This is a genomic window from Sphaerotilus montanus (assembly GCF_013410775.1).
GTDB lineage: Bacteria > Pseudomonadota > Gammaproteobacteria > Burkholderiales > Burkholderiaceae_C > Sphaerotilus > Sphaerotilus montanus.
In genome coordinates this window covers 170,975-401,660 of sequence record NZ_JACCFH010000001.1, presented here as the reverse complement: position 1 = coordinate 401,660, position 230,686 = coordinate 170,975, and the positions used below count along the sequence as shown (strand labels likewise).

The window sequence follows — 230,686 nt, the reverse complement described above, 5'->3', positions numbered from 1 at the left end:
TCAGTATTTCGCCGTTGGCCTCTGCAATGCACCGATTGCGTGCATGGCTGACGCCTGGATTCTGTTCGGCAAAATAGCGCACGGTGGCGTCCGGTCGATCGAGTCGGACCCGGTTGATGATGTTCAAGGCGGACTGGTCTTTGTCATTGTCCACGACAATGAACTCAATCTGCCAGCCTGGTGGCGTATCCGTGTCGATCAGGCTTGTCAGGGCACGGCGTATGCCCTCCGGTCGGCGAAATGTGCAGATGCAGATTGAAATCAGAGGCTTGCCTGTTTCCATTCGGCCGGTGCTGATCTTGTCGTGGATATGTTCTCGGCATGCTGTCATGCTTGATCTGCTATATGTATTCCAGTGATTTTGATGCTTTTTTTCCCTTGATGGGATTTGTTTTGTTTGATTGTGGCTCTTGAGTTCGATTGTATACTTCGACGATCGAGCAGGTGACTATTATCCACCATATGTTCGTTCCTTGGATGAAGGAAGACTCTGCGTAATTGATGATCAGGAAGCTGGTGAATATCGAGAAATGTAATGAGAAGTGCTGTCGATTTTCTGCATTGTAGAGGGCGAATATTCTGTAGAAATGTGACAGCAATACAATGCACAGCATCGCCAAGCCTGCAAATCCAACCTCATTGACGACATCTATGTAGCCACTGTGCGCTTGCGTTGGCGGGCCCCAGTCGAGTCGTCTGACCAGCACGCCCGCAGCACCTTCCAGGCCGACCCAGAAACCACCGAAGCCTGTGCCCAGCCAGGGATGATACTTGATCTCCGCGGCCATGAGCTGCCACAGGAATGTCCGGCCAGTGAGTGTCGTCGACTTGTCCGTGACCTTGAAGACCATTTCTGTCAAGGCATCAAACGGAAGATTTCCGTGTGCAATCGAATAGACAAGGGTGGCCACTGAGCTGGTCAGTACAACAATCAACACAGCCAGTTTCCCTGCCATGTTCTTGCTGGATAATCCATGTATCAACAGCAGGCAGCATGATGAGAAGGAGAAGGCCAGCATGCTGGTCGCGCTTTTTGACAGATAGAGAACGATCAGTGACGCTGCCAGAAGAGGAATGTTCAACGTTCTGTTGTTGCGAGCCAGTACGTTGTTGAAAAAAACGATCGAGCACAGGCACATGAACTGGCCCCATGTGTTCTTGTGAGAGGTGAATGCCTGGAGGGCTCCGTCGGAGTCGAACGCGATTCTTGGCGATATTGCAGCAACTGCAACCCCGCAAAACATGAAGAACGCCAGTGGTTTATCAATGATGCTTGCGAATGATCTGCTGTGCAGTGAAATTCTGGAGGATATCGTGGCGATCAGGAGCAGTCCCACGAGTAGTAGATATCTCTTGAATGAGCTGACCTTGTATTCGGACCAGATGATGGTTGCCAGCAGGAATGCGTAGAGTATCAGGAGCTCAATGGGGAATTTTGTGTCGCGAGATTCGCTGTCTTTGCGCGATCTGGCGATCATTACCGTGCATAGGACGTACAGCAATCCCCATGTGATTTGCTTGTAAAGACTCCCGCCGCCAGATGGATCATTCCCGCCAAATGGCAGCAAGGCCAAGCCGATGATGTAAAGAAAAAGCCATTTTCTTGGGTTTTCAACTCCCCATGGAAGAAAGATGCCAACGAGTGCGGCAAGCAGTATGGCAATGAGAAAATAAGGCCCCAGGCCAGCGACAATCTGGAAAACTAATTGAAGGCTGGGCATCGTCGTACCTGCATGTGGTGTCGCCTGCGCAAGATCAGTGCAATCTGGAGCAACTCCAGAAAAGTCAGTGCCAGCACGATGGATGCGGCATAGGGCGTCGTGCTCGCGACGAGCATCACGATGACCGTCGCAGCCAGGGTGATGATCCCGATCTGGCTGAGGTCCCTGTACCCCACGTCATTGCTCATGAGCGTCGCCGCATAGATGCCCCTGATGAAGGCCAGACCTGTCTGTGCTGTCCACAACAACGTCAGCGTCTGGAGGTTGGCATATTTCTCACCGAACACCACTCGGATCAGATCACCGAAGAAATAGAGCACGCCACCCTCCAGCACGGTCAGTGCCAAAGCGACTGCGACCGACATCCGGATGGTGCTCTCTATTTTTTCGTATCGTTCTTCGGCCGCCCATTGGGAAAGCCTTGAGCGCATCAGATTGAACCAGGCGGCACCGAGCAAGGCAATTGGCATGGAAAGTATCCGGGCTACCGAAATATCGGCCACGTCGGATTTGCTGAAACTGACGGCTGCCAGATAAGGGTAGGTGTTGCTGGTCAGGAACGTGACGAACGAGCCCAGCACCGCCCAGCGCCCGCAGGACCAGAACTCGCCAAGCAACTGCCGCGTTGATGATGCAGGCGCAGCCACATGGTTTGGCTCGTCCGGTGGCAGCCTTGCGTGCGGCCTGAAGAGATGGGGCATGCTCACTGCCGCACTGGACAATCCGATGGCCATGAGCACCGCTGCCGCAGAAACCATCTGTGTCTTGATCATCGCGAAAATGCTCCCCATCAGCAGGCAACCGTAGGTGATATTGTCCCGGAGTGCTGCCGTTGGGTTGTTTTGCGAATAGTGGAATACTCTGGTATTGTCCTTGGATACAGAGCCAAGAATGCAGATGCCCAACCCTGCTCCTGCTGCGAGCGTCAGCAGGGCATCTCCGGTTGCTGCGGCATAGACCAGATATCCGCCGAATGCGAGCAGAGCCACTCCAAGCGCAAAGACGAGCGTCGACCGTGTGTAGATGTCCGCCACGGCCCGTCGAGTCGGCCCCTGCTTGCGTGGATAGAGGGTTGTGTATGGGGCTGACAGCAGTGCCCCGCCAATCCCTTGAAAGAACAGCGAGGAATTGAACAGGAGAATGTAGAGACCGAACTCGTCCTTTTCCAGTTCTCGGACAAAGATGAGGGAAATCAACAGGCTGATGCCGCTCAGCCAAGCCTGGTCAAATATGGAAACGCCAACCTTGGCCGCTTTGCGCCAATTGAGTCCCATGCTGGCAATTACCGGGAGAGGCCGGCCAGTCGAAGTCGGTCGTCTGCGGAAAGAGAGTCCATCATGTCCGAGACAAACTGCTTTTGCATGCCAAAGGCGCGTGACAGGTCCGGATCGATGCTGGAGATCCGGAACAGGAGGCCGTCCGCGATCTGGCCATCCATGGCGTACCGCATCTCCTTGAGTTTCTTGTCCGTGCCCGACTTGACCACGTGATTTCCGATGGTCGTCCAGTAGGTGACCGGCTCAATGCGCTGCGTCTGGTAGGTTGTTTTCAGCTGCTTCGCAGTGATGCTGCCGAACTTCGTGTCAATGGCTGTCGGATCATTGCTGATGACCTGAAACCCCTGTGCCGGATAACAGATTTCAGGCAGATGCACTTGGAACGAATCATTCTGGTTCCTCCCGTAGGCAATGGACAGCATGATCCGGTAGCCGTCGGTGGACACATAGGTTCGGCTGACCTGCTCGGAATAGAGTTCGTCCAGCAGTTCCTTCTGCTGTGGATTGACGATGCCGCCTGCAGTTTCTTGTTGTCGCCAGTTGCCAAACTGGGTGGGCACGATCTTCGTCAACGTCCTGCTGCCACGGGTTTCGGAAAAATAGTGGGTTGGTTTGGCGTAGTTGGCCGATGCGGCGGTGATGCACATCAGCAGTGCAGATACGAGGGCGGTGACAGTGCGTTTGTTCATGGGGTAGCCTCGACTCAGGTCATTGCGCCGTTGTCTTGTTGGGTACCAGCATGCGGAGCAGCCCGTCCGATGCAATGATCAATGTCAATGCGGCCAGGAACAGCACCATGCCGGCGAATCCGTGCAGGAATCCTTGACCAGCTTCATCCCCAAAATGATAGGTGATCAGCGTGAGTACGATCACGCGGATCACGTTCGCAGTGAAACTGATCGGGACGATGAAGCAGGCCAGTAGAATGTTCCTGAGTGCGGATTGATATCTGATGATGTTGAGATAGAGTAATCCCAGCGCCTCCAGCGTGAACAAGGTATGCAGACCTGCACACGCATCGGCAACCAGCAGTTGGTATTGACCGATCTGCAAGATCACGCCACTGCGACTGATGGGGTATCCCAGGTGGTAGAGAATGAGCTCCGCCACATAAGAGACGGCTGTCTTCATGGGTTGCGTCAGGGCATCGACGAACAGGCCGGGCAATGGCACCATGAATGCCATGAAAAACAGGGGAAACCACGCCAGTTTCAATGCGGCTGTTCCGCTGAGCAGCAGCAGCATGCTGGCTATGACGACGACGATGGAGCCTACCTCGAACAGAAGGATGTTCTGTGACCTGCCAGCCAGATAGAGCATCAGGCCAAATATCAGAAAAATGCCTCCTGCCAGACCATTCGGCTGAGTCGGCAGTGCATTCAGTTCATCCCATTTTTTCCACAGCAACCACATGGAAATTCCCAGGATGATGGGGCCATGGCCCTGCTGTTCTCCCGCCCACAGTCCATGGAACAGATCCCAGAAGGTGGGGCCATACATGGACAACAATCCGGCGATTGCAATCAACCAAGGGGCCAGTGCGCTCCAGGTCGTTTTGGGATGCCCGGTTTCATCGGACTTGTTCGTGTAGGTCAATTCCATGTCGGTGGGCTTGTTCCATGCGTGCGGTGGCTATCTGTGCGGGCTATGCTGTACAGCAGACCGCGCCCTGAAGTCTAGAACTCGTTGACGATGACTCCGGTGAGTTTTGCAGTGGTCTCGCTCAGTTGCCCGACGAGATCATGCAAATGTTTCACTTTGGTCTTGTTTTTTCTGGCCAGCGTCATGGCCGCACCACTGCGCGCCGCGATGACCAGCGCATCGCTGCCGTGCTCGCTGGCAGGGGTGTCCACCACCACATGGTCGAACTTGCGCAGTAATTCGCTCATCAGAAGGCGGAAGGCCGGGCGTTCCAGCAGTTCCAGCGGGTTGGGAGGAATGATGCCGACGGGCATCACGAACAGGCTGGGAATATCCGGAGCTTGGTAGATGACGTTTTCTTCCTGTCGTCCGCTCAGAATGCCCGTCAATCCCGAAGTATTGGGCAGGTCGAACAGTTCGTGCAGGCGTGGGTTGCGCAGGTTGGCATCCACGATCAGGGTGCGGCCGCCGAGTTGAGCCAGCACGACACCCAGATTGGCCACCAGAAAGGTTTTTCCGTCACCACTTTCCGGGCTCGTCACCGCCAGAGCCCGCTTGGGTTCCTGCGGACTGAAGATGCGCATCATCAACTGGCTGCGGATGGCTCGGAACGCCTCGGCCTGCTTCCCGAACGGCTGGGCGGCGACGACCAGTTCACGGTGGTTGCCGCGCCGGTTTTCCGGGGCGTACGGGTAATTGAATTGCTGGCTGAGTGCGAAGACGATGTCCGAGTCCGAGACCAGTCCGAGCTTGACCGCCGATTCTCCGAAGCGGAGGTTGTTGGCCCGCTGATACTCCAGGATCTGGTTGACCTGCTCCTGCGTGAGGCTCTTGGTTTCCCGGATGATGTCACCAATGCTGCGGTCCTGGTCAATCGTGCTGTGCACATCGTCTGTATTCAACGAACTGCTCCGGTCGTGATGAATACCTTTCGGCGTCGTCTGGGCGGCAATGGTCATGTTGGTATCTCGGTCAGCGCGGTCGAACAGGGGGCGGGTGCTCAGGTTCCCGGCTTCGGCAGTCGCCTCAGGATATTGGTGGGCAGAACCATCGGGGAATGGCGTCCGGACAGTCCGGTGCGCAGTGGTTTCGGGATGGTGCCCAGCACGGCGACATCCAGCCCGGAGGTCAGGTCATCCAGTGTGCGAACACGTCGATCCGTCAGTTCCCGGAGAATCGCAAAACTCACACCCAGCAGCGTGCCGACAAATACACTGACCAGGATGTTGAGGATGATCTTGGGGGAAGAGTGATCGGTTGGTTCATTCGCGGGGGACAGGACCGAAATATTGGACTGGTTGAGCTGGCTCTCCAGACTGGTCTGGTTGAAGCGCTGGGTGACCTGGTCATAGGCCCGTTGAGCCGTTTCCACGGCGCGCTGCATGGTGACGGCTTCGTCGCGCAACGCCTTGAGCCGAAGAACCTTGCTGCGCTGGGCGTCCAGCGCGGCGCGTGTTTCTGCCTCTCGCTGGCGGTTGATCGATCCGGTCACGCCGACGCCACCGGTGACACGGCGCGTTTCGGCCTCGAGGCGCTGACGCAACTCTCCGATGTTGGCGCGCAGCTCCTGAACCTGCGGATGTGCATCTCCGAACTTGGCATTCATTTCGGTCAGCTTGGCTTCCTGGCGCGTCAGGTCTGCGCGCAGGGAAGAGACGAGGCTGTTGGTGAGCACTTCCTGCATCTGGTCGCCGGAGGTCCGGACCTGTGCCGAGCGACTCGACGAGTCCGCAGCAATGGCCTGCAACGTGACCAGTTGCGTGTTCAGTTCGTTGAGGCGCTGGGTTTCGATGTCGAAACGCTCGTCTGCGCCGGTCAAGCCGTTGGCTTTCTGGAACGTCGTGAGCTTCTCCTGGGCGACTTCCACGGCCTCGCGCAGTTCCTTGCCGCGGGCATCGAAGAATTCGTTGTATTGCTTGGCTGGCGATGCCCGCAGTCCGATGCTGGTTTCGATATAGGCCTGGACAAAGGTGTTGGCCAGTGCGCTGGCAAAGCGGGGGTCCGGGTTGGTGTAGCTGACGTGGATGACGTTGCTTTCCCTGGACGGCTTGACATCGAGTTTCTTCTGGAAGATGTCGGCAATCCAGGCTTCGAAGTTGCCTTTTCCGCCGGTGTCTTCAGTCCAGCGCTTGCGCATCTCCTGGTTTTCCGTGAGGCGCAGTTTTTGCACCACGCGCTGGGCGACCCGTTCGCTGGTCAGGATATCGACCTGGGTGGCCATGTAGGACGGCGAGGCCATGCCGTTCATCGGCATGCCGACGATCGGATCCGGCGAGCGGATGTCCAGCACCACCGATGCGGTGGCGGTGTAACTCTTGGGCATCAGCAGGCTTGCTGCGACGGTCGCACCGATCGTCAGCAGGGCGACCACGATCGCCGAAATCCAGCGCGCTTTCAGAATCGACAAGAGTTGCGCAATGGTCATGATGGATCACACCCGGTGTGTAGTTGGCGCGTTCAAGGCAGACGCTTGGTCTTGCTGCGGTGTCGGCCTGAGGGCTGGGCTGGCAAGGGCGGCCATGTGCAGGCACGGCCACTCCCTCGCCAAGGCTCCGTCTGGGTCAGAACAGGCTCTCGCGCACGTAGATCACGTCGCCGTCCTTCATCGGATCGTTCATGCCGGGCTGCAGGATCTCGACCTTGCCGTCGGCATTGCGGCGATGCACCCGCAGTCCCTTTTCCGTGCCGCGCTGGGTCAGGCCACCGCCGGTGGCGAGGGCCTGGATCACCGTCATCTCGCGTTCGAGACGCATGGCACCCGGGCGCTGGACTTCGCCATAGATGTAGACCATCGGCATGCGGTCGACATAGACCGTGTCACCGTTGCTGATCACCGGATCGTTGGTCTTGGCTGACGCCGTGAACAGGTTCGGAAGGTCGATCACGACGCGCAGCGGACGGCCGTCGCGGATGCCGATCAGGGTCACCAGATCGCTGCCGCCCTGGGCGATGCCGCCCGCCGTGGCCAGCAGTTCGCTCAGGCGCATGCCGGTCTGCTCGATCGGGAAGCGGCCGGGACGGTTGACCATGCCCAGCACCGAGGCCTGATTGCCCCGCACCTGCGTCACGAGGATGCTGACCTGTGGCTGGCGGACGAAGTTGCCGTTGCGCAGGCCATCGGCGATGACCTTCTCGGCTTTCGGGACCGTCAGACCGCCCAGACGAATCTGGCCCAGCAGCGGAAAGCTGATGCTGCCGCTTTCCGCCACACGGGTTTCCAGGGTCAGGTCGGCATTTTGATAGACGCTCACGCGGATCACGTCGCCCGCGCCAAGCACGTAATCCCGCTGGGCGTCGGACACCTGAGCCCAGGCCAGCACGGGTGCCAGCAGAGTCAGAAAAGCGAACAGCACACGCTGGAACAGGCGTGCGGACGGGAACGAGGTGGTGTGTGTCGTGAGCATCATGGGTTACTTCAGACCTGAAAGACCTTTTTGGAGAGCGGTGGCGTCCAGCGCATCGGAGGCACCGGCCGGCGGTGTTGGTGCAACAGCCGGTGCTTCGGCGGTCGTGCCTGCGGTGTCGCCAGCAGCCGAGGCTGCGGCAGCAAACTGGCCGACATATTCGATCTTGGCAGATCCGCGCAGCTGCTTGATGCCGTCGGCGACCAGCTTGCGTTTGCGCTCGCTCAGGAGGAACTGCTCGATCGCTTTCTTGGCTGCTTCTTCGGTGACCGGCGCGGGCTTGGCAGACGCGACCAGGGCGACGTTCATGCCGGCGGGGGTGACCACGGTGACCCACTGGCCCTCGCTGGTCTTGGCCAGTTCATCCAGGAAACCCATGGGAATGTTCTCAGGCGCCTGGGAGACGCTGCGGGCCACGAAGCGGATGTTGGCGGCCTTGAGCGCGCCGGCGAGTTCTTCTGCGCTGCGCAGCGAAGGAATCTTGGTCTTCAGCGCGGCCTTCTGGTCGGCGTTGGCCTCGATGTTGAATTCCTGCAGGCCGTAGATGCGGCGCTTGGAGAACAGCGCGGGCTTGCTGTCGTAGTAGGCCTTGATGTCTTCGGCCGTCGGCGCGACTGCGGCGTCGGCAACGCGATCGGCGTAGGCCCGCGCCAGGATGTCGCGGCGTGCGGCGTCGATGGTGGAGACGATGCGCGGGTCCCGGTCGAGCTTTTGCTCGATGGCCTGCTGAACCGCGAGTTCCTGATCGACGAGACCGTCCAGCACGCGACGACTCACGGCCTGTGCCTGCTCGGGCTTGAGTCCCTGCTGGCGTTGCAGAACGAAGTTGACCTGGTGGACGGAGATCTCGCCGGAGTTCACCTTGGCGGCGACCTGGGTGGATCCCTTCTTGTCGCTGTCGCCGCTCCCGCCTCCGCAGGCAGCGAGCAGGGACGCGGAGGCGATCACACCCAGGACGAGCGAGGTGCGCAAACGGGCGGTGGAACAGAACAGGGACAAGGTCATGACTTGCATACTCCGGAGGCGAGCGGATGGCCGGATCCGATTTGCTTACTGGCCGGCACTCGCGCTGAAAAGGGTGATAAACGGGTAAAACCGGCCGCAGTTTAGCGGTTGAGGCTGGTGGTTTGCTTCCCCGGAACGCAGGGGCCGCGTTCATTCCCGGTGGTCACGTTAAGTCTGCACGGCAGGCTTTCACGACTGAGTTTCAGACCGTGAGCCAGCGACTGTTAATTGCCGAAGGGCGCAAAAGTTCCGCATATTTTGCCGCAGACCGATGATTTGACTGGCGTGGCGACGGGTGCGTTCTGGTATTCGATTTCGGATCGAACGTATTCGCTGGAGCAGTCTCGCTAGATCCACAAATGAAAATTATGAAAATCGTTGCGTCTGAGTGAGTGTAGACAGAATCAACTGAAGTGGCGCAGGCTGCGGGCCTGTTAACGCTAGGTCGTGTTCACACAAGTTGACAGCGAACGCGATCTGGCCTGAAACTGAAGTGATGCAACTGACTCGCGAGCAATTCGACCAGATCGCCCCGCTACTGCCTCGCCAGCGGGGCAACGTTCGACTGGACAACCTGGCCGTGGTCAACGCCATCCTGTACGTGGCGGCCAACGGCTGCAAATGGCGGGCGCTGCCCAGCCACTACGGCCCATGGCACAGCGTCTACACCCGCATGAACCGCTGGGCTAAGGCGGGTGTGCTGGACACGGTGTTCACGCACTTGCAGAAACAGCGCCTGATGCAGGTACGCATCGAGGCGGTGAGCTTGGACTCGACCATCATGAAGGTGCATCCGGATGGGATGGGTGCGCAAAAAAAGCCGGACCCCAGTCGATCGGCAAGAGCCAGGGTGGGTGGACCACCAAGCTTCATCTGGTTGCCGCGAGTGCCTGCGACGTTGTGACGTGGGGTCTGACGCCGGGGCAGGCAGTCGACGGACCCGAGGGGCGCCGGCTGATCGAGGCGATGGGTGGACCGCAGGAGGCCGGTGAGGTGCTGCTGCTGACGGACAGCGCCTATGAGGGGGATGCCACGCGCGAACTTGCCGAGCAACTCGGCTTCGTTCCGGTGGTGCCACCCAATCCGCAGCGCAAGCAGCCGTGGGCGCTGGACAAGCAGCGTTATCGGCGTCGTAACGAGGTCGAGCGGCTGTTTCGCCGGCTCAAGGCTTGGCGTCGTGTGTTCACCCGCTACGACAAGCTCGATGTCATGTTTGCCGCCTTCATCACCATGGCACTCGTGGCCGAGGCGCTTTGGTTGCGTTAACAGGCCCTAAGTGCTTGATTCCATTGGCATGCTGGCGGAAGCGGTGGGATTCGAACCCACGGATGGGTCACCCCATCGCTAGTTTTCAAGACTAGTGCCTTAAACCGCTCGGCCACGCTTCCTGCAGGGGCGCCATTGTGGCAGAACTTCAGTGCGGCGCCTGCGCCTGCGGGCACGCGACGCTGATCTGCTCCCGCCGTCCGCCATCGACACGCGCGGCCGTGAGCCGTCCTCCCCAGACACAGCCGGTGTCGAGTGCCAGCAGATCGGGCCGGTCCAGCACGCCCAGCGTGGACCAGTGGCCGAAGGCGATCGGCGTGCCGGCGGTGCGCCGGCCAGGCACGTCGAACCAGGGCATCAGGTGGGGCGGGGCGGCATCGGCGCTTTCCTTGAGCTTGAAATCCAGCGTGCCCTCGGCGTCGCAGAAGCGGATCCGCGTCAGCACGTTGACGACGAAGCGCCAGCGGTCCGCCCCTTGCAGCGTGTCGTTCCAGCGCGCGGGCTCGTTGCCGTACATCACCTGCAGGAACGCGGGCAGATCGGCGCTCTGCAGCATCGCCTCCACCTCGGCCGCCAGCGCCAGGGTCTGGGCGGCACTCCACTGCGGCACCACGCCGGCGTGCACCATCAGCCAGCCGTGTTCCTGCACGGCCAGGCGCTGGTGGCGCAGCCAGTGCAGCCAGTGCTCGCGCCGCGGACTGGCGAGGATCTCGTCGAGCGTGTCGCTGCGGTGCACGCGCCGCACGCCGTGGGCCACGGCCAGCAGGTGCAGGTCGTGGTTGCCCAGCAGACAGGTGGCCGCGTCGCCGAATCCGGCCAGCCGCTCCAGCACGCGCAGCGAACAGGGCCCCCGGTTGACGAGATCGCCCAGCAGGTAGATCCGGTCGCGCGAGGGCGAGAAATCGAGGGTGGCCAACAGTCGCTCAAAAGCGTCACAGCAGCCTTGCAGATCGCCGATCAGGTAGTTCATGGCGCGGATTCTGCTACGCTCTTCGCGCCTCAACTGCCGGCGCGAACACTGTTTCGTGCCCTCTATGGACCTAGGACCTAGCTCTTCTCTTTGTGCTGATCGTGATCAACGGCGTCTTCGCCATGTCGGAGATGTCCCTGACGGCCAGCCGGAAGGCGCGGCTGCAGGTGATGGCCGAGACCGGCGATGCTGGTGCCCGTGCCGCGCTCGCCCTGCACGACAGTCCCACGCAGTTTCTTTCCACGGTCCAGATCGGCATCACCTCGATCGGCGTGCTCAACGGTATCGTGGGCGAGGCTGCCTTTTCCGGGCCCGTGTCGGCCTGGTTGCTGGCGCACCTGCCGATGGAGGCCACCGTGGCCGATGTGCTGGGCACCGGCCTGGTCGTCGCGCTGATCACCTTCATGACGATCATCTTCGGCGAACTCGTGCCCAAGCGCGTCGGCCAGATGTACCCCGAGACGGTGGCCACGCTGGTGGCTCGCCCGATGCGCGGCCTGTCGGTCGCGGCCGGCCCGTTCGTCAAGCTGCTGGCCGGCACCACGCAGGCGGTGCTCAGCCTGATGGGCGTGCGCGAAAGCACCAACCGGGGCGTGACCGAAGAGGAAATCGCGGCCAGTCTCGAAGAGGGCCTGGACGCGGGCGTGATCGAGGCACACGAGCACCAGATGGTGCGCAACGTGTTCCGCCTGGACGACCGCCAGATCGGCTCGATGATGATTCCGCGCGGCGACATCGCCTGGCTGGAGGTCGCGGCCAGCCGCGAGGAGATCCTGGCCGGGCTGACCGAGCATGGCCATTCGCGCTACCCGGTCTGCCGCGGCGGGCTGGACGAGGTGCTGGGCGTCGTGACGGCGCACCAGCTGCTGATGCAGCTCGCCGCCAGCCGCGAAATCTCGCTGACCGACTCGATGCAGCCGCCCGTGTTCGTGCCGGAAACGCTGTCGGGCATGGAACTGCTGGAGCATTTCCGTGGTTCGCCCGTGCAGATGGTGTTCGTGGTGGACGAGTACGGCGTGGTGCAGGGCGTGATCACGCTGCGCGACGTGCTGGAAGCCATCACCGGCGAGTTCACGCCCCACCTGGCCGAGGACGCCTGGGCGGTGCAGCGCGAGGATGGTTCGTGGCTGGTGGACGGCATGATCCCGGTGCCCGAACTCAAGGACCGCCTCGGCCTGAAACAGCTCCCCGACGAGGACCGTGGCCGCTACAACACGCTGGCCGGCATGGTGATGCTCCTGCTGGGCCGTCTGCCGCAGACCACCGACGCGGTGGAATGGGCCGGCTGGCGCTTCGAGGTGGTCGACCTCGACGGCAAGCGCGTGGACAAGGTGCTGGCCAGCCGCCTCCGTGAAGAAGAAGGAAGTTCCGAATGAACCCCAGTCCCTCCGTGCTCTACCGCCAGCCGGTCGTCGTGACCCGCGAGCAGCATGCCGGCCACCGTGTGGCGCCTGTGCGCGACTGGCGCGTCGCGCAAGGCCTGAACGCCGTGCCCGTGACCGCCATCGAATTCATCGAAGCGGCGCGCGAGTTCCCGATCGCCTTCGTGCCGGCAGGCCAGGATGCACAGGGCCGCGTGCAGGTGTCGCCCGTGGTCCTGCTGGGCCTGCGCGAAGGCGAGAACCTGTTCGTCGGCCCCGCCGGCGAATGGCAGGCGACCTACCTGCCGGCCTTCCTGCGCCGCTATCCCTTTGCCTATGCCGCCACGGACGAGGGCACGCTGAACCTGGTGGTCGATGCGGCCTGGCCGGGTTTCGGTGGTGCGTCGGGCGACGAAGTGCTGGACGCAGCCGGCGAGCCGACACCGGTGTTGCAGGCCGTGCTCCAGCTGCTCGACAACTTCGAGCGCGAGACGGTGCGCACCCGCGTGCTGTGCGACCGGCTGGTCGCGCTGGACCTGCTGCGCGGCGGCGAGATCCAGGGCGCGCTGCCCGACGGCCAGCCGCTCAGCGCGGGTGGCTTCTACATGATCGACGAAGCCCGGCTGGCGACGCTGCCGGACGAGGCGGTGATCGAGCTGCACCGCCTCGGCCTGCTGGGCCTGATCCACGCCCACCGGGTGTCGATGGGCCACGTGCAGACGCTGGCGCGCCGGCTCGGCGTTCAGTGACCGGTTGAGCCCGCGCGGCGGCGGCTCCAGGCGAGCAAGGCCACCACGGCGGCCAGTCCCGCCAGCCAGCCGCCGTTCACCGCACCGCCGCCGTCGGACGCCATGGCGTCATTGGCATCCGGTCCGCAGGCTGCGGCCGGTACCGGGCCTGTGCGCAGCACGGCGGCACTGCGGCTGGTGGCGCCACTGCTGTCGGTGACGGTCAGCTCCACCATCGCCAGCCCGCTGCCCAGTGCGTTCAGCACGGCGGTGCTGCCGGTCGTGCTGCCGCTGAATCCGGCCAGGGTCGTGCCATCGGTGATGCGCCACTGGTAGCCGGTGACGGTGCGTCCGGCCCCGGTGCTGGAGCCGCGGGCATCCAGCGTCACGCTGCCGTTCATGGCCACCCGCGTGCTGCCGTCGCCCAGACGGGCGACGAGGGACGTGCCAGCGGCGGCGCGCACGGCGGCACCGGCGTCCAGCATGCCGGCACCGCAGGTCGCGGTCGTGCAGTGGCATTCGATCTGCGAGACGGTGGTGTCGGTGCTGCACGCCGGGGCTGTGGCACCAGCGGGGCGTGCCGGGAACGCCCGGGCTGTCGACTGGAGCAGGCTCTGCACCTGCGTGGGCGTGAGCGTGGGCTGGGCCGACAGCATCAAGGCGACCGTGCCGGACACCAGCGGGGCCGAGAAGCTGGTGCCCAGGCCCTGGGTGCTGCTGCCCGTCGTGTAGCCGGGGCACTCCGGGCCGGTGCGGCCGGTGTTGATGGTGCTCAGGATGGGGTACAGGCATTCTCCGGTCGCGTTGACGCAGTTGCCCGCCGGTGCCGCGATGGCGACCTCGCTGCCCAGGCTGGAGAAGCCGCTCTTGTCCCCCGCGTGGCGCAGGCCACCGACGGCGATGATGCCCGCGCAGTTGGCCGGCATGTTGACGGCACCGTTGTCGTTGCCGGCGGAGGCGATGACGACGACACCTTTCTGCCGCAGTTCGCTGATTGCGTCCAGATAGAGCCTGGCGATACCGGGTCGGGTGGGATCTGCACCGGCGATGCAGGACCCCGTTTCGCCCAGGCTCATGTTGATGACCCGCGCCGGGGTCGGGTTGTCGGGCACGCCGTCGACGTGCAGCCCGCCTGCCCAGCGCATGCCGGCGACGATGTCGGCGTCGTAGCCGCCACACTTGCCCAGCACGCGCACGGGCAGCACCCGCACATGGCGCCCCATGCCGGCCATGCCAGTGGCATTGTTGGTGGCGGCACCGACGAGGCCGGCCACCTGGGTGCCGTGCCAGGAGCTGTCCTGGACGCCGCAGCCGCCGAAGGTCGGCGAAGTGGCGTTTTCGGACTCGGTGATCCAGTCGCCCGGGTCGGTCGGGTTGGCGTCGCGGCCGTCGCCATCGTTGGAGGTGATGGCTTCGCTGACGAAGTCGTGGCCGGCGAGCAGCTTGCCGTCCAGGTCCGGGTGGTTGAAGCGCACGCCGCTGTCGAGCACGGCGACGACGATGTCGGCCCGACCGGTCGTGAGTGCCCAGGCCGATTCGGCGTTCACGGACGAGACCACCGCCGCGTTCGGCGCCTGCAGGTACCACTGACCGGCCGCGGGGCTGACGCCCGGTCCGCCAGCGAAGAGCGGATCGCTCACCACGGCCGCATGCGCGCGGCGTCTGCGGTCTTCGACCACGTACTCGACCTGCGGGTCCGCCGCCAGCGCCTGCATCAGACGGGCGTTGCTCAGGCCGGTCGCGCGGATCACCTGGGTGTCGGCGGAAACGGCCGGACCATCGCCGAGCTGGAGCCCGACACGCTGGCCGAGTGCCTGGGCGCTGCGGGGCTCGGTGACGGTGGTGCTGCCGACGGTGGCGGTGGCGGACAAGGCGCTGACCTGCCGGGTCGTGCGGAACTTGACGATCACCCGGGCCTCGCCGGCGGGCGTGCCGGTCAGGTCCGGGCGGGCCGGCGGGGTGGCCTCGTGCCCGGTGGCAGCGATCGGTCCTGCACCGCAGACGAACGCCAGGGCGGTCAGGGCCGTGCGCAGGCGGCGCAGCGGCGAGGGGAGGCAGGTCTGGCGTGTCATGGTCGGTCGATCGTGAACGTCGCGCGAGTGTAGGCCGCCCTGTTGTCGGCCATGTTGCCCGCTTCTGAATGTCCACCCGTGCGTGTGCGGACGGTGTGCGTCAAGCCCTGCTCCCCGGGAGTGCGTAGTGCGCGGGGTGGTGGTTGCCGGGGTGGTTTGTCCCCTGAACACGGGGTTCTTGCATGCTGAAACATGGTGACTCCACCGCTACCATCAGGCTCAATTGTTGAGCCAGGATTCCATGCGGCGCATGAATCCGGCGTTTTGAGGCGGGTTTTTCGACCAATGCCCACGAGGGGGAACCATGACCATGGAACGCACCGAACGTTTCTGCAAGATCGAGATGCTCATCCGCAGCCGCGGCTGCGTGAGCTTCGCCGATCTGATGACCGAGCTGGCCGTCTCGCGCGCCACGCTCAAGCGGGATCTGGACCACCTGCGCACCCGCATGGATGCCGCGATCGTCTACGACCGCGACCGCAACGGCTACCGCTTCGAGACCGTGGGCCGCAATGGCCGGCGCAGCTTCATGGCCGAATCACCGGGCGTCTGGTTCAACGAGCGCGAGATCCACGCCCTGCTGACCATGCACCAGCTGCTCGACGGTCTGGGGGTCAATGGCAGCATGAGCCGCCATCTGCAGCCCCTGCTCGACAAGCTCCACGGCATGCTCGGCACCAGCGAGACGGTGGCGCGCGAACTGACCCGCCGCGTGCGCGTGGTGGCCCCGGTGCACCGGCCGGTGCGCGGCCGGCATTTCGAGCGGCTGGCCAGCGCGGTGCTGGAGCGCCGCCGGCTGCGGCTCACGGTCGATGGCGACGACGGTGGGCGGGAGCGGGACCGGGTCGTCTCGCCGATGCGGCTGGTGCATGAAGACGGCGTCTGGTTCCTCGACAGCTGGGACCACGACCACGAGGGGCTGTGCCGCATCCCGCTACCCAGCGTGCGCAGCGTGGAGCGGCTGGACCTGCGCGCCAAGGAAGTCTCGATGCGTGCCGTCGAGACCGAACTCGACAGCGCGCTGCACCGCGCCTGAACCTGCCGCCGCAGGGGCGTGGGCGATACTGCCGCCCATGCCCGAGACTGAAAGAAACCGCTCCCCGATCACGCCCGGCCTGCTGGTGCTGCACGGCAACCGGCTGGAGCTGCTGCAGGAAGCCGTCTTCGCCTGGCTGGAGCGCCACCCGCTCGACCCGCTGGAGCAGGACGTGCTGCTGGTGCAGAGCAACGGCATCGCCGAGTGGATGAAGATGTCGCTGGCCCGGCGCAGTGGCGTGTGCGCGGCGACCCGGGTCGAGCTGCCGGCGCGTTTCCTCTGGCGCCTGTACCGCGCGATGCTCGGCCGCGACGGGGCGCCGGCCCGCTCGCCGCTCGACAAGGCGCCGCTGACCTGGCGGCTGATGCAGGCGTTGCCGCAGTGGATCGACGAACCCGGCTTCGAGCCGCTGGCGCAGTTCCTGTCCGCCTCGCCCGCAGCTGATGGTACGCACGACCTCGGCCGCCGCCTGCAGCTCGCCGAGCGGCTGGCCGACCTCTACGACCAGTACCAGCTCTACCGCGCCGACTGGCTCGACGCCTGGGGCCGCGGCCGCGAGCACCTCATCCGCGGCAACGGCGTCACCGAGCCGCTGCCCGATGACCAGCGCTGGCAGGCCCGGCTGTGGCACCGGCTGGTCGAGGGGCTGGATGCCGCCGGTCGCCGCGCGGTGCGCAGCGATGTGCACCGGCGCTTCGTCGAGGCGGTGGACGCCGGCGAGGCGCCGCGCCAGCCGCTGCCGCGCCGCGTCGTGCTGTTCGGCCACAGCCACCTGCCGTGGCAGACGCTGCAGGCGCTGGCGGCGCTGGCGCAGCGGGCGCAGGTGCTGCTGGCGGTGCCGAATCCCTGCCAGTTCCACTGGGCTGACATCATCGACGGCCGCGAACTGCTGCGCGCTCCGCGCCAGCGCCACGGCCACCGCCGCGGCATCGACCTCGGCGCCGTGCCGCTGGACCAGGCGCATGGCCAGTCGCACCCGTTGCTGGCCGCCTGGGGCCGCCAGGGGCGCGACTTCATCCGCCTGCTTGACGCCTTCGACGACGCGGAAACCGCGCGCCAGCGTTTCCAGATCCCGCGCATCGACCTGTTCGACGAGGGCAACGGCGACACCTTGCTGGCCCAGGTGCAGAGCGCCGTCCGCGACGGCCTGCCGATGGACGAGCTGACGGCGCGCGTGCAGGCCGGCCCACCGCTGGCCGCAGACGACCGCTCGATCGTCTTCCAGATCGCCCACAGCGCGATGCGCGAGGTCGAGGTGCTGCACGACCAGCTGCTGCACCTGCTGGCGCACCCGGGCGCCACGCCACTGGCGCCGCGCGACATCGTCGTCATGCTGCCGGACATCGAGCCCTACGCGCCAATCATCCACGCCGTCTTCGGCCAGCACGGCCTGCACGACGCCCGCCACATCCCCTACGAGATCGCCGACCTGCGCCAGCGCGGACGCCAGCCGCTGCTGATGGCGGTGGAGTGGCTGCTGCGCGTGACCGAGCAGCGTTGCACCGCCAGCGAGCTGCGCGACCTGCTCGACGTGCCCGCACTCGCCCGGCGCTTCGGCCTGCACGACGAGGACCGCGCGACCGCCGCCCGCTGGCTGGCCGGCGCCGGCGTGCGCTGGGGGCTGGACGCGGCGCAGCGCGACGGCCTCGGGCTGGGCGCGTGCGGTGAGCAGAACACGGGGCTGTTCGGGCTGCGCCGGATGCTGCTGGGCTATGCCTGCGGGCGCTCGGACAGCAGCGGTGCGGGCTCCAGCGCCGAGCCACCGTGGCGCGCGATCGAGCCGTACGACGAGATCGGCGGACTGGACGCCGCGATCGCCGGCTCGCTGGCCGGGCTGATCGACGCGCTGCGCGTCTGGTGGCAGCAGGCGAGCGCGCCGGTGTCGCCCGCGCAGTGGTTCGCGCGCGGCCAGGCGCTGCTGCAGACCTTCCTCGACCCCGCCGACGAGGACGACCGCCTGATGCTGGCGTCGCTCGACGACGCGCTCGGCCGCTGGCTCGACGACTGCGAGGACGCCGGCTTCGACGCGCCGGTGACGCTGCCCGTGCTGCGCGAAGGCTGGTTGTCGGGCGTGGACGAACCGAGCCTGAACAGCCGCTTCCTCGGCGGCGGGGTGGTGTTCTGCACGCTGATGCCGATGCGGGCGATCCCGTTCGAGGTGGTCTGCCTGCTCGGCATGAACGACGGCGACTACCCGCGCCGCGCGCCGCGCAGCGACTTCGACCTGATGGCGCTGCCCGGCCAGCACCGCCCCGGCGACCGCGCCCGCCGCGACGACGACCGGATGCTGATGCTGGAGGCGCTGCTGTCGGCGCGGCGTGTGCTGTCCATCAGCTGGGCGGGCCGCAGCGTGCGCGACAACACCGCGCAGCCGCCGTCCGTGCTGGTGTCGCAGCTGCGCGACCACCTCGCCGCGGGCTGGGGGCCGGAGGTCGTGGACCGGCTGACGACCGAGCATCCGCTGCAGCCGTTCAGCCGGCGGTATTTCGAAGCCACTGGGGTGGGCGAGGGCGGCGCCTCCTTGTTCACCTACGCCCGCGAGTGGCGCGAGGCCCACGAAGCCGCATCTACCGCCACCCCCACCGCCGTCATTCCCGCGAAAGCGGGAACCCACTCAGGCGAGGCCGGTGGACGTTCGTGGGTTCCCGCTTTCGCGGGAATGACCGGTGGGGCTGCCGCGTTGTCCGTGGCCGAGCGCCAGGCCATGCTCCCGCTGACCCTGCGCCGCCTCGAGAACTTCCTCCTCAACCCCGTGAAGGACCACTTCCGCGAGCGCCTGGGCGTCGTCTTCCAGCCGCTTGACCTCGCCGTAGCAGACGACGAGCCCTTCGACCTGAACGCGCTCGACGAGACCCTGCTGCTGCGCGAGCTGCTGGAGTCGCCCGCGGACGAAGCGCCGACCACCATCGCCGCCTGCCGCGCCGATCTGCAGGTCCGCACCGAGCGGCTGGTGCGCCGCGGCGAGCTGCCCGTGGGCGGCATTGGCCAGCGCTGGCGCACCCAGTTTGTCCAGCAGAGTGCGCCGATGGCTTTGCAGTGGAACGCCTGGCGCCGCGAACTCTCCGAGCCGGCCAAGCCCCGGCAAGTCACCGCCGAGCTGGACGGCCTTACGCTGGACGACTGGCTCGACGAGCTGCGCCAGGCGCCGGGCAGCGACCGGCCGGTCTGGCTGACGCTGGACGCGCGCCGCCTGTGCCGCTTCGACAAGAAGAGCCAGACGCTGCAGCCGCTGGCGTACAAGCTGGTGCGGCCGTGGCTGCGCCTGCTGGTGGCGGGCGCCTGCGGCATCGACCTGGAGGCGCGCATCGTGGCGCGCGACGCTTTGCTGGTGCTGGTCGCGCCGCGCCGCGCGGTGGCGCAGGCGGTGCTGGACGACCTGCTCGATGTCTGGGAGCAGGGCATGTTGCGCCCGCTGGCGGTGGCCTGCCGCACCGCGCTGGCCTGGCTGGCCGCGCGCGAACAGTTCCCCGACCAGCCCGACAAGGCGGATGAGGCCGCCCGCACCTGCTTCGAGGGCGGCCACACCAGCCGCGGCGAGGTGCAGGACGCCGCGCTCGCCCGCCTGTTCCCCGACTGGGACACGCTGGCCGCCGACCCGAACTTCGCCCAATGGGCCGAGCGCCTCTACGAGCCCCTGCGTGCCTGGGCCGCCGATGTCGACCACGTCACCGTGCTGCCGCTGCCCGATGCCCACCCCGGTGCCGACGAGGACGACGAGGACGCCCGCCATGACTGAGTCTTCCGCCCACCTGCTCGACCCGCTGACCCTGCCGCTCGCGGGCAGCCGCCTGATCGAGGCCAGCGCTGGCACCGGCAAGACCTGGACCATCGCCGCGCTCTACCTGCGCCTCGTGCTCGGCCATGGCGACCACGGCGGGCGGCCCGCGCAGCCGCTCGGGCCCTCGCAGATCCTGGTGATGACCTTCACCCGCGCCGCCACGCGCGAGCTGTCGGACCGCATCCGCGCCCGGCTGATCGAGGCGGCGCAGTACTTTCGCGGCGCGGCCGAGCCGGCGCCGCACGACCATTTCCTGCACGACCTGATCGCCGACCACGGCGACGACCCGGCCAGCGAGGTCCGCTCGCAGGCCGCCTACCGCCTCGCGCTCGCCGCCGAGGCGATGGACGAGGCGGCGGTCCACACCATCGACGCCTGGTGCCAGCGCATGCTGCGCGAACACGCCTTCGACAGCGGTAACCTCTTCAATGAGGAGCTGGTCGCCGACGAGGCCGAGCTGCTGGCGCAGGCGGTGCACGATGTCTGGCGCCGCGAGGTCTACCCGCTGGACACCGCGCCGCTGGAGGCGCTGCTGGGGGTGTGGCCTTCGGTGGCGGCGATGCAACTGCAGGTGCAGCCGCTGCTCCACCAGACCGAGCTGCTCGGCCCGGACCCGCAGCCCCGCGCCACGCTGCAGGACTGGCTGCCGGCCTGGGTCGGCGAACGCCGCGCGACGCTGGCTGCGCTCAAAACCGGCTGGGTGGACAAGGCGCGGCGCATCGCCGGCTGGATCAACGCCCAGCAGCAGGGCGGCGCGAACCCCTTCAACGGCAACCTGCTGCGCGCCAGCTCGCTCGACGCGTGGATCGAGCAGATCGTCGCCTGGGCGGAGGATCCGGCGGCGGACTCGCTGGTCCTGTTGCCCGACACCGGCCGCACCCGCCTGACGCCGGACGGCATCGTCAAGGCCTGCAAGAAGGGCTGCCGGCTGCCGCCGCTGCCCCCCGAGTTCGCCGAGTTCGAGGCCCTGCAGCAGACGCTCGACACGCTGGAGCCGCTGGCGCCGCGCCTGCTGCAGCACGCCACCCACCGCGTCGCCCACCGGCTCGACCAGCTCAAGCGCCGCGGCGCCCGCTTCGGGTTCGCCGACCTGCAGGCGCGGCTCGACCAGGCCCTGTCGCCGGATGCGGGCGAGGCCGGCGAGCGCCTGCGCCAGCGCATCCTGGCGCAGTACCCGGTCGCGCTGATCGACGAGTTCCAGGACACCTCGCCGCTGCAGTACCGCCTGTTCGACCGCCTGTACCGCGTCGCCGAGCACGACCTGTCCACCGCGCTGCTGCTGATCGGCGACCCGAAGCAGTCGATCTACGGCTTCCGCGGCGCCGACATCTACAGCTACCTGCAGGTGCGCCACGCCACCGCCGGTCGCCACCACGTCCTCGGCACCAACTACCGCTCGACGCAGGCGCTGATCGGTGCAGTCAACACGGTGTTCGCGCAGGCCGAGCGGCGCTGGTCGGGCGGCGCCTTCGCGTTCGACAAGGGCGGACCGCTGGCGCTGCCCTTCGAGCCGGTGGAGGCGAAAGGGCGGGGCGAGGTGTTCGTCCGCGGCGAACGCGCCGTGCCGGCGCTGACCGCCCGCGCGCTCGACAGCGTGCTGCCGCAGCGCTCGCTCACCGACGCGCTGGCGCAGCACGCCGCCGAGCAACTGGTGGACTGGCTGAACGACGACACCGTGGGGTTCCGCCGCCAGGACGGCGGCTGGCAGCGGCTGGCGCCGGGGCATGTCGCGGTGCTGGTGCGCAGCCGCAAGGAGGCCGACGCCGTGCGGCTGGCGCTGCGGCGGCGCGGCGTGGCCTCGGTGTATCTGTCGGACCAGGATTCGGTGTTCGCGTCGGCCGAGGCGACGGACCTGCTGCGCTGGCTGCAGGCGGTGGCCGATCCGCTGAATGCGCCATTGGCCCGTGCCGCCTACGCCACCGCGACCGCTGGTCTGGACCTGACCGAGCTGGCCCGGCTGGTAACCGATGAAGAGGCTTGGGACGAACGGCTCGCGCAGCTGCAGCGCCTGCGCAGCGTCTGGCAGCGGCAGGGCGTGCTGACGCTGGTGCGGCAGACGCTGCATGCGCTGGACCTGCCGGCGCGCTGGCTCGGCGCGACGGACGCGCCGCCGGACGGCGAGCGCCGGCTGACCAATCTGCTGCACCTGGGCGAGCTGTTGCAGGCCGCCGCCGCCCAGCTCGATGGCGAGCAGGCCCAGATCCGCTGGCTGTCCGAGCAGATCCACGGCGTCGGCGGCACGGGCGAGGAGCGCGTCGTGCGGCTGGAAAGCGACGCCGAGCTGGTGCAGGTGGTCACCGTCCACAAGTCCAAGGGGCTGGAGTACCCGGTGGTGTTCCTGCCGTTTGCGTCGTCCTGCCGCGAGGTGGACCGGCGCGGACGCCGCTTCATCACCTGGGTCGACCACGACGGCACCCGCGCGCTCGATTTCACCCTCGGCGACGACGCGATGGCCTCGGCCGAGCGCGAGCGGCTGCGCGAGGATCTGCGCCTGCTCTACGTCGCGCTGACGCGGGCGCGGCATGCGCTGTGGCTGGGGGTGGGTTTCCTGAAGACGGGCAGCAAGGGCGGCAACAAGCTGGACCGCAGCGCGCTGGGCTACCTGCTCGGCGGCGGGCAGGGCGAGCTGTCGCCGGCGCTGGCGCTGGAGCGGCTGAACGACTGGGCCGGCGCGGACGGCGAGGCGCTGCCCGGCAGCGTGTCGGTCGAGACCCTGCCCACGCGCCCCGGCTACACCCGGCTGCGGCGCGCGGTGGCGCCGGTCGCGCTGGCCGAGGCGCCGCGTTACCAGGCGAGCTTCGACCGCCGCTGGAGTGTGGGCAGTTTCTCCGCGCTGGTGCGTGATCTGCGGGATGCGCGCGAGGCGGATGGGGACCGTCTGCTCCCTGCGTCCTCGTGGGCCGTCGATCCGGCGCGGGACGAGCAGTTGCGCGAGGAATGGCTGGCGGATCTGGCGGCCCGGTCCGCGGCCGGCGGTGGCGACGATGGCGGCGTCTTTCCGCTGACCTCGGCGCCCGCGGTGCAAGCCGATGCCGCGTGGCACCGTTTCCCCAAGGGCGCGCTGGCCGGCAACTTCCTGCACGAGCTGCTGCAGTGGCTGGCCGAGGAGGGCTTCGACCGCTGGGACACCCCGGCGGTGCAGACCCTGGTCCGCCGCCGCTGCGAGCGCCACGGCCACACCGACCGCGCCGACGAGGTGCTGGCGTGGATGGGCGCGGTCTTGCACACGCCGCTGCCGGCGCTGGCGGGCGCGTCGCTGTCCGGGATCGGCGCCGTGCTGCCCGAGATGGAGTTCTGGATGCCGAGTGCCGCGCTGCACAGCGACGCCATCGACCGCGTCTGCCGCACGCACCTGCTGCCCGGACAGGCGCGGCCGGCGCTGGTGCCGCGGACGCTGCAGGGCCTGCTGATGGGCTTCGCCGATCTGGTGTTCGAGCACGACGGGCGCTGGTGGGTGCTGGACTACAAGTCCAACCACCTCGGCGATGGCGACGCCGACTACCACGCCGCCGCGCTCGACGCCGCCATGCTCGCGCACCGCTACGACCTGCAGGCGGCGCTCTACCTGCTCGCCTTGCACCGCCTGCTGCGCCAGCGCCTCGGCGCCGACTACGACCCCGCGCAGCACCTGGGCGGCGCGGTCTACCTGTTCCTGCGCGGCGTGCGTGGGCCGCAGGCGGGCTGCGTGGTGGTGCCGGCGCCGCTGGTGCTGCTCGACGCGCTGGAGGCGTGTCTGGACGACGAGACCACCGAGCCCGATGCCGTTGCCGACGCCGACCTTGACCCGATGGTGAACCCCTGATGCCGCAGTCCTTTCCGCCCGAGCCCGAGCAGTACGACTTCGGTTTCGACGCCGATCCGATGGATGGCCTTGATCCGGAAGATCCTGGGCCTGATGGATACACCGCAGCCGCTGTCACGCGCAGCGCGACCGACGTGACCGACGAGACCGACGAGACCGACGAGACCGACGAGACCGGTTTGCAGACCGGCCCGCTGACCGCCACCGAGCTGCTCGCCGAACTCGACCGCTGGTGCGACGCCGGCTGGCTGCGCCGGCTGGACGTTGCGCTGGCGCGCTGGCTGTCGGCCGAACTGCCGGACGCCGCGCCTGAGCTGCTGCTCTGCGCCGCCTTGCTCGCCCAGCGCGAGAGCCGCGGCCATACCTGCATCGCGCTGGACGAACTGCTGCACCAGCGCCGCCCAGACGTGATCGCCCGCCCCGACGACGACGCCTGGCTCGACGGCCCCGCTGCCGCCCGTGCCGCGCTGGCGGCCACCTTGCAGCGTCTGTCGCCCGACAGCGCTGACTGGCTGAACCACCTGCAAACCAGCGCCGCCGTGGACGAGGGCACCGCCGCAGCGAGCGGACAAGCGCCACTCGTCCTGGAAAACGAAGCCGACGGCGCACGCCTCTACCTGCGCCGCCACTGGCGCGACGAACAGTCCGTCGCCGCCGCCGTCCTCGCCCGCACCGAGACCGGCACCCCCCCCACCCCCCGTCATCCCCGCGCAAGCGGGGACCCACGCCCGCAAGACCCGCTCCCCGCCCCCCCCACCGTCCGCCACTGGCTCGACCAGCTCTTCGGCCCCCCTGCGCCGACCACCGACCCCACCGCCCCCGACTGGCAACGCATCGCCTGCGCCATGGCCCTCCTGCGCGGCCAGCTCGCCCTGATCACCGGCGGCCCCGGCACCGGCAAGACCTACACCGTCGCCCGCCTGCTGGCATTGCTGTTCGCGCTGCACCCGGCGCCCGAGACGCTGCGCATCGCACTCGCCGCCCCGACCGGCAAGGCCGCCGCCCGCCTGAAACAGTCGATCGACCAGGCCCTCGGCCAGCTCGGCGCCGCGCTGCCCGGCGTGCTCGACTGGGCGCTGCTCGCCAACCGTTTGAAGGAAGCCCTGACGCTGCACCGCCTGCTCGGCGCCCGCCCCGACACCCGCGCGCTGCGCCACGACGCCCGCCATCCGCTGGACGTCGACCTGCTGGTGGTGGACGAGGCCTCGATGGTCCACCTGGAGATGATGGCCGCGCTGCTGGCGGCGCTGCCCGCGCGGGCGCGGCTGGTGCTGCTGGGCGACAAGGACCAGCTCGCTTCGGTGGAGGCGGGAGCAGTGCTCGGCGACCTCTGCGGACAAGCCGAGCGCGGCCAGTACGACGCCGACAGCGTGGCCTGGATCGCGGCCTGCACGGGCAACACGGTGCCGCCCGCGCTGCGCCATGTCCCCGGCACGCCGCTGCCCGCGCTCGCGCAGCAGACGGTGATGCTGCGCGAGAGCCGGCGCTTTCAGGGGGCCATCGGCGAGCTGGCCAAGGCGGTCAACGCGGGCGATGTGCGCGCAGCGGATGCGGTGTTCCGCCGCCGCGATCCCGCCGTGCAGCGCCTGGCGCTGACCGAGGCGCAGGCCTTGCCCGCCGTGCTGGGGCTGGCGCTGCAGGGTCGCGACGGCGCGCCGATCGGCTATGACCTCTACCTGGCGGCGCTGCGGCAACGGCCGCCCGCTGGCGATGCCGTGGCGCACCAGGCCTGGGTCGTGCGTGTCGTGCGGGCCTTCGAGCGTGTGCGGCTGCTGTGCGCCTTGCGCGAAGGCGACTGGGGCGTGACCGGCCTGAACGCCCGCATCGAGACCCACCTGCGCAGCCGCGGCGCCATCGCCCGCCACGGCGAGTGGTACGCCGGCCGGCCGGTGATGATCACGCGCAACGACGCCGCGCTCGGCGTCTACAACGGCGATGTGGGCGTGGCGCTGCCGGGCGTGGAGGGCGGGGCTAGCCTGCGGGTCTGGCTGCTGGAAGGGGAGGGCCAGCCGCCGCGCTCGGTGATGGCGAGCCGGCTGGCGGCGATCGAGACCGCCTTTGCGATGACGGTGCACAAGTCGCAGGGCTCGGAGTTCGAGCACGTCGCGCTGGTGCTGCCGCCGCACCTGAACCCGGTGCTGACGCGCGAGTTGGTCTACACCGGCATCACACGTGCGAAAGCCGCGTTCACGCTGGTGGCGCCAGACCCCGCGGTGTGGGCCCAGGCGCTGCAGCGGCGAACGCGGCGGGCGAGCGGGCTGCCCGGACTGTTGCTGTCCGGAGCGCGCCCGCCAGGCGCCTGATCGTCAGATCGGCGTCACGCGGAAGAGCTGGTTCGTCTTCGCGCTGGAGCAGCTCTGCTGGGTGGCCTTGTTGCCCAGCAGCAGGTCCGGCGTCAGCTCGACGCACAGGTTGCTGGAGCGGTTGCGCAGCAGCGTGTAGCCGTTGCCCAGGTCCTCCAGACGCCAGTGCTGCAGCGTCAGGCCGTTGTGCCCGCCGCTGGTGATCTTCAGCCCGGCCAGCTGGAGGGCCGAGCCCTGCACCAGCGAGCCGTTGTGCTGCATCACCAGCCGCATGCTGCCGTCCGCTTCCGGAATGATCTGGAAGCGCTGGCTGCTCGCGGTCGTGCAGCTCTTGCCTTGCAGATCGGCGGTCAGCAGCGTCAGCAGCGAGGTGTTCGGCGCCAGGCAGTTGCCGCCCGGGGTCTTGAGCTGCACGATCGGCTGGCCCGAGTGGTGCGTGTTCAGGAAGTTCGCCGGCGTGGCCGACTTGCTGTAGCCGGAGGCACCCACCGCAGGGATGGTCAGCACGCTGTCCACCGCCCGGCCGGTGCCATCGCTGGTCACGGCACTGGTCGAGCCGGCATGGCCGTTGGCGACCATCAGCTGCGGGTGGTCGAACGGTGCGGCGTGGAAGCGCACGCGGTCGTCGGTCAGCGACTTCATGAACTCGACCAGTGCGGTCTTCTCGTCCGTGCTCAGACCCAGGTTGGTGATGTCCGCGTCCAGATCGTTGATGTTCTGGTCGTGGAAATTGCCGCCGCGGTTGTAGAACTCGACCACCTGGTGCAGCGTGGCCGCGCCGCCATTGTGGAAGTACGGACCTGTCAGCTCGACGTTGCGCAGCGTGGGCGTCTTGAACATGCCGTTGACAGCGATGCGCTCGGTCGGCGAGACGGTCAGGTTCGGGTTGATGCCGACCAGCTCCTTGACACGGGTGTTGCTGATCTGGGCCAGGGCCGAGATCGCCAGCGGGTTGCCGAACGGATCCTTGCCGCCCGCGCCCAGGTCATCCAGCGTCGGCCGCACGCCGATGTTGTAGAAGCCCTCGTCGTAGACCGCCGTGCCGCCGTTGCCCATGACCATGCGGGCCATCGGGGTGGCGAGCATCTTGCGCACGCTGGCATTGGTGAACTCCGCACCGCCGTGGCAGGAGGCGCACTTGCCCTTGCCGAAGAAGACGCCCATGCCCTGCTGCGCGCGGGTGGACAGCGCCGACGAGTTGCCGCCCATGAAGCGGTCGAACGGGGCGTCATCCGAGACCAGCGTGGCCTGGTAGAGCTGCAGCGCCAGCCCGAAGAACAGGCTGAAGTTGTGCTGCATCTGGGTGTACTGGCTGGCCGTGGGGGCCGACACCATGGTGGTCAGCCCCTTGGAACCATCCGGGTTCACCTGGATCAGCTGGTCGCTGTTCCACCATTCCGGCCGGAAGGCCTTCTTCACCATCGCGGCGTAGTTGGCTTCGCTCAGGCCGAGACCCGAGGTGTGGCGGCGCGCGGCCAGCACGCTGTCGGTGGTGCTGACCTGCTGGCCCTGCAGCGGACGCAGGTAGAGCATCTTCTTGCCGACATCCGGGAACGAGCGGCCATGGGCGCTCATCTCGAAGTCGCTGCCCGGCGGGCCGGAGGCCTGCGAGGCGAGGCTGGCGTTGTCGATGCGGACCTGGGTGGGCTGCATCGACCAGGTCGAGCCGCTCAGGATGTTCTTGTAGATGCGCGCGTTCGGGTCGCGCAGGCCGAAGGGGTTGACGCCGTTGAAGACGTACTCGGCACGGCCGTCCCAGAAGTTGCGGAAATTGAAGACCGCATTGATGACGGTGGGCGTGTTGCGCGGCTCGACGCGGCGCGTGTTGACGCTGCCGACGCGGAAGACCGGGTCGGCCAGCAACTGGCGCTGCTCGGTGGTGGAGCCGTACCAGGTGGCGAAGGCATCCTGCGGGTACGTGCCGTTGGTGAAGGGCAGCATGTAGGCGCCGGGCAGCAGCGTGCCGATCACGCCCAGGAACTGCTCGTTGAACACGCCCTGGGACGACGCCACGTCGTTGATCGAACTCAGCACCGACGAGTTGCGGTTGTTGACGTCAGCGAGCTTGTGGAACGGGAAGTCGTCGAGCTTGAACTGGTAGTTCACGCCGCCGAGCTGGAAGGTGGTGTCCGGGTTCGGCGACGTCAGCGACGCCATGCGGTTCAGGCCGGGCGAGAGCTGGTTCTTGCCGCGGCTGTCGGCACCGGCGCTGAAGTGGCACGAGGCGCAGGCGGTCTTGCCGTCGCTGCCCACCTGCATGTCCCAGAACAGCGCCTTGCCCAGCGCGATGGCCTCGCTCTTGTTGAGCACGAACTCGCCGAGATTGGACGGTTCAGGGCGCGGCACGCCCTTGAGCGACTGCGGCGTCGCTGCCGGCTCGACGGTCACCTGCGCCTGGACGGCATCACCGAGCGCCAGGATGCTGCCGAGGGCGCTGACGCCGATGCCCAGCTGGACCAGGCGGGTTCGGCGCGAGGGGGATCCTGGGTGTTTTGCGTTGGTCAAAGGCTCTCTCCTTGAAGTAAACGATCCGTTACCAAGTGTAAATTAACGATACAAATGTATCGGTGAGAGTTAACCAGAGTGCGTCGCGAACAGCCTCCCTTGTTTGAATGGAACAACGGCCACCGAATGGGTGGCCGTTGCGGACGGGGTCATTCCGGTGTCAGACGGGCTGGTTGCCGATCTTCGGATCGATGATCGGACCGCGGCCGCTCCAGCGGTCGAGCGTCAGGTAGATCACCGGCGTGATGTAGAGCGTGACCGCCTGCGACACGATCAGCCCGCCGACCACCGCCAGGCCCAGCGGCTGGCGCAACTCGGCCCCCGCGCCCAGCCCGAGCGCGATCGGCAGCGCGCCCATCAGCGCGGCCAGCGTCGTCATCACGATCGGCCGCAGCCGCAGCAGGCCCGCCTGGCGGATGGCCTCCTGCGGCGCCATGCCCTGGTGGCGCTGCGCCTCCAGGGCGAAGTCGATCATCATGATCGCGTTCTTCTTGACGATGCCGATCAGCATCAGCAGGCCGATGGTGGCGATCACCGTCAGGTCCATGCCGAACAGCGTCAGCGTGGCCAGCGCGCCCACCGCGGCCGACGGCAGGCCGGCCAGGATGGTGATCGGGTGGATGAAGCTCTCGTAGAGCACGCCCAGCAGCAGGTAGATCACCAGGATCGCCAGCCCGAGTAGCACGAGCTGGCCGGACTGCGAGTCCTGGAACACTGCGGCGTCGCCGCCGTAGGTGCCGATCAGCGTGCTGGGCATCTGCAGCTCGCGCACGTAGCCGTCGAGCTTCGCCGTCGCTGTGCCGAGCGGGACATCCGGCGCCAGGTTGAAGCTCAGCGTCACCGCCTGCAGCTGGCCCTGGTGGTTCACTGCCGTCGGGCCGATGGTGCGCTGCACGGTGGCGAACGCGCTCAGCGGCACCAGTGCGCCGGTCTTGCTGCGCAGCGAGATCTTGTCGAACGCGTTCTCGAACTGCTTGTCGCCCTCGGCCGCCTCCATCAGTACCTGGTAGGTGTTGCTGGGCGCGTAGATGGTCGAGACCTGCCGCTCGCCGAAAGCGCTGTAGAGGGCACTGCGCAGATCGGACATCGACACGCCGAGCAGCGCGGCCTTGTCACGGTCGATCTGCAGGCTGGCCTGCAGGCCGCGCTGCTGCGAGTCGCTGGTGATGTCGCGGAACAGCGGGTCGTCGCGCAGCTTGCCCTGCAGCTTGCCAGCCCACTCGTTGAGCGAGTCGGCGCTCACGCTCTGCAGCGTGTACTGGTAGCGGCTCTTGCTCTGGCGCCCGCCGAGCTGCAGGTTCTGCACCGGGCGCATGAAGACCTGCACGCCGGGGAAGCCGCGGGTCTTCTTGCGCAGGTTGTCGACCACCTGGGTCATGGGCGGGCGCTCGCCGCGCGGATGCAGCGTGACGAACAGGCGGCCGGTGTTCTGGGTCGAGCCACCGCCGCCGCCCGTGAACGAGGTGACCGCGCGGATGGCCGGGTCCTTCTGGAAGATGCCCGCGATCTGGGCCTGCACCTTGAGCATGGCCTCGAAGGAGATGTCTTCCGACGCCTCGATCGTCACCTGCAGCTGCCCGATGTCCTCCTCGGGGAAGAAGCCCTTGGGGATCTGCACGAACAGCACCGCGGTGGCCACGAAGGTGCCCAGCGCGAACAGCAGCACCACCCAGCGGTGTGACAGTGCCCAGTCGAGCGTGCGGCCGTAGAAGCGCAGCACGGCGTCGAAGCCGCGCTCGAACCAGCGGCCGAGCGCGGTTTCCTCCTGCGGTGCATGGTGGCGCAGGAAGCGGCTGGCCAGCATCGGCACCAGCGTCAGCGACACGACGGCCGACACCAGGATCGACAGCCCGACGACCACCGCGAACTCGTGGAACAGCAGCCCGATCACGCCCGGCATGAAGAAGATCGGGATCAGCACCGCCACCAGCGAGACCGAGATCGACACGATGGTGAAGGCCATCTCGCGGGCGCCCTTGATCGCGGCCTCGAAGGGCGCCATGCCGTCCTCGATGTGGCGGACGATGTTCTCCAGCATCACGATCGCGTCATCGACCACCAGGCCGACGGCCAGCGTGATGCCCAGCAGCGAGACGTTGTCCAGGCTGTAGCCGCCCGCGTAGAGCAGCGAGAGCGCGCCGATCAGCGACACCGGCAGCGACAGCGCCGGGATCACGGTCGCCGCCACCCGGCGCAGGAAGATGAAGATCACCAGCACCACCAGCACCACCGTCAGCCCGAGCGTGAGGTTGACGTCGTGCAGGGCCTCGCGGATCGACAGCGAGCGGTCGTTGGTCGGCGTCAGGCGGATGGAGGCGGGCAGCTGGGTCTCGAAGCGCGGCAGCATCGCCTTGACGCGGTCGACCACCTCGACGGTGTTGGCATCCGGCTGGCGCTGCACGGCCAGCGTGATCGACGGCTCGCCGTTGAAGCTGGCGAAGGTCTTGGCGGTCTCGACGCTGTCCTGCACCTCGGCCACCTCGCGCAGCCGGATCGGTGCGCCGTTGCGGGTGGCCACGATCAGGTTGCCGAACTCGCGCGCGCTGGCGAGCTGGCGGTTGGCGACGATGGTGAGCGTCTGGCGCGGGCCGTCGAGCGTGCCCACCGGCGAGTTGGCATTGGCGCCGGACAGGGCCGCGCGCAGCTCGTCGAGCGTCAGGCCGCGCTGGGCCAGCGTCTCGGGCTTGACGCGGATGCGCACCGCAAACCGCTTCTGGCCGAAGATCGACACCTGTGCGACGCCGTTGATGGTGGACAGGCTCGGCGCGATCAGGTTCTCGGCGAACTCGTTCAGGTCCGACATCGACATCGACGGCGAGGTCATGGCCAGCAGCAGCACCGGCGCATCGGCCGGATTGACCTTGCGGTAGGACGGCGGCGAGCTCATGTCCGCGGGCAGCGTGCGCTGCGCGCGGAACAGGGCGGCCTGCACGTCGACCGCAGCGGCATCGATGTTGCGGCTGCTCTCGAATTCCAGCGTGATCGCGCTGCGGCCGAGGGTGTTGGTCGAGCTGATCGTGGCCAGGCCGGCGATGGTCGAGAACTGCTTTTCCAGCGGCAGCGCGACCGAGCTGGCCATCGTGTCCGGACTCGCGCCCGGCAGATCGGCGGTGACCTGCACCACCGGCGTGTTGTAGCTCGGCAGCGCGGCAACCGGGATCTTGCCCAGCGCCACCAGCCCGGCGAGCACGATGGCCAGGTTCAGCAGCACCGTCATCACCGGACGGCGGATGAATTGTTCGGTCAGTCTCATCGAGAGGCTCCGCTCGCCGCAGCCGGCGCTGCACCTGCCGCGCTCGCCCCCTTGCCGCCGCCCATCGGCGCTTCCTTGACGGGCGTGCCGGGGCGCAGGTTCTGCTTGCCTTCGACGACGACCTTCTCGCCTGCGGTGACGCCTTCGACCACCACCTGCTCGCCCAGCGGCTGGCGCAGCTGGACCGGCTTCATCCGGGCCTTGCCGTCGGCATCGACCACGTAGACCGAGCGCTCGTTGCCGCGCACGATCACGGCGGCCTGCGGAATGACGATGGCATCCTGGATCGTGCGCAGCGTCAGCTTGACCGTGACGTACTGGCCGGGCCAGAACTGCCGGCCCTCGTTGACCAGCTTGCCCTTGACGCGGATGGTGCCGGTGGTGGCGTCCACGCCGCTGTCGATGAAGCTCACGTTGCCGGGCAGCGCCGCCGCAGGCTGGCTGCGCCGCTCGCCGGGCAGTTGCACGGTCAGCGGCACGCCACCGTCCTTCGCCAGTTCCCTGTCGGCCTTGCGCAGCAGGCCGAGCTGGGCCTCCGGCAGCGTGAAGCTCACGCCGATCGGGTCCAGCTGCGTCAGTGTGACCAGCGCTGCACCGCCGGGCTGGACCAGACTGCCCCGGACAACATTGACGGCCCCGGCCCGGCCGCTCATCGGGGCCTTGAGCACGTTGTTGCTCAGCGCGACCTCGATCGACTGCACGCCCGCCACGCTGGCCCGAATGGCTGCCAGCTGCGCATCCAGCTGCGTCTGCAGGGTGTCGACGGCATTGCGGGCGATGAAGTTCTGCTCGAACAGCTCCTTCGCGCGGGCGAGCTGGCGTTCGAGATCCGCCTGCGTGGCCTTGTCCTTGGCGAGCTGCGCGCGGGCCTTGTCCAGGTTCGCCCGGTCAGCACGGTCATCGAGCTTGAACAGGATGGCGCCGCGCTTGATCGGCTGACCCTCTTCCACGTTCACCTCGGTGACGATGCCCGTCGCCAGAGGGCGGATCTCGACGCTGTCGAGGGCCACCACGCTGCCGGCCGCCTCGATCGAGACGGGGACGTCGCGCTGCTGCGCGAGGGCGATGCCGACGGTCTGCGGTCCGCCCCGCGCTCCACCTGCGGGAGCCGACGCACCGCCGGAGGCCGATCCCGCGGCCATCGGCGCGCTGGCGGCATCTGCCGCAGGGGATTTCTTGAGCCACCAATACGCTCCGCCGGCGGCACCGGCAACGATCAGGATGGTCGCGATTGTTCTTGTCTTCATGTCTCTTCCAGCCAGGGAGCGGCGCGCAAGGGGGCACGGGCGCAAGCGGTGTGCAATCTATCACCGGAACGTTAAGGATGTGTCAAGGGTTCTACGGACACGGACGGACGCAGCGGTCGGCTCAAGCCTGGTTCACCTTCTGCCGATACCGATCTGCATGGTCGCGGTGCGGTTGCCTGGCGTTCGCGACATCGCCATTTGCTGGCCTGTGCCAGCCGTCCGCTCTCCGGTTGTTGCCATGACCAGATCGACTGCCCATCCAGACCTGGCCGTTGTCCGCCACGTGACCTCGCGCCGCGGGACGATCGCGCTCGCGCTGCTGGTCAGCGTGATCGCGGCCCTGCCGTTGCTGGTCCGCGTCGATGCCGTGACCGCCGGATCGGCGGGCACGGTCACGGGCATCGCCGTCTGGTGCGCCTGGCAGCGCCTGCGTTCCGGTCGGTTGATCGGGGACGACGCCACGCGGGCAGAGGCTGCATCGGCCGTGCCGCACACGCCGCTGGTCCGGCTGCTGCTGGGGGTGCTGCCCGTGTGGCGCCAGCACGTGGTCACCGCCCGGACGCAGGTCGACGATGCCGTGGCGAATCTGGTCACCAATTTCTCGTCCATCGCGGAAGAGTTCGAGGCCGCAGGTTTCAAGGGCATGTCCGGACTGGCGGGCCCGGACACCTCCACGGACCTGCTGGCGCTGTGCGAGCGCGACCTGCACCAGGTCATTGCCGCGATGCACGAGATCACCCGCAACAAGGAGTCCATGGCCGCGAGCCTGCAGGAGCTGTCGCAGGCGACCGAGGACCTGCGCGCCATGGCGCAAGGCGTGGCACAGATCGCCGCGCAGACCAACCTGCTCGCCATCAACGCCGCGATCGAGGCTGCACATGCCGGCGACAGCGGCCGCGGCTTTGCCGTCGTGGCCAAGGAGATCCGCAACCTGTCGCAGATGTCGGCGCAGACGGCCACGCAGATCACCGAGCGCATCGCGCGGGTCAACACCGTCATGTCCGACACCTCGACCGTGGTGGCCCGGACCGCCACCGAGGAACGCAACGCCATCGACCGATCCAGCGGGGTGGTGAGCGAGGTGCTGACCCACATGCGCACCCTCAGTGGCGAGTCGCACGCCATGCGGGAACGGGGCAACGTCATCCGCAGCAATGTCGAAGGTCTCCTGGTCAGCCTGCAGTTCCAGGACCGCGTGAGCCAGATGATCGGGGTCCTCGAACAGGAGATGGTCCGCCTGCGCGACCAGATCGACAGCGGCCAGCCTCCGCCCACGGCCGAGCAGTGGCTGGACGATCTGCAGCGCCGCTACACCATGCACGAGCAGCGCCACAACCACACGTCGACATCGGCGTCGGCGTCCGCTCCGCCCGCCGGCCAGGTGCTCTTCTTCTGATTCCGGCGCTGGCGCCCACCTCCACAGGAACCTCCTCCATGGCCAAGACCGTACTCGTGGTCGATGACTCCAGCTCCCTGCGCGCCCTGGTGAGACTTGCGCTCACCCGGGCCGGCTACACCGTGATCGAAGGCGCCGATGGCAAGGAGGCGCTGACCCGGCTGGACCAGGCCGGCAAGGTCCACCTGATCATCAGCGACGTGAACATGCCCAACATGGATGGCATCACCTTCCTGCGCCAGGTGAAGCTGCACCCCCGGCACAAGTTCATCCCGGTGATCATGCTGACCACCGAAACCGAGCAGGCCAGGATGCAGCAGGCCAAGGCCGCCGGTGCACGCGCCTGGCTGGTCAAGCCGTTCCATCCACCGGCGCTGCTGGACGCCGTGTCCCAGCTGGCCGCGGCCTAGGAGCGCGCGATGGAACCCAGTTTCTCGCTGCCTGCGGAGCTGACCGTCTACACGGTCGGCGAGCTGTTCCCGCAATGCCAGGTCTGGATGCACGCCGACGCGCGGCCCGGGCTGCCCGTGCAGGCCCGGGACGTCACCGAGGTGGATGCCGCCGGGGTGCAGCTGCTGCTGTCCTGGTCCCGGACCCTGGTCGCGGGGCAGCGCCGCCTGCACCTGGTCGAGCCGAGTGACGTGCTGGTGGCGGCCTGCGCTGCGCTGGGTGCCGATGGTCTGGTCCGGCCGCACCATCCGGCCATCGAAAAGGGGTTCCCATGAGCCACCAGGACACCGACGACGAGCTGGTCCGTGCGCTGCTGCCGGCCTTCATCGACGAGGCCAATGCCCAGTGCGATGCGCTGGAGCAGCTGCTGCTGCAGATCGAGGATGCACCCGATGACCGCGCACTGCTGGATGCCCTGTTCCGCTGTGCCCACACCATCAAGGGCTCGGGGGGCATGTTCGGACAGGAGGGCATCGTCCGCTTCACCCACCACGTCGAAACCCTGCTGGACCGGCTGCGCGAAGGCCACCTGGCGCTGACACCGGCCCTCATCACGCTGCTGCTCCGGAGCAACGACGTGATGCGCGAGCTGGTGCGGCTGGCCCGGGACCAGCAGGCCGAGACGCCCGAGACGGCCGGTGACCGCGAGCGGCTGGTGGCCCAGCTGCAGCAGGCCACCGCGGGCGGTGCTGCACCAGTGGTGGCCGTCGCCGTGGCTGCGCCAGCCCTGGCCGAGCGGCCGCCTGGGGCGGTGGCGCCTGTGGGTCGCCTGCCGCGGTGGCAAGTGGCTGTCCGGTTCGGCATCGACGCCTTCCGCCACGGCATCGAGCCGCTCAATCTGCTGAACTATGTGGGCGGTCTGGGGCGGGTTTCCGGCATGCGCTGCGACCCGGCAACCGTTCCCCTGTTTGACGCCTTCGACCCGGAGAGCTGCCACCTCGCGTTCACGTTCGACCTCGATACCGAGGCGTCCCGGGACGAGATCGCGCGGGCCTTCCAGTTCGCCCTGGACGATTGCGAGCTGGCCATCACCGAGGCGGGCGCCCCACCTCCCTACCCGGTCGAGGCGATGCCCGTGCCGCAGGCCATGCACAAGCCGCAGCCGCCGCGCCCGGCAGGCCCGGCCTCGGGCACGGTCGACGACAGCGGGTTCATCCGCGTGCACGCCGACCGGCTCGACGAGGTGATCAACCTGCTGGGCGAGCTGGTGATTGCGGGTGCGGGGGCCTCGATGCTGGCGCGGCAGACCCGCCAGCGCAGCCTGGTCGAAGCCAACCAGCAGGTGACACGGCTGATCGAGGGCGTCCGCAACAGCACGCTGAAGCTGCGCATGGTGCCCATCGGCGAGACCTTCGCGCGCTTCCGGCGCGTGGTGCGCGACACCGCGGCCGAGCTGGGCAAGGAGGTGGCGCTGGAGATCGTCGGCGGCGACACCGAGCTGGACAAGGCCATGGTCGACCGCATCGCCGATCCGCTGATGCACCTGGTGCGCAATGCCATGGACCACGGCCTGGAGACGGCCGCGGAGCGCCTGGCCTGCGGCAAGCCGGTGCAGGGCACGCTCACCCTCAACGCCTGCCACGAGTCGGGCAGCATCCTGATCCGCATCGTCGACGATGGCCGCGGCATCCAGCGCGACAAGGTGCTGCGGCGCGCGCGGGAGCGCGGGCTGGTGGAGCCTGGCGTGGTGCCGCCGGACGAGGCCATCCTGGACCTGATCTTCGCGCCGGGTTTCTCCACTGCAGAGCAGGTCACCAACCTCAGCGGGCGCGGGGTCGGCATGGACGTGGTGCGCAGCAATGTGCAGGCGATGCGCGGCTCGGTCACCATCCAGAGCGAGCCGGGGCAGGGCGCCTGCATCGAGATCCGCCTGCCGCTCACGCTGGCCATCATCGACGGCTTTCTCGTGGGCGTCGGGCAGTCCAAGTTCATCTTCCCGCTGGACGCGGTGGTGGAGGTGATCGCCAGCCGCGACGCCGTGACCACCGTGGACGCCCGGGGCCGCTGCTGTGTCGAGTTGCGTGGCCAGGTGCTGCCGGTGGTTGATCTGCGCAGCCTGTACGCCCTGGACTTTCCCCCACCGGAACGCAGCAGCGTCGTCGTGGTGCGCGCCGGTGCGCGCCGCTACGGCGTGCTGGTGGACACGCTGCTGGGCCAGCACCAGACCGTGATCAAGCCCCTGGGCCTGATGCTGCGCAGCCTGCGCGGCGTGTCCGGCTCGTCCATTCTGGGCACCGGCGAAGTCTCCCTGATCTTCGACGTGGGCTCCCTCGGCCAGCTGGCCGCCACCTCGCGCGCGGGCTCCGGCCGCGTTCCAGCGGCTTGACGGTGACGTGCCGTCGATGACCGCCACTGCCATTGCCACCGATCCCTCTCGGACCTGTAGGAGACGCACATGACCCAGTCCCAACCTTCCTGGCTTGCCCGCACCTTCGCAGGCGACGAACTCTCCCGCCTGCAGGCGGACCTGGAGGCCGAGGTCCGCGCACGCGCCGAGGTCGAACAGGCCCTCGCGGACATGAAAGGCCGGCTGGCCACCGTGGAGTCCGAACTGAAGGTGCGCACCGACCTCATGAATGCCGCCAGCCTCGTCTCGGAAACCGATCGGCAGGGCGACATCCTGAGCGTCAACGAGAAGTTCATCGAGGTGTCGAAGTTTCGCCGCGAGGAACTGGTCGGGCAGGCGCACAGCACCACGCGCCACCCCGACATGCCCAAGGAGACCTTCAAGAAGCTGTGGCAGACCATCGGCCGCGGCGAGGTGTTCCAGGGGGTCATCAAGAACCGCGCCAAGGATGGCTCGCCCTACTACGTGAACGCGGTGGTGGCGCCGGTCCCGGGCGAGAACGGCAAGCCGGTCAGGTTCATGGGCATGCTCCATGACATCACCGACGCCGAGCTGGTCCGCCAGAACTACCTGGGCACGCTGTCGGCGATCGACGCCGTGTCGGCCTACATCGAGTTCGATCCCCAGGGCAACGTGACCTCGGCGAACCAGAACTTCCTCGCGCTCATGGGCTACCGCATCGAGGAGATCGTCGGCAAGCACCACCGCATCTTCATGGACCCGGCGCAGGCCACCCTGCCGGCCTACGCCGATTTCTGGCGCGACCTCGGCCAGGGCCGCGCCCAGAACGATGTCTTCAAGCGCGTGAACCGCGCCGGGCAGCCGGTGTGGATCCGCGGCATCTATGCGCCGATCCGCGACGAGATGGGCCGTGTCACCAAGGTGGTCAAGATCGCCTCCGACGTGACGGCCGAGGTGAACATGACCCAGATGCTCAGCCAGTCGGTGGAGCAGGCGCAGGCGGTGACGGCGGCGGCGATGCGGGGCGATCTGTCGCAGCGCATCCCGCTGGACGGCAAGAGCGGCGCGGTCAAGGTGCTCTGCGAAGGGGTCAATGCCCTGGTGGAGACCACCGCGACGATCTTCGGCGACATCGGCCGGATGATGGCAGCCCTGTCTGCCGGCGACCTGTCGCAGCGCATCGAGCGCCGCTACGAGGGCACGTTCGCCCAGGTCCGCAACGACGCCAACACGGCCAGCGACAAGCTGGCCGCCATCATCGAGGACGTCGGACGTGTCTTTTCCGGCCTGGCCGAAGGGGATCTCACCCAGCGCATCACGCGCGAGGCCGATGGCGTGTTCAACCAGGTGAAGCAGGACGCCAACAGCAGCGCCGACAAGCTGGCGATGGTGATCGAGGAGGTGCGCGCAGCGGCCAACGCCCTGACGGGAGCAGCGGGGCAGGTGAGTGCCACGGCGCAGTCGCTGTCGCAGTCGGCCAGCGAGCAGGCCAGTTCGGTGACCCAGACGACCGCCTCCATCGACGTGATGTCGGTGTCCATCACCCAGAACAGCGACAACGCCCGGGTGACCGACGTGATGGCGACCAAGGCCAGCAAGGAGGCCAGCGAAGGCGGCGCCGCAGTGACGCAGACCGTGACGGCCATGAAGCAGATCGCGCAGAAGATCAGCATCATCGACGACATCGCCTACCAGACCAACCTGCTGGCACTCAACGCCGCCATCGAGGCCGCCCGCGCGGGCGAGCATGGCAAGGGCTTCGCGGTGGTGGCCGACGAGGTGCGCAAGCTGGCCGAACGCAGCCAGGAAGCGGCCAAGGAAATCGGTGATCTGGCCGCCGACAGCGTCTCCACCGCCGAGCGTGCCGGCAAGCTGCTCGACGAGATCGTGCCCTCCATCCGCAAGACCTCCGATCTGGTGCAGGAGATTGCCGCGGCCTCGCAGGAGCAGAGCCAGTCGGTCAACCAGATCAGCGGCGCCATGGGCCAGCTCAGCAACGCCACGCAGATGAATGCGTCGGCGTCCGAGGAACTGGCCGCCACGTCGGAGGAGTTGTCCGGCCAGGCCGAGCAGTTGCTGGAGTCCGTGGCCTTCTTCAGCCTGGACGGCGGGCAGGCTGCGTCCGCCGCACCCCGCGGCCGGTCCGACTATTCCGCCGCAGCCGTGGAGCGCCGGGCCCCCAACTCGCCGATGCGTGGGTCGGCGGCGCGTCCGTCCAGGGGGGGCGCTGCCCCTGCACCAGTCCTGGGCACCGGGACCCGCGGCAACTTTCGCCCCTACTGAACCCGGGAGCAGCAGATGAACCAACAGGCAACGGCCAGCGGCACGGCGCCGGCGCAGTACCTCACCTTCTGGCTGGGGGACGAGGTGCTGGGCATGGACATCCGGACCGTGCGCGAGATCATCCAGTGCGGCCCGATGGCCACCGTGCCGCTGATGCCGAAGTTCCTGCGCGGAGTGATCAACCTGCGCGGTGCCGTGGTGCCGGTGATCGACCTCAACGCGCGCTTCGGACGCCCGGTGACCAAGGTGGGCAAGAAGAGCTGCATCGTCATCTTCGATGCGGTGCGCTCCGGAGAACGCGCCGAACTGGGGCTGCTGGTCGATGCGGTGAGCGAGGTCATCAAGATCGGCGCCGAACACATCGAGCCACCACCGGACTTCGGCGCCACCGTGCGCCGGGACTTCATCCGCGGCATCGCCAAGCTGGGGCCGCGCTTCGTCATCCTGCTGGATCCCGACCGGGCGCTGGACGTGCAGGAAATGGCCGACCTGTGCGAGTCCGCCCAGGACGCCGTGGCGCCGGCGCCTGCATGGTGAACGACCAGGGTGCCTGCTCCCATGCCGGAACTGAGTGACGCCACCTACCGCCAGATCGCCGCCCTGATGCACGAGACGGTCGGGCTGTCGTTCAGCGACAGCAAGAAGGCGCTTGTCAGCGCACGTCTGTCGCAGCGTGTGCAGCAGCTGTCGCTCGACAGTTTCGACGCCTACCTGGGCCGCATCACCACCGATGCGGATGCGGCCGAGTTCCAGGTCGCGGTGGACCTGCTCACGACCAACGAGACCTACTTCTTCCGCGAGCCCCAGCACTTCGAACTTCTGGAGCAGGAGCTGAACAGACTGCGGCCGCAGTCGCTGTCGGTGTGGAGTGCGGCCTCGTCGTTCGGGGACGAGGCCTACAGCATCGCCATGCTGCTGTCGGATCTGCAGCAGCAGGGACGGCTGGGCAGCGACTGGTCGATCCTGGGCACCGACATCAGCGACCGCGTGCTGCGCAGCGCCCGGCAGGCGGTCTACCCGGAGGCGCGGCTGCGCTTCGTGTCGCCGCAGCGACTCAAGCGCTACTGCCTGCGCGGCGAAGGCGAGGCCGAGGGCCTGGTGCAGATCCAGGACCGTCTCGCCGAGCGGGTGCAGTTCGGCCAGCTCAACCTGTGCCGGCCCATCGAGCCGCTGGGGCCGTTCGATGTCGTGTTCCTGCGCAACGTGCTGATCTATTTCGACAGCGACACCAAGCGTGCCGTGGTGGACCGGGTGCTGGCGCTGCTGCGTCCGGGCGGGCTGTTCTTCATCGGAACCGCCGAGTGCCGGGTGCCCTGCGCGACCCCCTTGCAGTCGCTGGCGCCCGGGGTGTTCCGCAGGCTGCCCGGGCCTGCGCGGTGACGGCCCCGCGTGTGGTGACCTTGCACCCGGGGGACGTGGCGGTCGGGGTGCGCGGGGACCGGCTGGAAACCCTGCTCGGCTCCTGCGTGGCCATCGTGCTCACGGATCCGCGTCGCACGGTGGGGGCCATGTGCCACTTCGTGTACTCGGGCCCTTCGGCGCAGACCACTCCGGTTTCCACTGCACAGGCGGACCAGGCACTGGCGGCCATGGCGCAGCGGCTGCAGGTCCGCGGCATCGCGGTGCCGTTCTGTGATGCCTATGTCGTCGGTGGCGGCAACATGTTTCCAGAGATCGTGTCCGGCGCCAGCGTGGGCGATGACAACGCGCAGTGGGCCCTGCGGACACTCGCTGCGCAGGGCGTGCGGGTGTTGTCGGTCGATGTGGGCGGGCGTGTGTACCGCCGGCTGCGCTGGACCGTCGGCCCGCAGGCGCCGCAGATCGAGGCCGTGCCGTTGTGAGCACGCGCGCCGCCATCCGGCTCTTCGTGGTCGACCACTCGGCCATCGTGCGCCAGTCCCTGCAGCAGTTGTTGCGGGACGATCCGGAGATCGTGCTGATGGGCAGTGCGCCCACGCCGCAGCTGGCCGTCCCGGTGCTCCGCAGAACCCCGCCGGACGTGCTGCTGCTGGACATCGATATCCCTGGCGGCGATGTGCCGGCCTTCCTGCGGCTGCTGCGGGACGAGATGCCGATTCCGACGGTCCTGTGTACCAGTCTGGGCGAAGAACGCAGCCCGGCGGCGCTGGAGGCGCTGGCTGCAGGGGGCGTGGCGCTGGTCGCCAGACCGTGCCAGGGGGTCCGGCAGTTCATCGAGGCGTCCCGCCAGGAACTGGTGCAGACCGTCAAGCGTGCGGCCCGTCTGCGCCCGCGCCATGCGGACCCTCCGTCCGGTGCCTTGGCCACCACCGCCAGCGGGCGGTTTCCAGGCCAGGACCGGCCTGTCCTGATCGGTGCGTCCACCGGAGGCACCCAGGCGATCGAGGCGGTGCTGCGGGCCTTGCCCGGTGACAGTCCGGGCATCGTCATCGTGCAGCACATGCCGGAGAAGTTCACGGCCATGTATGCGCAGCGCCTGGACGCCGCATGCGCCGTGCGTGTGCGCGAAGCCCGGGACGGTGACCGGGTGGAGCGGGGACTGGCCCTGATCGCGCCCGGCGGACGGCATCTGCAGCTGCGCCGGGCGGGGGGACAGTATTTCGCCGTGGTCCGGGATGGTCCGCCCGTGAACCGCCACAAGCCCTCGGTCGACGTGCTGTTCCAGTCCATGGCCGAGTGTGCCGGGCAGGATGCGCTGGCGATCCTGCTCACCGGGATGGGCGACGACGGTGCCCGCGGCATGAAGCAGCTGCACGACCGTGGTGTCCGCACCCTGGCCCAGGACGAGAAGACCTGCGCCGTCTTCGGCATGCCGATGGAGGCCATCCGGCTGAACGGGGTGAATGAGGTGCTGCCCCTGTCGCAGGTTGCAGGGGCGATCACGCTGTTCGACCGACGCGGCGGCTCCGAGTAGCCCCAAAGCACAACGGGTCAGCGCCTTGTGAGCGCTAACCCGTTGATTTTATTGGTGCCGGAGAAAGGAGTCGAACCCTCGACCTTCTCATTACGAATGAGCACAAGTGCGTATTTCGGGGTGTTGTTGCGTGTTGATGCGAGAGGTTGATTCCTTGTAAATCAAGCACTTACGCTGTTCATGGTGTTGATGCGTATGCATGCCGATTGATAATCTGTGGCTACGATGTGGCTACGATTTTTCAAGAGGGCACCATGACCGACCCGACGCACTTCGAGTTCACCCGCACCCGCGTGGATGCCGCGACCTGTCCAGAAGGGAGGGAACAGGCGTTCTTCTGGGACACCCGCCAGCCCGGTCTAGGCTTGCGGGTTGCATCTGGTGGCCGTAGAACCTTCATCTTCGAGGCGAAGCTGGGCCGGCAGACCATCCGAATGACCATCGGCCCCGCGTCCATGCCTATCCGCGTCCCGAAGGACCGCAAGGGCAACCCGACCGGCCCCGGTGCTGATGGCGAGGCGCTGAGGCTGATGGCCTTCATCAAGGCCGGCACCGACCCCCGCGCAGAGAAGGCCGCGACCATCGCCCGCGACACTGCCGACCGAGAAGCCGCTGCCGTGGTGCGCGCCCGCGATTCCGTGACGGTGGGCGAGGCATGGGCGGTCTACCTGGAAGCGCGCCGCTCGAAGTGGTCGCCCAGGTCCTACTTGAACCACACCCGCATGGCCGCGCCCGGTGGCGAGCAGCGCCAGCGAGGGGCAGGGAAGACCGTAGCCGCCCCGCTGGCCGCGCTGCTGCCCCTGCGCCTGTCCGAGTTGAACGCCGACGTGCTGGCCGCGTGGCTGGACCGGGAAGCCGCCGAACGCCCCACCGCCGCGTCGTCCGCCTTCCGGCTGGTGCGTGGCTTCATCCGCTGGGCTGGCGAGCATCCAGAGTACCGCGCCCTGATTGCCCCGGACGCCTACCGCTCGAAGGCCGTCAGCGAGGCCGTGCCGCCCTCGAAGGCGAGGGAGGGCGACTGTCTGCAGCGCGAGCAGTTGCCCCTGTGGTTTAAGGCTGTGCGCGAGCTGGCGAACCCGGTTCACGCCGCCTATCTGCAGACCGCCATCCTGACCGGCGCACGCCGCGAAGAATTGGCCGCGATGCGCTGGGAGAATGTGGATTTTCGATGGTGCAGCATCGCCATCGCCGACAAGGTGGAAGGTGCTCGCGTCATCCCGCTGACGCCCTACGTGGCCCGCCTGCTGGCCGCACTGCCCAGGCGGAACGAATGGGTGTTCTCAAGTCCGACCGCCGCCGATGGCCGGCTGAAAGAACCACGTACCGGGCATGAGCGTGCCCTGGCCGCTGCTGGCCTGCCTCACCTGTCGATTCATGGCCTGCGCCGTTCGTTCGGGACGCTGTGCGAGTGGGTCGAGATGCCTGCCGGCGTCGTGGCGCAGATCCAAGGGCACAAGCCGAGCGCCACGGCAGAGAAGCACTACCGCCGCCGATCGCTGGACCTGCTGCGCATGTGGCATACCCGCGCAGAGGCGTGGATGCTGGAACAGGCCGGCATCGAGCAACCGAGCGTCAGCGGAGAACCGGGCGCGTTGCGTGTGGTGCATTCCCGATGATGCACATTGAACTGTATGTGAATAGTGGTATCTTATAAAGCACCATCATGGAACTGAGAACCTACACCACGGCGGGCGATGTCGCGCCCTTCAACGAGTGGATGAAGTCCCTGCGCGATGTCCAGGCCCGCGCCCGAATCCGTGCCCGGCTTGCTCGGGTGCAGGCGGGCAACTTCGGCGACTGCAAGTCGCTGCGGGATGGTTTGCAGGAACTGCGCATCGACCACGGCCCCGGCTACCGGGTGTACCTGAGTCGGCAAGGTTCGGTGCTGGTGCTGCTGCTGTGCGGTAGCGACAAGAGCGACCAGGACACGGCCATCCGGCAAGCCTTGGTCTACCTGAACGACTGGAAGCAACGAGGTCAGCCATGAACACCCGTGACAAAAGCTACGAAGACGACTTGCTGCAGGCCCTCACCGACCCGCAGGAGGCCGCCGCCTATATCGACGCCGTGATGGAGTTGGAAGACCCTGCAGCCTTCTCGCTGGCACTGCGGCAGGTGGCGAAGGCACACGGAATGGCAGAAGTGGCCCGCCGCGCCGAGCTGGGCGAAAAGACGCTGTTCCGCTCGCTGGGCGAGAACGGGAACCCGACGCTGGCGACACTGCAGAAAGTGCTTCACGCAGTCGGCCTGCGTCTGAGCGTTCAGCCGGCTTGAGGTGTGGGGATGGGGCACATGTTCAACCCGCCGCACCCTGGCCTGACGCTGCGGGATGACGTGCTGCCGGCGCTGGGTCTGAGCCTCGCAGAAGCCGCGAAGCAGTTGGACGTGTCCCGTGCGTTGCTGTCTCGGGTGGTGAACGGCCGGGCCGCCATCTCGCCCGACATGGCCCTCCGCCTTCAGGCGTGGCTCGGGGTGGATCGCGGTGGTGACGCCCGGCTGTGGCTGGCGCTGCAGGCCGAATACAGCCTGTGGCACGCCGAGCAGCGGCTGAAGGACATGCCGCTGAACGTGCAGCGCGCACCGACTGAACTGGCGCATGGCGTGGTGAAGGGGTGAGCGTGTCCGCCGCCTGATTTCCTTATCAACAAGTGCGCCGGAAAAATGGGGGTAAGCGCCGATCAACGGGGGTAAATAGTTCGTGTCCACCGCACAACAACGCGGCAGACACATGCAAAACCAATCTCATCCTCAAGTTGACGCAGCGCACGCCGCACCCCTCAAGACTTGGACGTCCGCCGATGGCGTGAAAGTCATCCCGATCGAACTGGAGACGCGATCGCACGTCGATACCGCGACGGCTGCTGCGCACCTGCTGCGCAAGGAGCAAACGCTCAGGGCGTGGGCGATGCGAGAAAACGGACCAATAAGGCCGGTTCGCATCGGGGTCAGGTTGGCGTGGCCGGTGGCCGAAATTCGCAAGCTGCTGGGCGAGAGTGTCGAATGAGCGCCGCCGCCTTCCTGCGCGTCAAGAAGCTGACCGGGGCCGGCATCGTCAAGGTTGCGGCGATGCACAACCGTCGCGCCATCGTCGCCGAGCTTGGAGCCGGTGGCTGCATCGACGCGAGCCGCTGCGCCCTGAACGTCACCATGGAAGGCCCGGACACGCCCCAGGCCGTCGCAGAGCTGGCGCAGGGCCTCATGGATGCCGCGGGTGTGGGCAAGCTGCGCAAGGATGCCGTGCGGGCCGTGGAAGCGGTTTTCAGCCTGCCGCCTGACGGTGGAGGGGTTGACCATGCCGCGTACTTCTCCCGGTGCATCGAGTGGGCGAGTACAGCCTTCGGCCCGGTGCTGTCCGCCGACGCGCACCACGACGAAGCCGCGCCCCATCTTCATGTCCTATGCCTGCCGCTGGTGGATGGCCGCATGGTGGGGTCTGATCTTGTGGGCGGCCCTGCCAAGCTGCGGGCGCTGCAAGCCGGATTCCATACCGCTGTGGCTCAGGGTTTCGGCCTGAAGCGTGGCGCCGCGAAGCTGTCTGGACGGAACCGCGCTGGTACTGCCGCCGCCGTGCTGGCGCACCTGCGCGCCATCGGTGACCCGGCGATGAAGTCGGCAATGTGGCCGGCAATCCGTGACGCAATTGAACGTGACCCGCGCCCGTTCGCGGAATCCATAGGGTTCGACGTGACCAGCGCCAGCGCGGCACCGAAGCCGGCGAAGAGCTTCACGTCCATCATGGTCAGCCGGGGCAAAGGTGCCCGGACCCACGCCGAAGCCGACCGCCGCGACCGTGCCTTGATGGGTCGAAAGCCTATAGGGTTCGAGGCTGTCGGCGAGGCGCTGGAAGTGGTCGAAACCAGCCCTATACAGACCCCTGTGAAAACGGGAACCCTATGCTCTGTAGGGTTCTCCCCGGCAAAGGGTTCTCCAACGCACACCAGACCGCCCGCAATGGGCCACCTGATTAGCAACGATCCTCAGCATTCCCCCGAACGACCCGCTGAGCCCGAGGCTTGCACCGCGCGACATCGATGATGAGCCGAGCCACCAGCCCGCGCAGGTCGAACCGGCGGTTGAAGCGGTAGGCGAACGCTGCCAGATAGCTGCTGGCGTACTTGGGGTACTTGAACGCATGGAACGCACCCGACAACGTCGTCTTCAGGTTGCCCAGCACCGTGTTGACCCAGGTGAACTCGGGCAGCTCGCGCGGCTTGCGCTGGCCCACCACGATCGGCGTGTGCAGGCAGCCCGCGCTGGTGACCGCGGCGAAGCACCCCAGCCCGTCGCTGACCACCCGCGTTCCCGGCATCAGCGCCGCCTGCGCCCACTGGCCCACCGCCTCCAGCGTGAAGCCGCTCACCGGCGCGAGCTTGACGTACTGCGGATGCCCCTGGTCATCGACCGAGACCGCCGCCACGAACGGCACCTTGTTCTCCGAACCCCGGCCCGCCTTGCCGCCGCTGCGCTCTCCGCCAAGGTAGGCATCGTCGAGCTGCACCGTGCCGTCGAGTCGGTACTGGTCCACCCGCTCGGCCATCGCGTGCATGATCTTCTGGTGCATCAGCCACGCCGTCGGGTAGCTCACGCCCACCTGCCGCTTGAGCGCCAGCGCCGACAGTCCCGTCTTGGCCTGGCTGAGCAGGTAGATCGCCAGGAACCACGTCTTCAGTGGCAGCTTGGTGCTGGCGAACAGGCTGCCCGCGGTCAGCGATGTCTGGTGGCGGCAGCCGTTGCACTGGAACAGCTTGCGCGCCCCGTGGCCCACCACGTAGTGCGCCGCACTGCCGCAGCGCGGGCACTCGAAGCCCTGCGGCCAGCGCGCCTGCTTGACCGCCTCGGCGCATTGCTCTTCCGTGCCGAAGCTGGCCATGAACTCTGGCAGCGACATCCCCTGCTGGAACTGGATTCGGTTCATCGGCATGTGCTCGCTCCTGCGCTTGGTCTGTCTTCTACGCTACGCCTGATCGTCAGTTGGCACCTTGCTGAGAATCATTGCTAATCAGGATGGGCCATGTCGAAGGGGGGGCAGTGTGACCATTTCAGCACTCGCACAGGCCGTCATCAGCGAGCTTCAGCGCCGCGCAGACCCGGCTACCAGGTCCGCCGCATGGCCCGGTGTTGTGGCTGCAATCCGTATCGACCCGCGGCCTTTCGCCCGGCGCCTTGGCCTGCTGGAGACGGCGCCGCGCAATGGTCGAGTTGTTCACTGATCGCTGCGCCGTGACAGCCGTCCTGACCCGATCGCAGCGCCGCATTCTGGCCCGCAAGATCATTTCGACGATGGTGCGCCGCGGTGACCAGGTGATCGCCACGAAGGCATGGCCGGGGGTCAAGGTGGCCGTCCAAGCCGATCCGATGCGGTTCATTGAGGCGCTGGCCGGTGAAGCCGGAAAACGCACCGACGCGCCACTGCGCGCAAGCCGGACGATTGGCCCATGAACTCAACCGAAACGGCAACCGGGGCCGAAAGCCCGGATGAGGCGCTGACGACTGAGCAAGTCGAAGAGCTGTGCGGCGTGTCGAAACGGACTTTGCTGAAGTGGCGCCGAACCGGCGTGCTGCCGGCCGAGTGCCTGCCACGAAACATCCCGCGCACCCGCCGCCTGCGCTGGCCTGCCGCCGCGATTCGGCGGTTCGCTGCTGGCACGACCGAGGGGGTCGATCATGCGTGACCTTCGCATCCTGCCGAGCACAGGAACTGGCGCCCGGACTGCGCTTGCCGAACTGGCTTCCGGCGCGAAGCTCGATCAGCGCCGATGGCTCGCTGCCGGGCGAGGCTGGCGTCTGGCGGCCCGAATCACGGAGTTGCGGCTGTGCGGCTGGCGCGTCCAGGCGGATCGGTGCATCGAGACGGAGGCGGGTGGCCGTGCTGCGGTCTACGCCCTGTCGGCCGAAGAGCAGCGCATCGCCAGCGACATGATGCGCGAGCAGGCCGAAGCGATAGCGCGATCGGTGGCGCTGGTCGGGGGGGCGGCATGATCGGCCGCCGCAACAAGCCGGTGGGCATCGCGTTCGTCTTCCCTGATCGGGTCGCCGTGGAGGCCGTGCGCGCTGGGGTCGATAGTCCTGATGCGCTCCGCGCTGCCGGTACCGCGCTGGCTGGGCTACAGCGAGCCGTGGAGGCGCTTGATCGGCGCGCCGTGCTGGCGCTGGTCGGCGGCGATCTGGCCGAACTGGAGCGGCTGGCCGGGCTGCCGGCTGTGGTCGCAGAGTTTCAGCGCCGCGTGGGCGACGAGCTGGCCCGTGACGGTGCGGTGCGGCTCAAGTTCGATTCCGCTGCCCGCGATCTGATCGAGCAGGCGACGAGTGCAGAGCGGGTGCTGGCGGTAGAAACGGCACGCGACCGGGCGAAGCTGGATGACCGCCTGGTCAAACTTCGGCTGGCCGGCGTCGACGAGGGTGACATTGGCCGCCTGACCGATGCCGCCACACCAGATCGCGCCGCAGATCAGGCGCGAGTCGATGCGCTGAAGGCCGAAGCCGAGCAGGCGCGCGTCTACTTGGGCCACCCGCTGCGCCCGGCCGCACTGCTGCCGCAGAGCATCGCGCCGAAGGTCTGAGACGACGCTCAGGGGGCCGGCGATGACGCGGGCGAGGTGGTCGAGGGTGAATTCATATCGCATCCCCGAATGCTGCCATTCGGTCGGCAAAGTTGCGCCATCGCCTTCGATCTTGTTCTAATCGTGTGCTTACGTGTGCTTACGTGTGCTAAATATGTGCTTAGATTGCGCCGCGGAAATGTTCACCTTATGCTGTGCTGGCGCTGCAGGCTGTTGAGGTTCCGGCAAGGTTCTAACAAGGGTTTGCGCGTGCCGAAGCGGCCGGCGTCGTGCCGCATGACTTGACCACAAGGTGTGAGATGGAAGCGATCGAAGTTCAATGGATGGCGGCGTGCGTTGCCGATCTGGTCAAGGCCGAGCGCGCTGCCGAGCGTCTGGAGGCGCAGGTTCGGGCGCTTGCAGCGGCTGGCGCGTTGCCGGCTTGCGTCGTTGCGCTGGTGCAGCGCGTGGTGGACGAGATCGGGGGTGCGTGCATCCGGGTCGGGGTCTGACTGCACGGGGCACCCTCACCGAAGGGCGCCCGCCTTCCTGGCTGAAACCGGGTTCTCACCAGATTTGAAAGAAAGCCCCCCGCAAGGTCTGGCGCTGGCAGCAGATTTGCTGGCAGCAGATTTGCCCTGAGTTACGGGATGCGGTGCCAGCGAGTTACAGGGTAGAACGCCGATAAGTGCCGTCAATTAGCGATAACATTCAATTATCGCTAGTAAAGAAACACACAAGTACCGTGCAAGCCCATGAAGCAGCCGGGACCAGCGAAGGGCGCGCCACGTAACCCGAAGGGGTGGCCGGCTGAAGGGTGTCGTTTCAACCGACGCCACCTGCCCCCTGCAGAATCAACGACTTGACCCCCAATCCAACCGTGAACCACGGATGCGCAACGGTGAACCATGGCGGGATGCTCCCGAACCGGAGCATGGCGCGCTGCTGGCGCTGGTCAGCGCAGATCGTGTACGATTGCGCCGTCACTGCACATCGGTGACACGGGTTTGGAAGCCCGGTAGCTAGGCGCAGTAGCCGCGCCACTCAGGTAGCGGCTTTTTCACGTCCCTGACGTGCTGCGCGCATGGTTTCGTCTATGGCGGGCCGTGCAGGGAGGGCGCAAGCCCTGCCGGTCCTAGCCCGGTCTTCCAACCCCGCACGGTCTGCCACCCCTGTTTGGAAGCGGGGGAGGCAGGTTCAAGACCTGCTAGGAACCTTCGCCATGAACACCCCCACGACCGCCCCCCGGTCTGTCCTGCGCCTGCCGGTGCAACCTGCCCCCCGGCCCGCACCGTTCCCCCTCTACAACCGCGCCTTCATGCTGCACATCGGCCGCAAGCTGGCCGCCAGTGATGCCACCCGCCGCGCCGAACTGCGCGCCCGTGCCTTCGAGGCCGTGGCCGCTGACCGCCTGACGACCGGGAGGGCTTGAGCATGGACACCATCATCAAGACCAGCCCGAACGCGGCTGGTGACGCCGCGGCATTGCCCGATGTTGCCGACGATGCCGAGCGGCTGGCCGTGGCCGGTCAACTGCTGGCCGATGTGGCGCAGCACATCGCAACCGCCCGCGCCATGCTGCGCGAACTGGCCGACACCGACGCGGTTCACGGAGTCGGTGAGCTGCTGGCCGTGGCTGGCTGGCTCGCTGACTTCGGCGCAAAGCTGGCCGGCGAGCCCGGTCAGTCCGGCGACCCTGCGGACTGGTTCATGCGACCGACCACCCGCGCCGCCGTTGACGCGCTGGGCATGAGGGGGCAGGGATGACCGCCGCCACCTTCCACGACCCTGACCACCCCGAGCGCCTGCTGGTGCTGGTGGCAGACGTGCCAAGCCTGCCCGGCTGGGTGCTGGTGCGACCTGTCGGGGACGACCGGCCCGCCGCTGCGTTTCGTGCGCTGCTGGCTGACCTGACGCCCGCCACGCCCCCGCCGTGACCACCGCCCGGTGCTGACCGGGCAACCCCACCACCAACCGCGAGCAGCGCCAGCAATGGCGCTGCTGGCCCCTCTACGTCTGTACGTCCCGCGTGCTGGTCCTTGGACTTGTGACCAGCGCATCACGGCTCGGCTCGGCAGGAGGGTTTTCAAGGCGCCAGAGCGGACACCATCCGAAGCGCCACCCAAAGGCGAAAGCTCGAACGGGGGATGGACGGCACCAGTGCCGTGAATCGAGCCGCTGCACGCTGCTGGAAGGCGGGCAGCCCGGATAAGCCGCCCATTCCGTCCTACGGGCAAGGCGACGACCCGGCAAGCCCTGAACCTGCTGCACTGCGGGTCAGGGGAAAGGCTTGCCGGAGTCACCAACCCTTCGAGCCTTGAGCAACACCGCAGAGCGGAGGGAATCAAGTCACCGATGCGCAGCGAGCCGGCGCAGACGCTGCCCAGGCGCACCAGAGAGGGAAGTCTTTCAATCGGTCTTCCCGCGGAGGCAGTGAGGCCCGCCCGCGGATCGGTGGCGCCAGCCACATGCACCCCGTTGCCAAGCGAGACGACCTGATTTCAATTCAGGCTCGCCCACTACGAATGTTTCGTGGTGGGCGGGCTTCCTCAAGTTGAGGACACCCCCAAGCGGTTTAGCCTGGAAGAGCGCCGACCATCTGGAGGTGCTGCGCGAGATGGTCCGGGCTGGCGCTGGTGCCGAGCCGACCGGCTACGGGTTCACCGTGGCTACGATGTGGCTACGGAAGGCCTACAAAGCACAACGGGTCAGCGCCTTGTGAGCGCTAACCCGTTGATTTTATTGGTGCCGGAGAAAGGAGTCGAACCCTCGACCTTCTCATTACGAATGAGCTGCTCTACCAACTGAGCTACACCGGCTAAAGAACGATATTGTAGCAGCGTTCTTTTATTCTTGGGAAGGGGTCTGTGCAGATTCCAGGTGGTATTCCGTCACGCGCTGCACTTCGTTCTTCGAGCCCAGGATCACGCTGACACGCTCGTGCAGCTTGGTCGGGCCCAGATCCATGATGCGCTGGTGGCCGTTGGTGGCCATGCCGCCAGCCTGCTCGACGAGGAAGGCCATCGGGTTGGCTTCGTACATCAGGCGCAGCTTGCCCGGCTTGGCCGGTTCACGCTTGTCCCACGGATAGAGAAACACGCCGCCGCGGGTCAGGATGCGGTGCACGTCGGCGACCATCGAGGCCACCCAGCGCATGTTGAAGTCCTTGCCGCGCGGGCCTTCCTTGCCGGCCAGGCACTCGTCGATGTAGCGCTTCACGGGCTCGTCCCAGTGGCGCATGTTCGACATGTTGATCGCGAATTCCTTGGTGTCGGCCGGGATCTGCACGTTCTCGCTGGTCAGCACCCACGAGCCCGTCTCGCGGTCGAGCGTGAACATCGCGACACCGTCGCCCACCGTCAGCACCAGCGTGGTCTGCGGTCCATACACGCAGTAGCCGGCGGCCGCCTGGAACTTGCCCGGCTGCAGGAAGTCCTCTTCGCTCACGCCGCGGTTGTGGCCGACCTTGCGCAGCACCGAGAAGATGGTGCCGATCGAGACGTTCACGTCGATGTTGCTGGAGCCGTCGAGCGGGTCGAACAGCAGCATGTATTCGCCCTGCGGGTAGCGGTTCGGCACGACGTGGATGTCGTCCATTTCTTCGGACGCCATCGCCGCGAGGTGGCCACCCCACTCGTTGGCCTCGATCAGCACCTCGTTGGAGATGATGTCGAGCTTCTTCTGGACTTCGCCCTGCACGTTCTCGCTGCCGGCCGAGCCGAGGACTTCGCCGAGCGCGCCCTTGTTGACGGCGATCGCGATGCGCTTGCAGGCGCGGGCGACGACTTCGATCAGCAGGCGGAGCTGGCCGGGGATGTGGCCGTGCTCGCGCTGCTGCTCGACGAGGTACTGGGTGAGGCTGATGCGTTTGGTCATGAAGCTGTGCCGGCTTGGCAGCCGGATCGGGAGTTACAGGAGAGTTTCAGGGACTGTCCCGATCCTAACTTCTCCAGATTTCAGTCAGCCAACGCGCGCGTGACGATTTCGCGCGTATCGCCGGACAAGTCCGTCTTCGCGGCAATTCGCTCGATCGCCGTACGTGCGTGGCTGCGGAATGGCTCGGCCAGCGCACGCCAGCGGTCGAGCGCCCGGGCCATGCGCGAGGCCAGCTGCGGGTTGAAACCATCCACTTCCTGCACCTTGTCGGCCCAGAAGGCATAGCCGGCGCCGTCGGCACGGTGGAAGGCGCCCGGGTTCAGCTGCGTCATCGTCAGCAGCAGGCTGCGGGCGCGGTTGGGGTTGCGCAGCGAGTAGTCGGGGTGCCGCGCCAGCACCTTGATTTGTGCGAAGACCTGGCCGTCCTGCTCCGGCGCGGTGGCCTGCAGCGCGAACCACTTGTCGATGACCAGCGCTTCGCCGCTGAACATGGCGTGAAACCGCTCCAGCGCCGCACCCGCCAGCGACGAGCGGCCGTGCACCAGCGCCGCCAGTGCGCCGAGTCGGTCGGTCATGTTGCCGGCGTCCTTGAAGCGCTGCAGCGCCTTGCCCTGCCAGAGCGGCTCGCCATGGGCGACACCGTCAAGCACCAGCATGTTCAGCGCCAGATTGGCCAGCGCGCGCCGGCCGCACGACACCGGGTCCGGCCGGTAGCCGCCAGTCTGGCTGTTCTGCTCCCAAGCCGTGACCCAGTCGGCGTGCAGGCTGCGGGCGAGCTGGGCGCGCATCGATTCGCGGGCGGCGTGGATCTTCTGCGGGTCGATCGGCTCGCCGGCTTCGGCCATGCGCTCGGCCAGATAGCCCTCGCTTGGCAGCGTCAACACGAGTTCCTTGAACGCGGCGTCCAGCGCCGGGTCGTTCAGCACCGAGCGCAGGGCCGAGACGAAGGCCTCGTCGAGCACCAGATCGCCGCCCTGGCGTACCGCCGCGAGCAGCCGCTGCACCGCCAGCCGCTGACCGGCCTCCCAGCGGTTGAAGGCGTCGGTGTCGTGGCCGAGCAGCGTGAACAGTTCGGCCTCGCTCGCATCCCATTCCAGGATCACCGGCGCCGAGAACCCGCGCAGCAGCGATGGCACGGGCGCCGCAGTCAGGCCGTCGAAGGTCCACGACTGCGACGCGGTGTCCAGCACCAGCACGCGGTCGGTGCCCGTGATCGGCTGACCGGCCGCGTCGAGCAGGCCCATCGCCACCGGGATCACGAACGGCTGCTTGAGCGGCTGCCCCGGCGTGGCGGGCGTGTGCTGGCTCAGCGTCAGCGTGTAGCGGCCGGTGTCGGCGTCGAAGCTGCCTTCGGCCTTCAGGCGCGGCGTGCCGGCTTGGGCGTACCAGTGCTTGAACGTGTCCAGTCGCTCGGCGAGTGCGCTGCCGTGGTTGGCGTCGGCGATGGCCTGCGCGAAATCGTCGCAGGTCACGGCCTGGCCGTCATGGCGCGCGAAGTACAGGTCCATGCCCTTGCGGAACCCGGCGCGACCGACCAGCGTGGCCATCATGCGCACGACCTCGGCGCCCTTGTCGTAGACGGTGGCGGTGTAGAAGTTGTCGATGGCCTGGTACTGGTCCGGGCGCACCGGATGCGCCATCGGGCCGGCGTCTTCCGGGTACTGGCTCTGGCGCAGCTGGCGCACGTCCTCGATGCGCTTGACCGCGCGCGCCGAGGCCACGCCCGCCATGTCCTGGCTGAACTCCTGGTCGCGGTAGACGGTCAGCCCTTCCTTCAGGCTCAGCTGGAACCAGTCGCGGCAGGTGATGCGGTTGCCGGTCCAGTTGTGGAAATATTCGTGGCCGACGACGCTCTCGACATTGCCGAAGTCGATGTCGGTCGCGGTGGCGGGGCTGGCGAGCACGAACTTCGTGTTGAAGATGTTCAGGCCCTTGTTCTCCATCGCGCCCATGTTGAAGTCGCTGACGGCGACGATCATGAAACGCTCCAGATCCAGCTTCAGCCCGAAGCGCGCCTCGTCCCACGCGATCGACGCGATCAGCGAGTTCATCGCGTGTTCGGTCTTGTCGAGGTCACCGGCACGGACGTAGACCTGCAGCGTGTGGTCCTGGCCCGAGCGGGTGCGGATCTTCTGCTCGCGGCAGACCAGATCGGCGGCCACCAGTGCGAACAGGTAGCTCGGCTTCGGATGCGGGTCGCTCCAGACGGCGTAGTGGCGGCCCTTGGGCAGCTCGCCGGACTCGACCAGATTGCCGTTGGACAGCAGCATCGGGTAGAGCTTCGCGTCCGCGCGCAGCGTCACCTTGAAGACCGCCATCACGTCTGGCCGGTCGGCGAAGTAGGTGATGCGGCGGAAGCCCTGCGCCTCGCACTGCGTGAAGAAGCCGCCCCCCGAGGTGTAGAGCCCCGAGAGCTGGGTGTTCTTGCCCGGCGCGCAGGTGTTGCGGATCTCCAGCGCGAAGGGCTCGGCGGGCAGCTTCTCCAGCACCAGCTGGCCCGCGTCGAAGTGGAAGGACACGCTGTTGCCGTTGACCAGCACGCGGGTCAGCGTGATGTCCTCGCCGTCCAGGCGCAGGGGCTCGCCGGGGCGGTCGGCGTTGGGCTCGACCTGCATCCGGCTGATGACCAGCGTCTTGGCCGGCTCCAGCTCGAAGGTCAGATCGACCGAGCGGATCCAGTGGCTCGGCGCGACATAGTCCTCGCGCCGTGTCAGGGTGACGGTACCTTCACGCATGGCTTGTCTCTTGTAGTCAGCCCAGGCTGGGCGGCAGGGTGTAATCGGTGAAATCGGCGATCGACTGGAGCACGTTGTCGTAGCCCGCGAAGGCTTCCGCCGGCAGCGTGGTGGTCAGCACGACCGCCGCCATGCCGCCATTGCGCGCGGCCTCGATGCCCAGCGGCGCATCCTCGAAGACGAGGCACTGCGCGGGGTCCACCCCCATGCGGCGCGCGGCTTCCAGGAAGATGTCCGGGTGCGGCTTGCCGCGCAGGCCGTCGGCGGGACTGGTGACGGTGTCGACCAGCGCGCCCAGCCCGAAGCGGGCGAAGGCGATCGCGATGTTCTCGGGCGGTGCGGCGGTGCAGATCGCGATCTGCAGCCCACGGGCGCGGCCCTGCGCGATGACCTCGCGGGCGCCGGCGATCAGGGTCAGCTCCCGCTCGGCGATGGCGCGGTAGAGGGCCTCCTTGCGCGCGGCCATGGCCAGGCGCTCGGACTCGGCGCTCTCGGGAAAGAGGTCCAGGAGGATCTCGAGGTTGGTCCGCCCGGCGGTCGCGGCGAAGAAGCCGGACTCGTCGTAGGGCAGCCCCATCTCGGCATGCCAGAGTGCCCAGGAGCGCTCGTGCAGCGGCATGCTGTCGATCAGGGTGCCGTCCATGTCGAACAGCAGTGCGGCCAATGTCATCGAAATTCCCCGGATGGACCGGATCACCGGCAGGTGATCCTGCTCCTGTTACAGACCCTGTTTCAGGCTGGCCTCGATGAACGCATCCAGGTCACCGTCCAGCACCTTCTGCGTCGCCGAGATTTCCACGTTGGTGCGCAGGTCCTTGATGCGGCTGTTGTCCAGCACGTAGGAGCGGATCTGGTGGCCCCAGCCGACATCGGTCTTGGTGTCTTCCAGCTTCTGCTGCTCTTCCATGCGCTTGCGCATCTCGTGGTCGTACAGCCGCGAGCGCAGGCGCTTCCACGCCACGTCGCGGTTGCTGTGCTGGCTGCGGCCGTCCTGGCATTGCACGACGATGCCGGTCGGAATGTGCGTCAGGCGCACCGCCGAGTCGGTCTTGTTGATGTGCTGGCCGCCCGCGCCCGAGGCCCGGAAGGTGTCCGTGCGCACGTCCGACGGGTTGATGTCGATCTCGATCGAGTCATCGACTTCCGGGTAGACGAACAGCGAGGCGAAGCTGGTGTGCCGGCCGCCCGACGAGTCGAACGGGCTCTTGCGGACCAGGCGGTGCACGCCGGTTTCGGTGCGCAGGTGGCCGAAAGCGTAGTCGCCCTCGACCTTGATGGTCGCGCTCTTGATGCCGGCGGTGTCGCCTTCGGTGATGTCCTCGACCGTGGCGGTGAAGCCCTTGCGCTCGGCGTACTTCAGGTACTGGCGCAGCAGCATCGAGGCCCAGTCGCAGGCTTCGGTGCCACCGGCGCCGGCCTGGATGTCGATGAAGCAGTTGAGCGGGTCGGCCGGGTTGTTGAACATCCGGCGGAATTCGAGCTTCTCGACGGTGTCGCGCAGGGCGGCGGCTTCGGTCTCGATGGTGGCCAGCGAGTCGAAGTCTTCCTCGTCCTTCGTCATCTCGAAGAGTTCGGTGTTGTCGGAAATCTGGCTGGTCAGGTGGTCGATCGTGCCGACGACGGTTTCCAGCGTGCGCTTTTCCTTGCCTAGTTCCTGGGCGCGCTTCGGGTCGTTCCACACCGCGGGGTTTTCCAGCGCGGCGTTGACTTCTTCCAGTCTCAGGCCTTTGCGTTCGTAGTCAAAGATACCCCCTTAGCGCGTTCGTGCGCTCGCTGAGGTCTGCCAGGGTGTTGCCGATGGCGTTGATGCGTTCGATGTCCATGGTCGCTCGATGTCCGGAAAGGCGCGATTTTGGCATGGACCCATCCCCATGGCCGGGGCCGCCGCTGATCAGGTCGTGTAACCGGGCTGGCTGCCGAGGTGGCCTGCGACCAGTGCGGCCAGCGCGTCCGGCTGGTCGTGGTGCAGCATGTGGCCGCAGGGGCTCAGCAGGTGGCGCACGAGCCGCGGCACCACCGCCAGACGTTCCTCGAAATCGGCCCGCGGGTAGCGGTTGCCCCACCACTTGCTGACATCGGTCTGGTCGCCCTCGACCCACAGCACCGGGGCCGTGATGCGCGTCCAGCAGGCCAGCACCTCTTCCTTGCGGTAGAGCGCCGGGTTGACGTGCTTGTGCGCCGGGTCGCCCAGGATTGCCCAGCGGCCGGCCGCGTTGCGCGCCGACCAGTGGGGTGCCAGCCAGTCGGCGAAGTCGGGGCGCAGCAGCGGGTTGTTCTTCATCAGCCGGGCGGCGACGGCGTCGAGGCTGTCGTAATCGCGCATCTCGGCCGGTTCGCGCAACTGGTCGAGCCACTGCGCGTAGCGGCGCGGGGCCTGGTCGGGCGTGCTCTGGGGCAAGCCGAAGCCTTCGAGGTTGACGAGCCGGCGGATGCGCTCCGGTCGGATGCCGGCGTACATCATCACGACGTTGCCGCCCATGCTGTGGCCGACCAGATCGATGGGCGGCAGGGCCTGCAGTCCGAGGCCGGGCGAGCAGAGCAGGGCGTCGAGGTCGCCGAGGTAGTCGGGGAACCAGTAGGTGTCGGTGCCGGGGGCCGCGGCGGTCCGGCCGAAGCCGCGCCAGTCCGGGGCGATGACGTAGCGCGGCGGGCCGCCCGCCTCGCCCAGCGCGTCGAGGGCGTCCACGACGAACTGGAACGACGCCCCCACGTCCATCCACCCATGCACCAGCACCAGCGGTGGCGTCTCGGGCGTGACCATCGACGGATCGCCCCAGACCATCACGTGGTAGCGCAGACCACGGAGGGGCACGAACAGCGAGCGCGCGGCGCGGCGCGGGAGGTAGGGCGAGGGCAGCGAGGGGGTGGCGGGCGGCGTCATGCCCTCACTGTACGGGCTGCGGCGGATCCTGGAAGTCGCCGGCGCGATAGGTCAGCACCAGCGTGTCGCGCCAGCCGGCGGCGCCATCCGGCTGGATCGGCGTGCTCTCGTGGACCACGCACGGGTCGTCGAGCAGCAGCGCGCTCCAGGGCTGCTCCAGCGTGAAGCGCACGCCGTGCGGGCCGTCCGCCTGGAACACGCGCGTCTCGCCGCCGACCACACCTTCGCGCGCCACCAGCAGCACGGCCACGAAGTTGACACCGTCGCGGTGGGCGCCTTCCGGGGTGGGCCGGCCGACGCCGCCGGTCGTGTCGATGCGGAAAGGGTGGGCCTCGATGAACCAGCGGCCGTCGAAGGGCGGCTCGCTGGGCGTGTCGTGCGCGGCTGCGGCGAAGATCTCTCCCAGTCGCTGCACGACGGCGAGGAAGGCGGGTGACGCGGCCATGGCCGGGGCGAGTGGCGCGAAGTCGCGCAGCATGCCGCCGTGCAGGGCGTTGTAGGTGGTCGGTTGCCAGTGCGGGCGGTGCGGCACGGCGGCAAGCAGGCCGGCGCGGGTGTCCTGCACGAAGCTGCCGTGGCGGCGGCGGCGGTAGCGGCCGCCGTCCTTGAGGTGCTGGTCGGGTGGCAGGTCGTGCCAGAACGGATCGAGGCCGTGCAGCGCGTCGAGCGGCACGCCGGCCGTCACGGCCAGTGCGTCGGGTGCCAGGCGCACGAAGCCCTGGGCGCGCAGGTGGTCGGCGGCGTGGGCGCTCTCGGGGCCGGTCAGCGCGTCGGGATGGGGGAAGGTGGGGAGCATCCGGTCATTCTGCCTTGGCCGGTTCTGGCTGCCATTGCGCCAGCACCATGGCCGCACAGATCAGCAGCGCGCCCAGCCAGCCGCGCAGGCCGAGCTGCTCGTTCAGCATCACCCAGCCGCCGAGCGCCGAGAACAGCCCCTCGCTGCTGTAGATCACCGCCGCGTGCGAGGCCACGGCGTCGCGCTGCGCGATGACCTGCAGCGTGTAGGCGATGCCGATCGACAGCGCCCCGCCCCAGGCGATCGCGCCCCAGGCGTGCAGCAATCCGTCCACGGTGATCGTCTCGCGCCCGAGCGCCACGGCCAGCGACAGCACGCCCGCCACGAGGTACTGCAGCACCGACAGCCGCAGCGGATCATGCCGCCGCGCCAGGTGCCCGACCAGCAGCATGTGCACCGCCCACATCAGCGCGCCGCCGAGCTGCAGCCAGTCGCCGGCCGCGATGGTGGCGTCGGCCTTCACGCTCAGCAGGTACATGCCGGCCGTGGCGATGGTGACGGCGGTCCAGGCCTGGCGCGACACGGTGGCCCCGCCCAGCCGCATCAGCACCGGCACCAGCACGACGTACAGGCCCGTGATGAAGCCGGCGTTGCTGACCGAGGTGCCCAGCAGCCCGACCTGCTGCAGGTTGATCGCGACGAAGAGCACGGCGCCCAGCAGCGCCCCTGCGCCCAGCACGCCCGTGCTCGGGTGCAGCGGCACCGACGCGAACGGCCCGCCGCGCCACCACCACAGCGGCCCGACCAGCGCGGCGCCCAGCAGCATCCGGGCGGCGGTGTAGGTGAACGGCCCGACTGTCTCCATGCCCATCTGCTGCGCGACGAAGGTCGAGCCCCAGATGGCGGCGGTCAGGAGCATGAGGAGGTCGGTGCGCAGCGCGGAGCGGGTCGCGGGCAAGGCGGCGGTGGAAAGCGAAGAAACAGTCATCCCCCTAAGATAGCCGATCCATCCAGCCGTCTCCGGAGACCACCCGCATGCAATCCGTCACCCTCGGCCGCAGCGATCTGCGCGTCACCCCGATCTGCCTCGGCACCATGACCTTCGGCGAGCAGGTCGACGAGCCGACCTCGCACGCCATCCTCGACCGCGCGCTCGAGCTGGGCATCGACTTCATCGACACCGCCGAGATGTACGCCGTGCCGCCGCGGCGCGAGACCTTCAACAAGACCGAAACCATCCTCGGCAACTGGTTCGCCAGCCGGCCGGAGGCGCGCCAGAAGGTGGTGCTCGCGACCAAGGTGGCAGGCCCGTCGCGCGGCATGCCGTGGATCCGTGGCGGCAGCGCCGACCTGACGCCGGACGACATCGTCGCCGCCTGCGAGGGCAGCCTGCGCCGCCTGCAGACCGACGTGATCGACCTGTACCAGATCCACTGGCCGGTGCGTTCGGTGCCGGCCTTCGGTGCCACCTACTACGACCCGACCCGCCGCGACCAGCCCGGCAGCAGCATCGAGGCCCAGCTCGAAGCGCTGCAGCGCCTGGTGCGCGATGGCAAGGTGCGCGCTGTCGGCCTGTCCAACGAGACGCCGTACGGGGTGTGCGAGTTCATCCACGTCGCCGAGCGGGCCGGCCTGCCGCGCGTGGCCACGGTGCAGAACGCCTACTGCCTCGTCAACCGCGTGCCCGACAACGGCCTGGACGAGGCGATGCACCGCCACGACGTGTCGCTGCTGGCCTACTCGCCGCTGGGCTTCGGGCTGCTGACGGGCAAGTACGACGCGAACGGGCTGCACGATCCGCAGCACCAGCCGGGCCGGCTGGCGCTCTTCGACAGCATGAAGAAGCAGCGCTGGGCCCGCCCGGAAGCGCTGGAGGCCGCCCGCGCCTACAACGCGCTGGCCCGCGACCACGGGTTGACGCCGACCCAGCTGGCGCTGGCCTTCTGCTACCGGCGCTGGTCGGTGGCCAGCACCATCATCGGCGTGACCAGCGTGGCGCAGCTCGAAGAGGACGTGGCGGCCTGGGACGTGCAGCTCGGCCCGGAACTGCTGGCGCAGATCGACGCGCTGCGCCGACAGCACGGCGATCCGGCGATCTGACGCCGGACGCTCAGCCGCCCAGCGCCGCCGTGACCCGCAGCGGGTCGAAGCCGAGCTGGCGCTGGCCGCGCACCAGCAGCGTCGGCGTGCCGGAGGCGCCGAGGCGCTTGTAGTCGGCCAGACAGACCGGGTCCCGCTCGATCAGGCACTCCTCGAAGGGAATGCGGTGTTCGGTCAGGTACTGCCGTGCCTTGGTGCAGAAGATGCAACTGACCGACGAGAGCATCCGGATGTCCCCCGGACGTGCCACTGTGCGCAGGGTCTCGGCCTGACCGTCACGCACCTGGGTCTGCACCACCCGGCCGACGCCCCAGGCGAGCACGCCGACGAGCACCACGGAGACTGCGCTGCCACGGCCCAGGCGTTGCCACAGCGTGGGGGCGTTCGACGGCGCGGTCATGCCACGGCGGCGGTGGCAACGACCTCGATCTTCCACTCCGGGCGGGCGAGGCGGGCCTGCACGGTGGCGCGGGGTGGGGCATTGCCAGGGGCGACCCAGGCGTCCCAGACCGCGTTCATGCCGTCGAAATCGGCCAGATCGGGCAGGAAGATCTGCACCATCAGCAGCCGGGACTTGTCGCTGCCGGCGCGCGCCAGCAGGCGGTCGATCATCGCCAGCACCTGCGCGGTCTGGCCGCGGATGTCCTGGGTGGCGTCGTCCGGCACCTGACCGGCCAGATAGACCGTGCCGTGGTGGATGGCCATCTCGGAGAGGCGGGCGCCGACGTCGAAGCGTTGCAGGTTCGTCATGGTGGGCTCGGGATGAACGGAGTCAGTGGGTCTGCTTGCGGTGTTGCCGCGTGCCACGCGGGGGCTTGCTCGCCGACTTGGCCGGGCGCGGCGTGGTGGTTCTGGCGACGTCGGCCTCGGGCGCTGCCACCGCCTTCTGGCCGATGCGGCTTTCGGTGCCCTTCATCAGCTTGCTGATGTTGGCGCCGTGGCGCCAGACCAGCAGCAGGCACATCACCACGATCGCCAGCGTCGCGGTGGACGGGCCCCAGACGACGGTCTGGATCACGGGCGCAGCCACCGCCGCGACCAGCGCTGCGAGCGAGGAGTAGCGCGAGCCGTAGGCCACCAGCCCCCACACCGCCAGCGTCGCCAGCCCGAGCCAGACATTGAAGCCCAGTAGCACGCCGGCGGCGGTGGCGACCCCCTTGCCGCCCACGAAGCCGAAGAACACCGGCCACAGATGGCCCAGGAATGCTGCGAGGCCGACCAGCGCCGCGGTGCCTTCGCCCAGTCCGTAGGGAGCGCCGAACTGCTGGACCAGCAGCACGGGCACCAGCCCCTTGACCGCGTCGAACACCAGCGTCAGGACCGCCGCCTTCTTGTTGCCCGAGCGCAGCACGTTGGTCGCACCCGGGTTGCCCGAGCCGTAGCTGCGGGGGTCGTCCAGACCCATGGACTTGCTGATGATGACGGCGAACGAAAGCGAGCCGATGAGGTAGGCGGCCACGGTGGCCACCACGATCCAGAGCGTGGTCATGGGTTGTGCGCGAGAGAGCTGGGAGACAGTCCGTCAGTGTAAGCCGCCCTTGGGGCAGCACCGGCGGATCAGCTTCTGACCGGCTCTGCCGCCTGTACCGCGGTGGCGCCCAGCGTGGTGGTCAGCACCGCCGGCGCGATGCCGACGAGGTAGCCGCGCCGGCCACCATTGATGTAGATGCGCTCGATCCCGAGCACGGTCGATTCGACATACACCGGCACCGCCTTGCGAAAACCGAACGGCGAGGTGCCGCCGACGAGGAAGCCGCTGTGGCGCTGCGCCACCTCGGGCTTGCAGGGTTCGACCTTCTTCGCACCGATCTGGCGCGCGAGGTTCTTGGTGCTGACCTGGCGGTCGCCGTGCATCAGGATGACCAGCGGCTTCGCGTCCTGGTCCTGCATCACCAGCGTCTTGACGACGGCGTGCTCGTCCACCCCCAGCTGGCGCGCGGACTCGGCCGTGCCGCCGTGGTCCACGTAGTCATAGGGGTGTTCGGTGTAGGCGACACCCTGCGCCTTGAGAAACTGCGTCGCGGGGGTTTCGCTGACGTGGGCGGACTTCTTCGCCATGCCGGCCTCCGTCGCTCACGCCAGACCAAGTGCGGCCAGATCGCCCCGTCCGACACGGATCACCACCGGGTCGCCGCCGCTCAGGTCGATCACCGAGGTCGGCTCGGCCGGGCAGGCGCCGGAGTCGACCACGGCCTGGATCAGGTGGTCGTAGCGCTCGCGGATCTCTTCGGCGTCGTTGAGCGGCTCGGTCTCGCCGCGCGGGATCAGCGTGGTGCACAGCAGCGGCTGGCCCAGCAGGCCGAGCAGTTCCTGGGTGACGACGTGGTCCGGCACGCGCAGGCCGATGGTGCGCCGCGACGGGTGCGAGACGCGGCGCGGTACTTCCTTGGTCGCCTCCAGGATGAAGGTGTAGGGGCCGGGTGTGGCGCTCTTGAGCAGGCGGTACTGCTTGTTGTCCACCTTGGCGTAACTCGCCAGTTCGGACAGGTCGCGGCACAGCAGCGTCAGGTGGTGCTTGTCGTCCACGCCACGGGCGCGGCGCAGCGCATCGACGGCCGCCTTGTCGTCGAGGTGGCAGACCAGCGCGTAGCTGGAGTCGGTCGGGATGGCCGCGACACCGCCGGCGGCGAGAATCGCCACCGCCTGGCGGAGCAGGCGCGGCTGGGGATTGTCGGGGTGGACTTCGAAGTACTGGGCGGCCATGGACAGAGCAGGAAAGTGGATCAGGCCGGGTGCGTGATGCGCTCGGCGAGCAGCTCCCACACCGGGGTCAGCTGGGAGGGCAGGCGGGGCAGCTTGCCGAGGTCGGTGCGGCTTTCGGCCGGCGAGTGGAAGTCGCTGCCGCGCGAGGCGGCCAGATCGAACTCGATGGCCATCGCGGCGTACTTGCCGTATTCGGCCGTGGTGTGGCTGCCGGTGACGACCTCGACGCCCTGGCCGCCGTGTTCCTTGAACTCGGAGAACAGCGCGAACTCGGTGGTCGGGGTGAAGCGGTGGTAGCGGCCCGGGTGGGCGATCACGGCGATGCCGCCGGCCTGCGTGATCCAGCGCACCGCGTCGCCCAGGCCGGCCCAGCGGTGGGGCACGTAACCGGGCTTGCCGTCGGCCAGGTACTTGCGGAAGACGTCGTTGGTGTCGCTGCAGCGGCCGGTCTCGACCAGGTAGCGCGCGAAGTGGGTGCGCGAGATCAGGTCCGGGTTGCCGACGTACTTCAGCGCGCCCTCGAAGGCGCCGGGGATGCCGACCTTGAGCAGCTCGGCCGCCATCTCGCGGGCCCGCTCCTCGCGGCCACCGCGGGTGGCGGCCAGACCCTGGCAGAGCGCCTCGTCGCGGTCGTCGAAGCCCAGGCCGACGATGTGCACCGTCTCGCCCGCGAAGGTCACGGAGATCTCCACGCCGGTCAGGTGCGGCAGCCCCTGCGCGCGTGCGGCGTCGCGGGCGCGCTGCTGGCCACCGATCTCGTCGTGGTCGGTGAGGGCCCAGAGTTCGACGCCGTTGGCGCGGGCGCGCTCGGCGAGGGCTTCGGGACTCAGCGTGCCGTCGGAGACGGTGGAGTGGCAGTGCAGGTCGGCGTTGGAGATGTTCACCGGGCCATTGTAGGAGCGTGCCCGGAGGCCCGTCGATGGCCGCCGCTCAGATCACCGGCCACACTTCGGCGTCAGTGGCGCCTGTCCCGCCGCTGCAAGGGCCGGCCCCCTCCGTGCCGGCAGGGTTCAGCCACTGGCGTGCAGTGGCGGCCGGGGCCGGCCGGCCGAAGAAGTAGCCCTGTGCTGCCTCGCAGCCGATGTCCCGCAGGTGGCGCATCTGCTCCTCGGTCTCGACGCCTTCGGCCAGCACCGAGATGCCCAGGCTGCGGCCCATCGCGACCATGGCGTGGACGAGTTGCGCGTCGGCGCTGTCGGTCATCAGGTCGCGGATGAAGCCGCGGTCGATCTTGAGCTTGCCGACCGGGAAGCGTTTCAGGTGCGCCAGCGACGAATAGCCGGTGCCGAAGTCGTCGATGGCGAGCTGCACGCCCATCGCGCGCAGGCTGTGCAGGAAGGCCTCGCTGTGGTCGCCCTGCTGCATCAGGCCCGATTCGGTGATTTCCAGCTCCAGGTACTCGGCCGCGAGGCCATGGGTGTCCAGCGCACGCTGCACCCGGGCGACCGTGCCGCCGCGCTGCATCTCGACCGAGGAGATGTTGACCGCGATGCGGCCGAAATCGAGCCCCTCGTCCAGCCAGGCCCGGCCCTGGCGGCAGGCCTCGTTCGTGACCCACTCGCCGAGTGCCACGATGTGGCCGGTGTCCTCCAGCACCGGGATGAACTCGGCCGGACCCACCGGTGGCAATCCGGGCTGGTGGAGGCGGACCAGCGCTTCCAGGCCGATCAGCCGCCGATCGTGCAGGCGGTAGAGCGGCTGGTACCAGAGCTCGAATTCCTGGCGCGCCAGGGCGCGGCGCAGGCGGGTGTCGAGCTGCAGCCGGACCTGCGCGGCCTGCGTCAGCGCTTCCGTGTAGTAGCGGTAGGTGCCGCGTCCGGCGCGCTTGGCCTGGTACATCGCCGTGTCGGCGTCGCGCAACAGTTCCTCGACCTCGGTGCCGTCGTCCGGATAGAGGCTGATGCCGATCGAGGCCTGCACATAGACCTCGCTCGGGCCGACGTCGAACGGGCTGGCCAGCAGGTGCAGCAGTTCCTGCGCGACCGCGGCGGCATCTTCGCCGTCGCGCAGGGTTTCCAGCACGAGGATGAACTCGTCGCCGCCGAGCCGGCCGAGCGTGTCCTCGCGCCGGGTGCGGTGCGCCAGGCGCTGCGCGACGCCGAGCAGCAGCTGGTCCCCGGCGTTGTGGCCGAGGCTGTCATTGACGTTCTTGAAGTTGTCCAGGTCGATGTAGAGCACGGCGACCTTGTGGTGCTTGCGCCGTGCCGCCGCCAGCGCATGCTCCAGCCGCGACAGCACCATCAGCCGGTTCGGCAGACCGGTCAGGCTGTCGACGTGGGCGAGTTCCTGCAACTGCGCCTCGACCTCCTTCTTGGCGGTGATGTCGGTGAAGACCGTGACGAGGTGGGTCGGCAGCCCCTGCTCGTTCGAGACGGTGGCCACGGAATTCCACAGCGCCTGGTAGGCGCCGTCCTTGCGCTGGCTCCACAGTTCGCCCTGCCAGCGTCCGTCGCGCAGCACGCGGTCCCGGACCACCTCGTGGAAATCGGCGGGCTGGCGGTCGGAGTGCAGGAAGTCGGTGTTCTGGCCGAGGGCCTCCTGTTCGCTGTAGCCGGTGATCTCGGTGAAGGCCCGGTTCACCGAGACGATGCGGCCGCGCATGTCGGTCACGATCACGCCGTCCTGCGTGCTTTCGAGCGCGGCCGCCAGCAGCCGGCTGCGGTCCTGGCCTTCGCGCCACTGCTCCCGGCGCTGGAACTGGGTCAGCGCATAGGACATGTCGGTGCTGATCTCGTTGAACAGCGCCTGCTCCTCCGGGTCGTCCGGATTGAAGCGCTCCCGCACCAGCACCAGCACGGCGGTCATCGTGTCGTTGCAGTGCACCGGAATCGCCACGGCCTGGCTGGATGCGCCGGCCGGCACATCCCAGCGCAGGTGGCCGCTGCGCCAGGTGCGCACGGCGGGGTGCTCGGCATCGGGTCCGGTGGCGTCGAGCGGCAGGTCGCGGGGCTGGTGTTCCGGGACGGTGTGGTCGGCCGCGCCGCTGTGGGCGACCAGCGTCAGCACCGTCTGCTGCGCATTGCGCTGGGCGATCCAGGCCATGCGGAAGTGGCCGTGGCTGATGGCGACCTGGCAGATGCGCCGGTACAGCTCGTCCGGGGTCCGTGTCCAGACGATCGACTGGTTCACCTGGCTCAGGAAGCTGTAGAGCCGGCTGAGCGTCTTGACCCGCAGTTCGTTGTGCTTGCGCTCGCTGATGTCCCAGCTGATGGCGACGACCTGATCGGCTTCGCCCGGCAGCGCATGTGCACGGGCTTCGAACCAGCGGGTCTCGCCGTGGAGCTGGATGCTGTATTCCGTGTGCGTGACTTCGCGGGTCGCCAGCGTGCGGCGGATGATGGCGTCGATGCGCTGGCTGGCCTCGGTTGGCATGAAGTCCTGGTAGCGGCGGCCGATCAGTTCCTCGGCCGGAGCAACCAGCTTGTCGCTCTGGCCGAAGATCTCGAGGTAGGTGCCATGCGCATCCAGGACAAACGACACGTCCGGCACGGCTGCGGCAAAGGCCTGCAGGTGGGCTTCCCGGCGTGCGAGTTCGTCGAGGGTGTGCTCGCGCTGGCGGGTGTGGCGGTAGAAGAGCAGCATCAGGCCGGCGGTGCCGAGCGCGATCAGCACCAGCGTCACCCGGCTCAGATGGCTCTGCTGCTGCAGGCGCTCCTGGCGGATCTCCAGGGCGAGGCGCTCCATCGTCATCGCCGTCTGGTCGATGTCGAGGTGCAGGGCCCGCAGCGCGAGGGCCGGGCTGCCGGGGTGGTCGGCCATGCGCTCGCGCAGGGTCTGCCGGCTGCGGGAGACCTGCTCGACGTACCGGTCGGCGGCCTGGATCCACTGTGCGTTCAGCGCCGTGCCGTCGTGCATGGCGCGGACCCTGGCCTGCAGGGCTGTGCTGCTCAGGACGGCGTTCTCGAGTTCCGCGTCGATGGCGGCGGCACTGGCACTGGTGTCTCCGGCCCGCAGGCGCTCGGCCTGCAACTCGGCGGCCTGCAGGTGCAGGCGGACCCGGTCGATCAGCTGGATCGGCTGGCCGGTGTCGGTCAGCGTGGTGCGCCAGCGCAGATCGCTCCAGGCGATCAGGCACAGACAGAGTGCGCCGAACACGGCGATCACGCCCAGCAGGCGGCCGGCGTGGCGGGGGCGGGCCGTCGGTGACGAGGGCGTCCGTTCGCCGGTCATCGGGAGGCTCCGGTGCCCGGGGCCGCGGGCACCATGCCGTAGGCGGTGGCGACGTCGTCGGCGCTGAAACCGTAGCCCGCGATGGTCTGCAGGTGCGCGGCCGAGCCGAGGTAGCCGGACAGGGCCTGGTCGATGCGTTCGCGCATCGGGTCGCCGTGCCGGAACGCATACGCCGGGTAGCCGACATCCGGCTGTCCGGCGCGCTGTGGCACCTCGAATGGCGTGGCCAGCGCCATTCCGGCGGGTGATTCGCGCAGGATCCAGCGCAGCGAGGGGCTCGACAGCGCGAAGGCGACGGCCTGGCCGGAGCGCATGGCCGCGAGCGCGCTGGCCGGGTCCGGCACGCGCAGCAATTGCGCTTCCGGGATCCCGGCCTCGCGTGCCTGGGTCCATTCGACCGAGCCATCCAGAACGGCCAGCCTGGCGCCGCTGGTGCGCCGCAGGTCGCCCAGTGCATGCAGCTCCAGCGGGTTGCCGGCGGTCACCAGCAGCCCCGGGCGCACCGACGTGGTCGGGCGCGTGAACGCGACCTGCGCCGCCCTCTCGGGGGTGATGAACAGGCCGGCGGCGATGACATCGATCCGGCCGCTGCGCAGTTCATGGACGAGCCGCGGGAACTCCACATGCACCCACACCGGCTCTGGCAGGCCGAGCCGCTCCAGCACCGCCCGCAGCGTGTCGACGGATTCGCCCCGCAGATGGCCTTGTGCATCCCGGAAGGCATAGGGGGCCTCCAGCGCATAGCCGGCGCGCAGCGCATCGCCCCGGCCTCCATAGGACTGGACATCGGGTGCCGTGCGGTCGATCAGCGCGAGTGCGCCGCCGGTCACGGCCACGACCAGCGTGATCCACCCCATCAGACGCCGACGCATCGTGGAACTCTCCTGTGCACTGTTGATGCAGCAATCATGACTGTCGAATGATGGCCCCTGGCGGCCAGTCTGGCGCTGCATTTAATCAAATTGCCGTGACGGGCCGCGGTCAGCGACCGGTCTTGATCCTCCTGCAGGACCGGGTCATGGAATCCGGACGGATCCGGACAGGCGCCAGAGGCGGATCGGCGACAGCAGTTCGAGCAGCGCCGCGTGCTGCAGCCACATCCACGAGAAGTCGGCCACGCTCAGGATCAGCACCGCGGCGACCACCCCGGCGGCGGCCATGGCCACCCCGAGGTTGTGCACCAGCTGGGTCCAGGTGTCTTCCTGGCGAAGGACCGGGCGACTCCACAGCCAGGCCAGCGGCCCGCCCGCCAGCACGGTGTACTGGGTCATGGCCGGCATGTCGAGCACGCCTGTCGCCTGCGTGCTCCAGACCGTGCCCAGCAGCGCCAGACTCAGCGCCCAGCGGATCACCCGCGGCCACGCCAGCACGCAGAACACCAGGGTGAAGAGGGCGGCCACCAGCACCATGGTCGAGCCGATGAAGACGGGCGCGCGCCCATCGGCCAGCTCCGGCAGGTGCTGCAGCGCCCGCCACAGCGGCAGTTGTCCGGCGCAGGACAGCCAGACGCTGCCGAGCACGGCCAGGCGCTGCGGGCTTTGCGGCGTGCGTTGTGTCAGCACCGTTGCTGCTCCGCTGCGGTCCGGGCCAGCCAGTCGCCGAACCGGGCGAGCAAGGGGTCGTGCTCGCGGCCTTCCGGCACGACGAAGTAGTACGCGCGGTCACTGTCGTGGGCCTGCGGGATCGGCTGGAGCAGGCGGCCCTGGGCGAGTTCCTCCTCGACCATGAAGTCCGGCACCAGCGCCACGCCGAGGCCCAGCATCGCCGCCTGCACGCTCATCGAGAACTGCTCGTAGCGCGGCCCGCGCAGATCGCCGTCGCAGGCCAGGCCGCCGGCCTCGAACCAGCGGCGCCAGGCGTGTGGCCGGGTGGTCTGCTGCAGCAGTGGCAGGCGGGCCAGCGCGGCCAGCGTGTGCGGTGCTGGCATCGTGGCGGTCAATGTCGGGCTGCAGACGGCGATCAGCCGCTCGGCCAGCACCTTGCGCGTGATGCAGCCGGGCCAGTGGCCATCGCCGGCGTAGATCGCGGCGTCGAAGTGCGTGTCGTCGAACAGGAAGGGGCGGGTGCGGGTGTGCAGGTTGATCTGCACCGCACCGGGCATGAACTGCGGCAGCCGCGGCAGCAGCCAGCGCGTGCCGAAGGTCGGCACCACCGCCAGCTCGATCACGGGCGTGCCGCCTGCGCCGGCCATCAGCTCCAGTGCGTCCCGCTCCAGCGCGTCGAGCCGCTCGGCCACGCGGTCGGCATAGCCGCGGCCCTCGTCGGTGAGCTTCACCCCGCGCCGTGTGCGCCGGAACAGCTTCACTCCGAGCATCGTCTCCAGCCCGGCGACCTGCCGGCACACCGCGCTCTGCGTCAGTGCCAGTTCCTCGGCGGCACGCGTGAAGCTCTCGTGGCGGGCCGAGGCGTCGAAGGCGGTGAGGGCGGCGGTGCTGGGGATGCGGCGTTTCACGGAGTGCGTTCAAGGAAGAGCTGCATGCAATATTCTCGTTTGAATCGGCCGGCCTGTGCCTCTAGGATATGCACGCACAGAACTTGGAGATCCCGACATGGCCCACCCGAAGCACGCTTCCTTCCAATGGCAAGATCCGCTGCTGCTCGACGCGCAGCTCAGCGACGACGAGCGCGCCGTGCGGGATGCCGCCCGCGCCTACTGCCAGGACCAGCTGATGCCGCGGGTGACCGACGCCTTCCGGAACCAGACCACCGACGTGGCGATCTTCCGCGAAATGGGCGCGCTGGGCCTCCTGGGTTCCACCATCCCCGAGCAGTACGGCGGTGCGGGCCTGAACTATGTCTGCTACGGGCTGGTGGCGCGCGAGGTGGAGCGGGTCGATTCGGGCTACCGCTCGATGATGAGCGTGCAGTCCTCGCTGGTGATGGTGCCGATCAACGAGTTCGGCAACGAGGCGACCAAGCAGAAATACCTGCCCAAGCTGGCCACCGGCGAGTGGATCGGCTGCTTCGGCCTGACCGAGCCCGACCACGGCTCCGACCCCGGCAGCATGGTGACCCGTGCCCGCAAGGTCGATGGCGGCTACGCGCTGACGGGCTCGAAGATGTGGATCACCAACTCGCCGATCGCCGACGTGTTCGTGGTCTGGGCCAAGGACGACGGCGGCCAGATCCGCGGCTTCGTGCTGGAAAAGGGCTGGAAGGGCCTGAGCGCACCGGCCATCCACAGCAAGGTGGGCTTGCGGTCATCGATCACCGGCGAGATCGTGATGGACAACGTGTTCTGCCCGGAAGAGAACGCCTTCCCGGACGTGCGCGGGCTGAAGGGGCCGTTCACCTGCCTGAACAGCGCCCGCTACGGCATCGCCTGGGGTGCGCTGGGGGCGGCCGAGTTCTGTTTCGAGACGGCGCGCCAGTACACGATGGACCGCAAGCAGTTCGGCAAGCCGCTGGCCGCGAACCAGCTGATTCAGAAGAAGCTGGCCGACATGCTGACCGAGATCGCGCTGGGCCTGCAGGGCTGTCTGCGGCTGGGCCGGATGAAGGACGACGGCTCGGCGGCGATCGACCTGACCTCGATCATGAAGCGCAACTCGTGTGGCAAGTCGCTCGACATCGCCCGCACCGCGCGCGACATGCTCGGCGGCAACGGCATCTCGGACGAGTTCGGCGTGGCGCGCCACCTCGTCAACCTCGAAGTCGTCAACACCTACGAGGGCACGCACGACATCCACGCGCTGATCCTCGGCCGCGCGATCACCGGCATCCCGGCGTTCTGAGCGGAGCGCCGCGATGACCCCGACCGCGCTGAACGGCCTGAAGGTGCTGGACCTGTCCCGCGTGCTGGCCGGGCCGTGGGCCTCGCAGATGCTGGCGGACCTGGGCGCGGACGTCGTCAAGGTCGAGCGTCCCGGCAGCGGCGACGACACGCGCAGCTGGGGTCCGCCGTGGCTGCAGGACGCCGAGGGGCGCGACACGGCGGACGCCGCCTACTTCTTCTGCACCAACCGCAACAAGCGCTCGGTCGCCATCGACATGGCGACGCCGGAGGGTCAGCACCTGCTGCAGCGGCTGGCGGCGGAGGCCGACGTCGTGCTGGAGAACTTCAAGGTCGGCGGGCTGAAGCAGTACGGGCTGGACCACGAGACGCTGTGTGCGCGCCACCCGCGGCTGGTCTACTGCTCGATCACCGGCTTCGGCCAGACCGGGCCCTATGCGCCGCGTGCCGGCTACGACTTCCTGATCCAGGGCATGGGCGGGCTGATGAGCGTGACCGGCCGCGGCGATGCGGAGGAGGGCGCAGGTCCCCAGAAGGTGGGCGTGGCGCTGACCGACGTGATGACCGGGCTGCACGCGGCCATCGGCATCCTGGCCGCGCTGCAGCACCGCGACCGCACCGGCCAGGGCCAGCACATCGACCTGGCGCTGCTCGACGTGCAGGTCGCGGCCCTCGCCAACCAGGCGGGCAACTACCTGATCAGCGGCAAGGTGCCCGGCCGCATGGGCAATGCGCACCCGAACATCGTGCCCTACCAGGACTTCCCGACCGCGGACGGCGACGTGATCCTGGCCATCGGCAACGACGGGCAGTTCGCGCGCTTCTGCGAGGTGGCAGGCCGCACCGAATGGGCGAGCGACCCACGCTTCGCCACCAACGCGGCGCGGGTGGCCCACCGGGCGACGCTGATCCCGCTGCTGCGGCAGACGACGGTGCTGCGCACCACCCGCGAATGGGTCGCGGCGCTGGAGTCGCGCGCCGTGCCGTGCGGGCCGATCAACCGGCTCGACGAGGTCTTTGCCGATCCGCAGGTGGCGGCGCGCGGCTTGCGGGTCGAGCTGCCGCATCCGCTGGCCGGGACGGTGCCGGGCGTGGCCAATCCGGTCCGGCTGTCGGCGACGCCGGTGGTGTACCGCGCGGCACCGCCCGTGCTGGGGCAGCACACCGACGAGGTACTGGCCGACTGGCTGCGTGCAGGATGGCCGCCGGGCTGCGAACGCGTGCCCGCCGGTTGAACAGGCCGGCATCCGGCGACCTTATCCCGGGGCTGCCACCCCGCCGTACTGCATAGGATCTGGGCAACTCCCCCCTCCTGTGCACCATGAACGAAGTTCCCCCCTGCTGCCAGCCTGCGCGCCCCCACGGCGCCCGGCCTTGTGCTGCCGGGATGCCGCCGCTGCACGGCCACGTGCTGCTGGTCGAGGACAACCCCGTCAACCAGGGCGTTGCCAAGGCGATGCTGCACCGGCTCGGGTTGTCGATGGCGCTCGCCCGCCACGGGGGCGAGGCGGTCGAACTGGTGCGCACGCAGATTTTCGATCTCGTGCTGATGGACTGCCAGATGCCGGTGATGGATGGCTACGAGGCGACTGCGGCCATCCGCGCGCTGCCGGATGGCCGAGGCCTCGGACTGCCGGTCATCGCGCTCACGGGCAACGCCTTGCCGGGGGACGAGCAGCGCTGTCTGAGCGCAGGCATGGATGCCTTTCTGGCCAAGCCCCACACGCTGGCGGACTTGCAGGCGATGCTGGTGCACTGGCTGCCGACGGTGCCGGCCATCGATCCGGCCGTGTTCGACACGCTGCGCGAACTGGATCCATCCGGTGGCCCCGATCTGACCCGTGCAGTCTTCCGGACCTTTCTGGCCAGTGCCGAACCTGCGATGGCCCGCGTCGAGGCCGCCATCGCCGAGGGCGATGCGCAGGTGCTGGGCCAGGAGGCCCACAGCCTGAAATCGAGCGCGGCGAACGTGGGTGCGCGCACCCTGTCGGAGGTGCACCGTGCGCTGGAACACTGTGCCCGCGGGGGGCGCATGGCCGAGGCGCGGAGCCTGCTCGCACCCTTGCAACGCGAACACGCGCGCGCCGTGGCCGGGTTGCGTGCATGGATGAAGGCTGCGACGTGACGGCTGCGCTCCCCCGGATCCTGGTCGTCGATGACGATGCCACGGCGCGCCTGATGATGCGGGCCGCCCTGCGCAAGGCCGGCTACGACGTCGTGCTGGCCGCCGATGGCGAGGATGCGCTGCGCCGGTTCAGCGCCGAGGCCTTCGATCTGGTCATGCTCGATGTCGAGATGCCCGGCCTGAGCGGCCACGAGGTCTGCGCTCTGCTGCGCGCCCGATCGGATGACCTGCTGCCCATCGCGATGGTCACCGGCATGGACGATGTACGCTCGGTGGAGCGCGCCTACGAGGTCGGGGCCACCGACTTCCTCTCCAAGCCGCTGAACTGGGCGCTGCTGGGGCACCGGGTGCGCTATCTGTTGCGCAGTCACCAGAACCTGCTCGATCTGAAGCAGGCGCAGGCCCGCCACGAGGCCGTGCTGGCCGCGATTCCGGACCTGCTGTTCGAGCTGGATCTGGAGGGTCGCTTCCTCGACTGCCATTCACCGAATTCGGCGCTGCTGGCCCTGCCCCCCGAGCAGTTCGTTGGCCGGCTGATGCGCGAGGTGATGCCGCCGGACGTTGCCGCGGTGGGCCTGTCGGCGCTGCAGACCGCATACGCCCAGGGCACGTCGTTCGGCAAGCAGTACGAACTGGCGTTGCCGCACGGGCTGCGCTGGTTCGAGCTGTCCGTGGCCCGCAAGGCCACCACGACCGGGCAGACACCGCGTTTCATCGCGCTGGCACGCGACATCACGGCGCGCAAGGAAATCGAACTGCGGGTGGCCCGGGCGGCCTATTTCGACAGCCTGACCGGTTTGCCGAACCGCGTGTCCTTCATGGAGCGCATCGGCCGGGAGATCGGCCGCGCCGACCACGCGTGCCACCAGCTGGCGGTGCTGTTCCTCGATCTGGATGGGTTCAAAGCCATCAATGACACGCTGGGCCACAGCACGGGCGACCTGATCCTGCAGGCCGCCGCCGATCGTTTTCGTCTGGAGCTGCGTCCGGCCGACATGGTGTCCCGTGCCAGCCCGGACGGGCTGGAGGTCGAGTTTGCCCGGCTGGGTGGGGACGAGTTCACCGCACTGATTCTGGACATCGACGGGCCGGAGGATGCGCTGGTGGTCGCGCACCGGATCGGGCAGGTGATGCGCCAGCCTTTCCTGGTCGAGGGCCGGGCCATCACGCTCACGACGAGCATCGGCATCGCGCTCTACCCCGGCAACGGACGCGATGCACCGACGCTGCTCCGGCATGCCGACATGGCCATGTACCAGGCCAAGCGGGCAGGCCGCGACAAGGCCTGCCTTTACGGAGCGCCGACGGGCGTGTGACCGAGTCGGCGCGCGTTGTCGCTGGCGCGTTCGCTGACCGGGCTCAGACCCGCGCTCAGCACCGCCAGCGGCGTGTCGGTCATCAGCGTCCAGGCCGCCTGGGTCGGCGCCACCGACCAGGGGATGGTCGACCAGTGCGCGTAGGCGGTGGCGAGCTTCTGCGAGGCATCCAGACTGGCCAGCATCATCGCCTGCAGCGATTCCTGCAGGGCGGCGATCTTTTCCATGCCCATCGCGGTGAACTCTTCCTGGTCGACGGCGGACGGCTGGGCGCCGGCGGCGGCGAGCCGGCTGAGCCGGTGGTGCACGACGAAGGGGACGGCGGTTCCCAGCGCGTGGATCTGCCGCTGGATGTCGGCGAGCGAGCGGTGGGCGGAGGTGGTCACGGGCAGTTCCTGTGTGGTTGGATACCACACGGTACTCCAGTGAACTGACACGTGCGTGCCTGAAACGCTCAGGTCCGTGTCTTTTTTGCCATCCGCTGGCGCGGCACGGCGACCGTGGCTGCCAGCGCCTGCAGCACGAACTCGCGCACTTTTTTCCGTTTCAGGTCGGTGGGCACCGTGAGCTTGAGGTGCCGGCGCTTCTTGCCATCGCCTTCCAGCAGGTGGTCGGGGTCCGCCAGTTCGGCGCCGCGGCTGAACTCCAGCATCACATGCCGCGGGTGCGAGAAGATGCCGCAGAAGGGCGAGCCGGCGGAGAACAGGATTCCGCCGTACTTCACCTCCTCGCAGATGGCGGGATCGGCCGCCAGCACCAGCCCCCGCAGCCGGGAGACGAGATCGACACGCACGTCCTCATGGAGAAAGAGCGTGTCGAGCAGGTCATCGACCTTGTCGGTATTCAGGAAACGATCGGACATGGGGAGGCTTCGGGTGGTGACTGGCTGGCTTACTTGAACAGGTCCTTCATCCGGTCGGTCCAGCTCTTGGCGGTCGGCGAGTGCTTGTCACCGCCCTTCTTGAGCGACTCGTCCAGCTCCTTGAGCAGCTTGCGCTGGTGCTCGCTGAGCTTGATCGGGATCTCGATCTGGATGTGGCAGTACAGGTCGCCCGGATAGTTCGAGCGGATGCCCTTGATGCCCTTGCCGCGCAAGCGGAAGGTCTTGCCGTGCTGCGTGCCTTCGGGCAACTCGATCTCGGCCTCGCCGCCGAGCGTCGGCACCGACACCGAGCCGCCGAGTGCTGCGGTGATGACGCTGACCGGCACCGTGCAGTGCAGGTCGTCGCCGTCGCGCTCGAAGATGTCGTGCTGCTTGATGCGGATCTCGACGTAGAGATCGCCGGCCGGGCCGCCCTGGGTGCCGGGTTCGCCGTGGCCACGCAGCGCGATGCGCTGGCCTTCGTTGATACCGGCCGGGATCTTGACTTCCAGCGTCTTCTGCTTCTTGACCTTGCCCTGGCCGTTGCAGGTGGTGCAGGGCTCGGGAATGATCTTGCCGGTGCCGTGGCAATGCGGGCAGGTCTGCTGGATGCTGAAGAAGCCCTGGCGCAGGTGCACCGTGCCCGAGCCGTGGCAGGTCGTGCAGGTCTTGGCGCTGGTGCCGGGCTTGGCGCCGCTGCCGTGGCAGGTGTCGCACTCTTCCCAGGTCGGGATGCGGATCTGGGCTTCCTTGCCGAGTGCCGCCTCTTCGAGCGTGATCTCCATCGCGTAGGACAGGTCCGCACCGCGGTAGACCTGCTGGCCGCCGCGCCGCTGGCCACCGCCACCGCCGCCCTGGCTGAAGATGTCGCCGAAGATGTCGCCGAAGGCCTCGGCGAAGCCACCGCCGCCGAAGCCCTCCGGACCGCCGCGGAAGCCGCCCGCGTTCGGATCGACGCCGGCATGACCGAACTGGTCATAGGCCTGGCGCTTCTGGGCGTCGGAGAGCATCTCGTAGGCCTCCTTGGCCTCCTTGAACTTCTCTTCGGACGCCTTGGCGCCTTCCCCCTGATTGCGGTCCGGGTGGTGCTTCATGGCCATCTTGCGATAGGCCTTCTTGATGTCGTCTTCGCTCGCGTTCTTGGCGACGCCGAGGACTTCGTAGTAGTCACGCTTTGCCATGGACAGTTCCGACAGCAGCAAGCCCGTCCCGAATGGACGGAGGCGGGCTTTTCAAACAGGAACGCCGCGCCGAGCAAAAGGTGCTGCAGGCAGCACCAGTCTCGAACGCGGCGGGGACCACCAGCGGGTGGATCAGCAGATCACTTCTTGACTTCCTTGAACTCGGCGTCGACGACGTCCGGGTTCGACGGATCCGACTTCGGGGCCTCGCCGCCAGCCGCGCCGGCCGCACCGGCGGCGCCTGCAGCACCCTGCTGGGCCTGCATGTCGGCGTACATCTTCTCGCCAAGCTTCTGGCTGGCGGTCATCAGCTCGTTGGTCTTGGCCTCGATCACTTCCTTGTCGTCGCCCTTGATGGCTTCCTCGACGGCCTTGATCGCGGCTTCGATCTTGTCCTTCTCGCCGGCTTCCAGCTTGTCGCCGTAGTCGGTCAACGACTTGCGCACCGAGTGGACCATGGCGTCGCCCTGGTTCTTCGACTGCACGATCTCGACCTTCTTCTTGTCCTCGGCGGCGTTCACCTCGGCGTCGCGCACCATCTTCTGGATCTCTTCTTCCGACAGACCCGAGTTCGCCTTGATGGTGATCTTGTTTTCCTTGCCGGTGCCCTTGTCCTTGGCGCCGACGTGCAGGATGCCGTTGGCGTCGATGTCGAAGCTCACCTCGATCTGCGGCGTGCCGCGCTGGGCCGGCGGGATGCCTTCGAGGTTGAACTCGCCGAGCAGCTTGTTGCCGGTGGCCAGCTCGCGCTCGCCCTGGAACACCTTGATCGTCACCGCCGGCTGGTTGTCGTCCGCGGTCGAGAAGGTCTGCGCGAACTTGGTCGGGATGGTCGTGTTCTTGGTGATCATCTTGGTCATCACGCCGCCCAGGGTCTCGATGCCCAGGCTCAGCGGGGTGACGTCCAGCAGCAGCACGTCCTTGCGGTCGCCGCCCAGCACCTGGCCCTGGATCGCGGCACCGACGGCCACGGCTTCATCCGGGTTCACGTCCTTGCGCGGTTCCTTGCCGAAGAACTCCTTGACCTTGTCCTGCACCTTGGGCATGCGGGTCATGCCGCCGACCAGGATCACGTCGTCGATGGCGCTGACGGAGACGCCGGCATCCTTCATCGCGGTGCGGCAGGGGGCGATCGTGCGCTCGATCAGCTCTTCCACCAGCGACTCCAGCTTGGCGCGGGTCAGCTTGATGTTCAGGTGCTTCGGGCCCGAGGCATCGGCCGTGATGTACGGCAGGTTCACGTCGGTCTGCGACGAGTTCGACAGCTCGATCTTCGCCTTCTCGGCGGCTTCCTTCAGGCGCTGCAGGGCCAGCACGTCCTTGGTCAGGTCGACGCCCTGTTCCTTCTTGAACTCGGTGACGATGAAATCGATGATGCGCTGGTCGAAGTCTTCGCCGCCCAGGAAGGTGTCGCCGTTGGTCGACAGCACTTCGAACTGCATTTCACCGTCGACGTCGGCGATCTCGATGATGGACACGTCGAAGGTGCCGCCACCCAGGTCGTACACCGCGATCTTGCGGTCGCCCTTGCCGTGCTTGTCCAGACCGAAGGCCAGTGCGGCGGCGGTCGGCTCGTTGATGATGCGCTTGACGTCCAGACCGGCGATGCGGCCGGCGTCCTTGGTCGCCTGGCGCTGCGCGTCGTTGAAATAGGCCGGCACCGTGATCACGGCCTCGGTCACTTCTTCACCGAGGTAGTCCTCGGCGGTCTTCTTCATCTTGCGCAGCACTTCGGCCGAGACCTGCGGCGGCGCCATCTTCTTGCCGCGCACTTCCACCCAGGCGTCGCCGTTGTCGGCTGCCGCGATGGTGTAGGGCATCAGGTCGATGTCCTTCTGCACTTCCTTCTCGGTGAACTTGCGACCGATCAGGCGCTTGACCGCGTACAGCGTGTTGCGCGGGTTGGTGACCGCCTGGCGCTTGGCCGAGGCGCCGACGAGGATCTCGCCGTCTTCCTGGTACGCAATGATGGACGGCGTCGTGCGCGCGCCTTCACTGTTCTCGATCACCTTCGTGGTGTTGCCTTCCATGATGGAGACACACGAGTTGGTGGTGCCGAGGTCGATGCCGATGATCTTGCCCATGGTGTTGAAGCTCCGGAAATTGTTTGGTTGTCTGTGATCTGTGGCTTGTCCGGCCGGTTTCAAGGGGGATCGAGGCCCTGGAACGCCGGACAGGCCTGTTATTTGTGCTGGGTCAAGGCCTTACTTCGGCGCGGCCACGGTGACGAGCGCCGGGCGCAGCACCCGCTCGGCGATGAGATAGCCCTTCTGCAGCACCATCACGACGGTGTTGGCGTCCTGGTCGGCGGGCACCACGCTGATGGCCTGGTGCTGGTGCGGGTCGAACTTCGTGCCGACTGGAGGGCTGATCTCGACGACCTTGTTGCGCTCCAGCGCCTGCACCAGCTGCCGCAGCGTGATGTTCACGCCTTCGAGCACCTGCTCGGGCGAGCCCTGGCCGCTGGCATGGGTGGCCAGTGCGGCTTCGAGGCTGTCCTTCACCGGCAGCAGGCTTTCGGCGAAGCCTTCGACCGCGAACTTGCGCGACTTGGCGATTTCCTCGTCGGCACGGCGGCGGGTGTTGTCGGCCTCGGCCTTGGCGCGCAGGTAGGCATCGGCCAGCTCGACGTTCTTGGCTTCGAGTTCGGCGATGCGGGCAGCGGCCTCGCTGGCGGCGGCCTCGGCCGTGTCGGCGGACGTGGTGTGCAGCGACGCGGGCTCGGTGTCTTGGTAGGGAGCGGAGTTCTGGGTGTCGGACATTGGAGAGTCTTTTCCTGGCCTGTTTTTGCAGCGACTGGATTGCGAAATGAGGATGACCCTGCAGACTTCAAGGGGTCAGGTGACAGAAGTTGACGAATCACGCCCGGCTGGCGACGTGATAACTGTCACACTTGCGGACTGGAATGTCCGCACGCTGTGCGGCCGGGGGAGTTCGGCCGGGGTGTGGGCACGTTTGCTGACGATGACCGATCCGATTTTGCCCACCCCTGCCGAGCAGTCGCTCGACGATGTTGCCGTGATGCTGGCGCCTCTGGTGCGCTGGCTGCTGGTGCAGGGCATCCCGCTGAATGCGCTGGTACGTACCCTGCGCGGTGTCTACCTGTCCGAAGCCCACGATGACCTGGCCCGGCGCGGACGCCGCGTGACCGATTCCGCGCTGAGCGTGCTGACCGGCATCCACCGCAAGGAAGTGCGTGCCTTCATGGAAGCGCACCACGAGCCTGCCGGCACGCCGGCACCTGCCGCGCGCCTGACACCCACGCCGGCATCGGTGCTCTTCTCGCAGTGGATCACCGATCCGGACTACCGGGAACCGGCCGGCGAGATCCGGCGGGATCTGCCGCGGCATGGTCCCGCTCCGAGCTTCGAGGCGCTGGCGCGCGAAGCCTCGCGCGATGTCCATCCCCGCACGCTGCTGGAAGAGCTGGAGCGGCTGCAACTGGTCGAGGTGCAGCCCGAGCGGGTGCGTCTGCTGTCCGATCGATTCGTCCTGCCTCTGCATGATCCGGCGGCCGTGCGCACGATGGCGGTCAACGTGGCTGACCACATCGCCGCTGCGGTGCACAACCTGCAGGCCGAGGCGCCGTCCGAGCGCCGGCTTGAACAGAGCGTCTTTGCCGACGGGCTGAGTCTGGCGGCCGCGAGCCACCTCGGTGACGTGGCGCGACAGCTCTGGGGCGTGGCACTGGAGAGCATGGTGCGCGAGGCGCGCGCGCAGATCGCGCTGGAGGCGGAGCGTGGTCGCCAGCCGACACCGGATCATTCCGATGACCGGAACACCCGGGTGCGCTTCGGGATTTATTACCATCTTGAAGTGAATAAATCGACCAACCCCCGGGAGGACTGAATGGCTGGGGTGGATCAGGCAGGAGATGAACAGATGCGGGTTTCGAATCGACGGATCGGGCTGGCGGCGGCGCTGGTGGCCGGGCTGCTGGCGGTGCTGGTCGCCTGTGGCGGCGGCAGCGTGGGGACCAATGGTACCGGCAGCCCGGTGCTGGTGGGCCTGAACGTGGGCACGGTGTCGGGTCTGGGCAGCGTGATCGTCGATGGCACCCGCCATGACGACAGTGCCGCGAAGACCGAGATCAGCCGCAATGGCACCGACGTCGAGGTGGGCGATGTGCGTCTGGGGCACCGGGTGTCGCTGGAGTTCGGCACGGATGCTGCGGGCACGCAAGTGCTGCAGCGCATCGAGCTGCTGCCGAGTGTCTCGGGCCGCGTCAGCGAGCGCACTGCAGACACCATCGGCGTGCTGGGCCAGACGGTCACCGTCAACAGCGACCCGGCCCGCGGACCGGTGACCACCTTCGAGTCACCGCTGAGTGGCCTGGCCGACCTGCAGCTCGGCGATGCGGTGGACGTGCACGCGCTGACCCAGCGCACCGGATCCGGCCCGACCGACGTGCGCTTGGTGGCCACGCGCATCACCCGGCGCAGCGCGCTCCCCGGCGTGCGGGTCAGCGGGGCGGTGGCCGCGCTGTCGGCAGCCGGCAGCGGCGGTGCGCGCAGTTTCCGGCTGGGGGCCTTGACGGTGGAGCTGCCATCGGCCGCCGCCCTGCAGCCGCAGGGCATCGCCCTGCTCGACGGCCGCACGGTGACCGTGTTCGCTCCCGAGTCGGCGTTTGATCCGGCCACGCTGGTCCTCGGTGCCAGCCTGGTGCAGGTGATGTCGGTCGGCACAGCCGGCAGCGGCAGCGCCGGTGTGGCCAGCACCCTGGGCCGCGCCGGACTGGTCGGTGCCTGGACCGGGAGCACGTTCGAGCTGGACGGGGTGGGGCTGCTGGTCCAGGCCGACACGCAGATCGTGTCGCCGGGGCAGGCGCTGGGGGACGGGGCGTACGTGCAGGCCACGGCCGTGCTGGACAGCAGCGGCCGCTGGCGGGCGACCCGCATCGAGCGCCTGGGCACTGCAGCCGCCGTTGCCGAATTGCGGGGCACGCTGGACGACTGGTCGGCCACGGCCGGCACCTTCCGCCTGCGCGACACCGTGGTGACGCTGGCGCCGTCCGCGCGGATCGATCTGGCCGCCTGCCGTGCGCCGTCGCTGGCGGACGGGCTGTATGTCGAGGTGCGGGGGGCGTCCACCGCGCAGGGCCTGACGGCCAGCACGGTGGTCTGTGCGCCGGAGCCGGCGGGCACCAAGAGCCGGCTGGAGCGCCACGGGCTGGTGCTGACCGCGGACGCCGTGGCGCGCAAGCTGACCATGCGCCACCAGGCGGGGGGGGCGGTGCTGACGGTCACCTGGTCGGACTCGCTCTATCTGCGCGAGCCGCTGACCATGGCGGCCCTGGTGGCGCTGGCCGGCACGTCGAGCCAGATCGAAGTCGAGGGCACGCTGTCGGCGGACGGGCTGCAGATGGCCGCCCGCAAGATCAAGCTGCGCACGACGCGCCACTGACTGCGGCTGCCGCGGTCAGGCTTCGTCGTCGAGCGACGCGCTCCAGCGTTGCCACTCGACGAGCTGGCGGCGGTCTGCCTTGGTGGGGCGGCCCTGCTCCATGGCCACGGCCGGGTCGACCGCGTACGGCCGGCGGACCTGCCACTCGGCCTGGGCGGCGATGCTCTCGGGTGTTTCGGCGTACAGGCGTTGCGCCTGGGGTGCCGGGCCACGGGCTTCCGACAGCCCGAGCACCTGCACCTCGCGTGGCACCGGGCTGTTGCCCTGGCGCAGGCTCAGGCGGTCGCCCGGTCGCACTTCGCGCGAAGGCTTGGCGTGCTGGGCATTGACCAGCACGCGGCCACGCTCGATCTCGTCACCCGCCAGGGTGCGGGTCTTGAAGAACCGTGCGGCCCACAGCCACTTGTCGAGGCGCTGGCCTGGCATCGGCGCGGGCGGGGCGGGAGGGCGGGACTTGCTGCTCATCGGCTGGTGAAGGATTCGGAGGGCGGTGGATCGGCCAGGGGCAGGCGCACGGTGGCGTCCAGCCCGGTGGTGTGCCCGTCGGGGGCGGTGCGATTGTCCAGCACCAGCGCACCGCCGAGCGACTGCACGATCTCCTGGCAGATGGCCAGTCCCAGGCCGGCACCGGAGCGCAGGTTGTCCGCGCTGCGGCCCGCCGCAAAGGGGCGGAACAGGTGCATGCGCTGCGCAGCCGGGATGCCAGGGCCGCTGTCGGCAATCGTCAGCGTGGCGTGGCGCGGGTCGCTGCGCAGCCGGATGGCGAGCGCCGAGCCATCGGGGGAGCACTTGATGGCGTTGTGCAGCAGGTTGCGCACGAGTTCCCGCAGGGCCCAGGCGTGGGCGCGCACGGGGGCGTTGTCGGTCTCGATCGAGAACTCCAGCCCGTGGTCGGCGATCAGCGCGGAGAGGTCGAGCGCCACGTCGCGCACCAGGCGGTCCCAGTCCAGCACCGGCGCCTGGCCCTGCTGGCGCAGTTGTTCGACCTTGGCGAGTGCCAGCATCTGGTTGGCCAGTTCGGTGGCACCGTCCACGGTGTGCTCGATCTCGGCCAGTGCCTGCCTGGCATCGATGTCGCCACGGCGGGCCGACTGGACCTGCGTCTTGAGCACGGCCAGCGGGGTGCGCAGCTGGTGCGAGGCGTCGCGCACGAAGCGTTTCTGGTGGTCGAGCAGCTGGGACAGCCGCGCCATCATCGCGTTGTTGGCATCGATCAGCGGTTGCAGCTCGCGCGGGGCCTCGTCGGCCACGAGCGGGGTCAGGTCGCCGTCGCCGCGCTGCTGCAGCTGGGCGCTGAGCTGGCGCACCGGCCGCGTCGCCCGCTGCACGACCCAGACCACCACGCCCGCGATCACCGCGATCAGCGCGGCCTGCCGCCACAGCGTGCCCAGCAGCAGCGCACGGGCCAGCGTGCGGCGCAGCTCCAGCGTCTCGGCGACCTGGATCACGGCCATGCCGACCCCCTCGCTCCCGGCCACCGGCTGCAGCAGCACGGCCACCCGCACCGGCTGGCCGCGGAACTCGGCGTCGTAGAAATCGACCAGCGCGGCATAGACGCTGCGCGCGGGCAGCTGGCCGTGCCAGACGGGCAGGTCCTCGAAGCCCGAGATCATCCGGCCCTGCGTGTCGCTGACGCGGAAGTACATCCGGCTGCGGTTGTCGGCCTCGAAGGCTTCGAGCGCGGAGTAGGGCACGGTGGCCGTGACGACCGTGCCCTGGCCATGGGCATCGCGGGCGATGTCCAGATGCTCGCCGATCGACTTGGCCGATGCCAGCAGGGGGCGGTCGTAGGCGGTGTCGGCCGATTCCAGGGCCTCCCGGTAGACGCTGAGGGTGTTGACCAGCACCAGCACCACCACCGGCCCCAGGATGCCGAGCAGCAGGTAGGCGCGCAGCGACAGGTGCTCGTGCAGCTGGCGCCAGCGTGCAAGGAGCGACAGGCGGTCCGGCATGGAGGTCAGGGCACGGCCTTGAGCAGATAGCCCAGGCCGCGCAGCGTGACAAGCTGTGCGCCGGTCTGGGCAAGCTTCTTGCGCAGACGGTAGACGACCACCTCGATGGCCTCGGCCTGCACGTCGGCTTCCCCCGGGAACACCAGATCGAACAGCCGCTCGCGCGCCACCGCGTGGCCGGGCCGCGCGAGCAGCGCGCGCATCAGGGCGAGTTCGCGCGCGGTCAGCTCCATCGGCGCATCGTGCAGGTAGACGGCGCCGCTGTCGGCGTCCACGCGCAGGCCGCAGAAGGCGTCCGGCGGTCGGCCCGCTCCGCCGGAGGCGGCACCGGAGCGGCGCACCAGCGCCCGCACCCGGGCCTCCAGTTCGTCCAGATCGAACGGTTTCGCGAGGTAGTCGTCCGCACCGGTGTTCAGGCCCAGGATGCGGTCACCCACCGTGCCACGGGCGGTCAGGATCACCACGGGCGTGCTCCAGCCGGCGCTGCGGGCGCGGCTGAGCACCTCCAGCCCGTCCAGCCCGGGCAGGCTCAGGTCGAGCAGCACGACATCGGGCTGGCTCGCTTCCCAGCGGTCGAGCGCGCGGGCGCCGTCGTCGCAGCTGACGACCTGGATGCCGCGCCGCTCGAAGGCGCGGCGCAGCGTGGTCTGCATCGTGGCGTTGTCTTCGATCAGCAGGAGTTTCATGGTGGCAAGCCTAGCGCGTCCGGGAATCGATCCTGTCCGACCGGAACCCCGCATTTCCCCTAGGTCCCCGGACAGCCGTTTGACAGACAGCGCGGCGACCATCCTCCCTGTCCCGTTCAGAACCGTCCCACCACCATCCGCCCAGGAGTTCTCCCATGCGTCGCGACACCTTCCTCAAGTCCCTGGCCGCCATGGCCGCTGCGGGCGTGCTGCCCGCGCAGGCCGCCGATGTCAACCTCAAGATGATGATCCCGGCCAATCCGGGCGGTGGCTGGGACGGCACCGGCCGCGCGCTGGGCAAGGCGATGCAGGACGCCGGCGCGGTCAGCACCGTGCAGTACGAGAACAAGGGCGGTGCGGCCGGTGCGATCGGTCTGGCGCAGTTCGTCAACGGCAGCAAGGGCGACCCGAACACGCTGATGGTGATGGGCGCCGTGATGATCGGCGGCATCATCACCGGCAAGCCGCCGGTCTCGCTGACCGCCGCGACGCCGATCGCGCGCCTGTCCAGCGAATACAACGTCTTCGTGGTGCCGGCCGAGTCGCCGTTCAAGACGATGAAGGACGTCGTCGAGGCCGTCAGGAAGGATGCCGGCAGCGTCAAGTGGGGCGGTGGTTCGCGTGGATCGACCGAGCACATCGCCGCGGCCATGCTGGCGCGCGAGATCGGTGTCGACGCGACGAAGATCAACTACGTGCCTTTCCGTGGCGGCGGCGAGGCGATCGCGGCCATCCTGGGTGGCAACGTCTCGGTCGGCGGCAGCGGCTACAGCGAGTTCCAGCAGTACATCGAGTCCGGCAAGATGCGCCCGATCGGCGTCACTTCGCCGACCCGCCTGAAGCTGGCGCCGAACGTGCCGACGATGAAGGAGCAGGGCTTCAACGTCGAGATCGGCAACTGGCGCGGGGTCTACGGTGCCCCCGGCATCACGCCCGCCCAGCGCAAGGCGCTGACCGACCTGCTGCAGAAGACCGTCAAGTCCAAGGCCTGGGCCGAGGCGATGGAGAAGAACGGCTGGACCGACGCCTGGCTGGCAGGCACGGCCTTCGACGAGTTCGTCGAGCGCGAGTTCGCGTCGCTGCGGGCGACGATGGTCAAGGCCGGGATGATCTGAGCCATGACCGACACGGTGCGTGACGCTTTGCCGGCCGATGCCCGGCGCCACCAGACCTGGCTGGGTGCCGGTGTGGTGGTGCTGGCACTGGGTCTGGCGTGGGGGGCGACCTCCATTTCTTCCGATGCGGGCTACGCTGGTGTCGGTCCGAATTTCCTGCCCTGGGTGGTGTCGGGACTGCTCGGCCTGTGCGGCGTCTGGCTTGTCTGGGAGGCCCGCACCGGCGGCTTCCGCGACATGGACGAGACCGACGGCGCCGACCGGGGCGACTGGCCCGGCTTCGCCTGGGTCACTGCCGGCATCCTCCTCAACGCGTTGCTGATCACGAAGATCGGCTTCATCCTCAGCTGCGCCCTGTGCTTCGTGCTGGCGGTGCGCGGCTTCAAGGCGTCGGAGGGGCGGCTGGACCTGCGCCCGCGCGCCTGGATCACCGACAGCCTGATCGGCATCGCCATTTCGGCGCCGGTCTACTGGATGTTCACGAAGGCGCTGGCCATCAGCCTGCCCGGACTCACCGCCACGGGATGGCTCTGACATGGATGCACTGCACATCTGGAACAACCTGCTGCAGGGCTTCCTGACGGCGGGCACGCCCATCAACCTGCTGTGGGCGCTGGTCGGCTGCACGCTGGGCACGGCGGTCGGCGTGCTGCCCGGCATCGGCCCGGCCACCGCGGTGGCGATGCTGCTGCCGATCACGCTGAAGGTGGAGCCGACGGCGTCGATGATCTTCTTCGCCGGCATCTACTACGGCGCGATGTATGGCGGCTCGACCACCTCGATCCTGCTGAACACGCCGGGCGAGGCCGGCTCGATGGTCACCGCACTCGAAGGCAACAAGATGGCCAAGAACGGCCGTGCCGGGGCGGCACTGGCCACCGCGGCGATCGGCTCGTTCGTGGCCGGCACCATCGCCACCGTGCTGGTGACGATGTTCGCGCCGCTCGTGGCCACCTACGCCATCCGTCTCGGCCCGCCGGAATACTTCATGCTGATGCTGCTGGCCTTCTGCACCGTCAGCGCGGTGCTGGGTCAGAGCACGCTGCGCGGCCTGACGGCGCTCGGTGTCGGTCTGGCGATGGGCCTGATCGGCATCGACCAGATCTCCGGCCAGGCCCGCTACACCGGCGGGGTGCCCGAATTCATGGACGGCATGGAAGTCGTGCTGGTCGCGGTCGGCCTGTTCGCGGTGGCCGAGGCGCTGTACGCGGTGCTGTTCCAGGGCCGCGTGGTCGAGACGCAGAACACGCTGACCTCGGTCCACATGACCAGGCTGGAATGGCGCCGCTCGTGGCCGGCGTGGCTGCGCGCGACCTTCATCGGCTTCCCCTTCGGCACCATCCCGGCCGGCGGCAGCGAGATCCCGACCTTCCTGAGCTACGCGACCGAGAAGAAGCTGTCGAAGCACAAGGAAGAGTTCGGCACCACGGGTGCGATCGAGGGTGTGGCCGGTCCGGAAGCGGCCAACAACGCCGCGATCACCGCCACGCTGATCCCGCTGCTGACGCTGGGCATCCCGACCTCGAACACGACGGCGATCCTGCTGGGCGCGTTCCAGAACTACGGTATCCAGCCCGGTCCGCAGCTCTTCGACACCAACGCCACGCTGGTCTGGGCACTGATCGCCTCGCTCTACATCGGCAACGTGATGCTGCTGATCCTGAACCTGCCGCTGGTGGGTCTGTGGGTCAAGCTGCTGAAGATCCCGAAGAGCTACCTGTACGCGGGCATCCTGATCTTCGCGACGGTCGGTGTCTACGGCATGCGCCAGAGTGCGTTCGACCTGTTCCTGATGTTCGCGATCGGCCTGCTCGGCGTGGTGATGCGGCGCTTCAGCTTCCCGACCGCACCGGTGATCGTCGGCATGATCCTCGGCCCGCTCGCCGAAGCGCAGATGCGCAACGCGCTGTCCATCGGCGAAGGCAAGTGGGGCGTGTTCCTGGAGCGGCCGATGTCGCTGACGCTGCTGGTGGTGGTGCTGATGGTGCTAGTCTTGCCGCGCCTGATGAAACTGAGGAAGAAAGGGTGATCCATGCTGCGGTGTCTCCTCGATGCGGATGCGCTGGCCTGGCTGCTGCGCCTGGACAGCGATCCGGCCCACGATGAGCACCGCCAGGCCTGGCTCGCCGAAGCCCAGCGGCAGCGCGCCACGCTGCTGATCCCGGCCGCCATGCTGGCCGACTGGCTGGTCGAGACCGGTCCGGCGGGCGAGGCCGCGTTCAAGGCGCTGCGGCTGGCGCGGCCGGTCGAGGTGGCGGCGTTCGACGAGCGTGCCGCCCGTGAACTGGTCCGCCTGCACACCTTCGCCAGCACGACCGACGACGACCGCTGGTCCCGCGCCAGCCGCGAGCAGCGGCAGCTGGTGGCGCTGGCCGTCGTGCGGCAGGCTGCGCTGGTCGGCGAGGCGCCGCGGCTCGATGCGGCGGCGGCGCTGGCCGGCGTGGCCTTCGTGTCGATGGGGGACATTGCCTCGCTCGGCGTGCCGCCGCAGCTCAGCCTGCCGCTGGATGTGCAGGACGCCAGCGCGGCGGCCTCCGTGGCGCCCTTGTCACCGCTCGACAAGGGCGTCTTCAGCGATCTGGCGCAGGCCTTCAGTGCCTTCGATCTGCTGGTGTCCGATCCGTTGTCTTCGGAGACTCCGGCACCGTGAGCGCGCGGCGGCTGTGGGACATCTCGCCACCGGTCGGTCCCGCGACCCCGGTCTTCCCGGGGGACCAGGCGTACGTCCAGCACTGGACCGCCCGGCTGGGCCCCGGATGCGCCGCCAACGTCAGTGCGGTCACGTTCTCGCCCCACCTCGGTGCCCATGCCGACGCCCCGCTGCATTACGCCGATGGTGCCCCGTCGATCGGCGAGGTCGATCTCGCGCCATTCCTGGGGCCCTGTCGCGTGGTCCATGCGATCGGCTGCGGGCCGCTTGTCCGCCCGGAGCACCTGTGGCATGCCGCGGAACACCTCCCGCCGCGGGTGCTGGTGCGCACCTGCCAGCGGGCCGCGACGGTCTGGACGACCGATTTCACGGCGCTGGCCCCCGAGACGATCGACTGGCTGGCGGGGCAGGGCGTGCGGCTGGTGGGCATCGACACACCCTCGGTCGATCCGGCGTCCAGCGAGACCCTGGAGAGCCACCAGCGGCTGCTGCAGCTGGATCTGCGGGTGCTGGAGAACCTCGTGCTGGACGAGGTGCCTGCAGGCGACTATGAACTGATCGCCTTGCCACTCCGGCTGGTGCTGGCGGATGCGTCGCCGGTGCGGGCGGTGCTGCGGGCGCTGTAGCGTCAGACCTTGGCGCCGAGCGCCAGCGCCCGCTGGCGCTGGCCTTCGAGCAGTGCGGCCCGCGGCTGCGCATCGGCGCGCACGGCCCAGCCCGCCGTGTGGCGCTCGACCAGCCCGTGCAGCGCGTCGATCCACGCCGGGTGGTCGTTGAGGCAGGGGATGTGGTCGTAGCGCTGTCCGCCCGCCTTGAGAAAGACGTGCTTGCCCTCGATGGCGATTTCCTCCAGCGTTTCCAGACAGTCGGCCGAGAAACCGGGGCAGAAGATCTGCAGATGCTTCACGCCCTTCTTCGCCAGCGCCTGCAACGTGGGCTCGGTGTAGGGCTCCAGCCACTTGGCCTTGCCGAAGCGGCTCTGGAAGCTCAGCGAGAGCGCGTCCTTGTCCAGCCCGAGCCGCTCGCCGAGCAGGCGCGCGGTCTTGTAGCAGTGGCAGTGGTAGGGGTCGCCGAGCGTCAGCGTGCGCTCGGGCACGCCGTGGAAGCTCAGCAGCAGGTGGTCGCCACGGCCTTCGCGCGCCCAGTGGTCCTGCACGCGGCGGGCGAGGGCGTCGATGTAGCCTTCATCGTCGTGGTGCTGGCGGATCCAGCGGATCTCGGGCAGCGTGCGCTGGCGCAACTGCCAGTGGTGCACGTCGTCCATCACGCTGGCGGTGGTCGTGCCCGAATACTGCGGGTACATCGGCACGACCAGGATGCGGTCGCAGCCGGCGGCCTTCAGCGCATCGAGTTCGCTGGCGATGGACGGGCTGCCGTAGCGCATCGCGTGGCGCACGGTGATCGCCAGGCCGTGGGCGGTGACGCTGGCCTGCAGCAGTTCGGCCTGCTTGCGCGTCCAGACCGCCAGCGGCGAGCCTTCGGGCGTCCAGATGCTGGCGTACTTGGCGGCGGACTTGGCCGGGCGGGTGCGCAGGATGATGCCGTGCAGGATCGGCTTCCACACCGCGGCGGGAATCTCCACCACCCGCTGGTCGCTGAGGAACTGCGCCAGGTAGCGCCGCACCGCCGGGGCGGTCGGCGCGTCCGGCGTGCCGAGGTTGACGAGCAGCACGCCGACGCGGGCCGGGCTGCCGTGGCGGTATTCGGGTTCGGGTTGGGTTTTCATGGCGGGTGCATTCTCGCCGAGCCAGCAAATTCCCGTGCTTCGGGGACACTGCGCGGATGATTGCTGCCCTCACCCTCGATCTGGACGACACCCTCTGGCCCGTCCTGCCCACGCTGCTGCGCGCCGAAGCCGTGCTGCAGGACTGGCTGCGTACCCACGCGCCGGCCACCGCTGCGGCCTTTGATGTGCCGACGCTGCAGCGCCTGCGCGGCGAGGTCGCGCGCCGCCACCCCGAACTGGCCCACGACCTGACCGCGCTGCGCCTGATCACGCTGCGCGAGGCGCTGGCCTCGGTCGGCGATGACCCGGCGCTGGCCGAGCCGGCCTTCGACGTGTTCTTCGCCGAGCGCCAGCAGGTGCAGTGGTACGCCGATGTCCGGCCGGCGCTGGAGCGGCTGGCCGCGCGCTTTCCGCTGCTGGCGCTGTCCAACGGCAATGCCGAACTGGCGGCGACGGGCCTGTCGGCCTACTTCACCGGGGCCGTGAGCGCGCGTGGCTGCGGCGTGGCCAAGCCGGCGCCGCGCATCTTCGCGGTGGCGTGCGCGCAGTTGCAGTGCACGGTCGGGCAGGTGATGCACGTGGGCGACGACTGGCGGCTCGACGTCGTCGGCGCCCGCCAGGCGGGACTGCACACGGCGTGGATCCGGCGTCCAGAGGCAGCGCTCCACCACGGCCCCGCCAGTCCGGCCGACGATGTCGCACCGCCCGGCCGGCATCTCCATCTGGACGATCTGCTCGCCCTGGCGGACGCGCTGGGCGCCTGAAAGGACGCCACCGCGCAGGGAAATCTGCACGGTGATTGGCGGGTTCATCGCATCTTGAGCCTGCCGGTAGCGGGGTCACACTGGCGGGCATTCTTGGGTCCGACTGCCAGTGAGCACCTCTTCCGTTCCCCGCACCCCAGCCCGCGACGTGGCCGCACCCGCCAGTCCGCCTGCGCAGGCGGATGCGCAACTGCGTGCCGCGATCCGGGACCTGTCCAGGGCTGGTGCGCCGGGGCCGAGCCGGCCGGTGCCGGCCGCCGAGTGGCTGATGGAGGCGGTCGGCGTGCTGCTGCAGGCACCGCGTGACGCTGACGCGTTGCGCGCGCTGGTGCTGCATCTGGCGGCGAGCCTGCGCTGCGACCGCGTGGCGCTGGGCTTGCGCCGCCAGACCCGCGCGGATCTGGAGGTGATGGCCGTGTCGGACCTGCCCCGGCTCTCCGATGCGACCGAACTGGTGCGCGATCTCCACGCCGCGATGCAGGAGGCCGCGGCCAGTGCCTGCACGCTGACGCACCCCGCCCGCCGCCATGGCCCGATGCAGGCGGGGCTGGCCCATGTGCAGCTCAGCCGGTCGATGGGCGCCTGCGCGGTCTGCACCGTGCCGCTGGGGGGCGACGGCGTGGTGCTGGGCGCGATGACGCTGCAGCGTGATCTTGGCGCACCGTTCCGCACCGAGGAGATCCTGCGCCTGGAGCAGGCCGCCACCTACTTCACGCCCTTGCTGCGCCTGTACCTGACCCGTGCCGCGACCCGCGGACCGGCGTCGCTGCTCGCCTGGCCGGGCTGGCTGGCGCCGCTGCGCCGCCACGTCTGGCCGGTGGCCTTCGGTGCCACGCTGGTGATCGGCCTGCTGCCGGTGCACCGCGAGGTGGTGGCGCCGACGCGGGTGCAGGGCCTGCACGAACGGCAGCTGGTGGCGCCGCGCGACGGCTTCATCTCGGTGGTCTACGCGCGCCCCGGGGCGCAGATCCAGGCTGGCCAGTCGCTGATCGACTTCGACGGCGAACAGGCGTCCAGCGAACTGCGGGCCGCCGAGGCCACGCTGGCCCAGTCGGAAAGCGCCGTCAGCGAAGCGCTGGCCCGCCACGACCAGGCGCAGATCGTGGTCCAGATGGCCAAGGTCGACGAGGCGCGTGCCCGTGCGGACCTGGCCCGGCGCGACCTGGAGCGTGGTCGGGTGCTGGCGCCACTGACCGGCGTCGTGGTGTCGGGGGACCTGAGCCGCTCGATCGGCGCGCCGGTCAAGCGCGGCGAGGTGATGATGACGGTGGCGCCGGTCGACGGCTTCCGGCTGGTGCTGTGGGTGGACGAGCGCGACATTGCCGGCGTGCAGGTCGGCACGATCGGCGCCCTGCGCGTGGCGGCCCGTCCGGGCCAGGCGCTGCCGATGACCGTGACCCGCATCACGCCGGTGGCCCGGGTGCGCGAAGGGCGCAACGGCTTCGAGGTGGAGGGTGCGCTGGTCTCGGCCGAGGCCACGCTGCGCCCCGGTTTCGAGGGCGTGACCCGCCTCGACACCGGCCGCCATCCCCTGGTGGCCGACCTGTTCGGGCGCCTCTTCGACTGGCTGCGCATGGGCTGGTGGACCCTGCTCGGATGACGCCGGACCTGACCCTGGCTGCGGGCCGGCAGGCGGTCGACCCGGTTCCGCTCGACAGCCCGCTCTGGTACCGGGTGGCGAACATCGTGCCGCGGCTGCGTCCGACCGTGCGCGTGCGCCACCGCAGCGCCGATGGCGTCGTGCGCCACGTGCTCGCCGACCTGCTCACCGGCCGCCACCACCTGCTCGACGAGGCCGGCTGGTCCTTCGTCGGCCGGTTCGACGGCCGGCGCACGATCGGCGAGATCTGGACCTGGCTGAGCACCCATGTACCGCAGCCGCCGACCCAGCACGAGGTGCTGGAGTGGCTGGCGACACTCGATGGCGCCGGGCTGCTGCAGTGCGACCGCCTGCCGGACCTGCAGGCGCTGATGCGCGGCGAGTTGCAGGTGGACCGCCGCCGCCGCCGGGCCTCGCTCAATCCCCTGTCCTGGCGCGTGCCGCTGGGAGACCCGACCCGCTGGCTGACCCGGCTCGATCCGCTGGCCCACGCGCTGTCGCATCCGCTGGCGCAGCTGGCGGCCGTGCTGCTGGTCGGTCTCGGGCTGATGCAGGTGGCGCTGCAGTGGCCGGCGCTGCAGGCCGATGTGCGCGAGCGCCTGTCCAGCCCGGTCTTTCTGGCGCTGAGCTGGGCGGTCTATCCCTTCATCAAGGCGCTGCACGAACTCGGCCATGCGCTGGCGGTGCGCCACTGCGGCGCGGACGTGCACCACGTCGGCATCGGCTTTCTCTATCTGGTGCCGGCGCCCTACGTCGACGCCTCGGCCGCGACCGGGCTGGCGGTGCGCAGCCAGCGCATGCTGATCAGCGCGGCGGGCGTGCTGGTCGAGTGCGTGCTGGCGGCGATCGGCGTGCTGGTCTGGGCGGCGGTGCAGCCGGGGCTGGTGCGCGATCTGGCGCTGGCGGTGGCGCTGGTGGGCGGCGTGTCGACCTTGCTGGCCAATGCGAATCCGCTGGTCCGCATGGACGGCTACCACGTGCTCACCGACGCGCTGGACCTGCCCAATCTGGCGCAGCGCAGCCGTCGCTGGTGGCTCGACCGGCTCCAGCACCTGTTGGGGGCCGCGCCCGGTGCGCCGCTGCCGGCGCAGTCCTGGCTGCAGCGCTGCGTGACGCTCGTGTATGCCCCGGCGGCGTGGCTGTTCGGGATGGTGGTGGCCGTGTCGGCCTGCCTGTGGCTGGCGCACACGGCGGCCACGCTGGCGCTGCTGGTGGGCGCCATCGTGCTGTGGCTGCAGGTCGTGCAGCCGGCGGTGGCGGGTCTGCGCTGGCTCGCGAAGTCGCCGTCGCTGCACGGGCGGCGACTGCACGCCACGGCGATCAGCCTGGGTGGCATGGCGCTGCTGGCGGCGGCCGTGCTGTGGTTGCCGCTGCCGCAGGCCACGGTCGCGCAGGCGCAGGCCTGGATGCCGGAGGAGGCGCTGGTGCGCGCTCCGGCCGACGGGTTCGTGCTCGCGGTCGAGACGCCGGGAGAGCAGCAGGTCCAGCCGGACACCCCCTTGCTGACGCTGGGCAACGACGAGCAGCCGATCGAACTCGCCCACCTGCGGTCCCGCCGGCTGGAGCTGGAAGTGCAGGTCAACCGGCTGCAGGTGCGCGACGCCTCGGCGGCCCAGCGCGCCGAAGCCGAAGCCACTGCCCTGCAGGCGCGGGAAAACGAACTCGCGGCGCGCATCGCGCAGATGGCGATGCGCAGCACCCGGGCCGGCCGCGTGAGCTGGATCGAGCCGCAGACCCTGCTAGGCCGCCATGTCCGGCGCGGCGAGGTGCTCGGTCATGTGCTGGCGGATGACCGGCTGGTCGCACGCACGGTGGTGCCGGACGAGGACATTGCCTGGCTGCTGTCCGGGGTGCGCGCGGTGTCGGTCCTGCGGCCGGAGGCGGTGGGCGAGGTGCACGCGGGGCGCTGGGACGGCGTGGTGCCGGAGACCGGCTCGGTGCTGCCCGCCGCGGCGCTGGGCGTGAACGCGGGCGGGCGCATCGAGACCGATCCGGCCGACGCGGACGGCCTGCGCACGCTGCAGCCGGTGGCGGTCATCGATGTCCAGGTGCCGGATCTGGCGGTGCAGCGGCTGGGCGCGCGGCTGCTGGTGCGCTTTGACCATGGCGCGCAACCGCTGGGTGCGCGGCTGCTGCGCCGCCTGCAGCAGCTCACGCTGCGCCACCTCGGCGACGCCACCGACGTGCCCGGAGGCCGCTGAAATGGCCGGCACCGCTTCGGCTTCGGCCATGGCGCTGGTGCGTCCGGGACCGATCTGGGGGGCCTATCCGCAGCGGACCGCACCCCGGCCCCTCGCGCTGGCCGTGCGCACCGCGTGGCGGGTCCGCCGCGGGCGCGCCGACTTTCTGGCCGCCTTGCAACGCCCCGCACCCGACGAGGCCGCCTGGCCGCGCACGCTCTACCACCTGCGCAGCGAGGGCTACACGCCCAGGCTCTGCGCCCGCGTCTTCCTCCGGCTGGCCGGTCTGGTACAGCAGCACCTCGGCTTCGTGCCGCACGAGTCCCAGTACCTGGCGGCCTGGACGATGTTGCAGGGCTGTCTGGTCGAGATGGCCACGGGCGAGGGCAAGACCGTGGCGATGTTCCTGGCCGCGGCCTGCGCCGGACTGGCTGGCGTGCCCGCCCATGTGCTCACGGCCAACGACTACCTGGCCGAGCGCGACGCTGCCGAGCTGGGGCCGCTCTACGCCGCGCTCGGCCTGCGCGTGGGCTGCGTGACGGCGGCCTCCACACCGGCGCAGCGCCGCGCGGCCTATGGTGCCGAGGTGACCTACGCCGCTGCGCGCGAAGTGGCGTTCGACCACCTGCGCGACCGGGTCGCACACGGGCGGGCCGGCGGACAGCTCGCCTGGTCGGACGCGGCCGACCCCGACCGCGGCCCGCTGCTGCGCGGACTCTGCCTGGCGCTGATCGACGAGGCCGACAGCGTGCTGTGCGACGAGGCGCGTGTGCCGCTGATCCTGTCCGGCCTTGGCGCACAGACCTTGTCCGAAGACGACCTGCGCGCGCTGCTTGACCGGGCGCGGGCGGTCGACACTGCGCGGCATGCCGTGGTCGTGCCCGCCACCGGCAGTGGTGCGGCCAGCGTGCGGCTGACCCGCGCCGGCCGGGACTGGCTCGCCGCGCAGTCCTGGGCGGCGCAGCGGCCGTGGTCTGACCTGCGCTGGCGCGAGGACTGGGTGCTGCGGGCGCTGACCGTGCTGCATGCGCTGCAGCGCGACCGGGACTACGCGGTCCAGAACGAGGCCATCGTCTTCATCGACCCGATCACCGGGCGGGCCGCACCGGAGCGGCAGTGGTCGCGCGGCCTGCACCAGCTGCTCGCGCTGAAGGAGGCGCTGCCGATGCCGGCGGCCCAGCAGACCCTGGCCCAGCTCACCTACCAGCGCCTGTTCAGCCGCTACCACCAGATCGGCGGCATGAGCGGCACGCTGGCCGAGGTGGCCCCCGAGATGGCGCTCACCTACGGCACGCCGGTCCTGCGCATGCCCCGCCACCATCCGTCGCGGCGGCAGGACCTGGGCGTGCAGGTCCACCGCGACGCCGAGGCGCGCTGGCAGGCGGTCGTCGATCGCACGGCGGCCATGGTCGCGCTGGGGCGCCCGGTGCTGATCGGCACCGCGTCGGTCGCGGATTCCGAGCAGCTCGCGCTGCGGCTGCGGGCCCGCGGGCTGCGGCCGATGGTGCTCAACGCCGTGCAGAGCCGGCTGGAAAACGAGGTGGTCGCCCGCGCCGGCCAGCCCGGGCGCATCACGGTGTCGACCCAGATGGCCGGCCGCGGCACCGACATCCGGCTGAGCGCCGAGGTGCGGGCGGCGGGCGGTCTGCATGCCATGGTCTGTGCGGATGCGCTCGCTTCGCGCCAGTGGCGCCAGCTCGTCGGCCGATCTGCCCGTCAAGGTGATCCCGGATCTGCCGAAACCCAGTTGTGCGCGGGAGAAGGCTTGCTGTTCCAGCGGCTGCCGGGTTGGCTGGTCGCTACGCTGGTGCAGCGTCCGGTCGCCTCGCGCTGGACGGGGGCCGCCTGGCGGCTGGCGATGCTGCTCGACGAGTGGGCCCAGACGCGCGAGCGGCGCGCCTTGCTGCGCCAGGACCGTGCCGGTGCCGGGCGGCTGGCGTACAGCGGGTGGGAAGAATGACGAGCTTGGAGTGTGCAGTGGTGGATCTCGGTCACGGTCATGGGCGCGTTCGGTCGCGGATGCGCCGGTCGGCCCTGCGTGTGGCGGTGTGGCTGGCAGGCGGGTGGCTGGCGGTCGCCGGACAGGCAGCGCCGCTGGCGTGCCTGATCGAGCCGTCGCAGGTGGTGGACATCGGCAGCCCGGTGGTGGGCGTGATCGCGACGGTGGCGGTCGAGCGCGGCGACGCGGTGCGCCGTGGCGAGGTCGTGGCCACGCTGCGGCGCGAGGTCGAGCGCGCCAACCTGAGTGCCGCGAGCAGTCGCTCGGAGGTCCAGGCCGAACTGCGCGCCGCGCGCGCGGCGGCCGAACTCGCGCGCAGCAAGCTGGTGCGCGCCGAGGACCTGCGCCGTCAGAATTTCATCTCCGAGGTGGCGGTGGAGCAGGCCCGCTCGGAAGCCGAGGTGGCCTACCGCCGCGTCGACGCCGTGCGCGAGCAGCAGCGCGCCGCCGCCAGCGACACCGAAACCGCGCGCTCCCAGTTCGCGCTGCGCGAACTCGCCGCCACCATCGACGGCGTGGTCGTCGACCGGTTCCTGAATCCGGGCGAGCGGGTCGACGACAAGCCGATCCTGCGCATCGCCCGGCTCGATCCGCTGCGGGTCGAACTGGTGCTGCCGCTGTCGGACCTGGGCCGCCTGAAGGCTGGCGACACGGTGCAGATCAAGCCCGATTACCCCGGCGCCACCCGCAAGACTGCCACGGTCGAGCGGGTGGACAAGATCGTCGATGCCGCCAGCCGCACCTTCCGCGCACGGCTGACGCTGCCGAATCCGGACCACGGCGTCCTGGCTGGCGTGCGCTGCCAGCCCGAGTGGGTGTCGGCCACGCCGACCGCCGGACCTGCCACCCCGGCCGCGATGCCCGCCCTGGTCGCGCGCTGAGGCGGTCCGCGCCATGACGGCCGCCCACCGCACCGGCATCGAGGAACTCGAAGCCCGCATCCTCTATTCCGCCGACGCGGCGCTGCTGCTGGGCGGCGTGCCGGTGGCCGATGTGCGCAGCGTGGACACGGCGCAGGCGGCGCCGGCCGCCCCCGCCGCCACGCACTGGCTGGTGGTCGATCGCCGGGTCGAGGACTGGGACCTCACGCTCGCCGACCGGCAGGCGCGGGACGGTGACGCAGCGTCCCCTTCGGTGCTGCTGATCGACGGCGATGCGGACGGTCGGGCACAGATGAGCGGGCTGAACGGCGCGGTCGAAGTGCTGCCCTGGACCGACGCGCAGGGCCAGCGCTGGCTGGGCGCTTCGCCCTTCGATGCCGAGCCTGCGGCCGCGGCAGTGTCCGCGCCGGCCGCCGCAGCGTCTCTGAGCGGGAGCGGGATCGACGCCAGCGCGTCCGAGCGCTGGCAGGCCGAAGTCCGGCACGAGCTGGTGGTGATCGACGGCGGCATCGACGGGGCGTCGCAGCTGGCGATGATGTGGTGGTCCCAGGCCACGGCATCCTGCCAGATCGAGGTGGTCGTGACCGACCCGGCGCGTGACGGGCTGGCGCAGATCACCGCGTTGCTGTCGACGCGGACGGATCTCTCGGCGGTGCATCTGGTCAGCCACGGCGACGCCGGCCTGCTGCGCCTGGGCACGACCACGGTCGATGCGTCAGTGCTCGCGGCGCGGGCCGAGGAGGTGGCCGGCTGGCGACAGGCGCTCACCGCGGACGCGGATCTGCTGGTCTACGGCTGTGATGTGGGGCAGGGCCTCACGGGCGCAGCCTTTGTCCACCAGTTGAGCGACCTGACGGGCGCCGACGTGGCCGCGAGCGACGACCTGACTGGCTCGGCCGCAGCGGGCGGTGACTGGACGCTGGAAGCACGGACCGGCCAGATCGACCACGCCGTCGCCTTCGACGCCGCGACCCAGGCCGAATGGCAGGGGACGCTGACCACCTACACCGTCACCAACCTGAACGACTCCGGCGCAGGGTCGCTCCGGCAGGCCATTACCAATGCCAACGCGAATGGTGGGGCCGATGCCATCACCTTCAGCGCCTTCGGCACCATCAACATCGCCAGCCCCCTGCCGCCGATCACGGACAGGGTGACGATCGATGGCACCAGCGGTGGCGCGCCAGGGATCGCGCTGCACGGTGGGCACGTGATCGAGACCGGCCTGGATCTGCGGGCGGGCAGCGACCTCAGTGTCGTGCGCGGCCTGGTGGTGCATTCGTTCACGGCCCAGGGCATCGCCATCGCGGACAGCACGGGTGTCACGGTCGCTGGCAACTACATCGGAACGGATGCCAACGGCAATGTCTCGCTCGTCAACGTCATCGGGGTGAACGTCGTCAATGCGGCAGATACCCAGATCGGTGGCACCACGGCGGCTGACCGCAACGTCATTTCCGGCAACAGCAACATCGGCGTCAACATCGTCGGCGCCGGGTCCGCCGGCACGGTGGTGCAGGGCAATTACATCGGTACCAATGCTGCCGGTTCGGCAGACGTGGGCAATGCCTCGCACGGTGTCTTTGTCAATGGTGTCAGCGGAGTGACGATTGGTGGCAGCGTGGCCGGCGCGGGCAACCTGGTGGGCGGTAACGGAACGGGCATCACGCTGGGCAGCACTGCCACCAGCAACGTCGTGGCTGGCAACATCGTCGGCCTGAACGCGGCAGGCACCGGGAGACTCGCCAATTCAGGCGTCGGCCTCTACGTGCTTGGTGCATCCAACACCATCGGGGGCACGGTCGCGGCTGCGCGCAACGTGGTGTCCGGCAACACCACGGTGGGCATCAACATCTCCGGGGCGAGCGCGAACGGCAACACCGTGTCGGGGAACTACGTCGGCACGTCCATCTCGGGTCTGGTCGCCATCGGCAACAGCGAGGACGGCATCCAGATCGACAGCGGCGCCAGTGGCAACACCATCGGTGGATTGGTCGCCGGTGCCCGCAATGTGGTGTCCGGCAACAACTTCGCTGGCATCGCCATCGACGGATCGACCTCGGTCGGCAACACGGTGCAGGGCAACTACATCGGTCTGTCGGCGAACGGATCCGCTGCGCTGGGCAATGCCCGCGAGGGGGTCAGCCTGCTCCAGTCGACGGACTCGGTCATCGGAGCGGTCGTGACCGCCGGTCGCAACGTGATCGCTTCAAACACGCTGGCCGGCATTGCCATCTCCGGGGCATCGGGTGCGCAGGTTCTCGGTAACTACATCGGCACCGATGCCAATGCGGGAGCCGCGCGTGGCAATGGCCAGGACGGCATTCGCATGACGGGCAGCACCACCGATTCGGTCATCGGCGGCGCCGCGCCGGGAGCGGGCAACCTGATCGCCAACAACACGGGCGACGGTGTGCTGGTCAACACGGCGTCCGGGACGTCCAACGCCATCTTTGGCAACGCGATCACCGCCAACAGTGAAACCGGCCTCGACCTCGGCGCCGACAACGGCGTCACGGCGAACGATTTCATCGGTGATGGCGATACCGGCGCCAACAACCTGCAGAACTTCCCCGTGCTCACCAGCGCGGCGTCATCGCCAGCCGGGACGACGATCGCCGGCTCGCTCACGACGAATATCCTCGGCACCTACCGCATCGATTTCTACGCCAACCACCTGGGTGGCGAGGATGGCACCGGCTACGGTGAAGGTGAACGCTACCTCGGCTACACGACGGTATCGTCGGGTGTGCTGGGCACGGTGTCCTTCACTATCACGCTGACCGACGCCTGGGTGAACAACGGCGACCGCGTGACGGCCACCGCCACGGTGGACCTGGGCGGCGGCGTGTACGGCGCGACGTCCGAATTCGCGATGAACGTGGTGGCGACGGCGAGCGGTGTGGTGGTCGTCGACACCACCGCCGACACGATCGACGGCAACACGACCTCGATCACTGCCCTGGGCAACAGCCGCGGCGGCGACCAGCGCATCTCGCTGCGCGAGGCGATCACGGCGGCCAACAACACCGCCAACGGTGCCACGCCCGACAAGATCGTCTTCGGCATCAACGGCTTCGATGCGCACACGATCGCGCTGGCCTCGCTGCTGCCCACGATCAGCCAGGCGGTGGTGATCGATGGCACCAGCGACGACAGCTTTGCGGTGCGGGGCGACCAGCCAGCCATCGTGCTGGACGGCGGTGGCGTGGTGCAGGACGGACTGCGGCTCTACACCGGCTCGGGCGGCAGCACCGTGCGCGGACTGGACTTCCAGCGCTTCACGCAGGATGCCATCGACATCTCGGGCAGCAACGGCAACACGGTCGCGGGCAACTGGATCGGCGTCGGCACCGATGGCGTGACCGGCCGCGGCAACCAGCAGGGCGTGAACGTCTGGAACGCGAACAACAACGTCATCGGCGGCTCGACTGCAGCGGACCGCAACGTCATCGCAGGCAACAGTGGCATGGGCATCTGGCTCGGTGGCGGGGCGACCGGCAACCAGATCCAGGGCAACTATGTCGGCACCACCGCCGCTGGGGATGCCGCGCTGCGCAACGACGTTGACGGCATCCTGATCGAATCGGCCGGCAACACGGTAGGCGGCATCCAGGCTGGCCAGCGCAACGTGATTTCGGGCAACGGCCGCACGGGCATCATGATCAACCTGGTCGCGGCGACCGGCAACGTCGTGATCGGCAACTACATCGGCACCGACAGCACCGGCACCGCCGACCTGAATGGCACGGCGCATACCAGCGGCCTCAGTGGCGTGGTGATCGTGGGTGGTGCCAGCGGCAACCGCATCGGCACCAATGCCGATGGCTCCAGCGACACGGCCGAGCGCAATGTCATCTCCGGCAACAACTGGTATGGCGTGGAACTGATCGGCAGCGGCACCTCGAACAACGTGGTGCAGGGCAATTACATCGGCACCGACGTGACCGGTCTGGTGGCCCTGGGCAATTCGCAGGGCGGGGTCTCGTTCTGGGACGGCGCCTCCGGCAACCAGGTCGGTTCCGGCCTGACGGGCGCCGGCAACGTCATCTCCGGTAACGAGACCGGGGTGCTGGTGGCCAACGGGGTCAGCAACAACCGGGTGCAGGGCAACCTGATCGGGCTCGGTGCAGACGGCACCACGGCAGTGAGCAACACGGGCGCGGGGGTCTACCTCTACAACGGCGGCACCGCCAGCGCCGTCACCGGCAACCTGATCGGCACCAACGCCGACGGCAGCAACGACGCGGGCGAGCGCAACGTCATCTCGGCCAACTACAACGGTGTCGCGCTGGAAGATGCCGAGGTCACGGGCAACACCGTGGCGGGCAACTACATCGGCACCGATGCGACCGGCCTGCTGGACCGGGGCAATGTGGTCGATGGGGTGCTGATCCAGAACGGCGCCAATGCCAACACGATCGGCGGCAGCAGCGCGGTCCAGCACAACGTCATCAGCGGCAACGATGGCACCGGCGTGCACATCGACGGTGAAACCAGCGATGGCAACGTGGTGCGCGGCAACTGGATCGGGGTGAACGCGGCTGGCACCGGCGCACTCGGCAATGGTGGACATGGCATCCACATCTTTGGCGGCGCCGACAACGTCCTGGTGGGTGGCACCGGCGCCAGCGAAGGCAACTGGATCGCCTCGCCGGTCCTGGGGGGCATCTTCGTCAAGGGCGACTCCAGCGGCACCGTGATCCAGGGCAACCGCATCGGCACCGATCTGGCCGGCAGCGCCAACTGGGGCACGGGGCAGATCGGCATCCTGCTGGAGAACGGGGCCAACCACAGCCTGGTGGGCGGCGCCGCGGCGGGTGCGGGCAACACGGTGGTCAATGCGGGGCAGGGCGGCAGCTTCCTGACCGGCATCGGTGTCCTTGGCGCCACGAGCACCGACAACGCCTTCCTGGGCAACACGGTCTACAACAGCGCCGGCCTGGGCATCGACCTGGGCAACAACGGCGTGACGCTCAACGATGCGGTCGATGCCGACACCGGACCCAACAACCTGCAGAACTTCCCGGTGCTCAGCGCCGCGGGCACCGACGGCAGCCGGGTTGCCATCGCCGGCACGATCAACAGCACCGCTTACACCTCGCTGCGGCTGGAGTTCTTCGCCAATGCAGCGGGCGATGGCAGCGGCTATGGCGAGGGGCAGACCTACCTGGGCTACGCCACGGTGTTCACCGACGGCAGCGGCGACAGCAGGTTCGTCGTCAGCTTCAGCAAGGCCGTGCCCGCGGGCCAGTTCATCTCCGCCACGGCCACGGTGATGAATGCGAATGGCACCTACGGGTCCACATCGGAATTCTCGGCCAACGCCAGCGCCACCGGCGCGCTGATCGTCGACACCATGAACGACGTGGTGGACGGCACCACCACCTCGGTGGCCAGCCTGCTGTCCAGCAAGGGGGCGGACAGCAAGATCTCGCTGCGCGAGGCCATCATCGCCACCAACAATACCGCGGGGCACGATACGGTCTTCGTGCCGGCGGGCACCTACACGCTCACGCGCACAGGCGCCAGCGAAGACCTCGCCTCGACCGGCGACCTCGACATCCTGCAGAGCCTGACCTTGGTCGGCGCCGGGGCGTCGTCCACCATTGTCGATGCCGCGGGTCTCGGCGACCGTGTGTTCGACGTGTGGGGGAGCGGCACCTCGGCCTACCTCAGCGGCATCACCGTGACGGGCGGCAGCGTCAGCCATGGCAGCGGCATCCTCGCGAACGGCAGCACGTCTCTGACGCTGTGGAACAGCGTGGTCGCCAACAACACCTCGGGCACCACCGGCAGTGGCCTGTATCTGGCCGGCACGACGTTCATCAACAACGTCACCGTGTCCGGCAACTCGGGCACCAGCGGCGCGGGCATCTACAACAACAGCGCCCTGGTGATCAGCAATTCGACCATCGCTGCCAATACCGGCAGCAATCAAGGCGCGGGCATCTGGAGCAGCGGCACCAGCGCCAACCTGACCTTGATCAACACGACGATCAGCGGCAATTCCAGCAGCGGCCAGGGCGGCGGCGTGTACATCGGCAAGACCGCCAGCCTGGTGAACGCCACCATCGCCGGCAACACCGCCAGCACGGGCGGCGGCATCTACAGGGCGGCCGGCAGCGTCACGGTCAACCTGCTGAACAGCATCGTCGCCGGCAACACCGGCACGGGCACCACGCCGAACCCGGACATCAGCGGCGCGATGGCGAGTCTGGGCAACAACATCATCGGCAACACCACCGGCAGCAGCGGCTGGGTCGGCAGCGACCAGCAGGACGTCGACCCGCTGCTGGGCACCCTGGCCAGCAATGGTGGGCCGACGCTGACGCTGGCCTTGCTGGCGGGCAGCCCGGCCATCAATGCCGGCGCGGCGAGCGGCGCGCCGGTGACGGATCAGCGCGGCTACTACCGCGACGCCTCGGTCGACATCGGTGCATTCGAATACAACGGCACCAACCCGGCCACCAACACTGCGCCAGTGATCAGCAGCAACGGTGCGGGCGCGACGGCGGCAGTGAGCGTGGCGGAAATTGCGACCACGGTCACCACGGTGACGGCCACCGACGCCGAAGGCGACGCGCTCAGCTACAGCCTCAGCGGTGGTGCGGACGCAGCCCGGTTCACGATCGACAGCTCGACCGGCGTGCTCAGCTTCCTGGTGGCGCCGGACTTCGAGTCGCCCACCGACAGTGGTGCCAACAACATCTACGACGTGACGGTGCAGGTGACCGACGGCTATCTGAGCGATACCCAGGTCATCGCGGTGACGGTGACGAATGCCAACGATGCGCCGACGATCACGAACGGCGCCACGGCGACGCTGGCGGCGACCAGCGAAGACATGGCATCGTCCGGCACGTTGGTCAGCAGCATCCTGACCTCGGCCTCGTGGGCAGATGCCGACAGCGGCGCGCTCCAGGGGATCGCGGTCACGTCCAAGGCCGGCAACGGTACCTGGCAATACTCCACCGACGGCAGCACCTGGGTCAGCTTCGGCGCGGTGAGTTCGACCAGCGCGCTGCTGCTGGGCGCGGCAAGCCAGGTGCGCTACCTGCCCGACGGCTTCAACGGCGAGACGGCGACCTTCGACTTCAAGGCCTGGGACCAGACCAGCGGCAGCGCTGGCACCAAGGTCAGCACCACCACCAATGGTGGCAGCACCGCGTTTTCCGCCACCACGGACAACGCGTCCCTGAACGTCACGGCCGTCAACGATGCGCCGGTGGTCACCACCACCGGCAGTGCACTGGCCTGCACCGAGAACCAGTCCGCCACCGTGGTCGACCCGGGGCTGACCGTCAGCGACGTCGACAACGCCAACCTGGCCAGCGCCACCGTCAGCCTCTCGGCCAATTTCGCCAGCGGCCAGGACGTGCTGGCCTTCACCGACCAGAACGGCATCACCGGCAGCTGGAATGCGGGTACTGGCGTGCTCACGCTCAGCGGCAGCGCCACCGTCGCCAACTACCAGACGGCGCTGCGTTCGATCACCTGTGCCAACGGCAGCGACGTCCCGTCCACCGCCACGCGCACGGTGAGCTTCACGGTCAGCGATGGCGTCGGCTCCAGCAACGTGGCCACGCGTGACATCCTGGTGGCCGGGGTGAACGACGCTGCGGTGCTGTCCAGCCTCGGCAACACCGTGTCGCACATGGAGGGTGGCGGCAGTGTCGTGCTGGCGCCGTCGGTGACGGTCGCGGACGCGGAGCTGTCGGCGGCCGATGACTTCAGCGGTGCCACGCTGGCACTCGCGCGCAGCGGCGGGGTGAACACGCAGGACGCGCTGGCCTTCGATGGCCTGAACGTCACCACCAGTGGTGCCGATGTCTTCGTCGGCGGCGTGCAGGTGGGCACGTACAGCTTCACGGGTGGCGACCTGGTGGTCAGCTTCGGCGCCAACGCGACCCAGGCGCGCGTGAACACGCTGATGCAGAACATTGTCTACTGGAACACCAGTGACGCTCCGCCGGCGAGCGTGCAGATCGACTGGCGCTTCGACGACGGCAACACGGGGGCGCAGGGCAGCGGCGGGGCGCTGCAGGCCACTGGCAGCACGACGGTGACCATCAATGGTGCCAATGACGCGCCGGTGAATGCGCTGCCAGCCAACGCGTACACGGCGCTGGATACCGCGAAGACCTTCTCCACTGCCAACGGCAACGCGCTGCAGATCAGCGACGTGGACGCCGCCGGCGGCCCGGTGCAGTTCACGCTGACGGCCACGCAGGGCACGCTCAGCCTGGCCACCACCGCGGGTCTGACACTCGCCGCAGGCAGCCCTGGCACCGCCAGCTTCACCTACACGGGCACGGTGAGCGCCATCAACACTGCGCTGGGCAGCGGCGTCACCTTCACGCCGACCAGTGGATACCGCGGCCTGGCGACGCTGACGCTGCAGACGAGCGACCTGGGCAACAGCGGCAGCGGCGGCACGCTGACCGACAGCGACACGCTGAACCTGCACGTGGGCGCCATCGTGGTCACCACGACCAGCGACGCGGGCAACGGGACGGTCACGTCCATCGCCAACCTGGTCGCCAACGATGGCGGCGATGGCATCAGCCTGCGCGAGGCGATCCTGGCGGCCAACAACACCGCCAACGGCGCGAGCGCCGACCGCATCACCTTCGCCATCACCGGCACCGGGGTCCACACGATCACGGTCAGTTCGGCGTTGCCGACGGTCACGGAGGCAGTCGTGCTGGACGCCAGCACCGACGACAGCTTCGCCGCGAACGCCAGCCGTGCCGCGATCGTGCTGGACGGCAACGGGCTGAATGCGTCGGGCCTGGTGCTCGCCGCGGGTTCGGGTGGCAGCACGGTGCGCGGGTTCAGCGTGGTGGATTTCGGGCAATACGGTCTGCTGATCCAGTCGGACTCGGACGGCAACACGATCGAAGGCAACCTCGTCGGTCTCGGCGCCGATGGCAGCACCGCGGCGGCCAACGTCCTCGGCGGAGTCCTCGTCTATTCCTCGGGCAATACCGTGGGCGGCACGACCGCGCTGGCGCGCAACGTCCTGTCCGGCAATGGCAACGGCGGGGTGGCGGTGGTGGGGTCGAACAACGCCATCATCGGCAACTACATCGGCACGGACGCCACCGGCACCCTGGACCGTGGCAACTGGCAGGACGGCATCCACCTCGCCAGCGGCAGCGGCAACCGCATCGGCGGCACGGCCAGCGCAGAACGCAACATCATTTCCGGCAACGACCGCCAGGGCATCGAGATCTTTGGCGCAGGCACCACTGGCACGCTGGTGCAGGGCAACTTCATCGGCACCGACGCGACGGGCACGGCCGCGCTGGGCAATGGTGCGGGCGGCATCTGGCTGGGCATGGGCACCAGCAACCACACCATCGGTGGCACCGTCACCGGTGCCGGCAACCTGATCGCCTACAACCAGTCCTGGTCCGGCGAGGCCGGGGTGATGGTGGAATCCAATGTCACCGGGGTGGCCATTCTCGGCAACACCTTCGTGGGCAACACCGGGCTGGCCATCGACCTCGGGATGGACGGCCTCACCGCCAATGACGCCGGCGACGCCGACACCGGCGCCAACGCGCTGCAGAACACGCCGATGCTCTACACGGCCGACCTGCAGGGGGCCGATGTGCGGGTGCGCGGCGAGGTCAACACCACGGCGGGCACGACGCTGCGCATCGAGTTCTTCTCCAGTCCGCTGGGCAGCGAAGACCCGACCGGGTACGGCGAAGGTGCCGTCTACCTCGGCTACACCGAAGTCACCACGGACGGTGCGGGCCACGCGGCGCTGGATGTGACGCTGACCGGCGTGGCGCCCGCCGCCGGGGACCGCGTCAGCGCCACCGCCACGGTCAAGACAGGGGCCAGCAGCTATGGCGCGACCTCGGAGTTCTCGATGAACGTGCCAGCGGCAGTTTCGAACCAGGCCCCAGTGATCACCCTGTCCGGCTCCAGCAGCAGCTACACCGAAAACGCCGGCGTCCTGTTCGATGCGAGCGCCACGTTCACCGACAGCGACACCCCGGTGCTCACCGGCGGCAACCTGACCTACCAGGTCAGCGCCAACGGCAGCGCCACCGACGAGTTGGGCATCCGCCACCAGGGCACGGGCGCCGGCCAGATCGGCCTGTCGGGGAACGACGTGACGTACGAGGGTGTCGTCATCGGCAGCCACACCGGCTTCGGCAACGGCAGCACCCCGCTGGTGCTGAACTTCAACGGCAACGCCACGACCACGGCAGTGCAGGCGCTGCTGCGCAACATCACCTACCGCGACACCAGCGACGCGCCCAGCACCAGCACGCGCACCCTGTCGCTGACGGTCAGTGACGGCAGTGGGGGCACCAGCGCGCCGATAGTGGTGACCATGGCGGTGGTGGCGGTGAACGACGCGCCGGTGTTCGGTGGCTTGAATGGCGCGCCGGTCTTCACGGAGGGCGGCGCGGCGGTCGTGCTCGACGCGGACGTGACCTTGGCCGACGCCGAGCTGACCGCGGCCGACAACTTCAGCGGCGCCACGCTCACGCTGTCCCGCCAAGGGGGCGCCAACGCCGAGGATGCGCTGGCCTTCGACGGTGCCGTCGTCACCACCAGCGGCGCGGACGTGCGGGTCAACGGCGTGCTGGTGGGCAGCTACACCTTCACGGGTGGCGAGCTGGTCGTCACGTTCGGTGCGGGCGCGACGAATGCCCGTGTCAATGCGCTGCTGCAGCACATCGTCTACTGGAACACCAGCGACACGCCGCCAGCGAGCGTGCAGATCGCGTGGTCCTTCCGCGATGGCAACACGGGCGCCCAGGGCACAGGCGGCGCGCGCACCGCCACGGGCGCCACCACCATCACCCTCACGCCGACCAACGACGCTCCCGCCGGCATCGACCGGACGGTGACCTTGGCCGAAGACAGCGTCTACGTGTTCTCGGCCGCCGATTTCGGTCTGACGGACCCAGAGGGACACGCCTTGCAGGCGGTGCAGTTCACGACGCTGCCGAACACCGGGGTGCTGACGTGGGCGGGTGTGCCGGTGACGGCGGGCCAGACCGTCGCCGTGGTGGATCTGGGCCAGTTGCGCTACCAGCCGCCGGCGGATGCCAGTGGCGCCGGTCTGGCCAGCTTCACCTTCGCGGTGATCGACGCCGGTGGTGTGGCCAACGGCGGCATCGATACCGATCCGACACCGGCGACATTCACCTTCGATGTCTCGGCGGTGAACGATGCGCCCGTGCTGAGCCTGCCCGGATTGCAGACCACCGCGGCCGGCACACCGCTCACGCTGTCTGCTGCCAACGGCAACCGCCTGACGCTGTCGGATGTCGACGCCGGGGGCGCCTCGCTGCAGCTCACCCTCGGCACTGCCCACGGGACGCTGACCCTGGCCAGCACGGCCGGGCTGACCTTCTCCACGGGCGACGGCACGGCCGATGCCAGTCTCGTGTTCAGCGGCTCGGTGGCGGCGCTGCAGGCGGCGCTGGACGGGCTCGTCTTTGCTCCGGCGGGCGGCCATGTCGGTGCAGCCACCGTGAGCGTCCTGCTCGATGACCTTGGCAATGCGGGCAGTGGCGGACCGGCGACGGCTGCCGGCTCGGTCCAGGTCATCGTCGGGGGACTCCGGTTCCGCGAAGGGGAGGCGGGCTACACCGGCACCCAGGACACCTACGTCCAGGACAGCACGCCCACATCCGCCTACGGCACCGCCAACCTCGTGCGCAGCGACGATGGTTCTCCGCTGTCTACGGGGCTGATCCGGTTCGACAACCTCTTTGGCAGCGGCACAGGTCAGGTGCCCCTCGGCGCCACGATCTCCTCGGCGACGCTGTCGATCCATGTGCTGGAGCGGGATGCTGCCGACTTCATCGAGCTGCGCCGCATGCTCGTGGGCTGGAGCGAATCCTCGACCCACGCCTCGCTGGTCAATGGCGTGCAGACCGACGCGAGCGAGGCGGCGGCCTCGGTGGAGACCTCGTTCAGCGCCGGACAGCTCGGCTGGAACAACATCGCCGTGTCGGCGGCCACCGTGCAGGCATGGCTGGACGGGACGGCCCCGAATCACGGCTGGGCGCTGGTGTCCAGCAGCGCCGACACCTGGAGCTTCGCCTCCTCCGAACACGCCGACGCCAGCCTGCGGCCCACCCTGACGATCGAGTTCACCGCGCCCCAGGCCCCGGTCGTCAGCGTGTCGGGCGGCAGTGCCAGCCATGTCGAAGGAGCCGGCGCCACCGTGGTCGATCCCGGACTGACGCTGAACGACGCCGACAGCGCCACGCTGAGCATGGCCGTGGTGCAGATCACCACCCACCACGCCAGCGGCGAGGACGTGCTGGGCTTCGTCAACCAGAATGGCATCACTGGCACCTGGGACGCCTCGGCCGGCAACCTGACGTTGAGCGGCACGGCCAGTCTGGCGCACTACCAGACGGCCCTGCGCAGCGTCACCTACGACAACACCAGCGACAGCCCGAGCACACAGCCCCGGACGGTCACGTTCACCGTGCGCGATGCCTACGCTGACAGCCTCACCGTGGCCCGCACCGTGTCGGTCACGGCCACCAACGATGCCCCGAGCATCACCAGCGATGGTGGCGGTGCCCTCGCAGTCCGTAGCGTGGCGGAGAACACGACTGCAGTGACGACGGTGGTGGCGACCGACGTGGATCTGCCTGTGCAGACGCTGAGCTACAGCATCACGGGCGGTGCGGACGCCGCGCGGTTCACGATCGACAGCGCCACGGGCGTGCTGCAGTTTGCTGTGGCGCCCGACCACGAAGCCCCGAGCGATGCCAACGCCGACAACGTCTACGACGTGACGGTGCAGGTCAGCGACGGCAGCCTGACCGCCTCGCAGGCGATCGCGGTGACGGTCACGGCGGTCAACGACAGCACGCCAGCCATCACCTCGGGTAGCGCCTTTAGCGTGGCCGAGAACTCGACCGCGGTGACAACGGTGACGGCGACCGATGGTGACCTGCCCGCGCAGACGCTCACCTACAGCATCACCGGCGGCGCGGACGCGGCCCGGTTCACGATAGACGCGGCCACGGGTGCGCTGAGCTTCCAGGCTGCGCCGGACCATGAAGCACCGAGCGACGCGAACGCCGACAACGTGTACGACGTGACGGTGCAGGTCAGCGACGGCAGCCTGACCGCCTCGCAGGCGATCGCGGTGACGGTCACGGCGATCAACGACAACACGCCGGCCATCACCTCGGGTAGCGCATTTAGCGTGGCGGAGAACACGACGGCGGTGACGACGGTGATGGCGAGCGACGCCGATCTGCCCGCACAGACGCTGGCGTACAGCATCACCGGTGGGGCGGACGCCGCCCGGTTCACGATCGACGCGGCTACCGGCGCGCTGAGCTTCATCGCCGCGCCAGATCACGAAGCACCGAGCGATGCGAACGCCGACAACGTCTACGACGTGACGGTGCAGGTCAGCGACAGCAGCCTCACGGCGACCCAGGCCATCGCAGTGACGGTCACTGCCGTCAACGACAACACGCCAGCCATCACCTCGGGTAGCGCCTTTGGCGTGGCCGAAAACACGACCGCGGTGACAACGGTGACGGCGACCGATGGTGACCTGCCCGCGCAGACGCTCACCTACAGCATCACCGGCGGCGCGGACGCGGCCCGGTTCACGATAGACGCGGCCACGGGTGCGCTGAGCTTCCAGGCTGCGCCGGACCACGAAGCACCGAGCGACGCGAACGCCGACAACGTGTACGACGTGACGGTGCAGGTCAGCGACGGAGGCCTGACCGCTTCGCAGGCGATCGCGGTGACGGTCACGGGCGTCAACGACAACACGCCGGCCATCACCTCGGGCAGCGCTGTCAACATGGCCGAGAACGCGACGGCCGTGACGACGGTGACAGCCAGCGACGCCGATCTGCCAGCGCAGACGCTGACTTTCAGCATCACGAGCGGCGCGGACGCTTCTCGATTCACGATCGACGCTGCCACCGGCGCGCTGAGTTTCCTGACGGCACCGGACCACGAGGTGCCGAGCGACGCGAACGCCGACAACGTGTACGACGTGACGGTGCAGGTCAGCGACGGCAGCCTGACCGCCTCGCAGGCGATCGCGGTGACGGTCACGGCGATCAACGACAACACGCCGGCCATCACCTCGGGTAGCGCATTCAGCGTGGCGGAGAACACGACCACGGTGACGACGGTGATGGCGAGCGACGCCGATCTGCCCGCACAGACGCTGGCGTACAGCATCACCGGTGGAGCGGATGCGGCCCGGTTCACGATCGACGCGGCGACGGGCGCGCTGAGCTTCCAAACCGCGGCAGACCACGAAGTACCGAGCGACGCGAACGCCGACAACGTCTACGACGTGACGGTGCAAGTCAGCGACGGCAGCCTGACCGCCAGTCAGGCCATCGCGGTGACCGTGACGGATGCCAACGACAACACGCCAGTCATCACTTCGGGTGGCGCCTTCAGCATGGCCGAGAACACGACCGCGGTGACGATGGTGACGGCGACCGATGGTGACCTGCCCGCGCAGACGCTCACCTACAGCATCACCGGCGGCGCGGACGCGGCCCGGTTCACGATCGACGCGGCCACCGGCGTGCTGAGCTTCCAGGCTGCGCCGGACCATGAAGCACCGAGCGACGCGAACGCCGACAACGTGTACGACGTGACGGTGCAGGTCAGCGACAGCAGCCTCACAGCAACCCAGGCCATCGCAGTGACGGTCACTGCCGTCAACGACAACACGCCAGCCATCACCTCGGGTAGCGCCTGTGGCGTGGCCGAAAACACGACCGCGGTGACAACGGTGACGGCGACCGATGGTGACCTGCCGTCGCAGACGCTCACCTACAGCATCACCGGCGGCGCGGACGCAGCCCGGTTCACGATCGACGCGGCGACGGGCGCGCTGAGCTTCCAAACCGCGCCAGACCACGAAGCACCGAGTGACGCCAACGCCGACAACAGCTACGACGTGACGGTGCAGGTCAGCGACAGCAGCCTCACGGCGACCCAGGCCATCGCAGTGACGGTCACTGCCGTCAACGACAACACGCCAGCCATTACCTCGGGTAGCGCCTTTGGCGTGGCCGAGAACACGACCGCGGTGATGACGGTGACGGCGACCGATGGTGACCTGCCCGCGCAGACGCTCACCTACAGCATCACCGGCGGCGCGGACGCAGCCCGGTTCACGATCGACGCGGCGACGGGCGCGCTGAGCTTCCAAACCGCGCCAGACCATGAAGCACCGAGCGATGCCAACGCTGACAACCTCTACGACGTGACATTGCAGGTCAGCGATGGCAGCCTCACAGCGATCCAGGCCGTCGCCGTGGCGGTCACGGGCACCAATGACAACACGCCGAGGTTCACCTCGGACGGCGGTGCGGCTGCAGTGACCGTGTCGGTGCCGGAAGGGGTGCCGTGGTCGGGCGTTCTGGACGTGACCGATGCCGACCAGCCGACGCAGGCACTGACGTTCCGCATCAGCGGGGGCGCGGATGCCGCGTTGTTCGAACTGGATCCGGCCAGCGGGCTGCTGACCTTCAGGCTGACGACCGACCAGGAGGCACCACAGGATGCCAACCACGACAACGCCTACGAGCTGGTCGTGAGCGTATCGGACGGCACGCTGGTCGGTACCCGCGCGCTGACGCTGCTGGTCACCAACGTCAACGAGGCACCGGTGCTGGTCAACAGCCAGCTGGCGGTGGCGCAGGGCGGTCAGGTGGTGCTCGATGCCGGCATGTTCCAGGCGACCGACCCGGACACCCCGGATGCCGGGCTGGTCTATACGGTGAGCGACGTCCGTTCAGGCGTGTTCGAGCGGGTCGACGCACCTGGGAGCGCCATCACCCGGTTCACGCAGGCGGACGTGACGGCAGGTCGGGTCGTGTTCGTGCAGTCGGGCCGCACGGCGACCGCGGGTTTCTCTCTGACCTTGTCGGAGGGCGACTGGGTGGTCGGGCCACGCCAGGTGGAGGTGCGGGTGCAGCCGGCCGCGTCGGCTCCGCAACCGGACCTGTCTTCCGATCCGGTGCCTTCCATGGAGGCATTGCCACCGAGATTCGAGTCGCTCCCTTCGCCGGGCAGCGGACTCGAACTGGCTTCGACCGCTGGCGGTGGTCTCCAGGAGCCGCTGGCTGGCACCGGGGCTGTCGACCGACTCGATCGGATCACGTCCGAGATCGCCGGGGGTGAAAACGGCGTGTTCGCGACACGGGGTGCCGGTCGGTTGACCACGACCGACCGCGACAGCGACGCCTCCGCAACGGCGGTTGCCTCCGACGCTGGATCGGTGCGTGGACCGGTTCTGGTGCGGGCGACCACCGTGTCCGTTCCGGGTGTCGGTCTGGTTGTGCCGGGCGAGCGCACAGGGAGTGGTCGGGGCAGCGTGGGGTTCCCCTCCGGCATGGCGCCGGACATGGCCCGACTGCCGCCCGGCGAACTGCTGGTGATGCTGGACGCACCCATCGATCTGAGCGGCTTCGTGCAGGAACGTTCGGCGTTGCTCCAGTGGACGCCCACCGATGAGCGTTCCCGGGGAACGACCGAATCGGCCCGTCAGCAGAGCGAGTCGGACGATGGACCGGACTTGCGCTGGGACAGCGGCAGCACGGTGCGGGTCGGCGGCATGGCGCTGTCGGTCGGTCTCGTGTTCTGGGCCACGCGCGCCACCGGACTGGTGGCCAGCCTGATCGCCGTGTCGCCGCCCTGGCGGCAGTTCGATCCCTTGCCCGTGTTGAGCGTGAACGCCCCGAAGCAGCCGGAGGGGACTGAAGTCGAGTGGCTGGATACCGATATTCCGGGATCGCTGGCAGAGCTGGCGGAAGACATCCTTGACCAACGGACCTGAGCCTGCATGCGATTTCCCTGGCCACCCGACACGATCACCCGCATTGCCGTGGGCATCGCCGCGCTCGTGGTGCTGTGTCTCATGGGGCTGGACTATGCCTTCGGGCTGGTGCCCAGCCCGGTGCGCATGGAGATCGATCGGCGCCAGGCGGTCAGCCAGCTGCTGGCCGACCAGATCGCGCTGGTCGCGACGCGTCTGGGGCCGAAGGACGTGGACCAGGTGCTGTATGGCGCGCGCCGCAACGAGGGCCTGCTGCTCGGCATGGCGCTGCGTTCCACGGCTGGCGAGGCGGTCGCGGTGACGGGGGTCACGCCACCGCGTGTCCGGCCGGATTTCCGCAGTACATCCACCCACATCCGTGTGCCGGTGATGCTGCAGGGGCAGCCATGGGGGGCGCTGGAGCTGCACTGGGCGCCGATCGCCGCCGAGTCCTTTCCGCAGATGCTGCTGATTCCCCAGGCGCTGTGGCCGATGCTGACCTTCGCGGGGCTGGTGGTGCTGCTGCGGCTGTATCTGGGCAAGGTGCTGCACCAGCTCGATCCCAGCACGGCGGTGCCGGAGCGGGTGAGCAAGGCCTACAACACGCTGTCCGAGTCGGTCATCATGCTGGACGGGCAGGGCCGCGTCGTGCTGGTCAACGAGGCCTTCCGGGTGCTGGTCGGTCAGCGCAGTGTCCAGATCGGCCGCCGGCTGGAAGAGCACGGCTGGCTGCGCGATGGCGCGGAACTGCAGCCGGGCGTCGGTTATCCCTGGACCCTGGCGTTGCAGACCCATACGCCTTGCTCCCGGCTGCCGATGAAGCTGCGCCTCGGGGAGGAACTGCGGGTGACCCTGGTGAGCTGCAGTCCGATCGAGCAGAAGCAGCAGACGGTGGGCTGTCTGGTCGTGATTTCCGACCAGACCCACATCGAACGCAGCAACGAGAGCCTGCGTCTGACGACCAGCCAGCTGCAGTCCGCCAACGACGAGATCCAGAAGAAGAACGCCGAGCTGTTCCGTCTGGCCACCCGCGATCCCATGACCGACTGCCTCAACCGCCGGGCGTTCTTCGAAACCGGCGGCACCCAGAAGGACCAGTGCAACCTGCTGGGGCAGCCGGTGGCGGTCATCATGTGCGACATCGACCACTTCAAGTCGTTCAATGACCGCTATGGCCATGCCATCGGCGACGAGGTGATCAAGGCCGTGGCGGTCATCTACAACGGGGCGGCTGCCGAGACCGGACTGGCCTGCCGCTATGGCGGGGAAGAGTTCTGCGTGATGCTGCCCGGCAGCGACGAGGCGCAGGCGGCCGTCTTCGCCGAGCGGCTGCGCAAGCTGGTGCAGGACACGGCCGGCGACGGCATCGACTACGAGCCCCGGCTCAGCATCACCTCCAGCTTCGGGGTGGCGGTGACGCGCTCGCCGAGGCTCTCGCTGGAGCAGCTCATCGACCAGGCGGACCAGGCGCTCTACTTGTCCAAGCGCTCGGGGCGCAACCGCTGCACGCTGTTCGAGCCCGCGCAGACCGCAGCGGCCGAGGCCGACGCCAGTGCCGCAGCCTGACGCGCCGGTTCAGAGCGGCAGCGGGTCCGTGTCGTCGAAGCGCAGGACTTCGAAGCTGACCGTGGGGGCGTTGATGATGTTCGGGCTGACGCCCAGGCAGATCACGCCGCGGCCATGCAGCGTGCAGGCCCCGCGGCGCAGCGTGACCACCTCGGACTGCCGCCCGAAGCGCACATAGGTGCCGTTGGAGCTGAGGTCGGTGAGCTGGAAGTTGCCGCTGTGCCACTCGATGCGGGCGTGCATGCGCGAGACGCGGCTGTCGTCCAGACAATACGCCGCCTCGTGACTGCGGCCCAGGATGGCCGGCAGGTTGCGCACCGTGTGGATGCGCGAGACGCCTTCGCTGACGAGGCGGATGCCCTCCGGCACCGTGGTGGGCGCCGAGTCGCCGAACATGGTCGACAGCGGATCCGGGCCGGAGCGCCGTGGCTCGAACCGCCAGACCTCGACCGGCTCGACGCGCCCGCGCAGGTGCAGCCGCTCCAGCCGGCGAAACCGCTCCCGCACATCCGGCGGCAGCACGGCCAGGGTCTGCGACGTGATCAGGGTCTCGTTGTCTCCCGCGTGGTCCAGCAGCCGGGCGGACACGTTCACCGCATCGCCGAAACAGTCGCCGGCCACCTCGATCACCTCGCCATGCGCCATGGCGATCTGCACGCGCATCACCGGGCTGCGTGACGGACGCGCGGCCCCCATGACCCGTTCGAGCGACTCGTGGACTTCCTCTGCGGCCCGCACGCCACCGACCGGGTGCGGGAACACCGCCATCAGACCGTCACCGAGCGTCTTGATCACCCGCCCGCCCTGGCCTTCCATGATGCGGGCAACCACCGCCACGCTGTGCGTGACGACGGACGCGGCCTCGGCATTCCCCAGGCTTTCGTACAGGGACGTGCTGCCGCGCAGATCGGCAAAGAGAACGGTGCAAGTGACGGTCTGCGGCATGCGCTCAGTTTACCTTGTCGTTTCGTGAAGCAGTGCGCATCCAGAGATTGCAGAAGTGAAATGGCCCCACAGATGCAGGGCCATGTTCAGGGGGGAGCTGTCCATCCCCCGTTGCCTTGCCGGCGGGTTACAGATTGTCCAGATAGGTGCGCAGCTTGTCCGACCGGCTCGGGTGCTTGAGCTTGCGGATGGCCTTGGCCTCGATCTGGCGGATCCGCTCGCGCGTCACGTCGAACTGCTTGCCGACTTCTTCCAGCGTGTGGTCCGTGGACATCTCGATGCCGAAGCGCATGCGCAGCACCTTGGCTTCGCGCGGCGTCAGGCTGTCGAGGATGTCGCGCACGACATCGCGCAGACCCGACTGCATCGCGGCCTCGATCGGCGCGGTGTTGTTGGTGTCCTCGATGAAGTCGCCCAGGTGGCTGTCGTCGTCGTCCCCGATCGGCGTTTCCATGGAGATCGGCTCCTTGGCGATCTTCATGATCTTGCGGATCTTGTCCTCGGGCATCTCCATCTTCTCGGCCAGCGACGGCGCGTCCGGCTCGAAGCCGAACTCCTGCAGGTGCTGGCGCGAGATCCGGTTCATCTTGTTGATCGTCTCGATCATGTGCACCGGGATCCGGATGGTGCGGGCCTGGTCGGCGATCGAGCGGGTGATGGCCTGGCGGATCCACCACGTCGCGTAGGTCGAGAACTTGTAGCCGCGGCGGTATTCGAACTTGTCCACCGCCTTCATCAGGCCGATGTTGCCTTCCTGGATCAGGTCGAGGAACTGCAGGCCGCGGTTGGTGTACTTCTTGGCGATCGAGATCACCAGACGCAGGTTGGCCTCGATCATCTCGCGCTTGGCTTCGCGCGAGTTGGCCTCGCCCTCGTTCATGCGCTTGTTGATCGCCTTCAGGTCGTCGATCGGCACGACGGCCTTGGTCTGCAGGTCGATCAGCTTCTGCTGCAGTTCCTGGATCGGGGGCAGGTTGCGGCCCATGACGGCGCTGTAGCCCTTGCCGGCGGCGATTTCACCCTCGGCCCAGGCCAGATTCAGGATGTTCGGCGGGAACACCTTGATGAACTGCTCCTGCGGCATGCCGCAGCGGTCCACGACGATCTTGCGCAGTTCGCGTTCGTAGCGGCGCACATCGTCCACCTGCGAACGCAGCAGGTCGCACAGCTTCTCGATCGTCTTGACCGTGAAGCGGATCGTCATCAGCTGGTTGCTGATGGCCGTCTGGGCCGCGTTGTAGGGCGCCGACTTGTAGCCGTGGCTGGCGTAGGCCGCGCGCATCTTGACGAATTCGGCGCGCATCGAGTCGAAGCGCGACAGGGCCTGGTTCTTCAGCTCTTCGAGCTTCTTGGTCAGCGCCTTGGAGGTGCCGCCTTCTTCCTCGTCCTCGTCGAACTCGTCGAAGTCTTCTTCGGCGACGTAGTCATCGGCTTCTTCGGAGGAGACAAAGCCGTCCACCACTTCCGAGATCTGCGACTCGCCGGCGCGGATCCGGTCGGCCATGCCGAGGATCTCCTCGATCGTGGCCGGCGAGGCCGAGATGGCCAGCATCATCGCCTGCAGGCCACCTTCGATGCGCTTGGCGATCTCGATTTCGCCTTCGCGCGTCAGCAGCTCGACCGTGCCCATCTCGCGCATGTACATGCGCACCGGGTCGGTGGTGCGGCCGAATTCGGAGTCCACCGTGGACAGCGCGGCTTCCGCGGCTTCCTCTGCTTCCTCTTCGGTCGAGGTCGTCGTGCCACCGCCGGCGATCAGCAGCGTGGCCGCGTCAGGGGCCTGCTCGTAGACCGCGATGCCCATGTCGTTGAGCATCGAGATGATGGCTTCCAGGATCTCGTTCTCGACCAGCTTCTCGGGCAGGTGGTCGTTGATTTCCTGGTGCGTCAGGTAGCCGCGCGTCTTGCCCATCTTGATGAGGGTCTTCAGCTCCTGGCGGCGCTTGGCGACTTCCTCTTCAGTGAGCGTGGTCTCGTCGAGGCCGAACTCGCGCATCAGCGCGCGTTCCTTGGCCCGGCTGACCTTCATGCGCAGCGGCTTGGCCTTGGGCTTGTCGGCTTCGACCTCGACTTCCCCTTCGGCCACCACTTCGACCTCGGTTTCCACCTCGGCTTCGACATCGATCTCGGCGTCGATGTCCGTGAAATCCTCGTCGGCGTCCAGCGTCGGCTTTTCGGCCTTCTTCTCGACCTTCTTCTCGGGCTTCTCCACCTTGACATCCGTGTCGGCGGCTGGGGCCTTGGCCTTGCGGCCGCGCTTGACCACCACAGGAATCGTGGTTTCCGGTGCCGAGACTGCGGCAGCGATCGGCGCCGGAGCGGGCGTCGCGGCGTCGGCCTTGATGGCCTTGACCACCTTCACGACGCGGATGGTCTTGGACGCGACCGGGGCAGCCGGGGCTGCTGCGGTGCTGGTCTCGGGGGACAGGTCAGGGGCGCTCTTTTTCGCGGGCATGCGATTCCTCGGCTGGGGTGCTCGGATACGGTGGGGCTTTGAGCCTGAATCACAAGTCTCGGGCGGCGCACTGCAGGCGCTCGCGGACGAGCCGCTTCTCAGGCGGGCAAGCTGGCGTGAACATCCCTGAAGGTGCAGCGCTGGCGGTGGGGGTGGCCTGGTATGACCCGTGTCGCGGGTGGCCGGGGCCGGCAGGCGCTGCTGTCACTCTTGCCGCATCGAAACCAACCTTCAATTATACAGTAGCGTTTCTGGCGGGCCGGCTCTTGAGCTGGGACCGCAGTGCAAAGAGGGCATTGCGCCGCTGGGTGGCCGCTTCCGAGAGTTCACCCGATTCCAGCAGCAGGGTGATCTCGTCCTCGACCGCCTGCAGCCGCACCCGGTCGACGACCACGCGCAGATCGTCTGCCAGCGGTGCATCGCTGCCGAGTTCGTGCAGCCGGCGGATGCGTTCCAGCAGCGCGCCCAGCCCGGCTTCGGCTGGATCCTGGGCCAGTTCGTCGAGCGCGGCGAGGATGCCGGCGGCGCCCAGCACACCCTGGTCGTGCAGCAGCCGCTCCAGCGCGGCGAAGAATCCGCCATGCGGTGCACTCTGCTGGACCAGCAATTCGTGGACCTCGCCGGGCAGATCCAGCCAGAGCTGCGCGTTCTGCACCATCAGCCAGGCGGCACGGTCCAGCAGCGACGCCGTGCGCGGCGGTGGCCGACGTGGCGACGCCATGGCCGCGCTGCCTCCCTTGCGTGCCCATGGCGGCGGATCGTTGCCGAAGCTGCGGCCCTTGCCGCCACGGCCGCCGAAGTCCTTGCCGCGCTTGCTGCGCCAGTCCTTGGCATGCTCGGGCGTGCCATCGTCCATCGGGTCGTAGCCGAGGTCGTTCGGATCGGCTTCCGGCGGCGCCTCGTCAGGCGGTGGAGCGTTGTCCCAGTCCGGCTCGTCGTGGTGGCGCGGGGCAGGGGCTGGCGCAGCGTGGGGCTGATGTTCGGCATGTCCGGGCTCTGCGCGTCGGCGGTCGCCCCGGCGCGCGCCTGCCGCCGCCCAGTGGTGCAGCAGTACATCGGCCGTCAAGCCACCGTCGCGGGCCAGTTCGACCAGCAACTGTGCTTTCAGCAACCCGTCCGGCAGCAGTTCGTACAGCGGCCGCGCCTGCGCCAGCATTCTTGCGCGGCCCTCGGGGCTGGCCAGGTCGCAGCCGTCGCCAGCCACCGCCAGCAACTGCCGCGACAGCGTGAACGCCTCGTGGATGCACGCCTCGAAGGCCTCCGGCCCACGCTCGCGGATGAAGGAGTCCGGGTCGTGCTCGGCCGGCAGGAACAGGAAGCGGAAGCTGCGCGTGTCGCTCGCGTGCGGCAGCACGGCCTCCAGCGCCCGTGCCGCCGCCCGCCGCCCGGCCGCGTCCCCGTCGAAGCTGAACACCACCTGCTCGGAGAACCGCAGCAGCTTGACGATGTGCTCGCCGGTGCAGGCCGTGCCGAGCGTGGCCACCGCGTTGCCGAAGCCGAGCTGCGCCAGCGCCACCACGTCCATGTAGCCCTCGGTGACGAGGATGAAGCCACGCTGGCGGATCGCGGCGCGCGCCTCGAACAGGCCGTACAGCTCGCGGCCCTTGCTGAACACCGGCGTCTCCGGCGAGTTCAGATACTTCGGCTCGCCTTGGTCCAGCACCCGTCCGCCGAAGCCGATCACCTCGCCCTTGGGGTTGCGGATCGGGAACATGATCCGGTCGCGGAAGCGGTCGTAGCGGCGCTGCTCGGCCGCGTCGTCGCCCTGCAGGATCACCAGGCCGGACTCGACCAGCAGCGGGTCGTCGTACTTGCCGAAGGCGCTCGACAGCCCATGCCAGCCACCCGGCGCGTAGCCGAGGGCGAAGTGCTTGGCGATCTCGCCGGTCAGGCCGCGGCCCTTCAGGTAGGCGACGGCGCGCGGGCTGTCCTTGAGCTGAGCGCGGTAGTGATTGCTCGCTTTCAGCAGCACGTCGCCGAGCGTGATCTGGTGTTCGCGGACCTTGGCGGCGCGGGCGCGTTCCTCCGGACTGTTGTCGTCGTCGGGCACGGTCATGCCCACGTCCTGCGCCAGATCCTTCACCGCCTCGACGAAGCCCAGGCCGCTGTGCTCCATCAGGAAGCCGACCGCGTTGCCGTGGACGCCGCAGCCGAAGCAGTGGTAGGTCTGGCGTGACGGGCTGACGATGAAGCTGGGGGACTTCTCGCCGTGGAACGGGCACAGGCCTTTGTAGTTGATGCCCGCTTTCTTGAGCTGCACGGCGCGGCCCACCACGTCGACGATGTCGGCGCGGGCGAGCAGGTCCTGGATGAAGCCTTGGGGGATCACGCGCGGGAGTCTAGCCGCTCCCTAGAATCACTCGATGAACGAACTTTCCTCCCTGCAGGACGGCGTGGTGCTGGCGGTGTTTGCCGTCGTCTACCTCGGCATGGTCCTCGGCAGCCTGCCGTGGCTCCACCTGGACCGCACCGGCGTCGCGCTGCTCGGTGCCATCGCCATCGTCGGCGCGGGTGTGATGACGCCGGAACAGGCGGCGCAATCCATCCACCTGCCGACGATCCTGCTGCTGTTTTCCTTCATGGTGATCTCGGCCCAGATGCGGCTCGGCGGCTTCTACAGCGCGGTGACGCGGCGCATTGCGGTCCTGCCGGTCGGGCCGGCGGCGCTGATGGGGGTCGTGATCGGGGTTGCTGCGGGACTGTCGGCCGTGTTCTCGAACGACATTGTCTGTCTGGCCGTGGCGCCGGTGCTGGCCGAGGCGTGCCTGCGGCGGCGGCTGGACCCGGTGCCCTTCCTGCTGGGACTGGCCTGCGCGAGCAACATCGGCTCGGCCGCGACGCTGATCGGCAATCCGCAGAACATGCTGATCGGCGAGGTGCTGAAGCTGCCGTTCGCGGGCTACATGGCCGATGCGGTCGTGCCGGTGCTGGCCGGGTTGCTGGCCTTGTGGGCGCTGCTGGCGTGGCAGATGCGCCGCACGCCGCCGGTGGCGGAGCCGGACCCGGCGCAGCTCGCTGCCATCGCCTCCGAAGTGCCGCCCTTCGACCGCTGGCAGACCGCCAAGGGCCTGCTGGTCGCGCTGGCGCTGGTCGGTGTGTTCCTGTGCACGGACTGGCCGCGGGATGTGGCGGCACTGGTGGGGGCGGGTGTGCTGCTGCTGAGCCAGCGGTTTCATTCGTCGAAGGTGATGGGGCTGATCGACTGGGAGCTGCTGATCCTGTTCATGGGCCTGTTCGTCGTCAACCACGCGCTGGCGCTCACCGGCTTGACGCAGCAGCTCGTCGCCTGGCTCACCACGCAGGGCATCGACCTCGCACAGCCGGCGACACTGTTCTTCACGACGCTGGGCCTGAGCAACCTGGTGTCGAACGTGCCGGCGGTGATGGTGCTGATGCCGCTGGCCAAGGGGGACCACGTCGGGCTGACGCTGGCGCTGGTCAGCACGCTGGCGGGAAACCTGCTGATCGTCGGGTCGATCGCGAACATCATCGTGGTGGATGCGGCCCGGCGCTGCGGCGTCGTGATCGACTGGCGGCGACATGCGCGCACGGGGGGGCCGGTGGCGGTGGTGACGCTGGGAATCGCGGCGGGGTGGCTGGCCGCGCAGTGATCACTCTCCCAGCACGACGCCTTCCCGCCGCGGATCGGCGCCCCCACGCCAGACCTCCCGCCCCGCGTTGCGCCCGCGGCTGATCGCCTGCAACCCGCTGGTCATCTCCACCTCGCGCACGTCGTGCCCGCGCGTCTTCAGTGCCTCGACCACCACCGCAGGAAACCGCCCCTGCTCCAGCAGCACCGGCCCGCCGGTCGTGCCGAAGTTCGGCAGGTCGATCGCCTGCTGCGGCGTCAGGCCCCACTGCAGCACGCCGTGCAGTGTCTTGGCGGTGAAGTGGATGATCAGCGCGCCGCCCGGACTGCCGCCGGTCATCGCCAGCCGGCCTTGGTCGTCGAACACCAGCGTCGGCGACATGGACGAGCGCGGTCGTTTACCCGGCTCGACCCGGTTGGCGATGGGACGCCCAGCAGCGTCCGCGGGCAGGAAGCTGAAGTCGGTCAGCTCGTTGTTCAGCAGGAAGCCGCGCACCATCTGGCGTGACCCGAAGGCGTCCTCGATGGTCGTGGTCATCGAGACGGCGTGGCCTTCGGCATCGACGACGCTGATGTGGCTGGTGCCGTATTCCACCTGTTCGGGCATCGGGGCGAGGCTGGTCTGCACGCCGCCCGGGGTACCGGCAGGCGCGACGGGCATGCGTTGCGGGCCGATCAGCCGGGCGCGCTCGCGCAGGTACACCGGGTCGAGCAGGCTGCGCCAGTCGCCCGCGGGCGCCGCGGCAAAGTCCGGATCGCCCACGTACTGTGCCCGGTCGGCAAACGCCAGCCGCGACGCTTCGGCGTAGGTGTGCAGCCACTGGGTCGAAGGTAGGCCAGCATCGGTCAGCGGTTCCTGCGCTCCCGCGGTCTGGCCGAGCATCCCCAGGATCTGGCCGATCGCGATCGCACCCGAACTTGGCGGCGGGAAACCGCACAGGCGCCACGGGCGATCGCCAGCCCGGTGGTCGAAGCACAGCGGCACGCGCTCCTTCGGCTGGTAGTCCGCGAGGTCGCGCAGGCTCAGCCGGCCCGGGTTGCCCGGGTGCTGGCGCACCTTGGCGACGATGGCCTCGGCGATGTCGCCCTCGTGCAGCGCACGGGCACCGTCCGCGGCGAGGCGGCGCAGCACGGCTGCCAGTTCCGGATTCTTCAGCACATGACCGACCGGCCAGGGGGCGCCGTCCGGCTGGTAGAAGTAGGCCGCCGCGGTCGGGTCTTTCCGGAGGTGCGCATCGGCTTTCAGCAGCGTGTGCAGGCGCGGGCTGACCGGGAAGCCGTCCCGCGCCAGCCGGATCGCCGGCTCGAACAGCACCGACCACGGCAGCCGGCCATGCCGTGCATGCGCCATCTCCAGCATGCGCACCGTGCCCGGCGTGCCGACCGCGCGTCCTCCCACCACTGCGTCATGAAAGGCGAGCGGCTTGCCGTCTGCACCGAGGAAGAGGTGCCCGTCGGCCTCGGCCGGTGCGGTTTCGCGGCCGTCGAACGCCTGGACTACGCGCCCGTCCCAGTGCATCAGGAACGTACCGCCGCCGATGCCGCTCGACTGCGGCTCCACCAGCGTCAGCACCATCTGCACCGCGATGGCCGCATCGAGCGCGCTGCCACCGGCCGCCAGGATCTGCCGCCCGGCCTCGGTCGCCAGCGGGTTCGCGGCGGCCACGGCGTAGCGGGCGGTGACCGTGCCGCGTTTGGCCTGCCACCCCGAAGCCGCCTCGGGCTGCGCAGGCGCGGGTGTGCGGGGGGCTTCGCGGGGAACTTCCGTCGTGCTGCACGCCGCCAGCAGGGCGGCTGCCAGGATCGACGTTGACAGGTGAAAACGGCGAAGGCGGGCAGGGCAGTGTGTCATGCCCGCCATCGTGTCACAGGACGCTCAGCGCGGGGCCAGCCGGATCGCGCCGTCCAGGCGGATCACCTCGCCATTGAGCATCTCGTTGGTGACGATCTGGTGCACCAGCTTGGCGTAGTCGGCCGGCGTGCCCAGCCGGCTCGGGAACGGGACGCCCGCGGCCAGCGCGTCCTGCACCTCCTGCGGCATGCCGAACAGCATCGGCGTGCCGAAGATGCCGGGCGCGATGGTCATGCAGCGGATGCCGTTCTTCGACAGGTCGCGCGCGATCGGCAGCGTCATGCCGACCACGCCGCCCTTGCTCGCCGCATACGCCGCCTGGCCGATCTGCCCGTCGAATGCGGCGACGCTGGCGGTGTTGATCAGCACGCCGCGCTCGCCGGTCGGCTCCGGCGCGTTCTTGCACATGGCTTCGGCGGCCAGGCGGATCATGTTGAAGGTGCCGATCAGGTTGACCGAGATGACCTTGCTGAACAGGCCCAGCGGGTGCGCGCCATCACGGCCGACGGTGCGGCTGGCCGGGGCGATGCCGGCGCAGCTCACGAGGCCCGCCAGCTTGCCCATCGACACGGCCTGTGCCACCACGGCACGGCCGTCGTCCTCGTTCGACACGTCGCACTTGACAAACGCGCCGCCCAGTTCGGCGGCGACCGCCGTGCCGCGCTCTTCCTGCAGGTCGGCGATGACCACCTTCGCGCCCTCGCGCGCCAGCATGCGCGCCGCGCCTTCTCCCAGCCCCGAAGCGGCGCCGGTGACGATGAAAACCTTGTCTGCGATGTCCATGTGTGTCTCCTGATGAAGTCGAGTGGAAGCCGATCCGAAAAACCGGGGGATGTTGATTGACGTTGACGTAAACGTCAATTGGGGGATGCGAAAAAGCCGCCCGAAGGCGGCTCGTCGTGGCGACGGCGCAGTGGCCGTGCCGGGATCAGCCCAGTGCGGCGAACGCGCGGGCGGTGATCTCGTCGACCGTGCCCGTGCCGCTGATGGCGCGGTACTGCGGCGCGGCGGCGTCGCCGGTGGCGGCCCACTGCGAGTAGTAGTCGACCAGCGGACGGGTCTGGCTCTGGTAGACCTCCAGGCGCTTGCGCACGGTGTCTTCGGCGTCATCGGCGCGCTGGATCAGGTCTTCACCCGTCACGTCGTCCTTGCCTTCGACCTTGGGCGGGTTGAAGACGACGTGGTAGGTGCGGCCCGAGGCCACGTGCACGCGGCGGCCGCTCATGCGCTGGATGATGGACGCGTCCGGCACGTCGATTTCCAGCACGTAGTCGAGCTTGACGCCCGCGGCCTTCATCGCGTCCGCCTGCGGGATCGTGCGCGGGAAGCCGTCGAACAGGAAACCGCCGGCGCAGTCGGGCTGCGTGATGCGTTCCTTGACCAGGCCGATGATGATGTCGTCGCCGACGAGACCGCCGGCGTCCATCACCTTCTTGGCGGCCAGGCCCATCTCCGTGCCGGCCTTGACAGCCGCGCGCAGCATGTCACCGGTGGAGATCTGGGGAATGCCGTATTTCTGGCAGATGAAGGCCGCTTGTGTGCCTTTGCCGGCGCCGGGGGCGCCCAACAGGATCAGTCTCATGGATCTCCTCGGTCTCTGTCTGTCAGCAGGTGCTGATGGCGTGATGCCTAAAGCTGTAGCGAAAACGTGAAAGGTACTGCGAATTCTGAGGTTCGTTTTGAGAATACCATGGCTCCCCTGAGTTGAAACTGACTCGACGGGGTGCGTCGCGCCGGTTGAACGTCAGGGTCTGCCCAGGGTATTGCTGCGGCGAAATCTGGGGTATCGGAGTCGAATCCCGGGCTTGTTCGACGTTATTCGAAGTGGCGCCGCACCCGTTCCAGGTCTTCTGGGGTGTCCACGCCGGGGCCGGGCCGGGTGTCGCTGACATGCACGGCGATGCGCTCGCCGTGCCACAGCACCCGCAACTGCTCCAGCGACTCGACCTGCTCGATCGGGCTGGCGCTGAGCGCGGGGAAACGGCGCAGGAAGCCCGCGCGGTAGCCGTAGATGCCGATGTGGCGCAGCGGTGCAGGGGTCGTCGGCAGGGCCGTGATGCCGTCGGCATTGCCATCGCGCCACCAGGGCAGCGGGGCGCGCGAGAAGTACAGCGCGCGGCCCGCCGCGTCGCAGACCACCTTGACGACGTTCGGGTTGACGAACTCCTCGACGCTGTCGATGGCGTGGGCGGCCGTGCTCATGACGCAGTCCGGCTGCCGCAGCAGGCCTTGCGCGCAGGCGGCGATCAGCGCCACGTCGATCAGCGGCTCGTCGCCTTGCACATTGACGACGATGTCATCGCCATCCAGTCCCAGCAACTCGCAGGCTTCGGCCAACCGGTCGCTGCCGGTGGCGTGGTCAGCGCGGGTCAGCACCACGCGCACGCCGTGCGCTGCACAGGCCGCGGCCACTTCGGGCGCGTCGGTCGCGACGACCACGTCCCGCGCGCCCGCCGTGGCGCAGCGCTGCGCCACCCGCACGATCATGGGCAGCCCGCCCAGATCGGCCAGCGGCTTGCCGGGCAGGCGGGTCGAGGCCAGCCGGGCGGGAATCAGGATGGTGCAGTCCAGGGTCATGGCGTCGGTGCGGTGTCCGGCAGCGGGAAGGGCGACGGTGGTGGCGCGTCCGGATCGACCGTGCGCGCTTCGTTTTCGAGCATCACGGCCATGCCGTCGCGGATCGGAAACGCCAGCCGGTCGGCCGGGCAGACCAGCTCGTGCGTGGCGTGGTCATGGTTGAGCGGCCCCTTGCAGAGCGGGCAGACGAGCAGTTGCATCAGGCGGGTGTCCATGGGGCGTGATGCTACCTTGCCGGCGCGGGGCCGAGCGCGTCCAGCACGCGCCGGATGAACACGGCTGGCAGCACCAGCACCAGCGGCACGATCCACACGCGCAGCCCCGGTCGTTCGGCCGCAACCCGCTGCGGATCGAGCTTGATGGCGTCCTTCTCGGTCACGACCACCTCGCGTGTCTCTGGCGGCCACGGCAGACGGGCGTGGTCGTGGTGGTCGTCCAGGGCCAGGGTGTCGATCGTCAGGCCGGCGGTGCGCAGCGCGTCAAAGAAGCGCTGCGGTTGTCCGATGCCCGCACTGGCGAGCAACCGCCGACCGCGCAGCGCGGCGAGTTGCGCGTGCGTGGCGGGCGCGCCAGACCACCAGCCGGCGAGGTCCACCGCCCCGGCGAGTTGCCGTGTCGCGCAGGCGCCGGGCAGGGCGGTGCTGGCCTTTGCGGCGTTGTAGAGCACGCACTGGTGGGGCGCGGCCGCGGGCGCGTCGATCGGCTCGCGCAGCGGTCCTGCCGGCAGCAGCCAGCCGTTGCCGGCGCCGCGCTCGTCGAACACCACGATCTCCAGGTCACGCCCCAGCCGCAGGTGCTGCAGCCCGTCGTCGCAGACCAGCACGTTCACGTCGGGATGTGCATTCAGCAGTGCGTGCGCGGCGGCGGCGCGGTCGCGGCCGACCCAGACCGGCACGCCCGTGCGGCGCTGCATCAGCAATGGTTCATCGCCGACCGCGCTGGCGACGCTGTCAGCGCCGACCGGGCGGGGCACCGTGCCCTGACCACCGTGTCCGCGCGACACGATGCCCGGGTGCCAGCCCGCCTGTTGCAGAGCGTGGACGAGGGCCAGCGTGGTCGGTGTCTTGCCGGCGCCACCGGCCACCCGGTTGCCGACGACGATGACCGGGCAGGGCAGCCGAACGGTGGTTTTCCAGCCCCGCCGGTAGAGCAGGCGCCGCAGCCCGACCAGCGCCCCGTGCAGCGCGCCCAGCGGTCGCAGCGCCCATTGCGCCGGCCCGCCATCACGCCAGACGGCCTCCAGCCGTGCCGCTGCAGTCACCGGCTCACGGGCCCTTGCCGCCGCTGCGGGCGCTCTGGGTGGCGAAGGTGAGTTGCACCAGCCCGGCCCGGCGTGCCGCGTCCATCACGTTGATCACGCTCTGGTGCGCGGCCATCGCGTCGGCCGAGATGATCACGGTGCGGCCCGCGTCGCCCTGCGCGGCCGCACTCAGCGCGTTGGTCAGCACCTCGATGCCCACGCCCTCGACCGGCTGCTTGTTGATCGTGTAGACGCCGTCCGAGGACACGCCCACCACGATCTCGCGCGGCTGGCTCTCGATCCGGTTCGACTCGGCCACCGGCAGCGTGATCTTCAGCTGCGTGTACTTGGCGTAGGTGGTGGTGAGCATCAGGAAGATCAGCACCACCAGCAGCACGTCGATGAACGGGATCAGGTTGATCTCCGGCTCCTCGGGGCGGCGGTGACGGAAGTTCATGGCCATGGTGCGCGTCTCCGCTCAGCGGCGCGGGGTGCGCTGCAGCAGCTGCGGCAGCAGCCGCTCGGCGCCTTGCTCCAGCGTCAGCACGAACTCGTCCACCTGGCCGCGGAAGTAGCGGTAGAACATCAGCGACGGGATCGCCACGATCAGGCCGAAGGCGGTGTTGTAGAGCGCGACCGAGATGCCGTGCGCGAGCTGCTCCGGGTTGCTGCCCGAGGTGGGCGACTGCGCACCGAAGATCTCGATCATGCCGACCACCGTGCCCAGCAGGCCCAGCAGCGGCGCGGCCGAGGCGATGGTGCCCAGCGCGTTGAGGTAGCGCTCCAGCTGGTGCGTGGCGATGCGGCCGGAGGTCTCGAAGGCGTTGCGCAGCTGAGCCTCGTCGCAGCGGGGGTCGGCCATCGCGGCGCGGATGCCGCCCGCCAGCACCGTGCCGAGCACCGAGTTGCCGTGCAGCTTGTCGACCACGTCTGCGGAAGGAAGGCTGCTGCGCGTGACAGCGAGCACTTCGTCCAGCAGCTTGGGCGGTGCGACCTTGGCGGCGCGCAGGCTCATGAAGCGCTCGATGATGATGGCCAGAGCGGCGATGGAGCACAGGATCAGCGGCCAGATTGGCCAGCCAGCGGCTTGTATGATCGAAAACAAGGGTCGTTCCCCGGGGTGAGGTGGACATCCGCAGCCGAGCGCGGCGCGGCGCAGTGCCGACGATTATGGCCTCAAGGTGGACTGCTCAACGCTTGGGCAGCGTGGGACTAGCGATCCAGTTTCTCCCCCGCTGCTGTGGATAACGTTGGGGAGAAGCTGAGGATGACGGCGCCAAGTCCTTGTCAGGGCAGTGTTTTTGTTGGATTGCCTGTTTTTTAATCAACCATGAAGTTGTGAATTCCTGATGAATACCGCGAACGGCGCCCGGGTCTGGGACGTGGCCCTGCTGGTGCAGGCCATCGGCGACACGCTGCAGACGCGCTTCGGCGCCGTCGCCGTGCGGGGTGAGCTGGCCGGCTACACCCGTGCGTCCAGCGGCCACTGCTACTTCAACCTGCGTGCGGCGGACGGCAGCGCTGGCCTGCGTTGCGCGATGTTCCGCCGCGCCGCCGGCTTCCTCGACTTCTCGCCGCGCGACGGCCAGGCGGTCGAGCTGCGCGGCAAGCTGGCGGTCTACGAGCCGCGCGGCGAGCTGCAGATGATCGTCGAGGCCATGCGCCCCGCTGGCGAGGGCGCGCTGATGGAGCAGTTCATGCGCCTGAAGGCCCGCCTCGAAGGCGAAGGTCTGTTCGACGCCGAGCGCAAGCGCCCGCTGCCCGGCTTTCCGCGCCGCATCGGTGTCGTCACCTCGCTGGCCGCGGCCGCACTGCACGATGTGGTGACCGCGCTGCGCCGCCGTGCGCCCCATGTCGAGGTCATCGTCTACCCGGCGCCGGTGCAGGGCACCGAGGCGCCGCCGCTGCTGGTGCGCGCCATCACCGAGGCTGGGCGGCGGGACGAAGTCGACGTGCTGATCGTCTGCCGTGGCGGGGGCTCTCTTGAAGACCTCTGGGCGTTCAACGACGAGGCCGTCGTGCGGGCGATCGTGGACTCGCCGGTGCCGGTGGTCTGCGGCGTGGGCCATGAAACCGATTTCACGCTGGCTGAGTTCGCTGCTGACCTGCGCGCACCGACCCCCACCGCCGCGGCCGAACTGGTCGCGCCCGAGCGGGCGGCCTGTCTGGAGACGCTGGCGCAGCGGCAGCGACAGTTGCAGCAGGGGCTGCAGCGCCGGCTCGACCGCGAGGCGCAGCGGCTGGACCGCGCCGCGCTGCGCCTGTCGCGACCGAGCGAGCTGCTGGGCCAGCACCAGCAACGCCTCGCCTTGTTGGCCCAGCGCCACGCGGCGGCGCTGCCTCAGGCGCTGCAGCGGCGCGGCCAGCGGCTTGATGTGCTGGCGGCGCGGCTGCAGGCGCTCGACCCGGCCCGCGTGCTGCAGCGCGGCTACGCCTGGGTCACCGACGCCGAGGGCCGCACGCTCGTCAGCGTCGGGCAGGTGCAGCCCGGCGCGGCGCTGACGGCGGTGCTGCGCGACGGGCAGGTGCGGACCACGGTGACCGCTGTCGAGCCCAGCCCGCCCCACCAGAGCGCGGAATGAGCGCCGTGCCTACAATCGCAAAGTCGGATTTCACCCCGTTCACCCACAAGAGGAACCCCATGGAACACACCCTGCCCGCACTCCCGTTCGCGATGGACGCCCTGGCTCCGCACATGTCGAAGGAAACCTTCGAATACCACTACGCCAAGCACCACCAGGCGTATGTCACCAACCTCAACAACCTGATCAAGGGCACGGACTACGCCGACCTCGATCTGGAAGCCATCGTCAAGAAGGCCCCGGCCGGCGGCGTCTACAACAACGCGGCGCAGGTCTGGAACCACACCTTCTTCTGGAACTGCCTGAGCCCGAACGGCGGCGGTGCCCCGACCGGCGCGCTGGCCGACGCGATCAACGCCAAGTGGGGCTCGGTCGACGAGTTCAAGAAGGCCTTCCAGGCGTCCGCCGTCGGCAACTTCGGCTCCGGCTGGACGTGGCTGGTGAAGAAGGCCGACGGCTCGGTCGACATCGTCAACATGGGCGCCGCCGGCACCCCGCTGACGACCGCCGACAAGGCCCTGCTGTGCATCGACGTGTGGGAACACGCCTACTACGTCGACTACCGCAACATGCGCCCGAAGTTCGTCGAGACCTTCCTGAACAGCCTGGTGAACTGGTCGTTCGCGGAAGCGAACTTCGCCTGAAGTAGACCGAATGCGCTGAGGGTTCGCCCCCGTGCGATGGGAGCCGGCCTGTGGGCCGGCTTTTTGCATTCTGGCGACGGAGCCTGAATCAGCGCGAGGTGGCCAGACCACTGCGCACGGCGCCCTCCAGCGTCGCTGGATACGGGCCGTCCACGTGATCCCCCGCCGCGCTCAGCCCCGCTGCGATCTGCGCGACTGGCCGACGCAACCCCGGCGCACACCGAAACGTCGCCCGCTTCTCCGCCACCAGCTTCAGCAGCGTGGCGTCGGCCGACCCTTCGCCGCGCAGTACCGACCGCGCCTGCGCCAGCAAGGCCGCGCCGGTCGCTTCCATCCCTTGCGCGACCCACGGCGCCGCGCCGCTGACCACAAACGCGAACAGCCCTGGCGTCATGCCCAGCGCGCCATGGTCGAACGCGAACTGCGCTGGCGCCTGCGGACCCTCTGCGAGCGCCACCATCGGTGCAGCGAGCCGGGCATTCGCGGCTTGCACATAGCCGGTGACGATCGGCTCGTACCCGAACGCTGCCGCACTGGCCGACCATGCCGGGGCGATGTCGCGGGTCAGCCGCGCCGCCTCGCTGGCGCTGCAGGCGAGCACCACGCGGTCGAACGCCGCGTCATCGACCGTCCAGCCCGCGCCATCCGCCCGTGCCGCCAGCCGCTGCACACGCTGCCCGATGCGCAGCGTCGCACCGTGCTGCTGCAGCCAGCGCAGCGCCGGTTCGGGCAGCAACTCGGCGAGCGGACGCCGCGGAATCAGCAGGTCGCTGGCGCCCGGTCCGGAGAACAGCGCGTCGTGCAGCACCCGCAGGAACACGGTCGCGCTGGCCGCCTCGGCGGGCGTGTTCAGCGCCGCCACGCACAGCGGGTCGATGATCTCGGCGCGGACGCGCACGGGCAGGGCGGCGGTCAGCTGCGCCACCGTCCACGCCGGGTCGCAGCGAAAGCGCCGCAGCATCCAGCCCGCTGCCGCGTTGCTCAACGCCAGCCGCTCGCGCAACGACCAGTGCCGCATCGCCCAGACCGCCCGCGTGAACGCGATGACCGGGTGCCCCGTCGGCAGCCGCAGGCCGACGCCGTCCTGGTCCAGCAGCGCCAGCGGCGTGCGCAGCAGCACCGTGTCGGGATCGACGCCGACGCGGCGCATCAGGCCGAGTGTCACGGTGTAGGCGCCGATGAGAATGTGCTGGCCGTTGTCGAGCCGCAGCTCGCCCGGCTCGGCGGCGAGGCTGCGGGCGCGGCCACCGGCTTGCGGCGCCATCTCGAACAGCGTGACGCGCTCGCCCGCTTCGACCGCGGCCACCGCCGCCGCCAGCCCCGCCCAGCCCGCGCCGACGATGGCGACCGAGGAGGTCACCGCCCGCGCCAGTTCGTCTGCATCGCGATCCAGAGCTTCCTCACCGGCGTCAGCGAGATGCGCTGGTGCAGCACCTGGAACTGGTTCGCCTCGATCTCGCGCAGCAGCGTGCGGTAGATGTTGGCCATCATCAGCCCCGGTTTCTGCGCGCGGCGGTCGGCGTCGGGCAGCAGCGCGAGGGCTTCGTCGTAGGTGCGGTGGGCGCGATCAGCCTGGAACTTCATCAGCGCGGTGAAGCGTTCGCTGTAGCCGCGGTTCAGCACCTCGTTGGCCTTGACGTCGAACTGCTTCAGCTCGTTCACCGGCAGGTAGATCCGCCCGCGCCGCGCGTCGTCGCCCACGTCGCGGATGATGTTGGTGAGCTGGAAGGCGAGGCCCATCTTGTGGGCGTAGGTGGTGGTCTGCGGATCGGTCTGGCCGAAGATGCTGGCCGCGACCTCGCCGACGATGCCCGCAACGAGGTGGCAGTAGCGCTGCAGGCCGGGGAAGTCGAGGTAGCGGCTTTGCTGCAGGTCCATCTCGCAGCCGTCGATCACGGCGTGCAGGTGCGCAGCGGTGATGTTGTAGAGCGGCGCGTGCGGCATCAGCGCCTGCAGCACCGGGTGCTGCGAGGGCTGGCCGGCGAAGGCCTTGGCGACTTCCGAGCGCCACCACGCCAGCTTGGTCGCGGCCACGCCGACATCGCTCGTCTCGTCCACCACGTCATCGACCTCGCGGCAGAACGCATAGAACGCGGTGATCGCGGCCCGGCGCGGCGGCGGCAGGAACAGGAAGGCGTAATAGAAGCTGGAGCCGCTCTTGGCAGCCTTCTCTTGAACGTAGTGTTCGGGCGTCGTCGTCATGGGGCGGGATTGTCTCAGTGAACGCGGTGCGTGCCGTGGCGCTCACATGACCATCGCGCGCCACAGCAGCGCGGGCGCATCGGCGATGCCGATCTTCGGCCGCCGCCGCAGCACCTCGAACTCCATCGCCTCGATCTTGTCCAGGATGCGCAGGCCCCCTTGCACCACCAGCCGCAGCTCCCAGCCGGTGCGCCCCGGCAGCCGCGTGGCCAGCGGCGCGCCGGACAGCATCAGCTCCCGTGCCCAGCACACCTCCTTCTCCACCAGCGCCCGCGTCGCCCCGGTGTCGCGCTGGCGCATCAGGTCCGGCACGCCCACACCCACCTCGGCGCAGTCGAGCAGCGGCACATACAGCCTGTCACGCGGCAGGTCGACACTCAGGTCTTGCCAGAAGTTGATGAGTTGCAGCGCGGTGCAGATCGCGTCGGACTGCGTCAGCGATTCGAGGTCGCGCACGCCGTAGAGGTGCAGCAGCAGCCGCCCGACCGGGTTGGCCGAGCGCTTGCAGTAGTCGAGCACCGCGGCCCGGTCCGGGTAGCGGCGCTGGTGCGTGTCCTGCTCGAAGGCCGACAGCAGTGCCTCCAGCAGCGGCAAGGGCAGGTGGTGCCGGCGGAACATGGCGGCCAGCGGCACGAAGACGCCTTCCCAGCGCGGCGTCGGCGCATGGCCGCGGGCGACGCTGCGCAGGTCCTCGCGGTAGGCGTCGAGGTCGGCCAGGCGCTGCTCGGGTGTCGCGTCGCCCTCGTCGGCGATGTCGTCGGCCGTGCGGGCGAACCAGTAGATCGCGGTCACCGCAGGCCGCAGTGCCGGTGGGCACAGCACCGAGGCGACGGGGAAGTTTTCGTAGTGGTCGACGCTCATGGGAACCGGGCGAGGCAGTGCGAAGGCGGGATCGTGATTATCGCCACGGTTCTGCGCAGGAATTGACAATGGTTCAAACGGACTCGTACATTACTGACCAGTCAGTCAGTTTGGAGTTTCCCCATGCGACCCCGCCCCATTCGCGTCCGCCGTCCCCTGCCGATGGCCCTCGGCCTGTCGCTGCTGGCCTTGCTGGCCGCCTGCTCGAAGCCTGCGCCCGCGCCGGAGCCGATCCGCGCCGTGCGCACCCAGAACGTCAGCACCGGATCGGCCACCGCGCAGCAGGAATACGCCGGCGAGATCAAGGCGCGCACCGAGACGCGGCTGGGTTTCCGGGTCGGGGGCAAGCTGATGAGCCGCTCGGTCAACCTGGGCGACGAGGTGAAGGCGGGGCAGGTGATCGCGCAGCTCGACCCCAGCGACCTGAAGCTGGGCCAGGACGCCGCCGCTGCTGGTCTGCGGGCCGCCCAGGCGAACTGGGACCAGGTGAGCGCCGACCTGAAACGCTACCGCGAGCTGTTCGCCCAGGGCTTCATCGGCGCAGCCGAGCTGGAGCGCCGCGAAACCGCCGTCAAGGCGGCCCAGGCCACGCTCGACCAGGCCCGTGTCCAGACCAGCGCGCAGGGCAACCAGACGCAGTACACCCGCCTCGTCGCCGATGCCGCTGGCGTGGTGACGGGCGTGGATGCCGAGCCGGGCACGGTCGTCGCCGCCGGCACGCCCATCGTGCGACTGGCGCTGTCGGGCGCACGCGATGTGGTGTTCAACGTGCCGGAGGACCGGGTCGCCTCGGCGCGGGCCCTGCTGAAGCAGCCGGGCGCGCTGCAGGTACGCCTCTGGGGCGCGACCGGCGAGCCGGTGCGCGCCACGCTGCGCGAACTCGCTGCCGCAGCCGATCCGACCACGCGCACCTTTGTGGCCAAGGCCGATCTGGCCGCAGGCGACGTGCGCCTCGGCCAGACGGCCACGGTCGCTTTCGACCTCGTCAAGCGGGATGCCGTGACGCATCTGCCGCTGGCCGCGGTGATGGAGCAGGGTGGCAAGAGCGTGGTCTGGCTGCTGGACGCGGCCACGATGACGGTCAAGCCGCAGCCGGTGCAGATCGCCGGGGCGGACGGCAATCTGGTGCTGGTCAGCGGCGGCGTGCAGGCCGGGCAGGAAGTGGTCACGGCGGGCGTGCATGTGCTCACCGCGGGCATGAAGGTCAAGCGCTACGTCGAGCCGGTGCGTCCGGCGGCGTCGCGCTGAGGCGGGCAGAAGGTTCGGTGCACACGCCATGAAAACCCATACCCACGACACCGGCACCCGCTCGGGCTTCAACATCTCGCGCTGGGCGCTGGAGCACCCGGCGCTGACCCGCTACCTGATGGTGGTGCTGATGGTGCTCGGCTTCGCCGCGTACTTCCAGCTTGGCCAGGACGAGGACCCGCCGTTCACCTTCCGCGCCATGGTCGTGCAGGCCGTCTGGCCGGGTGCGACCGCGCAGCAGATGGCCGACCAGGTCACCGACAAGATCGAGAAGGCGCTGCAGGAGGTGCCCAACGCCGACATCATCCGCAGCTACACCAAGCCGGGCGAGTCGGTGACGATCTTCCAGATCAAGGACAGCTCGCCGCCGAAGGACGTCCCGCAGATCTGGTACCAGACGCGCAAGAAGATCGGCGACATGCGCGGCACGCTGCCGGCCGGCGTGATCGGGCCGTTCTTCAACGACGAGTTCGGTGATGTCTACGGCTCGATCGTCGCGCTGTCGGCCGACGGCTTCAGCCAGGAAGAGCTGCGCGAGTTCGCCGAGGACGTGCGCTCGAAGCTGCTGCAGGTCAAGGATGTCGCCAAGGTGGAGACCTTCGGCGCGCAGCCGGAGAAGGTGTTCATCGAGCTGTCGGGCAAGCGCCTGGCGCAGCTCGGCCTCGACCTGAACCAGGTGATCGGCCAGATCGGCACGCAGAACGCGGTCGAGAGCGCCGGTGTCCTGAACGCGGACACGCAGAACCTGCAGGTGCGCGTCGGCGGCCAGTTCCGCTCGATCGACGAACTCGGCCAGTTGCCGATCCGTGTCGTCAACTCCGCCACGGGCGTGGCGAGCATGACCAAGCTGGGTGACGTCGCCACGATCAAGCGCGGCTACAGCGACCCGCCGGCGGTGAAGGTGCGCCACCAGGGTGAGCCGGTGATCGCGCTGGGCGTGTCGATGGCCAAGGGCGGCGACATCATCGCGCTGGGCGAGGCGCTGCATGCGCGGGTCGAGCAGATCCGCGCCGAGCTGCCCGCGGGCATCACGCTGTCGCAGGTGCAGGACCAGCCGGTGGCGGTGTCGCAGTCGGTGGGCGAGTTCGTCAAGGTGCTGGTCGAGGCGATCGCGGTGGTGCTGGCGGTGAGTTTCATCAGCCTGGGGCTGCACTTCAAGCCGTTCCGCATCGACATCTGGCCGGGGCTGGTGGTGGCGATCACGATCCCGCTGGTGCTGTCGATCACCTTCGTCACCATGTACTACTGGGGTGTCGGGCTGCACAAGATCTCGCTGGGCTCGCTGATCATCGCGCTGGGCCTGCTGGTGGACGACGCGATCATTGCCGTCGAGATGATGGTGCGCAAGCTGGAGGAGGGCCACGACAAGCTCTACGCCGCCACCTACGCCTACGACGCCACCTCGATGCCGATGCTGACCGGCACGCTCATCACGGCCGCCGGCTTCCTGCCGATCGGCATGGCCCAGTCCACGGTGGGCGAGTACACCTTCGCGATCTTCGCGGTGACCTCGGCGGCGCTGGTGATCTCGTGGGTGGTGTCGGTGTACTTCGTGCCGTACCTGGGCGCGCGTTTCCTGCGCGTGAAGCCGCACGCCGAAGGCGAGTCGCATGACCTGTTCGACACGCCGTTCTACAACCGTTTCCGCCAGCTGGTGGGCTGGTGCGTGGACCACCGCTGGATCACGATCGCGCTGACGATCGGCGTGTTCGTGCTGGGGCTGGCCGGCATGGGCAAGGTGCAGCAGCAGTTCTTCCCCGATTCGAGCCGCATGGAGATCATGGTCAACCTGTGGCTGCCCGAAGGCGCGACGATCCAGGAGAGCGAGCGCGTCGCCGAGCGTTTCCAGAAGCGCATGCAGCAGGAGGCGGGCGTGGAGACGGTGACGACCTGGATCGGCTCGGGCACGCCGCGTTTCTACCTGCCGCTGGACCAGATCTTTCCGCAGTCCAACGTGAGCCAGTCCATCGTGCTGCCCAAGGACATGGCGGCCCGGGAGGAGTTGCGCAAGCGCTTGCCGACGCTGCTGGCCGACGAGTTCCCCGAGGTGCGCGGTCGGGCGCAACTGCTGCCGAGCGGCCCGCCGGTGCCGTACCCGGTGCAGTTCCGCGTGGTCGGTGCCGATCCGCAGGTGCTGCGCGGCTGGGCGGACCAGGCCAAGGAGATCCTGCGTGCCAGCCCGAACATGCTGGGCGTCAACGACAACTGGAACGAGTCGGTCAAGGTGCTGCGCCTGCAGATCGACCAGGACAAGGCGCGCGCCCTCGGCGTGACCAGCCAGTCGATCGCCCAGGCCACGCGCATGCTGCTGACCGGCACGCCGGTGGGCCAGTTCCGCGAGGGCGACAAGCTGATCGACATCGTGATGCGCCAGCCGACCAGCGAGCGTGACGCGATCACCGACCTCGGCAGCGCCTATGTGCCGACCAGCAGCGGCAAGGCCGTTCCGCTGACGCAGATCGCGCGCATCGACCATGTCTGGGAGCCGGGCGTGATGTGGCGCGAAGGGCGCAAGTACGCGATCACCGTGCAGGGCGACATACCGGACGGTGTGCAGGGGCCGACGGTGACCAACGAGCTGTGGCCGGCGCTGGCCAAGCTGCAGGAGCGCATGCCGCCGGGCTACGCGATCGAGATCGCTGGCGCGGTGGCCGAGAGCAGCAAGGGGCAGGGCTCGATCGCGGCCGGCGTGCCGGTGATGCTGTTTGTTACCTTCACGCTGCTGATGCTGCAGCTGCAGAGCTTCGCGCGGGCGCTGCTGGTGTTCCTGACCGGTCCGATGGGCATCGCCGGTGTGGCCGCGGCACTGATCCTGCTGAACCGCCCGTTCGGCTTCGTCGCGCTGCTGGGCGTGATCGCGCTGATGGGCATGATCATGCGCAACTCGGTGATCCTGATCGACCAGATCGAGCAGGACCGTGTGGCGGGCGTGCCGGCCTGGACCGCGGTGGTCGAGTCGGCGGTGCGGCGGTTCCGGCCGATCGTGCTGACGGCGGCGGCGGCCGTGCTGGCCATGATCCCGCTGTCGCGCAGCATCTTCTGGGGCCCGATGGCGGTGGCGATCATGGGCGGTCTGATCGTCGCCACGGCGCTGACGCTGCTGGCGCTGCCGGCGATGTACGCGGCGTGGTTCCGGGTGAAGAAGGCGTGACGCCGGCCTGAGCCGGCCTGAAACTGACCTGAAAATGGCGCCAGTCCGATCGGGTTAGAATTCAAGGTTCCGGGAATTTCCGACGCGTGCCGCGCGGGTGGCGAAATTGGTAGACGCACCAGGTTTAGGTCCTGACGCCTTCACGGGCGTGCCGGTTCGAGTCCGGCCCCGCGCACCACATCAGGCACGCAACTCCCCCAGATTCAAGCAACCTAAAGAGCTTCAGAACATGGCTGTTACTGTGGAGACCCTCGACAAGCTCGAGCGCCGTATCACGCTGACCTTGTCGGCCGTTGAACTCCAGAACGAGGTCGAGAACCGCCTCAAGCGGATGGCCCGTACGGTCAAGATCGACGGATTCCGTCCTGGCAAGGTGCCGATGTCCGTCATCGCCCAGCGCTATGGCTACTCGGTCCAGTACGAAGTCATGAACGACAAGGTCGGTCAGGCTTTCCAGGAGGCCGCAACCGAAGCCCAGGTGCGCGTGGCAGGCACGCCGCGCATCACCGAGAAGGAAGAAGCGCCTGAAGGGCAAGTCGCCTTCGACGCGACCTTCGAGGTCTACCCGGACGTGGTGGTCGCCGACCTGACGGCTGTCGAGATCGAGCGCGTGTCCTCCGAGGTCACCGACGCCGCGATCGACCGCACGGTCGACATCCTGCGCAAGCAGCGCCGCACCTTCACCGAACGCGCTGCCGATGACGTGGCCGCCGACGGCGACCGCGTGACCATCGACTTCGACGGCAAGATCGACGGCGACAGCTTCCAGGGCGGCCAGGCCGAAGGCTTCCAGTTCCTGCTGGGCGAAGGCCGCATGCTCGAAGCCTTCGAGACCGCGGTGCGCGGCATGAAGGCCGGCGAGTCGAAGACCTTCCCGCTGAAGTTCCCCGACGACTACCACGGTGAAGACGTGGCCGGCAAGGAAGCCGACTTCCTCGTCACGCTGAAGAAGGTCGAGCAGCAGAACCTGCCGGACGTGGACACCGCGTTCGCCGAGTCGCTGGGCATCGCCGACGCGACCGTCGAAGGCCTGCGCGCCGACATCAAGAAGAACCTGGAACGCGAAGTCAAGTTCCGCGTCGCTGCCCGCAACAAGCAGGCCGTGATGGCCGCGCTGGAAACGGCGACCTCGTTCGACCTGCCCAAGGCGCTCGTGGACAACGAACTCGGCCGCCTGGTCGAGAACGCCCGTGCCGATCTGAAGCAGCGCGGCGTGAAGGATGCCGACAAGGCCCCGATCCCGAACGAGGTGTTCCAGCCGCAAGCCGAGCGCCGTGTGCGCCTGGGCCTGACGGTGGCCGAAGTCGTGCGCACGCATTCGCTGGCTGCGACGCCGGACCAGATCCGCGCCCACATCGAAGAGATGGCGCAGAGCTACGAGCGTCCGTCCGAAGTCATGGCGTGGTACCTGGGCGACCAGCAGCGTCTGGCCGAGGTCGAGGCGGTGGTCATCGAAGCCAACGTGTCCGAGTTCGTGCTGGGCCAGGCCAAGGTCACGGACAAGGCGCTGGCCTTCGACGAACTGATGGGTGCCTGAGGCACGACCGCAAGAACGACTGCACTAGCCGACTACGCTAGTCGGTAAAGCAGGAACAAGGGGCGCCACGAGCGCCCCTTGTCACATGATGGCCTACCCCGTGTCCGGCGTTGAATGCCGGCAACCCCCATAATCGGGTTCATCGCTGACGGCCGACCCGTACCGAGCGGTCATCAGCGCGACACATTGATGTTTCAAGGGTCCACAATGAGCGCAATCGACACGCAGAACCTGGGCATGGTGCCCATCGTCATCGAACAATCCGGACGCGGCGAGCGCTCCTACGACATCTATTCGCGCCTGCTGCGCGAACGGGTCATCTTTCTGGTCGGTCCGGTCAACGACCAGACGGCCAATCTGGTCGTTGCCCAGTTGCTGTTCCTGGAGAGCGAAAATCCCGAAAAGGACATCTCGCTCTACATCAACTCGCCCGGTGGCAGCGTCTCGGCCGGCATGTCGATCTTCGACACGATGCAGTTCATCAAGCCCCAGGTCTCCACGCTGTGCATGGGCATGGCGGCGAGCATGGGTGCGTTCCTGCTGACGGCGGGCGAGAAGGGCAAGCGCTTCGCGCTGCCGAACGCCAAGATCATGATCCACCAGCCGCTCGGTGGCACCCAGGGTCAGGCCACCGACATCGAGATCCACGCCCGCGAGATTCTCAAGACCCGCGAGCAGCTCAACCGCATCCTGGCCGACCGGTCGGGCCAGCCGCTGGAAAAGATCCAGGCCGACACCGAGCGCGACTACTACATGTCCGCCGCCGAAGCCCAGACCTATGGCCTGATCGATCAGGTCCTCAGCAAGCGCGCCTGATCCGCTTCGACTTTTTCTTTCTCCCGACTCGACAAGGCCGCATTCCATGCCCGAGAAAAAAGGCTCCTCCGGCGAAAAGACGCTGTACTGCTCGTTCTGCGGCAAGAGCCAGCACGAGGTCAAGAAGCTCATCGCCGGTCCGTCGGTGTTCATCTGCGACGAGTGCATCGAGCTGTGCAACGACATCATCCGCGACGAAGCGCCGGCCGGTGACCTGCCCGGCAAGACCAGCCGTGACGACCTGCCGGTGCCCAGCGACATCAAGGCCAGCCTCGACCAGTACGTCATCGGTCAGGACCAGGCCAAGCGCACGCTGGCCGTGGCGGTCTACAACCACTACAAGCGCCTCAAGCACATGGCCGGCAAGGCCAAGGGCGACGAGGTCGAACTGTCCAAGAGCAACATCCTGCTGATCGGCCCGACAGGCTCCGGCAAGACGCTGCTGGCGCAGACGCTCGCCCGTCTGCTGAACGTGCCGTTCGTGATCGCCGATGCAACGACGCTGACCGAAGCCGGCTATGTCGGCGAGGATGTCGAGAACATCATCCAGAAGCTGCTGCAGAACTGCAACTACGAGGTCGAGCGCGCCCAGCGCGGCATCGTCTACATCGACGAGATCGACAAGATCAGCCGCAAGTCGGACAACCCGTCGATCACGCGCGACGTGTCCGGCGAGGGTGTGCAGCAGGCCTTGCTCAAGCTGGTCGAGGGCACGATGGCCTCCGTGCCGCCGCAGGGTGGCCGCAAGCACCCGAACCAGGACTTCCTGCAGATCGACACGACCAACATCCTGTTCATCTGCGGCGGGGCCTTCGACGGGCTGGAAAAGGTCATCGCCAACCGGTCCGAGAAATCGGGTATCGGCTTCGGCGCCTCGGTCAAGTCCAAGTCCGAGCGCAGCGCTGGCGAGGCGTTCCGCGAGGTCGAGCCGGAAGACCTGATCAAGTTCGGTCTCATCCCCGAGCTGATCGGTCGTCTGCCGGTGATTGCCACGCTGGGCGAGCTGACCGAGGACGCGATGGTGCAGATCCTCACCGAGCCGAAGAACGCGCTGGTCAAGCAGTACCAGAAGCTGTTCGCGATGGATGGCGTGGATCTGGAGATCCGCCCGTCCGGTCTGACCGCCATCGCCCAGAAGGCGCTCAATCGCAAGACCGGTGCCCGCGGACTGCGCTCGATCATCGAGCAGGCCCTGATGGACACCATGTTCGAGTTGCCCACGTTCCACGGTGTGGCCAAGGTCGTCGTTGACGAGCACACCATCGAGGACAACACCAAGCCCCTGCTCGTGTACAACGAGCAGGCCAAGGCCAGCGCCTGAGTGCATCCGCGCCGGTTTGCTGCTGACTCTTGCAAACCGGCGATGTGCTCCCAGATGGGAGCGCAGAAAGAGAGGTTCTGATGTCAGGCCACCCCATTCTTCCCCCCGATCCGATCACGCTGCCGCTGCTGCCGCTGCGCGATGTCGTGGTCTTCCCGCACATGGTCATCCCGCTGTTCGTGGGCCGGCCGAAATCCATCAAGGCGCTCGAAGCCGCGATGGAAGCGGGCCGCCAGATCATGCTGGTGGCACAGAAGGCCGCCGGCAAGGACGAGCCCAAGTCGGACGACATGTTCGAGACGGGCTGCGTCTCCAGCATCCTGCAGATGCTCAAGCTGCCCGACGGCACCGTGAAGGTGCTGGTCGAAGGTCTGCAGCGCGCCAACACCGTGACGATCGATGACAGCGGCGAGTACTTCACCTCGGTCGTCTCGCCGGTGCCCGTGCCCGACCAGGGCACGCCCGAGATCGAGGCGCTGCGCCGCGCGGTCACGCAGCAGTTCGACCAGTACGTCAAGCTGAACAAGAAGATCCCTCCGGAGATCCTCACCTCGATCGCCGGCATCGACGACGCCGGCCGGCTGTCGGACACGATCGCCGCGCACCTGCCGCTCAAGCTCGAGAACAAGCAGGTCATCCTGGATCTGGTCCCGGTGGCCAAGCGGCTGGAGAAGCTGCTGGAGCTGCTGGAGCACGAGGTCGACATCCTCCAGGTCGAGAAGCGCATCCGTGGCCGCGTCAAGCGCCAGATGGAGAAGAGCCAGCGCGAGTACTACCTGAACGAGCAGGTCAAGGCGATCCAGAAGGAACTCGGCGAAGGCGAAGAAGGCGCCGACTTCGAGGAGCTGGAGAAGAAGATCACCGCTGCGCGCATGTCCAAGGAAGCGCGCAAGAAGGTCGATGGCGAGCTGAAGAAGCTCAAGCTGATGTCGCCGATGTCCGCTGAAGCGACCGTGGTGCGCAACTTCATCGAGACGCTGGTCAACCTGCCGTGGGCGAAGAAGAGCAAGGTCAAGCACGACCTGCCGTTCGCCGAAGGCGTGCTGAACGAGGACCACTACGGCCTCGACAAGGTCAAGGAACGCATCCTTGAATATCTTGCGGTGCAGCAACGCGTCGAGAAGGTCAAGGCGCCGATCCTGTGCCTGGTCGGTCCTCCGGGCGTGGGCAAGACCTCGCTGGGGCAGTCGGTGGCGCGTGCCACGGGCCGCAAGTTCGTCCGCATGGCGCTGGGCGGCGTGCGCGACGAGGCCGAGATCCGCGGCCACCGCCGCACCTACATCGGCTCGATGCCGGGCAAGGTGCTGCAGAGCCTGAGCAAGGTTGGCGTGCGCAACCCGCTGTTCCTGCTGGACGAGATCGACAAGCTGGGCACCGATTTCCGCGGTGATCCGTCGTCGGCGCTGCTGGAGGTGCTGGACCCCGAGCAGAACCACACCTTCGGCGACCACTACGTCGAGGTGGATTTCGACCTGTCCGACGTGATGTTCATCGCCACGTCGAACTCGCTGAACATCCCGCCAGCGCTGCTCGACCGGATGGAAGTGATCCGCCTGGCGGGTTACACCGAGGACGAGAAGGTCTCGATCGCCCAGCGTTATCTGCTGCCCAAGCAGCGCACCAACAACGGCGTGAAGGACGAGGAGCTGACGGTCGCGGAAGACGCGATCCGCGGCATCATCCGCTACTACACCCGTGAAGCCGGTGTGCGCTCGCTCGAACGCGAGATCTCCAAGATCTGCCGCAAGGTGGTGAAGGGGCTGTCGCTGAAGAAGTACGACGGGCGCGTCACGGTCGAGGCCGCCAACCTGAACGACTTCCTGGGCGTGCGCAAGTACAGCTACGGTGAAGCCGAGAAGCAGAACCAGATCGGGCAGGTCAACGGCCTGGCGTGGACCGAGGTGGGCGGCGATCTGCTGACCATCGAGGCAGCGATCATGACCGGCAAGGGCGTGATCATCCGCACGGGCTCGCTCGGCGACGTGATGAAGGAGTCGGTCGAGGCGGCACGCACGGTGGTGCGCAGCCGTGCGGCGCGGCTCGGCATCAAGGAAGAGCTGTTCGAGAAGCGCGACATCCACATCCACGTGCCGGATGGCGCCACGCCCAAGGATGGCCCGAGTGCGGGTGCCGCGATGACGACGGCCTTCGTGTCGGCGTTGACCGGCATTCCGGTGCGTGCCGATGTGGCGATGACGGGCGAGATCACGCTGCGCGGCGAGGTCACGGAGATCGGTGGCCTGAAGGAGAAACTCCTGGCGGCACACCGCGGTGGCATCAAGACGGTGCTGATCCCCGAGGCCAACGCCAAGGACCTTCAGGACATCCCTGAAAACGTCAAGAGCCAGTTGGAGATCATCCCCGTCAAGTGGATCGACAAGGTGCTGGAGATCGCGCTGGAACGCCAGCCGCAGCCCTTGCCCGAGGAAGAGCCCAAGGTGATCGAGGCGGCCAAGGTGGAGCCGGCTGCAGCGGTCGTGGTGGAAGCCGCGACCAAGCACTGAAAAAAACTGGCCTGAAAAGCTTGTGCGAAGAGAATGATTTGTTCTATACTTTCGTTCTCGACGCGCAGCGCCAAACACCAAATGCGGTGCAGCTAGTCAAGAAGGCAAAAATGCAAAGCGGGAATAGCTCAGTTGGTAGAGCGCAACCTTGCCAAGGTTGAGGTCGCGAGTTCGAGTCTCGTTTCCCGCTCCAGTTTTGCGCAGGTTTCCGAAAAAGGGAGCGCAAGTTGGCTTCCTTTTTTGTTGGTGAAGATGGTCAGTGGCGCGGTAGCAAAGCGGTTATGCAGCGGATTGCAAATCCGTGTAGGGTGGTTCGACTCCACTCCGCGCCTCCAGAATCTGATCCAGTTGGTTGAATGCGGGAATAGCTCAGTTGGTAGAGCGCAACCTTGCCAAGGTTGAGGTCGCGAGTTCGAGTCTCGTTTCCCGCTCCAGTTTTGTCTTGTCTGGTGCTGGTCAGCAGCCCGGGTGGTGAAATTGGTAGACACTGCGGACTTAAAATCCGCCGCTTTCCCGTGAGGGGGCGTACGGGTTCGATTCCCGTCCCGGGCACCAAGTTCGCAGGTCAGTTAAAAAGTATTGCGGGAATAGCTCAGTTGGTAGAGCGCAACCTTGCCAAGGTTGAGGTCGCGAGTTCGAGTCTCGTTTCCCGCTCCAACAAGCAAAAAAGCCGTCCATGTGACGGCTTTTCTGCTTTCTGCGTCAGCGCCTGGGTATCAGCCGTTCGAAGCCCAGGTCGACCACCACGGCCAGGAGCCCGACCAGCACCGCCCCCTGCAGCACATACGCGGTATTGAAGCCGCTGAGGCCGACGATGATGGGGGATCCCAGCGTCCTGGCGCCGACCGTCGAGGCCACCGCTGCCGTGCCGATGTTGATGATCACCGACGTGCGCACGCCCGACAGCGTCACCGGCCAGGCCAGCGGCCACTCGACCTGCCACAAGCGCTGCGCTGGCGTCATGCCCAGCCCGGTTGCTGCATCCAGCACATCCTCGGGCACGGACCCAAGCCCGGCCAGCGTCTGCTGAACGACCGGCAGCAGTCCATACAGCGCGAGCGCGATCAGTGCCGGCGTCTCGCCAAAGCCGATCAGCGGTGCCGCGATCGCCAGCACCGCGACCGGCGGAATGGTCTGCCCCATCGCGACGATGGTTTCGATCAGTGGTCGAAACGCCCGCCCGGCGGGCCGCGTGGCGAACACGCCGGCAGCCCAGCCCAGCAGCACCGAGACCAGGCTGGATACCGCCACCAGCCCGATGTGCGACAGCATCAGCGCCAGGAAGCTGTCCTGCTCGTACATCGGCCGGTCCAGCGCGGGGAAGCCGGCGGCAAACAGCGGCTTGAGCGAAGACATGCCCAGCGTGAGCCCGACCAGCGCGAGCAGCGCCCACGGCAACGGATCTGCCCAGCGGCTGCGCTTCATGACCCGCTCGGCACCAGATCGGCCAGATGCAATTGCCCGCACGGCTGCCCCGCGCCATCGACCACCGGCAGACACGAGACCCCCTGCGCGAGCAGCATCGACAGCGCATCGCGCAGCGAATCGGTGTCGCGCAGGCTCGCTGAGGCACCGGACCTGGCCGGTTCCCGGCGCAAGCGGCTGGCGACGGTGTCGAGCGCCAGCAGGCGCAGCCCCGTGTCGCTGCGGCCGATGAAGTCGCGCACGAAATCGTTGGCTGGCTCCGCCAGCAGTTGCCGGGGCGTGCCGACCTGGACGATGCGTCCGTGGTCCAGCAGCACGATGCGGCTGCCCAGGCGCAGTGCCTCGTCGATGTCGTGCGTCACCAGCACGATGGTCTTGCCGGAGAGCCGGTGGATGCGCGCCAGTTCGGTCTGCAGCGCGGCACGGGTGATCGGGTCGAGCGCACCGAAGGGCTCGTCCATCAGCAGCACGTCCGGGTCCGCGGCCAGCGCCCGCGCCACGCCGACCCGCTGCTGCTGGCCTCCCGACAACGCGTTCGGGTAGCGTCCGCGGTAAAGATCCGGCGGCAGTTGCAGCAGTTCGAGCAGCTCGGTGACCCGGTCGCGGATGCGCGCTGCGGGCCATTGCAGCAGGGTTGGCACGCAGGCGATGTTGCGCTCCACCGTCCAGTGCGGAAACAGCCCCGTCGACTGGATCGCGTAGCCCATGCGCCGGCGCAGGTCTTCGGGCTGGAAGGACCGGATCTCCTGGCCGGCAAAGAGGATGCGCCCCCGGTCGTGTTCGACCAGCCGGTTGACCATCTTCAGCGTGGTCGATTTGCCCGAGCCGGAGCGCCCGATCAGCACCACGAATTCGCCCGGTGCGATGGTCAGCGAGACATCCTCGACCACCGCCTGGCCGCCGAAGGACTTGCCCACCTGCTGGAATTCGATCATCGCGCTCCCCGCGTCGTCCATTGCGCGAGCACCTTGAACAGCGCATCCGCCACCACCGCCAGCGCCACCACCGGCACCACCCCCAGCAGCACGAGGTCCACGGCGCTGCTCAGCAGTCCCTGGAACATCACCGCCCCGAACCCGCCCGCGCCGATCAGCGCCGACACCATCGCCAGTCCGAGTGCCTGCACGGTGGTCACCCGCAGGCCCGCCAGCCAGACCGGCCAGGCCAGCGGCACCTCGACCTGCCAGAACAGTTGCCGGCGCGTCATGCCCATGCCGCGTGCCGCTTCCAGCACACCCGGCGCGATCTGGTCCAGCCCGGCCATCGTGCTGCGCACCGTCGGCAGCAGCGAATACAGGGTCAGCGCCGTGACCGCTGGCGCCACGCCGATGCCGCTGATGCCCCAGTGCGCGAGCACCGGCCACCGGCTGGCCAGCGCTGCCAGCGGCACCATCAGCAGCGCGAACAGGGCGATCGACGGCACCGTCTGGAGCAGGTTGAGCGCCGACAGCAGCGCCGGCTGCATCTTCGGGCGTCGGCTCGCCAGCACGCCCAGCGGCACGCCGATCAGCAGCGTCGGCAACAGCGTGGCGCCGACCAGCAGCAGGTGCCGCTGCAGGGCTGCGTCGAACACGTCCCGGCGGTTGTCGTATTCCTTCATGAGCGAGAGGGCGTCCAGCTGGCCATTCCACACCAGTGCGACCACTGGTGCGACGAACACCACGCTGCCCAGCAGCGACAGCCAGGCGCGTGTCGACCAGCCCCGCACCGCCTCGGCCATCGCCAGTCCGCACAGCACGGCCAGCACCCAGTAGCCGCCGCCCAGCGAGGTGCGGCCCAGCGGCAGGTCCTCGGACTGCAGCGCGCTGGCGTGGGTGCCGGCCAGCCAGGTCAGCCCGGCCAGCAGACCGGTGGCGCCGACCAGGGCCAGCCAGCGCGTCGTGGAGGCCGACGGTGCGTGAAGTGCCGCAGCGAGCAGCAACAGGACGGGCGCCAGTGCCCAGTGCCGCGTGCCGACGAGCACCTCGGACAAGGGCACACCCACGCCAGACAGGAGCCGGTTCGGCGCCTGCGTCAGGAAGGGCAGGCCGAACGCAGCGGCCATCCCCGCCAGCAGCAGCACCCACAGCACCGGGTGCGTGGGGCGAGGTCGGCCTCGCATCGGCGCGTGCTGCTGTGCCTGCTTACTTGATGAAGCCCTTGGACTTCAGGTAGCTGGCGGCGACTTTCTTCGCGTCTTCACCACCCAGCGCGATGCGGGCGTTCAGCGACTGCAGCGTCGGGCCATCCAGCGTCCTGAACACCGGGGCGAGCAGGTCGCGGATCTTCGGGTGTTTCTCCAGCACCTCGGCGCGCACGATCGGCGCCGGGGCGTAGATCGGCTGCACGCCCTTGGTGTCGTCCAGCACCACCAGTCCCAGCGCTGCCACCGGGCCATCGGTGCCATAGGCCATCGCGGCGTTGACGCCCGAGGTCTGCTCGGCGGCGGCCTTGATGGTCACCGTGGTGTCACCGCCGGCCAGCGTGAGCAGCTGGTCCTGCTTGAGCTTGAAACCGTAGGCGGTCTGGAAGGCGGGCAGGGCGTCCGGGCGCTCGACGAACTCGGCCGACGCCGCCAGCTTGAACTTGCCGCCTCCGGCGATCCAGCGGCCCATGTCGTCCAGCGTCTTCAGCTTGTTGGCGGTGGCCACGTCCTTGCGGATCGCGATGGCCCAGGTGTTGTTGGCCGGGGCGGGCTCCAGCCAGACGATCTTGTTGGCCTGGAAGTCGAGCGCCTTGACCTTTTCGTAGCCGGCCTTGGCGTCCTTCCAGACGGGATCCTTCTCGACCGAGAACATGAAGGCGCCGTTGCCGGTGTATTCGGGGTAGATGTCGATCTCGCCGGCCATGAGGGCGCCGCGCACGATCTTGGTGTTGCCGAGCTGGACCTTGTTCTCGGTGCGGATGCCGCCGGCTTCGAGCACCTGGATGATCAGGTTGCCGAGCAGCGAGCCTTCCGTGTCGATCTTGGAGCCCACCCGCACGGTGGTCTGGGCCTGGGCAGCGCCGCTGGCCAGCAGAGAAGCCAGCAGCGTGCCGGTGAAGAGACGGCGGGACAGGCTTGCAGTGCGCATCGGAGATCCTTCTGAGGCTGGTTTCGGTGCGAATCCGAGAACTATTTCGCAGCGGCACTATAAGCGACAGGGAGATTTTTCGCGTTGTCGCACTATGTGGCCAAGGCCTCGAAGGCGCAGGGGAACTCGAGCCAGCGGTGCACGAAGCCCCGCAGCGTGGCGACATCCCCCGTGGTCCACAACTGCGCCAGTGGCGTGGCCGTGGTCGGACCTTCCGCGGAACCGGCGCCCGGCGCACCGATCAGCGACACCGTGCGCCGCGCGACCGCGTCGGAGGTGTCGATCAGACGGACCGTGTCGCCCATCGCCGCCTGGATGTGGTGGGCGACGAAGGGGTAGTGCGTGCAGCCGAGCACGACCGTGTCCACGTCCTGCGCCCGCAGCGCCGCGCAGTGGGTCTCCACCCGCTCGTGCACGGCCGGGGCATCGATCTCGCCAGCTTCGATCGCGGCGGCCAGGCCGGTGCAGGCCTGCAGGCGCAGGTCGAGGTGGGCGGCGTGGGCTTGCGCGAGCAGGCGAAAGCGCTCGCTGCGCAGCGTGCCGTTGGTGGCCATCACGCCGACACGGCCATTGCGGCTCAGCGCCGCGGCCGGTTTCACGCCCGGCTCGACGCCGACGATGCGCCCGTCCGGATAGCGTGCGCGCAGTGCGGTCGCTGCAGCCGCCGTGGCGGTGTTGCACGCGATCACCAGCAGTTGCGCGCCCTGCTGGTAGAGGAACTCGGCGATGGCCAGCGAGCGGGCGCAGACATAGTCGTCGCCGCGCTCGCCGTACGGCGCGTGGCCCGAATCGGCGACATAGAGCAGCTGCGCCGCGGGCAGTTGCTGCCGGATCGACCGCAGCACCGACAGCCCGCCCAGGCCGGAATCGAACACGCCGATGCGTGGGGCGGAGGAGGGCGCGGAGGTCGTCATGCAGGCGGGATCAGCGGTGGAGCGCCAGTCTAGCAGTGCCCGTTGCGGTCCCGACCGCCGGTCTTCGGGTGTTCCCTGATGCAAAAAACAGGGGCCGTGATGGTGCAGTGCGGCAAGATTGGCTAAAATCGAACGATCGTGCTTTTTTCGGTGACGCTGCCACAATCCGTCGCAATTCACGCTTGGGCGGCCCCTAGAATTGCTTTCCCGCCGTCCGATTTCAGACCCATTCAAACACTGGAGAACTTCGCATGAAGGCACTCGTACCCGTCAAGCGGGTCGTCGACTACAACGTCAAGGTCCGCGTCAAGTCCGATGGCACGGGGGTGGACATCGCCAACGTCAAGATGAGCATGAACCCCTTCGACGAGATCGCCGTCGAAGAGGCGGTGCGCCTGAAGGAAAAGGGCGTGGTCACCGAGATCATCGCCGTGTCGTGCGGTGTCACGCAGTGCCAGGAAACGCTGCGCACGGCGATGGCCATCGGCGCTGACCGGGGCATCCTGGTCGAGTGCGCGGACGAGCTGCAGCCGCTGGCGGTGGCCAAGCTGCTCAAGGCGCTGGTGGACCGCGAACAGCCGGGCTTGGTGATCCTGGGCAAGCAGGCGATCGACGACGACTGCAACCAGACCGGCCAGATGCTGGCGGCGCTGGCGGATCTGCCGCAAGCCACGTTCGCCTCGAAGGTCGAAGTCGTGGACGGCCGCGCCGTGGTGACCCGCGAAGTGGACGGCGGCCTGGAAACGGTGTCGGTCTCGCTGCCGGCGATCATCACCACCGACCTGCGCCTGAACGAGCCGCGTTATGTGACGCTGCCGAACATCATGAAGGCGAAGAAGAAGCCGCTGGAAGTCATCAAGCCGGACGCGCTGGGCGTGAATGTCGCGTCGCGCATCAAGACGCTGAAGGTCGCCGAGCCGGCCAAGCGCGGCGCGGGCATCAAGGTGGCGGACGTGGCGACGCTGGTCGCCAAGCTGAAGAACGAAGCGAAGGTGATCTGAGATGTCTGCACTCGTCATTGCTGAACACGACAACGCGTCCATCAAGGGCGCCACGCTGAACACCGTGACCGCTGCGGCGCAGCTCGGTGAAGTCCACGTGCTGGTCGCGGGCGCTAACGCCGCCGCTGCCGCTGCTGCCGCGGCCCAGATCGCCGGCGTCACCAAGGTGCTGCACGCCGACGGCGCGAGCCTCGCCGACGGTCTGGCCGAGAACCTCGCGGCGCAGGTGCTGGCCGTGGCTGGTGCCTACAGCCACCTGCTGTTCCCGGCGACCGCCAGCGGCAAGAACGTCGCCCCGCGCGTTGCCGCCAAGCTGGATGTGGCCCAGGTGACCGACATCACGAAGGTCATCAGCGGCGACACATTCGAGCGCCCGATCTACGCCGGCAACGCCATCGCCACGGTCCAGAGCACGGACGCCGTCAAGGTCATCACCGTGCGCACGACCGGCTTCGACGCCGCGGCCACGACCGGTGGCTCGGCCGCTGTCGAATCGGTTGCCACCGTGGCCGACTCAGGCAAGAGCCAGTTCGTCGGCCGCGAGGTCACGAAGAGCGATCGCCCCGAGCTGACTGCTGCCAAGATCATCGTCTCCGGTGGTCGCGCGCTGGGCTCCAGCGACAAGTTCAATGAAGTGCTGATCCCGCTGGCGGATAAGCTGGGCGCTGCGCTCGGCGCGAGCCGCGCGGCGGTGGACGCGGGCTACGCGCCCAACGACTGGCAGGTCGGTCAGACCGGCAAGATCGTGGCGCCGAGCCTGTACATCGCGGCTGGCATCTCGGGCGCGATCCAGCACCTGGCCGGCATGAAGGACTCCAAGGTGATCGTCGCGATCAACAAGGATCCCGAAGCCCCGATCTTCAGCGTCGCCGACTACGGTCTCGAAGCCGACCTCTTCACCGCCGTGCCGGAGCTGGTGAAGGCGCTGTAAACCGGCACCGACACCGACGCAAACCCCGTCCCGAAGGGCGCCCCACTCGATGCGGCGCCTTTTTTTCGACGTTTCGACCGTATTTCGACCACAAAAGCCCCAGAAGGACTCCGAAAAATGACCTACCGCGCCCCCGTCAAGGACTTCATGTTCGGCCTCAAGGAACTCGCCGGCCTGGAGCAGCTCACCCAGATCCCCGCCTTCGCCGACCACGGCCTCGACACCGCCCAGGCCGTGCTCGACGAGTGCGCGAAGTTCAACGAGAACGTCGTCGCCCCGCTGAACTGGGAAGGCGACAAGAACCCGTCGTGGTTCAAGGACGGCGTCGTCACGACCACGCCCGGCTTCAAGGACGCCTTCCGCCAACTGGGCGAAGGTGGCTGGCAGGGCCTGCAGCACCCCGAGGAGTTCGGCGGCCAAGGCCTGCCGAAGGCGATCGGCGCGGCCTGCATCGAGATGATCAACAGCGCCAACCTGAGCTTCGCGCTGTGCCCGCTGCTGACGGACGGGGCGATCGAGGCGCTGCTGACCGCCGGCACTGACGAGCAGAAGGCGACCTACCTGACGCCGATGGTCGAAGGCCGCTGGACCGGCACGATGAACCTGACCGAGCCGCAGGCCGGCTCCGACCTGGCGGCGGTGCGCACCAAGGCCGAGCCGCAGCCGGACGGCACCTACAAGATCTTTGGCACCAAGATCTTCATCACGTATGGCGAACACGACATGGCCGAGAACATCGTCCACCTCGTGCTGGCCCGCGTGGTCGGCGCGCCGGAGGGCGTGAAGGGCATCAGCCTGTTCATCGTGCCGAAGTTCATGGTGAACGCGGACGGCAGCCTGGGTGAGCGCAACGACGCGCACTGCGTCTCGATCGAACACAAGATGGGCATCAAGGCCAGCCCGACCGCGGTGCTGCAGTTCGGCGACCACGGCGGCGCGGTCGGCTACCTGGTGGGGCAGGAGAACCGCGGCCTCGAATACATGTTCATCATGATGAACGCCGCCCGTTTCGCGGTGGGCGTGCAGGGCATCGCGGTGGCCGAGCGGGCGTACCAGAAGGCGGTGCAGTACGCGCGTGACCGCGTGCAGTCGCGGCCGGTGGATGGCTCGACGCCGGGTGCGGCGGCGATCATCCACCACGCCGACGTGCGCCGGATGCTGATGACGATGCGCGCCTACACCGAGGGCTGCCGCTCGCTGGCGCTGGTGGCGGGGGCCGCGTATGACGCCGCGCACCACCACCCGGACGCCGACACCCGCAAGGTCAACCAGACCTTCTACGAGTTCATGGTGCCGCTGGTGAAGGGCTACTCGACCGAGATGAGCCTGGAGGTGACGAGCCTGGGCGTGCAGGTCCACGGCGGCATGGGCTTCATCGAGGAAACGGGCGCGGCGCAGTATTACCGCGACGCCAAGATCCTGACCATCTACGAAGGCACGACCGCCATCCAGGCCAACGACCTCGTGGGGCGCAAGACCGGGCGCGATGGTGGGCAGACCGCCAAGGCGCTGGCCGGGCAGATCGAGCAGACCGAGGTGCTGCTGGCGGCGCGGGACAGCGTGGCGGCCCAGTCGTTCGCGAAGAACCTGACGGCGGCGCGACTGGCCTTCCTCGACGCGGTGGACTTCATCGCCGCCAATGGCCGCAGCAACCCGAACGCCGCGTATGCCGGCTCGGTGCCTTACCTGATGCTCACCGGCAACCTGATGGCCGGCTGGCAGATGGGCCGCGCGCTGCTGGCGGCGCAGGACTGCATCAACGAGGGCGAGGACGTCGCCTTCATGCAGGCCAAGGTCACCACGGCGCAGTTCTATGCGGAGCACATTCTGGTGAAGGTGCCGGGGCTGCGGGATGCGATCGTTGCGGGGGCGGATTCGGTGTGTGCGATGGCGCTGGACGCGTTCTGATCGTGGATTGATCGAAAGGTCCGGGCAGCCCGCCTGATTGGGTGGCTGTTTCAGGGCTGATATGGGCGGGCGGCACTTTGCAGTGGCTGCCCGTTTTGTTTTTGGGCGTACGGATTACTCAGGCGGAACTTATGGAACGAAAGAGGCGGCAGGCGTACTTTTGGACACCCCAAGACACAGCCAGTGTTTCGTCAATTTCGTACCATCGACCACCGGGATGCCCAGTGCCGTGATTCTCACCCATGCAGGAGCATTCGCAGTCCGCGCCTTGGGCATTCCAGCAAGCTGGGGCGCATACCTGCTGTTCCCTGTGTAATTGAATCACGTAGCACTTGGAATAGCGCCGCAAGCAAAGTCGAATTGTTCGCTCGAACCAGGCTTGTGGAATTTGCCAGGCCTTATATTGCGAATTCCATTCTGGCTTATTTCTCTGGTCATCGCGGAGCCATTCGAAATTGTTTTGTGCGAATGGTATTTTCGCAAGTAATGGCTGAGGATTTGCTCGACGAAGAATAATCGGTATTTCTTTTTGCCGCCATATTTTTAGTAGTGTGTCAGAGGAGGATTCGTTATGCATCGAGCGTGCTTGAGGGCTAACGTTTGATATAAGTGGCCGCAAATCTTTACTACTCTGTCCTAGAGTGAGGCCAATTTGCCGGAAGGTGAGATTGATCCTTGGCCCCATGGGTCTCGTCGTCTTTGCGATTCCATGTTTCCAGTTCTGCTGAGTTTCTCCTTTCATCAGCAGTAAGCTTCCGGACGGTAAGGGCAAGTGAACAGGACGTAGTGTCTGGTTGCGACGCGGCTTAAACGTGAATACTCTCTGCTCGCCAAGGCTCAACGATGCGATGGTTGGTCGGGGGCCCAGTTCTGGTTCGTCATCACTATGCATACCAATGCTGTCCCGCTCATTGCGGTAGTAGTTCAACAAAACACTATTGAAACTTTCCGCGCAAGCCTCTTCGACCCTCGAACGCAGTTCGAGAAGGCGATGTGTCCACGGCAATGGCTGCATGGCAATGCCTGAGTAGGTGTACGTTCGGCCAGAGTCTCCATACCAGGCAACCAACCGCGGTTGAGGATACCGTTTACCCCAAACAACCAACTCTTCAGCCCGCCAATGAGTTTTTTCGATCAGTTCTTGTAGTATGTACTCAACCTCGCCGCTAGAAAGAAAATTTGGTATGAGTTGAACATCGGCCCCTTCCAGCGGAAGACGATCTAAGCTGGGTTCCGGCTGAAAGAGGTCGAGGCTCAAGGTTTTTGGAGTACGCGATAGGTGAGTGAAGTCTTTAACTTTGGCTGCTGACCGAATTTCTTAAGAAATTCGCCGAGTTCGGACTTTTGTTCATTATACCTCGGCCAAAAATCTTCATTCGTTGCTTCAACAAGGCAATTTAGTTTGGCCGCTTTCCATTGCTTGTCGAAGTACCTGTTGAAAGTGTCATGTCCGTTGTCATCATAAATAAAGATCGCACCTGGCTTCGCTTCTTTGAAGAGTTTTTCCCAGAATTTTGTGACGACTCCATCTTTGTCAAGAGCCATAACTTCGGAGACGAAGTAGCTCATCGTGAAGACGTCTGCCTCCAAGAATTTCTTTTGCTGGGCCCAAGATTCAGGTTTCGTGACATCTAGCGGCTGAAAATTGGCATGAAGGACTAGGTCTGTCTGGAGTGAGTCATCAAGTTCGACCCATGTGTCTGCCCAAGCCTGTTCACGGTCAAGGAGATAGCATGTAACTTTTTTTACTTTCTCGGTGGCTTTTCGTTCATCGAGATATTTAAGAAGTGCAATGATGTCGCTCCCGGGACCTCCACCCACACAAGAAACGCGAATGCTGTCTGTCTTAAAGATTCGGCCCTCCAACTTCTGGCGAAGTACTTCCAAAACTTGGACAACGTAGTCGCCGTGAGAAGCTACGTATTTGTAGACGTAGGCAAAACGGGTGGCTGGATCTTTGTAGTTGACTGGTTCACGATCATTGCTACTTAGCTGAGTATAACTTTTTGAGAGATACTTAATCTGCTCTGTAATTGCCTTGTCTGCGTCATTGCCATGGGTTTTGGTTGCTTCTTTGTAAAGTGTGTCGAGTGCAATCTTCACGAGTTCAAATATCGTCATTTTGGTTTTACCTTTTTATAAGTTGATTCCCTTGATTTTTCAAGGAGCTGCATGTGATTCTTGTGCTGTTTAAAATTTTTCAGTTGATTTCCTTCGCGTTGAAGTAACTGATATTTCGGGTAGGTGTGCTACCTAGTAGGTTCCTAGAATAAATTAACGAAAATTTTTCATTCACTGAGTCTAGCCACAACGTCAGCTAACTGAGCATGGAGGTACAATACGTTTTCATAAACGGAAAAGCGACGTGAATTCCTCCACGTCGCTTAGGTGAATATTCACCAAATTCCAGCCTATCATCTCTCTACGACTATCAGCACGGCGCTCGGATTGGTTCTCGCGATTGCAAGCAACCTCCTCGCCGCCCCGCTGGGCTGCTTGCACCCTTGCTCCCAACCCTGGCACGTGCGAACAGACACACCCATGAGCGTGGGAATCTGTGATTGCGACAGGTCCGTTCTCTTGTGTGCTTCTCGCGTCGAGAACTACTGCCGCCCACTCGCGATCAGCGCCGCCATTTCCGGGTAGTGATACGTCGCGTTTGTCGCCGGATGCCGCTTCGCCGCCGCGATCATCGCCCCCGCGATCTGCTCCACCCGTATCGACCGATACTTCCCCGGCGTCACGAACGAAAACAAGGGCAGCGCCTTTGCAAGCAGCCACGGCGTGTGCCGCGACCCGATGATCATCGCAGGCCGGAACACGCTCACGATCGCCGGCCCGCTCGCGCGCACGGCTTCTTCCGCCTCGCCTTTCACGCGGTTGTAGCGCGCCATGCCGGCCGCGCCGCTGCCGCTGGTCTTCGCTGTCGGGTCCGCCCCGGCGGCGCTCATGAACGCGAGGTGCCGGACCTGGCCCGACTCCCGCAGCGCCCGGGCGAACGCCTCGTTCAGCGCCACATCGACCGCGCGATGCGCCTCCAGCGTGAGCTTCGCCGTGTCGGCGCCGACGCCCAGCACGCTGAACCCTTCCAGCTCGCCGCCGACCGCTCGCGCCACCTCCAGGGTCGCTGCGGCGAGGGACGCCGGCGCCATGTCGGGCACGAGTTTCTCCACCAGCCGGCGACCCGTGGCGCGGGCCAGCGCGACCGCCTCGGGCAGCGATCGGCGCGACAGGGTGATGACGGTCCCGAAACCCTCGTCGTGGAACAAGGCGTGGAGCAAGGCGCCGCCGACGGAGCCGGAGCCGCCGAGGACGATGGCGGTGCGTGCGGGGGTGGTCGTGGTGGTCAAGTCTCAAGCCTCAGGGAAAAACGCCGCCGACAGCACCTGATCGATCGACCACGGGCAATCCTCGGGGAACGTGTCAAGCCCCGTCTCGTCAATCGCCTTCGCCACAGCGTCATGCCACGTGCCTTCCACCCAGCGCGGGTCAGTCAGCGAGGCCGTGAGGCTTGGCGCCGCCTGCAGCACGGAGGCGATGGACTTGCGCTGGACCTTGATCGAACGCGTCCAACTGCTGCAACGGCGCCCAGGCATGTGCTGCCACCTCAGCAGGTGCGCCAGCAACGCCGACAACCGACGGGCCAGTTCGCGCTTCTCACTCTTGGCAACGTCCTCGATTTCGTCGGCGATGTGTTCAATGTCGATGGCCGAGAGCTTGCCCGCCCGCAACAGCGCGGCCTGTTCCATCGCCCATGCCACCACGTCCCGTTCGTATGGCGTGCCCATTCGGAGCGTCCTTGTGTGAGGTCGAAAAGTCCATTGTCTACCGGCTCGGCACCTGAGCGACACGCCCCCGCCCCCGAAAACGGCACACTGCCCCCACCCGCCCATCGCCCCAAAAAATCAGGAGACCCCCATGCCCCTCCCGCCCGTCCTCGCCCACCTCCCCCTGCCCATCATCGGCTCCCCGCTGTTCATCATCAGCAACCCGAAACTCGTCATCGCCCAGTGCCAGGCCGGCGTGGTCGGCTCGATGCCCGCGCTGAACGCCCGCCCGGCATCCCAGCTCGACGACTGGCTCGCCGAGATCACCGAGACGCTGGCCGCCTACAACGCCGCGCACCCGGACGCCCCCGCCGCCCCGTTCGCCATCAACCAGATCGTCCACAAGAGCAACGACCGGCTCGACCACGACATGGCGGTCTGCGCCAAGTACAAGGTGCCGATCATCATCACCAGCCTCGGCGCGCGCACCGACGTGAACGACGCGGTCCACGCCTGGGGCGGCGTGGTGCTGCACGACATCATCAACAACACCTTCGCGAAGAAGGCGATCGAGAAGGGTGCCGATGGCCTGATCGCGGTCGCGGCGGGCGCGGGTGGGCACGCCGGGGTGAAGAGCCCGTTCGCGCTGATCCAGGAAATCCGCCAGTGGTTCGACGGCCCGGTGGCGCTCTCCGGCTCGATCGCCACCGGCGGCGCCGTGCTGGCCGCGCAGGCGATGGGCGCCGACTTCGCCTACATCGGCTCGGCCTTCATCGCCACCGAGGAGGCGCGGGCGAGCGAGGCGTACAAGCAGGCGATCGTGGACGGCAACAGCGACGACGTGGTCTACAGCAACCTGTTCACCGGCGTCCACGGCAACTACCTGAAGCCGTCGATCCGCGCCGCCGGCCTCGACCCGGACAACCTGCCCGAAAGCGACCCGACCAAGATGAACTTCGGCGGCGACGCGAAGAAGGCGTGGAAGGACATCTGGGGCTGCGGGCAGGGCATCGGCGCGGTGGACGCCGTCGTGCCCGCCGCCGAGCGGGTGGCGCGGCTGCGGCGCGAGTACGAAGCGGCGCGGGCGCGGCTCAGCCGGTGACCGGGCGCGCCGGGTTGCCGTGCCAGCGCGAGTCTGGCGCGGGCTGCTCGCCTTTCATCAGGAAGGTGTCGGTGTCGAACACCACCCGGTCCCCCGCCACCACGCCGTAGTGGACAAAGGCCCGCGTGCCGAGCGTCACGTCGTCGCCCAGCCGGATGTGGTCGGACTTGAACAGCCCGTCCTCCAGCGAATGGCCCTGGATCAGCGCCGTCTCGCCCAGCGTGGCGTGGTCGCCCAGCGTGGTGAGGGTCTTCTCGGTGATCGAGCCGCCGTCGTCCAGCAACTGCCGCCCGACCCGCACCCCCAGCGCTCGCCACACCAGCCCCATGAACGGCGTGCCGCGCAGCAGCGCCATCAGCACGCTATCGCCGGCCAGCCCGAGTTTCCAGAAGCGTTCGTGGCGCCAGAACGCGGGGTCCAGGACCGCGTCGGTGCGTGGCTCCAGCGCCCGCCCGAGCAGGCTGGCCCGGTCCACCCCGATGAACCAGAGCACCTGCACCGCCAGCGCCGCGACCGAGCCGACCGCCAGCGACAGCGCCCCCGGCAGCGGCAGCCCGACATAGGCGCCATAAAACACAACCGCCGCCAGCGCCGCACCGCCGGCCCGAGCGGTCAGGAACAGCGCCATCGTCAGCCCGTTCGAATGCCGCTTGCGCCGCAGTGCGTCGGCGCGCCAGACCGGGTCGAGCAGCCGCGCATCCGGCTGGTCGCGCAGCACCGAGCGCGGGATCTCGAAACACGGCGAGCCCAGCAGCCCGACGTTCTCGCGCAGCGGTCCGTCGATCGGCACCATCGTCCGCGTGGCCAGCAGGCAGTTGTCGCCCGTGCGCGCGCCCGCCGGGAACAGCACGCCGTTGCCGATGAAGTTGCGCGCGCCGATCTCGGCATGCCCGACCCGGAACTGCCCGGCCGACAGGTCGGTGTTGCTGACGAGCAGGCCGTCCGAGACCATCGTGCCGCTGCCGAAGGTACACAGCGTCGGCACGTCGTGGGTCTGGCTCATGCCGAAGTTCGAGCCGGTCTGCTCCAGCGCGGGCATGCGGTAGCCGATCGCCTGCAGCCAGCTGGTGGCGTACTGGCTGTCACCCGCCAACGCGTTGTGGAACTTCGAGTTGCTCCAGGCGGTGATCCACTGCAGCAGCAGGTAGTGCGGCCCGTAGAGCGGATAGACCCGGCCCGGCGTCAGCAGCCCTGACAGCCAGCGCGGCAGCGTCACCATCACCAGCGCCCAAACCGCCGCGCCCGCCAGCAGCCCGCCCGCCCCGACGAGGGCCACCAGCCCCAGCGCGTCCCAGTGGCTCGGGTGCGCGTGGCCGAGCAGGTGCAGGCTGAAACGTTCCTCCAGCCGCTGGCCCTGTTCGCTGCTGACCAGGTAGAGCGCCCACAGCGGCAACGGCAGCGACACCAGCCCCAGCCACCCGAGCTGCGCCAGCGAGAACAGCGCGAGCCGCCACCGCCCGGGCGGCGCGCCGTCGGGCACGCGCCGGTAGTCGGTGTCGGTCGGCTGGGCGGGGGAGCCGTGGGCGCGCTGACCGGCGGCGACGCGCTGGCCGGGCAGCAGCGCCGAGCTGTGGCCGAGTTGGCTGCCGTCGCCCATCGCGGTGTCGATGTCGACCACGGTGGATTCGCCGATGAAGCAGCCCCGGCCGATCGTGACCGCGCCCGTGCGCACCCGGCCCGCCTCGACGCGGTAGCCGTTGAGCAGGACATGGCGGCCGATGACGCTGTCGTCGCCGATGTCGATCAGGTCGGTGCAGACCGGCATCAGCGGCGTTGCCACCAGCACGCGGCGGCCGATGCGCGCCCCCAGCAGGCGCAGGTAGGCGCTGTACAGCGGCGAGCCCGCGAACAGCACGACCGGGTTGAAGCGCAGCAGTTGGCGCACCGCCCAGAAGCGCAGGTACGTGGTGCCCCAGGCCGGGAATTCGCGCACCGTCCAGCGGCCGATCAAGATCCACTTCAGCACGACCGGCAGCGCCACCGCCCAGACCCAGAGCCCGGCGCCCAGCACGATCGCCCGCCCGAAGGCGCGCAGCGGGTCGGTCTCTGCCAGCAGCCAGTCCAGCCCCGCCAGCATCGGCCAGAACTGGGCCGCCGCGTAGGCCAGCACCATCAGCACCTGTGCCACGCCGCAGCCGAGGTAGGCGAGGCGGTGGGCGTGGTGGGGCGCCGCGGTGGCGGAGGTGGTCGGGGACGGTGCCGCATCGGCCCGGGCCGCCGTGGCGTCCAGGTGCCGGGCCAGCAGCCGCACCGACGGGTGCTGGTAGAGGTCGGCCATCGACAGCGCCGGCCGGTCCAGCGTGCGCCGCAGCCGCGCGCCCAGCCCCGCCATCAGCAGCGAGTTGGCGCCGAGGTCGTCGAAGAAGTGCGCGCCCGCGGGCACCTGGTCGAGCTGCAGCACGGCGGCCAGCGTCGCGGCGATGGCCTGTTCGGTCGGGCCGTCGGGCGGGTCGTCCTCGGCCGCGGACTCGGCGGGCAGGCGGCCGGTCGGTGGGGGCAGCGACTTGCGGTCGGCCTTGTCGCTGGCCAGCATCGGCATCTCGGCCAGACATTCGTAGCAGCTCGGCACCATGAACGCCGGCAACTGCTCGCGCAGGCGTCGGCGCAGCGCTTGCGGATCGACCCCGGCATGGCCCGGCCGCAGCGTGTAGTAAGCGACCAGCTCGACCGCCCCCGGCGCGAAGGCGTGGGGCTGCACGACCGCCTGGCGTACGCCGTCCTGCTGCATCAAGACCGACTCGATCTCGGACAGCTCGATGCGGTAGCCGCGGATCTTGACCTGCGTGTCGATGCGGCCGAGGTACTCGACGCGGCCGTCGTCGCGCAGCCGGCCGAGGTCGCCGGTGCGGTAGAGGCGGCCGGACGGGTTCGGTTGCACGCCGATGAAGTCGTCGATGAAGGCCCGCGCCGTCTGGTCCGGCCGGTTGAGGTAACCCTGCGCCACGCCGACGCCCGCGATCACGATCTCGCCGACCTCGCCCAGCGGCAGCACCCGCCGCTCGTCCGGCGCCAGGATCAGCACCGTGTACGTCGGCAGCGGCCGGCCGATCGTCACCACCGGCGCCGCGGGATCGAGCACCTCCAGCGTCGCGGTGACCGTCGTCTCGGTCGGCCCATAGGCGTTGAGCATGCGCCGCGTCGGCGTGGCCCAGCGCTGCACGAGGTCGCGCGGGCAGGCTTCCCCCGAGACGATCAGCAGCCGCAGGTCGGGCAGGTCCGCCTCGATCGTCGCCAGCAGCGTCGGCACGCAGCACAGCGCCGTGATGCGCCGCGCGACGAGGAAACGCGCCAGGTCTTCGCCGAGCAGGCTGGTGCTGCTCTGGTTCGGGTGCAGCGTCGCGCCGACGCACAGCGGCACCCAGGTCTCCTCGACCGCGAAGTCGAAGGCCATCGTCAGGCCCTGGTACACCTGATCGTCCGGCCGGTAGCCGTAGGTTTCGGTGGCGACGCGCACGAAGTTGCAGATCTGCGCCTGCTCGATCGGCACGCCCTTGGGCCGCCCGGTCGAGCCGGAGGTGTAGATGACGTAGCACAGCGGGTTGTCGCATCCGGCGCCGTCCGGCAGGGTGTCGGCCAGCTCCTGCGCGCTCAGCCGCTCGCCCGAGGTGTCACAGGCGAGCTGGTCCACGCACAGCCCCGGCACCGGCAATGCCGCCAGCCGCTCGGCGTAGCGCGACACGCTCAGCACCCGGCGTACGCCGGCGTCCTCGCAGATGAAGGCGCAGCGGTCGTCGGGGAACCCCGGGTCGAGCGGGACATACGCCGCGTGCAGCTTGAGCACCGCCAGCATCGCGATGTGGCTGTGGACCGACTTGTCGAACAGCAGCGCCACCCGGTCGCCGGGCCGCACCTCACCGGTGGCCAGCAGGTGCCGCGCCAGCCGGTTGGCGCGGCGGTCGAGGTCGGCGTAGGTCAGCGTGGCCTCTTCGCTGCACAGGGCGACGCGGTCGGCGCGGCCCTCGCGGGCGAGCGCGTCACAGCGGGCTTCGAAGAGGTGGTGCAGCCGCTCGCCGGGTTGCCAGCGCAGGTGGTGGTCGGCGGCGGGCTGCTGCAGGAGGGTGGGCGACGGGTGGGCGAGGTCCATCGGCTCAGGCGGCGTGGCGCAGCGAAGTCGCCAGCGTGTCGGTGACGGCGCCGTGCAGGATCGACAGGCCCTGCTCCAGCAGTGGCAGCGGCGTGTTCAGTGGTGCCAGCACCTTGAGCACCTGGTCGTGGGCGCCCGAGGTCTCGATCACCAGCCCGCGTGCGAAGGCCAGGCTGCAGACCTGTCCGGCCAGGTCGCCGCTGTGGACGTCAAGGCCCTGCATCATCCCGCGGCCCTTGAGGACCGAGCCCGGCACCTCGCGGCCGATGCGCTCCAGGTGGGCGTGGGTCAGCGCGGCCCGGCGGGCGATCTCTGCTTCGAAGCCGGGTTCGCGCCAGTAGGTCTGCAGCGCGGCGGTGGCGGTGACGAAGGCGTGGGTGTTGCCGCGGAAGGTGCCGTTGTGTTCGGCCGGGCGCCACTGGTCGTGGTCCGGGTGGATCAGCACCAGCGCCATCGGCAGGCCAAAGCCCGACAGCGACTTGGACATCGCCACCAGGTCCGGCACGATGCCCATCGGCTCGAAGCTGAAGAAGCTGCCGGTGCGGCCACAGCCGGCCTGCACGTCGTCCACGATCAGCAGCGCGCCGTGCTGGCGGGCGAGGGCGGCGATGCGCTGCACCCAACCTGGGGAGGCGGCGTTGAGGCCCCCTTCGCCTTGCACCGTCTCCAGCAGGATGGCCGCGGGCGCGTCCACGCCGCTCGACGGGTCGTCCAGCAGCCGCGCCAGCAATGCCGCGCTGTCCATGTCCGACCCCATGTAGCCGTCGAAGGGCACCCGCGTCACGCCCGACAGCGGCAGGCCCATGCGGTTGTACGCGCTGCCCGTGGCCGCCAGCGCGCCGAGCGTCACGCCGTGGTAGCCGTTGGTGAAGGCGATGATGTTGTGGCGCCCGGTGACCTTGCGGGCCAGCTTCATCGCGGCCTCGACCGCGTTGGTGCCGGTCGGCCCGGTGAACTGGACCCGGTGCGGCAGGCCGCGCGGCTTCAGGATCACCGACTCGAAGGTGTCGAGGAAGGCCCGCTTGGCGGTGGAGTGCAGGTCCAGCCCCATCGCCAGGCCGTCCGCGCCGATGTGCGCCAGCAGGGCTTCGCGCATGGCCGGGTCGTTGTGGCCGTAGTTCAGTGCGGCGCAGCCGGCCAGGAAGTCGATGTACTCGCGCCCCGCCTCGTCGCGCATCAGGCTGCCGCGGGCCGAGGTGAAGACGGTGTCGAAGCGGCGGCAATACCCGCGCGCCGCCGATTCGCGGCGCAGGAAAACCGAGCGGTCGTTGGTGTTGGTGCTGGCGTTGACGGTGGGGCCGGTCATGTCCATTCCTTGCTGAGGTGGTGGACTGGCAGTATCAGAAATTCGCCTAAATGTAACCTTATGTAAAATGGAGGAGTGGGGTTGTTCGGCGCCAGAACGGTGCCGAGGCCACGCTCAGCGTGGCACGCACCAGGCGTCGCCTTGTCCGAGCGTGCCGGGCTGGCAGCCGCCGCTGACCGGGCGGGTCGGCGGGAGTGTCGGGCGTGCGGCCGGCACGGCCGCGGGGACTGGCGCTGCTGCAAGACGCCCTGGCGCGTCTGTCGGGCGCAGTGCGCCCCGTTCCAGCCGCCCCAGGCTGGCGGCGAGGCGCCAGCGGGACAGCCGCTGGCGCGAGCTGGCCTGCTGCTGCTCGATCTGCGCGTCTGTCCAGTCCTGCCGGGCGGTCAGCAGGTCCGCCAGACTGGCGTCCTCGTCCCCGCCTTGGTAGCGTGCCGTTTCGGCGAACAGCAGACCGCGGGCAAGTCGGACCAGATCCTGGTACTCGGTCTGCACGGCCGCCGCCGTGCGCCATTCCTGGTAGGCCTCCCACACGCTGACCGCGAGCCGCTGGCGCTGGTCTTCGAGTGCGGTCCGGGCCGTGGCGTGCTCCACGCTGGCCGCCTGGCGCTGTGCCTGGCGGACACCGCCATCGAACAGCGGCCAGGTCAGAGTCAGCGTGGTCTGGCGAGCGGAGCCGGACACCGGGGTGCCGTCAGCGGTCTCGCCGGTGCGTCGGCCACGGCCGAGCGCATGGCTCAGGCCGAGGGTCGGTCGTCCGGCGCGCTCCGCCTGGTCCAGCGCGGCGCGGGCGACGCCGATGCGTGCCCGTGCTGCGGCCAGTTCCGGGTGGTCGTCGAGGGCCTGCGACAGGCTGCGCTCGATCCCGTCGACCGCGGTGAACGCGGTGGTGTCCGGCTCCGGTGCGGCGGTGTCCGCCAGCGCTGGCCAGGGGGTGTCCGGGGCGCGGCTGGTCAGCGCCGACAGGCGGGCGCGGGCCACGGTGAGTGCGAGCGCGCTGTCGCGCAGACTGATCTGGTTGCGCGTGCGGGCCTGGCGCAGCTCCAGGAGCGCCGTGTGTTCGGCCTTGCCGCTGCGGTGGCGCTGCTGCAGGTCGGGTTGCAGCGCGGCGAGCATGTCCTGCAAGGCCTGTCGTGCCTGCAGGGCCTGCTGCGCATCGAGGACGGCGTGGTAAGCCTGCGCGGTGTCCAGCAGCACGGACTGGAAGGCCGTGTCGCGTTGCGCCATCGCCTCGGTGACCGCCAGCCGGGCGGCGCGGGTGGCCGCTTCCTGGCGACCGCCGTCCAGCAGCAGCCAGCCCAGCTCCAGTGTGGCCGTGCGGCTGTGGCCGCTGCTGGCGGCCAGGGCGCCGGATTCCCGGCCGGTCTCCAGCCGCAGGTTCAGCTCCGGGCGCGCGCTGGCCAGCTGGGCGTCCAGACGGGCGGACTGGAGCTGGATCTGCTGCCAGGCCAGGCGGGTGCGCGCGTCGGCACACAAGGCCTCGTCGAGCAGGTCGGTCAGCTGCGCGGGGGGCTGTGTCGCCAGCATGCAGGACACGGGCAGGTGGGGCTGTGCCTGCAGCGCGGTGCTGACCAGACAGGCTGGCAGCACCAGGACCGGGATCTGCCACCAGCGTTGCCACCAGCCCCTCCACGCGCTGTGGTGGCCCGGGGTGCGGGCGAAACGGAAACGGGAGTCAGGGCAGAACGTGCGCATCATCGGCGCACATTCTAGTTTCATGTTGTTACGTTCTGGCGACCAGTGACCGACTGCCTGTGCTGGAAATCCAGTCGGCAATGCGGCCCAGGGGCAGCACGTCCTGGACGGCGCCCAGCTTGATCGCCTCGGCGGGCATGCCGAAGACGATGCAGCTGGCCTCGTCCTGTGCCGCAGTCGAGGCGCCGGCCTCGCGCATTTCCAGCAGGCCGCGGGCACCGTCGCCCCCCATGCCGGTCATGATGATGCCCACGGCATGGCGGCCTGCACAGCGCGCCACCGACGAGAACAGCACGTCCACCGAAGGCCGGTGGTGGTTGACCGGCGGTCCGTCCCGGACCTCCACCGTGTACTGGCCACCCTGTCGGCGCAAGGTCATCTGCTTGCCCCCGGGCGCGATGAGCACCCGTCCGTCGAGCACCGCGTCGCCATCGCGGGCTTCCAGCACCTCCAGCGTGTACTGGCTGTTCAGCCGCGCTGCGAACGACGCCGTGAACTTCTCGGGCATGTGCTGGACCAGCACGATGCCGGGTGTGTCCGGTCCGAGATGGCGCAGCACGGCTTCGATGGACTGGACGCCGCCCGTCGAGATGCCGATCGCGACGATGCGGCTGGCAGGGCGGCCCGTGCTGCTCCGCGCGGTGGCCGGTGGCGGCGCGTTCGTGTGGAGCGGCGCAGGTGCCGTGAGCGGCGCGGGCAGGTGTGCCGGTGGTGCTGCGCGTGCCAGCAAGGCCGGGGCTGGCGTGCGTGCCGCCTGGCGCACGGCGGAGATCAGCGTCTGGTCCGAATCGTCCCCCCTGCCTGACGCCGCGGCTGCCCGTGCCGCCGTCGGCGAGCGCCGCACGGCGAAGGCCGCGGCGCCCGCGGCGAGGGCGGTCTGGACGACCGGATCTGCCAGGGTCAGGTGGGCGGCGCAGACCACGACAGGGGTCGGCCGTTCTGCGTGGACACGTTTCAGGAAGCCGGCCACGTCGAGCCGTGGCCACTCGATGTCGAACACGATGACGTCCGGCCACCGGGCCTGCAGCTTGGGCCAGGCGAATCCGGGGTCTGCCGCGGTGCCCATGATCTCGAATCCCGCCGCCGTCAGCGACTGTTGGAGATGCAGCCGCCCGACGGCCGCTGGGTCGATGAGGAAGAGATGCTGTGCCACGCTGTCGGTGCTCTCGATTGACTCAGGCGTGGCGATAGACGGCAGGCGCCACCGCCACGGTGGGGATGCCGAGGTTGGCGATCGACTCGGCGTGTCCCGTGAACAGCAGTCCGTCCGGCTTGAGCCGTGTCAGCACCCGCTTGACGATGTCGGCCTTGCCGGGGTTGTCGAAATAGATGAGCACGTTGCGCAGGAAGACCAGGTCGAACTGGCCGATCTCGGGCAGCGTTCGGGTCAGGTTGGCGCATTCGAAGCGCACCAGCTGGCGCAGCTCCGGCGCCACCATCAGCTTGCCGGTGTTGTCGCCATGGCCTTTCAGGCACCAGCGCTTGAGCAGTGGCGTGGGGGTCAGGCGGGCGCGTTCGAGCGGGTAGAGGCCACGCCGGGCGGTGTCCACCATCGCGGTCGACAGATCGGTGCCGATCACCTGCCAGCCCCTGAGCCCGAAATGCTCGCCCAGCACCATGGCGATGCTGTACGCCTCCTCGCCGGAGGAGCTCGCCGCACTCCAGACCCGGAAATCGCCCCCCGCCGCTCCGGCTCGCCGTTCGGCCAGCATGCGCTTGAGGTGCTCGAAGTGCTGCGGCTCGCGGAAGAAGTAGGTCTCGTTGGTGGTCAGCTTGTCCACCACCTTGACCAGTTCCTGCGCGTCGCCCTCGCGCATCAGCAGTTCGACATAGGCATCGACGTCTCGCACGCCGCGGGCCTGGGCGAGTTTCTGCAGGCGGCCTGCGACGAGGGCCTGCTTGGCATCGGAGAGCTGGATGCCCGAGACCTGCCGGAACATCGTGGTCACGGCCTGGAAGGAGTTCTTGGAAAGCATGGTCATGGTCGCCTTGGTCGCACAGGCTGCAAAGGCCCGTCAGAGTCAGAAGGTGCTGAACTGGGTGTCGTCCACGGCGTTGCGTCTGCCGGGCGGGATGGACTGCGGACGCGCCGCGCGGGGGCTGCGGTCGTGGTTCGAATGCGCAGGGGGGCGGGCCTTGCCGGGCTGCGACTGCGGCTGCGGTTCTGAGCGGGTCAGCCGGAAGCTGGCCATCATGTCCTGCAGCGCCAGGGCCTGGCCGGACAGCTCCTCGGCCGTGGCCGACAGCTCCTCGGAGGCGGCGGCGTTCTGCTGGGTGGTGGTGTTGAGGTGGTGCATGGCGGTGGTGATCTGCTGGACGCCTTCGGCCTGTTCGCCCGAGGCGGTCGAGATGTCCTGCACCAGCCGGCTGGTGTGCGCGATGCCGGGCACCATGCGTGCCAGCACCGCACCTGCCTGCTCCGCCAGCTTGACGCTGGAGCCCGCGAGCTGGCCGATCTCCTGCGCGGCGATCTGGCTGCGCTCGGCCAGCTTGCGCACCTCGGCGGCCACCACGGCGAAGCCCTTGCCGTGCTCGCCCGCGCGAGCGGCCTCGATGGCGGCGTTGAGTGCCAGCAGGTTGGTCTGGTAGGCGATGTCGTCGATGATCGAGATCTTCGAGGCGATCAGGGTCATGGCTTCCGCCGTGCGGCTGACGGCGCTGCCGCCATCACGCGCCTCGCGCGAGGCTTCGGCCGCCATCTCGTTGGTGGTGGCCGCGCTGGCGGAGTTCTGGCGGATCGAACCCGCCATCTGCAGCAGCGACGCGGTGGTTTCCTCGACGCTGGCGGCTTGCTCCGAGGCCGAGTGCGACAGCGCCTGCGAGGTGCTGGACACCTGGTGTGCCGCCACGCTGAGCGCCTGCGCCGCCAGGCTCACGTCCGCCAGCGTGGACGCCAGGCGCATCACGGTGGTGTTCACGGCCCGCTGCAGCTCGGCAAAGGCGCCCTGGTAGTGGCCCTCCACCTGGCGTGTCAGGTCCCCGGCTTCCACGCCGGTCATTGCGGCGCGGACCTCGTTCAGCGGCGTGACGATGGCGTCGAGCGTCTGGTTGATGCCCTCGACGATCCGGCGGAAATCGCCTTCGTGGCGCCGGGCGTCGGCCCGCGCGTCGAGCTTGCCCGCCACGGCGGCCCGCACCAGGCCGTCGGTGTCGCTGATCAGGGCCTGCAGGTGGCTGCGGACCTCCTCGATCGCCTGGTTGATGAAGACCTTCTGGCCGGGCAGCGGGGCGAGGGGGGCCTCGAACTGTCCCCGTCCGAAGGCGCTGACGACGTCGAGCGCCTGGCGCTGCACACCGATGTGGTCCCGCACCGTGGCATTGACCAGTTCGGCCACCTGGCGGTATTCGCCCTGGAACGGGGCCGGATCGATGAAGACGTCGATCTGGCCGCGGGCATGCGCGTCCGACAGGTGGCGCAGTTCGGCCAGCAGCGTGCGCATCGTGATCCGGACGGTCTCGAAGGAGCGGGCGATGTCGGCCAGTTCATCGTTGCCACGGACGACCGCGCTGTCTGCGAGTTCGCCGCGGGCCACGGCTGCCGCGCAGCCGCCGATGAACTGCGCCGTGCGGCGCATCGAACGGGTGATGCCGATCGACAGATACAGGGCCAGCAGCACCCCCGAGGCGGCTGCGACCGCCATCAGATTGCGGTGCTGCACCAGCTGTGCATGGCGCTGCACCAGCAGCTCCTGCAGCCGGTGGATCGCCTGGTTGTGGACCGCATCGAGCTTGTCCAGCAGTTCGTTGCCACTGCGCAGCATGGCCAGCGGATCGCCCCGCAGCGGTCCGCCAGCGGTGGCCATGGCCTCGATCTGGGCGAGGTAGCGGTCCGCGCTGGTGCCGACCTCCTTCCAGCCGGGAGCGGGTTTCTCGCCCGCGCGCTCCAGGGCATCGAGCCGGGCCTGCACGCTGATCCGGCTGTCCTCGAACTGGCGTCTGGCGATGGCGAGGGCCACGGTGTCACCGGGCTGCCAGCTGCCGCGCCCCAGCGCCTGCACGGCGGTGTCACGCAGCTCCGACAGGGCGGCGACATGGCCGGACATGCGCTCGAAGGTCAGGTCCATGAGCAGGAAGGTCGCCGGCTCCGGATCCAGCAGCAGCCCGCTCCTTTCGGCCACCAGACCGATGAGGGCCTGGGTTTCGCGGATGACTGCATCCTGCGGTCGATGTCCGCTGTGCTCCGCGGAACCGGGTGCTGCGTCGTGGGTGTCGCGGGTGTCGCGCAGCAGGTGCTCGCGCAGACCGGTCCAGGCGACGGCCAGGTCCAGACCGGAAGTCGCGATCAGGCTGTCCATCGATGTCACGGCCTTGAGCAGTGCGCTGCGGGTCTCGTCCAGCGGAGCGCGTGCCGCGGGCACGGTGGAGAGCAGCGTCCGGCCGCTCTGGTAGGTCCGCAGCAGATCCACCACATCGACCAGTTCGTGCGCGACGGGAATCCCGGACAGCTCCAGCCGGACGGCTTCGACCGTGCGGCCTTCCCGGCGCACCACCGTCGCCATCAGCAGGGCCAGTGGCAGCAGCAGCACCGCGACGACCAGCCCGAGCTTGACCGAGATGCGCATCGGTCGGGTCACCGTGGTGACGGGGGCGAACAGCAGCGAGATCAGCGAGGTCCGTGCGGGGGTCATGGGGATTCCGATGCGAGACGGTGCGCTGACGTTGGCGTGGACGTCGACGGGCGGGGGGAGTCGGTGTGCAGGCGGGCGAGAGCCGGAACATCCAGGATCAGGGCCACCTCGCCGTTGCCGAGGATGGTCGATCCAGCCAGGCAGGGCAGGTGGCGGAACAGCGGCCCCAGCGGCTTGATGACCGTCTGGTGTTCACCGAGCAGGCGGTCCACCAGCAGGCCGACCCGGCCGGTGTTGCAGCGCACGACCACCAGACTCTGTCGCGCCGGGCGTTCGCCGCCGTGACCGAAGCAGGCGCGCAGATCGAGGAAGGGCAGCACCTGACCACGCAGGTCGAGGCAGCCGCTGTCCCGGTGCGGCCCGGCCTGCAGCCCGGACGGCGTTTCGATGCACTCGGCGACGATGTCGAGCGGCAGCACGTAGCCCACGCTGCCGACCCGGGTCAGGAAGCCGTCGATGATGGCCAGCGTCAGCGGCAGGCGGATCTGCACCGCCGTGCCCTGGCCGGGCGTGCTGGTCAGATGGATCTGGCCGCGCAGCGCTTCGACCTGCCGGCGCACCACGTCCATGCCGACGCCGCGGCCCGACAGGTCGGTGACCTGCTCGGCGGTGGAGAAGCCGGGTTCGAAGAGCAGCGCGTGCACCTGCGCGTCGTCGAGCACCGCCTCGGGTGCGATCAGCCCGCGCTCGATGGCCTTCGAGAGAATGCGGTGGCGGTCGAGGCCCCGGCCATCGTCACGGACCTCCAGCACCACGCTGCCGGCCTCCTGGTAGGCCTGCAGGCAGAGCTGCCCGCGCGCCGGCTTTCCGCTGGCACTGCGCTCGTCGGGTGACTCCAGGCCGTGGTCCAGGCTGTTGCGCACGAGGTGCATCAGCGGGTCGGCGATGGCGTCGACCAGCGCACGGTCGAGCTCGGTGTCCCCGCCGAGGATCTGCAGCGCCGCCTCCTTGCCCAGCGTCTTGCACACGTCGCGCACGACGCGCTGGAAGCGGCTGAAGGTCTGCCCGATCGGCACCATGCGCAGCGCCAGCGCGCCGTCCCGGGCGGACTGCACCAGCTCGTGCACGCGCTGCGCGGTCTCGATGCAGCGGGCGTGGCGGCTTTCCCGGGCGGCATTGCCGGCGCCCGATCCGGCGATGACCAGTTCGCCGATCAGGTCGACCAGCCGGTCCAGCTTGTCCGCGCGGACACGGATGAAGCGGCCCTCTTCGGCCGGGCGCCGATCGGCCGGGGGGCTGGTGTCCGGCGAGGGGAGTGGTGCGTCCGGGGTCCGTGCCGGTGACCGGACGGCTGCTTCGGGTTGTATCTCCAGCGTGCAGTCGTCCTGCAGGAAGTCGAACACGTCGGCGATGGCATGGCGCGGCGCATCGGACTGCAGCAGGATCTCGAAGTCGAGCCAGCAACTCTCGGCGTCGAGTGTCTCCAGCGTCGGCACGCGGTCGGGGTGTGTGCGGACCGCGCACAGCGTGCCGAGCGTGCCGAGATGGCGGATGAACGACAGCGGATCCAGGCCGTTGCGCAGGGCGTCGAGGCCCATGCGGAGGTTCAGGCGCCAGCGTGGCTCGTCGGGGGTGTCCGTGGCACCGGGTGCATTCGGGCCATCCGGCAGCGCGGCCACCAGCTCCCCGAGTTCGTCGGCGCCGGCCAGCAAGGCGGCCATGTTGCCCTCGGTGAGCGTCTGGCTGCCATCGCGCAGGGCGTCGAGCGTGCTTTCCAGCGCATGGGTCAGGCGCACGATGGCGTCCAGCCCGAACATGCCCGCGCCCCCCTTGAGCGTGTGCGCGGCGCGGAAGGCGCCATGCACCGCCTCCAGATCGCCCGGATCCTGTTCCATGCGCAGCAGGTCCTGCTCCAGCTGGCGCAGGTTGTCCTGTGCCTCCTCCATGAAGCCGGCCCGTGCGGCGGCGATGATTTCGGCGTCGAGGCCCATGTCAGAGGCTCGCCTGGCGGGCGTGCTCGCGCTGGCCTGCATCGATGTCGGCACGCAGGCGCGCCAGCCAGTCTTCGGCCGATCCGGCGGCAGGATCCTCGGCGCCCAGCAGACACTGCCGCAGGCGCTGCATGTCCTGCAGCAGGCTGTCCACGCCCGGGCGGGACCGGTCCAGCTCCTTCAGGTCTCCCCGCAGCAACATCAGCTGGGATTGCAGCTGCAGGCATTCCTCGTGGAGTCCGCGAGCGTCGCGGCGCACATCTCCGACCTCGCCGGCAATGGCCCGCACGAGGCGGCGCGCCTGCTCCTCGGTGAGGGTGGCACAGTCCGCTTCCGGTGCGTCGGGGTCGATGTCCTCGCGCCCGGAACGCTGCATGATGGCGTCCAGCGGTGCCTGCATCTGTCCGACCTGCCGGGCGATGCGGATGCCGGCCTGGCGGGACTGGGCGGCCAGCTGCCGCACCTCTTGCGCCACCACGGCAAAGCCGCCGCCGCGTTCTCCGGCCCGTGTCGCCTCGACCGAGGCATTCAGCGCCAGCAGGTGGGTGGCGCGGCTGATGGTCTGCACCTCCCGTGCGAGGGTGTTCAGTGCGTCCAGCGCTTCCAGCATGGCGCGGGCAGCCGATACCGTGTCCAGCCGGAGGCGCGCGGCCGACCGGCTGTGGCGCAGCAGTTCGTCGACGATGGCGTGGTGGCGCCCCATGAGGTCCTCGGTGAGCGGGGCTGCCGCCGACGTGGTGACATGCAGGTTCAGCACCGACTCCAGCTGCTGCCCGAGCGCCACGATGCGGGCCTCGAGTGCGCGCCGGGACTGGTGGCTGGTGCGCTGGGTGTCGCCGAGCTGCAGATGCCAGCCCGCCACCACCGGCTCGGTCAGGCGTGCGCCATCGGCGCTGCGGACCCGGTGCCCGCCGGTGTGACCGGGTCGCGCCGCGGTGGCCGGTCGCACACCCGCCAGACCGACGGCGACCACCACCGCGGCGGCGGCAGGCCATCCGCCCAGGTACAGGCCGGCGGCACCGGCCGCCGCGGCGAGCGCCGATGCGGCGGCCGCCCGCCATGGACCCGGACGACCCGGGTGGGCGGTCGGATCGGCAGCACCGGGCAACGTCGACGACTTGGAAGGCATGCGGGTTCTCTGGACAGCAGGAGGTGCCTTCGAGTGTCGGGAATTCCCAGGGGTGTCCAGCCCCGGATAAGGCGGTGATGCGGCACCTTCTTCGGGCGTGGCGGGGTCGGGGGTTGCCTATGATCAAGCGGGGCCGCGGTGTGCCGATAACGCCTGCAGCAGGACCAGGACCAGGGACCAGGACCGGATGAAGCACCAGCGCACGAGAGGATCGGGATGGCCGCCGACGACATGAGCACCGCCGCCGCGCCGAGGGGCATGTCCTTGCCTGTCGCCGCACGGCACTGGTGGACCCGGCAGCAGGCCATCCTGGCGATGCTGCAGCACACGGTCTGGGGCCACCACGCGGGCTGGTCGCTGGGCATCAGCCTGCTGCGCAACCTGCGCATGGCGCACAAGACCGCCCTGGTGGCGCTGGCGCTGATGCTGCCCGGTGGCCTGCTGATCCACGACACGCTGGAGCTGTGGCGCGAGCGCCACGCGCTCCACCTCGGAGCCACCAGCAGTTTCGGCCAGTACAAGGCGCTGACGGAGCTGAACCTCACGCTCGACGGCCTGTTCCAGCAGATGCTGCGCCGGGAGCAGCATCTCCCTGCCGACCAGCTGCCGGTGCTGCGCCAGCAGGAGGCCGCACAGTACAAGGCGCTGGAGGACGCACTGGACACCCGGTACGGCGCTCCGGGGAGCGCGGCCGCGATGGAAAACATGGCCCGCAAGCTCCACACCAGCCGGGACGCCATGCTGGCGCACCTGGACGACGACACGCCGGCGGCCATCCCCGGCACCCCGTCGCCGCGGTGGATCGCGGTGATCGCCTATGCGCGGGATCTGCAGGCCTTGCGCCTGGCGCTGTCCACCGACCGGGCGCTGGTACTGGACGCCGATGTCGGCGTCAAGATGCTGCGCAGCGGGCTGGCAGACCCGCAGTTCCAGCTGATGGCCAACATCAGCCGGCTCGGGCGCATCGGCTTGCGGCTCTATGCCGAGCCGGCCAACGAGGTCAAGGTCCGGGACATGGGTCTGCTGATGGCCCGGTCGGAGCTGCTGCTCGACCAGTCGCAGCCGATGTTCGAGTACGTGCGCGACCAGCGGCTGATCGATCCGGGCGAGGCGGAGCGCCTCATGGCGCGCCTGCAGGCCTTCCTCAAGACCACCGATGCGCTGCTGCGCATCGCCGCGGTGGCGCCGGGCAGCGAACTGGCGCTGCGCAGCGAGATCGATGCACCGTCCTTTGCGCGCAAGGTGGCGGATGCGGTCGAGGCCAGTGCCCGGCTCCAGACGCTGGCGCTGGACGCCATGGGCACCCGCATCCAGGCCGGCTACCAGCAGCACAACGAACGCCTGATCGGCCGCGCCGCGGTCTTCCTGCTGCTGACCCTGCTCGGGCTGTATCTGATGGTGTGCCTGCACCGGGTGATGTCGGGTGGGCTGGCCACGCTGTGCCTGCAACTGGGCGAAATCGGCCGCGGCAACCTGTCCATTCGCCCGCGTGGCTGGGGACAGGACGAGATTGGCCAGGCGCTGAACACCCTCGGGCAGTCTGCCAGCGGCATGTCCCGGATCTTCGAGACGCTGGACCGCAGCGTGACGTCCATGGCCCACCAGACCGAGGAGATGCACGCGCAGCAGCGTGGCCTGCAGGACAGCAGCCGCCAGATGGTGGAGGGCATCGCGGAAGGCACACAGCTGATCCGCACCTTCGATGCCGCGCTCGGCCAGTGCGCCGAAGGCGTCGAGGCCGCGGCCGAGCAGGTCCGCGGACTGCGGGTCGATGCCCAGCGCAGCCGCCAGGCGATGTCCGGCCTGGGGCAGCGCATGGCACAGATGCAGTCCCGCAGCCGCGAGATCACCCGCGTGATCGGGCTGGTCGAGACCGTGGCCTTCCAGACCAAGCTGCTGTCGCTGAATGCCTCGGTCGAGGCGGCCCGGGCGGGCAGCGCCGGGCGCGGGTTTGCGGTGGTGGCACAGGAGGTGCGCGCCCTGGCGCAGCGCAGCGAGGATGCGGCCAGGACCATCCGCCACATCGTCGGTCAGTCGGTGGCCGAAATCGACGAAAGCCGGCAGGTGAGCGACCGCGTCGGGCGCGTCGTGAGCCACACCTCGGACGCGTTCCAGTCACTCGACACGCGGATGTCGGAACTGCTGGCCCTCACCCGCGCCAGCCACCAGCAATCGTCGCGGGTGTGCGAGATCACCCGCGGGCTGGCCCCGGCGACGGTGGCACAGATGCGGCTGGTCCGCGGGCTCTCCGAGGCCTGCGACACGCTGCGGGGCGAGGGCGATGCCCTGCGCCATGCACTCGATCAAGTGACGCCCAGGGGCTGACATGACGACATTCGACGACCGTTCACCCTGGGTCCAGGGCCCTCTGGCGGCGCTGCTGAAACCGGGGTTGCGGGTCATGCGCGGCATGCGTCTGCCTGCCAAGATGGGATTGCTCGGCGCCATGCTGGCCATGCCGCTGTTCCTGTTGATGACGCTGGCGATGATCCAGGCCAGCGGCGACATGGCGGTGGCCCGGTCCGAGCGGGAAGGCACGCTCCTGGCGCGGCAGGTGACCGAGCTGGTCGTGCTGGTGCAGTCGCACCGCAGCCTGTCCAACCAGGTCGCGGCGGGCGTCACGGCACTGACGCCCGCCCGCGATGCCGTGCGGGTGCAACTGCGCCAGGCCGTGCAGCAGGCCGACCAGGCGATTGCGGCCACGAAGACCTTCACGTTCGACGACCTGTGGCCCGCTGAACGCGAGCGGCTGCTGGCGCTGGCGGACGGCCATGTGTCCACCCTGCGGACCGAAGCGATGGCGGAACATGGCGTGCAGGTCGAGCGCCTGCGCCGCCTGCTCAAGCTGATCGGCGAACGCTCGCAGCTGCTGTTCGATCCGCGGGCCGACACCTACTTCATCATGGATCTGGGCATCGAGCGCCTGGTGCCCTGGATGGAATCGATGGCCGTGCTCGAAACCCGTGGCGGCGAGCTGCTGCTGCGGGATGTCTCGGTGCGCGAGCGCACGATGATGCTGGGTCTGGCGAGCGACGCACAGCGGGCGGCCGAAGAGGTGGTGCTGCAGTTGCAGGCGCTGGCGCGCACGGGCACCGAGATCAGCGATGGTGTGCGGCCCGCCTCCGAAGCCACCGGACGCATGCTGTCCCTGGCCCGCGCGGTCTTCGAACCCGAGGCCGTCAGTGCCGAGGTCGCGCCCTACCACGCGGCCGGCATGGAGGCCCTCCAGGCGCTGTGGCGACTCGACGAGGAACTGTGGGTCCGGCTGGACCAGCGACTGGACCAGCGGATCCGGGACTTCGAGCAGCGCCTGCTGCTGCAGGGCTGTGCCGTGGTGCTGGGACTGGTGGGGCTGGTCTATCTGGGCCTGAGCTTCTATGCCAGCTTCACCGGGTCGCTGAGGCAGGTGAGCGGCAGTCTGGTGGCGGTGACCAACGGGGATCTCTCGGTGCAGGTGCGCATCGAGGGCCGGGATGAACTGGCGGATCTGGGGGGCGAGCTGGAACGCATGAGCGTGCGGCTGTCGTCGCTGGTCGGCGAGATCCGGGGCAGTGCGGTCGGGGTGGACCAGGCCGGCACCTCGGTGGCCGATGATGGCCGGGCGCTGTCGCAGCGCACCGAGTCCCAGGCGGCCAGCCTGCACCGCACGCTGCTGACCGTGCAGCAGCTCAGCCGTGCCGTCGGCAACAACGCGGCGGCCGCCGATGCACTGCAGCAGCTCACCGCACAACTGCGCAACGACGCCGCCATCGGCAGCGAGGCGATGGCCCGGTCCATCCAGGGCATGCACACGCTGGAGCAGAGCGTGAACCGGGTCGCCGAGGTCAATGCCGTGATCGACGACATTGCTTTCCAGACCAACCTGCTGGCGATCAACGCGTCGATCGAGGCCGCGCGGGCGGGCGAGGCGGGCAAGGGTTTCTCGGTCGTGGCCGGCGAGATCCGCCAGCTGGCCAACCGCTGCGGCGAGGCCGCGGCCGAGGTGCGCGGCCTGATCGAGTCGACCACCGAGCAGACCGGCGACTCGCTGCGCGCGATCGAGGATGCGGGCGGGCGACTGACCTCGGTCATCAGCGGCGTCGATGACGTCTCCGTCCGGCTGAACGGCATCACCGAGGCCAGCCACGCGCAGAACACCGCGCTGGCGCAGGTCACCACCAGCGTGAACGAACTCGACACCATCACGCGCCAGAACGTCGACATGGTCGAGCAGTCGTCTGCGTCGGCCGAGTCCCTGGCCACGCAGGCGGCGTCGCTGCGGACCTCGGTGGCGTCGATCAAGCTGCGCGAGGCGGTTCAGCTCGCCGCGACCACCAGCATCTGAACCCGCATCTGGCCCTGCCAGGTGTCCAGGGACAGCCGGTAGGCCAGCCGCACCCGCTCGCCCACCGGCTCGATCTGCCCGAACCAGATGGCGTCCCGCACCTGCCCGTGCAGCCGCACGCTGAGCTTGAGGTGACGCTCGCCCACCAGCCGTTGCCGCAGCACGTCGACCTCGTCGGCGAACAGCGGCGCCTCGAAGGCCTGCCCCCAGACCTGCTGGTCGAGCAGCCCGACCGTGGACGCATCGAACCAGCGCGGATCGAGCGGTCCGTCGGTGGCGAGCCGGTGGTCCAGCGTCGCGGCGTCCAGCCCTTCTTCCGCGACCGAGCGCAGCGCCTCGGCGAAGGTGCCGAAGTCGTCGGCCTCGATCGTGCAGCCCGCTGCCATCGAGTGTCCGCCGAAGCGCTTGAGCAGACCGGGGTGGCGCTTGGTCACGAGGTCCAGTGCGTCCCTGAGGTGAAAACCGGGAATTGACCGCCCCGAGCCCTTCAGCAAACCGTCCGAACCGGCCGCGAACACGAAGGTCGGGCGGTGCAGCCGGTCCTTCAAGCGTCCGGCGACAATGCCGACCACGCCCTCGTGGAACTCGGGGTCGAACAGGACCACCGCGGCCGGTGGCTCGCCCTTGGGCATCAGCGACTCCAGCAGCACCTCGGCCTGCTCGCGCATCCCGGCCTCGACCTCGCGCCGCTCGCGGTTGATGCTGTCGAGCAGGCGGGCGAGTTCGGCGGCCTGCGTCGGGTCGTCGGTGAGCAGGCAGGTGATGCCGATCGTCATGTCGGCCAGCCGCCCCGCTGCGTTCAGCCGGGGCCCGAGCGAGAAGCCGAAGTCGGTGGCGCTGGCCCGCTGCGGGTCACGTCCGGCGGCGGCGAACAGCGCGGCGATGCCGGCCTGCATCCGCCCGGCGCGGATGCGCTTGAGGCCCTGCGCGACGAGGCGGCGGTTGTTGGCGTCAAGCTTGACCACGTCGGCGACGGTGCCGAGGGCGACCAGGTCCAGCAGTGCGTCCAGCCGCGGCTGACTCGCGGCGTCGAACCGCCCGCGCTGGCGCAGCTCGGCCCGCAGCGCGAGCAGCACGTAGAACATCCCCCCGACCCCGGCGATCGCCTTGCTCTCGAAAGTGCAGGCCGGCTGGTTCGGGTTGACGATCACGTCGGCGTCCGGCAGCGTCGGCTCGCCGTGGGCATCGACGGCGGGCAGGTGGTGGTCGGTGACCAGCACGCGGATACCGAGTTCATGCGCACGGTCCACGCCGGCATGGCCCGCGATGCCGTTGTCCACCGTGACCAGCAGGGCGGGTTGGTGCTGCAGCGCCAGATCGACGATGGTGGGCGTCAAGCCGTAGCCGTGGATGGCGCGGTCGGGGACGACGTAGTGCAGCGTGCCGGGCTGCGCGCCGAGCATCGCCAGTCCGCGCAGCGCGACGGCGCAGGCGGTGGCGCCATCGCAGTCGTAGTCGGCGACGACGACGATGTGGCCGCCCGCGTCGAGCGTGTCGGCCAGCAGGCGGGCGGCGGCGTCGGTGCCGGCCATCGCCGACGGGGGCAGCAGGCGGGTCAGGCCATCGTCGAGTTCATCGGCGCTGCGGATGCCGCGGGCGGCGTAGAGGCGGGCCAGCAGCGGGTGGACGCCGGCCTGTTCCAGCGCCCAGGCCGCGCGGGGCGGCACGTCGCGGATGTCGATCTGTGGGGTCATCGTGTGCGGGTCGCCGGGGTGCGCGGTGTCAGAGGGATTCGAGGACGGCCACGGCGCTGGCCGGGCGCGAGCGGCCCAGCAGGCGGCTCCACCAGCCTTGCGGACGCGGCGTCCAGGTCTGCGCGAGCCGCTCGCCGCACAGCGTCAGCGTGACCGGCTCGCCCGCCTCGGCGCGTTGCAGCAGCGCGGCGATGGGGCCGGTGTCCAGCGCGTGCCAGGCGGCCACCCAGTCCGCCCATTCGTTGGCGAGCAGCGGGGCGCGCAGGCGCAGCTCCACGTCGAGGTCACCGAGCGACCGGCGGGGCTGGGCGGTGCCGCAGCCGCTGAGCCAGAACGAGTTCACCGTGAGCAGCCGGGCGGCTTCACGCGATTCGTTGACGTCGTGTTCGTGCCAGAGCATCTGCGCCTCGACCTGCAGCCGCCGCAGCTTGCGCGTCTGCGGCGCATCACTGAGCCACAGGTCAAGGTTGCGGCCGATGGCGCGGTCGAGCGAGGCGCTGGGCAGGTCGGCCAGTGCCGCGTGGCGCACGTACCAGCGCAGCGGTGCGCCCCACTGCAGCGACCAGCCCTCGGCGTCGAAGGAGGGTTGCAGCAGGTCGAACAGCGTGCGCGACTCGGCCTCGGTCAGCGCGAGCGCCGCCGGGTCGACCAGCGCGATCTGGTCGCTGCCGACGTGCCAGTGCACGGGGGTCAGCAGGCCCCAGGGGGCGCCGCTGGTGTCGTCGTCGGCGCGCAGGCCGTCGTCGGCTGCGCTGGCCGCCGCCCAGGGCCAGCGGCCGTCGGCGCCGGACCAGCCGTGTGCTTCGGCGAGCACGCGCTCGTGCGGGGCGCTGAGGGTGTATTCGTCGTCGTCGGGCCGGGCGGGCGTGCCACCCTGCGGCGCCAGTCGGCCGAGCAGGGCATCGAGGTTCGGCAGGCGCAGTGCCTTCAGCGCGGCGAGACTGGCGGCCGAGGCGGCGCTGGCGTGGGCGATCAGCAGGTGGGGGTGGGCAGGGGCGTGGTCGGGCATGGCGGGCGGATTATCCGACCCCCTCGAACGGGCGCGGGAAAAGTTTGCGGTGATGGCTTGTCCCGGGGTCTGTCCCCCCGGGGCGCTGGTGTCCGGATACAGATTCGTTACGTATGATTTTTCCATTTGAAGAACATCATCCAGAAACCAAGAAGGTTCACGCCATGAATCAGGAGTCCCGGGGTGCGGAGGCCAACCTCGATCTGTTGCGCAGTCTGGCGGTGCTCGCCGTGATGGCGGACCACCTCGTTCCGACGTGGCGCTACTGCGGCCTCAGCGTGCCGACGGTGGTCCAGATGGTCACGGCCCACATCGGACAGGCGGGCGTGATCGCCTTTTTCGTGCACACCAGTCTGGTGCTGATGGAGTCGCTGCAGCGCATGTGCGGCGGCGAGCCCCTGCAGCGTGGGGTGGTGCTGCGCTTCTACCTCCGACGGTTCCTGCGGATCTACCCGCTCGCGCTGGTGTGCATCACGATGGTGGTGGTGCTGGATCTGCCGGCGATGACCTGGCGCGACAGCCCGCCGCTGACGCCGCAGGTGGTGCTGGCCAACCAGTGGCTGGTGCAGAACCTGGTGACCGGCCGCAGCGTGCTGGGGCCGCTGTGGAGCCTGCCCTACGAGGTGCAGATGTATGTCGTGCTGCCGGGGCTGTACCTGATCGCGACCTCGGCCCGCGGACCCCGCTGGCTGGTCGGGCTGCTGGGGGTGGCCGTGCTGGGCGCGCTGGTGCTGGGCGAGTTCACGGGCGGGCGGCTCAACATGGCAGCCTATCTGCCGTGTTTCCTGTGCGGGGTGCTCTGCTTCGCGCTGCGGCAGCGGGTGCGTCTGCCGCAGTGGCCGGCCCGTGGCTGGACCGTGGCGCTGGCCGTGCTGTTCGGCGGCTACGCCTGGCTGCACCTGGGGGCGGGCAAGCCGGATACCGTGGTCGGCTGGTGGTTCGCGCTGCTGCTGTCCATGGCGATCCTGGTGTTCGAGGACAGCCGCCTGTCACGCCTGAACCGCTGCACCCAGTGGATCGCCCGCTACTCCTACGGCCTGTACCTGCTGCACGTGCCGGTGCTGTGGCTGGTGTTCCACCGCTGGCGGCTGCAGTCGCTGCCCTGGAGCCTGCTGGTGTACCTCGGCTTGTCGACGGTGGCGGCGGTCCTCGCCTACCACCTGATCGAAGCGCCGATGGTCGCGCTGGGCCAGCGCCTGACGCGGCGCACGCCGGCTCCAGCGGGTGCCGCGGCGGTGCCGTTCCCTTGGGCAGACGCTGGCGAGCGCGAGCTGCCGCTGGGCGTGGCGGCGATGGAACCGGCCGAGGTCTGGCAGATGCTGCACCGGCACTGAATTCCGGCCGGCCGCTGCGTGTCCTGCGGGCTCGGGTAGCATGCCCGCCCATGAACTGGCCCTACGAAGTACGCATCGGCTGGCGTTACACCCGCGCAGGACGCGCAGGAAGACGCAACGGCTTCATCTCCTTCATCAGCGGCGTGTCCATGCTGGGCATCGCGCTTGGCGTGGCGGCGCTGATCATCGTGCTCAGCGTGATGAACGGTTTCCAGAAGGAAGTCCGCGACCGCATGCTCAGCGTGATCGCCCACGTCGAGATCTTCGACACCACCGGCAACGGCCTCGACCGCTGGCAGACGCTGGCCGAGGCGGCGCTGAAGAACCCGCAGGTGGCGGCGGCGGCGCCGTTCGTGTCGGCCCAGGCGCTGCTCGCGCGCGGCGAGGACATGCACGGCGTGATGGTCCGCGGCATCTCGCCGGACGAGGAATCGAACGTCACGCCGCTGGCCGAGAAGCTCAAGGACACCGTGCTGAAGAAGCTGCAGCCGGGCGCCTGGGGTGTCGTGCTGGGTTCGCAACTGGCGCGCTCGATGGGCGTGGTCGAGGGCGACTCGGTCACGCTCGTCACGCCGAGCGGCCAGACGACACCCGCCGGCGTGGTGCCGCGGCTCAAGCAGATGACGGTCGTCGGCGTGTTCAACGCGGGCCACTATGAATATGACAGCGGGCTGGCGCTGATGCACATCGACGACGCCGCCCGGCTGTTCCGCACTGGCGGGCCGCAGGGGGTGCAGTTGCGCCTGAAGGACCAGCAGCTTGCGCGGGAAGTCTCGGCCGAGCTGACCGCCTCGCTCGGCCCGCAGGTGATGGTGCGCGACTGGACCCGCACCAACGCGGCCTGGTACGACGCCGTGCAGATCGAGAAACGCATGATGTTCATCATCCTGACGCTGATCGTGGCGGTGGCGGCGTTCAACCTGGTCTCGACGCTGGTGATGACCGTGACCGACAAGCAGGCCGACATCGCCATCCTGCGCACGCTCGGCGCCAGTCCGCGCTCGATCATGGGCATCTTCATGGTGCAGGGCGCGGCGTCCGGGGTGATGGGGACGCTGGCGGGGCTGGGGCTGGGGCTGCTGATCGCGTTCAACGTCGGGGTGATCGTGCCGGCGCTGGAGAGCCTGTTCAACGCGAGCTTCCTGCCGAGCAGCGTCTACCTGATCTCGCGCATGCCGAGCGACCCGCAGGCCAGCGACATCGTGCCGATCGGCGTGATCTCGCTGGTGCTGGCGTTTGTCGCCACGCTGTATCCGAGCTGGCGCGCCAGCCGTGTCAACCCGGCGGAGGCGCTGCGTTATGAATGAAGCATCGGCTGTGATCCTGCAGGCCACGGGCCTCGTGCGGCGTTTCCAGGAGGGCGGGCCACGCGGGCTGGACGTCACCGTGCTGCACGGCGTCGATCTGGCGATTCGCAAGGGCGAGACGGTGGCGATCATCGGCGCATCCGGCTCGGGCAAGAGCACGCTGCTGCACCTGCTGGGCGGGCTCGACGCACCGAACGCCGGTCGCGTGACGCTGGCCGGACGCGATCTGGCGACGATGGATGCCACCGAACAAGGCCGCTGGCGCAACCAGCACCTCGGCTTCGTCTACCAGTTCCACCACCTGCTGCCCGAGTTCACGGCGATCGACAACGTGGCGATGCCGCTGCTGATGCGCCGCCAGCCGATCGCGCAGGCGCGGGATCGTGCTGCGGCGCAGTTGCGGCTGATGGGGCTGGGCGAGCGGCTGGAGCACCGGCCGGGTGAACTCTCCGGCGGCGAGCGCCAGCGCGTGGCGATCGCGCGGGCGCTGGTGACGGCCCCAGCGTGTGTGCTGGCCGACGAGCCGACCGGCAACCTCGACCGCGAGACGGCTGGCGGGGTCTTCGCGCAGATGCTGGCGCTGGCCCGCGAGCGCGGCACGGCGTTTGTGCTGGTCACGCACGATCCGGAGCTGGCCGGGCGGTGCGACCGCATCCTGCGGATCGACAAGGGGCGGATCGTCTGATGCCCCTTCCGCTGGCGCAGTAGATCAGGCCCGCTGCGCCAGCAACTGCCGCACGGTCGCCGCCGCCGCCGCTGCGGTGATGCCGAACTTCTCGTACAGCGCATCCGCCGGCCCCGACGCGCCGAAGCTGGTCATGCCGACGAAGCCGCCGTCCTCGCCGAGGTAGCGGTCCCAGCCGAAGCGTACGGCAGCCTCAATGGCCACCCGCACTGCCCCGCGACCCAGCACGCTGCGGCGGTAATCTGCGTCCTGCGCGTCGAAGCGCTCGCAGCATGGCATCGACACCACGGCCGTCGGCACGCCCTCGGCCTGCAGCAGGTCGCGGGCCTTCAGCGCGATGGCGACTTCGGAGCCGGTCGCCAGCAGCGTGGCAGCGCGTGGACCTCCTTCCGCTTCGGCCAGCACGTAGCCACCGCGGCGACTGCGGTTGTCGCGGGCGTCGGAGTCGTCGGAGTCGTCGGAGTCGTCGCCGGTGGCGGACGGGCGCCGCACCGTCGGCAAGGCCTGCCGGGCGAACACCAGGCTGACCGGGCCGCTGCGGTGCTCCAGCGCGATCTCCCAGCACTCGGCGGCTTCCACCGCGTCGGCCGGACGCAGCACCAGCATGTTCGGCATCGAGCGCAGCGCCGCGAGGATCTCCACCGGCTGGTGCGTCGGGCCGTTCTTGCCCACGCCGATCGAGTCGTGGCTGAAGACGAACTTCACCGGCAGGCCCATCAGCGCGGCCATGCGCATCGCGGGGCGTTCGTAGTCCGAGAAGGCGAGGTAGGTCACGGCCAGCGGGATGACGCCGCCGTGGGCTGCCATGCCATTGGCCATCGCGCCCATCAGGTGCTCGCGCACGCCGCAATGGATGTAGCGGCCCGACGGGTCGTCGGCGGTGAAGGCGTGCAGGCGCCGCTTGTGGCTGGTGGGGGCTTCCAGGTCCGCGCAGCCGACCAGGCGCTCGGGCAGCACGTCGGTCAGCCGGTCGTTGATGTCGGCGGAGATCAGGATGCCGCCGGGGGCGTCCTGCATCCGCTGTGCGGCCAGCGCCTCGCGCTTGTAGGCGTGCAGCGTCTCGCGCCAGCCGGCGGGCAGCTCGCCGGCCAGGGTGCGGTCGAATTCCGCCCGCTCGACGGCAGGCAGCGCGTCACGCCGGGCGGTCCAGGCGGCGTGTGCGGGGAGGCTGCGGGTGCCGGCGGTGCGCCAGGCGTGCAGCACCGGCGCGGGTGTCTCGAAGGGCGGGTGGGGCCAGTCGAGCAACTGGCGGGCCGCATCGGCATCCTCGGGATAGAGCCGCGCACTGTGGCCGCCACGCTGGCCCTGCAGCCGCGCCAGCCCGCGGGCGATCACGGTGCGGCAGGCCAGCAGCGACGGGCGGGGATCCTGCCGCGCGGCGTCCATGGCGGCGGACACCGCGTCGATGTCGTGTCCGTCCACCTCGGCGACGTGCCAGCCGGCGACGCGGAAGCGTTCGGCCACATCCTCGCTGATCGACAGCGCGGTGCTGCCGTCGTCGGTGATCTGGTTGTCGTCCCAGAGCAGCACCAGCCGCCCCAGCCGCAGGTGTCCTGCCAGGGAAATCATCTCCTGCCCGATGCCCTCCTGCAGGCAGCCATCGCCGACGAAGGCGTAGGTGAAATGGTCGACCAGCCCGGCGCCGAAGCGGGCGCGCTGCGAGGCTTCGGCGATCGCCATGCCGAAGGCGTTGGCGATGCCTTGTCCGAGCGGGCCGGTGGTGACCTCGACGCCCTTGCTTGGATCGAATTCCGGGTGGCCTTCGCAGTGCGCACCCAGTTCGCGGAAACGCCGAATCTCGTCCAGCGAAATCTTCTCGTAGCCGGTCAGGTAGTTCAGCGCCCACAGCAGCATCGAGCCGTGGCCGTTGGAGAGCACGACGCGGTCTCGGTCGGGCCAGGTCGGGTCGGCGGGGTTGAACTTCAGGTGCCGGGTGTAGAGGGCGGTGGCGATTTCCGCCATGCCCAGCGGCACGCCCTGGTGGCCTTCGGTCGCCCGCACGATGGCGTCGATGGCCAGGAAGCGGATGGCGTGGGCGAGCTGGGTCGGGGTCGGAGCGGTCATGTCGTGGGGGATCTCAACGCAGCCAGGTCTTGATGCGGGTGCCGAGTACTTCGCGGCTGATGCCGTAGCGGTCGTGCAGCGTGGGCAGGGCGCCGGCGTCGAGGAAGGCGTCCGGCAGGCCCGCGAGCTGGAAGCCCGCTGGCTGCACGCGGTGGCGCAGCAGCGTGCTCGCCACCGCCTCGCCCAGTCCGCCGATGACCGAGTGGTTCTCGGCCACCACCACCAGCCGGTGCTGGTAGCGCACGGCCTCAACGATCGCGGCCTCGTCCAGCGGCTTGATGGTCGGGCAGTGCAGCACGGCCACGCCGATGTTGTCGGTCGCCAGATCCTGCGCGACCTCCAGCGCCCGCATCGTCAGCAGGCCACTGGAGATGACCAGCACGTCCGCGCCGTCGCGCAGCAGCTTGGCCTTGCCGAGTTCGAACGTGTAGCCCTCGATCTCGTCGAGCACCCGCGGCACCTGGCCCCGCAGCAGCCGCATGTAGACCGGCCCCTTGTGCGCGGCGATCTGCGGCACGGCCTGCTCGATGTCGAGCGCGTCGCAGGGATCAACGATGGTCAGCCCCGGAATGCCGCGCATCATCGCCAGGTCTTCGGTCGCCTGGTGGCTGGGGCCGTAGCCGGTGGTCAGGCCGGGCAGGGCGCAGCAGATCTTGACGTTGAGGTGTTCCTCGGCGATCACCTGGTGGATGAAGTCGTAGGCGCGGCGCGTGCCGAACACGGCGTAGGTGGTGGCGAATGGCACCAGCCCTTCCTTGGCCATGCCGCCGGCCGCGCCCATCAGCAGCTGCTCGGCCATGCCCATCTGGTAGAAGCGGTCGGGGTAGGCCTGGGCGAACAGGTGCAGGTCGGTGTACTTGGCGAGGTCCGCCGTCAGACCGACGATCTCGGGCCGCTGCGCCGCGAGGTCGACCAGCGCCTTGCCGAAGGGGGCGGCGGTGGTGCGCTGTCCCTCGGACGCGATCGAGGCGATCATGGCCGAGGTGGTCAGGCGGGGCTTCTTGGTCGCAGTGGTGGCCGGTACGGCGGTGTTCACGGGGGCGTTCATGCGGCGGCTCCTTGCGGCGCGGTGGCGTCGAGGTGGTCGAGGGCGAGCTGCCACTCGGGCGGATCGACGCGGATGAAGTGGTTCTTGTCGCGGGTTTCCAGGAAGGGCACGCCCTTGCCCATCAGCGTGTCGAACAGGATCACGCGCGGCTTGGCCTCGGCGAGCTGGCGCGCGTTGTCGAAGGCTTGCAGCACGGCGGGCAGGTCGTTGCCGTCCACCCGCTGCACATGCCAGCCGAATGCGGCCCACTTGTCGGCCAGCGGCTCGAAGCCCATGACCTTGCTGGAGGGACCGTCCGCCTGCTGGTTGTTGATGTCGATGAGGCAGATCAGGTTGTCCAGCCGGTGATGCGCGGCGCCCATCGCGGCCTCCCAGGTCGAGCCTTCGTCGAGTTCGCCGTCGGACATCGAGTTGTAGATGAAGGCCGGGTTCTTCTTCTGCTTCAGACCGAGCGCCATGCCGACACCGATCACCAGCCCCTGGCCCAGCGAGCCGCCAGAGATCTCCATGCCGGGCGTGTAGGTCGCCATGCCCGACATCGGCAGGCGGCTGTCGTCGCTGCCGTAGGTCTCCAGCTCGCTTTCGGGCAGGACGCCGGCCTCGATCAGTGCCGCGTAGTGCGCGATGGCGTAGTGGCCGTGCGAAAGCAGGAAGCGATCGCGGCCTTCCCAGAGCGGGTTGTCGGGCTGCAGGTGCAGGGCGTGGCGGTAGGCGACGGCCAGCACATCGGCCCAGCCGAGGGCCTGGCCCACGTAACCCTGGCCCTGCACCTCGCCCATGCGCAGCGCGTAGCGGCGGATGCGCCAGGCGGCCTGCGCCAGCGAATGCAATGTCTCATTCATGGAATGTCCTTGGGGGTTCACTTGAGGATCGAGGCTGGCACGTAGGAGACGAGGGCCAGCACGCCAAAGGCGACGAGGTAGAACGGCCCCAGTTCGCGCACTGTCTGGCCCACCTTGACCTTGGCCAGCGCGCTCGTGATGAACAGCGTCGTGCCGACCGGCGGGGTGTAGAGGCCGATGGCGAGGTTGACGACCATCATGATCCCGAGCTGCGTCATGTCCATGCCGATGCTGTTGGCCAGCGGCACGAACACGGGTGTCAGCAGCAGCACGGCGGCCGGCAGGTCGATGAACATGCCCAGGAACAGCATCAGCAGGTTCATCAGCAGGATGACCAGCCACTTGGCTTCGACGTTGGCCTGCACCCACTGCGCCACGCCTTGTGGCATCTGGTCGAAGGTGAGCAGCCAGCCGATCGCGGCCGAGGCCATGATCACCAGCAGCACCACGCCGGTGGCCAGGCCGGCGTGGACGACGGCGTCGTTCAGGCGCTGCCAGCCGAGGTCGCGGTAGATCACGGCCGAGACCAGCCCGGCGTAGAGCGTGGACAGCACGGCGACTTCGGTGGGCGTGGCGATGCCGAAGCGCAGGAAGATGATGATCAGCACCGGCAGCACGACGGCCGGCGAGGCGTAGGCCAGGTGCCGCAGGAAGGCCGGGCGGTCGAAGGGCGTGGTGTCGCGCGGGAAATTGCGCCGCTTGCCCACCCACCAGCACGCGGCCATGAACCCGCCGCACATCAGCAGCCCCGGCAGCACGCCCGCCACGAACAGCGAGGCGATCGACGCATTCGAGGTCAGCGCGAACAGGATCATCGGGATCGACGGCGGGATCAGGATGTCGATCGTGGCCGCAGCGGCCAGCGTGGCCGCCGAGAAGGCCGCCGGATAGCCCAGCCGCTGGTGCCAGGGGATGAGCAGCGAGCCGATGGCCGACGCATCTGCCACGGCAGAGCCGGACACGCCGCCGAACAGCGTCGAGGACAGCACGCCCACCTGCGCCGGTCCGCCGTGGTAGCGGCCGATCAGCGCGGAGAGCACGCCGACCAGGGCTTCCCCGAGCTTGCCGCCCATCATCAGCGTGCCAGTCAGCATGAAGAAGGGGATGGCGATGAGCGGGAAGCTCTGCACCTGGGCCACCATCTGCTGCACCAGCAGGTCGAGCGGCACCTTGTCGGAGCTGGCCGCTGCCGCCATGGCGGCGAGCAGCAGGGCGTGGGCAATGGGCATGGCCACGACGGCGGCGCCCATGAACACGAGAAGGATGAGGGCACTCATGTCGTTGGCTTCATGGCGTTGGTGGGCATCGGGTGCGGCGGGAACCGGTCTGGCTCACCAGTGCGCGACGGGAATCGGCGGTGTGGCCGTGGTATCGGGGGTGGAGGGGGCCGCCGTCCAGCTCCGCCAGGCCGACTGCGCCGCCAGCACCGCCAGCAGCCCCATGCCCAGCATCACGCAGGTGTAGGTGATCGACCCCGGCAGCTGCAGGATGGGCGACTTCTCGTCGTGCACGATCTCCAGCATCCGCCAGGTCGAGACCGCCAGCGTCGCGTACAGCCCCGCGACCACCAGCCAGCTCAGCGTGGCGACGATGCGCCCGATCGCCGGGGACACCGCCTCCATCAGGAAGGTGGTGGCGATGTGCGCGCCCTGCTGGGCGGCCAGCACCACGCCGGCCATCACCAGCCACGGGAACAGCAACTCGGGCACCTCGTTGGCCCACTGCAGACTGGATCCCGTGGCATAGCGCAGCACCGTGTTGGCCACCAGGATCACGAAGATGACCGAGGTGGACACCCACAGCACGCCCCGGCACACGCCGGTCACGCTGCGTTCGAGCAGGCTGGCGCCTGGTTCAGCGAGGCTCATCGCTGTCTCCTTCTGACGGACGTGGGTCGGACGGGCGGATCAGTTGGCGCGGGCGCCAGCGATGACCTTCTTGACGAACGGGCCGATCGGGCTGCCCATCCACTTGTCATCGACCGCCGAGGTGCCCTTCTCGAACGCCGCCTTGTCCACGGTGTCCACGCGCACGCCCTTGGCCTTCAGATCGGCGACTAGCTTGTCGTCGGATTCCTGCGAGAGGCGACGCTGCAGTGCGGTCGCTTCGGCGGCCGACTCCTGCACCGCCTTGCGGTCGGCGTCCGAGAGCTTGTCCCAGGTGCGCTTGCTCATCACGAAGGGCGTCATCTCGTACTTGTGGCCCGTCAGCGAGATGAACTTCTGCACTTCGTAGAGCTTGCTGGCGTGGATGTTCATCAGCGGGTTCTCCTGCCCGTCCACCACGCCCTGCTGCAGCGCCACGTACAGCTCCGCGAACTTGATCTGCTGCGCCTCGGCCCCGAGCGCCTGCATGATGTCCACCGTCACCGCGTCCGGCGGCGTGCGCATCTTCATGCCCTTGAGGTCTTCGGGCTTGAGCAGCGGACGCTTGCTGTTGCTCATGTGGCGGATGCCGTTGTCCCAGTAGCCCAGCACGACCATGCCCTTCTCGGCGCTGCGGTCGGCGAGTTCCTTGCCCAGCGGGCCGTCGAGCAGCTTCCAGGCCTGCGGCAGGTTGGCGAACAGGAACGGCATCCCGAACGCGGCGTACTCCGGCACCGCGTTGGCCATCGCTCCTTGCGAGTTGGCCGACATGTCGAGCGCGCCGGTGCGCAGCGCCGTGATCATCGCGGCGTCGTCGCCGAGCTGCGCCGACGGCGCCACCTGCACCTCGATGCGTCCACCCGACCTGGCCTTGAGCGTCTCGGCGAACTTGACGGAGGCTTCGTGGCGCGGATTGCCCGGGGCTGCGCCGTGGCCCAGCGTCAGCTTGATGGCCTGGGCCTGTGCGGCCAGTGGCACCAGGGCACCGATGGCCAGGGCGAAGAGGGTGCGGGTGAACGTGTTGCGGTCGATCATGGTTTGTCTCCTGTGGATCTCGGTCTGTGCTCTTGTGGCACGGGGACGCGGGGGGTGGGCGTCAGTGGATCAGCATGCCCCCGTTGACATCGAGCGTCACGCCGGTCAGGTACTTGGCCAGGTCGCTGGCCAGGAAGACGACGCAGCCGGCCACGTCGTTCGGCTCGCCGATGCGGTTGAGGGGGATGCCGTCGAGGATGCCCTGCAGCTTGTCGTCCGGGATGAGGCCCTTGTTGATGTCGGTGGCGATCAGGCCCGGCGTCACGCAGTTGATGCGGACGTTGTCCTTGCCGTATTCGCGCGCCATCGCCCGTGCCAGGCCGAGCACGCCGGCCTTGGCGGCCGAGTAGTGCGGGCCGCCCAGGATGCCGCCGCCGCGCTGTGCGCTGACCGACGAGATGCAGACGATCGCACCCGATTGCTGCTCGCGCATCGCCGGCAGCACGGCCTGCGACATGTAGAGCGTGCCGCGCAGGCTGACATCGAGCACGGCGTCGTAGTCGGCGCCGGTGATGTCGAGCGTCTTGCGCGGCTGGGTGATGCCGGCGTTGTTGACCAGGATGTCGATGCGGCCCAGCGCCTGCAGGATCTCGGCCGCGGCGGCGTCGCAGGAAGCCTTGTCCGTCACGTCGGCGACGACGCCCAGGTGGCCCTCGCCCAGCAGCGTGGCGGCGGCGGCCGGCTCGGCGCGGGCCAGGTCGAGGATGACCACGCGGGCGCCTTGCGCCGCCATCATCCGTGCCGTGGCGAAACCGAGGCCGTTGCGTCCGGCGCCGCCGGTGATGAGGGCAACTTTGTTCTTGAGCAGCATGTGGTTCGTCTCCTGGGTGCAAGGGGGTGTGGGATGCCGCGCATGTTCCCGTCTGCCTTGCATGATGACAAGCGAAGAGTCATCAGCCTAAGATGACGATCTGTCATCCAACAACCGGGTTGACCCCATGGCCCATGTTCCCCCTGTTGCCAACTTGATGGCGTTTGAAGCCGTGGCCCGCCGACGCAGCTTCGCCCTCGCCGCCGCAGAGTTGCACCTCACCGCCTCGGCGGTCAGCCACCAGATCGCGCGGCTGGAGGCGGACCTCGGCGTGCGCCTGCTGGAGCGCAGCGCACACGGGGTGCGGCTGAGCACGGCCGGCGAGCAGTACCTGGCGCGCATCGGTGGCGCGCTGTCGGCCATCGCGGCGGCGACCGACGACCTGAAGCAGGGGGTCGGCACCAGTCTGTACGTGCATTCCTCGCCGAGCATCGCGAGCCTTTGGCTGATGCCGCGCCTGAAGGGCTTTGCGCAGGCGTGTCCGGACATTTCGCTGAACTTGTCTGCCGCGCACACGCACAGCGATTTCGCGCTCGGTCAGGCCGATCTGGACATCCGCTATGGCGTACCGCAGTGGCCGAACGTCGTGATCGAGCCGTTGTTCGAGGAGCGCATCGTGCCGTTGGCCAGCCCGGCATTCATTCGCGAGCACCGGCTCAAGCAGGTCGAGCAGTTGCCCAACGTGCCGCTGATCCAGAGCAACGTCAACGTGGTCCAGTGGTCCGACTGGTGCGCCGAGTTCACCGGCCAGCGGGCGCCGGAGCGGTTTTCCCTGCGCTTCGACCGGGCACTGATGGCCGTGGATGCGGCGATCCAGGGGCTGGGCGTGGCACTCGAAAGCGCCACGCTGGCGGGCCGGCATATCGCTGAGGGGCGGCTGCGGCCTGTGTTCGGGCTGGACAAGGCGATCCGCGTGAAGGCGCATTTCGCGGTCTACCCAGCGCGGCACGCCAGGCGGCCGACGGTGGAGGCCTTCCTGGCCTGGCTGCACGGGGAGGCAGCCAGGGGTGCGTAACCTCAGTCAGGCTTGATCTTCGCCCGCGCAATCACCGGCTTCCACCGCTTCTGCTCCGCCTCGATGAACTTGGCGTAGTCGGCTGGCGTGCTGCCCACCGCGATGGCGGCGTCGTGGGCCAGTCGCTCCACCGTGGCGGGTTCGTTGATCGCCTTGGCCGCGGCTGCCGCGAGCTTGTCGATGGACGCCTGCGGCATGTTGGCCGGCACGTTCAGTCCGTACCACTGCGTCATCTCGAAACCCGGGAAACCCTGCTCGGCCACGGTCGGCACGTCGGGCAGTTGCGCGATGCGCTTGGTCGTGCCGGTGGCGATGCAGCGCAGCTTGCCGGTGCGGATGAACTGCAGCACCGCCGCCGCGCCGATCGAGGCCGCGTCCAGCCGCCCGGCGATCAGGTCGGTCAGCATCGGGCCGGTGCCGCGGTAGGGCACGTGGGTGATGAAGGTGCCCGAAGCGATCTTCAGGTACTCCATCGCCAGGTGCCCGGCGCTGCCGTTGCCCGCAGAGCCGTAGTTGAGCTTGCCGGGGTTCTTCTTCGCATGGGCGACGAACTCGGCCATGTTGCGCACCGGCAGGTCCGGGTGGACGAGGTACAGGCTCGGCACCTTCGCCAGCAGCGACACCGGGCGGAAGTCCTTGGCCGTGTCGTAGGGCAGCTTGTCGAAGATGTACGGGTTGACCGCCAGCGTGCCGATGTGGCCCAGGATGATGGTGTGCTGGTCCTCGGCGCGGGCGACTTCGCCCATCGCGACGTTGCCCGCGGCACCGGGGCGGTTGTCCACGTACACCGACTGGCCGAGGAGCTTGCCCATCTCGACGGCGGTGGCACGCGCGATGATTTCCGAGCTGCCGCCCGGTGCGAACGGCACGACGAAGCGGATCGCCTTCGACGGCCAGGCGGACTGCGCATGCAGCAGCGGTGTGGCGAGGCCAGCGGCGGCACCGGCGCCGAGCTGCAGCAGCCGGCGGCGGTCGAGGGTGAGGGGGTGTGTCATGGGTTGTCTCCTTGTGGTTCGAGCCCAGGCATGTTGCGCGCGCGAACCTCTCAAACACCTTTCAGTCCAGGTTGGCCGCGACCGGATAATCGGCCCATGCGCATCCTGCTGGCAGAAGACGAACACGGCCTCGGCGAGTGGCTGAGCCGCGCGCTGGCGCAGTCCGGCTTCCAGGTCGACTGGCACGACGACGGCCGCATCGCCGAGCAGGCCGCGCGGGACGGCGACTACGACGCGCTGGTGCTCGACCTCGGCCTGCCCGGTCGGGGTGGCCACGAGGTGCTCAAGCGGCTGCGGGCCGGCGGCGTCTCGGTGCCGGTGCTCATCCTGACTGCCCGCGATTCGCTGGCCGAGCGGGTCGGCACGCTCAACGAGGGTGCCGACGATTTCCTGCCCAAGCCCTTCGCGCTGGCGGAACTGGAGGCGCGGCTGACCGCGCTGATCCGCCGCGCCCGGGGCAGCGAGCGCCCGCGGCTGGCCTGTGGGCCGCTGCAGTTCGACACCGTGCTGCGCCAGTTCACGCTCGGCGACGAGGTGATGCAGCTCTCGCCGCGCGAGCACAGCCTGCTGCGCGCGCTGGTCGTGCGCAGCGGCGAGCCGATGTCGCGCCAGCAGCTCGTGGACCGCGTCTTCGGCGACGAGGACGAGGTGCAGGCCGGCGCGCTCGACGTGCTGATGCACCGGCTGCGCAGGCGGCTCGACGGCGGCGGCGTGCGCATCCAGACCTACCGCGGACTCGGCTATGCGCTGGAACCCGATCCCGATCCCGATCCGGTGGCCCTTCCGCGGCGCGACGCTTAAGGCGCGGCTGCTCGGGCTGCTGCTGCCGGGCATGGCGCTGGCGCTGGCGGTCGGCCTGTGGCTCACGCGCCAGCAGGCGGAGCAGGCCGCCGACGCCGCCTACGACCGCTCGCTGTTCGGTGCGATCAAGGGGCTGGACCTGAGTGTCTCGACCGCCTCGGGCGGGCTGTCGGTCGAGCAGCCGTATGCGCTGTTCGAGTTCTTCCAGCTCGCGGGCGATGGCCCGGTCCATTACCGCGTCGCCACCGACAACGGGCTGGTCGAGATCGGTTCGCCGGACCTGCCCTTGCCACCGCCGACACTGGCATTGAAGGCGGGGGAGCCCGTGTTCTACGACGCCAGGTATTTTGGCGAGGCGGTGCGGGTCGGCGCCTACCAGCGGCCGCTCGATCCCCCGGTCGGGGACGCCCGCACGGTGCTGATCCAGGTCGCCGAGGGCACGGTCGCCCGCGAGCGGTTCACCCGCGCGTTCGTCCGGCAGGCGCTGTGGCGCGACGCCTCGCTGCTCGGGCTGCTGGCGCTGGCGGTGATGGGGGTGTCGGCGTGGGCGCTGCGGCCGGTGCAGCGGCTCGTGGACGCGACCCGGGACCGCACCGCCGAGGACCTGCGCCCGCTGCCGGCCGAGGACTTGCCCGCCGACCTGCAGCCGCTGGTGGCCACGATCAACGCCCAGCTCGCCCGCACCGGGGCGCTGGTCACGCAGCGCCGCCAGTTCGTCGACGACGCCTCGCACCAGTTGCGCACGCCGCTGACGACGCTGCGGGCGCAGCTCGACTACGCGCTGCGGGAGCCCGATCCGCAGCGTGTGCATGAAGCGTTGCAGGCGCTGTCGCGCGAGCTGGACCACGCCACGCGCGCCACGCAGCAGCTGCTGGTGCTGGCACGGGCCGACGCCGGCCGCTTGGTACGGGAGCCGTTCGACCTGGGCGAGCTGGCGCGCGAGGTAGCGCTGACGCTGCTGCCCCAGGCGCGGGCGGCGGGGCTGGACTTCGGCGTCGAGGCGCCCGAGTCAGGCGCCGCGGTGGCGCTCGGAGACCGGGTCCAGTTGCGCGAAGCATTGATGAACCTGGCCCACAACGCGCTCGTGCATGGCCGGGCGGGTGGTCAGGTCACGGTCGAAGCGCATGCGGTGGCGGATGGCGGCTGGTCGCTCGGGGTGGTCGACGACGGACCGGGGCTTGATCCTGCGGTGGCCCGGCGGCTCGGCGAGCGTTTCGTCAAGGGGCGTGGCAGCCGCGGATCGGGCCTGGGCCTGTCGATCGCGCGTGCCGTGATCGAGCGCCACGGCGGCACACTGACCATGCAGCCCGGCCACGACGGCACGGGATTGCGCGTGACCTTGAATGGCGCCGGTGTCCCGGTGCACGAGGAGTCGCCATGAATTTGCGGAAGTACTGGGGCCTGTGCGCCGCGGCTGTGCTGCTGGCGGCTGGCAGTGTTTCACCGGCCACCGCCCAGGTGTCGCGCTGCATCGCGCCGGCCAAGCCGGGCGGCGGTTTCGACCTCACGTGCCAGCTGGTGCGCGAGGCGCTGCAGCCGCTGATCCCGGCGCTGCCGATCGTCTACCAGCCGGGCGGCATCGGCGCGCTGGTGTTCGACGAGGTGGTGCGCGATGCCCGTCCCGTCAGCCCTGGTGGCGCAGAGCTGATCGCGTTCTCCAGCGGCACGCTGCTCAACCTGGCGCAGGGGCGCTTCGGGCGGCGTGGCGCCGAGGCGGTGCAGTGGGTCGCGGCACTGGCGGTCGACCATGGCGTGGTCGTGGTCCACCGCGACGCGCCGTGGAAAGACCTGCCGGCGCTGCTGGAGACCCTGAAGGCGCAGCCCGCCTCGATCGCCTTCGCCGCGGGCGGCACCATCGGCAGCCAGGACTGGATGAAAGCGGCACTGCTCGCCCGCGCGGCGGGGGTCGGGCCGCGCGCGATGCGGCTGGTGGCGTTCGAGGGTGGCGGTGACGCGATGCAGGCGCTGGCTGGCCGCCATGTGCAAGTGCTCACCGGCGACGCCGCCGAGGTGGTGCAGCAACTGCAGCAGGGCGCGCCGCTGCGGGTGCTGGCGGTGCTGTCGGCGGCGCGGTTGCCGGGGCCGCTGGCGAAGGTGCCGACCGCGCGGGAGCAGGGGGTGGATGTGCAGTGGCCGATCCTGCGCGGGGTCTACACCAGCGCCCGCACGCCCGCAGGCGTCGTCGCCGAGGTGGCCCGGCGGCTGGCCGAGGTGCAAGGCCGCGAGGACCACCGCGCCCGGCTGGAGCGGCTCGGGCTGCAGCCGGTGGACGCTGGTGTCATCGGGTCGAGCCTGTCGGCGCATGTGCGCGCCGAGGTCGAGCGCCACCGGCGGCAAGCGGTCGAGATCGGCCTGCTGCGCGCGGTCACTCCGTGACGCGCACACCCTTCCAGAACGCCACGCGGCCCTTGATCTCGGCCGCTGCTTCCTTCGGGTCCGGATAGAACCAGACCGCATCCGGGTTCACCTCGCCGTTGACGAACAGGCTCAGGTAACGCGCCTCGCCTTTCCACGAGCACATGGTGCGGTGGTTGCTCGACAGCACGCAGTCCTGGCGCAGCGACTCGGGCGGGAAGTAGTGGTTGCCTTCGATGACGACGGTGTCGTCGCTTTCGGCCACGGTGGTGCCGTTCCAGATGGCTTTCATGGGGTGTGCTCTCGTGGGATGGTGGAGGCTGGCGTTATACCGCTGATGCGGCGCAAGGTCGGCGTGGTGGCTTCAGGCGCAAGATGGACCTGACTCCTCGAAAGGCCTGTCCATGACCACCGCCACTTCTCTTCCCGATCTTGGCCTGCTGCAGGCCCCGACGCGCCACCTGTTCTTCACCGGCAAGGGCGGCGTGGGCAAGACCTCGCTGTCCACGGCCTGCGCGCTGGCGCTGGCGGACGCGGGCCGGCGGGTGCTGCTGGTGAGCACGGACGCGGCGTCCAACCTCGACGAGATGCTGGGCATCCCGCTGCGCAACACGCCGGTGCCGGTGCCGGGTGCGCCGGGCCTGTCGGTGCTCAACATCGATCCGCAGGCGGCGGCCGAGGCCTACCGCGCCCGCGTGATCGACCAGATGGGCGCCGAGGCCGATGACGCCGAGCGCGCCACGGTGCGCGAGCAGCTCTCGGGTGCCTGCACCACCGAGATCGCCGCGTTCGACGAGTTCACCGCACTGCTGGCCGGCGGCGGCGAGGGCTACGAGCACATCGTCTTCGACACCGCGCCGACCGGCCACACGCTGCGCCTGCTCAGCCTGCCGAAGGCGTGGACCGGCTTCCTGGCCGGCAACGACCGCGGCGCGTCCTGCCTCGGGCCGCACTCGGGGCTGAAGATGCAGGAAGTGCGCTTCCGTCAGGCGCTGCAGACGCTGGGCGACGCGGCGCTGACCACGGTGGTGCTGGTCACGCGGCCCGAGACGGGCGCCATCGCCGAGGCGGCGCGCACGTCGGTGGAACTGGCCGAACTCGGGCTCGGGCACCAGCGGCTGGCGATCAACGGTGTGTTCCACGCCAGCCAGCGCGATGACGCGGTGGCGCAGGCGGTCGAGGCGCAGGGTGCGCAGGCGCTGGCGGCGATGCCAGAGGTGTTGCGCGCGCTGCCGAGTGACCGGGTACCGCTGCGGCCGTTTGACACGGTGGGGCTGCCGGCGCTGCGGGCCTTGCTGCGGCCCGACGTGGCGGGACCAGCGCCTGCGTTGACCGAGGCGGGGCAGGGCGAGGCGACCTGGCATCCGCTGGCCGATCTGGTCGACGACCTCACAGCGCCCGGCCGCGGGCTGATCATGGTGATGGGCAAGGGCGGTGTCGGCAAGACGACCATCGCCGCCGCGCTCGCCGTGGCCCTCGTGCAGCGCGGCCACACCGTCCACCTGAGCACCACCGACCCGGCCGCCCACCTGGCCTCGACGCTGGACGGGCAGCTCGACGGCCTGCGCGTGGACCGCATCGACCCGCAGGCCGAGACGCAGCGCTACACCGACAAGATCCTGGCGGCGCGGGGCAAGGATCTGGACGCGGCGGGACTGGCGCTGCTGCGCGAAGACCTGAAATCCCCTTGCACCGAGGAGGTCGCCGTCTTCCATGCCTTCTCGCGCATCGTCAGCGAAGCGCGCAGCGCCTTCGTCGTGCTCGACACGGCGCCGACCGGCCACTCGCTGCTGCTGATGGACGCCACGGGTGCGTACCACCGGCAGATGGTGCGCGAATTCGAAGGCACCTCGGGCAGCCACATCGTCACGCCGATGATGCGGCTGCAGGACGGCAGCTACACGCGCATCGTGCTGGTGACGCTGCCGGAGTCGACGCCGGTGTCGCAGGCCGCGGCGCTGCAGGACGACCTGCGCCGCGCCCATATCGAGCCGGCGGCCTGGGTGCTCAACCGCAGCCTGCTGGCCTCGGGCACGACCGACCCGCTGCTGGCCGGGCGGCTGGCGGGCGAGCGCCGGCAGATGGCGCGCATCGCCGAGGGCCTGTCCAGCCGGATGACCTGTGTCGTGCCGTGGCAGGCGGTCGCGCCGGTCGGGGTGGAGGCGCTGACCGCCCTGGTGCAGCGCCCGTGAACCGGTGAACCCATGAAAAAAGCCCCGCCAGGGCGGGGCTTCGGAGTCGGCGGGATTCAGCTCACTTGGCGAGCTTGAACACCCACACCGAGCCACCCTGTTCGAGGAAGCTGACCTTCTTGGCCACGTCGCCACCCCACAGCGGGACGGCGCCGCCCCAGCCGGAGGCCACGGCGACGTACTGCTCGCCGCCTTCGCTCCAGGTGACCGGCGGGGCCACGACGCCCGAACCGGTCTGGAACTTCCAGACGATCTTGCCGGTCTTGGCGTCGGCCGCCTGCAGGTAGCCTTCCGGCGTTCCCCAGAACACCAGGTTGCCGCCGGTGGTCAGCACACCACCCCACAGCGGGGCGTTGTTCGGGGCTTCCCAGACGATCTTGCCGGTCTTCGGATCCACGGCGCGCAGGGCGCCGATGGGGCCGTCACCCAGCGTCTTGATCGTGAAGCCGGCGCCCAGGTAGGCGGCACCCTTCTTGTAGCTGATCGGCTCGTTCCAGATTTCCATGCCCCACTCGTTGGCCGGCACGTAGAACAGCTTCGTGTCGGGCGAGTAGGCCATCGGCATCTGGTTCTTGCCGCCCAGGAACGACGGGGCGACGAAGGTCGAGGTGCCCTTCTTGCCATCGGCGCCCTGCGTCGGGTCGCCAGGGCGGTTTTCCGGCACGAAGTTCGGACGGCCCGTCTTCAGGTCGATGCCGGTGGCCCAGGTGATCTTCTTGACGAACGGGAAGGCGTTGACCAGCTTGCCGGTCTTGGCGTCGTTCACATAGAAGAAGCCGTTGCGGTCGGCCTTGCCGCCGAGGATCTGGCCGCCTTCGTCGTACGTGATGAACTCGTTGACGCCGTCATAGTCCCAGCCGTCGTTCGGCGTGTTCTGGTAGTGCCACTTGATCTGGCCGGTCTTCACGTCGATGGCGACGGTCGAGGTCGAGAACAGGTTGTCGCCCTTGCGCAGGTGGCTGTTCCACGGCGCGGGGTTGCCGGCACCGAAGTAGGCCATGCCGGTCTTCGCGTTGTAGGTGCCACCCAGCCAGGTCGCTGCGCCGCCGGTTTTCCACAGGTCGCCCGGCCAGGTCTTGCCCTGTTCGCCGGAGATGCCGTTTTCGGTCTTGTTGCCGTCCTTGTCGTACTTGTAGCCCATGTGGCCTTCGACCGTCGGGCGCACCCAGACCAGCGCGCCGGTCTTCGGGTTGCGGGCCTCGACACGGCCGACGATGCCGAACTCGCCGCCCGACACGCCGGTCAGCAGCAGGCCTTCGGCGATCAGCGGAGCGGCCGAGGCGGAGTAGCCAGCGGCGTAGTCGTCGATCTTTTCCTTCCAGACGACTTCACCGGTGTCCTGGTTCAGCGCGACAAGCTGCGCGTCCAGCGTGGCGAAGATGACGAGGTTGTCATACAGGGCGGCACCGCGGTTGATCACGTCGCAGCAGGGCATGATGCCGTCGGGCAGACGGTGCTCGTACTTCCACAGCTTGGCGCCAGACTTGGCGTCGAGCGCGAAGATGCGCGAGTAGGACGCCGTCACGAACATCTTGCCGTTGTGGATCACCGGCTGCGATTCCTGACCGCGCTGCTTTTCACCGCCGAAGGAGAAGCTCCACGCCGGCACCAGCTTGCTGATGGTCGAGGGGTTGATCTGCTTGAGCGGGGAGTAGCGCTGGCCTTGCTGGCCGATGCCCCAGCTCAGCACGTCGCCGGTGGACTTGGCGTCGTTCTCGATCATCTGATCGGTCACGGCGGCCTGGGCCATGGACGCCAGGCCGGCGCACACCAGCAAGCTCAACAGTTTCTTCTGCATGGTTGGTCTCCTCAGTGAGGTGGATGTCACAACGGCTGGAACAGATGCCGTTCGGGAGCTATTCCCGGGCAACAAATGTGCCACCTCGCCTGTGCTAGGAAACCTTGGGGATCCTACTAGCTCGCCGTACCGGGTCGGGGTTCGCGGTGCGGGTAACTCCGGGGGCTGGTGTACCAGGAGACAACACTTCCCCGAAAACTGCTCCGCCGGCCGCGGTGCACTCAGACCAGTCCGTCGAACAGCCAGACGTCCACCGCGTCGCCTGCGGCCACCGAGGTCTGCGCGTGGCCGAGCACGACCAGTGCATTGGCTTCGCTCATGCTGCGCAGCACGCCAGCGCCCTGGGTGCCGGTCAGGCGCACTTCCCACTGGCCGTCCACGCCAGGGCTGACGATGCCGCGCTGGAATTCGGTGCGGCCCGGGCGCTTGCGGATGGCGGTGGTGCAGCGTGCGCGCAGCGCCGGCAATGGCTGCGGTTTCGCCCCCGCCAGCTGCAGCAGTCCGTCGCGGGCAAAGGCGTAGAACGTCACCAGCGCGGCCACGGGATTGCCCGGCAGTGCAAACAGCCAGGCGGGTGTGCGGCCCTCGCCGCGGTGCAGCGGCCCGAACGCGAAGGGCCGGCCCGGGCGCATCGCCACCTTCCAGAACGCCACGTCGCCGCGGCTGGCCAGCAGGTCCTTCGTGTAGTCGGCATCGCCCACGCTGACCCCCCCGCTGGTCAGCACCACGTCGGCCCGGGCGATCGCCTCGTCGAGGGTGGCGGCCAGTGCGGCCGGGTCGTCGCGCACGAGGCCCAGGTCGATGATCTCCACGTCCAGCCGCGCCAGCGCCCCCATCAGGCTGTAGCGGTTGCTGTCGTAGATGCAGCCGGCGTCCAGCGGCTGGCCGAGCGTGCGCAACTCGTTGCCGGTGGAGAACAGCGCCACCCGCAGCCGGCGCCGCACGGTGACCTCGCCGATGCCCAGCGACGCGATCAGCCCCAGGTCGGCCGGGCGCAGCCGCTGGCCGGCGGTGAGCGCGGGGTGACCAGCGCGCAGGTCTTCGCCCTGCAGGCGGCGGTTGTCGCCCGGGCGGACCGTGCCCGCAGCGATGTGCACCACGCCGTCGGCGGCGCGGCAGAGTTCCTGCGGCACGACGGTGTCCAGTCCCGCCGGCATCACCGCGCCGGTCATGATCCGCACGCACTGCCCCGTCGCCGTCTCGAAGTCGGGCACGTCGCCGGCGTGGACCGTGCCCGTGACGGTCAGCACCGTGTCGGCGTCGGCCCGCAGGTCGCTGCCGCGCAGCGCGTAGCCGTCCATCGCCGAGTTGTCGTGCGCGGGCACGCTGATCGGCGAGACGATGTCCGCACCGAGGATGCGGCCCAGCGCCGCAGTCAGTGGCAGGGTTTCGGTTTCGGTGATGGGGTGCAGCGCGGCGGCGATGGCGGCGCGGGCGGCCTCGACGCTGAGCTGGTCATTGCCGGTGGAGAGGGGAGAAGGGCCGAGTTCCGACATGGTGGGCAGGGACGGTGGGTTCAGGGATTGGCACTGATCATAGTGGCCGCGCCTGCACGGGCCCGCGCCCTTGGGGTGGGTCTCTATGCAAGCGCCGACATATCGCCAGCGCGGTGATCCGGCGACAGAATCGCGCCGCCATGTCCACCGTCTCCGAGAGTTTCGCCACTGCGCTGCGCCTGATCGCCGAGGCCGATACCGCGCTGTTCTCCATCGCTGGCCTGTCGCTGCAGGTCAGCGCGGTGGCCTGTGCGCTGGGTGCCGTGGTCGGGCTGGCGCTCGGGGCGTGGCTGGCGGTGGCGACCTTTCCCGGCCACCGTGTCGTCATCTGGGCACTCAACACGCTGCTGGCGCTGCCTTCGGTGGTGGTGGGGCTGTCGGTCTATCTGCTGCTGTCGCGCTCCGGGCCGCTGGGTGCGCTGGGCATCCTGTTCACGCCGACGGCGATGGTGATCGCGCAGAGCATCCTCATCCTGCCGCTGATCACGGCGCTGTCCCGGCGGCTGGTGCTCGACGGCCTGCGCGAAGGAGGCGACCAGCTGCGCTCGATGGGCGCCGGCCCGCTGCTGTCGGCGCTGCTGCTGCTGCTGCACCAGCGTTTTGCGGTGCTGACGGTGCTGCTGACGGCGTTCGGCCGGGCGGTGGCCGAGGTGGGCGCGGTGATGATCGTCGGCGGCAACATCGACGGCATCACCCGCGTGATGACCACCGCCATCGCGCTGGAGACCAGCAAGGGCGATCTGCCGCTGGCGCTGGCACTGGGCCTGGTGCTGCTGGGTGTGGTCGGCATCATCAATCTGGTCATCGGGCTGGTGCAGTGGCGTGGCGGTGCACCGCAGGAGGCGCTGGCGTGACGACGATGCCCGCGACCGAGACACTGCTGACGCTCGACGGCGCCACGGTGCGCTTCGGTGCGGTGACGGCGCTGCGCGACGTCGGGCTGCAACTGCGCCGCGGCGACCGGCTGGCGCTGGTCGGTGCCAACGGTTCCGGCAAGACGACGCTGCTGCGGGTGCTCAACGGCCTGCTGCCGCCGAGCGAAGGCCGGCGTGAACTGCACCGGCTGCGCGGCTCCGGGCGGTGGCCGGTCGCGGCGATGCTGTTCCAGCGGCCCTTTCTGCTGCACCTGTCGGTGTGGCGCAACCTGATGCTGGCGCTGTGGCTGGGTGGCGTGCCGCGGGCGGCGCGGCGCACCCGCGGGCTGGATGCACTGACGCGGGTGGGCCTGCAGGCGACAGCGGACCGCCCTGCGCGCGCCTTGTCCGGTGGCCAGCAGCAGCGGCTGGCGCTGGCGCGGGCCTGGGCGCTGCAGCCCGACATCCTCTTCCTCGACGAGCCGACCGCCAGCCTCGACCCGAGTGCCAAGCGCGAGGTCGAGGCGCTGATCGACGACTTCGCACGTGCCGGCATGACGCTGGTGATGAGCACGCACAACCTCGGGCAGGTCAAGCGCCTGGCCACCCGGGTGGCCTATCTCGAAGCCGGGCGCCTGGTGGTGGACCGGCCGGTGGACCAGTTTTTCAACGACGCGCTGCCACCTGAGGCGGCGCAGTTCCTCAAAGGAGAATTGCCGTGGACCTGAAACGACGCCTTGCCTTCACCACGATGGCGACCCTGACGATGGCACTGGTCCTGCCGGCGGCCACCGTGCAGGCCCAGGACAAGTCCATCGTGATGGCCTCGACCACCTCGACCGACCAGTCCGGCCTGTTCGGCCACCTGCTGCCGGCGTTCAGGCAGGCCAGTGGCATCGACGTCCGCGTCGTCGCGGTCGGCACGGGGCAGGCGCTGGACATGGCGCGCCGCGGGGATGCCGACGTGGTGTTTGTCCACGACCAGGTGGCCGAGGAGAAGTTCGTCGCCGACGGCTGGGGCCTGAAGCGGCAGGCCGTCATGTACAACGACTTCGTGCTGATCGGTCCGGCCAGCGATCCGGCCAAGGCCAAGGGCGGCAACATCGCCGAGGCGCTGCTGCGCGTCGCCGCGGCCAAGGCCTCGTTCATCTCCCGGGGCGACAAGAGCGGCACGCACGCGGCGGAGCTGCGGCTGTGGAAGCAGGCCGGGGCCGACCTGGCTGCGGCCAAGCCGTCCGGCTACAAGGAATGCGGCTGCGGCATGGGCCCGGCGCTGAACATGGCGGCGTCCACCGGCGCCTATGTGCTGGCCGACCGCGGCACCTGGCTGGCCTTCAAGAACCGTGCCGATCTGGCCGTCCTCGTCGAGGGCGACAAGGCGCTGTTCAACCAGTACGGCGTGATGGTCGTCAATCCCGCCAAGCACCCGCATGTCAAGCAGGCCGCTGCGCAGGCGTTTGCGGACTGGGTGGTGTCGCCGGTGGGGCAGGGGGTGATCGCGTCGTACAAGATCGGCGGGGAGCAGCTGTTCTTCCCGAACGCGGGGCGTTGAGCGGCGATCGAGGGGGCGGTGAACCTGCCCGTGCGTGTCAGGCTGGTACATCTGTCGGTGACTTCATAGGCGTTGCCTAAGCAAAGACCCGGCGGATTCCGGGTTTTTCAGGGTTAGGCCTAGGTTCCCGAGCGCGGTCGATATGCAGATGATTGCATAGACCCTCCCCGGTGTGCGCTGTGCTCGCTCGGGGTACCCCCCCAACGGACGACTGCGGAGAACCCCCATCATGCAGAAGAGCCTTCACATCAACCCGGACAAGTGCACGGGTTGCCTGCAGTGCGAAATGGCCTGCTCGTACGAGAACTACGGCGTCTTCGCCCCCGCCAAGTCGCGCATCAAGGTCTTCGACTTCCACGAGACCGGCAAGAAGGTCCCCTACACCTGCACGCAGTGCGACGAGGCCTGGTGCCTGCACGCCTGCCCGGTGGAGGCGATCACGCTCGACAAGGTCACCGGCGCCAAGGTCGTCAACGACACCACCTGCGTCGGCTGCAAGGTCTGCACGATCTCCTGCCCCTTCGGCACGATCAACTACGTGCAGGAAACCGGCAAGGTCCAGAAGTGCGACCTGTGCGGCGGCGATCCGGCCTGCGTCGAGGCTTGCCCGACCGGCGCCATCACCTTCATCGATTCCAACTGGACCGGTCTGAACAAGATGCAGTCCTGGGCCGACAAGCTGGGCAACCAGTCTGCCGCCTGATCCGTCCAAACAAGGAGCACACACATCATGTCTTGGGCAGGAAAAATTCTCCGCGTCAATCTGACCGCCGGCACCGTCACGTCCGAACCGCTGCGCATGGACTGGGCCAAGCTGTACCTCGGCTCGCGTGGTCTGGCCACGAAGTATCTGGTCGAGGAAATCGACGCCAAGGTGGACCCGCTGTCCATCGACAACAAGATCATCTGGGCCACCGGTCCGCTGACGGGCACGATGGCCTCCACCGGCGGCCGCTACACGGTCGTCACCAAGGGCCCGCTGACCGGCGCCATCGCCTGCTCGAACTCGGGCGGCTACTGGGGCGCCGAGCTGAAGATGGCCGGCTGGGACATGGTCATCTTCGAAGGGGCGTCGGCCAAGCCGGTGTACCTGTCGATCGAGGACGACAAGGCCGAGCTGAAGGACGCCGCCCACCTGTGGGGCAAGTCGGTCTGGGAGACCGAAGGCATCATCAAGAAGGGCCACCAGGACCCGCTGGTGCGCGTGTCCTCGATCGGCCTGGCCGGTGAGAACAAGGTGCTGTTCGCCGCCGTGGTGAACGACCTGCACCGCGCCGCTGGTCGCTCCGGCGTCGGCGCCGTGATGGGCAGCAAGAACCTCAAGGCGATCGCCGTGCGCGGCACCAAGGGCGTGGGCAACATTGCCAACCCCAAGGAGTTCATGCGCGTCACCTACGAGAAGAAGAAGATCCTGCAGGACAACGCCGTCACCGGCGCCGGCCTGCCGACCTACGGCACCCAGGTGCTGATGAGCGTCATCAACGAAATGGGTGCGCTGCCCACCCGCAACCACCAGGATGTGGCCTTCGAAGGCGCCAAGGACATCGGTGCGGAAGCCATGGCCACCCCGCGCGCGACCGATGGCAAGAAGCCGCTGGTGACGAACCAGGCCTGCTTCGGCTGCACCATCGCCTGCGGCCGGATCCAGAAGATCGACCAGAACCACTTCACCGTGGACAACAAGCCGCAGTACTGGGGCGCCTCGGGCGGTCTGGAATACGAAGCCGCCTGGGCACTGGGCGCTGCCAACGGCGTGAAGGACCTGGACGCGCTGCAGTACGCCAACGTGCTGTGCAACGAGCAGGGCATGGACCCGATCACCTTCGGCGCCACCATCGGCGCGGTGATGGAGCTGTACCAGATGGGCGTGCTCACCAAGGAGCAGCTCGGCATCGACGCCCAGTTCGGCTCGGCCCAGGCACTGGCCCACTTCGCTGAAATCACCGCCCGCGGCGAAGGCTTCGGCATCGAGATCGGCCAGGGCAGCAAGCGCCTGTGCACCAAGTACGGCCACCCCGAGCTGTCGATGAGCGTCAAGGGCCAGGAATTCCCGGCCTACGACTCGCGCGGCATCCAGGGCATGGGCCTGACCTACGCCACGTCCAACCGTGGCGCCTGCCACCTGCGCAGCTACACCGTGGCCTCGGAAGTGCTGGGCATCCCGGTCAAGACCGACCCGCTGACCGCCGACGGCAAGCCCGAACTCGTGATGGCCTTCCAGGACGCCACCGCGGCATTCGACTCGGCCGGCATCTGCATCTTCACCAGCTTCGCCTGGGGCCTGGCCGACGTGCAGCCGCAAGTCGCGGCGGCTTGCGGCGAGGAGTTCACGCTGGAGAACCTGTCCCTGATCGGCGAGCGGATCTGGAACATGGAGCGCGACTTCAACAACCGCGCCGGCTTCACGTCGAAGGACGACACGCTGCCCAAGCGCCTGCTGGAAGAGCCCGCCAAGACCGGCCCCGCCAAGGGCCTGGTCAACAAGCTGCCCGAGATGCTGCCCAAGTACTACGACATCCGTGGCTGGGACGGCGACGGCCAGCTCAAGGCCGCGACCCGCGAGCGCCTGGGTCTGTGACCGGCTTGTGCTGAACTGAACAACAAGGCGGTCGAAGACCGCCTTGTTTTTTGAAGAGACCCGACATGAAACACGTGATCCTGGGCGCCGGCCCCGCCGGCATCATCGCCGCAGAAACCATCCGCAAGCACGCGCCGCACGACGAGATCCTCGTCATCGGCGACGAGCCGGAAGCGCCGTATTCACGCATGGCGATTCCCTACCTGCTCATCGGCAAGGTCGGCGAAGAAGGCACACACCTGCGCCATGGCGTCGACCACTACGCGAAGCTGGGCATCACGCTGCGCCGCGCCCGCGCGAAGCACGTCGATGTCGAAGGCCGCGCGGTCGATCTGGACGACGGCACCACGGTGGTCTTCGACCGCCTGCTGATCGCCACCGGCTCCTCGCCGGCCACGCCGCCGATCCCCGGCATCCACGGCCGCGGTGTCCACCCCTGCTGGACGCTGAAGGATGCGCGCGCCATCATGGAACTCGCCCAGCCCGGCGCCAAGGTGCTGCAGATGGGGGCCGGTTTCATCGGCTGCATCATCATGGAAGCGCTGGCGATGCGTGGTGTCGAGCTGACGGTCGTCGAGATGGGCGACCGCATGGTGCCGCGCATGATGGGCCCGACCGCCGGCACCATGATCAAGGACTGGTGCGAGGCCAAGAACGTCAAGGTCCACACCGGCGCCCGCGTCGAGGCCATCAACCGCCCCGAGCCCGGCATCCTCGACAAGCTCGCTGACATGGCGGGCCTGAAACCGGCGCACAAGGCCGCTGCGATGACCGTGCGCCTGTCCACCGGCGAGCACCTGGAGGCCGATCTGGTCATCAGCGCCACCGGCGTGAAGCCCAACATCGGCTTCCTGCAGAACTCGGGCATCACCTGCCTGATCGGCGTGCTGACCGACGAGCACCTGCAGACCAATGTCCCCGGCATCTATGCGGCCGGTGACTGCGCCGAAGCCTTCGACAAGGTCAGCGGCACCACCATCGTCAGCGCCATCCAGCCCAACGCGGCCGAGCAGGCGCGGGTCGCCGCGCTGAACATGGTCGGCCAGAAGGCGGAACTCAAGGGCGTCACGCAGATCAACGTGCTCGACACGCTGGGCATGATCTCGGCCTCGTTCGGCAAGTGGGACGGCGTGCCCGGCGGCCAGCATGTGGAGCTGACCGACCTGCCCGCCGGCCGCCACCTGAGCCTGCAGTTCGACGGCGACCGGATGGTCGGCTGCAACTCGATCGGCTGGACCGAGCACGTGGGCGTGATGCGCGGTCTGGTCGAAGGCCAGGTGCGTCTGGGCGATTGGAAGGACAAGCTGATGGCCGATCCGACCCTGCTGATGGAGGCCTACATCGCCTGCGCGCAGGGGCAGCACCAGTTCGTCGCCGGCAAGCGCTGAGGTCCGCCCCGTGCAGATCACGTTCAAGCTCTACGCCTCGCTGACCGACTACCTGCCGGCCGACCGGCGCACCAGCAACTGGATGGCGCTGGAGATCGAACCCGACTCCACCATCGCCACCATCATCGCGCCGTTCAACCTGCCGATGAACCTGGTGCACCTGGTGCTGATCAACGGCGTCTACGTCTACCCGGCCGAGCGCGCCACGCGCACGCTGGCCGAGGGCGACGTGCTGGCGATCTGGCCACCGATCGCGGGCGGCTGAGCCGTGATCGGCCACTACGCCGCCGCCTTCGAGCGCGACCAGGGTTGCACCGAGGCGGAGTGGCTGGCGTGGCTGCCGGGTGCGGTGCGGGGCCATGCGCTGACCCTGCCATCGCCCGGCACCGCGCAGGTCACCATCGACGCGGGCCGGTTGGAGCTCGCCTGGCATGCCTTGCCGCCGCGCCAGATCGCGTTGGTGCGCCTGCCGCGCCTGGCCATCCGCTTCCGCTTCGTGGAGGTGGACGAGGCCGCACGCCAGCGCTTCATGCGCTACTTCGATCTCTACATGCAGCGCGGTGGCGGTTGAGCGCAGGGGGATCCGGCCCTGCGGTATCGTGGCGGCCATGAAAACCCGCGGCATCCACCTGCAGTACACCTTCGGTCCGCCTGACCAGCGCGGCGCCGACATCCAGAATCCCCTGTTCGATCTGCTGAGCGCGGTGCGCGAGCACGGCTCCATCCAGCAGGCGGCCAAGGCGCTGGGCGCCTCCTACCGCCATATCTGGGGCTCGCTCAAGCAGTGGGAAGAGGCGATCGGCGAATCGCTCGTGGTCTGGACCCAGGGCCAGCCCGCGCGTCTGACGCCGTTCGCCGAGCGGCTGCTGTGGGCCGAGACCCGCGCCCGCACCCGCATGACGCCGCACATCGAGGCCCTGCGCGCCGAGCTGGAGCGGGTGCTCACCGAAGCGCTTGATGGCTCGCAGCAGGTGCTGACCATCTACGCCAGCCACGATCTGGCGCTGCCGCGCCTGCGCGAGATCGCCAGCACCGACGAACGCCTGCACATCGACCTGCGCTTCGCTGGCAGCATCGACGCGCTGCGGGCGCTGGCCGAAGGGCGCTGTCTGGTGGCCGGCTTCCACGTGCCGCGCATCCGCACCGCCGCACCGCTGTTCGCGCGCGCGCTCAAGCCGCTGCTCAAGCCTGGCCAGCACAAGCTGATCGGCTGCACGCAGCGCACGCAGGGGCTGATGGTGGCGCGCGGTAATCCGCTGGGGCTGCACACGCTGGGCGATCTGGTCGGCAGCCCGGCGCGCTTCGTCAACCGGCAGGAAGGCTCGGCGACCCGGCTGCTGACCGACCACCTGCTGCAGCAGGCCGGCGTCGCGCCGAGCGCCATCACCACCTACTTCGAGCCGTCCGAGGACAGCCACCTCGCGGTCGCTGCGGCCATCGCCAGCGGCGTGGGCGATGCGGGCATGGGCATCGAGGCGGCGGCGCAGGCCTTCGGGCTGGACTTCGTGCCCATCGTGGCCGAGGACTACTTCCTGGTCTGCCTGAAGGAGGCGCTCGAACACCCCGCCGTGCTGCGCCTGCGCCAGGTGCTGCATGGCGAACACTGGCAGACGGCGCTGCAGGCCTTGCCCGGCTACACCGGCGCCGACAGTGCCGGCGAGGTGCTGTCGCTGGTGCGGGCCTTGCCGTGGTGGAACTACCGCTCGGCCAAGGCTCAGCGGCTGGAACCGGCACCCGTGGCCGGTGCGAGCACCTGACGCTCGTAGGCCGGGTAGAGGTGCGCGACATTGCGCACGTACTCGGTCCTGAACGCCGCCCAGTCCCGGAACTCGGCCGGCACCGGTGCACGCAGCACCTCGTTCATCTCCCAGCCCTGCGCTGCCCAGCGGCTGAAGTGCTGGTCGATCCAGTGCAGGAAGCGCCGGGTCTGCGCGATGCCGTCGCGGGCGGCTTCGGGCGTGGTCTGCACCGGGCCGTGGCTCGGCACCAGCGTGCGCAGGTTCAGGGTGTCGAGGGCGTCCAGGCTCTGCAGCCAGGGCCCGATCTGCGCGTGCGGTGTCGTCGGGATGCGCTGCACGAACACCAGTCCGCCGACAAAGGCCACGCCGCTCGTGCGGTCGATCAGCACGAGATCCGACGCCGTGTGGCCGCTGAACTCGCGCAGCTCGAACGTGCGCTGGCCGACTTTCCAGACGCTGCCGCTCGGCGGCGCCGCGGGGGTGTCCCGGTCTGGCGCCACGGTTTCGGTGCCCAGCATCCAGTCGCCGCAGAGGCGGTAGAGGTTGGTCTCGTAGGCCGCGGCCTCGCGGGCGACGCCGGCGCGGGTCACCGGCGTGGCGGCGCGCGGCACGTCCGCGAAGCCCTGGTTGCCGAGGAAGTAGTCGGGATGCAGGTTGAGCTGCACCACCTGCACCACGGGCTCGGCCGTCGTGCGCGCGATCAGCGCCCGCAACTGCTCGCCGTAGCGCCGGCTGGTGCCGGTGTTGATGACCACGACGCCGTCGCCGGTCGTGATGAAGCCGGTGTTGATGATGTTGCAGCCGTTGGCGACCGTGAAGTCGTCATTGGCACCTTCGACCACATAGACCCCATCGGCCAGCGCACGGGCGCGCAGGCCGTAGTCGAAGCGGGCCAGATCGACCTTCGGGGCCTCGGCGAAGACCAGCGCCGGCACGGCGGCCAGCAGCGCCAGACCCACGGCGAGCACGAGCGTCTGCAGCCAGGTGGAGGGGGATTGCTTTGTCATGCCCTCACTCCAGCTTCGCGTCGATGCGGTTGCCGTTGTTGTCGGTGCCGACGATGCGCAGCGTGCCGGCCGGCTTGACGGGGAAGTCGAACGAGAACACCGGGTTCTCGCTGACCGGCTCGAAGGTCTGCAGGCGCAGCAGCTCGCGGTCACGCTCGTCGCGCACCGACAGGCGGTTGACGTAGAACGCCGGGATGCCGCCGACCAGGCCGGTGTCCATCGGGTGCATCACCTTCAGGCGCAGCCGCGAACCCGATGCGGCCTCGCCGGGAATCGGCGTCGCATCGAACACCCGGGCGCTGACGATGCCCAGCGTCTGCGTCCAGGAGCCGTCCTTGCGCGTGGCACCCGCGACGGTGCAGCCGCCGCCGGCCGAATCCACCAGCGTGCCGCCGATGTGCCAGACGCCGTCGGCCGTGCGCGCCGCAGCCCGCACCGGGCTGGCCTGTTCCAGCTTGAACCGGAAGGACACGCTGGGCAGCGCGTCCATCGGCTGGTACTCCAGCACCTTGCGGATGGGGTTGCGGTCGACCAGCACGATGATGCGGTCCACGCCGGGCAGGTTCGTGACCGAGACCGTGATCGGCACGTTCATCGGGTCTTCGGCAAACGCGGGGCCGCGCACCTGCACCCGGTCGTCGAACACGGTTTTCGCGGTCGCGCCGAGGTATTCCTTGCGCATGTCGACCCAGGGGTGCGACTGGTAGGGATCGCCCTCGAACGGGTCTGGCGCAGCGGCGGCCGCGTGGCCCAGCCATAACGTCAGCAGGGCGGCGATCAGGTGGCGGCGGGGCATGGCGGTGGTGCTCCGGTTCAGAAACGCCGCAGGTAGCGCAGCGAGACCAGCGCGCTGCGCGGCGCGCCCGGCTCGAAGTAGCGCCCGTTGGCGTCGTTGACGATGACACTGCCGGCGACGCGCCGGCCGGCGACGTTGTCCAGACGCGCCAGCAGTTGCAGCGTGCCGGCCTCGTCGACGATCCAGCGGTGGCTGTAGCGCAGATTGAACAGGCCGTAGCCGCCGGCGTGGTCGGTGTTGGTGTCGTTCACCGCGGTGCGGCCCTGCGCGCGCCACTCCACGGCGGCCTCGGCATCCGCGCTCCACGGGGCGCTCCAGGCGAGTTCGGCGTAGGCGGACGCGGGCTGCGTGCCGGCGATGCGGTTGCCGGCGGGCACGGTGGTGGTGTTGGTCGCGGCGGTCAGCGTGCAGGGGACGCCGGTGCAGGTGACGAAGGCGTCGGCGTACTGTGCATGCAGCAGCGTCAGCGCCAGCTGTGCCCGCAGGCCCGGCACCACGCGCCAGCCCGCGCCCAGCTCGGCGCCGTAGCGTTCGGTGCGGCCGACATTGCGGAAGGAGGACCGGCCGCCCGCGTTGGTGGCGACGCCGATTTCCTGGTCGGTGTCGATGCGGAACACGGTGGCGTCCAGCGCCAGACCGCTTTCACGCCACTTGGCGCCGAGTTCGAACTGGCGGCTGGTCTGGGCCTGCAGGTCGGTGTTGAAGCCGCTGGTGCCGTCGGGGCGGTAGGCGAGTTCGCCCAGCGTCGGTGATTCGTGGCCGCGCGAGGCGGCGGCGTGCAGCGTCAGCGCGGAGCTGGCGCGCCAGCGCAGGCCGGCCACCGGGTTGGTGTAGCGGTAGGTCAGCGCGCCGGAGTCGTCGCCGTTGCCCAGGTAGTAGTCCTGGACGCGCATGCGCACCCGGCCGCTGCGCACGCCCAGGCTGGCCTGCCAGTCGGTGGCGAGGGCCCAGTCGGCCTGCGCGTAGGCTTCCCGCGTGTCGGCGCGGTTCAGCTCGTTGCGGCGCAGCGTGCCCTGCACGCCGAGCGCGGTCGGGGCGGCGGCGGTGCCGGTGTAGTTGTTGTAGCCGCGGCGGTCGTCGGTCTGCTTCTCGACGTTGACGCCGGTGGTCAGGTCGACCGCATCCCAGTGCCACAGTGCGCGGGCGTCGGCGCCGTGGTACTGCCGGTCGAAGTCGACGAGGCCACCGCCGTGGCGCACGTTGGCCTGCGTGGTCGGCGGGATCGCGAGGAACTGCATCACGCCGCGCGAGCCGGTGTAGCCGGTGAGCTGCGTGCGGGCCAGCGGGCCGGCGTCGGTGAACTGGTGGGCCCAGCTGGCGCCGGCCTGGGTCTGGCGGATCACCTTGCGGGTGCCGTACTGGGCGGATTCCGGGGTGGTCTGGTCCGGATTGGCCGTGAACTGCGCGCGGGTCAGGCCGAGCGGATCGTCCGCGGTCTGGTTCTGGTCGCTGACGGTCACGGTCACGCGGTCGTGGTCGCCTTTCCAGCCCAGCCGGGCATTGGCGAGCTGGCGGTCGGCGCCGCTCTGCGGGCGGAAGCCGTCGATCGACAGGCTGGACAGGCTGGCCGACACGTCGAAGCCATCGTCCAGCGGCGCGGCGATGGAGACGCGGCCCTGGCGCAGCCCGAAGCTGCCGACATCGGCGCCGACCTCGAACTGCCGCTCGCGCACCGGCTTCGAGAACAGCGCGATCACGCCGCCCGAGGAGTTGCCGTACAGCGCCGAGAACGGCCCGCGCAGCACCTCGACCCGCTCGGCCCCGGCGAGGTCGAAATGCGCGACCTGGCCTTGGCCGTCGGGCATGGAGGCGGGGATGCCGTCCGCGTACAGGCGCAGGCCGCGCACGCCGAAGCCGGCGCGGGCACCGAAGCCGCGCGAGCTGATCTGCAGGTCCTGCGCGTAGTTGTTGCGGTTGGCCACCACCAGCCCCGGCACGCGGGCCAGCGATTCGGACAGGTTCACCATCGGCCCGCTGTTGCGCAGTGCCTCGGCGCCGACCGCGGTGATGGCGTAGGGCACCTCGGTCAGCTTGCGCTCGCGGGTGGAGCCGGTGACGACGACGGTGTCCAGCGTGGCGTCGGCGGCCGACTGGGCCAGGGCCGCGCCCTGCAGGCCGGACAGCAGGCAGGCGAGGGCGGCGACCGCGGTCGGGCGCCGGCGGGCGTGGGCAATGGCGGCGGAGCGGGAATTCGGAGTCATGGACAGCTCAGGTAGTGGGTCAGGTCAAGCGCTGTGACCTCAGGTTGCAGGTGTACCCGGGCCATGCAGGTCGAGACCAGTCGGCATTAACCCGGTTTGACACGCGGCCTGCGCCAGAAAGTGACAACGCGTGGTGGGACCGGTGGTCGGGCGGAGGCCTGGTTGCCGTGATTCAAGTCGGGCGCTCCTGGACCGATATGAGCAGGAGAACCAGTCCGGAGCAGGGCCGCATGCCGCCCTGGAACACCATGCACCCATCCCGAACGCTCACCGCGCTGGCCTGTCTCGCGCTGATTTCTCCCGTGGCCCTGGGCCAGAACGCCGGTGGTGTGCGGGCGCTGGCGGAGCTGTCGCTGGAAGACCTGATGCGGGTCGAGGTGGTCAGCGCCAGCCGGGGCAGTGACCGGCTGGGCGATGTGGCCGCCCCCGTGTTCGTCATCACCCGCGACGACATCCTGCGCACCGGTGTCCGGTCACTGCCGGAAGCGCTGCGCCTGGCGCCGGGCGTGGACGTGGCGCGCCTGTCGGGGGCACGGTGGGCGGTGGGTGTGCGCGGCGATGCCGGGCGTTTTTCCAACAAGCTGCAGGTGCTGGTCGATGGCCGCAGCATCTACTCGCCGCTGTTCTCCGGCGTGATGTGGGAAACCCAGCGCGTGCCGCTGGCCGACATCGAGCGCATCGAGATCATCCGCGGCCCGGCCGGGGCGGTCTGGGGGGCGAATGCGGTCAACGGGGTCATCAACATCATCACCCGGCGGGCGCAGGACAGCCTGGGCCAGCAGGTGGATGTGGAAGCGGGCAGCGAGGGGGCCATGGTGCTCCACGGCAGCCGCAGCACCGGCTCGGCCGAAGCGGGGGCGTGGCGCCTGTACGCGCAGGTCGATGGCACGGGCCGGTCCTCCGCGCCGGATGGCAGCGACGCCAACGACGCTTCGCTGGTCAGCACCGCCGGACTGCGCTTCGACCGTGATGTCGACGCGCACACCCAGCTCACCGCCCAGGCCCAGCTGATGCACTCCCGCGTCGACGACACCCGGCTGCGGCCGGTGGTGACGCCGCCGTACTCGCTGCAGTCGCCGACGACCCAGACCATCGACCGTGTGCATGCCCATGGCACGCTGACCCACCGCCTCCATGCGCACTCGCAGCTGACACTGTCGGGCCTGGTCGCCGTGGAGTCCGGCGAGGAGCTCGGCTCCCAGAGTGTCAACAGCCAGATCGCGGACCTGGAGGTGTCGCACGCCTTCCAGCCGATCGGGTCGGTCCACCAGATCACCTGGGGCCTTGGTGCCCGGCTGTACCAGGACCACAACGAGACCCAGGGCATCGGGAAGTTCGATCCCGCCCGCCGGCGCATGACGGACTGGCGCCTCTTCGGCCAGGACCGCTGGGTCGGGTTCGACGACCGGCTGTCGATCGTGGGGGGCTTGCGGCTGGACCACACCTTCTTTGCCGGCACCCGCAGCCAGCCCAGTCTGGCGGTGGCCTGGAAACAGACGCCCGACATGACGCTGTGGTCCTCGCTGTCCCGGGCCATCCGGGTGCCTTCGCGGGGCGAGGAGGACGCCGATGTGGCCGTGGCCGTGGTGCCACCCGGCGTGGCGGGCAATCCGCTGCCGATCCTGCTGCGCTCGGGGGCGGACCAGCCCACGGTGGTGGAATCGGTGCGCGCCCTGCAGGCCGGACTGCGCAACCGCCTGAACGAGCAGCTGGCGTTCGACGCGACCCTGTTCCGCCAGGTCTACGACCCGCTCGGCTTCCGCGCACCCACGCCGCTCAATCCGCAACTCGTCATGGCGCAGACGCCCTATATCGACGCCACCCTGGGGCGCGCACCCGGGCGGGCGTCGGCGACCGGACTGGAGCTGTCCTCGGACTGGCGTCCGCTGCCGTCGCTGCGCCAGCAGCTGAGCTACACCTGGCTGCGCACGGAGGTGCCGGACAGCCAGGTCGGTCGCGGCGGTGCGCTGGTCCAGAGCCCCCGGCACCTGCTGACGCTGCGCCTGTCCTACGACGTCTCGCCGCTGCTGAGCGTGGACGCCTGGGCCCGCTACACCAGCGAGCGCGGCACCGACACCCTGGCGGCCGGCTACATCCCCGCGCGCAAAGTGCTCGATCTGAGTGCGCGCTGGTCGGTGGCCCGCAACACGGTGCTGAGCGCCCGGGCCTACAACCTGGGGGGGCCGCGCCGGGTCGAGATCCAGCCGGACATCGGCTATTCGAAGCCGGTGAACGTGAGTCCCGGCCTCGGCGTGCGCGTGGAAATCCGCCATTGAGCCATTGAAGCCGAGCGGTGATACCGGGCATGACCACCACCTCCGCCGCATCCCGGGCTTCCCTGGGACGACGGTTCCGTGCGGGCTGGACGGTCCGCCTGGCCTGTGCGGTCGTGCCGGGCCTGCTCGGCTGGTCGGGTGCGGTCGAGGCGGGGCCGGACGAGTCGGCGGTGCAGGCTGCCTTCGTGCTGAACTTTGCCAAGTTCACCGAGTGGCCGCCCGCCAGCCAGCCCGGCCGCCAGGGCGCGATGCTCCTGTGCCAGTTCGGCGTGCGCGACGAGCTGACGCAGGCGTTCCGCGCGCTGGAGGGCCGTCCGCTGCAGGGGGTGTCGATCCAGTGGCGCAAGGTGAACCGGCTGGACGAGGCCCGTGGCTGCCATGTGCTCTTCATTGCCGAATCGGGCCTGTCAATGGTGCAACTGGGCGCCTTGCCGGTGCTCACCGTCAGTGACCTGCCGGGCTTCGCGCAGCAGGGGGGCGTGATCGGGCTGGTGCGGCAGAGCGGGCGGCTGCGGTTCGAGGTCAACCGGGGGGTCGCGCAGTCTGCCGGACTGCGGCTTTCGGCCGATCTGCTGTCGCTGGCGATGACCGTGCTCGACGGCCCGGCCCGGCGCGAGGGGGCGATGTGATCGCGCGCCTGCTGCACGACCTGCGCCTGCGTACCAAGCTCAGTCTGGTCGTGATCGTCTCGACGCTGATGGCGTCGCTGCTGCTGTTCGTGGTGGTGACGCTGCTGGAATACCACGACTCGCGCCACCGGGTCGAGGAGCGCGCCCAGGGCCTGGCACGGGTGCTGGCGCAGAACGTCCGGGCGCCGCTGTCGTTCGAGGATCCCGCCGCGGCGCGCCGGGTGCTCGAAAGTCTGGGGGCCGTGCCGGAGGTGCGCTGGGCGGCGCTGCTGGACATGCAGGCGGCCGTCTTCGCCGCCTACGCGGCCCGGGGCAGTGCGCCGCCCGTGGCTGCAGAACTGGTTCGGCTGGTCACGCTGGCGACCGCGGGCGAGGTCACCGGTGCGCTCGTGCACACCGTGGAGCTGGTCCAGGTGGACGGCTCGGTGGTCGGTCGGCTGGTGCTGTGCACGGATGCGGCGCCGGCCTTCAGCGCCACGCTGACCCGCGCCTTGCTGGTGCTGATGGGAGCGGCGTTCATCGGTCTGCTGGCCAGCGCGGCGGCGGTCAAGGTGCAGGACGGCATGGTCCGCCCCATTGCCGGTCTGGCCGACGTGATGCACGACGTCTCGCGCACCCATGCCTACATGACCCGCGTCAGCACCAGCCGCAGCGACGAGGTCGGCGCGCTGTACGACGGCTTCAACCTCCTGCTCGGCGAACTGGAGGCGCGCGACACCGTGCTGCAGCGGCAGCAGGCGCGGCTGTTCACGCTGGCGCACGTGGATGCCGTGACCGGTCTGAGCAACCGCCACCACTTCCGGATGATGCTCGACGAGGCGCTGACCCGCCTGTCCGGCCACCCCTGCGCCATCCTGTGTCTCGACCTGGACCGCTTCAAGACCGTCAACGATGCGCTGGGCCATGACGTGGGCGACCACCTGCTGACGCTGGTCGGGCAACGCCTGAAGGCGGTGTCGCGCGACGGGGACATGGTGGCCCGGCTCGGTGGCGACGAGTTCGCCATGATCCTGTGCGACGTGGCCGATCCCCAGGAAGTGCAGCGGATCGCGGACCGGGTGCTGGCGACGCTGTGCACCTCGGTCGACATCGAGGGCCTGACGGTGCCGATGGGCGTCAGCGTCGGCATCGCGCTGGCGCCACGCGATGGTGACCAGCCGGAGCAGCTGCTCAAGAACGCCGACCTGGCGCTCTACGGGGCCAAGGCGGGCGGTCGCGGACGGGCCTGCTTCTACGACAAGAGCATGAGCGCAGGCGTCGTGCGCCGGCTGCAGCTGGAGCGGGCGCTGCGTTCGGCGATCACGCTGGACCAGCTTTCGGTGGTCTACCAGCCGCAGGTCGATCTGGCCAGCCGCGCCGTCACCGGCTTCGAGGCACTGGTGCGCTGGAAGCACCCGGAGCTGGGCGACGTGCGCCCGGACGAGTTCATCGCCGTTGCCGAGGATGCCGGACTGATCAACGAGATCGGCGCCTGGGTGCTGGAGCAGGCCTGCCTGGTGGCCGTCACCTGGCCGGAGCACCTGTCGGTGGCGGTGAACCTGTCGGCCGTGCAGGTGATGACCCAGGACCTGCCGCTGCTGGTCGGGCGGGTGCTGGCGGCCACCGGGCTGTCGGCCAGGCGGCTGGAGGTGGAGATCACCGAGTCGGTGCTGCTCAACGAGACCGAGGCGACGCTGGCACAGCTGCATGGCCTGAACCGGCTGGGCGTGCGCATCGCGCTGGACGATTTCGGGACGGGCTACTCGTCGATGGCCTATCTGCGGCGTTTCCCGTTCGACAAGCTCAAGATCGACCGCTGCTTCGTCAAGGCGCTCACCACCGAGCCGGATGCCCGCGTGATCGTGCACGCCATCATCGACATGGCGGCAGGCCTGCACATGAAGACGCTGGCGGAAGGTGTGGAGCGGGAAGCCGAGATGGTGGCCCTGCTGGAAGAAGGCTGCGCGGAAGTCCAGGGCTATCTGGTGTCACGGCCGCTGCGGGTCGAGGCCGTGCCGACCTTCCTGGCCGCCTGGGCGGGCTCACAAGGCGCAACTGCGGAAACCGGTCAGACCGTGCTGGTCCTCGGGTAGGCGGTGGTTCCGGTGGCGCGCGTCGCGCAGCCGCGGCCGGGTCACCGTGGCGCCGCCGCGCAGCACCCGGTGGTGCTGCGTGCAGGCCGCCAGGAAGGCCTCGCGCTGCGGCAGGTTGCAGTCGCCCATGTCCGGCTCCAGCGCGACCAGCCGGTCCGCGGTCCATTCCCAGACCTCGCCCCAGCGGAAGCCCCGGCTGCCCAGGCGCTCTGCGGCATGTGTCCACTCGACTTCGCTGGGCAGGCGGCGCCCGGCCCAGCGGCACCAGGCCTGGGCCTCGTGCAGGTTGACATGGACGACGGGATGGTTCGGATGCACGCGGACGGTGCGGCCGAAACGGGTCTGCACCAGACCGTCGGCGGGGTCCTCTGCCATGACCGGACCGGTGCGCTGCTGCGCGCAGACCCAGTTCCAGCCGGCCGGGCTCCACCAGCGCGACTGGCGGTAGCCACCATCCGCGACAAACTCCAGGAACTGCTGCCAGGACACCGGCTGGGCGTCGATGTCGTGGTCCGGGCAGGAATCGAGCCGCCGGCCGCGTTCGCTCTCGAAGACGTAGCCGCCCTGTTCGGGCGCGATGCCGATGTGCCAGTGACCGGCGCTGACCGCCAGCGGCTGGTGCGGCACCCAGGCGCCGGGCGCGGTGGCTTCCGGCAGCGGCACGTCCAGCATCTGTGCCGCCTCGATCAGGCGCTCGGCCTGCCGGTCCTCGTGGAACAGGGCGTCGCGGTAGAAGTACAGCGTCTCGTCCTGCTCGGGCGCCTCCATCAGCAGCTCCAGCGTCACCTCCAGCGTATCGGCCAGGTACTGGCGCACGGCCGCGGCCCGCGGCAGGTCGGTGGCACCGCGTTCGACGGGCGAGCGCAGGCGCGGATCCCACCACAGGTCGGCCCGCGGGTCGATGGAGGCCAGCCGGATGCCGCGCGCGTCACAGCGCCGGCCGCGGTGGCGCTGCACATTGCGCGCGATCCAGTGCTCCTGGTACCAGCCGAGCTGCCCCAGCCACCACAGCGGAGAGCCCTGCAGCGGCGGCGGGGTGCCGTCGAGCGCATCGGGCCGGGCGGCGGCCTCGAAGGCCGCGAACAGGCGCAGGCTGCGGTTGCGGGCGTCGATCAGGGCCAGCGACAGCAGTTCGCGCCCGGCATGGCGCATCGTCACCGGGTGGTCAAGATCAGCAGCGGGCGTGAACATCGTGGACAGGCCGGGGGTGGAGGGCATGAAACGATTGTGAACTCGTTCACAGTATTCGGCGATGCCTGCCACGCGCTCGTCCAGGCGGTCCGGTGCCCTGCGTCCGAGGGGGGGCTCAGGCGGTGAGGATCCAGCCTTCGACACCGTCCACCTGGGCGGGCCAGCCGTGGCGGGGCTGACGCGACGCCCAGGCGGTCTGGACCAGGCAGAGCACGGCGTCCAGCCGATCGCCACTGGCATCCGCGACGAGGGTGTCGTGCTGCGCGACCGTGAGCTTGAGGCGCAGCCCGAGCCGGGTGCGGCCCTGTTCGAGCGCATCGACCAGATCGCGCCGCGCCAGCAGCCGCTCGGGCGTCTGGCGGGCACGGTCGTCGCTCTTGTAGGAGCGGGCTCCGAGCAGTTCGCGGGCCAGCAGCCCCGGATAGGCTTCCAGCGCGGTGCGGGTCGGATCGCCCGCGTGGAAGCCGGGCAGGGTGCAGCCGGCGTCCAGCAGCGCGGGTACCCCGGCGTGCAGCATGAAGGCCACTGGCGGATTGACCCACTTCATCGACGGGGACGAACCCGCCGGCCTGTCACAGGCCCGGTGCGCGAACTTGGCCCCGGCCGGACGGGCGTTGCAGAACGCGGCGAAGGTGGCACGGATTTCGGCGCGGTCGAGCGTCCGGTAGTGCGCGATCAGGTCGTGCCAGGTGGCCGGCCAGCCCAGGGCCGTGACCAGTTCCCGCGGCAGGCCGAACGGCAGGTCGAAGCCGCCCAGCCAAGGCCCCGGCTCGCGCAGGCTGGCGGCGAAGGCGGCCTCGTCGGGCAGGGCGCGCAACCGCTCCAGCCGCAGCACGTCGCCGATCAGCCGGCCTTCGGCGAGGGTGACGGGCTTGCGCGGGGTGGGGCGGCTGGTGAAGTCGACGCCGCGCAGGGGCGGCGTCGCGGCCGTCGTCAAGCGGTGCGTCCGACGATGGAGGCGGTGGCGATCAGCTCTTCGAGCATGGACAGCGAGGCCGCACCCGACACCGAGAAGGGATCCAGCACCGGCCGGTCGCTGTACTTGAGCACGATCGCCGGGTTGATGCGCGCCAGATTGACCTGGCCCATCGTCCAGCCGGAAAAGCGCCGCTCGGTGATCTCCTCGTAGTGCAGCACCACCACGTCGTGGTGGCGCGCATCGCGGACGATGTCGTTGTAGAGGTGGTTCACGGTGTCGCGACCGCCTTCGAGCACCTGCATGAAGACGTTGCCGCCGTGGCAGAGGATGCCGGTGATGCCGAGTGCCGGGTTGTGGGCACGCGACTGGGCGAGGATCGAGTCGATCATCTCGGGCGTGACCGCGTCGGTGCGGCTGGCATAAAGCAGACGGACGAGCATGGGGTTCAGCCTTTGCGGTGGGTGACGAGCGAGAGGAATTCGCGGCGCAGGTTCGGGTCCTTGAGGAAGGAGCCGCGCATCACGCTGTTGATCATCTTGGAGTCCATGTCCTTGACGCCGCGCCAGCCCATGCAGAAGTGGTCGGCCTCCATGATCACGGCCAGTCCGTCTGGCTGCATCTTGTCGTTGAGCAGGTCGGCCACCTGCGTGACGGCTTCTTCTTGGATCTGCGGGCGGCTCATGATCCACTCGGCCAGCCGGGCGTACTTGGACAGGCCGATCAGCGCCGAGTGTTCGTTGGGCATCACGCCGATCCACAGCTTGCCGATGATCGGGCAGAGGTGGTGCGAGCAGGCGCTGCGCACGGTGATCGGGCCGACGATCATCAGCTCGTTCAGGTGCTCCACGTTCGGGAACTGCGTGACCGGGGGTTGTGGCACGTAGCGGCCGCGGAAGACCTCCTGCAGGTACATCTTGGCCACGCGGCGGGCGGTGTCCTGGGTGTTGTGGTCGCTGACGGTGTCGATGACCAGACTGTCGAGCACACCTGCCAGCTTGCCCTGCACCTCGTCGAGCAGGGCCTCCAGCTCGCCGGGCTGGATGAACTCGGCGATGTTGTCGTTGGCGTGGAAACGGCGGTTCGCGGCCTGGATGCGGGCCCGGATGACGGCGGACATCGGACGTCCGGCCGCCTGGACATCGTCGTCCGGGGATGCGGTGACAGGGAATTCGGTGAGACTGTTCATCGTTCGGTGGACATCCGGAGTGGGAGGAAATCCTATCAGGCGCGGGTTTTTCATGCCCGATTCGGGTTGCCTGTGGATTAACCCGGACAAATCCGCAACATTGCCGGCAGGGTCGACTTAGGGTTTGCAAGAATGGACGCACTGAAATGGATTCCGAGGAGCCTCCATGTCCCGTCCTCCGCTGATCGGCATTTCCGCCCGCATCTATTTTCCCAACACGCCGGTGGCCGATCTGGGTGGGGTGTTCACCCGCACGCTGCACTATCTGGAGCAGTCGGTGGCGCACTGGGTGCTGGGGGGGCGCGCGCTGGCGGTGATGATCCCGGCCATCGAGAGCGAGGGCATGATCGCGCGCAGCGAGATGAGCCTGGCCGAGTACGCCAGCCACCTCGACGGTCTGGTGCTGCAGGGCGGCAATGACATCGCACCCGAGAGCTATGGCGAAACCCCGCTGCGCCCCGAATGGAGCGGGGACCGCATCCGTGACCGCTACGAGATCGACCTGTTCGAGACGTTTGTGGCCGCGGGCAAGCCGGTGCTGGGCATCTGCCGGGGCTGCCAGCTCATCAACGTGGCGCTGGGCGGCACGCTCTACCAGGACATTCCGACGCAGGCCCCGTCCTCGGTGCGCCACCTGCATCTGCAGCAGTACGACCAGCAGTTCCACGAGATGGCCATTGTTCCCGGGACCCATCTGTCGGCGCTGTACCCTGGCGTGCACACCGCCACGATCAACTCGATCCACCACCAGGCGGTGAAGGATCTGGGGCGCGATCTCACGGTGGAGGCCCGCGCCCAGCCGGACGGGCTGGTCGAGGCCATCCGCTGGAACGGTCCGAGTTATGTCTTCGGCATGCAGTGGCATCCGGAATTCATGGCGCAGCAGGTGAGCCATGCGACGCAGCTCGACGGCAGTCCGGTGCTCTCGGATTTCCTGTCGGCCTGTCTGCGCCGCAGGGGCTGAACACGCGGTCGGGCCGTTGCCCGATATGGTTACCGCTTGAAAGTATTGTGCGTCTGTCGATATAGGAGCGCAGGCCCGTCTCGGCGTGCCGCCGGCCGCACAAGGGCGATACCAATGTGATAAACGAATCGGTACCGCTCCGTGATTCAGGGGGGAACCCGAAAAATCGCGTGAATTTATGTCAGGATTTGATGTTTTCAGATTTATCTTGACCATCGTTCTTGACAACAAAGGCGCCGGACCTACGGCGTCCGACGGGATAACATGAATTTTTCAGTTCAAGACAGACGTGGGGGCGCCTGACCATGGCCGACATGCAAGCAACCCGGCGCCGGGCGGCCGTGGCAGTGTTTTCGGATCTGCTCGAAGAGGCCGCATTGACCGAGGCACTCTGGCTCCAGCACGAGTCGATGCGCGGCGAGAATGTCTCGGACATCATCGCGTTCGTGGATGCCGTTGCCCAGCGCAATCTGCTGGACTCGGCATCCGTCAAGCGGCTCTACAACGGCTTCTACAAGGCGCTGCGCGAGAACCCGGATCGCCTGCCTCTGGATCCCTGGCCATCCATGCAGGCCGCCCGGGCCGCGATCCGGCCTTCCGCACCACCCCCACCGCCCGTTGCTGCGACGGTGGCTCCGGCGAGCGCGCCGGTGATCAATCCGGTCGCCGTCGCGCTGGCCGCGGCGCAGGCTGCTGCCCCCGTGCAGGCGCAGGTGCCACAGGAGCCTCCGGTGATCTTCGGTGCCCTGATGCGTGCCATCGTGGCCGAGGTGTTCCAGCACCACCGCGAGGCACTCGACGAGGTCCGCAAGGACGCCTTGCAGCGTCTGGACGCCTCGATGGCGGCGCCCGCCTTGCGCCAGCAGTTCCGCAGCGGCTGGAGCCGGGCGCTGCAGCATGACTGGCAGCTGCCCGGCACGCACGCCGATCTGGCCGAACTGACCCGTGTGGTCTACATGGCGCTGGGGGATGCGTTCGGCCGTGCGGGGGCGGACCAGGTCCTCAAGCGCGGCCTGGATGCGGCCGAGGCCGTGCCCGAGGCCAAGGTGTTTTCGCCCCGCCGTCTGCTGGCCACCATCAAGGGCCTGCGCATCTGATCTGAATGACCGGGGTGCGTGGCCACGAACTGCCACCCCTGCCTCGCCATGACCACAGCGCCGAGCGCACCGGCGATCCGATCGCCCGCCTCGGCAGGAGAACAGCATGTCCAATTCGCAGGACGTCCGTGACGCCGCCGTCGACACCGACGACGGTGGCCACGATGCCACCCCGATGACCGCGCAGGAGCGCAAGGTCATCCTTGCCTCGTCGCTCGGTACCATCTTCGAGTGGTACGACTTCTATCTCTATGGCGCACTGGCCGCGATCATCGCCAGACAGTTCTTCACGGCCCTGGAGCCGACCTCCGCCTTCATCTTCGCGCTGCTGGCGTTTGCTGCCGGCTTCATCGTGCGACCGATCGGGGCCGTGGTCTTCGGTGGCCTGGGCGACATGATCGGCCGCAAGTACACCTTCCTGGCCACCATCGTCATCATGGGGGTGTCCACCGCGCTGGTGGCCGTGCTGCCGACCTACAGCACGGCGGGCGCCTTCGCGCCGATCGCGCTGGTGCTGCTGCGCATGCTGCAGGGTCTGGCGCTGGGTGGCGAGTACGGCGGTGCGGCCATCTACGTGGCCGAACACGCACCGCAGAACCGCCGCGGCGCCTACACCGCCTGGGTCCAGACAACCGCCACGGTCGGCCTGTTCCTGGCGCTGATCGTGATCCTGGTGACCCGCAGCCTGCTGGGCGAGGCGCCGTTTGCCGAATGGGGCTGGCGCATTCCGTTCGCCTTGTCGGCGGTGATGCTGGCAGGGTCGCTGTGGATCCGCCTGTCGATGAGCGAGTCGCCGGCCTTCCGCAAGATGCAGGAAGAGGGCAAGACGTCCAAGGCCCCGCTGGCCGAGTGCTTCGGGCAGTGGAAGAACCTCAAGATCATCGTGCTGGCGCTGTTCGGGCTGGTCGCCGGTCAGGCTGTGGTCTGGTACACGGGGCAGTTCTACGCGCTGTTTTTCCTGACAGGCATGCTCCGGGTCGATCCGACCACGGCCAATATCCTGATCGCCATCGCACTGCTGATCGGCACGCCGTTCTTCGTGGTGTTCGGAACACTGTCGGACCGGATCGGGCGCAAGCCGATCATCATGGCCGGCCTGCTGATCGCATGCCTGACCTATTTCCCGCTGTTCAAGATGCTGACCTCCATGGCCAATCCGGACCTGGCTGCGGCGCAGGAGCGGGTGCAGATCGTCGTGAAGGCTGATCCGATGACCTGCTCCTTCCAGGGCAGCCCCATCGCCAAGGAGACCGACTTCACATCGTCCTGCGACATCGCGAAGCGGGCGCTGGCGCAACTGGCGGCCAGTTACACCAATGAAGCGTTGCCGTCGGGTTCCTCTACCGAGGTCCACATCGGGGGCACCGTCCTGGCGCCTCCGAACGGACACCTGACCGCCGAGGGGGATCGTTTCGAGACGGACAGCCTCTTCGAGATCTCGCATTTCCGCAAGGAACTGCTGCCTGACGTGTTGAAGGAGGCGGGTTATCCGGTGAAGGCAGACCCGGCGAAGATCAACCACGTGGGGGTGGTGGCGGTGCTGGTGGCGCTCATGCTGCTGGTGACGATGGTGTATGGCCCGATCGCCGCCACGCTGGTCGAGATGTTTCCGACCCGCATCCGCTACACCTCGATGAGTCTGCCGTACCACATCGGCAATGGCTGGTTCGGTGGTCTGATGCCGACCATCGCCTTCGCGATGGTGGCCCAGAACGGCGACATGTACCACGGCCTGTGGTATCCGATCGGGGTGGCGGCGGTCACCTTCGTGGTCGGCATGTTCTTCATCCGCGAGACGAAGGACGTGGACATCTACGCCAAGTTCCTCTACTGGCACCCCAACCGCCTGCGCAAATGAGCCAGGCAGCGTGAGCGGGGCCGCCTGGGTGCAGCCGTGCTCAGGTCGGCTCGGCAGAAGCCTCGTCTTCCTGATCGGCCAGATCGGCCGGCTCCACTTCGGGCAGCAGGTGGGGCACGAGCAGCACCGGCACACGGCTGTGGCGCTGCACGGCTTGTGTGACCGTGTGGCTCTGGCTGGCCAGCACGACCAGGTCGCAGCCCAGCAGTTCCGCCTGTTCCACCACCTGCTGTGCAGCATCGCCGGTCACCACGAGCGACTCGTGGGCCACGCCTGCCGCGTCCAGCAGCGCTTGTGCCGAGGCCAGCGCATGTTCACCTGCCTCGTGGCTGGCGCCCTCGATCAGATCGGCATCGGGTGCCAGCACCACCTCGTACAGGTGCGGCGGCTCCTGCACGTTGAGCAGCACGGCCGTGAAGTCCAGACCCTGGGTGCGCAACTGCAGCGCCTGGTGGACGGCGGCCAGCGCTTCGGTGCTGCCGTCGAGGGGCAAGAGGGTGCGGATCATGGTGGGACTCCTGTTGAGGGCATGCCGTCGATGCTAGCGCCTGTCGCGTGCGGCGACCACCGGCGAAGCGTCGAAGCGGCCGACTCCTGCGGTGGATCAGCCGCGGCCGGCGATACTGGCGGGTTCAGCCACTCCCTGCCGCGCGCCGCGCACCGCCATGACCCAGCCTCCGATGTTGACCTGGACCGAAGACGATCAAGTCCGCACCGCCCGCTGGAGATCCGAGAACGGCGCGCCGGTGCCACGCCGTGTCGTGGTGGCGGACGACCAGACCCGTGCGGACGATGCGCTGCGGCTGGCGCGCGACGGGGCGGTGCTGCTGTGGCGGGGCGATTTCCAGAATGCGCGCCTGTTGCTGCAGGCGATGACCCGCCGTCTCGATCGGCCCTCCGGCCCCAGGCCCGCTTCGGCTTCGCTCACCGACCAGTTTCACCGCCATCGTCTGGCGCAGGCCCAGCGGGCCCGCCTGCTGTCGGCGATCGTCATGCCGGTCGAGGCCGACTACACCATTGCCCTGCGTCGTGCACCCGATTGGCGCCAGGCCTGCGAGGAGGCGTACGGGGCGCCGGATGGACAGATGTCCGTGGTGTCGCTGCGGGAGTTGCTGGGGCTCGTCGGTGCCCATGAATGGCGCAAGAAGGGGGTGCCGATCGTGGCAACAGGCGGGCGTGTCCATGCCCACTACGGTGTGTTTTCTCCCGTGCGCGGCGAATACATCGATCTTGTGGCGACGACGCCGTTGCCTTCGGCGGCGCTGGCCTTCGACATCGGCACCGGCACGGGTGTCCTGGCCGCGGTGCTCGCGCAGCGGGGCGTGCAGCGAATCGTCGCAACAGATCTGGATCCCCGGGCACTGGCATGCGCCGCCGACAATCTGGAGCGTCTCGGACATGCCGGGCAGGTCGAACTCGTGAAGGCGGATCTGTTTCCGGCTGGACGTGCGCCGCTGGTCGTGTGCAATCCGCCGTGGCTGCCAGGCAAGCCCAGTTCCTCGATCGAGCATGCCATCTACGACCCGGAAAGTCGCATGCTGAAGGGATTCCTGGCCGGACTGGCCGAGCACCTGAGCCCCGGCGGCCAGGGTTGGTTGATCCTGTCGGATCTGGCCGAGCACCTGGGTCTGCGCAGTCGGGCGCAGTTGCTGGAATGGATCACGCAAGGAGGCTTGCGCGTGCTGGATGTCCGGACGATTCGTCCGCGCCATCCCAAGGCGGGTGATCCGCAGGATGCACTGCATGCCGCCCGGTCTGCCGAGGTCACCATGCTCTGGCAACTGGTGATCGATGCGCCGTTGCGCACAGGAGATGGGGTGACGAGCCTGAACCCTGGCACTGGAGGCTAACGGTTAGGGCTGCTTCGTTCCCGACCTGACCCGTTTGGCCGCGCCCCCATGCAGGGAGGCCCGTCACCGCGGATTGTAATCGACTTGGCCGGAATGCTGTACCGAATCCGGTTCTGTGCGATTATCTGCGCTCTGTTACAGCTTGCAGGCCCGTCATTCATCGATGAAGAACACCGAACGCCAGATCGTTGACTCTGAAAACGACGCTGAAAGAATTGCTGCGATCCGCAAGATCCGCAAGTTGATGGATTTCTGGCGCATCACGCCAGCAGAGTTGCGTGGGCGGCCGATTGCCATCACGCGCACGCAATCTCCCGCCGAAATTCGATACCGACATCCGCTGACGCAGGAGGTCTGGGACGGGCAAGGGACGCAGCCGCAGTGGCTGCGTGATGCCCTGATCAAGGAGGGCTACACCGTGGAGGAATTGCGCCGCACGGTGCAGCAGCAGACCCCTGCGGCTGAAGCGG

The 230,686-nt window shown here is 68.6% G+C and carries 181 protein-coding genes, 8 tRNA genes, 1 other RNA gene and 1 pseudogene (2 of these 191 cut by a window edge); 95 read left to right on the top strand and 96 right to left on the bottom strand.

All coding sequences use genetic code 11. The features are described 5' to 3' along the window. The 9 genes from BDD16_RS01745 to BDD16_RS01705 all read right to left on the bottom strand — a co-directional run. Positions 1–331, bottom strand: partial view of a glycosyltransferase family 2 protein gene (locus BDD16_RS01745; RefSeq protein ID WP_179632345.1) — the beginning only. It extends 635 nt beyond the left edge of the window; the window shows 331 of its 966 coding nt (coding positions 1–331); its start codon is at positions 329–331; the stop codon falls past the left edge of the window. A gap of 10 nt (positions 332–341) precedes the next feature. After that, complete coding sequence (locus tag BDD16_RS01740; protein WP_179632344.1) at positions 342–1,721, bottom strand: O-antigen ligase family protein; 1,380 nt, start codon at positions 1,719–1,721, stop codon at positions 342–344. Further along, positions 1,703–2,995 (bottom strand): lipopolysaccharide biosynthesis protein, encoded by a 1,293-nt coding sequence (locus BDD16_RS01735; RefSeq protein WP_179632343.1) that lies wholly within the window; start codon positions 2,993–2,995, stop codon positions 1,703–1,705. Before BDD16_RS01735 ends, BDD16_RS01740 begins: the two co-directional genes overlap by 19 nt. An 8-nt stretch (positions 2,996–3,003) precedes the next feature. Beyond that, positions 3,004–3,687, bottom strand: coding sequence for an exosortase-associated protein EpsI, B-type (gene epsI / locus BDD16_RS01730; RefSeq protein ID WP_179632342.1), 684 nt, complete (start codon positions 3,685–3,687; stop codon positions 3,004–3,006). A 19-nt stretch (positions 3,688–3,706) separates the two neighbouring features. Next, entirely contained in the window at positions 3,707–4,600 is an 894-nt protein-coding gene (gene xrtB, locus BDD16_RS01725; protein WP_179632341.1) for an exosortase B, read from the bottom strand. Between the two features lie 74 nt (positions 4,601–4,674). Then, positions 4,675–5,598, bottom strand: coding sequence for a polysaccharide biosynthesis tyrosine autokinase (locus tag BDD16_RS01720; protein WP_179632340.1), 924 nt, complete (start codon positions 5,596–5,598; stop codon positions 4,675–4,677). A 41-nt stretch (positions 5,599–5,639) separates the two neighbouring features. Further along, on the bottom strand, positions 5,640–7,064 hold the full coding sequence (gene epsF / locus BDD16_RS01715; RefSeq protein WP_179632339.1) for a chain length determinant protein EpsF: 1,425 nt from the start codon (positions 7,062–7,064) through the stop codon (positions 5,640–5,642). Positions 7,065–7,200: 136 nt separating this feature from the next. After that, the gene (epsE, locus tag BDD16_RS01710; protein WP_246332441.1) at positions 7,201–8,046 is read right to left on the bottom strand and encodes a polysaccharide export protein EpsE; all 846 of its coding nucleotides are present in this window, start codon (positions 8,044–8,046) and stop codon (positions 7,201–7,203) included. A gap of 3 nt (positions 8,047–8,049) precedes the next feature. Continuing rightward, a complete protein-coding gene (locus BDD16_RS01705) occupies positions 8,050–9,048 on the bottom strand; it encodes an EpsD family peptidyl-prolyl cis-trans isomerase (protein WP_179632338.1) in 999 nt (332 codons plus the stop codon). A gap of 496 nt (positions 9,049–9,544) precedes the next feature. Between BDD16_RS01705 and BDD16_RS01700 the strand changes: the two genes are divergently transcribed. After that, positions 9,545–10,314 (top strand): IS5 family transposase gene (locus BDD16_RS01700; protein ID WP_179632337.1). Its coding sequence is split into 2 segments (ribosomal slippage): positions 9,545–9,860 and positions 9,860–10,314, totalling 771 coding nucleotides; the frame shifts between segments, so codons are not numbered across the junction. Between the two features lie 32 nt (positions 10,315–10,346). On the opposite strand, the gene BDD16_RS01695 is transcribed toward BDD16_RS01700, so the two are convergent. Continuing rightward, a tRNA-Ser gene (locus BDD16_RS01695) sits at positions 10,347–10,436 on the bottom strand. A 26-nt stretch (positions 10,437–10,462) separates the two neighbouring features. Beyond that, positions 10,463–11,284 carry a symmetrical bis(5'-nucleosyl)-tetraphosphatase gene (locus BDD16_RS01690; RefSeq protein ID WP_179632336.1) on the bottom strand — a complete coding sequence of 274 codons (822 nt, stop codon included), beginning with the start codon at positions 11,282–11,284 and terminating at the stop codon, positions 10,463–10,465. 92 nt (positions 11,285–11,376) lie between these two features. Here BDD16_RS01690 and BDD16_RS01685 point away from each other — a divergent pair, with 92 nt between their 5' ends. Together BDD16_RS01685 and BDD16_RS01680 are read left to right on the top strand one after the other, a co-directional pair. Then, on the top strand, positions 11,377–12,660 hold the full coding sequence (locus tag BDD16_RS01685; RefSeq protein ID WP_310732764.1) for a hemolysin family protein: 1,284 nt from the start codon (positions 11,377–11,379) through the stop codon (positions 12,658–12,660). Further along, on the top strand, positions 12,657–13,394 hold the full coding sequence (locus tag BDD16_RS01680; protein ID WP_179632334.1) for a SapC family protein: 738 nt from the start codon (positions 12,657–12,659) through the stop codon (positions 13,392–13,394). The genes BDD16_RS01685 and BDD16_RS01680 overlap by 4 nt, the downstream gene beginning before the upstream one ends. Here BDD16_RS01680 and BDD16_RS01675 read toward each other — a convergent pair. Continuing rightward, positions 13,388–15,445, bottom strand: coding sequence for a S8 family peptidase (locus tag BDD16_RS01675; RefSeq protein WP_179632333.1), 2,058 nt, complete (start codon positions 15,443–15,445; stop codon positions 13,388–13,390). The two genes, BDD16_RS01680 and BDD16_RS01675, sit on opposite strands and share 7 nt — an antisense overlap. Before the next feature lie 310 nt (positions 15,446–15,755). Between BDD16_RS01675 and BDD16_RS01670 the strand changes: the two genes are divergently transcribed. Genes BDD16_RS01670 through recD form a run of 4 tightly spaced genes read left to right on the top strand, consistent with a single transcriptional unit; the run spans position 15,756 to position 26,364 of the window. Beyond that, complete coding sequence (locus BDD16_RS01670) at positions 15,756–16,481, top strand: helix-turn-helix transcriptional regulator (protein WP_179635951.1); 726 nt, start codon at positions 15,756–15,758, stop codon at positions 16,479–16,481. 37 nt (positions 16,482–16,518) lie between these two features. Continuing rightward, on the top strand, positions 16,519–20,217 hold the full coding sequence (gene recC, locus BDD16_RS01665; RefSeq protein ID WP_179632332.1) for an exodeoxyribonuclease V subunit gamma: 3,699 nt from the start codon (positions 16,519–16,521) through the stop codon (positions 20,215–20,217). Continuing rightward, positions 20,210–24,061 carry an exodeoxyribonuclease V subunit beta gene (gene recB / locus BDD16_RS01660; protein WP_179632331.1) on the top strand — a complete coding sequence of 1,284 codons (3,852 nt, stop codon included), beginning with the start codon at positions 20,210–20,212 and terminating at the stop codon, positions 24,059–24,061. Before recC ends, recB begins: the two co-directional genes overlap by 8 nt. Further along, complete coding sequence (recD, locus tag BDD16_RS01655) at positions 24,061–26,364, top strand: exodeoxyribonuclease V subunit alpha (protein ID WP_179632330.1); 2,304 nt, start codon at positions 24,061–24,063, stop codon at positions 26,362–26,364. The genes recB and recD overlap by 1 nt, the downstream gene beginning before the upstream one ends. Positions 26,365–26,367: 3 nt before the next feature. On the opposite strand, the gene BDD16_RS01650 is transcribed toward recD, so the two are convergent. The 3 genes from BDD16_RS01650 to BDD16_RS22775 all read right to left on the bottom strand — a co-directional run bounded on the left by BDD16_RS01650 (position 26,368) and on the right by BDD16_RS22775 (position 33,369). Next, a complete protein-coding gene (locus BDD16_RS01650; protein WP_179632329.1) occupies positions 26,368–28,869 on the bottom strand; it encodes a cytochrome c peroxidase in 2,502 nt (833 codons plus the stop codon). A gap of 160 nt (positions 28,870–29,029) precedes the next feature. Continuing rightward, complete coding sequence (locus BDD16_RS01645; RefSeq protein ID WP_179632328.1) at positions 29,030–32,122, bottom strand: efflux RND transporter permease subunit; 3,093 nt, start codon at positions 32,120–32,122, stop codon at positions 29,030–29,032. Continuing rightward, complete coding sequence (locus BDD16_RS22775; protein ID WP_218897656.1) at positions 32,119–33,369, bottom strand: efflux RND transporter periplasmic adaptor subunit; 1,251 nt, start codon at positions 33,367–33,369, stop codon at positions 32,119–32,121. Before BDD16_RS22775 ends, BDD16_RS01645 begins: the two co-directional genes overlap by 4 nt. A gap of 238 nt (positions 33,370–33,607) precedes the next feature. Between BDD16_RS22775 and BDD16_RS01640 the strand changes: the two genes are divergently transcribed. The 15 genes from BDD16_RS01640 (at position 33,608) to BDD16_RS01570 (ending at position 46,734) form a co-directional block, all read left to right on the top strand. Beyond that, positions 33,608–34,765 carry a methyl-accepting chemotaxis protein gene (locus tag BDD16_RS01640; RefSeq protein WP_218897655.1) on the top strand — a complete coding sequence of 386 codons (1,158 nt, stop codon included), beginning with the start codon at positions 33,608–33,610 and terminating at the stop codon, positions 34,763–34,765. Between the two features lie 38 nt (positions 34,766–34,803). Beyond that, the gene (locus tag BDD16_RS01635) at positions 34,804–35,175 is read left to right on the top strand and encodes a response regulator (RefSeq protein WP_179632326.1); all 372 of its coding nucleotides are present in this window, start codon (positions 34,804–34,806) and stop codon (positions 35,173–35,175) included. Positions 35,176–35,184: 9 nt separating this feature from the next. Continuing rightward, a complete protein-coding gene (locus BDD16_RS01630; RefSeq protein WP_179632325.1) occupies positions 35,185–35,490 on the top strand; it encodes an STAS domain-containing protein in 306 nt (101 codons plus the stop codon). After that, on the top strand, positions 35,487–37,541 hold the full coding sequence (locus BDD16_RS01625; RefSeq protein WP_179632324.1) for a chemotaxis protein CheA: 2,055 nt from the start codon (positions 35,487–35,489) through the stop codon (positions 37,539–37,541). The genes BDD16_RS01630 and BDD16_RS01625 overlap by 4 nt, the downstream gene beginning before the upstream one ends. 69 nt (positions 37,542–37,610) lie before the next feature. Then, on the top strand, positions 37,611–39,806 hold the full coding sequence (locus BDD16_RS01620) for a methyl-accepting chemotaxis protein (protein ID WP_179632323.1): 2,196 nt from the start codon (positions 37,611–37,613) through the stop codon (positions 39,804–39,806). A 15-nt stretch (positions 39,807–39,821) separates the two neighbouring features. Then, entirely contained in the window at positions 39,822–40,343 is a 522-nt protein-coding gene (locus BDD16_RS01615; RefSeq protein ID WP_179632322.1) for a chemotaxis protein CheW, read from the top strand. Between the two features lie 21 nt (positions 40,344–40,364). Next, a complete protein-coding gene (locus tag BDD16_RS01610; RefSeq protein WP_179632321.1) occupies positions 40,365–41,186 on the top strand; it encodes a CheR family methyltransferase in 822 nt (273 codons plus the stop codon). Beyond that, positions 41,183–41,647 carry a chemotaxis protein CheD gene (locus BDD16_RS22885; RefSeq protein WP_179632320.1) on the top strand — a complete coding sequence of 155 codons (465 nt, stop codon included), beginning with the start codon at positions 41,183–41,185 and terminating at the stop codon, positions 41,645–41,647. Before BDD16_RS01610 ends, BDD16_RS22885 begins: the two co-directional genes overlap by 4 nt. Further along, positions 41,644–42,699: a chemotaxis-specific protein-glutamate methyltransferase CheB gene (gene cheB / locus BDD16_RS01600; protein ID WP_179632319.1), complete on the top strand. Its 1,056-nt coding sequence runs from the start codon at positions 41,644–41,646 to the stop codon at positions 42,697–42,699. Before BDD16_RS22885 ends, cheB (BDD16_RS01600) begins: the two co-directional genes overlap by 4 nt. A 254-nt stretch (positions 42,700–42,953) precedes the next feature. Continuing rightward, positions 42,954–44,315, top strand: coding sequence for a tyrosine-type recombinase/integrase (locus BDD16_RS01595; RefSeq protein ID WP_179632318.1), 1,362 nt, complete (start codon positions 42,954–42,956; stop codon positions 44,313–44,315). 47 nt (positions 44,316–44,362) lie between these two features. After that, on the top strand, positions 44,363–44,686 hold the full coding sequence (locus tag BDD16_RS01590) for a type II toxin-antitoxin system RelE/ParE family toxin (protein WP_179632317.1): 324 nt from the start codon (positions 44,363–44,365) through the stop codon (positions 44,684–44,686). Next, positions 44,683–44,973, top strand: a complete 291-nt coding sequence (locus BDD16_RS01585) for an addiction module antidote protein (RefSeq protein ID WP_179632316.1) — start codon at positions 44,683–44,685, stop codon at positions 44,971–44,973. Before BDD16_RS01590 ends, BDD16_RS01585 begins: the two co-directional genes overlap by 4 nt. Before the next feature lie 9 nt (positions 44,974–44,982). Then, on the top strand, positions 44,983–45,315 hold the full coding sequence (locus BDD16_RS01580; RefSeq protein ID WP_179632315.1) for a HigA family addiction module antitoxin: 333 nt from the start codon (positions 44,983–44,985) through the stop codon (positions 45,313–45,315). Positions 45,316–45,397: 82 nt separating this feature from the next. Beyond that, a complete protein-coding gene (locus BDD16_RS23240) occupies positions 45,398–45,703 on the top strand; it encodes a hypothetical protein (RefSeq protein WP_310732763.1) in 306 nt (101 codons plus the stop codon). Beyond that, complete coding sequence (locus tag BDD16_RS01570; protein WP_179632314.1) at positions 45,700–46,734, top strand: plasmid recombination protein; 1,035 nt, start codon at positions 45,700–45,702, stop codon at positions 46,732–46,734. The genes BDD16_RS23240 and BDD16_RS01570 overlap by 4 nt, the downstream gene beginning before the upstream one ends. Here the strand turns inward: BDD16_RS01570 and BDD16_RS01565 are convergent. Continuing rightward, positions 46,664–47,620, bottom strand: coding sequence for an IS1595 family transposase (locus tag BDD16_RS01565; RefSeq protein WP_179632313.1), 957 nt, complete (start codon positions 47,618–47,620; stop codon positions 46,664–46,666). The genes BDD16_RS01570 and BDD16_RS01565 overlap by 71 nt on opposite strands. Positions 47,621–47,919: 299 nt before the next feature. Between BDD16_RS01565 and BDD16_RS01560 the strand changes: the two genes are divergently transcribed. The 8 genes from BDD16_RS01560 to BDD16_RS01525 all read left to right on the top strand — a co-directional run bounded on the left by BDD16_RS01560 (position 47,920) and on the right by BDD16_RS01525 (position 51,175). Then, positions 47,920–48,138, top strand: coding sequence for a hypothetical protein (locus tag BDD16_RS01560; RefSeq protein WP_179632312.1), 219 nt, complete (start codon positions 47,920–47,922; stop codon positions 48,136–48,138). Beyond that, positions 48,135–48,371, top strand: a complete 237-nt coding sequence (locus BDD16_RS01555) for a helix-turn-helix domain-containing protein (protein WP_179632311.1) — start codon at positions 48,135–48,137, stop codon at positions 48,369–48,371. The genes BDD16_RS01560 and BDD16_RS01555 overlap by 4 nt, the downstream gene beginning before the upstream one ends. Then, on the top strand, positions 48,364–48,678 hold the full coding sequence (locus BDD16_RS01550; protein WP_179632310.1) for a helix-turn-helix domain-containing protein: 315 nt from the start codon (positions 48,364–48,366) through the stop codon (positions 48,676–48,678). Before BDD16_RS01555 ends, BDD16_RS01550 begins: the two co-directional genes overlap by 8 nt. Beyond that, entirely contained in the window at positions 48,675–49,259 is a 585-nt protein-coding gene (locus BDD16_RS01545) for a hypothetical protein (RefSeq protein ID WP_179632309.1), read from the top strand. The genes BDD16_RS01550 and BDD16_RS01545 overlap by 4 nt, the downstream gene beginning before the upstream one ends. Positions 49,260–49,558: 299 nt before the next feature. Beyond that, positions 49,559–49,750 (top strand): hypothetical protein, encoded by a 192-nt coding sequence (locus BDD16_RS01540; RefSeq protein WP_179632308.1) that lies wholly within the window; start codon positions 49,559–49,561, stop codon positions 49,748–49,750. 710 nt (positions 49,751–50,460) lie between these two features. Further along, entirely contained in the window at positions 50,461–50,670 is a 210-nt protein-coding gene (locus BDD16_RS01535; protein ID WP_179632307.1) for a hypothetical protein, read from the top strand. Positions 50,671–50,672: 2 nt separating this feature from the next. Next, complete coding sequence (locus BDD16_RS01530; RefSeq protein WP_179632306.1) at positions 50,673–51,005, top strand: hypothetical protein; 333 nt, start codon at positions 50,673–50,675, stop codon at positions 51,003–51,005. Beyond that, positions 51,002–51,175 carry a hypothetical protein gene (locus BDD16_RS01525; protein ID WP_179632305.1) on the top strand — a complete coding sequence of 58 codons (174 nt, stop codon included), beginning with the start codon at positions 51,002–51,004 and terminating at the stop codon, positions 51,173–51,175. Before BDD16_RS01530 ends, BDD16_RS01525 begins: the two co-directional genes overlap by 4 nt. 806 nt (positions 51,176–51,981) lie before the next feature. On the opposite strand, the gene BDD16_RS01520 is transcribed toward BDD16_RS01525, so the two are convergent. The 8 genes from BDD16_RS01520 to BDD16_RS01485 all read right to left on the bottom strand — a co-directional run bounded on the left by BDD16_RS01520 (position 51,982) and on the right by BDD16_RS01485 (position 60,385). Then, positions 51,982–52,057, bottom strand: a tRNA-Thr gene (locus tag BDD16_RS01520). Positions 52,058–52,085: 28 nt separating this feature from the next. Beyond that, positions 52,086–53,114, bottom strand: coding sequence for a class 1 fructose-bisphosphatase (locus BDD16_RS01515; protein WP_179632304.1), 1,029 nt, complete (start codon positions 53,112–53,114; stop codon positions 52,086–52,088). An 80-nt stretch (positions 53,115–53,194) separates the two neighbouring features. Then, positions 53,195–55,849, bottom strand: a complete 2,655-nt coding sequence (gene pepN, locus BDD16_RS01510; protein ID WP_179632303.1) for an aminopeptidase N — start codon at positions 55,847–55,849, stop codon at positions 53,195–53,197. A 16-nt stretch (positions 55,850–55,865) separates the two neighbouring features. Then, positions 55,866–56,519 (bottom strand): HAD family hydrolase, encoded by a 654-nt coding sequence (locus BDD16_RS01505; protein ID WP_179632302.1) that lies wholly within the window; start codon positions 56,517–56,519, stop codon positions 55,866–55,868. A gap of 48 nt (positions 56,520–56,567) precedes the next feature. After that, positions 56,568–57,672, bottom strand: a protein-coding gene (prfB, locus tag BDD16_RS01500) for a peptide chain release factor 2 (protein ID WP_179632301.1) whose coding sequence is annotated in 2 segments (ribosomal slippage) — positions 56,568–57,590 and positions 57,592–57,672 — 1,104 coding nt in all. Because the reading frame shifts where the segments join, the coding sequence is not laid out codon by codon here. Between the two features lie 68 nt (positions 57,673–57,740). After that, positions 57,741–58,730 (bottom strand): alpha/beta fold hydrolase, encoded by a 990-nt coding sequence (locus BDD16_RS01495; RefSeq protein ID WP_179632300.1) that lies wholly within the window; start codon positions 58,728–58,730, stop codon positions 57,741–57,743. Positions 58,731–58,734: 4 nt separating this feature from the next. After that, positions 58,735–59,526, bottom strand: coding sequence for a 2OG-Fe dioxygenase family protein (locus tag BDD16_RS01490; RefSeq protein ID WP_179632299.1), 792 nt, complete (start codon positions 59,524–59,526; stop codon positions 58,735–58,737). A 4-nt stretch (positions 59,527–59,530) separates the two neighbouring features. Beyond that, a complete protein-coding gene (locus BDD16_RS01485) occupies positions 59,531–60,385 on the bottom strand; it encodes a DMT family transporter (protein WP_218897653.1) in 855 nt (284 codons plus the stop codon). A 116-nt stretch (positions 60,386–60,501) separates the two neighbouring features. Between BDD16_RS01485 and BDD16_RS01480 the strand changes: the two genes are divergently transcribed. After that, positions 60,502–61,566: an aldo/keto reductase gene (locus tag BDD16_RS01480; RefSeq protein WP_179632297.1), complete on the top strand. Its 1,065-nt coding sequence runs from the start codon at positions 60,502–60,504 to the stop codon at positions 61,564–61,566. Between the two features lie 10 nt (positions 61,567–61,576). Here the strand turns inward: BDD16_RS01480 and BDD16_RS01475 are convergent, their stop codons facing one another. From BDD16_RS01475 to BDD16_RS01430, 10 genes are all read right to left on the bottom strand, one after another. Continuing rightward, positions 61,577–61,966 (bottom strand): glutaredoxin family protein, encoded by a 390-nt coding sequence (locus tag BDD16_RS01475; protein ID WP_179632296.1) that lies wholly within the window; start codon positions 61,964–61,966, stop codon positions 61,577–61,579. Beyond that, positions 61,963–62,316, bottom strand: coding sequence for a RidA family protein (locus tag BDD16_RS01470; protein WP_179632295.1), 354 nt, complete (start codon positions 62,314–62,316; stop codon positions 61,963–61,965). The genes BDD16_RS01475 and BDD16_RS01470 overlap by 4 nt, the downstream gene beginning before the upstream one ends. Before the next feature lie 22 nt (positions 62,317–62,338). After that, the gene (plsY, locus tag BDD16_RS01465) at positions 62,339–63,055 is read right to left on the bottom strand and encodes a glycerol-3-phosphate 1-O-acyltransferase PlsY (RefSeq protein WP_179632294.1); all 717 of its coding nucleotides are present in this window, start codon (positions 63,053–63,055) and stop codon (positions 62,339–62,341) included. Positions 63,056–63,123: 68 nt separating this feature from the next. After that, positions 63,124–63,624, bottom strand: coding sequence for a Cys-tRNA(Pro) deacylase (gene ybaK / locus BDD16_RS01460; protein ID WP_179632293.1), 501 nt, complete (start codon positions 63,622–63,624; stop codon positions 63,124–63,126). Between the two features lie 15 nt (positions 63,625–63,639). Then, positions 63,640–64,269 carry an L-threonylcarbamoyladenylate synthase gene (locus BDD16_RS01455; protein ID WP_179632292.1) on the bottom strand — a complete coding sequence of 210 codons (630 nt, stop codon included), beginning with the start codon at positions 64,267–64,269 and terminating at the stop codon, positions 63,640–63,642. A 20-nt stretch (positions 64,270–64,289) separates the two neighbouring features. Next, entirely contained in the window at positions 64,290–65,153 is an 864-nt protein-coding gene (locus BDD16_RS01450; RefSeq protein WP_179632291.1) for a 3',5'-nucleoside bisphosphate phosphatase, read from the bottom strand. A 46-nt stretch (positions 65,154–65,199) separates the two neighbouring features. Next, positions 65,200–68,439, bottom strand: a complete 3,240-nt coding sequence (locus tag BDD16_RS01445) for a sensor domain-containing protein (protein ID WP_179632290.1) — start codon at positions 68,437–68,439, stop codon at positions 65,200–65,202. Next, a complete protein-coding gene (locus BDD16_RS01440; protein WP_179632289.1) occupies positions 68,436–69,311 on the bottom strand; it encodes a transporter substrate-binding domain-containing protein in 876 nt (291 codons plus the stop codon). Before BDD16_RS01440 ends, BDD16_RS01445 begins: the two co-directional genes overlap by 4 nt. A gap of 144 nt (positions 69,312–69,455) precedes the next feature. After that, positions 69,456–70,001, bottom strand: a complete 546-nt coding sequence (locus BDD16_RS01435) for a phosphoethanolamine transferase domain-containing protein (protein ID WP_179632288.1) — start codon at positions 69,999–70,001, stop codon at positions 69,456–69,458. After that, complete coding sequence (locus BDD16_RS01430) at positions 69,995–70,891, bottom strand: LysR substrate-binding domain-containing protein (protein ID WP_179632287.1); 897 nt, start codon at positions 70,889–70,891, stop codon at positions 69,995–69,997. Before BDD16_RS01430 ends, BDD16_RS01435 begins: the two co-directional genes overlap by 7 nt. Positions 70,892–70,988: 97 nt before the next feature. Here BDD16_RS01430 and BDD16_RS01425 point away from each other — a divergent pair, with 97 nt between their 5' ends. From BDD16_RS01425 to BDD16_RS01410, 4 genes are all read left to right on the top strand, one after another. Next, entirely contained in the window at positions 70,989–72,173 is a 1,185-nt protein-coding gene (locus BDD16_RS01425; RefSeq protein ID WP_179632286.1) for an acyl-CoA dehydrogenase, read from the top strand. A gap of 13 nt (positions 72,174–72,186) precedes the next feature. Beyond that, positions 72,187–73,407, top strand: a complete 1,221-nt coding sequence (locus tag BDD16_RS01420; protein ID WP_179632285.1) for a CaiB/BaiF CoA transferase family protein — start codon at positions 72,187–72,189, stop codon at positions 73,405–73,407. A gap of 86 nt (positions 73,408–73,493) precedes the next feature. Further along, a complete protein-coding gene (locus tag BDD16_RS01415; RefSeq protein WP_179632284.1) occupies positions 73,494–74,297 on the top strand; it encodes a response regulator in 804 nt (267 codons plus the stop codon). Next, on the top strand, positions 74,294–75,613 hold the full coding sequence (locus BDD16_RS01410) for a diguanylate cyclase domain-containing protein (RefSeq protein WP_179632283.1): 1,320 nt from the start codon (positions 74,294–74,296) through the stop codon (positions 75,611–75,613). The genes BDD16_RS01415 and BDD16_RS01410 overlap by 4 nt, the downstream gene beginning before the upstream one ends. Here the strand turns inward: BDD16_RS01410 and BDD16_RS01405 are convergent. The 5 genes from BDD16_RS01405 to grpE form a co-directional block, all read right to left on the bottom strand. Further along, on the bottom strand, positions 75,589–75,999 hold the full coding sequence (locus tag BDD16_RS01405) for a hypothetical protein (RefSeq protein ID WP_179632282.1): 411 nt from the start codon (positions 75,997–75,999) through the stop codon (positions 75,589–75,591). The genes BDD16_RS01410 and BDD16_RS01405 overlap by 25 nt on opposite strands. A 68-nt stretch (positions 76,000–76,067) precedes the next feature. Next, positions 76,068–76,475: a DUF1801 domain-containing protein gene (locus BDD16_RS01400; RefSeq protein WP_179632281.1), complete on the bottom strand. Its 408-nt coding sequence runs from the start codon at positions 76,473–76,475 to the stop codon at positions 76,068–76,070. 29 nt (positions 76,476–76,504) lie between these two features. Next, a complete protein-coding gene (gene dnaJ / locus BDD16_RS01395) occupies positions 76,505–77,656 on the bottom strand; it encodes a molecular chaperone DnaJ (RefSeq protein ID WP_179632280.1) in 1,152 nt (383 codons plus the stop codon). Positions 77,657–77,796: 140 nt separating this feature from the next. Then, positions 77,797–79,740: a molecular chaperone DnaK gene (gene dnaK / locus BDD16_RS01390; protein ID WP_179632279.1), complete on the bottom strand. Its 1,944-nt coding sequence runs from the start codon at positions 79,738–79,740 to the stop codon at positions 77,797–77,799. A gap of 120 nt (positions 79,741–79,860) precedes the next feature. After that, positions 79,861–80,418, bottom strand: coding sequence for a nucleotide exchange factor GrpE (gene grpE / locus BDD16_RS01385; RefSeq protein WP_179632278.1), 558 nt, complete (start codon positions 80,416–80,418; stop codon positions 79,861–79,863). Between the two features lie 202 nt (positions 80,419–80,620). On the opposite strand from grpE, the gene BDD16_RS01380 reads away from it, so the two are divergent. Next, positions 80,621–81,505, top strand: coding sequence for a DUF6502 family protein (locus tag BDD16_RS01380; protein ID WP_179632277.1), 885 nt, complete (start codon positions 80,621–80,623; stop codon positions 81,503–81,505). A gap of 33 nt (positions 81,506–81,538) precedes the next feature. Next, the gene (locus BDD16_RS01375) at positions 81,539–83,059 is read left to right on the top strand and encodes a DUF5666 domain-containing protein (RefSeq protein WP_179632276.1); all 1,521 of its coding nucleotides are present in this window, start codon (positions 81,539–81,541) and stop codon (positions 83,057–83,059) included. A 15-nt stretch (positions 83,060–83,074) separates the two neighbouring features. Here BDD16_RS01375 and BDD16_RS01370 read toward each other — a convergent pair whose 3' ends face one another. Genes BDD16_RS01370 through BDD16_RS01360 form a run of 3 tightly spaced genes read right to left on the bottom strand, consistent with a single transcriptional unit; the run spans position 83,075 to position 85,697 of the window. Then, a complete protein-coding gene (locus BDD16_RS01370; protein WP_246332440.1) occupies positions 83,075–83,524 on the bottom strand; it encodes an RNA-binding S4 domain-containing protein in 450 nt (149 codons plus the stop codon). Continuing rightward, positions 83,521–85,011, bottom strand: coding sequence for a sensor histidine kinase (locus BDD16_RS01365; protein ID WP_179632275.1), 1,491 nt, complete (start codon positions 85,009–85,011; stop codon positions 83,521–83,523). The genes BDD16_RS01370 and BDD16_RS01365 overlap by 4 nt, the downstream gene beginning before the upstream one ends. 5 nt (positions 85,012–85,016) lie before the next feature. Next, positions 85,017–85,697 (bottom strand): response regulator transcription factor, encoded by a 681-nt coding sequence (locus BDD16_RS01360; protein WP_179632274.1) that lies wholly within the window; start codon positions 85,695–85,697, stop codon positions 85,017–85,019. A gap of 155 nt (positions 85,698–85,852) precedes the next feature. On the opposite strand from BDD16_RS01360, the gene BDD16_RS01355 reads away from it, so the two are divergent. The 5 genes from BDD16_RS01355 to kynB are packed head-to-tail and all read left to right on the top strand — an operon-like array spanning position 85,853 to position 90,088. Then, complete coding sequence (locus tag BDD16_RS01355) at positions 85,853–86,812, top strand: Bug family tripartite tricarboxylate transporter substrate binding protein (RefSeq protein WP_179632273.1); 960 nt, start codon at positions 85,853–85,855, stop codon at positions 86,810–86,812. Positions 86,813–86,815: 3 nt separating this feature from the next. Then, positions 86,816–87,346: a tripartite tricarboxylate transporter TctB family protein gene (locus BDD16_RS01350; protein ID WP_179632272.1), complete on the top strand. Its 531-nt coding sequence runs from the start codon at positions 86,816–86,818 to the stop codon at positions 87,344–87,346. 1 nt (position 87,347) lies between these two features. After that, positions 87,348–88,841, top strand: coding sequence for a tripartite tricarboxylate transporter permease (locus BDD16_RS01345; protein ID WP_179632271.1), 1,494 nt, complete (start codon positions 87,348–87,350; stop codon positions 88,839–88,841). A 3-nt stretch (positions 88,842–88,844) separates the two neighbouring features. Next, a complete protein-coding gene (locus BDD16_RS01340; protein ID WP_179632270.1) occupies positions 88,845–89,462 on the top strand; it encodes a hypothetical protein in 618 nt (205 codons plus the stop codon). After that, complete coding sequence (gene kynB / locus BDD16_RS01335; RefSeq protein ID WP_179632269.1) at positions 89,459–90,088, top strand: arylformamidase; 630 nt, start codon at positions 89,459–89,461, stop codon at positions 90,086–90,088. Before BDD16_RS01340 ends, kynB begins: the two co-directional genes overlap by 4 nt. A 2-nt stretch (positions 90,089–90,090) precedes the next feature. Here the strand turns inward: kynB and hemH are convergent, their stop codons facing one another. After that, positions 90,091–91,188, bottom strand: a complete 1,098-nt coding sequence (gene hemH / locus BDD16_RS01330; protein ID WP_179632268.1) for a ferrochelatase — start codon at positions 91,186–91,188, stop codon at positions 90,091–90,093. A gap of 56 nt (positions 91,189–91,244) precedes the next feature. On the opposite strand from hemH, the gene BDD16_RS01325 reads away from it, so the two are divergent. The 7 genes from BDD16_RS01325 to BDD16_RS01295 all read left to right on the top strand — a co-directional run bounded on the left by BDD16_RS01325 (position 91,245) and on the right by BDD16_RS01295 (position 116,994). Beyond that, positions 91,245–91,952 carry an HAD family hydrolase gene (locus BDD16_RS01325; RefSeq protein ID WP_179632267.1) on the top strand — a complete coding sequence of 236 codons (708 nt, stop codon included), beginning with the start codon at positions 91,245–91,247 and terminating at the stop codon, positions 91,950–91,952. A 148-nt stretch (positions 91,953–92,100) separates the two neighbouring features. Continuing rightward, positions 92,101–93,552, top strand: coding sequence for an efflux RND transporter periplasmic adaptor subunit (locus BDD16_RS01320; RefSeq protein ID WP_179632266.1), 1,452 nt, complete (start codon positions 92,101–92,103; stop codon positions 93,550–93,552). Beyond that, on the top strand, positions 93,549–95,753 hold the full coding sequence (locus tag BDD16_RS01315; protein ID WP_179632265.1) for a M50 family metallopeptidase: 2,205 nt from the start codon (positions 93,549–93,551) through the stop codon (positions 95,751–95,753). The genes BDD16_RS01320 and BDD16_RS01315 overlap by 4 nt, the downstream gene beginning before the upstream one ends. Position 95,754: 1 nt before the next feature. Continuing rightward, entirely contained in the window at positions 95,755–97,692 is a 1,938-nt protein-coding gene (locus BDD16_RS01310) for a preprotein translocase subunit SecA (protein ID WP_179632264.1), read from the top strand. Positions 97,693–97,751: 59 nt separating this feature from the next. Further along, a complete protein-coding gene (locus tag BDD16_RS01305; protein ID WP_179632263.1) occupies positions 97,752–98,612 on the top strand; it encodes an efflux RND transporter periplasmic adaptor subunit in 861 nt (286 codons plus the stop codon). A gap of 13 nt (positions 98,613–98,625) precedes the next feature. Beyond that, positions 98,626–115,449, top strand: a complete 16,824-nt coding sequence (locus BDD16_RS01300; protein WP_179632262.1) for a cadherin domain-containing protein — start codon at positions 98,626–98,628, stop codon at positions 115,447–115,449. Between the two features lie 6 nt (positions 115,450–115,455). Then, positions 115,456–116,994 (top strand): GGDEF domain-containing protein, encoded by a 1,539-nt coding sequence (locus tag BDD16_RS01295; protein WP_179632261.1) that lies wholly within the window; start codon positions 115,456–115,458, stop codon positions 116,992–116,994. A 9-nt stretch (positions 116,995–117,003) separates the two neighbouring features. Here the strand turns inward: BDD16_RS01295 and BDD16_RS01290 are convergent, their stop codons facing one another. The 3 genes from BDD16_RS01290 to dnaG all read right to left on the bottom strand — a co-directional run bounded on the left by BDD16_RS01290 (position 117,004) and on the right by dnaG (position 122,723). Continuing rightward, positions 117,004–117,939: an adenylate/guanylate cyclase domain-containing protein gene (locus BDD16_RS01290; protein ID WP_179632260.1), complete on the bottom strand. Its 936-nt coding sequence runs from the start codon at positions 117,937–117,939 to the stop codon at positions 117,004–117,006. 127 nt (positions 117,940–118,066) lie between these two features. Continuing rightward, entirely contained in the window at positions 118,067–120,394 is a 2,328-nt protein-coding gene (gene rpoD, locus BDD16_RS01285; RefSeq protein ID WP_218897651.1) for an RNA polymerase sigma factor RpoD, read from the bottom strand. Positions 120,395–120,629: 235 nt separating this feature from the next. Further along, positions 120,630–122,723, bottom strand: a complete 2,094-nt coding sequence (dnaG, locus tag BDD16_RS01280; RefSeq protein WP_179632259.1) for a DNA primase — start codon at positions 122,721–122,723, stop codon at positions 120,630–120,632. Positions 122,724–122,757: 34 nt separating this feature from the next. Between dnaG and BDD16_RS01275 the strand changes: the two genes are divergently transcribed. Beyond that, positions 122,758–124,005, top strand: a complete 1,248-nt coding sequence (locus BDD16_RS01275) for an anion transporter (protein ID WP_179632258.1) — start codon at positions 122,758–122,760, stop codon at positions 124,003–124,005. Here BDD16_RS01275 and BDD16_RS01270 read toward each other — a convergent pair whose 3' ends face one another. From BDD16_RS01270 to BDD16_RS01235, 8 genes are all read right to left on the bottom strand, one after another. Next, positions 124,006–125,835 carry a gamma-glutamyltransferase family protein gene (locus BDD16_RS01270; protein WP_179632257.1) on the bottom strand — a complete coding sequence of 610 codons (1,830 nt, stop codon included), beginning with the start codon at positions 125,833–125,835 and terminating at the stop codon, positions 124,006–124,008. 24 nt (positions 125,836–125,859) lie between these two features. Then, positions 125,860–126,618, bottom strand: coding sequence for a 3-hydroxyacyl-CoA dehydrogenase (locus tag BDD16_RS01265; protein WP_179632256.1), 759 nt, complete (start codon positions 126,616–126,618; stop codon positions 125,860–125,862). Between the two features lie 145 nt (positions 126,619–126,763). Further along, the gene (gene adk / locus BDD16_RS01260) at positions 126,764–127,417 is read right to left on the bottom strand and encodes an adenylate kinase (protein ID WP_179632255.1); all 654 of its coding nucleotides are present in this window, start codon (positions 127,415–127,417) and stop codon (positions 126,764–126,766) included. A 233-nt stretch (positions 127,418–127,650) separates the two neighbouring features. Beyond that, positions 127,651–128,406 carry a 3-deoxy-manno-octulosonate cytidylyltransferase gene (gene kdsB / locus BDD16_RS01255; protein WP_179635947.1) on the bottom strand — a complete coding sequence of 252 codons (756 nt, stop codon included), beginning with the start codon at positions 128,404–128,406 and terminating at the stop codon, positions 127,651–127,653. A 2-nt stretch (positions 128,407–128,408) separates the two neighbouring features. After that, the gene (locus BDD16_RS01250) at positions 128,409–128,627 is read right to left on the bottom strand and encodes a Trm112 family protein (protein WP_179632254.1); all 219 of its coding nucleotides are present in this window, start codon (positions 128,625–128,627) and stop codon (positions 128,409–128,411) included. 11 nt (positions 128,628–128,638) lie between these two features. Continuing rightward, the gene (gene lpxK, locus BDD16_RS01245; RefSeq protein WP_179632253.1) at positions 128,639–129,673 is read right to left on the bottom strand and encodes a tetraacyldisaccharide 4'-kinase; all 1,035 of its coding nucleotides are present in this window, start codon (positions 129,671–129,673) and stop codon (positions 128,639–128,641) included. A gap of 4 nt (positions 129,674–129,677) precedes the next feature. Continuing rightward, on the bottom strand, positions 129,678–130,109 hold the full coding sequence (locus BDD16_RS01240) for an ExbD/TolR family protein (protein ID WP_179635946.1): 432 nt from the start codon (positions 130,107–130,109) through the stop codon (positions 129,678–129,680). 21 nt (positions 130,110–130,130) lie between these two features. Beyond that, positions 130,131–130,757 (bottom strand): MotA/TolQ/ExbB proton channel family protein, encoded by a 627-nt coding sequence (locus BDD16_RS01235; RefSeq protein ID WP_179632252.1) that lies wholly within the window; start codon positions 130,755–130,757, stop codon positions 130,131–130,133. Positions 130,758–131,001: 244 nt separating this feature from the next. Between BDD16_RS01235 and xseA the strand changes: the two genes are divergently transcribed. Next, a complete protein-coding gene (xseA, locus tag BDD16_RS01230; RefSeq protein WP_179632251.1) occupies positions 131,002–132,234 on the top strand; it encodes an exodeoxyribonuclease VII large subunit in 1,233 nt (410 codons plus the stop codon). A 59-nt stretch (positions 132,235–132,293) separates the two neighbouring features. Continuing rightward, positions 132,294–132,878 (top strand): superoxide dismutase, encoded by a 585-nt coding sequence (locus tag BDD16_RS01225; RefSeq protein ID WP_179632250.1) that lies wholly within the window; start codon positions 132,294–132,296, stop codon positions 132,876–132,878. 88 nt (positions 132,879–132,966) lie between these two features. Here the strand turns inward: BDD16_RS01225 and hpnE are convergent, their stop codons facing one another. Genes hpnE through hpnC form a run of 3 tightly spaced genes read right to left on the bottom strand, consistent with a single transcriptional unit; the run spans position 132,967 to position 135,941 of the window. Continuing rightward, complete coding sequence (hpnE, locus tag BDD16_RS01220; RefSeq protein ID WP_179632249.1) at positions 132,967–134,238, bottom strand: hydroxysqualene dehydroxylase HpnE; 1,272 nt, start codon at positions 134,236–134,238, stop codon at positions 132,967–132,969. Beyond that, entirely contained in the window at positions 134,235–135,080 is an 846-nt protein-coding gene (hpnD, locus tag BDD16_RS01215; RefSeq protein ID WP_179632248.1) for a presqualene diphosphate synthase HpnD, read from the bottom strand. Before hpnD ends, hpnE begins: the two co-directional genes overlap by 4 nt. A 42-nt stretch (positions 135,081–135,122) precedes the next feature. Further along, the gene (gene hpnC / locus BDD16_RS01210) at positions 135,123–135,941 is read right to left on the bottom strand and encodes a squalene synthase HpnC (protein WP_179632247.1); all 819 of its coding nucleotides are present in this window, start codon (positions 135,939–135,941) and stop codon (positions 135,123–135,125) included. Positions 135,942–136,064: 123 nt separating this feature from the next. On the opposite strand from hpnC, the gene BDD16_RS01205 reads away from it, so the two are divergent. The 12 genes from BDD16_RS01205 to BDD16_RS01150 all read left to right on the top strand — a co-directional run bounded on the left by BDD16_RS01205 (position 136,065) and on the right by BDD16_RS01150 (position 147,175). After that, positions 136,065–137,189, top strand: coding sequence for an efflux RND transporter periplasmic adaptor subunit (locus BDD16_RS01205; RefSeq protein WP_246332439.1), 1,125 nt, complete (start codon positions 136,065–136,067; stop codon positions 137,187–137,189). Between the two features lie 28 nt (positions 137,190–137,217). Continuing rightward, positions 137,218–140,340 (top strand): efflux RND transporter permease subunit, encoded by a 3,123-nt coding sequence (locus tag BDD16_RS01200; RefSeq protein ID WP_179632246.1) that lies wholly within the window; start codon positions 137,218–137,220, stop codon positions 140,338–140,340. Between the two features lie 91 nt (positions 140,341–140,431). After that, positions 140,432–140,518: transfer RNA gene (locus tag BDD16_RS01195), tRNA-Leu, on the top strand. Positions 140,519–140,569: 51 nt separating this feature from the next. Continuing rightward, entirely contained in the window at positions 140,570–141,877 is a 1,308-nt protein-coding gene (gene tig, locus BDD16_RS01190; RefSeq protein WP_179632245.1) for a trigger factor, read from the top strand. A gap of 207 nt (positions 141,878–142,084) precedes the next feature. Next, entirely contained in the window at positions 142,085–142,693 is a 609-nt protein-coding gene (gene clpP, locus BDD16_RS01185) for an ATP-dependent Clp endopeptidase proteolytic subunit ClpP (RefSeq protein WP_310732762.1), read from the top strand. A gap of 46 nt (positions 142,694–142,739) precedes the next feature. Next, positions 142,740–144,014 (top strand): ATP-dependent Clp protease ATP-binding subunit ClpX, encoded by a 1,275-nt coding sequence (clpX, locus tag BDD16_RS01180; protein ID WP_179632244.1) that lies wholly within the window; start codon positions 142,740–142,742, stop codon positions 144,012–144,014. An 80-nt stretch (positions 144,015–144,094) separates the two neighbouring features. After that, positions 144,095–146,518, top strand: a complete 2,424-nt coding sequence (gene lon / locus BDD16_RS01175; RefSeq protein WP_179632243.1) for an endopeptidase La — start codon at positions 144,095–144,097, stop codon at positions 146,516–146,518. 117 nt (positions 146,519–146,635) lie between these two features. After that, positions 146,636–146,711 (top strand) — tRNA-Gly (locus BDD16_RS01170). Positions 146,712–146,779: 68 nt separating this feature from the next. Next, positions 146,780–146,853: transfer RNA gene (locus BDD16_RS01165), tRNA-Cys, on the top strand. A gap of 23 nt (positions 146,854–146,876) precedes the next feature. Continuing rightward, a tRNA-Gly gene (locus tag BDD16_RS01160) sits at positions 146,877–146,952 on the top strand. Positions 146,953–146,980: 28 nt separating this feature from the next. Next, positions 146,981–147,073: transfer RNA gene (locus tag BDD16_RS01155), tRNA-Leu, on the top strand. 26 nt (positions 147,074–147,099) lie between these two features. Then, positions 147,100–147,175: transfer RNA gene (locus tag BDD16_RS01150), tRNA-Gly, on the top strand. Positions 147,176–147,220: 45 nt separating this feature from the next. On the opposite strand, the gene BDD16_RS01145 is transcribed toward BDD16_RS01150, so the two are convergent. The 5 genes from BDD16_RS01145 to murI all read right to left on the bottom strand — a co-directional run bounded on the left by BDD16_RS01145 (position 147,221) and on the right by murI (position 151,910). Continuing rightward, positions 147,221–147,943 (bottom strand): ABC transporter permease, encoded by a 723-nt coding sequence (locus BDD16_RS01145; RefSeq protein ID WP_179632242.1) that lies wholly within the window; start codon positions 147,941–147,943, stop codon positions 147,221–147,223. Next, the gene (locus tag BDD16_RS01140; protein WP_179635943.1) at positions 147,940–148,878 is read right to left on the bottom strand and encodes an ABC transporter ATP-binding protein; all 939 of its coding nucleotides are present in this window, start codon (positions 148,876–148,878) and stop codon (positions 147,940–147,942) included. Before BDD16_RS01140 ends, BDD16_RS01145 begins: the two co-directional genes overlap by 4 nt. After that, on the bottom strand, positions 148,875–150,044 hold the full coding sequence (locus tag BDD16_RS01135; RefSeq protein ID WP_179632241.1) for an ABC transporter permease: 1,170 nt from the start codon (positions 150,042–150,044) through the stop codon (positions 148,875–148,877). Before BDD16_RS01135 ends, BDD16_RS01140 begins: the two co-directional genes overlap by 4 nt. Before the next feature lie 22 nt (positions 150,045–150,066). Next, positions 150,067–150,996, bottom strand: coding sequence for a glycine betaine ABC transporter substrate-binding protein OsmF (gene osmF / locus BDD16_RS01130; RefSeq protein WP_179632240.1), 930 nt, complete (start codon positions 150,994–150,996; stop codon positions 150,067–150,069). Positions 150,997–151,088: 92 nt separating this feature from the next. Further along, a complete protein-coding gene (murI, locus tag BDD16_RS01125; RefSeq protein ID WP_179632239.1) occupies positions 151,089–151,910 on the bottom strand; it encodes a glutamate racemase in 822 nt (273 codons plus the stop codon). Positions 151,911–152,161: 251 nt separating this feature from the next. Between murI and BDD16_RS01120 the strand changes: the two genes are divergently transcribed. The 3 genes from BDD16_RS01120 (at position 152,162) to BDD16_RS01110 (ending at position 155,750) form a co-directional block, all read left to right on the top strand. Further along, entirely contained in the window at positions 152,162–152,911 is a 750-nt protein-coding gene (locus BDD16_RS01120; RefSeq protein WP_179632238.1) for an electron transfer flavoprotein subunit beta/FixA family protein, read from the top strand. Position 152,912: 1 nt separating this feature from the next. Continuing rightward, entirely contained in the window at positions 152,913–153,842 is a 930-nt protein-coding gene (locus tag BDD16_RS01115; RefSeq protein ID WP_179632237.1) for an electron transfer flavoprotein subunit alpha/FixB family protein, read from the top strand. 117 nt (positions 153,843–153,959) lie between these two features. Continuing rightward, on the top strand, positions 153,960–155,750 hold the full coding sequence (locus BDD16_RS01110; RefSeq protein WP_179632236.1) for an acyl-CoA dehydrogenase: 1,791 nt from the start codon (positions 153,960–153,962) through the stop codon (positions 155,748–155,750). Between the two features lie 118 nt (positions 155,751–155,868). Here the strand turns inward: BDD16_RS01110 and BDD16_RS22880 are convergent, their stop codons facing one another. The 4 genes from BDD16_RS22880 to BDD16_RS01085 form a co-directional block, all read right to left on the bottom strand. Continuing rightward, the gene (locus tag BDD16_RS22880; protein WP_246332438.1) at positions 155,869–157,008 is read right to left on the bottom strand and encodes an alpha-ketoglutarate-dependent dioxygenase AlkB family protein; all 1,140 of its coding nucleotides are present in this window, start codon (positions 157,006–157,008) and stop codon (positions 155,869–155,871) included. Beyond that, on the bottom strand, positions 157,005–157,853 hold the full coding sequence (locus BDD16_RS01095; protein WP_179632235.1) for a hypothetical protein: 849 nt from the start codon (positions 157,851–157,853) through the stop codon (positions 157,005–157,007). The genes BDD16_RS22880 and BDD16_RS01095 overlap by 4 nt, the downstream gene beginning before the upstream one ends. 500 nt (positions 157,854–158,353) lie before the next feature. After that, positions 158,354–159,100, bottom strand: coding sequence for a Rossmann-fold NAD(P)-binding domain-containing protein (locus tag BDD16_RS01090; protein ID WP_179632234.1), 747 nt, complete (start codon positions 159,098–159,100; stop codon positions 158,354–158,356). 3 nt (positions 159,101–159,103) lie between these two features. After that, the gene (locus BDD16_RS01085) at positions 159,104–159,538 is read right to left on the bottom strand and encodes a DUF29 domain-containing protein (protein ID WP_179632233.1); all 435 of its coding nucleotides are present in this window, start codon (positions 159,536–159,538) and stop codon (positions 159,104–159,106) included. Between the two features lie 130 nt (positions 159,539–159,668). Here BDD16_RS01085 and BDD16_RS01080 point away from each other — a divergent pair, with 130 nt between their 5' ends. Further along, positions 159,669–160,619, top strand: coding sequence for an NAD(P)H-dependent flavin oxidoreductase (locus BDD16_RS01080; RefSeq protein ID WP_179632231.1), 951 nt, complete (start codon positions 159,669–159,671; stop codon positions 160,617–160,619). Here the strand turns inward: BDD16_RS01080 and BDD16_RS01075 are convergent. From BDD16_RS01075 to BDD16_RS22770, 8 genes are all read right to left on the bottom strand, one after another. After that, positions 160,609–164,703, bottom strand: a complete 4,095-nt coding sequence (locus BDD16_RS01075; protein ID WP_218897650.1) for a Pls/PosA family non-ribosomal peptide synthetase — start codon at positions 164,701–164,703, stop codon at positions 160,609–160,611. The two genes, BDD16_RS01080 and BDD16_RS01075, sit on opposite strands and share 11 nt — an antisense overlap. Before the next feature lie 4 nt (positions 164,704–164,707). Beyond that, the gene (gene ectB / locus BDD16_RS01070; RefSeq protein ID WP_179632229.1) at positions 164,708–166,009 is read right to left on the bottom strand and encodes a diaminobutyrate--2-oxoglutarate transaminase; all 1,302 of its coding nucleotides are present in this window, start codon (positions 166,007–166,009) and stop codon (positions 164,708–164,710) included. A 114-nt stretch (positions 166,010–166,123) separates the two neighbouring features. Further along, the gene (locus BDD16_RS01065; protein ID WP_179632227.1) at positions 166,124–167,725 is read right to left on the bottom strand and encodes a TolC family protein; all 1,602 of its coding nucleotides are present in this window, start codon (positions 167,723–167,725) and stop codon (positions 166,124–166,126) included. 4 nt (positions 167,726–167,729) lie between these two features. After that, positions 167,730–168,854 carry a chemotaxis-specific protein-glutamate methyltransferase CheB gene (gene cheB / locus BDD16_RS01060; protein ID WP_179632225.1) on the bottom strand — a complete coding sequence of 375 codons (1,125 nt, stop codon included), beginning with the start codon at positions 168,852–168,854 and terminating at the stop codon, positions 167,730–167,732. Between the two features lie 22 nt (positions 168,855–168,876). Then, on the bottom strand, positions 168,877–169,683 hold the full coding sequence (locus BDD16_RS01055) for a CheR family methyltransferase (RefSeq protein WP_179632223.1): 807 nt from the start codon (positions 169,681–169,683) through the stop codon (positions 168,877–168,879). Positions 169,684–169,722: 39 nt separating this feature from the next. Continuing rightward, positions 169,723–172,329, bottom strand: a complete 2,607-nt coding sequence (locus tag BDD16_RS01050; protein WP_179632221.1) for a methyl-accepting chemotaxis protein — start codon at positions 172,327–172,329, stop codon at positions 169,723–169,725. Next, entirely contained in the window at positions 172,326–174,260 is a 1,935-nt protein-coding gene (locus tag BDD16_RS01045) for a chemotaxis protein CheA (RefSeq protein ID WP_179632219.1), read from the bottom strand. Before BDD16_RS01045 ends, BDD16_RS01050 begins: the two co-directional genes overlap by 4 nt. A 1-nt stretch (position 174,261) precedes the next feature. Further along, positions 174,262–175,389 carry a methyl-accepting chemotaxis protein gene (locus tag BDD16_RS22770; RefSeq protein ID WP_218897648.1) on the bottom strand — a complete coding sequence of 376 codons (1,128 nt, stop codon included), beginning with the start codon at positions 175,387–175,389 and terminating at the stop codon, positions 174,262–174,264. Positions 175,390–175,605: 216 nt separating this feature from the next. On the opposite strand from BDD16_RS22770, the gene BDD16_RS01035 reads away from it, so the two are divergent. Together BDD16_RS01035 and BDD16_RS01030 are read left to right on the top strand one after the other, a co-directional pair. Continuing rightward, entirely contained in the window at positions 175,606–177,714 is a 2,109-nt protein-coding gene (locus BDD16_RS01035; RefSeq protein ID WP_179632217.1) for a methyl-accepting chemotaxis protein, read from the top strand. A 1-nt stretch (position 177,715) separates the two neighbouring features. After that, positions 177,716–179,713, top strand: a complete 1,998-nt coding sequence (locus BDD16_RS01030; protein ID WP_179632215.1) for a methyl-accepting chemotaxis protein — start codon at positions 177,716–177,718, stop codon at positions 179,711–179,713. Here BDD16_RS01030 and recJ read toward each other — a convergent pair. Next, positions 179,686–181,407 (bottom strand): single-stranded-DNA-specific exonuclease RecJ, encoded by a 1,722-nt coding sequence (gene recJ, locus BDD16_RS01025; protein WP_179632213.1) that lies wholly within the window; start codon positions 181,405–181,407, stop codon positions 179,686–179,688. The two genes, BDD16_RS01030 and recJ, sit on opposite strands and share 28 nt — an antisense overlap. A gap of 28 nt (positions 181,408–181,435) precedes the next feature. Continuing rightward, a complete protein-coding gene (locus BDD16_RS01020) occupies positions 181,436–182,416 on the bottom strand; it encodes a hypothetical protein (RefSeq protein ID WP_179632211.1) in 981 nt (326 codons plus the stop codon). A gap of 164 nt (positions 182,417–182,580) precedes the next feature. Here BDD16_RS01020 and BDD16_RS01015 point away from each other — a divergent pair, with 164 nt between their 5' ends. From BDD16_RS01015 to BDD16_RS01005, 3 genes are read left to right on the top strand one after another with little or no spacing between them, the layout of a single operon-like run. Further along, positions 182,581–183,750 (top strand): acyltransferase family protein, encoded by a 1,170-nt coding sequence (locus tag BDD16_RS01015; RefSeq protein ID WP_179632209.1) that lies wholly within the window; start codon positions 182,581–182,583, stop codon positions 183,748–183,750. A 50-nt stretch (positions 183,751–183,800) separates the two neighbouring features. Continuing rightward, positions 183,801–185,057 (top strand): lipoprotein-releasing ABC transporter permease subunit, encoded by a 1,257-nt coding sequence (locus BDD16_RS01010; protein WP_179632207.1) that lies wholly within the window; start codon positions 183,801–183,803, stop codon positions 185,055–185,057. Continuing rightward, positions 185,050–185,742: an ABC transporter ATP-binding protein gene (locus tag BDD16_RS01005; RefSeq protein WP_179632204.1), complete on the top strand. Its 693-nt coding sequence runs from the start codon at positions 185,050–185,052 to the stop codon at positions 185,740–185,742. The genes BDD16_RS01010 and BDD16_RS01005 overlap by 8 nt, the downstream gene beginning before the upstream one ends. A 24-nt stretch (positions 185,743–185,766) precedes the next feature. On the opposite strand, the gene BDD16_RS01000 is transcribed toward BDD16_RS01005, so the two are convergent. The 7 genes from BDD16_RS01000 to BDD16_RS00970 all read right to left on the bottom strand — a co-directional run bounded on the left by BDD16_RS01000 (position 185,767) and on the right by BDD16_RS00970 (position 193,407). Continuing rightward, a complete protein-coding gene (locus BDD16_RS01000) occupies positions 185,767–187,806 on the bottom strand; it encodes a transketolase family protein (protein ID WP_179632202.1) in 2,040 nt (679 codons plus the stop codon). A gap of 13 nt (positions 187,807–187,819) precedes the next feature. Beyond that, a complete protein-coding gene (locus BDD16_RS00995) occupies positions 187,820–188,854 on the bottom strand; it encodes a transketolase family protein (RefSeq protein WP_179632200.1) in 1,035 nt (344 codons plus the stop codon). After that, positions 188,851–189,696, bottom strand: a complete 846-nt coding sequence (locus BDD16_RS00990; protein ID WP_179632198.1) for a transketolase — start codon at positions 189,694–189,696, stop codon at positions 188,851–188,853. The genes BDD16_RS00995 and BDD16_RS00990 overlap by 4 nt, the downstream gene beginning before the upstream one ends. Positions 189,697–189,713: 17 nt before the next feature. Continuing rightward, positions 189,714–190,973: a TRAP transporter large permease gene (locus BDD16_RS00985; protein ID WP_179632196.1), complete on the bottom strand. Its 1,260-nt coding sequence runs from the start codon at positions 190,971–190,973 to the stop codon at positions 189,714–189,716. A gap of 54 nt (positions 190,974–191,027) precedes the next feature. Beyond that, positions 191,028–191,564 (bottom strand): TRAP transporter small permease, encoded by a 537-nt coding sequence (locus BDD16_RS00980; RefSeq protein ID WP_179632194.1) that lies wholly within the window; start codon positions 191,562–191,564, stop codon positions 191,028–191,030. Positions 191,565–191,603: 39 nt separating this feature from the next. Continuing rightward, positions 191,604–192,596: a TRAP transporter substrate-binding protein gene (locus BDD16_RS00975; RefSeq protein ID WP_179632192.1), complete on the bottom strand. Its 993-nt coding sequence runs from the start codon at positions 192,594–192,596 to the stop codon at positions 191,604–191,606. A 61-nt stretch (positions 192,597–192,657) separates the two neighbouring features. Continuing rightward, positions 192,658–193,407, bottom strand: a complete 750-nt coding sequence (locus tag BDD16_RS00970) for an SDR family NAD(P)-dependent oxidoreductase (RefSeq protein ID WP_179632190.1) — start codon at positions 193,405–193,407, stop codon at positions 192,658–192,660. Positions 193,408–193,534: 127 nt separating this feature from the next. On the opposite strand from BDD16_RS00970, the gene BDD16_RS00965 reads away from it, so the two are divergent. Beyond that, entirely contained in the window at positions 193,535–194,422 is an 888-nt protein-coding gene (locus BDD16_RS00965; protein ID WP_179632188.1) for a LysR substrate-binding domain-containing protein, read from the top strand. Between the two features lie 2 nt (positions 194,423–194,424). On the opposite strand, the gene BDD16_RS00960 is transcribed toward BDD16_RS00965, so the two are convergent. After that, entirely contained in the window at positions 194,425–195,417 is a 993-nt protein-coding gene (locus BDD16_RS00960) for a Bug family tripartite tricarboxylate transporter substrate binding protein (protein WP_179632186.1), read from the bottom strand. Between the two features lie 96 nt (positions 195,418–195,513). On the opposite strand from BDD16_RS00960, the gene BDD16_RS00955 reads away from it, so the two are divergent. From BDD16_RS00955 to BDD16_RS00945, 3 genes are read left to right on the top strand one after another with little or no spacing between them, the layout of a single operon-like run. Then, on the top strand, positions 195,514–196,218 hold the full coding sequence (locus tag BDD16_RS00955; protein WP_179632184.1) for a response regulator: 705 nt from the start codon (positions 195,514–195,516) through the stop codon (positions 196,216–196,218). Beyond that, on the top strand, positions 196,160–197,599 hold the full coding sequence (locus BDD16_RS00950; RefSeq protein WP_246332437.1) for a sensor histidine kinase: 1,440 nt from the start codon (positions 196,160–196,162) through the stop codon (positions 197,597–197,599). The genes BDD16_RS00955 and BDD16_RS00950 overlap by 59 nt, the downstream gene beginning before the upstream one ends. Next, positions 197,596–198,594, top strand: a complete 999-nt coding sequence (locus BDD16_RS00945; RefSeq protein WP_179632182.1) for a tripartite tricarboxylate transporter substrate binding protein — start codon at positions 197,596–197,598, stop codon at positions 198,592–198,594. The genes BDD16_RS00950 and BDD16_RS00945 overlap by 4 nt, the downstream gene beginning before the upstream one ends. On the opposite strand, the gene BDD16_RS00940 is transcribed toward BDD16_RS00945, so the two are convergent. Then, positions 198,584–198,865, bottom strand: coding sequence for a DUF427 domain-containing protein (locus BDD16_RS00940; protein ID WP_179632180.1), 282 nt, complete (start codon positions 198,863–198,865; stop codon positions 198,584–198,586). The genes BDD16_RS00945 and BDD16_RS00940 overlap by 11 nt on opposite strands. Positions 198,866–198,977: 112 nt before the next feature. Here BDD16_RS00940 and arsA point away from each other — a divergent pair, with 112 nt between their 5' ends. Further along, entirely contained in the window at positions 198,978–200,765 is a 1,788-nt protein-coding gene (gene arsA, locus BDD16_RS00935; RefSeq protein WP_179632178.1) for an arsenical pump-driving ATPase, read from the top strand. 61 nt (positions 200,766–200,826) lie between these two features. Here the strand turns inward: arsA and BDD16_RS00930 are convergent, their stop codons facing one another. Further along, positions 200,827–202,563 carry a PQQ-dependent methanol/ethanol family dehydrogenase gene (locus BDD16_RS00930; protein ID WP_179632176.1) on the bottom strand — a complete coding sequence of 579 codons (1,737 nt, stop codon included), beginning with the start codon at positions 202,561–202,563 and terminating at the stop codon, positions 200,827–200,829. A gap of 221 nt (positions 202,564–202,784) precedes the next feature. Next, on the bottom strand, positions 202,785–204,083 hold the full coding sequence (gene moeA, locus BDD16_RS00925; RefSeq protein WP_375139091.1) for a molybdopterin molybdotransferase MoeA: 1,299 nt from the start codon (positions 204,081–204,083) through the stop codon (positions 202,785–202,787). Between the two features lie 116 nt (positions 204,084–204,199). Here moeA and BDD16_RS00920 point away from each other — a divergent pair, with 116 nt between their 5' ends. From BDD16_RS00920 to BDD16_RS00880, 9 genes are all read left to right on the top strand, one after another. Further along, complete coding sequence (locus tag BDD16_RS00920; protein ID WP_179632172.1) at positions 204,200–204,913, top strand: ABC transporter permease; 714 nt, start codon at positions 204,200–204,202, stop codon at positions 204,911–204,913. Between the two features lie 5 nt (positions 204,914–204,918). Further along, positions 204,919–205,641 (top strand): ABC transporter ATP-binding protein, encoded by a 723-nt coding sequence (locus BDD16_RS00915; protein ID WP_179635938.1) that lies wholly within the window; start codon positions 204,919–204,921, stop codon positions 205,639–205,641. A gap of 38 nt (positions 205,642–205,679) precedes the next feature. Beyond that, the gene (locus BDD16_RS00910; protein WP_246332651.1) at positions 205,680–206,465 is read left to right on the top strand and encodes an ABC transporter substrate-binding protein; all 786 of its coding nucleotides are present in this window, start codon (positions 205,680–205,682) and stop codon (positions 206,463–206,465) included. 229 nt (positions 206,466–206,694) lie between these two features. Further along, complete coding sequence (locus BDD16_RS00905; RefSeq protein WP_179632170.1) at positions 206,695–207,168, top strand: 4Fe-4S dicluster domain-containing protein; 474 nt, start codon at positions 206,695–206,697, stop codon at positions 207,166–207,168. Between the two features lie 27 nt (positions 207,169–207,195). Then, positions 207,196–209,043, top strand: coding sequence for an aldehyde ferredoxin oxidoreductase family protein (locus BDD16_RS00900; RefSeq protein WP_179632168.1), 1,848 nt, complete (start codon positions 207,196–207,198; stop codon positions 209,041–209,043). Between the two features lie 65 nt (positions 209,044–209,108). Beyond that, on the top strand, positions 209,109–210,431 hold the full coding sequence (locus BDD16_RS00895) for an NAD(P)/FAD-dependent oxidoreductase (RefSeq protein WP_179632166.1): 1,323 nt from the start codon (positions 209,109–209,111) through the stop codon (positions 210,429–210,431). Positions 210,432–210,441: 10 nt separating this feature from the next. Then, positions 210,442–210,696 carry a sulfur carrier protein ThiS gene (gene thiS / locus BDD16_RS00890; protein ID WP_179632164.1) on the top strand — a complete coding sequence of 85 codons (255 nt, stop codon included), beginning with the start codon at positions 210,442–210,444 and terminating at the stop codon, positions 210,694–210,696. Positions 210,697–210,699: 3 nt separating this feature from the next. After that, complete coding sequence (locus BDD16_RS00885) at positions 210,700–211,002, top strand: hypothetical protein (protein WP_179632162.1); 303 nt, start codon at positions 210,700–210,702, stop codon at positions 211,000–211,002. Between the two features lie 37 nt (positions 211,003–211,039). Continuing rightward, complete coding sequence (locus tag BDD16_RS00880) at positions 211,040–212,188, top strand: substrate-binding domain-containing protein (RefSeq protein ID WP_179632160.1); 1,149 nt, start codon at positions 211,040–211,042, stop codon at positions 212,186–212,188. On the opposite strand, the gene BDD16_RS00875 is transcribed toward BDD16_RS00880, so the two are convergent. Genes BDD16_RS00875 through BDD16_RS00865 form a run of 3 tightly spaced genes read right to left on the bottom strand, consistent with a single transcriptional unit; the run spans position 212,146 to position 216,174 of the window. Next, positions 212,146–213,177 (bottom strand): quinoprotein relay system zinc metallohydrolase 1, encoded by a 1,032-nt coding sequence (locus BDD16_RS00875; protein WP_179632158.1) that lies wholly within the window; start codon positions 213,175–213,177, stop codon positions 212,146–212,148. The genes BDD16_RS00880 and BDD16_RS00875 overlap by 43 nt on opposite strands. A 4-nt stretch (positions 213,178–213,181) precedes the next feature. Beyond that, a complete protein-coding gene (locus tag BDD16_RS00870; protein WP_179632156.1) occupies positions 213,182–213,973 on the bottom strand; it encodes a quinoprotein dehydrogenase-associated SoxYZ-like carrier in 792 nt (263 codons plus the stop codon). A gap of 17 nt (positions 213,974–213,990) precedes the next feature. Then, positions 213,991–216,174: a TonB-dependent receptor family protein gene (locus BDD16_RS00865; RefSeq protein ID WP_179632154.1), complete on the bottom strand. Its 2,184-nt coding sequence runs from the start codon at positions 216,172–216,174 to the stop codon at positions 213,991–213,993. Between the two features lie 248 nt (positions 216,175–216,422). Between BDD16_RS00865 and BDD16_RS22865 the strand changes: the two genes are divergently transcribed. From BDD16_RS22865 to BDD16_RS00850, 3 genes are read left to right on the top strand one after another with little or no spacing between them, the layout of a single operon-like run. After that, positions 216,423–218,450, top strand: a complete 2,028-nt coding sequence (locus BDD16_RS22865) for a TonB-dependent receptor plug domain-containing protein (RefSeq protein WP_179632152.1) — start codon at positions 216,423–216,425, stop codon at positions 218,448–218,450. Positions 218,451–218,479: 29 nt separating this feature from the next. Beyond that, on the top strand, positions 218,480–219,079 hold the full coding sequence (locus tag BDD16_RS00855) for a YfiR family protein (RefSeq protein ID WP_179632150.1): 600 nt from the start codon (positions 218,480–218,482) through the stop codon (positions 219,077–219,079). After that, complete coding sequence (locus BDD16_RS00850) at positions 219,076–221,151, top strand: putative bifunctional diguanylate cyclase/phosphodiesterase (protein ID WP_179632148.1); 2,076 nt, start codon at positions 219,076–219,078, stop codon at positions 221,149–221,151. Before BDD16_RS00855 ends, BDD16_RS00850 begins: the two co-directional genes overlap by 4 nt. On the opposite strand, the gene BDD16_RS00845 is transcribed toward BDD16_RS00850, so the two are convergent. The 4 genes from BDD16_RS00845 to folE all read right to left on the bottom strand — a co-directional run bounded on the left by BDD16_RS00845 (position 221,101) and on the right by folE (position 224,447). After that, positions 221,101–222,369, bottom strand: coding sequence for an SUMF1/EgtB/PvdO family nonheme iron enzyme (locus BDD16_RS00845; RefSeq protein WP_246332436.1), 1,269 nt, complete (start codon positions 222,367–222,369; stop codon positions 221,101–221,103). The genes BDD16_RS00850 and BDD16_RS00845 overlap by 51 nt on opposite strands. Positions 222,370–222,457: 88 nt before the next feature. After that, entirely contained in the window at positions 222,458–223,279 is an 822-nt protein-coding gene (locus tag BDD16_RS00840; protein ID WP_179632146.1) for an HD domain-containing protein, read from the bottom strand. Further along, positions 223,276–223,701: a BLUF domain-containing protein gene (locus BDD16_RS00835; RefSeq protein ID WP_179632144.1), complete on the bottom strand. Its 426-nt coding sequence runs from the start codon at positions 223,699–223,701 to the stop codon at positions 223,276–223,278. Before BDD16_RS00835 ends, BDD16_RS00840 begins: the two co-directional genes overlap by 4 nt. A gap of 5 nt (positions 223,702–223,706) precedes the next feature. Beyond that, a complete protein-coding gene (gene folE / locus BDD16_RS00830; RefSeq protein ID WP_179632142.1) occupies positions 223,707–224,447 on the bottom strand; it encodes a GTP cyclohydrolase I in 741 nt (246 codons plus the stop codon). A 166-nt stretch (positions 224,448–224,613) separates the two neighbouring features. Between folE and BDD16_RS00825 the strand changes: the two genes are divergently transcribed. The 3 genes from BDD16_RS00825 (at position 224,614) to BDD16_RS00815 (ending at position 228,366) form a co-directional block, all read left to right on the top strand. Further along, on the top strand, positions 224,614–225,411 hold the full coding sequence (locus tag BDD16_RS00825; protein WP_179632140.1) for a gamma-glutamyl-gamma-aminobutyrate hydrolase family protein: 798 nt from the start codon (positions 224,614–224,616) through the stop codon (positions 225,409–225,411). Between the two features lie 305 nt (positions 225,412–225,716). Continuing rightward, positions 225,717–226,508, top strand: coding sequence for a hypothetical protein (locus BDD16_RS00820; protein ID WP_218897646.1), 792 nt, complete (start codon positions 225,717–225,719; stop codon positions 226,506–226,508). A 106-nt stretch (positions 226,509–226,614) separates the two neighbouring features. After that, positions 226,615–228,366 (top strand): MFS transporter, encoded by a 1,752-nt coding sequence (locus BDD16_RS00815; protein WP_375139058.1) that lies wholly within the window; start codon positions 226,615–226,617, stop codon positions 228,364–228,366. A gap of 40 nt (positions 228,367–228,406) precedes the next feature. On the opposite strand, the gene BDD16_RS00810 is transcribed toward BDD16_RS00815, so the two are convergent. Continuing rightward, positions 228,407–228,874 (bottom strand): universal stress protein, encoded by a 468-nt coding sequence (locus BDD16_RS00810; RefSeq protein ID WP_179632137.1) that lies wholly within the window; start codon positions 228,872–228,874, stop codon positions 228,407–228,409. Between the two features lie 157 nt (positions 228,875–229,031). Here BDD16_RS00810 and BDD16_RS00805 point away from each other — a divergent pair. Then, positions 229,032–230,156: pseudogene (locus tag BDD16_RS00805) on the top strand (methyltransferase); the annotation flags it as partial. Positions 230,157–230,182: 26 nt separating this feature from the next. Here the strand turns inward: BDD16_RS00805 and ffs are convergent. Further along, positions 230,183–230,281, bottom strand: an RNA gene (gene ffs, locus BDD16_RS00800) — signal recognition particle sRNA small type. A gap of 98 nt (positions 230,282–230,379) precedes the next feature. Between ffs and BDD16_RS00795 the strand changes: the two genes are divergently transcribed. Next, a protein-coding gene (locus BDD16_RS00795; RefSeq protein ID WP_179632135.1) for an H-NS histone family protein crosses the window boundary here: on the top strand, positions 230,380–230,686 show its 5' portion. The gene runs 23 nt beyond the window's last position; the window shows 307 of its 330 coding nt (coding positions 1–307); it begins with the start codon at positions 230,380–230,382; its stop codon lies beyond the right edge, outside the window.

Bases quoted from the DNA above. Each gene is read 5' to 3' on its own strand.
- BDD16_RS01740 (WP_179632344.1), bottom strand. From the start codon at position 1,721: ATGCCCAGCCTTCAATTAGTTTTCCAGATTGTCGCTGGCCTGGGGCCT.
- BDD16_RS01735 (WP_179632343.1), bottom strand. From the start codon at position 2,995: ATGGGACTCAATTGGCGCAAAGCGGCCAAGGTTGGCGTTTCCATATTT.
- epsI (WP_179632342.1), bottom strand. From the start codon at position 3,687: ATGAACAAACGCACTGTCACCGCCCTCGTATCTGCACTGCTGATGTGC.
- xrtB (WP_179632341.1), bottom strand. From the start codon at position 4,600: ATGGAATTGACCTACACGAACAAGTCCGATGAAACCGGGCATCCCAAA.
- BDD16_RS01720 (WP_179632340.1), bottom strand. From the start codon at position 5,598: ATGACCATTGCCGCCCAGACGACGCCGAAAGGTATTCATCACGACCGG.
- epsF (WP_179632339.1), bottom strand. From the start codon at position 7,064: ATGACCATTGCGCAACTCTTGTCGATTCTGAAAGCGCGCTGGATTTCG.
- epsE (WP_246332441.1), bottom strand. From the start codon at position 8,046: ATGATGCTCACGACACACACCACCTCGTTCCCGTCCGCACGCCTGTTC.
- BDD16_RS01705 (WP_179632338.1), bottom strand. From the start codon at position 9,048: ATGACCTTGTCCCTGTTCTGTTCCACCGCCCGTTTGCGCACCTCGCTC.
- BDD16_RS01690 (WP_179632336.1), bottom strand. From the start codon at position 11,284: ATGAACTACCTGATCGGCGATCTGCAAGGCTGCTGTGACGCTTTTGAG.
- BDD16_RS01680 (WP_179632334.1), top strand. From the start codon at position 12,657: ATGAACCCCAGTCCCTCCGTGCTCTACCGCCAGCCGGTCGTCGTGACC.
- BDD16_RS01675 (WP_179632333.1), bottom strand. From the start codon at position 15,445: ATGACACGCCAGACCTGCCTCCCCTCGCCGCTGCGCCGCCTGCGCACG.
- BDD16_RS01670 (WP_179635951.1), top strand. From the start codon at position 15,756: ATGGAACGCACCGAACGTTTCTGCAAGATCGAGATGCTCATCCGCAGC.
- recC (WP_179632332.1), top strand. From the start codon at position 16,519: ATGCCCGAGACTGAAAGAAACCGCTCCCCGATCACGCCCGGCCTGCTG.
- recB (WP_179632331.1), top strand. From the start codon at position 20,210: ATGACTGAGTCTTCCGCCCACCTGCTCGACCCGCTGACCCTGCCGCTC.
- recD (WP_179632330.1), top strand. From the start codon at position 24,061: ATGCCGCAGTCCTTTCCGCCCGAGCCCGAGCAGTACGACTTCGGTTTC.
- BDD16_RS01645 (WP_179632328.1), bottom strand. From the start codon at position 32,122: ATGAGACTGACCGAACAATTCATCCGCCGTCCGGTGATGACGGTGCTG.
- BDD16_RS22775 (WP_218897656.1), bottom strand. From the start codon at position 33,369: ATGAAGACAAGAACAATCGCGACCATCCTGATCGTTGCCGGTGCCGCC.
- BDD16_RS01640 (WP_218897655.1), top strand. From the start codon at position 33,608: ATGACCAGATCGACTGCCCATCCAGACCTGGCCGTTGTCCGCCACGTG.
- BDD16_RS01635 (WP_179632326.1), top strand. From the start codon at position 34,804: ATGGCCAAGACCGTACTCGTGGTCGATGACTCCAGCTCCCTGCGCGCC.
- BDD16_RS01630 (WP_179632325.1), top strand. From the start codon at position 35,185: ATGGAACCCAGTTTCTCGCTGCCTGCGGAGCTGACCGTCTACACGGTC.
- BDD16_RS01625 (WP_179632324.1), top strand. From the start codon at position 35,487: ATGAGCCACCAGGACACCGACGACGAGCTGGTCCGTGCGCTGCTGCCG.
- BDD16_RS01620 (WP_179632323.1), top strand. From the start codon at position 37,611: ATGACCCAGTCCCAACCTTCCTGGCTTGCCCGCACCTTCGCAGGCGAC.
- BDD16_RS01615 (WP_179632322.1), top strand. From the start codon at position 39,822: ATGAACCAACAGGCAACGGCCAGCGGCACGGCGCCGGCGCAGTACCTC.
- BDD16_RS01610 (WP_179632321.1), top strand. From the start codon at position 40,365: ATGCCGGAACTGAGTGACGCCACCTACCGCCAGATCGCCGCCCTGATG.
- BDD16_RS01595 (WP_179632318.1), top strand. From the start codon at position 42,954: ATGACCGACCCGACGCACTTCGAGTTCACCCGCACCCGCGTGGATGCC.
- BDD16_RS01590 (WP_179632317.1), top strand. From the start codon at position 44,363: ATGGAACTGAGAACCTACACCACGGCGGGCGATGTCGCGCCCTTCAAC.
- BDD16_RS01585 (WP_179632316.1), top strand. From the start codon at position 44,683: ATGAACACCCGTGACAAAAGCTACGAAGACGACTTGCTGCAGGCCCTC.
- BDD16_RS01580 (WP_179632315.1), top strand. From the start codon at position 44,983: ATGGGGCACATGTTCAACCCGCCGCACCCTGGCCTGACGCTGCGGGAT.
- BDD16_RS01570 (WP_179632314.1), top strand. From the start codon at position 45,700: ATGAGCGCCGCCGCCTTCCTGCGCGTCAAGAAGCTGACCGGGGCCGGC.
- BDD16_RS01565 (WP_179632313.1), bottom strand. From the start codon at position 47,620: ATGCCGATGAACCGAATCCAGTTCCAGCAGGGGATGTCGCTGCCAGAG.
- BDD16_RS01555 (WP_179632311.1), top strand. From the start codon at position 48,135: ATGAACTCAACCGAAACGGCAACCGGGGCCGAAAGCCCGGATGAGGCG.
- BDD16_RS01550 (WP_179632310.1), top strand. From the start codon at position 48,364: ATGCGTGACCTTCGCATCCTGCCGAGCACAGGAACTGGCGCCCGGACT.
- BDD16_RS01545 (WP_179632309.1), top strand. From the start codon at position 48,675: ATGATCGGCCGCCGCAACAAGCCGGTGGGCATCGCGTTCGTCTTCCCT.
- BDD16_RS01540 (WP_179632308.1), top strand. From the start codon at position 49,559: ATGGAAGCGATCGAAGTTCAATGGATGGCGGCGTGCGTTGCCGATCTG.
- BDD16_RS01535 (WP_179632307.1), top strand. From the start codon at position 50,461: ATGAACACCCCCACGACCGCCCCCCGGTCTGTCCTGCGCCTGCCGGTG.
- BDD16_RS01530 (WP_179632306.1), top strand. From the start codon at position 50,673: ATGGACACCATCATCAAGACCAGCCCGAACGCGGCTGGTGACGCCGCG.
- BDD16_RS01525 (WP_179632305.1), top strand. From the start codon at position 51,002: ATGACCGCCGCCACCTTCCACGACCCTGACCACCCCGAGCGCCTGCTG.
- BDD16_RS01515 (WP_179632304.1), bottom strand. From the start codon at position 53,114: ATGACCAAACGCATCAGCCTCACCCAGTACCTCGTCGAGCAGCAGCGC.
- pepN (WP_179632303.1), bottom strand. From the start codon at position 55,849: ATGCGTGAAGGTACCGTCACCCTGACACGGCGCGAGGACTATGTCGCG.
- BDD16_RS01505 (WP_179632302.1), bottom strand. From the start codon at position 56,519: ATGACATTGGCCGCACTGCTGTTCGACATGGACGGCACCCTGATCGAC.
- BDD16_RS01495 (WP_179632300.1), bottom strand. From the start codon at position 58,730: ATGACGCCGCCCGCCACCCCCTCGCTGCCCTCGCCCTACCTCCCGCGC.
- BDD16_RS01490 (WP_179632299.1), bottom strand. From the start codon at position 59,526: ATGCTCCCCACCTTCCCCCATCCCGACGCGCTGACCGGCCCCGAGAGC.
- BDD16_RS01485 (WP_218897653.1), bottom strand. From the start codon at position 60,385: ATGCTCCTGACCGCCGCCATCTGGGGCTCGACCTTCGTCGCGCAGCAG.
- BDD16_RS01480 (WP_179632297.1), top strand. From the start codon at position 60,502: ATGCAATCCGTCACCCTCGGCCGCAGCGATCTGCGCGTCACCCCGATC.
- BDD16_RS01475 (WP_179632296.1), bottom strand. From the start codon at position 61,966: ATGACCGCGCCGTCGAACGCCCCCACGCTGTGGCAACGCCTGGGCCGT.
- BDD16_RS01470 (WP_179632295.1), bottom strand. From the start codon at position 62,316: ATGACGAACCTGCAACGCTTCGACGTCGGCGCCCGCCTCTCCGAGATG.
- plsY (WP_179632294.1), bottom strand. From the start codon at position 63,055: ATGACCACGCTCTGGATCGTGGTGGCCACCGTGGCCGCCTACCTCATC.
- ybaK (WP_179632293.1), bottom strand. From the start codon at position 63,624: ATGGCGAAGAAGTCCGCCCACGTCAGCGAAACCCCCGCGACGCAGTTT.
- BDD16_RS01455 (WP_179632292.1), bottom strand. From the start codon at position 64,269: ATGGCCGCCCAGTACTTCGAAGTCCACCCCGACAATCCCCAGCCGCGC.
- BDD16_RS01445 (WP_179632290.1), bottom strand. From the start codon at position 68,439: ATGACCGGCGAACGGACGCCCTCGTCACCGACGGCCCGCCCCCGCCAC.
- BDD16_RS01440 (WP_179632289.1), bottom strand. From the start codon at position 69,311: ATGCGTCGGCGTCTGATGGGGTGGATCACGCTGGTCGTGGCCGTGACC.
- BDD16_RS01425 (WP_179632286.1), top strand. From the start codon at position 70,989: ATGGCCCACCCGAAGCACGCTTCCTTCCAATGGCAAGATCCGCTGCTG.
- BDD16_RS01420 (WP_179632285.1), top strand. From the start codon at position 72,187: ATGACCCCGACCGCGCTGAACGGCCTGAAGGTGCTGGACCTGTCCCGC.
- BDD16_RS01415 (WP_179632284.1), top strand. From the start codon at position 73,494: ATGAACGAAGTTCCCCCCTGCTGCCAGCCTGCGCGCCCCCACGGCGCC.
- BDD16_RS01400 (WP_179632281.1), bottom strand. From the start codon at position 76,475: ATGTCCGATCGTTTCCTGAATACCGACAAGGTCGATGACCTGCTCGAC.
- dnaJ (WP_179632280.1), bottom strand. From the start codon at position 77,656: ATGGCAAAGCGTGACTACTACGAAGTCCTCGGCGTCGCCAAGAACGCG.
- dnaK (WP_179632279.1), bottom strand. From the start codon at position 79,740: ATGGGCAAGATCATCGGCATCGACCTCGGCACCACCAACTCGTGTGTC.
- grpE (WP_179632278.1), bottom strand. From the start codon at position 80,418: ATGTCCGACACCCAGAACTCCGCTCCCTACCAAGACACCGAGCCCGCG.
- BDD16_RS01380 (WP_179632277.1), top strand. From the start codon at position 80,621: ATGACCGATCCGATTTTGCCCACCCCTGCCGAGCAGTCGCTCGACGAT.
- BDD16_RS01375 (WP_179632276.1), top strand. From the start codon at position 81,539: ATGCGGGTTTCGAATCGACGGATCGGGCTGGCGGCGGCGCTGGTGGCC.
- BDD16_RS01370 (WP_246332440.1), bottom strand. From the start codon at position 83,524: ATGAGCAGCAAGTCCCGCCCTCCCGCCCCGCCCGCGCCGATGCCAGGC.
- BDD16_RS01365 (WP_179632275.1), bottom strand. From the start codon at position 85,011: ATGCCGGACCGCCTGTCGCTCCTTGCACGCTGGCGCCAGCTGCACGAG.
- BDD16_RS01360 (WP_179632274.1), bottom strand. From the start codon at position 85,697: ATGAAACTCCTGCTGATCGAAGACAACGCCACGATGCAGACCACGCTG.
- BDD16_RS01355 (WP_179632273.1), top strand. From the start codon at position 85,853: ATGCGTCGCGACACCTTCCTCAAGTCCCTGGCCGCCATGGCCGCTGCG.
- BDD16_RS01350 (WP_179632272.1), top strand. From the start codon at position 86,816: ATGACCGACACGGTGCGTGACGCTTTGCCGGCCGATGCCCGGCGCCAC.
- BDD16_RS01345 (WP_179632271.1), top strand. From the start codon at position 87,348: ATGGATGCACTGCACATCTGGAACAACCTGCTGCAGGGCTTCCTGACG.
- BDD16_RS01340 (WP_179632270.1), top strand. From the start codon at position 88,845: ATGCTGCGGTGTCTCCTCGATGCGGATGCGCTGGCCTGGCTGCTGCGC.
- hemH (WP_179632268.1), bottom strand. From the start codon at position 91,188: ATGAAAACCCAACCCGAACCCGAATACCGCCACGGCAGCCCGGCCCGC.
- BDD16_RS01325 (WP_179632267.1), top strand. From the start codon at position 91,245: ATGATTGCTGCCCTCACCCTCGATCTGGACGACACCCTCTGGCCCGTC.
- BDD16_RS01315 (WP_179632265.1), top strand. From the start codon at position 93,549: ATGACGCCGGACCTGACCCTGGCTGCGGGCCGGCAGGCGGTCGACCCG.
- BDD16_RS01310 (WP_179632264.1), top strand. From the start codon at position 95,755: ATGGCCGGCACCGCTTCGGCTTCGGCCATGGCGCTGGTGCGTCCGGGA.
- BDD16_RS01305 (WP_179632263.1), top strand. From the start codon at position 97,752: ATGCGCCGGTCGGCCCTGCGTGTGGCGGTGTGGCTGGCAGGCGGGTGG.
- BDD16_RS01300 (WP_179632262.1), top strand. From the start codon at position 98,626: ATGACGGCCGCCCACCGCACCGGCATCGAGGAACTCGAAGCCCGCATC.
- BDD16_RS01295 (WP_179632261.1), top strand. From the start codon at position 115,456: ATGCGATTTCCCTGGCCACCCGACACGATCACCCGCATTGCCGTGGGC.
- BDD16_RS01290 (WP_179632260.1), bottom strand. From the start codon at position 117,939: ATGCCGCAGACCGTCACTTGCACCGTTCTCTTTGCCGATCTGCGCGGC.
- rpoD (WP_218897651.1), bottom strand. From the start codon at position 120,394: ATGCCCGCGAAAAAGAGCGCCCCTGACCTGTCCCCCGAGACCAGCACC.
- BDD16_RS01275 (WP_179632258.1), top strand. From the start codon at position 122,758: ATGAACGAACTTTCCTCCCTGCAGGACGGCGTGGTGCTGGCGGTGTTT.
- BDD16_RS01270 (WP_179632257.1), bottom strand. From the start codon at position 125,835: ATGACACACTGCCCTGCCCGCCTTCGCCGTTTTCACCTGTCAACGTCG.
- BDD16_RS01265 (WP_179632256.1), bottom strand. From the start codon at position 126,618: ATGGACATCGCAGACAAGGTTTTCATCGTCACCGGCGCCGCTTCGGGG.
- adk (WP_179632255.1), bottom strand. From the start codon at position 127,417: ATGAGACTGATCCTGTTGGGCGCCCCCGGCGCCGGCAAAGGCACACAA.
- BDD16_RS01250 (WP_179632254.1), bottom strand. From the start codon at position 128,627: ATGGACACCCGCCTGATGCAACTGCTCGTCTGCCCGCTCTGCAAGGGG.
- BDD16_RS01240 (WP_179635946.1), bottom strand. From the start codon at position 130,109: ATGAACTTCCGTCACCGCCGCCCCGAGGAGCCGGAGATCAACCTGATC.
- xseA (WP_179632251.1), top strand. From the start codon at position 131,002: ATGAATACCGCGAACGGCGCCCGGGTCTGGGACGTGGCCCTGCTGGTG.
- BDD16_RS01225 (WP_179632250.1), top strand. From the start codon at position 132,294: ATGGAACACACCCTGCCCGCACTCCCGTTCGCGATGGACGCCCTGGCT.
- hpnD (WP_179632248.1), bottom strand. From the start codon at position 135,080: ATGACGACGACGCCCGAACACTACGTTCAAGAGAAGGCTGCCAAGAGC.
- hpnC (WP_179632247.1), bottom strand. From the start codon at position 135,941: ATGAGCGTCGACCACTACGAAAACTTCCCCGTCGCCTCGGTGCTGTGC.
- BDD16_RS01205 (WP_246332439.1), top strand. From the start codon at position 136,065: ATGCGACCCCGCCCCATTCGCGTCCGCCGTCCCCTGCCGATGGCCCTC.
- BDD16_RS01200 (WP_179632246.1), top strand. From the start codon at position 137,218: ATGAAAACCCATACCCACGACACCGGCACCCGCTCGGGCTTCAACATC.
- tig (WP_179632245.1), top strand. From the start codon at position 140,570: ATGGCTGTTACTGTGGAGACCCTCGACAAGCTCGAGCGCCGTATCACG.
- clpP (WP_310732762.1), top strand. From the start codon at position 142,085: ATGAGCGCAATCGACACGCAGAACCTGGGCATGGTGCCCATCGTCATC.
- clpX (WP_179632244.1), top strand. From the start codon at position 142,740: ATGCCCGAGAAAAAAGGCTCCTCCGGCGAAAAGACGCTGTACTGCTCG.
- lon (WP_179632243.1), top strand. From the start codon at position 144,095: ATGTCAGGCCACCCCATTCTTCCCCCCGATCCGATCACGCTGCCGCTG.
- BDD16_RS01145 (WP_179632242.1), bottom strand. From the start codon at position 147,943: ATGAAGCGCAGCCGCTGGGCAGATCCGTTGCCGTGGGCGCTGCTCGCG.
- BDD16_RS01140 (WP_179635943.1), bottom strand. From the start codon at position 148,878: ATGATCGAATTCCAGCAGGTGGGCAAGTCCTTCGGCGGCCAGGCGGTG.
- BDD16_RS01135 (WP_179632241.1), bottom strand. From the start codon at position 150,044: ATGCGAGGCCGACCTCGCCCCACGCACCCGGTGCTGTGGGTGCTGCTG.
- osmF (WP_179632240.1), bottom strand. From the start codon at position 150,996: ATGCGCACTGCAAGCCTGTCCCGCCGTCTCTTCACCGGCACGCTGCTG.
- murI (WP_179632239.1), bottom strand. From the start codon at position 151,910: ATGACGACCTCCGCGCCCTCCTCCGCCCCACGCATCGGCGTGTTCGAT.
- BDD16_RS01120 (WP_179632238.1), top strand. From the start codon at position 152,162: ATGAAGGCACTCGTACCCGTCAAGCGGGTCGTCGACTACAACGTCAAG.
- BDD16_RS01115 (WP_179632237.1), top strand. From the start codon at position 152,913: ATGTCTGCACTCGTCATTGCTGAACACGACAACGCGTCCATCAAGGGC.
- BDD16_RS01110 (WP_179632236.1), top strand. From the start codon at position 153,960: ATGACCTACCGCGCCCCCGTCAAGGACTTCATGTTCGGCCTCAAGGAA.
- BDD16_RS01085 (WP_179632233.1), bottom strand. From the start codon at position 159,538: ATGGGCACGCCATACGAACGGGACGTGGTGGCATGGGCGATGGAACAG.
- BDD16_RS01080 (WP_179632231.1), top strand. From the start codon at position 159,669: ATGCCCCTCCCGCCCGTCCTCGCCCACCTCCCCCTGCCCATCATCGGC.
- BDD16_RS01075 (WP_218897650.1), bottom strand. From the start codon at position 164,703: ATGGACCTCGCCCACCCGTCGCCCACCCTCCTGCAGCAGCCCGCCGCC.
- ectB (WP_179632229.1), bottom strand. From the start codon at position 166,009: ATGACCGGCCCCACCGTCAACGCCAGCACCAACACCAACGACCGCTCG.
- BDD16_RS01065 (WP_179632227.1), bottom strand. From the start codon at position 167,725: ATGAAACTAGAATGTGCGCCGATGATGCGCACGTTCTGCCCTGACTCC.
- BDD16_RS01055 (WP_179632223.1), bottom strand. From the start codon at position 169,683: ATGACCATGCTTTCCAAGAACTCCTTCCAGGCCGTGACCACGATGTTC.
- BDD16_RS01050 (WP_179632221.1), bottom strand. From the start codon at position 172,329: ATGACCCCCGCACGGACCTCGCTGATCTCGCTGCTGTTCGCCCCCGTC.
- BDD16_RS01045 (WP_179632219.1), bottom strand. From the start codon at position 174,260: ATGGGCCTCGACGCCGAAATCATCGCCGCCGCACGGGCCGGCTTCATG.
- BDD16_RS22770 (WP_218897648.1), bottom strand. From the start codon at position 175,389: ATGCCTTCCAAGTCGTCGACGTTGCCCGGTGCTGCCGATCCGACCGCC.
- BDD16_RS01035 (WP_179632217.1), top strand. From the start codon at position 175,606: ATGGCCGCCGACGACATGAGCACCGCCGCCGCGCCGAGGGGCATGTCC.
- BDD16_RS01030 (WP_179632215.1), top strand. From the start codon at position 177,716: ATGACGACATTCGACGACCGTTCACCCTGGGTCCAGGGCCCTCTGGCG.
- recJ (WP_179632213.1), bottom strand. From the start codon at position 181,407: ATGACCCCACAGATCGACATCCGCGACGTGCCGCCCCGCGCGGCCTGG.
- BDD16_RS01020 (WP_179632211.1), bottom strand. From the start codon at position 182,416: ATGCCCGACCACGCCCCTGCCCACCCCCACCTGCTGATCGCCCACGCC.
- BDD16_RS01015 (WP_179632209.1), top strand. From the start codon at position 182,581: ATGAATCAGGAGTCCCGGGGTGCGGAGGCCAACCTCGATCTGTTGCGC.
- BDD16_RS01010 (WP_179632207.1), top strand. From the start codon at position 183,801: ATGAACTGGCCCTACGAAGTACGCATCGGCTGGCGTTACACCCGCGCA.
- BDD16_RS01005 (WP_179632204.1), top strand. From the start codon at position 185,050: ATGAATGAAGCATCGGCTGTGATCCTGCAGGCCACGGGCCTCGTGCGG.
- BDD16_RS01000 (WP_179632202.1), bottom strand. From the start codon at position 187,806: ATGACCGCTCCGACCCCGACCCAGCTCGCCCACGCCATCCGCTTCCTG.
- BDD16_RS00995 (WP_179632200.1), bottom strand. From the start codon at position 188,854: ATGAACGCCCCCGTGAACACCGCCGTACCGGCCACCACTGCGACCAAG.
- BDD16_RS00990 (WP_179632198.1), bottom strand. From the start codon at position 189,696: ATGAATGAGACATTGCATTCGCTGGCGCAGGCCGCCTGGCGCATCCGC.
- BDD16_RS00985 (WP_179632196.1), bottom strand. From the start codon at position 190,973: ATGAGTGCCCTCATCCTTCTCGTGTTCATGGGCGCCGCCGTCGTGGCC.
- BDD16_RS00980 (WP_179632194.1), bottom strand. From the start codon at position 191,564: ATGAGCCTCGCTGAACCAGGCGCCAGCCTGCTCGAACGCAGCGTGACC.
- BDD16_RS00975 (WP_179632192.1), bottom strand. From the start codon at position 192,596: ATGATCGACCGCAACACGTTCACCCGCACCCTCTTCGCCCTGGCCATC.
- BDD16_RS00970 (WP_179632190.1), bottom strand. From the start codon at position 193,407: ATGCTGCTCAAGAACAAAGTTGCCCTCATCACCGGCGGCGCCGGACGC.
- BDD16_RS00965 (WP_179632188.1), top strand. From the start codon at position 193,535: ATGGCCCATGTTCCCCCTGTTGCCAACTTGATGGCGTTTGAAGCCGTG.
- BDD16_RS00960 (WP_179632186.1), bottom strand. From the start codon at position 195,417: ATGACACACCCCCTCACCCTCGACCGCCGCCGGCTGCTGCAGCTCGGC.
- BDD16_RS00955 (WP_179632184.1), top strand. From the start codon at position 195,514: ATGCGCATCCTGCTGGCAGAAGACGAACACGGCCTCGGCGAGTGGCTG.
- BDD16_RS00950 (WP_246332437.1), top strand. From the start codon at position 196,160: ATGCGCTGGAACCCGATCCCGATCCCGATCCGGTGGCCCTTCCGCGGC.
- BDD16_RS00945 (WP_179632182.1), top strand. From the start codon at position 197,596: ATGAATTTGCGGAAGTACTGGGGCCTGTGCGCCGCGGCTGTGCTGCTG.
- BDD16_RS00940 (WP_179632180.1), bottom strand. From the start codon at position 198,865: ATGAAAGCCATCTGGAACGGCACCACCGTGGCCGAAAGCGACGACACC.
- arsA (WP_179632178.1), top strand. From the start codon at position 198,978: ATGACCACCGCCACTTCTCTTCCCGATCTTGGCCTGCTGCAGGCCCCG.
- BDD16_RS00930 (WP_179632176.1), bottom strand. From the start codon at position 202,563: ATGCAGAAGAAACTGTTGAGCTTGCTGGTGTGCGCCGGCCTGGCGTCC.
- BDD16_RS00920 (WP_179632172.1), top strand. From the start codon at position 204,200: ATGTCCACCGTCTCCGAGAGTTTCGCCACTGCGCTGCGCCTGATCGCC.
- BDD16_RS00915 (WP_179635938.1), top strand. From the start codon at position 204,919: ATGCCCGCGACCGAGACACTGCTGACGCTCGACGGCGCCACGGTGCGC.
- BDD16_RS00910 (WP_246332651.1), top strand. From the start codon at position 205,680: ATGGCACTGGTCCTGCCGGCGGCCACCGTGCAGGCCCAGGACAAGTCC.
- BDD16_RS00905 (WP_179632170.1), top strand. From the start codon at position 206,695: ATGCAGAAGAGCCTTCACATCAACCCGGACAAGTGCACGGGTTGCCTG.
- BDD16_RS00900 (WP_179632168.1), top strand. From the start codon at position 207,196: ATGTCTTGGGCAGGAAAAATTCTCCGCGTCAATCTGACCGCCGGCACC.
- BDD16_RS00895 (WP_179632166.1), top strand. From the start codon at position 209,109: ATGAAACACGTGATCCTGGGCGCCGGCCCCGCCGGCATCATCGCCGCA.
- BDD16_RS00880 (WP_179632160.1), top strand. From the start codon at position 211,040: ATGAAAACCCGCGGCATCCACCTGCAGTACACCTTCGGTCCGCCTGAC.
- BDD16_RS00875 (WP_179632158.1), bottom strand. From the start codon at position 213,177: ATGACAAAGCAATCCCCCTCCACCTGGCTGCAGACGCTCGTGCTCGCC.
- BDD16_RS00870 (WP_179632156.1), bottom strand. From the start codon at position 213,973: ATGCCCCGCCGCCACCTGATCGCCGCCCTGCTGACGTTATGGCTGGGC.
- BDD16_RS00865 (WP_179632154.1), bottom strand. From the start codon at position 216,174: ATGACTCCGAATTCCCGCTCCGCCGCCATTGCCCACGCCCGCCGGCGC.
- BDD16_RS22865 (WP_179632152.1), top strand. From the start codon at position 216,423: ATGCACCCATCCCGAACGCTCACCGCGCTGGCCTGTCTCGCGCTGATT.
- BDD16_RS00855 (WP_179632150.1), top strand. From the start codon at position 218,480: ATGACCACCACCTCCGCCGCATCCCGGGCTTCCCTGGGACGACGGTTC.
- BDD16_RS00845 (WP_246332436.1), bottom strand. From the start codon at position 222,369: ATGCCCTCCACCCCCGGCCTGTCCACGATGTTCACGCCCGCTGCTGAT.
- BDD16_RS00835 (WP_179632144.1), bottom strand. From the start codon at position 223,701: ATGCTCGTCCGTCTGCTTTATGCCAGCCGCACCGACGCGGTCACGCCC.
- folE (WP_179632142.1), bottom strand. From the start codon at position 224,447: ATGAACAGTCTCACCGAATTCCCTGTCACCGCATCCCCGGACGACGAT.
- BDD16_RS00825 (WP_179632140.1), top strand. From the start codon at position 224,614: ATGTCCCGTCCTCCGCTGATCGGCATTTCCGCCCGCATCTATTTTCCC.
- BDD16_RS00820 (WP_218897646.1), top strand. From the start codon at position 225,717: ATGGCCGACATGCAAGCAACCCGGCGCCGGGCGGCCGTGGCAGTGTTT.
- BDD16_RS00815 (WP_375139058.1), top strand. From the start codon at position 226,615: ATGTCCAATTCGCAGGACGTCCGTGACGCCGCCGTCGACACCGACGAC.
- BDD16_RS00810 (WP_179632137.1), bottom strand. From the start codon at position 228,874: ATGATCCGCACCCTCTTGCCCCTCGACGGCAGCACCGAAGCGCTGGCC.